The organism is Bacteroidota bacterium (assembly GCA_020402865.1).
Taxonomy (GTDB): domain Bacteria; phylum Bacteroidota; class Bacteroidia; order Palsa-965; family Palsa-965.
Genome location: JADBYT010000015.1, coordinates 1 through 230,686, shown reverse-complemented (window position 1 = coordinate 230,686; position 230,686 = coordinate 1). Strand labels below are relative to the sequence as shown.

The 230,686-nt window shown below is 48.1% G+C and carries 188 protein-coding genes, 3 tRNA genes and 1 pseudogene (1 of these 192 cut by a window edge); 88 read left to right on the top strand and 104 right to left on the bottom strand.

What is annotated here, in order from left to right; genetic code table 11:
- Positions 1 to 251 carry the final stretch of an FAD-dependent oxidoreductase gene (locus tag IM638_11975; GenBank protein ID MCA6363747.1) on the top strand. 1,129 nt of this gene lie to the left of the window's left edge, so 251 of the gene's 1,380 nt are visible here — the last part of the coding sequence; its start codon lies off the left edge, out of view; its stop codon occupies positions 249 to 251.
- Positions 251 to 973: a hypothetical protein gene (locus IM638_11970; GenBank protein MCA6363746.1), complete on the top strand. Its 723-nt coding sequence runs from the start codon at positions 251 to 253 to the stop codon at positions 971 to 973. Before IM638_11975 ends, IM638_11970 begins: the two co-directional genes overlap by 1 nt.
- 33 nt (positions 974 to 1,006) lie before the next feature.
- Here the strand turns inward: IM638_11970 and IM638_11965 are convergent, their stop codons facing one another.
- Positions 1,007 to 2,338 carry a saccharopine dehydrogenase NADP-binding domain-containing protein gene (locus IM638_11965; GenBank protein MCA6363745.1) on the bottom strand — a complete coding sequence of 444 codons (1,332 nt, stop codon included), beginning with the start codon at positions 2,336 to 2,338 and terminating at the stop codon, positions 1,007 to 1,009.
- Positions 2,339 to 2,693: 355 nt separating this feature from the next.
- Here IM638_11965 and IM638_11960 point away from each other — a divergent pair, with 355 nt between their 5' ends.
- The 6 genes from IM638_11960 to IM638_11935 all read left to right on the top strand — a co-directional run bounded on the left by IM638_11960 (position 2,694) and on the right by IM638_11935 (position 8,622).
- Positions 2,694 to 3,218, top strand: a complete 525-nt coding sequence (locus IM638_11960; protein ID MCA6363744.1) for a YceI family protein — start codon at positions 2,694 to 2,696, stop codon at positions 3,216 to 3,218.
- A gap of 93 nt (positions 3,219 to 3,311) precedes the next feature.
- Positions 3,312 to 3,722, top strand: coding sequence for a DUF423 domain-containing protein (locus tag IM638_11955; GenBank protein MCA6363743.1), 411 nt, complete (start codon positions 3,312 to 3,314; stop codon positions 3,720 to 3,722).
- Between the two features lie 15 nt (positions 3,723 to 3,737).
- Positions 3,738 to 5,231, top strand: a complete 1,494-nt coding sequence (locus IM638_11950) for a carboxypeptidase M32 (GenBank protein ID MCA6363742.1) — start codon at positions 3,738 to 3,740, stop codon at positions 5,229 to 5,231.
- Positions 5,232 to 5,236: 5 nt separating this feature from the next.
- Positions 5,237 to 5,845 (top strand): YdeI/OmpD-associated family protein, encoded by a 609-nt coding sequence (locus tag IM638_11945; protein MCA6363741.1) that lies wholly within the window; start codon positions 5,237 to 5,239, stop codon positions 5,843 to 5,845.
- Positions 5,846 to 6,078: 233 nt separating this feature from the next.
- Positions 6,079 to 6,897: a hypothetical protein gene (locus IM638_11940; protein ID MCA6363740.1), complete on the top strand. Its 819-nt coding sequence runs from the start codon at positions 6,079 to 6,081 to the stop codon at positions 6,895 to 6,897.
- A gap of 117 nt (positions 6,898 to 7,014) precedes the next feature.
- On the top strand, positions 7,015 to 8,622 hold the full coding sequence (locus tag IM638_11935; protein MCA6363739.1) for a T9SS type A sorting domain-containing protein: 1,608 nt from the start codon (positions 7,015 to 7,017) through the stop codon (positions 8,620 to 8,622).
- On the opposite strand, the gene IM638_11930 is transcribed toward IM638_11935, so the two are convergent.
- On the bottom strand, positions 8,623 to 9,906 hold the full coding sequence (locus tag IM638_11930) for an N-acetylmuramoyl-L-alanine amidase (GenBank protein MCA6363738.1): 1,284 nt from the start codon (positions 9,904 to 9,906) through the stop codon (positions 8,623 to 8,625).
- A gap of 125 nt (positions 9,907 to 10,031) precedes the next feature.
- Here IM638_11930 and IM638_11925 point away from each other — a divergent pair, with 125 nt between their 5' ends.
- The gene (locus IM638_11925) at positions 10,032 to 12,545 is read left to right on the top strand and encodes an LPS-assembly protein LptD (GenBank protein MCA6363737.1); all 2,514 of its coding nucleotides are present in this window, start codon (positions 10,032 to 10,034) and stop codon (positions 12,543 to 12,545) included.
- A 127-nt stretch (positions 12,546 to 12,672) separates the two neighbouring features.
- Positions 12,673 to 14,451 (top strand): T9SS type A sorting domain-containing protein, encoded by a 1,779-nt coding sequence (locus IM638_11920; protein ID MCA6363736.1) that lies wholly within the window; start codon positions 12,673 to 12,675, stop codon positions 14,449 to 14,451.
- Positions 14,452 to 14,510: 59 nt separating this feature from the next.
- On the opposite strand, the gene IM638_11915 is transcribed toward IM638_11920, so the two are convergent.
- On the bottom strand, positions 14,511 to 15,272 hold the full coding sequence (locus IM638_11915) for a response regulator transcription factor (protein ID MCA6363735.1): 762 nt from the start codon (positions 15,270 to 15,272) through the stop codon (positions 14,511 to 14,513).
- Between the two features lie 94 nt (positions 15,273 to 15,366).
- A complete protein-coding gene (aroQ, locus tag IM638_11910; GenBank protein MCA6363734.1) occupies positions 15,367 to 15,792 on the bottom strand; it encodes a type II 3-dehydroquinate dehydratase in 426 nt (141 codons plus the stop codon).
- Between the two features lie 160 nt (positions 15,793 to 15,952).
- Here aroQ and xerD point away from each other — a divergent pair, with 160 nt between their 5' ends.
- Positions 15,953 to 16,861: a site-specific tyrosine recombinase XerD gene (gene xerD / locus IM638_11905; GenBank protein ID MCA6363733.1), complete on the top strand. Its 909-nt coding sequence runs from the start codon at positions 15,953 to 15,955 to the stop codon at positions 16,859 to 16,861.
- On the opposite strand, the gene IM638_11900 is transcribed toward xerD, so the two are convergent.
- The 7 genes from IM638_11900 to bioB all read right to left on the bottom strand — a co-directional run bounded on the left by IM638_11900 (position 16,858) and on the right by bioB (position 24,849).
- Positions 16,858 to 18,444, bottom strand: a complete 1,587-nt coding sequence (locus IM638_11900; protein ID MCA6363732.1) for a hypothetical protein — start codon at positions 18,442 to 18,444, stop codon at positions 16,858 to 16,860. The two genes, xerD and IM638_11900, sit on opposite strands and share 4 nt — an antisense overlap.
- 762 nt (positions 18,445 to 19,206) lie before the next feature.
- Complete coding sequence (locus IM638_11895; protein MCA6363731.1) at positions 19,207 to 19,962, bottom strand: queuosine precursor transporter; 756 nt, start codon at positions 19,960 to 19,962, stop codon at positions 19,207 to 19,209.
- A 63-nt stretch (positions 19,963 to 20,025) separates the two neighbouring features.
- A complete protein-coding gene (gene bioA, locus IM638_11890) occupies positions 20,026 to 21,291 on the bottom strand; it encodes an adenosylmethionine--8-amino-7-oxononanoate transaminase (protein ID MCA6363730.1) in 1,266 nt (421 codons plus the stop codon).
- 66 nt (positions 21,292 to 21,357) lie between these two features.
- A complete protein-coding gene (gene bioD, locus IM638_11885) occupies positions 21,358 to 21,975 on the bottom strand; it encodes a dethiobiotin synthase (protein MCA6363729.1) in 618 nt (205 codons plus the stop codon).
- A 47-nt stretch (positions 21,976 to 22,022) separates the two neighbouring features.
- On the bottom strand, positions 22,023 to 23,144 hold the full coding sequence (locus IM638_11880) for an aminotransferase class I/II-fold pyridoxal phosphate-dependent enzyme (GenBank protein ID MCA6363728.1): 1,122 nt from the start codon (positions 23,142 to 23,144) through the stop codon (positions 22,023 to 22,025).
- Positions 23,141 to 23,839 (bottom strand): hypothetical protein, encoded by a 699-nt coding sequence (locus tag IM638_11875; GenBank protein MCA6363727.1) that lies wholly within the window; start codon positions 23,837 to 23,839, stop codon positions 23,141 to 23,143. Before IM638_11875 ends, IM638_11880 begins: the two co-directional genes overlap by 4 nt.
- On the bottom strand, positions 23,839 to 24,849 hold the full coding sequence (gene bioB, locus IM638_11870) for a biotin synthase BioB (GenBank protein ID MCA6363726.1): 1,011 nt from the start codon (positions 24,847 to 24,849) through the stop codon (positions 23,839 to 23,841). Before bioB ends, IM638_11875 begins: the two co-directional genes overlap by 1 nt.
- Positions 24,850 to 25,128: 279 nt before the next feature.
- Between bioB and IM638_11865 the strand changes: the two genes are divergently transcribed.
- The 5 genes from IM638_11865 to IM638_11845 all read left to right on the top strand — a co-directional run bounded on the left by IM638_11865 (position 25,129) and on the right by IM638_11845 (position 28,730).
- On the top strand, positions 25,129 to 25,632 hold the full coding sequence (locus IM638_11865; protein ID MCA6363725.1) for a SocA family protein: 504 nt from the start codon (positions 25,129 to 25,131) through the stop codon (positions 25,630 to 25,632).
- A complete protein-coding gene (locus IM638_11860) occupies positions 25,625 to 26,041 on the top strand; it encodes a hypothetical protein (protein ID MCA6363724.1) in 417 nt (138 codons plus the stop codon). The genes IM638_11865 and IM638_11860 overlap by 8 nt, the downstream gene beginning before the upstream one ends.
- A 5-nt stretch (positions 26,042 to 26,046) precedes the next feature.
- Positions 26,047 to 26,727, top strand: coding sequence for a tRNA (guanosine(37)-N1)-methyltransferase TrmD (trmD, locus tag IM638_11855; GenBank protein MCA6363723.1), 681 nt, complete (start codon positions 26,047 to 26,049; stop codon positions 26,725 to 26,727).
- 84 nt (positions 26,728 to 26,811) lie between these two features.
- On the top strand, positions 26,812 to 27,177 hold the full coding sequence (gene rplS, locus IM638_11850) for a 50S ribosomal protein L19 (GenBank protein MCA6363722.1): 366 nt from the start codon (positions 26,812 to 26,814) through the stop codon (positions 27,175 to 27,177).
- Positions 27,178 to 27,428: 251 nt separating this feature from the next.
- Positions 27,429 to 28,730 (top strand): hypothetical protein, encoded by a 1,302-nt coding sequence (locus IM638_11845; GenBank protein MCA6363721.1) that lies wholly within the window; start codon positions 27,429 to 27,431, stop codon positions 28,728 to 28,730.
- Here the strand turns inward: IM638_11845 and bshC are convergent.
- Positions 28,717 to 30,306 (bottom strand): bacillithiol biosynthesis cysteine-adding enzyme BshC, encoded by a 1,590-nt coding sequence (gene bshC / locus IM638_11840; protein ID MCA6363720.1) that lies wholly within the window; start codon positions 30,304 to 30,306, stop codon positions 28,717 to 28,719. The genes IM638_11845 and bshC overlap by 14 nt on opposite strands.
- Positions 30,307 to 30,635: 329 nt before the next feature.
- Between bshC and IM638_11835 the strand changes: the two genes are divergently transcribed.
- Positions 30,636 to 31,208, top strand: a complete 573-nt coding sequence (locus IM638_11835) for an NUDIX hydrolase (protein MCA6363719.1) — start codon at positions 30,636 to 30,638, stop codon at positions 31,206 to 31,208.
- Positions 31,209 to 31,227: 19 nt separating this feature from the next.
- Here the strand turns inward: IM638_11835 and IM638_11830 are convergent, their stop codons facing one another.
- The 5 genes from IM638_11830 to IM638_11810 all read right to left on the bottom strand — a co-directional run bounded on the left by IM638_11830 (position 31,228) and on the right by IM638_11810 (position 39,475).
- Positions 31,228 to 32,169 carry a T9SS type A sorting domain-containing protein gene (locus IM638_11830; GenBank protein ID MCA6363718.1) on the bottom strand — a complete coding sequence of 314 codons (942 nt, stop codon included), beginning with the start codon at positions 32,167 to 32,169 and terminating at the stop codon, positions 31,228 to 31,230.
- 375 nt (positions 32,170 to 32,544) lie between these two features.
- Complete coding sequence (locus IM638_11825; GenBank protein ID MCA6363717.1) at positions 32,545 to 33,492, bottom strand: T9SS type A sorting domain-containing protein; 948 nt, start codon at positions 33,490 to 33,492, stop codon at positions 32,545 to 32,547.
- Between the two features lie 161 nt (positions 33,493 to 33,653).
- On the bottom strand, positions 33,654 to 37,277 hold the full coding sequence (locus IM638_11820) for a S8 family serine peptidase (protein ID MCA6363716.1): 3,624 nt from the start codon (positions 37,275 to 37,277) through the stop codon (positions 33,654 to 33,656).
- Positions 37,278 to 37,429: 152 nt separating this feature from the next.
- The gene (locus tag IM638_11815) at positions 37,430 to 38,056 is read right to left on the bottom strand and encodes a hypothetical protein (GenBank protein MCA6363715.1); all 627 of its coding nucleotides are present in this window, start codon (positions 38,054 to 38,056) and stop codon (positions 37,430 to 37,432) included.
- Between the two features lie 225 nt (positions 38,057 to 38,281).
- Positions 38,282 to 39,475 carry a hypothetical protein gene (locus IM638_11810; protein ID MCA6363714.1) on the bottom strand — a complete coding sequence of 398 codons (1,194 nt, stop codon included), beginning with the start codon at positions 39,473 to 39,475 and terminating at the stop codon, positions 38,282 to 38,284.
- 341 nt (positions 39,476 to 39,816) lie between these two features.
- On the opposite strand from IM638_11810, the gene IM638_11805 reads away from it, so the two are divergent.
- Together IM638_11805 and IM638_11800 are read left to right on the top strand one after the other, a co-directional pair.
- The gene (locus IM638_11805) at positions 39,817 to 40,344 is read left to right on the top strand and encodes a hypothetical protein (protein ID MCA6363713.1); all 528 of its coding nucleotides are present in this window, start codon (positions 39,817 to 39,819) and stop codon (positions 40,342 to 40,344) included.
- Entirely contained in the window at positions 40,341 to 40,553 is a 213-nt protein-coding gene (locus IM638_11800; protein MCA6363712.1) for a hypothetical protein, read from the top strand. Before IM638_11805 ends, IM638_11800 begins: the two co-directional genes overlap by 4 nt.
- Here IM638_11800 and IM638_11795 read toward each other — a convergent pair.
- From IM638_11795 to IM638_11785, 3 genes are read right to left on the bottom strand one after another with little or no spacing between them, the layout of a single operon-like run.
- Positions 40,519 to 41,109, bottom strand: a complete 591-nt coding sequence (locus IM638_11795) for a sugar transferase (GenBank protein MCA6363711.1) — start codon at positions 41,107 to 41,109, stop codon at positions 40,519 to 40,521. The two genes, IM638_11800 and IM638_11795, sit on opposite strands and share 35 nt — an antisense overlap.
- Entirely contained in the window at positions 41,102 to 42,319 is a 1,218-nt protein-coding gene (locus IM638_11790; protein ID MCA6363710.1) for a DegT/DnrJ/EryC1/StrS family aminotransferase, read from the bottom strand. The genes IM638_11795 and IM638_11790 overlap by 8 nt, the downstream gene beginning before the upstream one ends.
- Positions 42,316 to 43,569, bottom strand: coding sequence for an O-antigen ligase family protein (locus IM638_11785; GenBank protein MCA6363709.1), 1,254 nt, complete (start codon positions 43,567 to 43,569; stop codon positions 42,316 to 42,318). Before IM638_11785 ends, IM638_11790 begins: the two co-directional genes overlap by 4 nt.
- Before the next feature lie 366 nt (positions 43,570 to 43,935).
- On the opposite strand from IM638_11785, the gene IM638_11780 reads away from it, so the two are divergent.
- A complete protein-coding gene (locus IM638_11780; GenBank protein MCA6363708.1) occupies positions 43,936 to 44,475 on the top strand; it encodes a hypothetical protein in 540 nt (179 codons plus the stop codon).
- 144 nt (positions 44,476 to 44,619) lie between these two features.
- On the opposite strand, the gene IM638_11775 is transcribed toward IM638_11780, so the two are convergent.
- Positions 44,620 to 45,855: a glycosyltransferase family 4 protein gene (locus IM638_11775; GenBank protein ID MCA6363707.1), complete on the bottom strand. Its 1,236-nt coding sequence runs from the start codon at positions 45,853 to 45,855 to the stop codon at positions 44,620 to 44,622.
- On the bottom strand, positions 45,852 to 46,967 hold the full coding sequence (locus IM638_11770; protein MCA6363706.1) for a glycosyltransferase: 1,116 nt from the start codon (positions 46,965 to 46,967) through the stop codon (positions 45,852 to 45,854). The genes IM638_11775 and IM638_11770 overlap by 4 nt, the downstream gene beginning before the upstream one ends.
- A gap of 286 nt (positions 46,968 to 47,253) precedes the next feature.
- Here IM638_11770 and IM638_11765 point away from each other — a divergent pair, with 286 nt between their 5' ends.
- Together IM638_11765 and IM638_11760 are read left to right on the top strand one after the other, a co-directional pair.
- Positions 47,254 to 48,063 carry a hypothetical protein gene (locus IM638_11765; protein MCA6363705.1) on the top strand — a complete coding sequence of 270 codons (810 nt, stop codon included), beginning with the start codon at positions 47,254 to 47,256 and terminating at the stop codon, positions 48,061 to 48,063.
- 86 nt (positions 48,064 to 48,149) lie between these two features.
- A complete protein-coding gene (locus IM638_11760) occupies positions 48,150 to 48,683 on the top strand; it encodes a hypothetical protein (protein MCA6363704.1) in 534 nt (177 codons plus the stop codon).
- 63 nt (positions 48,684 to 48,746) lie between these two features.
- Here the strand turns inward: IM638_11760 and IM638_11755 are convergent, their stop codons facing one another.
- Both IM638_11755 and bla read right to left on the bottom strand, forming a co-directional pair.
- Positions 48,747 to 49,106 carry a hypothetical protein gene (locus IM638_11755; GenBank protein MCA6363703.1) on the bottom strand — a complete coding sequence of 120 codons (360 nt, stop codon included), beginning with the start codon at positions 49,104 to 49,106 and terminating at the stop codon, positions 48,747 to 48,749.
- Between the two features lie 113 nt (positions 49,107 to 49,219).
- Positions 49,220 to 49,978 carry a subclass B1 metallo-beta-lactamase gene (gene bla / locus IM638_11750; protein MCA6363702.1) on the bottom strand — a complete coding sequence of 253 codons (759 nt, stop codon included), beginning with the start codon at positions 49,976 to 49,978 and terminating at the stop codon, positions 49,220 to 49,222.
- 223 nt (positions 49,979 to 50,201) lie between these two features.
- Between bla and IM638_11745 the strand changes: the two genes are divergently transcribed.
- The 6 genes from IM638_11745 to IM638_11720 all read left to right on the top strand — a co-directional run bounded on the left by IM638_11745 (position 50,202) and on the right by IM638_11720 (position 59,178).
- The gene (locus tag IM638_11745) at positions 50,202 to 50,432 is read left to right on the top strand and encodes a hypothetical protein (GenBank protein MCA6363701.1); all 231 of its coding nucleotides are present in this window, start codon (positions 50,202 to 50,204) and stop codon (positions 50,430 to 50,432) included.
- On the top strand, positions 50,425 to 50,733 hold the full coding sequence (locus tag IM638_11740) for a hypothetical protein (GenBank protein ID MCA6363700.1): 309 nt from the start codon (positions 50,425 to 50,427) through the stop codon (positions 50,731 to 50,733). The genes IM638_11745 and IM638_11740 overlap by 8 nt, the downstream gene beginning before the upstream one ends.
- A complete protein-coding gene (locus IM638_11735; protein MCA6363699.1) occupies positions 50,724 to 51,704 on the top strand; it encodes an ImmA/IrrE family metallo-endopeptidase in 981 nt (326 codons plus the stop codon). The genes IM638_11740 and IM638_11735 overlap by 10 nt, the downstream gene beginning before the upstream one ends.
- A 157-nt stretch (positions 51,705 to 51,861) precedes the next feature.
- Positions 51,862 to 57,462: a hypothetical protein gene (locus IM638_11730; protein MCA6363698.1), complete on the top strand. Its 5,601-nt coding sequence runs from the start codon at positions 51,862 to 51,864 to the stop codon at positions 57,460 to 57,462.
- A gap of 199 nt (positions 57,463 to 57,661) precedes the next feature.
- Positions 57,662 to 58,735: a PA0069 family radical SAM protein gene (locus IM638_11725; GenBank protein ID MCA6363697.1), complete on the top strand. Its 1,074-nt coding sequence runs from the start codon at positions 57,662 to 57,664 to the stop codon at positions 58,733 to 58,735.
- Between the two features lie 32 nt (positions 58,736 to 58,767).
- Positions 58,768 to 59,178 carry a hypothetical protein gene (locus tag IM638_11720; protein MCA6363696.1) on the top strand — a complete coding sequence of 137 codons (411 nt, stop codon included), beginning with the start codon at positions 58,768 to 58,770 and terminating at the stop codon, positions 59,176 to 59,178.
- Positions 59,179 to 59,439: 261 nt separating this feature from the next.
- Here IM638_11720 and IM638_11715 read toward each other — a convergent pair whose 3' ends face one another.
- From IM638_11715 to IM638_11695, 5 genes are all read right to left on the bottom strand, one after another.
- Positions 59,440 to 60,858, bottom strand: coding sequence for a choice-of-anchor B family protein (locus IM638_11715; protein MCA6363695.1), 1,419 nt, complete (start codon positions 60,856 to 60,858; stop codon positions 59,440 to 59,442).
- A gap of 101 nt (positions 60,859 to 60,959) precedes the next feature.
- Positions 60,960 to 61,775 carry a purine-nucleoside phosphorylase gene (locus IM638_11710; GenBank protein MCA6363694.1) on the bottom strand — a complete coding sequence of 272 codons (816 nt, stop codon included), beginning with the start codon at positions 61,773 to 61,775 and terminating at the stop codon, positions 60,960 to 60,962.
- A complete protein-coding gene (gene lpxK, locus IM638_11705; GenBank protein ID MCA6363693.1) occupies positions 61,738 to 62,835 on the bottom strand; it encodes a tetraacyldisaccharide 4'-kinase in 1,098 nt (365 codons plus the stop codon). The genes IM638_11710 and lpxK overlap by 38 nt, the downstream gene beginning before the upstream one ends.
- A gap of 232 nt (positions 62,836 to 63,067) precedes the next feature.
- Positions 63,068 to 63,478: a Crp/Fnr family transcriptional regulator gene (locus IM638_11700; GenBank protein ID MCA6363692.1), complete on the bottom strand. Its 411-nt coding sequence runs from the start codon at positions 63,476 to 63,478 to the stop codon at positions 63,068 to 63,070.
- 122 nt (positions 63,479 to 63,600) lie between these two features.
- A complete protein-coding gene (locus IM638_11695; GenBank protein ID MCA6363691.1) occupies positions 63,601 to 64,608 on the bottom strand; it encodes a DUF1016 family protein in 1,008 nt (335 codons plus the stop codon).
- A gap of 378 nt (positions 64,609 to 64,986) precedes the next feature.
- Between IM638_11695 and IM638_11690 the strand changes: the two genes are divergently transcribed.
- Complete coding sequence (locus IM638_11690) at positions 64,987 to 66,081, top strand: Nif3-like dinuclear metal center hexameric protein (GenBank protein ID MCA6363690.1); 1,095 nt, start codon at positions 64,987 to 64,989, stop codon at positions 66,079 to 66,081.
- The gene (locus IM638_11685; GenBank protein ID MCA6363689.1) at positions 66,078 to 66,887 is read left to right on the top strand and encodes a hypothetical protein; all 810 of its coding nucleotides are present in this window, start codon (positions 66,078 to 66,080) and stop codon (positions 66,885 to 66,887) included. The genes IM638_11690 and IM638_11685 overlap by 4 nt, the downstream gene beginning before the upstream one ends.
- A gap of 84 nt (positions 66,888 to 66,971) precedes the next feature.
- On the opposite strand, the gene IM638_11680 is transcribed toward IM638_11685, so the two are convergent.
- From IM638_11680 to IM638_11650, 7 genes are all read right to left on the bottom strand, one after another.
- On the bottom strand, positions 66,972 to 67,337 hold the full coding sequence (locus IM638_11680) for a hypothetical protein (GenBank protein MCA6363688.1): 366 nt from the start codon (positions 67,335 to 67,337) through the stop codon (positions 66,972 to 66,974).
- Position 67,338: 1 nt separating this feature from the next.
- Positions 67,339 to 67,857, bottom strand: a complete 519-nt coding sequence (locus IM638_11675) for a 3'-5' exoribonuclease (protein MCA6363687.1) — start codon at positions 67,855 to 67,857, stop codon at positions 67,339 to 67,341.
- A 21-nt stretch (positions 67,858 to 67,878) separates the two neighbouring features.
- A complete protein-coding gene (locus IM638_11670) occupies positions 67,879 to 69,324 on the bottom strand; it encodes an outer membrane protein transport protein (GenBank protein ID MCA6363686.1) in 1,446 nt (481 codons plus the stop codon).
- Positions 69,325 to 69,352: 28 nt separating this feature from the next.
- Complete coding sequence (locus IM638_11665; protein ID MCA6363685.1) at positions 69,353 to 70,726, bottom strand: hypothetical protein; 1,374 nt, start codon at positions 70,724 to 70,726, stop codon at positions 69,353 to 69,355.
- A gap of 158 nt (positions 70,727 to 70,884) precedes the next feature.
- Entirely contained in the window at positions 70,885 to 72,768 is a 1,884-nt protein-coding gene (locus IM638_11660) for an Nramp family divalent metal transporter (GenBank protein MCA6363684.1), read from the bottom strand.
- A gap of 83 nt (positions 72,769 to 72,851) precedes the next feature.
- Complete coding sequence (locus tag IM638_11655) at positions 72,852 to 73,259, bottom strand: hypothetical protein (GenBank protein ID MCA6363683.1); 408 nt, start codon at positions 73,257 to 73,259, stop codon at positions 72,852 to 72,854.
- Between the two features lie 61 nt (positions 73,260 to 73,320).
- Positions 73,321 to 75,357: a gliding motility-associated C-terminal domain-containing protein gene (locus IM638_11650; GenBank protein ID MCA6363682.1), complete on the bottom strand. Its 2,037-nt coding sequence runs from the start codon at positions 75,355 to 75,357 to the stop codon at positions 73,321 to 73,323.
- A gap of 180 nt (positions 75,358 to 75,537) precedes the next feature.
- Here IM638_11650 and IM638_11645 point away from each other — a divergent pair, with 180 nt between their 5' ends.
- Genes IM638_11645 through IM638_11635 form a run of 3 tightly spaced genes read left to right on the top strand, consistent with a single transcriptional unit; the run spans position 75,538 to position 78,115 of the window.
- On the top strand, positions 75,538 to 77,265 hold the full coding sequence (locus tag IM638_11645) for an agmatine deiminase family protein (protein MCA6363681.1): 1,728 nt from the start codon (positions 75,538 to 75,540) through the stop codon (positions 77,263 to 77,265).
- Positions 77,265 to 77,567, top strand: coding sequence for a DUF721 domain-containing protein (locus tag IM638_11640; GenBank protein ID MCA6363680.1), 303 nt, complete (start codon positions 77,265 to 77,267; stop codon positions 77,565 to 77,567). The genes IM638_11645 and IM638_11640 overlap by 1 nt, the downstream gene beginning before the upstream one ends.
- Entirely contained in the window at positions 77,567 to 78,115 is a 549-nt protein-coding gene (locus IM638_11635) for a bifunctional (p)ppGpp synthetase/guanosine-3',5'-bis(diphosphate) 3'-pyrophosphohydrolase (protein ID MCA6363679.1), read from the top strand. Before IM638_11640 ends, IM638_11635 begins: the two co-directional genes overlap by 1 nt.
- Before the next feature lie 8 nt (positions 78,116 to 78,123).
- On the opposite strand, the gene IM638_11630 is transcribed toward IM638_11635, so the two are convergent.
- From IM638_11630 to IM638_11620, 3 genes are read right to left on the bottom strand one after another with little or no spacing between them, the layout of a single operon-like run.
- A complete protein-coding gene (locus IM638_11630) occupies positions 78,124 to 79,242 on the bottom strand; it encodes a PD-(D/E)XK nuclease family protein (GenBank protein MCA6363678.1) in 1,119 nt (372 codons plus the stop codon).
- Positions 79,243 to 79,297: 55 nt separating this feature from the next.
- On the bottom strand, positions 79,298 to 80,008 hold the full coding sequence (locus IM638_11625; protein ID MCA6363677.1) for an SAM-dependent methyltransferase: 711 nt from the start codon (positions 80,006 to 80,008) through the stop codon (positions 79,298 to 79,300).
- Positions 80,008 to 80,487: a low molecular weight phosphotyrosine protein phosphatase gene (locus IM638_11620; GenBank protein MCA6363676.1), complete on the bottom strand. Its 480-nt coding sequence runs from the start codon at positions 80,485 to 80,487 to the stop codon at positions 80,008 to 80,010. Before IM638_11620 ends, IM638_11625 begins: the two co-directional genes overlap by 1 nt.
- 97 nt (positions 80,488 to 80,584) lie before the next feature.
- Here IM638_11620 and IM638_11615 point away from each other — a divergent pair, with 97 nt between their 5' ends.
- Positions 80,585 to 83,566, top strand: a complete 2,982-nt coding sequence (locus IM638_11615; GenBank protein MCA6363675.1) for a hypothetical protein — start codon at positions 80,585 to 80,587, stop codon at positions 83,564 to 83,566.
- A 14-nt stretch (positions 83,567 to 83,580) separates the two neighbouring features.
- Positions 83,581 to 84,699 (top strand): hypothetical protein, encoded by a 1,119-nt coding sequence (locus IM638_11610; protein ID MCA6363674.1) that lies wholly within the window; start codon positions 83,581 to 83,583, stop codon positions 84,697 to 84,699.
- 64 nt (positions 84,700 to 84,763) lie between these two features.
- On the opposite strand, the gene dnaA is transcribed toward IM638_11610, so the two are convergent.
- The 3 genes from dnaA to IM638_11595 form a co-directional block, all read right to left on the bottom strand.
- The gene (gene dnaA, locus IM638_11605) at positions 84,764 to 86,194 is read right to left on the bottom strand and encodes a chromosomal replication initiator protein DnaA (GenBank protein MCA6363673.1); all 1,431 of its coding nucleotides are present in this window, start codon (positions 86,192 to 86,194) and stop codon (positions 84,764 to 84,766) included.
- Positions 86,195 to 86,325: 131 nt separating this feature from the next.
- Entirely contained in the window at positions 86,326 to 87,255 is a 930-nt protein-coding gene (locus IM638_11600; GenBank protein MCA6363672.1) for a metallophosphatase, read from the bottom strand.
- The gene (locus IM638_11595; GenBank protein MCA6363671.1) at positions 87,248 to 88,030 is read right to left on the bottom strand and encodes a 5'-nucleotidase C-terminal domain-containing protein; all 783 of its coding nucleotides are present in this window, start codon (positions 88,028 to 88,030) and stop codon (positions 87,248 to 87,250) included. The genes IM638_11600 and IM638_11595 overlap by 8 nt, the downstream gene beginning before the upstream one ends.
- A 169-nt stretch (positions 88,031 to 88,199) precedes the next feature.
- On the opposite strand from IM638_11595, the gene IM638_11590 reads away from it, so the two are divergent.
- Complete coding sequence (locus IM638_11590; protein ID MCA6363670.1) at positions 88,200 to 88,610, top strand: acyl-CoA thioesterase; 411 nt, start codon at positions 88,200 to 88,202, stop codon at positions 88,608 to 88,610.
- On the opposite strand, the gene IM638_11585 is transcribed toward IM638_11590, so the two are convergent.
- The 3 genes from IM638_11585 to ribD are packed head-to-tail and all read right to left on the bottom strand — an operon-like array spanning position 88,607 to position 91,127.
- The gene (locus IM638_11585) at positions 88,607 to 89,215 is read right to left on the bottom strand and encodes a YigZ family protein (GenBank protein MCA6363669.1); all 609 of its coding nucleotides are present in this window, start codon (positions 89,213 to 89,215) and stop codon (positions 88,607 to 88,609) included. The genes IM638_11590 and IM638_11585 overlap by 4 nt on opposite strands.
- A 14-nt stretch (positions 89,216 to 89,229) precedes the next feature.
- A complete protein-coding gene (locus IM638_11580) occupies positions 89,230 to 90,096 on the bottom strand; it encodes an EamA family transporter (GenBank protein ID MCA6363668.1) in 867 nt (288 codons plus the stop codon).
- Complete coding sequence (gene ribD / locus IM638_11575; protein MCA6363667.1) at positions 90,093 to 91,127, bottom strand: bifunctional diaminohydroxyphosphoribosylaminopyrimidine deaminase/5-amino-6-(5-phosphoribosylamino)uracil reductase RibD; 1,035 nt, start codon at positions 91,125 to 91,127, stop codon at positions 90,093 to 90,095. The genes IM638_11580 and ribD overlap by 4 nt, the downstream gene beginning before the upstream one ends.
- Before the next feature lie 94 nt (positions 91,128 to 91,221).
- On the opposite strand from ribD, the gene IM638_11570 reads away from it, so the two are divergent.
- From IM638_11570 to IM638_11550, 5 genes are all read left to right on the top strand, one after another.
- Positions 91,222 to 91,902 carry a hypothetical protein gene (locus tag IM638_11570; GenBank protein ID MCA6363666.1) on the top strand — a complete coding sequence of 227 codons (681 nt, stop codon included), beginning with the start codon at positions 91,222 to 91,224 and terminating at the stop codon, positions 91,900 to 91,902.
- A 9-nt stretch (positions 91,903 to 91,911) separates the two neighbouring features.
- The gene (gene miaA / locus IM638_11565) at positions 91,912 to 92,820 is read left to right on the top strand and encodes a tRNA (adenosine(37)-N6)-dimethylallyltransferase MiaA (protein MCA6363665.1); all 909 of its coding nucleotides are present in this window, start codon (positions 91,912 to 91,914) and stop codon (positions 92,818 to 92,820) included.
- A gap of 317 nt (positions 92,821 to 93,137) precedes the next feature.
- Complete coding sequence (locus IM638_11560) at positions 93,138 to 94,658, top strand: GH3 auxin-responsive promoter family protein (GenBank protein ID MCA6363664.1); 1,521 nt, start codon at positions 93,138 to 93,140, stop codon at positions 94,656 to 94,658.
- Between the two features lie 28 nt (positions 94,659 to 94,686).
- Positions 94,687 to 95,472, top strand: a complete 786-nt coding sequence (locus IM638_11555; GenBank protein ID MCA6363663.1) for a hypothetical protein — start codon at positions 94,687 to 94,689, stop codon at positions 95,470 to 95,472.
- 87 nt (positions 95,473 to 95,559) lie between these two features.
- Entirely contained in the window at positions 95,560 to 95,967 is a 408-nt protein-coding gene (locus tag IM638_11550; protein ID MCA6363662.1) for a MaoC family dehydratase, read from the top strand.
- 34 nt (positions 95,968 to 96,001) lie between these two features.
- On the opposite strand, the gene IM638_11545 is transcribed toward IM638_11550, so the two are convergent.
- Together IM638_11545 and IM638_11540 are read right to left on the bottom strand one after the other, a co-directional pair.
- Entirely contained in the window at positions 96,002 to 96,160 is a 159-nt protein-coding gene (locus IM638_11545; GenBank protein ID MCA6363661.1) for a hypothetical protein, read from the bottom strand.
- A gap of 15 nt (positions 96,161 to 96,175) precedes the next feature.
- Positions 96,176 to 97,645, bottom strand: coding sequence for a GAF domain-containing protein (locus IM638_11540; protein ID MCA6363660.1), 1,470 nt, complete (start codon positions 97,643 to 97,645; stop codon positions 96,176 to 96,178).
- Between the two features lie 78 nt (positions 97,646 to 97,723).
- Here IM638_11540 and IM638_11535 point away from each other — a divergent pair, with 78 nt between their 5' ends.
- Positions 97,724 to 98,533 carry an alpha/beta fold hydrolase gene (locus IM638_11535; GenBank protein MCA6363659.1) on the top strand — a complete coding sequence of 270 codons (810 nt, stop codon included), beginning with the start codon at positions 97,724 to 97,726 and terminating at the stop codon, positions 98,531 to 98,533.
- A 167-nt stretch (positions 98,534 to 98,700) separates the two neighbouring features.
- Here IM638_11535 and IM638_11530 read toward each other — a convergent pair whose 3' ends face one another.
- On the bottom strand, positions 98,701 to 99,735 hold the full coding sequence (locus IM638_11530) for a patatin-like phospholipase family protein (GenBank protein ID MCA6363658.1): 1,035 nt from the start codon (positions 99,733 to 99,735) through the stop codon (positions 98,701 to 98,703).
- Between the two features lie 104 nt (positions 99,736 to 99,839).
- On the opposite strand from IM638_11530, the gene IM638_11525 reads away from it, so the two are divergent.
- The 4 genes from IM638_11525 to IM638_11510 all read left to right on the top strand — a co-directional run bounded on the left by IM638_11525 (position 99,840) and on the right by IM638_11510 (position 101,584).
- A complete protein-coding gene (locus IM638_11525; protein ID MCA6363657.1) occupies positions 99,840 to 100,316 on the top strand; it encodes a hypothetical protein in 477 nt (158 codons plus the stop codon).
- Between the two features lie 9 nt (positions 100,317 to 100,325).
- On the top strand, positions 100,326 to 100,634 hold the full coding sequence (locus IM638_11520; GenBank protein MCA6363656.1) for a hypothetical protein: 309 nt from the start codon (positions 100,326 to 100,328) through the stop codon (positions 100,632 to 100,634).
- A gap of 146 nt (positions 100,635 to 100,780) precedes the next feature.
- Positions 100,781 to 101,257 carry a hypothetical protein gene (locus tag IM638_11515; GenBank protein ID MCA6363655.1) on the top strand — a complete coding sequence of 159 codons (477 nt, stop codon included), beginning with the start codon at positions 100,781 to 100,783 and terminating at the stop codon, positions 101,255 to 101,257.
- Between the two features lie 9 nt (positions 101,258 to 101,266).
- Positions 101,267 to 101,584: a hypothetical protein gene (locus IM638_11510; protein MCA6363654.1), complete on the top strand. Its 318-nt coding sequence runs from the start codon at positions 101,267 to 101,269 to the stop codon at positions 101,582 to 101,584.
- A 40-nt stretch (positions 101,585 to 101,624) separates the two neighbouring features.
- Here the strand turns inward: IM638_11510 and IM638_11505 are convergent, their stop codons facing one another.
- From IM638_11505 to IM638_11490, 4 genes are all read right to left on the bottom strand, one after another.
- The gene (locus IM638_11505; protein MCA6363653.1) at positions 101,625 to 102,392 is read right to left on the bottom strand and encodes a 3-hydroxybutyrate dehydrogenase; all 768 of its coding nucleotides are present in this window, start codon (positions 102,390 to 102,392) and stop codon (positions 101,625 to 101,627) included.
- 89 nt (positions 102,393 to 102,481) lie between these two features.
- On the bottom strand, positions 102,482 to 103,348 hold the full coding sequence (locus IM638_11500; protein ID MCA6363652.1) for a leucine-rich repeat domain-containing protein: 867 nt from the start codon (positions 103,346 to 103,348) through the stop codon (positions 102,482 to 102,484).
- The gene (locus tag IM638_11495) at positions 103,348 to 106,329 is read right to left on the bottom strand and encodes a T9SS type A sorting domain-containing protein (protein ID MCA6363651.1); all 2,982 of its coding nucleotides are present in this window, start codon (positions 106,327 to 106,329) and stop codon (positions 103,348 to 103,350) included. Before IM638_11495 ends, IM638_11500 begins: the two co-directional genes overlap by 1 nt.
- A 251-nt stretch (positions 106,330 to 106,580) precedes the next feature.
- Positions 106,581 to 107,546, bottom strand: coding sequence for an aldo/keto reductase (locus tag IM638_11490; protein MCA6363650.1), 966 nt, complete (start codon positions 107,544 to 107,546; stop codon positions 106,581 to 106,583).
- A gap of 398 nt (positions 107,547 to 107,944) precedes the next feature.
- On the opposite strand from IM638_11490, the gene IM638_11485 reads away from it, so the two are divergent.
- The 6 genes and pseudogenes from IM638_11485 to IM638_11460 all read left to right on the top strand — a co-directional run bounded on the left by IM638_11485 (position 107,945) and on the right by IM638_11460 (position 113,092).
- Entirely contained in the window at positions 107,945 to 108,952 is a 1,008-nt protein-coding gene (locus tag IM638_11485; protein ID MCA6363649.1) for an oxidoreductase, read from the top strand.
- Positions 108,953 to 109,221: 269 nt separating this feature from the next.
- Complete coding sequence (locus IM638_11480) at positions 109,222 to 110,718, top strand: hypothetical protein (protein MCA6363648.1); 1,497 nt, start codon at positions 109,222 to 109,224, stop codon at positions 110,716 to 110,718.
- A 158-nt stretch (positions 110,719 to 110,876) separates the two neighbouring features.
- Complete coding sequence (locus IM638_11475) at positions 110,877 to 111,143, top strand: transposase (protein ID MCA6363647.1); 267 nt, start codon at positions 110,877 to 110,879, stop codon at positions 111,141 to 111,143.
- 20 nt (positions 111,144 to 111,163) lie between these two features.
- Positions 111,164 to 111,925 (top strand): annotated as a pseudogene (locus IM638_11470) (IS3 family transposase).
- Complete coding sequence (locus IM638_11465; protein ID MCA6363646.1) at positions 111,906 to 112,172, top strand: transposase; 267 nt, start codon at positions 111,906 to 111,908, stop codon at positions 112,170 to 112,172. The pseudogene IM638_11470 and the gene IM638_11465 overlap by 20 nt, the downstream one beginning before the upstream one ends.
- Positions 112,173 to 112,333: 161 nt before the next feature.
- Entirely contained in the window at positions 112,334 to 113,092 is a 759-nt protein-coding gene (locus IM638_11460; GenBank protein MCA6363645.1) for an IS3 family transposase, read from the top strand.
- A gap of 284 nt (positions 113,093 to 113,376) precedes the next feature.
- Here IM638_11460 and IM638_11455 read toward each other — a convergent pair whose 3' ends face one another.
- From IM638_11455 to IM638_11445, 3 genes are read right to left on the bottom strand one after another with little or no spacing between them, the layout of a single operon-like run.
- A complete protein-coding gene (locus IM638_11455) occupies positions 113,377 to 114,069 on the bottom strand; it encodes a hypothetical protein (protein MCA6363644.1) in 693 nt (230 codons plus the stop codon).
- The gene (locus IM638_11450; GenBank protein ID MCA6363643.1) at positions 114,029 to 115,846 is read right to left on the bottom strand and encodes a hypothetical protein; all 1,818 of its coding nucleotides are present in this window, start codon (positions 115,844 to 115,846) and stop codon (positions 114,029 to 114,031) included. The genes IM638_11455 and IM638_11450 overlap by 41 nt, the downstream gene beginning before the upstream one ends.
- Positions 115,839 to 116,474, bottom strand: a complete 636-nt coding sequence (locus IM638_11445) for a hypothetical protein (GenBank protein MCA6363642.1) — start codon at positions 116,472 to 116,474, stop codon at positions 115,839 to 115,841. Before IM638_11445 ends, IM638_11450 begins: the two co-directional genes overlap by 8 nt.
- Positions 116,475 to 116,632: 158 nt before the next feature.
- On the opposite strand from IM638_11445, the gene IM638_11440 reads away from it, so the two are divergent.
- Entirely contained in the window at positions 116,633 to 117,898 is a 1,266-nt protein-coding gene (locus IM638_11440) for a hypothetical protein (GenBank protein MCA6363641.1), read from the top strand.
- A gap of 162 nt (positions 117,899 to 118,060) precedes the next feature.
- Here the strand turns inward: IM638_11440 and IM638_11435 are convergent, their stop codons facing one another.
- From IM638_11435 to IM638_11395, 9 genes are all read right to left on the bottom strand, one after another.
- A complete protein-coding gene (locus IM638_11435; protein ID MCA6363640.1) occupies positions 118,061 to 118,357 on the bottom strand; it encodes a hypothetical protein in 297 nt (98 codons plus the stop codon).
- A 293-nt stretch (positions 118,358 to 118,650) separates the two neighbouring features.
- Positions 118,651 to 119,316 carry an IS1 family transposase gene (locus tag IM638_11430; GenBank protein ID MCA6363639.1) on the bottom strand — a complete coding sequence of 222 codons (666 nt, stop codon included), beginning with the start codon at positions 119,314 to 119,316 and terminating at the stop codon, positions 118,651 to 118,653.
- Between the two features lie 730 nt (positions 119,317 to 120,046).
- Entirely contained in the window at positions 120,047 to 127,381 is a 7,335-nt protein-coding gene (locus IM638_11425; protein MCA6363638.1) for a hypothetical protein, read from the bottom strand.
- Between the two features lie 11 nt (positions 127,382 to 127,392).
- Entirely contained in the window at positions 127,393 to 128,082 is a 690-nt protein-coding gene (locus IM638_11420) for a hypothetical protein (protein ID MCA6363637.1), read from the bottom strand.
- A gap of 1 nt (position 128,083) precedes the next feature.
- On the bottom strand, positions 128,084 to 134,518 hold the full coding sequence (locus IM638_11415) for a hypothetical protein (protein ID MCA6363636.1): 6,435 nt from the start codon (positions 134,516 to 134,518) through the stop codon (positions 128,084 to 128,086).
- A gap of 25 nt (positions 134,519 to 134,543) precedes the next feature.
- Positions 134,544 to 135,146 (bottom strand): hypothetical protein, encoded by a 603-nt coding sequence (locus IM638_11410; GenBank protein MCA6363635.1) that lies wholly within the window; start codon positions 135,144 to 135,146, stop codon positions 134,544 to 134,546.
- 1 nt (position 135,147) lies between these two features.
- Positions 135,148 to 135,678 carry an OmpH family outer membrane protein gene (locus tag IM638_11405; GenBank protein MCA6363634.1) on the bottom strand — a complete coding sequence of 177 codons (531 nt, stop codon included), beginning with the start codon at positions 135,676 to 135,678 and terminating at the stop codon, positions 135,148 to 135,150.
- Positions 135,679 to 135,684: 6 nt separating this feature from the next.
- Positions 135,685 to 138,267 (bottom strand): hypothetical protein, encoded by a 2,583-nt coding sequence (locus tag IM638_11400; protein MCA6363633.1) that lies wholly within the window; start codon positions 138,265 to 138,267, stop codon positions 135,685 to 135,687.
- 36 nt (positions 138,268 to 138,303) lie between these two features.
- Complete coding sequence (locus IM638_11395) at positions 138,304 to 139,026, bottom strand: hypothetical protein (protein MCA6363632.1); 723 nt, start codon at positions 139,024 to 139,026, stop codon at positions 138,304 to 138,306.
- A gap of 331 nt (positions 139,027 to 139,357) precedes the next feature.
- Between IM638_11395 and IM638_11390 the strand changes: the two genes are divergently transcribed.
- Genes IM638_11390 through IM638_11330 form a run of 13 tightly spaced genes read left to right on the top strand, consistent with a single transcriptional unit; the run spans position 139,358 to position 151,043 of the window.
- Entirely contained in the window at positions 139,358 to 139,759 is a 402-nt protein-coding gene (locus IM638_11390; GenBank protein MCA6363631.1) for a prepilin-type N-terminal cleavage/methylation domain-containing protein, read from the top strand.
- Positions 139,759 to 140,289 (top strand): hypothetical protein, encoded by a 531-nt coding sequence (locus IM638_11385; GenBank protein MCA6363630.1) that lies wholly within the window; start codon positions 139,759 to 139,761, stop codon positions 140,287 to 140,289. Before IM638_11390 ends, IM638_11385 begins: the two co-directional genes overlap by 1 nt.
- Entirely contained in the window at positions 140,286 to 141,728 is a 1,443-nt protein-coding gene (locus IM638_11380) for a type II/IV secretion system protein (protein ID MCA6363629.1), read from the top strand. Before IM638_11385 ends, IM638_11380 begins: the two co-directional genes overlap by 4 nt.
- A 12-nt stretch (positions 141,729 to 141,740) precedes the next feature.
- Positions 141,741 to 143,663, top strand: a complete 1,923-nt coding sequence (locus IM638_11375; protein MCA6363628.1) for a type II secretion system protein GspD — start codon at positions 141,741 to 141,743, stop codon at positions 143,661 to 143,663.
- Between the two features lie 6 nt (positions 143,664 to 143,669).
- Positions 143,670 to 144,884 (top strand): hypothetical protein, encoded by a 1,215-nt coding sequence (locus tag IM638_11370; GenBank protein ID MCA6363627.1) that lies wholly within the window; start codon positions 143,670 to 143,672, stop codon positions 144,882 to 144,884.
- Positions 144,881 to 145,411, top strand: a complete 531-nt coding sequence (locus IM638_11365; GenBank protein MCA6363626.1) for a hypothetical protein — start codon at positions 144,881 to 144,883, stop codon at positions 145,409 to 145,411. The genes IM638_11370 and IM638_11365 overlap by 4 nt, the downstream gene beginning before the upstream one ends.
- Positions 145,408 to 146,358, top strand: coding sequence for a hypothetical protein (locus IM638_11360; GenBank protein MCA6363625.1), 951 nt, complete (start codon positions 145,408 to 145,410; stop codon positions 146,356 to 146,358). Before IM638_11365 ends, IM638_11360 begins: the two co-directional genes overlap by 4 nt.
- Positions 146,358 to 146,849, top strand: a complete 492-nt coding sequence (locus IM638_11355) for a hypothetical protein (protein MCA6363624.1) — start codon at positions 146,358 to 146,360, stop codon at positions 146,847 to 146,849. The genes IM638_11360 and IM638_11355 overlap by 1 nt, the downstream gene beginning before the upstream one ends.
- 20 nt (positions 146,850 to 146,869) lie before the next feature.
- Positions 146,870 to 147,655: a toxin-antitoxin system YwqK family antitoxin gene (locus tag IM638_11350; GenBank protein ID MCA6363623.1), complete on the top strand. Its 786-nt coding sequence runs from the start codon at positions 146,870 to 146,872 to the stop codon at positions 147,653 to 147,655.
- Positions 147,656 to 147,660: 5 nt separating this feature from the next.
- Entirely contained in the window at positions 147,661 to 148,926 is a 1,266-nt protein-coding gene (locus tag IM638_11345; GenBank protein MCA6363622.1) for a hypothetical protein, read from the top strand.
- Entirely contained in the window at positions 148,914 to 149,264 is a 351-nt protein-coding gene (locus tag IM638_11340; GenBank protein MCA6363621.1) for a hypothetical protein, read from the top strand. Before IM638_11345 ends, IM638_11340 begins: the two co-directional genes overlap by 13 nt.
- Complete coding sequence (locus IM638_11335; protein MCA6363620.1) at positions 149,261 to 149,905, top strand: prepilin-type N-terminal cleavage/methylation domain-containing protein; 645 nt, start codon at positions 149,261 to 149,263, stop codon at positions 149,903 to 149,905. The genes IM638_11340 and IM638_11335 overlap by 4 nt, the downstream gene beginning before the upstream one ends.
- Entirely contained in the window at positions 149,895 to 151,043 is a 1,149-nt protein-coding gene (locus tag IM638_11330) for a type II secretion system F family protein (protein ID MCA6363619.1), read from the top strand. Before IM638_11335 ends, IM638_11330 begins: the two co-directional genes overlap by 11 nt.
- Positions 151,044 to 151,215: 172 nt before the next feature.
- On the opposite strand, the gene IM638_11325 is transcribed toward IM638_11330, so the two are convergent.
- Positions 151,216 to 151,830 (bottom strand): JAB domain-containing protein, encoded by a 615-nt coding sequence (locus IM638_11325; GenBank protein ID MCA6363618.1) that lies wholly within the window; start codon positions 151,828 to 151,830, stop codon positions 151,216 to 151,218.
- A 266-nt stretch (positions 151,831 to 152,096) separates the two neighbouring features.
- On the opposite strand from IM638_11325, the gene IM638_11320 reads away from it, so the two are divergent.
- Positions 152,097 to 153,455, top strand: coding sequence for a hypothetical protein (locus IM638_11320; GenBank protein ID MCA6363617.1), 1,359 nt, complete (start codon positions 152,097 to 152,099; stop codon positions 153,453 to 153,455).
- Between the two features lie 288 nt (positions 153,456 to 153,743).
- On the top strand, positions 153,744 to 154,229 hold the full coding sequence (locus IM638_11315) for a hypothetical protein (protein MCA6363616.1): 486 nt from the start codon (positions 153,744 to 153,746) through the stop codon (positions 154,227 to 154,229).
- Positions 154,230 to 154,375: 146 nt separating this feature from the next.
- Here the strand turns inward: IM638_11315 and IM638_11310 are convergent.
- The 4 genes from IM638_11310 to IM638_11295 form a co-directional block, all read right to left on the bottom strand.
- Positions 154,376 to 154,449, bottom strand: a tRNA-Arg gene (locus tag IM638_11310).
- Between the two features lie 35 nt (positions 154,450 to 154,484).
- Positions 154,485 to 154,557 (bottom strand) — tRNA-Pro (locus IM638_11305).
- The gene (locus IM638_11300) at positions 154,548 to 155,078 is read right to left on the bottom strand and encodes a 6,7-dimethyl-8-ribityllumazine synthase (GenBank protein ID MCA6363615.1); all 531 of its coding nucleotides are present in this window, start codon (positions 155,076 to 155,078) and stop codon (positions 154,548 to 154,550) included. The genes IM638_11305 and IM638_11300 overlap by 10 nt, the downstream gene beginning before the upstream one ends.
- A gap of 73 nt (positions 155,079 to 155,151) precedes the next feature.
- A complete protein-coding gene (locus IM638_11295; GenBank protein ID MCA6363614.1) occupies positions 155,152 to 155,832 on the bottom strand; it encodes a tetratricopeptide repeat protein in 681 nt (226 codons plus the stop codon).
- Positions 155,833 to 156,003: 171 nt separating this feature from the next.
- On the opposite strand from IM638_11295, the gene recF reads away from it, so the two are divergent.
- The 6 genes from recF to IM638_11265 all read left to right on the top strand — a co-directional run bounded on the left by recF (position 156,004) and on the right by IM638_11265 (position 165,702).
- Entirely contained in the window at positions 156,004 to 157,140 is a 1,137-nt protein-coding gene (gene recF / locus IM638_11290; protein MCA6363613.1) for a DNA replication and repair protein RecF, read from the top strand.
- Between the two features lie 413 nt (positions 157,141 to 157,553).
- The gene (locus tag IM638_11285) at positions 157,554 to 160,424 is read left to right on the top strand and encodes an SBBP repeat-containing protein (GenBank protein MCA6363612.1); all 2,871 of its coding nucleotides are present in this window, start codon (positions 157,554 to 157,556) and stop codon (positions 160,422 to 160,424) included.
- A 132-nt stretch (positions 160,425 to 160,556) separates the two neighbouring features.
- Entirely contained in the window at positions 160,557 to 161,654 is a 1,098-nt protein-coding gene (locus tag IM638_11280; GenBank protein MCA6363611.1) for a tetratricopeptide repeat protein, read from the top strand.
- Between the two features lie 173 nt (positions 161,655 to 161,827).
- Positions 161,828 to 163,249 carry a hypothetical protein gene (locus IM638_11275; GenBank protein MCA6363610.1) on the top strand — a complete coding sequence of 474 codons (1,422 nt, stop codon included), beginning with the start codon at positions 161,828 to 161,830 and terminating at the stop codon, positions 163,247 to 163,249.
- A 141-nt stretch (positions 163,250 to 163,390) separates the two neighbouring features.
- A complete protein-coding gene (locus IM638_11270; protein ID MCA6363609.1) occupies positions 163,391 to 164,767 on the top strand; it encodes an OmpA family protein in 1,377 nt (458 codons plus the stop codon).
- Positions 164,768 to 164,943: 176 nt separating this feature from the next.
- The gene (locus IM638_11265) at positions 164,944 to 165,702 is read left to right on the top strand and encodes a TIGR00730 family Rossman fold protein (protein ID MCA6363608.1); all 759 of its coding nucleotides are present in this window, start codon (positions 164,944 to 164,946) and stop codon (positions 165,700 to 165,702) included.
- A 3-nt stretch (positions 165,703 to 165,705) separates the two neighbouring features.
- Here IM638_11265 and IM638_11260 read toward each other — a convergent pair whose 3' ends face one another.
- Positions 165,706 to 166,620 (bottom strand): DsbA family protein, encoded by a 915-nt coding sequence (locus IM638_11260; protein ID MCA6363607.1) that lies wholly within the window; start codon positions 166,618 to 166,620, stop codon positions 165,706 to 165,708.
- Positions 166,621 to 166,853: 233 nt separating this feature from the next.
- On the opposite strand from IM638_11260, the gene IM638_11255 reads away from it, so the two are divergent.
- Positions 166,854 to 167,165 (top strand): helix-turn-helix transcriptional regulator, encoded by a 312-nt coding sequence (locus tag IM638_11255; GenBank protein MCA6363606.1) that lies wholly within the window; start codon positions 166,854 to 166,856, stop codon positions 167,163 to 167,165.
- 1 nt (position 167,166) lies between these two features.
- On the opposite strand, the gene IM638_11250 is transcribed toward IM638_11255, so the two are convergent.
- On the bottom strand, positions 167,167 to 168,165 hold the full coding sequence (locus tag IM638_11250) for a cation transporter (protein MCA6363605.1): 999 nt from the start codon (positions 168,163 to 168,165) through the stop codon (positions 167,167 to 167,169).
- 52 nt (positions 168,166 to 168,217) lie between these two features.
- Positions 168,218 to 170,407 carry a patatin-like phospholipase family protein gene (locus IM638_11245; GenBank protein ID MCA6363604.1) on the bottom strand — a complete coding sequence of 730 codons (2,190 nt, stop codon included), beginning with the start codon at positions 170,405 to 170,407 and terminating at the stop codon, positions 168,218 to 168,220.
- A 409-nt stretch (positions 170,408 to 170,816) separates the two neighbouring features.
- Here IM638_11245 and IM638_11240 point away from each other — a divergent pair, with 409 nt between their 5' ends.
- On the top strand, positions 170,817 to 171,374 hold the full coding sequence (locus IM638_11240) for a hypothetical protein (protein MCA6363603.1): 558 nt from the start codon (positions 170,817 to 170,819) through the stop codon (positions 171,372 to 171,374).
- Here the strand turns inward: IM638_11240 and IM638_11235 are convergent, their stop codons facing one another.
- The 10 genes from IM638_11235 to IM638_11190 form a co-directional block, all read right to left on the bottom strand.
- On the bottom strand, positions 171,375 to 171,950 hold the full coding sequence (locus tag IM638_11235; protein MCA6363602.1) for a carboxypeptidase regulatory-like domain-containing protein: 576 nt from the start codon (positions 171,948 to 171,950) through the stop codon (positions 171,375 to 171,377).
- A gap of 827 nt (positions 171,951 to 172,777) precedes the next feature.
- A tRNA-Asp gene (locus IM638_11230) sits at positions 172,778 to 172,851 on the bottom strand.
- A gap of 172 nt (positions 172,852 to 173,023) precedes the next feature.
- Positions 173,024 to 173,737 (bottom strand): endonuclease III, encoded by a 714-nt coding sequence (nth, locus tag IM638_11225; protein ID MCA6363601.1) that lies wholly within the window; start codon positions 173,735 to 173,737, stop codon positions 173,024 to 173,026.
- Positions 173,738 to 173,970: 233 nt separating this feature from the next.
- Positions 173,971 to 174,531, bottom strand: coding sequence for a hypothetical protein (locus IM638_11220; GenBank protein MCA6363600.1), 561 nt, complete (start codon positions 174,529 to 174,531; stop codon positions 173,971 to 173,973).
- Between the two features lie 37 nt (positions 174,532 to 174,568).
- Entirely contained in the window at positions 174,569 to 177,559 is a 2,991-nt protein-coding gene (locus tag IM638_11215; protein MCA6363599.1) for a PKD domain-containing protein, read from the bottom strand.
- Positions 177,560 to 177,676: 117 nt separating this feature from the next.
- The gene (hemF, locus tag IM638_11210; protein ID MCA6363598.1) at positions 177,677 to 178,573 is read right to left on the bottom strand and encodes an oxygen-dependent coproporphyrinogen oxidase; all 897 of its coding nucleotides are present in this window, start codon (positions 178,571 to 178,573) and stop codon (positions 177,677 to 177,679) included.
- Entirely contained in the window at positions 178,570 to 180,210 is a 1,641-nt protein-coding gene (locus IM638_11205) for a LysM peptidoglycan-binding domain-containing protein (protein MCA6363597.1), read from the bottom strand. The genes hemF and IM638_11205 overlap by 4 nt, the downstream gene beginning before the upstream one ends.
- A 4-nt stretch (positions 180,211 to 180,214) precedes the next feature.
- Positions 180,215 to 181,744: a glutamine-hydrolyzing GMP synthase gene (gene guaA, locus IM638_11200; protein ID MCA6363596.1), complete on the bottom strand. Its 1,530-nt coding sequence runs from the start codon at positions 181,742 to 181,744 to the stop codon at positions 180,215 to 180,217.
- A 66-nt stretch (positions 181,745 to 181,810) separates the two neighbouring features.
- Entirely contained in the window at positions 181,811 to 182,032 is a 222-nt protein-coding gene (locus IM638_11195) for a hypothetical protein (GenBank protein ID MCA6363595.1), read from the bottom strand.
- A gap of 90 nt (positions 182,033 to 182,122) precedes the next feature.
- Entirely contained in the window at positions 182,123 to 182,869 is a 747-nt protein-coding gene (locus tag IM638_11190; protein MCA6363594.1) for a helix-turn-helix domain-containing protein, read from the bottom strand.
- Between the two features lie 149 nt (positions 182,870 to 183,018).
- On the opposite strand from IM638_11190, the gene IM638_11185 reads away from it, so the two are divergent.
- Positions 183,019 to 183,270, top strand: coding sequence for a hypothetical protein (locus tag IM638_11185; protein ID MCA6363593.1), 252 nt, complete (start codon positions 183,019 to 183,021; stop codon positions 183,268 to 183,270).
- A 502-nt stretch (positions 183,271 to 183,772) separates the two neighbouring features.
- On the opposite strand, the gene IM638_11180 is transcribed toward IM638_11185, so the two are convergent.
- From IM638_11180 to IM638_11150, 7 genes are all read right to left on the bottom strand, one after another.
- Positions 183,773 to 185,659 carry a T9SS type A sorting domain-containing protein gene (locus tag IM638_11180; protein MCA6363592.1) on the bottom strand — a complete coding sequence of 629 codons (1,887 nt, stop codon included), beginning with the start codon at positions 185,657 to 185,659 and terminating at the stop codon, positions 183,773 to 183,775.
- A 163-nt stretch (positions 185,660 to 185,822) separates the two neighbouring features.
- Positions 185,823 to 187,862, bottom strand: a complete 2,040-nt coding sequence (locus IM638_11175) for an OmpA family protein (GenBank protein ID MCA6363591.1) — start codon at positions 187,860 to 187,862, stop codon at positions 185,823 to 185,825.
- 90 nt (positions 187,863 to 187,952) lie between these two features.
- The gene (locus IM638_11170) at positions 187,953 to 190,790 is read right to left on the bottom strand and encodes an AsmA family protein (GenBank protein MCA6363590.1); all 2,838 of its coding nucleotides are present in this window, start codon (positions 190,788 to 190,790) and stop codon (positions 187,953 to 187,955) included.
- Between the two features lie 60 nt (positions 190,791 to 190,850).
- Positions 190,851 to 191,933, bottom strand: coding sequence for a chorismate synthase (gene aroC, locus IM638_11165; protein MCA6363589.1), 1,083 nt, complete (start codon positions 191,931 to 191,933; stop codon positions 190,851 to 190,853).
- A gap of 46 nt (positions 191,934 to 191,979) precedes the next feature.
- Positions 191,980 to 192,789: a hypothetical protein gene (locus tag IM638_11160; protein ID MCA6363588.1), complete on the bottom strand. Its 810-nt coding sequence runs from the start codon at positions 192,787 to 192,789 to the stop codon at positions 191,980 to 191,982.
- Between the two features lie 199 nt (positions 192,790 to 192,988).
- Positions 192,989 to 193,849, bottom strand: coding sequence for a DUF4249 domain-containing protein (locus IM638_11155; protein MCA6363587.1), 861 nt, complete (start codon positions 193,847 to 193,849; stop codon positions 192,989 to 192,991).
- A 5-nt stretch (positions 193,850 to 193,854) separates the two neighbouring features.
- Positions 193,855 to 196,200 carry a TonB-dependent receptor gene (locus tag IM638_11150; GenBank protein ID MCA6363586.1) on the bottom strand — a complete coding sequence of 782 codons (2,346 nt, stop codon included), beginning with the start codon at positions 196,198 to 196,200 and terminating at the stop codon, positions 193,855 to 193,857.
- A 189-nt stretch (positions 196,201 to 196,389) separates the two neighbouring features.
- Here IM638_11150 and IM638_11145 point away from each other — a divergent pair, with 189 nt between their 5' ends.
- The 4 genes from IM638_11145 to IM638_11130 are packed head-to-tail and all read left to right on the top strand — an operon-like array spanning position 196,390 to position 200,277.
- Positions 196,390 to 197,646, top strand: a complete 1,257-nt coding sequence (locus tag IM638_11145) for an imidazolonepropionase (protein MCA6363585.1) — start codon at positions 196,390 to 196,392, stop codon at positions 197,644 to 197,646.
- A gap of 32 nt (positions 197,647 to 197,678) precedes the next feature.
- On the top strand, positions 197,679 to 198,662 hold the full coding sequence (locus IM638_11140) for an AAA family ATPase (protein MCA6363584.1): 984 nt from the start codon (positions 197,679 to 197,681) through the stop codon (positions 198,660 to 198,662).
- Complete coding sequence (locus tag IM638_11135; protein ID MCA6363583.1) at positions 198,662 to 199,225, top strand: hypothetical protein; 564 nt, start codon at positions 198,662 to 198,664, stop codon at positions 199,223 to 199,225. Before IM638_11140 ends, IM638_11135 begins: the two co-directional genes overlap by 1 nt.
- Positions 199,222 to 200,277 (top strand): formimidoylglutamase, encoded by a 1,056-nt coding sequence (locus IM638_11130; protein ID MCA6363582.1) that lies wholly within the window; start codon positions 199,222 to 199,224, stop codon positions 200,275 to 200,277. Before IM638_11135 ends, IM638_11130 begins: the two co-directional genes overlap by 4 nt.
- Here IM638_11130 and IM638_11125 read toward each other — a convergent pair.
- Positions 200,249 to 201,007, bottom strand: coding sequence for a DUF2490 domain-containing protein (locus IM638_11125; GenBank protein MCA6363581.1), 759 nt, complete (start codon positions 201,005 to 201,007; stop codon positions 200,249 to 200,251). The two genes, IM638_11130 and IM638_11125, sit on opposite strands and share 29 nt — an antisense overlap.
- Before the next feature lie 62 nt (positions 201,008 to 201,069).
- Between IM638_11125 and ftcD the strand changes: the two genes are divergently transcribed.
- On the top strand, positions 201,070 to 202,746 hold the full coding sequence (gene ftcD / locus IM638_11120) for a glutamate formimidoyltransferase (GenBank protein MCA6363580.1): 1,677 nt from the start codon (positions 201,070 to 201,072) through the stop codon (positions 202,744 to 202,746).
- Positions 202,747 to 202,836: 90 nt separating this feature from the next.
- On the top strand, positions 202,837 to 205,161 hold the full coding sequence (locus IM638_11115) for a hypothetical protein (protein MCA6363579.1): 2,325 nt from the start codon (positions 202,837 to 202,839) through the stop codon (positions 205,159 to 205,161).
- Positions 205,162 to 205,191: 30 nt separating this feature from the next.
- Here IM638_11115 and IM638_11110 read toward each other — a convergent pair whose 3' ends face one another.
- A complete protein-coding gene (locus tag IM638_11110; GenBank protein ID MCA6363578.1) occupies positions 205,192 to 205,887 on the bottom strand; it encodes a response regulator transcription factor in 696 nt (231 codons plus the stop codon).
- The gene (locus tag IM638_11105) at positions 205,880 to 207,271 is read right to left on the bottom strand and encodes a HAMP domain-containing histidine kinase (GenBank protein ID MCA6363577.1); all 1,392 of its coding nucleotides are present in this window, start codon (positions 207,269 to 207,271) and stop codon (positions 205,880 to 205,882) included. The genes IM638_11110 and IM638_11105 overlap by 8 nt, the downstream gene beginning before the upstream one ends.
- 143 nt (positions 207,272 to 207,414) lie before the next feature.
- On the opposite strand from IM638_11105, the gene IM638_11100 reads away from it, so the two are divergent.
- The gene (locus tag IM638_11100) at positions 207,415 to 208,194 is read left to right on the top strand and encodes a GLPGLI family protein (GenBank protein ID MCA6363576.1); all 780 of its coding nucleotides are present in this window, start codon (positions 207,415 to 207,417) and stop codon (positions 208,192 to 208,194) included.
- A 580-nt stretch (positions 208,195 to 208,774) separates the two neighbouring features.
- On the opposite strand, the gene IM638_11095 is transcribed toward IM638_11100, so the two are convergent.
- From IM638_11095 to IM638_11045, 11 genes are all read right to left on the bottom strand, one after another.
- Positions 208,775 to 211,579 (bottom strand): TonB-dependent receptor, encoded by a 2,805-nt coding sequence (locus tag IM638_11095; GenBank protein ID MCA6363575.1) that lies wholly within the window; start codon positions 211,577 to 211,579, stop codon positions 208,775 to 208,777.
- Between the two features lie 374 nt (positions 211,580 to 211,953).
- Entirely contained in the window at positions 211,954 to 214,824 is a 2,871-nt protein-coding gene (gene uvrA / locus IM638_11090) for an excinuclease ABC subunit UvrA (GenBank protein ID MCA6363574.1), read from the bottom strand.
- A gap of 73 nt (positions 214,825 to 214,897) precedes the next feature.
- Positions 214,898 to 216,103: a transglycosylase SLT domain-containing protein gene (locus IM638_11085; protein MCA6363573.1), complete on the bottom strand. Its 1,206-nt coding sequence runs from the start codon at positions 216,101 to 216,103 to the stop codon at positions 214,898 to 214,900.
- Entirely contained in the window at positions 216,100 to 217,191 is a 1,092-nt protein-coding gene (locus IM638_11080) for an undecaprenyl/decaprenyl-phosphate alpha-N-acetylglucosaminyl 1-phosphate transferase (protein ID MCA6363572.1), read from the bottom strand. The genes IM638_11085 and IM638_11080 overlap by 4 nt, the downstream gene beginning before the upstream one ends.
- A 634-nt stretch (positions 217,192 to 217,825) precedes the next feature.
- The gene (rfbC, locus tag IM638_11075; protein ID MCA6363571.1) at positions 217,826 to 218,368 is read right to left on the bottom strand and encodes a dTDP-4-dehydrorhamnose 3,5-epimerase; all 543 of its coding nucleotides are present in this window, start codon (positions 218,366 to 218,368) and stop codon (positions 217,826 to 217,828) included.
- 11 nt (positions 218,369 to 218,379) lie between these two features.
- Positions 218,380 to 220,833, bottom strand: a complete 2,454-nt coding sequence (locus IM638_11070) for a polysaccharide biosynthesis tyrosine autokinase (protein ID MCA6363570.1) — start codon at positions 220,831 to 220,833, stop codon at positions 218,380 to 218,382.
- An 11-nt stretch (positions 220,834 to 220,844) separates the two neighbouring features.
- Complete coding sequence (locus IM638_11065; GenBank protein ID MCA6363569.1) at positions 220,845 to 221,642, bottom strand: polysaccharide biosynthesis/export family protein; 798 nt, start codon at positions 221,640 to 221,642, stop codon at positions 220,845 to 220,847.
- 47 nt (positions 221,643 to 221,689) lie between these two features.
- Complete coding sequence (locus tag IM638_11060; protein ID MCA6363568.1) at positions 221,690 to 222,877, bottom strand: glycosyltransferase; 1,188 nt, start codon at positions 222,875 to 222,877, stop codon at positions 221,690 to 221,692.
- Positions 222,878 to 223,173: 296 nt separating this feature from the next.
- Positions 223,174 to 224,823: an ABC transporter substrate-binding protein gene (locus IM638_11055; protein ID MCA6363567.1), complete on the bottom strand. Its 1,650-nt coding sequence runs from the start codon at positions 224,821 to 224,823 to the stop codon at positions 223,174 to 223,176.
- 80 nt (positions 224,824 to 224,903) lie between these two features.
- A complete protein-coding gene (locus IM638_11050; protein ID MCA6363566.1) occupies positions 224,904 to 225,350 on the bottom strand; it encodes a hypothetical protein in 447 nt (148 codons plus the stop codon).
- Positions 225,350 to 225,835 (bottom strand): DUF4920 domain-containing protein, encoded by a 486-nt coding sequence (locus IM638_11045; protein MCA6363565.1) that lies wholly within the window; start codon positions 225,833 to 225,835, stop codon positions 225,350 to 225,352. The genes IM638_11050 and IM638_11045 overlap by 1 nt, the downstream gene beginning before the upstream one ends.
- 221 nt (positions 225,836 to 226,056) lie before the next feature.
- Here IM638_11045 and mtaB point away from each other — a divergent pair, with 221 nt between their 5' ends.
- From mtaB to IM638_11025, 4 genes are read left to right on the top strand one after another with little or no spacing between them, the layout of a single operon-like run.
- Entirely contained in the window at positions 226,057 to 227,406 is a 1,350-nt protein-coding gene (mtaB, locus tag IM638_11040; GenBank protein MCA6363564.1) for a tRNA (N(6)-L-threonylcarbamoyladenosine(37)-C(2))-methylthiotransferase MtaB, read from the top strand.
- A 28-nt stretch (positions 227,407 to 227,434) separates the two neighbouring features.
- Positions 227,435 to 228,682 (top strand): prolipoprotein diacylglyceryl transferase, encoded by a 1,248-nt coding sequence (locus IM638_11035; protein MCA6363563.1) that lies wholly within the window; start codon positions 227,435 to 227,437, stop codon positions 228,680 to 228,682.
- Positions 228,679 to 229,497, top strand: a complete 819-nt coding sequence (locus IM638_11030; protein MCA6363562.1) for an inositol monophosphatase — start codon at positions 228,679 to 228,681, stop codon at positions 229,495 to 229,497. Before IM638_11035 ends, IM638_11030 begins: the two co-directional genes overlap by 4 nt.
- A 59-nt stretch (positions 229,498 to 229,556) precedes the next feature.
- Positions 229,557 to 230,327, top strand: coding sequence for a 3'-5' exonuclease (locus IM638_11025; protein ID MCA6363561.1), 771 nt, complete (start codon positions 229,557 to 229,559; stop codon positions 230,325 to 230,327).
- A gap of 53 nt (positions 230,328 to 230,380) precedes the next feature.
- Here IM638_11025 and IM638_11020 read toward each other — a convergent pair.
- Positions 230,381 to 230,686: hypothetical protein (locus IM638_11020; protein MCA6363560.1), on the bottom strand; the 306-nt coding region annotated here is incomplete at its 5' end.

Below are 230,686 nucleotides of genomic sequence, written 5' to 3'. Positions count from 1 at the left end.
CCGGCGCGGCAACAGGCTCACTGCAAAATGCACAGGTGATGAACTGGACGGCCGAGCCTTACATCCGCGGAGCCTACTCCTATCCCATTCCCGGCGGCGATGGTGCCCGCGAATTGATTGCGGCACCGGTTGCCGGTAAAATTTTCTTTGCCGGCGAAGCCACGCACACGGCCGGACATTTTGCCACCTTACACGGCGCGCTGGAAACCGGCATGCGTGCGGCTGCAGAAATTTTAAAATCGGTGCAGTAATGAAACGGTTGCTTATTGTAATGGGTCTTTTTGCCGGTGCACCGCTTGCCGCACAAAGCGGCTTTTATGCCGGTGCGTCTGCCCGTTACATGATGGCTGATGCGTGGGACGAAATTGTGCGCACCTACAATTTTTCTCGCCCCTTTGCAGAGGAAAAAATGGGGCTGTTTAGTTACGGCTGGCAGGCCGAAGCGGGTTACTTACATAGATACCGCATCCATTGGGCATTTCCGTTCAGCGCAGGTTTTCACCAAACCACTTCGCAGGCTTATTCGTCGGCTGCTTTCACCGGCGGCAGCGAATACCAGCTGCGTGCCACCATTAACGCCGCCACACTCGATGCCGGTGTGCGTTATTATTTCTTTTCACCTGATCACAAAGAAAAAGTGGCCGGCATGCACAAACACATTTATGTTGAACTTTCGCCCGGTTTTGCATTGCTTATGCCGCGCGTGCGCCTCAACGGCGAACTGACAGAAGAAGCCGATGAGGATGTATATCGGCCATTTTTGCCTGCATTCAGACTCACCGCCGGTGTGGGCACCGAAAAGGCACTGAATACAAAATGGTGGCTTTGTCCGTTTTTCCGCACCGAGTTTTTCCCTGCCGCCAATCTCGACGGTTTTGCCGGCATGATCAACGGCTCATACCTGCCTGATCTGGACGATAAAAGCAGGGTGTTTGCGTTTCAATTAGGCATACAGTTAAAACGTGCAAAATAAAAAGGCGCTTTCACCGGCGCCTTTCTTATTGAGTTAAATCGTTTCTTCTTTTTCTTCAAAGTTGATTCCGTATGCTTGCAGTTCTTCAAGCACGGGCTCGTAGATATCGGGCGTAACGGGTACACATACACCAGTGCGTGTGAACTCACCGCGCAGTATGCGGCGCACAGCCATTGCAGCGGGCAGACCTACGGTTTTCGCCATTGCAGTTTGTACTTCATCATCGCCCTTGGCTACCAGCGATGATTTCAGCCGATGTGACTTGCCGTTTAGTGTGTATTCGAAAATATGCTGCATCACAATCATGTCTTTATCGCCGGGGCGAAGCAGCCATTTTTGTTCGAGCAGGTGCTGAAGAATTTGTGCCGGGCTTGCCTCGTCGAGCGGAATTTTTTCGTCGCTGAGCATGCCGGTCCACATTACCATTTTCATTTCCTCACTGTCTTCGGCAAGTCCCGTAAATGTGGCCAGTCGGCTTTGCAGACTACCGTTTCCGGCAGGCAGAAACGCTTCTACCAATTGTGCATAGGTAAGTTGCGAAGCGTGGTGAATTTTCCAGGTATCGTCGGTAAGACCGAGCTGTACAAATACATTCCAGGCCTTGCAGTAGCCGGGCATGCGTAACGTACCGCGCAGCAGGGTGGGAATATCATCAATGCCATACACACTGCGGTACGAAAGCGAATCGCGGTTTGCATAGGCATCAAAGCTGCCGTGGCCTTCTACTTCGATGCGGGTGGCGCTGCTGAAAAGGCGGCTGTAGGGCAAATATTTGTACTGCCCGTTTTCGATATACTGCGCTGTGCCCTGCCCGGCCAGAATTACATTGCGCGGGTTCCACGAAAACTTATAGCCCCAGGGATTGTCGTTCGACTCGGGTGCAACCAGTCCGCCGCAGTAGGAATAAAAGGCAGAAAGCACACCACCCTCATGGCGTATGCGGTCGATAATTTGCATGGCCGACATGTGGTCGATACCCGGGTCGAGGCCGGTTTCGTTGAGCAGTACAATTCCTTTTTCTTTCGCTTCGGCATGCAGCGCACGCATTTCATCAGAAACATATGAAGCGGTAACGAGGTGTTTTCCCAGCCGCACACAATCGCGCGCTACGGCACCGTGCATAAACGCCGGCAGCATTGAAACCACCAGATCAGCCGCCGCAATTTCAGTTTCGCGCTGTGCGGCATCGTTTATATCAAAACCAAAACCGGTGCCCCGGTCTGATCCGCTTACTTTTTGCACAGCGGCAGCACCGTTCATATCGCCCACGCGCACCTGCCAGTTTTCGGCAGCGGCATGCTGTAGCAAATAGGTAATTAACGACGACGACGAACGTCCGGCTCCGATAACAAGTAGATGTTTCATATTTCGAAATTGCCCGCAAAGGTACAATATCGCTTTGTTTTGCTTTCAACTCCTTTACTCCACACATACACAGGCATATTCAGCAGCCTCCTTTTGCCTTCAGCACACCAGATTTTCAGACAGAAAACACCTGACCGCTAGCTTTCATCCCGCAAAACCGGAAACCACTAAAGGTGAACCGTTTTTCAGATACGGCAATTCCATTTATATTCCGCTTCACCCATACCAAAAAATAAATTTAACCACTGTTAATCAATGAATTAACAAATAAAATACACCTACATACATGTATGTACATATATTTACTTACCTTTGACTGGTAAAATTCAAACATTCACCCAAAAAACATACACACATGGCAACAAAATGGTCACTCGATCCTTCGCACAGCGAACTTCAGTTTAAAGTAAAACACCTGATGATTACCAATGTAACTGGTCAGTTAAACATGATCAGCGGTGAGGTAGAAGCAGCTGACGCCACATTTAACGGGGCGCGTGTAAACTTTACAGCCGATCTGAATTCGATTAATACCGGCAGCGAGCAGCGCGACGGACACCTGAAAAGTCCTGATTTCTTTGATACAGAGAAGTATCCAGCAATCCGTTTTGAAAGCAGCAATTACAATGCTTCAGAAGGTAAAATTTCGGGCAACCTTACCATCCGCGATGTAACCAAACCGGTTACGCTTGACGTGGAGTTTTCGGGCACCAATAAAGATCCCTGGGGCAACCAGAAAGCGGGTTTTTCGGTATCGGGAAAAATTAACCGCACCGATTTTGGCTTGAACTGGAATGCTGCACTTGAAACAGGTGGCGTGCTGGTGAGCGAAGAAGTTAAACTTCAGGCTGAACTCCAGTTTGTGCATTCGGCCAACTAATCAGATTAAATAGTTTAGCTGCCCCGGAACCAATGTCTGGTTTCGGGGCAGTTTATTTTAGGGGAGATATTCAGATGCGGTTATCTTTGGCGCATGAAAGTGAACTGGATGCTGAAAGGGGCATTGCTGGCCGGATTGTCTGTTGCGCTGGGCGCATTTGCGGCACACGGGCTTGAAAAACACCTCGAATCAGGTTTAATGACGGAGCGGCAACTGCACAATTTTGAAACGGCGGCCCGCTATCAGATGTATCATGCACTTGCCATCGTGGTTTGTGCGCTGTTGCTGCGCCAGCCTGCCACGCGTATGCTTAAAGCGGCACCCTGGCTGTTTGCGGCGGGCATTTTGCTGTTCTCTGGTTCACTTTATCTGCTAAGCGTTCGCGATATCATCGGACTGGAAAACTGGCAATGGCTGGGACCGGTTACGCCATTGGGCGGATTGTGCTTTATGGCTGGCTGGGTGCTGCTGGCACTGGGTAGTTTCAATCGAAAATCATCATAAAATTCTGTGCGGAAAATGTCAAACACCTATACCGAATTTATTACTGAAGTACAGTCAATAGCCGATATTTCTTTTGCGGCAGGTGTATTAAACTGGGATCAGGAAACCTATATGCCTGCGGGCGGAGCGGCTCTGCGCGCGCGCCAGCTGGCCACACTGGCAGGTCTTGTGCACGAACGCGCCACCGGCGGCAAACTTGGCGGTTTGCTTGATGTGCTGGCAAACGACACCACACTAGATGCCGTGCAGCGCTGCAACGTAAAGTATGTAAACAAACAATACCAGCGGGCCCTGAAACTTCCGCGTGATTTTGTGGTGGAAATGAGCCGCACCGTGTCGGAAGCACTCAGCGTATGGCATCAGGCCAAACCTGCGGGCGATTTTGCCGCGTTTGCACCGCACCTCGAAAAAATTGTGGCGCTCAAACGCCGTGAATGTGAGTTGCTGGGCTATACCGCACACCCTTACGATGCCCTGCTTGATGAATTTGAACCCGGCCTCACCACTGCCGAGGTGGAACAGCTTTTTGCCGATGTACGCAAAGATCTGGTGCCGTTTGTGAAGGAAATTGCCGCCCGGCCGCCACTTACCAACGATCTGCTCAAAAAATATTATCCGAAAGACAAGCAGTTTGCCTTCAGCGAAACACTGCTCCGGCTCATCGGCTTTGATTTCGAAACCGGCAGGCAGGATATTTCGCTGCATCCGTTTACAATAAACTTCGGAGCGAACGATGTGCGCGTAACGACAAAAATTGATGAGCACAATCTTTCCGATATGTTCACCGGCACCATTCACGAGGGTGGCCATGCGCTTTACGAGCAGGGCTTGCCGGCCAGCGGCTACGGACTTCCTGCAGGTGAATATGTATCGCTGGGTATTCACGAGTCGCAATCGCGTTTGTGGGAAAATAATGTAGGACGTAGTCTGGAGTTTTGCCAAACGGTAATGCCCAAACTGCAGGAAGCGTTTCCCGAGCAACTTGCCGGCGAAAGTGCGCACGAACTTTTCAAATCGCTCAATGTGGTGCGTCCTTCGCTCATCCGCATCATGGCCGACGAGCTTACGTATCATTTCCATATCATGGTTCGGTTTGAAACGGAAAAAGCATTGATCGAAGGCAGCCTCGCCGTGAAGGATGTGCCTGAATTCTGGAACAGCCGCGTGCGCGAATATTTAGGCATTGACGTGCCCGACAACGGCGCCGGCTGCTTGCAGGATGTACATTGGTCGCACGGCAGCCTGGGCTATTTCCCCACCTACTCCATTGGCAGCTTTTACGCCGCACAGTTTTTCGCCGCAGCTTCAGCTCAAATTGATGGACTTAGCGATAAAATTGCACGAGGTGAGTTTACTGAACTCCTCCAATGGCTGCGCACACACATACACAGCCACGGCAAACAATACACTGCCCGCGAACTTTGCGAACGTATTACGGGAGAGCCGCTCTCGTTCAGCTATTTCATGGCGTATGCGCGAAAAAAATACAGCAGCCTCTACGCGCTCTGAGCATGATGAAAGATCCGGAAACTCACCTCGGCTATCCGGCTTTTCACTTCCGTTCGGCAGGTGAATTGCGGAAATGGCTGGAGAACAATCACGCCAAATCCAATGCCGTGTTTGTGGTGATGTACCGCAAAGAATCGGAAGTGAAAAGTGTGCATTGGGATGAACTGGTAAATGAGGTGATTTGCTTTGGGTGGATTGACGGAAAAAGAACCAGACGCAACCATGAAAGTTTCTATCAATACATCTCGCCGCGAAATCCGAAAAGCCATTGGAGCAAAATAAATAAGGCAAAAGTTGAACGCCTGTTAAGTGAAAATAAAATTGCGCCCGCCGGTTTGGCCATGATTGAGCTGGCAAAAAAAACAGGCACCTGGAACGCGCTTGATAAAGTTGACGCACTTGAATTGCCCGATGATTTGCTGAACGCACTCAAGAAAAACAAAAAGGCAAACGAATATTTTCATGCCTTTCCGCCTTCTGCCAAAAAATTAATCTTGTGGTGGATCATGAATGCCAAACGCCCCGAAACCCGGCAGAAACGGATTGATGAAACAGTGACACTCGCCGAAAAGAATGTGCGGGCCAACCAGTATCAGGCGAAAGGGAAAATATAAAATTGCGGGCAAATTTGTAATTTGATGAAATGAATAAACTAACCTCACAACTCGCAGCCGCAATACTATCGCTACTTTCGTCAACACTTTCTGCACAAATAAGTTCTGATACACTGTTTTCACATTCGGCATACAATTCTGGTTTTGCCACACTAACAAGTATATCACTATCAAATTATCCCGTCGGATATCTCACTGAACCAGCACCGGCTGACGAAGCAGACTCCATATTCGTGAAAGAAAATGCCGCGCTCAAAAATGCGTTCCCCACTTCGAAAAATTACGAAAAATACTATGCTGCTGCAATGGCATACACACGACTGAAAGATACAGCAGCCGAACGCATGCTGTTAACCATTTATCACAGCCCGCTCAAACAATACTGCCAAACCCGGTATCACGATTCAGATGTGAAAATGCAAAAAAAGAAACTCTCTTATGGTTACGGAAGCTATACCAATAACTATAAACACTATGCAGCAATTGAGCTGATGCGGATTGAACTAAAGAAAAAAAATCCGCAAAAAGCGCTTTCCTACCTGCAGGCCGCTGATACGCTTTATACTGTTAACTATTCCTGCGGAACCGGCTATCTCTGGCATAAATCAGGTATGAATTCCTATTACTCATTGTGTTATTATGAACTGGAACGATATGAAGATGTATTGAAAATCGCTTTTACCGATCCGTTCAATAATTGGTCGGCATTTGCTGATTCTGCATTGCTGAAACTTTATTCAGAAAAACAGCTTTTGAGTTTTATTAATGAGGCTGAACGTACTATTTCATTTATACCTGATCCGATTTCAATGCTTTGTATGACATCAACTACAGACAGTGCCGGAAACTGGTTTACAAAAGATTCAATCTGGTATAAATCAGGCAAGGCTTCCACTACGTTACTTGGGTATAAAATTGAATGGATACCCGGTATTTATGATATCCGGGAAGTTAATGGAGAACTGGCTACCGAAGCCAATAGAGAAACTGCTGTTTTTTGTTTCAGACGAAGCTATTTTTACCACGCGATGCATGCAAACGGGATGAATTGAAAGATGCATTCTGACCAATCTTACTGCACAAAGTAACTTATATCACATTCTATCTTGTATATCCCATTTAATTTGGCTGTATAATATGCAGCATATCCCTCTGCATATCGAAAATGAGTGATGTGGAAAAATTATTTACTGGTGGCCGGGTTGTTTTTGGCGCGGTTGCTTGATGCACAAAACGCACCGTTTGGTATTTATCTTGAACCAGTGCAGGTGCCCGGTCTAAGCGGCCTGCAATCGTATGCCTTTGGAACAGATAACGGTAAATGGCTCATCATCGGCGGTCGTCTCGACGGGTTACATCTTCGCCAGCCGTTTGCTGCATTCGATGTGACGGGAAACAATACTCAGCTGCTGGTTGTGGATCCCGCACTGCAGCAACAATGGGCGGCACCGCTAATCTCACTGCCGGTTTCGGTTCAGGAGCAACTGAGTTCCACCAATATGGAATTTCATCAGGACGGAAATTACCTTTACCTGATTGGCGGCTATGGGTACAATGCCGCCACTGCCAGCCGTAAAACATTCGATTATTTAACTGCGGTGGATGTGCCGGCTGTGATTAACGCGGTAATCAATTCAACCCCGTTTACTTCTTATTTCCGGCAAATTTCCGATCCGCTCTTTGCGGTAACCGGCGGGCATCTCGAAAAAATAAATTCAACCTATTATTTAGCCTGCGGAAACCGTTTCGACGGAAACTACAACCCGATGGGCAACCCAACCTACACACAGGTGTACACCGATGCCGTGAGGCGGTTTACACTTTCCGACAACGGCACCACCATTACCATTACGCATTTACCCGCTCTGAGCGATGCGGCAAATTTTCACCGCCGCGATTACAACGCCGTAGCGCAGATTTTGCCCGACGGCTCGGAAGGAATCACTGTTTTTTCAGGTGTGTTTCAGCCCACGGTCAATCTGCCATTTCTGCACAGCGTAACCATTGACAGTGCGGGCTATACCGCCAACGCCGCTTTTCAGCAGCATTACAACCATTATCACTGTGCTGCATTGCCCGTGTATTCAGCCTCGGCCAATGAAATGCATATGGTGTTTTTTGGTGGTATTGCGCAGTTTTACGACAGTGCTTCGGTGCTGGTGCAGGACAACAATGTGCCTTTTGTGAAAACAATTGCCCGCGTTACGCGCGATGCAAACGGCAACCTGAATGAGTACAAACTGCCGGTTGACATGCCCGCCTACCTGGGCGCCGGCTCTGAATTTATTCATGCCGAAAACCTGCCGGTATATCCCAATCATGTCATTCAGCTTGATAACCTACAAAACGACACTACCCTTGCGGGCTATATTTTTGGCGGCATCAGCAGCACGGCTCCTAATATTTTCTTCACCAACAACGGCTCGCAAAGCAGCGCAAGCAGCCAGATTTATAAAGTGTACATACTACGCAACGCGCCATCGGGCACTGATCAGCTGAATACACAAAGCTCAGGCAATTTGCTGATGGAGGTTTATCCCAATCCCGCAGCGGCAGGTTTCAGCGTAAAATTCAGTTTACACAAACCGCAGCAGGTTGGCTTCAAACTATTCAGTGCCGACGGACGCCTGATTGACGCCACACCCGCCACCGAATATCCGGCAGGAAATAACCAGGTAAATTTTGGTGAAGACAAACTGGTGCGCGGCGGTGTTTATATGCTGGAAATGCAAACTGAATCGGGGCGGGTGATGCGCAAAGTAATTGTGCGCCGTTAATCATTTGCTGCCGCGCTTCTTCGCTTCGTCAAACGTAATGCGGTTGCCGTGTTCGTCAAACACCACCACAAACGCCTGCTCAAATCCGTTTTTGCGCAATTCAGCCTGTCGCTTCACGGCCTCGGCCTGCGTGGAATAACTGCCTGCGGTGTATTTCCATACACCTTTATCTTTATAGCTCCAGATGTCTTTTACCCCTTTAAACTGCGCAGCGCCGGAGTTGAGCTGTTTGTCTGATGAAAGAATCTGCACCCGATACACCACGGCACCAGTAACGGCAGCGGCAGGTTTTCCGGCCGAATCTTTGGATTGTACCGGTGTATTTGTATTATTTACGGGAGGCGGCGGATTGTTCCGGTTAGCCACGTGATCAGCAGGTTTGCGCAGGCCGGCAGTGTCATCGGGCGAAATTTCGTAGGGTTTTTCGGTTTCAAGCGCGTCGGCATATTGCTTTTTGGTGCCTTCCACTTCATCTTTCCATACGCGGAAGGCGCGGAAAATGCTTGAGGCCATGTAGGTTTGACCTTTGGCTGAGGCAAGAAAACGTTCTTCGGCCGGATTGGTAAGGAAGCCTGTTTCGATGAGCACTGAGGGCATGCTGGTTTTCCAGAGCACCAGAAAGCCGGCCTGTTTTACGCCTTTGTTTACACGACCTGCGCGCTGGGCAAACTGTTCCTGACAAAGCTCGGCAAAACGGGTGCTTTGCTTCTGATACATGTTCTGATAGGTACTGAGAATAATAATAGCCTCATCAGAAGCAATGTTCATGTTGTATTTGTTCTGGTAATCGTCTTCAAACAAAGCCGCATCGTTTTCGCGCTTGGCTACTTCAAGGTTGCCGTTGTTTTTATGCAAACCCATTACGTAAGTTTCCGAGCCCTGGGCGGTTTCGTTGCATACATCCTTTTTGGTGCGTTTATCGCGTACGCAGGCCGAGTTGCAGTGGATGCAGATAAATAGATCAGCGTTGTTGCGGTTGGCAATTGCGGCGCGTTCGTTAAGTTCTACAAACACGTCGGTTTTGCGGGTGTACACCACTTTTACATCGGGAAAATGCTCATTGATGTATTTGCCAAGCTGCAGGGCCACGGCCAGGGCCACATCCTTCTCTTTAGCATGATCGCCGTGGCAGCCGGGATCTTTACCACCGTGGCCGGGATCGATACATACCACTTTTATTTTTTTCTGTTCGGGCTGTGACTGCAGCGCAAAGGCGCCGGCTACCAGCAACAGGGCTGCTGCAGTAAACAGGCGGAGCAACGGGCTTTTAACAATCCTTCGCATGGTTTTCATCTCCGTACAGGCCTTTTTCATTAGTTTTGGGCCGTATTTAGGGTTAATAACAAAAATACCGCCAAACATTGGCCCCTTTGCTTTACGCTGTCCGACTTTTCAACGCCCGGCTGTTCATGGGAACGCTGCTTATGCTGCTTTTCGTATGCCCGGCCATGGCCCAAAACGACGATGAGCCGGAGCCGGATACCGTAAAAGTAAACACCGAGGGCATCAGCGATAAGCTGAAAGCAATGGTTGAATACAGCGCCGCCGACTCCATGCGCTTCGATCTTGAAAACCAGATTATCTACCTCTGGGACAGCGCCAAAGTGGTATATCAAAGCACCACGGTAAAAGCGCATTATATCGAGATTGATTTCAAAAACAACATTATTCTGGCTATCGGGCAAAAAGACAGTGCGGGATACACCTTCGAAAAAGTAGAATTTGCCGAAGGCAGCCAAACCTACTACGCCGATAAAATCCGCTACAATTACCTCACCGGCAAAGGCAAAATTTCGGAAGCCGCCACCATCGACGGAGAAAGCCATATTATCGGCGAAGCGGTGAAAAAAGATTCTACGGTGTTCTTTATCTACAACGGCCAGTACACCACCTGCGATCTTGAGCATCCCCACTTCAGCATCCGTGCCCGGAAACTGAAAATTATTCAAAACGATAAAATAGTAACCGGCCCGGCCTATCTCGAAATTTCGGATATCCCCACCCCCCTTGCCGTACCTTTTGGCTTTTTCCCAAACAAAAAACAACGCACCTCAGGCATTCTCATCCCCACCTACGGCGAATCGCCCCAGCTTGGTTTCTTCCTGCGCGACGGAGGCTACTACTGGGGAGCAAGCGATAAATTTGACCTTGCCCTGCGCGGCGACATATACTCACGCGGAAGCTGGGGCGCAAAAATTATCTCAAACTATAATGTGCGCTACAAATACACCGGCAACATCAGCACCCGCTTTTCGCGCATCATTACCGGCGATACCGAACTGCCCACCAGTCAGACCCGAAACGACTTTTTTGTAACCTGGACACACAGGCAGGATCCCAAATCGAATCCAGGCGTTAACTTTTCAGCCTCCGTAAATGCCGGTACCAGCACCTACAACCAAAACAATGCAACCGTAGCCAACAACTACCTCGCCAACACATTTCAGTCGAACATTGCCTGGTCGAAAAGCTGGAAAAACCTCACCCTTGCCACCAACCTGCGTCATTCGCAAAACACGCAAACGGGCATTGTGGACATGACTTTGCCTCAGGTGGCACTTACCTCTTCGCGTATTTATCCGTTTCGCAGTAAAAACCGCGTTGGCTCGAAATGGTATGATAAAATCGGATTTGCCTACACGGCTGATATGCAAAACCTGCTCAGTGTACAGGACCGCGAACTGAGTTTGAACAATTTCAATAATCTTGGCCCGAAATTCAGAAACGGTATTCGCCAGACACTGCCTGTGAGCACCAATCTGAATGTATTAAAATATTTCACGCTTACGCCGCAGCTCAACCTCAATTCGGTCACACAATTCCGCACCATCGAAAAAACCTGGAATCCGGCCGACAGCTCAATTGTAACCGATACCATTAACGGCGTGCGGGCCAATCTCGACTGGAATGCGGCACTTACACTGGGAACGCGTTTCTTTGGCACGTATGTAAAGCGAAAAGGCAAATTCAGTGTAATCCGCCATACGGTTACACCCAACGTAACCCTGAGCTACATGCCCGATTATACGGATCCGAAATACGGTTTTTGGAAAGAAGTACAAAGCAATACGTTCGGAGCCGTGCAGAAGTATTCCATTTTTGAAGGCGGCGTGTATGGCAGTTCGCCGGCCGGAAGAATCGGTTCCATCGGTTTGAATCTGCAAAACAACCTCGAAGGAAAACTTCGCCCTCAAAACGATACCGCCTCCGCATCGGGCGCTGCCTCACGCCGAATGCTCATTGATGCGCTCAACTTTGCGATGAGCTACAACATGATCGCCGAAACGTTTAAATGGTCGCTGATGACCATTAACTTCCGCACCAAACTGTTCCGCATCATCGACGTAAACACCACCTTCTCAGCCGATCCTTACCGGGTAAGTGAAAACGGCGTACGCATCAATCGTTTCGAATGGCGCACCGGCAAACGCCTTGCCCGCCTCACCTCTTCCACCCTTATTCTCGGCACCAGCTTACGCCCCGGCGGTTTTACGTCACAAACAGGCAATACACCCCGCCAAAGCCCGCTGGCCACACAAAGTGAACTGGAATACATCAATGCCAATCCCAATCAGTTTGTGGATTTCAATATCCCCTGGTCGCTTAACGTAGGCTACAACCTTACCTGGAGCCGGCCGCTGCTCACGCAAACCGTTACACAGGCCATTAACTTCTCTGGCGATGTAAATGTAACACCCAAATGGAAGGTAGGCTTCAACTCAAACTACGACCTTGAACGCGGCGAGTTTGGTTATACGCAGTTTACGCTATACCGCGACCTCCACTGCTGGGAAATGCAGTTCAACTGGATTCCGTTTGGCTTCCGCCAGAGCTACAACATTACCATTCAGGTAAAAGCAGCAGCACTGAACGATCTGAAGCTTACCCGCAAACGCGACTGGTTTGATTTTGCCGGACAGTAAACCGATTGTGTAAGCCACACCACATTTTCGACAAAATAAATTTCATTCTCTACCAACTACGCACTCTCCCTTGTTTTCAATGATGTGTTGATACCAAATTTATTATGGTTTCAAAAAAACATCAATCATGAAAACATTTATCACACTTAATTTAGGAATGCTGCTAATGTCGGCAGGACTCAATGCACAATACTTTCAACATGCCTACGGCAGCGCATGTGAAGCTATGGGAGATGGTACTGTTGCGGTGAGCGGTCCAATGGGGCACATATTTACCGGGCATACCGACTTATATTCAGGGCAGGACATCCAATTGGTCAGAACAAATACTGCGGGGCAAATCTCCGGGATGCCTTTTTTCAATGAGGTATTTCGAATAAACGGTTCTTCCGGGACACTCTATGCTACGCCGGTAAAAGTACTGAATACCCCAACAAATGAAATACTGGTTGTGAGCAACACCAATAATTCATTCTCCACAAGTCCCGAATTTGCAGTAACAAAATTTACGGGCACAGGCGCCATAAGCTGGAGCTCGGGATTCAGCGACCCGGCGTGGAATAATGCAACAGCCACATCGGCCTGTTTGTCAAATTTATACCCGAACAATATTTATGTGTGCGGTTATGTAACTACCACAAGTGCTTCATTGGTGGTAATGCCTTTTATTCTTTGCATCGACTGGGTTAATAATACTGTGCTATGGTCACAAACTTACGACATCCGCCCACTTGCAGCCGATGATAACCGTCCGGCCGATATCATATCCCCTTTGTCTGGCAACAGACTGATTATGGTAGGCACTAGTGACAATGCAGGTGCCATTGACGGTTTTTTTATGGAGGTGGATTATAACAATGGTGTCCCAATTCAACGCAGTAATCCTTTGGGAATCGGTTATGAAGTGATGCTCTATGATAATGCAGGAGGTATTGATATTGTTACAGGCATTGCCACCCGCCTAACCAATACAGGTTCGCCTTTCCATATTATCTGCGGGAACAGTGATTTCGGCTCTGCAATACCCAATTTGCGTCCCTGGCTGTTTCAGATTAATGATATGGGTGTAGTACAATGGAGTAAGGAACTGACATATTCTGTTTCAAGTTCTTTTGCTACCGTAAACGACATTATTGCACGCGTAAATACAATGGGGCAACATGAATATTACTTAACCGGAATGGTAGATGTTGGCTATACCTATTTTAACGGAGATCCTGTAGTATTCAAATGCGACAACAATGGAAATCCTGTAGATGAGTTTAACTTTCCGATGCCCGGATCCGCTACACAAAATCAATGGGGAGTGAGTCTGGGAATCGAAACTTCCTCAGGTATTGAAGGACTGGCAATATATTGTAATGACGGCGCGGGATTTCTTACCGGTGCTGCTGGCGATATGTATGTAGTCAAATCCTATTTCAATGGTGTAAATGGTTGCAATGAAGTACTGACCACATTCACTTCAAGCAATGCCCCCACCAACAATTTTGATTACAACGTGTCCACCATTAATTCACTGACCACTACAAATATTTCCGTTGTGCCTTTAGGATCATCTGGCGACACACCTAACTGCAATGCGTCTTCATTAGCTAATGGAAGTAATGTAAGACTCGTAAATAATGGAGATCAGGAAAACGGTGCTGAATTACTACTCACACCCAATCCGGCACTTTCTGCTACTCAAATGCTTTACCTAAACACGAATTATACCGGTGAAAAGCAGACACTTATTTGCATTATCAATGCGGAGGGTCGTGAAGTGCAACGTCAGGTTCTGACAATTGCTGGAGGCGAACAACGCAACTGCATAAAAATAAATGAGCAATTAGCCGCGGGCATCTATCTGATCCGGATACAGCATGGCAATAGTGCTGAAACGCTAAAATTGATTATCGAATAATTGTTTAGTTCTTTTTGACAAGCCGACTTACTCAATTTTTCGGGTGAGGCGGCTTTTGTTTACTCCTCACCCAGCAATACCCGCAGCACTTCTTTTTTTCGGCTCCTTGAAACTTCCACATGTGATTTATCTGACATAATCAGATACCCGCCATCGCCGCGCTGGTAGTGTTGAATATGCTTCACATTCACAAGGTGCGAATTATGCACGCGGATAAAGCCCGACTGTAAAAGCTGTTCTTCAAAATTCCTGAGTAACCGGGCAACTGTATATTTTTTTTTCAGTGTATGAACATGTGTATAGTTTGATTCGGCTTCAAGTCTGATGATATCATCATACGAAATCATATTGTAGCCGTCGGTGCTTTGCACGGCAAGCCTTTGTACACCGGGGTTCAGCATAGCCAGCTCCAGGCGTTCAACACGTTTTTTCAGATTGTTTTCCGATTCGTCCTTTGAAGATTCATTTACTTTATGAAATGCCCGGTTTATTGCATCATTAAGTTCACACATTTCAATTGGTTTCAGCAAATAATCAAATGCGGCACTACGCAATGCCCTTATTGCATACTGAGAATGAGCTGTGGTGAAAATAACAACCTTGTAATACCCCTTTATTGCCTCTTGTACTTCAAATCCATTCATCCCGGCCATTTCCACATCAAGAAAAATTAAATCGGGCTGCATTTTCCGAACTACTTCCACAGCTTCTTTCGGATCGTGAATTAGTATGAGCGAATCAATTTGCGGACAGTGTTGTTCAACGAGCAGTCTTAGCACCTCTGCACTGTTTACTTCATCATCAATAATTATTGCTTTCATCTTAAGTTAAAATACAACATACCCTATAAAACTAATACAAGAATCCCTGAATAAACAGCAACAGCCTAGCATTTCAGTGAAAGTTATTCACAGATCAATCCAACAGATTCACAAAGCTCTGCACAGCCAGTTCATAGCTTTGCAAGCCAAAACCACCAATACTTCCTCGGCAATAGGGGGCAATAAATGAAACATGCCTGAAATCTTCGCGTGCAAAAATGTTGGAGATATGCACTTCTACAACCGGTGCCTGAATAGCCGAAACTGCATCGCCCAGTGCTACGGATGTATGCGTATAAGCCCCTGCATTAAGAACAATACCGTCAAAAACAAAACCGCATTCATGCAACTTATTGATAAGCTCACCTTCCACATTACTCTGATAATATTCAAAAGTAACCTGCGGATATTTACTTCTCAGCACATGCAAAAACTCGTCGAATGACGTGTAACCGTATATGTCGGGCTGGCGCAAACCCAGAAGATTAAGATTGGGGCCATTGATAATCAGCAGTCGCATAGAATGATACTTATTCTGCGAATATGCAAAAATATCAACGAACCCGGCTACACAAAATGGTAACCAGCGCCTTGTTTTTACTTATCAACAGATCTTCAATCTTAATACCGATTCGTTTTTGTTACCGGGATAATTGCGTAATTAGTGGGAGAAATTGATTATGAGCTGGAAAGCAGATATACAGGGATTCAAAAACTACCTGCAACTTGAACAGTCTTTATCGCCCAATTCGGTAGAGGCTTACATGCACGATATTATCCGTTTGAATGAATTTCTACAACTCCGTCAGTATCATGTTTCCGCTACTGAAATCACCACGTTTCATTTGCGCGAGTTTATAAAATACCTCAACGAACTGGGTATGAGCGCCACCACACAGGCCAGAATGCTCTCCGGGCTGCGTGCATTTTTCCGGTATCTCCTGCTCGAAAACCTCATTCACACCGACCCTACCGAATTACTTGAATCGCCACGTACCAGCAGGCACCTGCCCGATACGCTGAGTGTGGATGAAATAGACCTGCTGCTCACGCATATAGACCGCAGCACACCCGAAGGCGAGCGCAACCTGGCCATGCTTGAAACGCTTTACAGTTGCGGCCTGCGTGTATCGGAACTGGTAAACCTGCGCATTTCTGATTTGCATATTGACGAAGGCTATATCAGCGTAATTGGCAAAGGCAACAAGGAAAGACTGGTACCCATCGGCAGCCGCGCCGCGCAGCTCATCGAACTCTACCGCTATCAAATACGCTCAAAAATAGCCGTGCAGCGCAATGAAGAAGATATTTTATTCCTCAACCGGCGCGGACGCAGGCTTACACGGGTAATGATTTTCACCATCATTAAACAACTTGCCGTGAAAGCCGGCATCCGAAAAGTGATCAGTCCGCACACCTTCCGCCATTCTTTTGCCACACACCTGGTAGAAGGCGGTGCCGACTTGCGTGCAGTACAGGAAATGCTGGGGCACGCCTCTATTACTACCACTGAAATTTACACCCATCTCGACCGGAATTATCTGACTGAGCAGGTGCAGAGTTTTCATCCGCGCCGCAAAGCCGATTAATCGGTTTGTATATCAGTTTCTTCGGCTCCGTCAGGTTCGCTGTTTAGATCGTGATCAGGTTCAATGTACCGGGGAACTTTCTGTGTGTATTCGTTTTTGATTACATGCGCAAAAAACCATTCGTGAAAGATGATCATTTCGGGGGTTTTCACTTCCCAGCGATAGCCTCTTTTATTTGATTTGAGCAGGGCAAATTCTTCAGGCATTTGCTGGTAGGTAATTTTAAAATCGTAGCTGTTAGCATCAAGCTGGCGCAATATTTCGTAAATAATCCGGTCGCGCGGATGTAATTTATCCTGCTGTTCGAGTTTACGCAGGTGTTTGCGGGTACTTTCTATGCGTTTACCAGCCAGTTCATGGAGCGAGCGTTCAATGTCGGTCATAATCAGCAGCACGCGCAGGCCTACATTCCAGCCTTCGCTGTCGGTTTCAATGGCATTGAGTTCGAGCAGCAGGTCGTTTGTTTCGCGGTACATACCTTGCAGGAAAAGGATATTGGCAAGCAGGTATTGTCTTTTTCCGTGCCGGAAAGTAATGCGTCGTCCGGTTTCGGCGGCCAGCAATTGCTGTAAAATCATGCGCGCCTGTCCGAACCGCTGGCTGTAAAAATGGCCGTAAAATTCGCATTCCATGCATTGGTTGGCGTTGAAACTTTCGAGGTGTTGCAGTGCCATGGCCCGCTGGCAGTAATCTACTGCGCGATCAAAACGGTGCAGGTAAATTTCGTTATCGGCAAGATTCAGCAGCACAGTGCCCATACGGCTGTCGTTGAACAATGCGCGTGAATTTTCGACCAGTGTAAGCTGTTTTTCGAGGCAGCGGCGTGCAATCCGGTAGTTGCGGTTAAACTGGTTTCGGGCCGCATCGAGGTAGAGCCAGTAGAAGTTTACATGATCGGAACTTACTTTCAGTGCATGTTCGCGCAGGCGTTCCACATCGGCCAGCAGATCGGGGTCGTGCGCATTGATGTAGGCTTTTCGTTCAATCCGGTTAATCCATTTATTGTATGTGCAGTAGGCATCAAAAGCAGCACGGTGCGCGCGTTCGGTTTTTTCGTAGCGATGGAGCAGGCGCATAAAAACCGAGTTATCCTGCTGTACAAGTGCCGCGAGTTGCATTTTAAGGCGCAGCGCAAGCAGCCATTCTTCGTAAAGTTCAAAGCGTTCGCCGGTTTCACACACACTGTCGCAAAGAAAATTGGCCAGATCTTCCATACCCCGCCCGGCCACAATTTGCGCATAACTCAATTTTTTGCGCGCCTCAAACAGATAACGGTAATAATCACCGTAATTCCCTTCACGCCGCACATTTACATCAAGCAGTAATGATTCAAGCAGCTTATCCCTGAAACGGATAAGCAGCCGGCTGTAAGCCATCGTAGAACGTTTTCCGTAAAGAAAAAACTCCACATCACGGTCAGCAGGCAGATCAGGCCGTTCGGCCAACAGATCAAGCAGTTTTACACTTTTACTGCTAAACTTCTCACCGCGACTATCAAAAGAAGTCAGGTAATTCCTGAACGTGGTGCGTTCTTCAGGTTGCATGGCGTGAAGCAACTTTCGGATTGTTTTTAATCCGCTCATACCTGTTGAAATGAAAGGTTAAACAATAGTTTGTACCTGCCGCATTGTGCAGCAATGTTAAAAAGCAATGCTTGTTACTGAATTTCCAGATTGCCGAGTGTCGAAAAACACAGAAGCAATACAGCGCAGATCAAACCCTAAGAAAGACAGGAGGCATGCCCCTGTGCAAACTATTCTCTTCCCCTCTCCTCTCCCTTTCCACACCACAAACATACAATCACTCTCACCCGTTTTCAAATCATTATTTAACTTTTTTATCAAATTAATTAACATCTTACGCATAAATTGAATTTTGAATGTCGAATGTGGTATTCTTTTTCCATTGCAGAATGGAGCGTGAAGATCACCTTTGGAGATCACCAAATCTTAAACCTATGGAGATCATCACGACCATCCTGCAACTTTCGGGTATCATTGGTACCCTTACCATCGGAGCCAGTCGCAGTTAAGCAACTTCTCTTCTGGAACAGACAGCCGGCCCCTGCGCCGGCTGTCTGCGTTTGCGAAGGTCTGTCAAGAAACAGTGAAAATCAATTCGCGTTTTGTGAATTGAAGAAGGCCCAAAAACGACATTCAGAAAAACACAACATGCTAATTAACAATTAACTACACAAACCACACCTTTCTAACGAAGTTTATACTTCAGAAAAAAGTCTTCAATTAATGCGTACGCAAAATTGAAAATGCGGGCTGAAAATGTTTTCAGCACCGCATTTACGACAATCAGCAAATTGAATTTGATAACGGAAGCTGTAACCGTGTTTAATCAGCCGTTTCATGATGCAGCGATTCTTCGGCTGTATGTCGGATTTGTTGTTCGGCGTCTTCCTTACCGAGGTATTTTTTTACGAGATAATGAAAGAGATAGATCAACGGAGTTAATCCAAGCGCAATGACCAGCTTGAGTACATAATTGAGCCAGCCGCTTTCCCACCACTGTGCATGGGTAAATTTACCAGGCACTACAAAACCAATGTAAAGCACCACAAAACTGTCGATGAGCTGGGAAATTACGGTGGAACCGGTACTGCGCAGCCAGATAAAACGGCCGCCGGTGCGTTCGCGGATGATCCAGAACATAAACGAATCGATAAGCTGTGAGATAAAGAATGCAGTGATGCTGCCGATGATAATCCAAAGCGACTGGCCAAAGACCAGATTAAACGTGGCGTCGTCGGCCACACCCGGAATGGGGGCTTCGGGTGAGCCGGTGAAAGCTTTGGGCTGCATACCCAGATAGACTATTACGAACGAATAGGCGATCATGGCACTGGTGAGTACCGACAGCCAGCGCACTACCTTGCGGCCGTAAAACTCATTCACAATATCGGTGGTCAGAAACACTACCGGCCAGGGCAGAATACCGATAATGGCTACATAGGTTCCCAGATTGATGAAACCCAGATCAAGCGGCACCTGAATGAGTTTGGCGCTGATGAGTTCGGCCGTAATGGCACTGGTGATAAAAATAGCAGATAGAATGAGCAGCAGCCGTGTGCGTTTGTGTTGAAGTTGCATAACAGAAATGTAGAAAATAAAACCGGGCTGTTGACTTTTTGTTCAGTGCAACACCAATTCAGATTAGCAGGTTTCGAGAAATTCTTCAAGCGCGTGATACACCTGTTGGAGTTGTCCGGCGGTTATGCAGTATGGCGGCAGCACATAAATAATGTTGCCCAACGGGCGAAGGATTACCCCACGTTCGAAGAAAAACGGGTGAACACGCTCGCTGAGCGGATTGAGGTAAGCTGTTTCGTTTGTACTGCGCAGTTCGAACGCCGCTATTGTACCCTTGCAGCGTGCATGCCACACAGCCGGATGCGATTTCAGTTTTTCGACCTGAGCCTGTTGGGCTGCTTCAAGCGCGCTGATCTGAAGCCACGTCTGCTCCTGCTCCATTAAATCGAAACTGGCCAATGCGGCAGTACATGCGGTAGCATTGGCGGTGTAGGAGTGGCCGTGAAAAAATGTGCGCGTACGGTCGCTCGTTAAAAATGCAGCGTGAATGGTTTCTGTGCAGAGTGTGACGCCGAGCGGAAGAAAGCCGCCCGTAAGGCCTTTCGACAAACAAATCATATCCGGTTTCACGCGTTGCTGGTCTGAGGCAAACCACGTGCCGGTGCGGCCGAAACCGGTCATTACCTCATCGGCAATTACGGGCACGCCCTGCGCTTTGCAAAGTGCGTAAAGCGCATCCAGCGCCTCGGCTTCATACATAATCATACCGCCGGCTCCCTGCACCAAAGGCTCGGCAATGAATGCGGCGGCATTGTCATTCAGTGCTTCGCGCAAGGCTTCCAGGCTGTCGCTTTCACGCCCCGGCAGCGGCAACGGAATATGCACCACATCAAACAGCAACGGCCCGAATGCACGGCTGAATACATTACGCGCCCCGGCCGACATGGCGCCGAATGTATCGCCATGGTAAGCATTTTCGAATGCGATGATGCGTGTGCGCGGTGTGCCTTGGTTGTGCCAGTATTGCAAAGCCATTTTCAGCGCCACTTCCACAGCCGTGGAGCCATCGTCGGAATAAAACACCTTGCTCATGTAAGGCAACCGCGCAAGCAACCGCTCGGCCAGTTCCACCGCAGGCGCATGCGTAAAGCCCGAAAAAATGGCGTGCTCAAGCGTATGTAGCTGCACGGCAATTTTTGATGCCATGTAAGGATGCGCATGCCCGTGCAGGTTTACCCACCACGAGGCAATGGCATCCACATAGCCGCGCCCGCTTTCGTCAAACAGCAACGCACCTTCACCGCGCACCAGCGCCACGGCATCCTGCGCGGGCAGTTGCGGCGTAAACGGATGCCACACCGCCGCACGGTCGCGCGCAGCCAACGACATTTTTTCCATGCCGTAAAGATAAGGCCGCAGACGTAGCAGAAAGAATACTGAAAATGAAAAAGCCGGTCAGACGGGCTGCAAATTAAACTGCGCCGCGTAGCGACTGATTACCTGCTGGTTAATCACCCCCTCTTTCATAATCCGGCCGATACAGGGCACGCCCGAATGACGCAGAATAATTTCTTCCGAAAGCTGGTGCGGCGGTCCGTTAAACACCACACCCATTACCGGAATATTACGGAAACGAAGTACATCCAGCGTAAGCAGGGTATGATTAATGCTGCCGAGATAATTCTGAATCACCACTACCACTTCGGCATCTAACTTCACAATTAGATCAATAATGAATTTATCCTCATTGAGCGGTACCATAAGCCCGCCCGCACCTTCAATCACAATTCTGTTAGCCGTTTGAGGCAACGCTATTTTATCGAGATCAATGCGCACATCTTCAAGCTCGGCGGCAGCGTGCGGCGACATGTACTGGCGAAGCACATAGGTTTCGGGGTGAATTTGCGACCGGGTATTGGTGATGTATTTACGGATCTTGTCTGAATCGGTAGAAAAGTAACTGCCGGTTTGCACGGGTTTCCAGTAGTCGGCCTGCAAGGCCTCTACAAGAATGCCGGAAACCACAGTTTTACCAACATCCGTTCCAATACCAGTTACAAAAATATTCTTCATTCAGAGGGGGTAATCTTTTTCAAATGTCGCAAATAAACCCGGAACAATCAAAACCACAAAGAAGCGCATTTTAAGAAATCATTGATTTCTTGTTCAGTGTTATGCGTATGAATGCATACACGTATGCGCTCGGTGCCTTCCGGCACAGTGGGCGCCAGCACGGGCCTCACATCAAAGCCGTGCTGCTGCAGGTGTTCGGCGGCCTGCCGTGCCTTTAAGTTGCCGGGCACAAGCAGTGCCTGTATGGCTGAATGGGAAGGTAAAAGCTGCAGCGAAGGGAATAACTCCGCCTGCCTGCGAAAATAGGCAATACGATTGCGCAGTAATTGTTTGAGTTGTGGCTGTTGCTGCTTCATTTCGCGGCTGGCATAGCGCATGGCAGCCACACTGTGCGGCGAAGGAGCGGTGGTGTAAATAAACGGGCGCGAAAAATTTATCAGGTAATTTCTGAGCAATGCCGATCCGGTCCACACGGCACCATGTACGCCACCGGCCTTGCCAAAGGTATGCAGCCGGGCAAATACCTGCGCATGAAGTCCGCGCTCGGCAGTGAGGCCGGGGAAATATACACCCGTGCTGTGCGCCTCATCCACCACCAGACTGGCTCCGGCAAGACGGCAGCATGCTGCAATTTCGGCAAGCGGCGCTTCATCACCATCCATCGAATACACAGCTTCCACTGCCACAAAGACCAATCCGCTGCAACGTGCCAGTTTTTGGCGGAGATCGTTCACATCATTGTGCGCAAAATGATGCGCCCTGGCCATCGAAAGCCGTATGCCGTCGCGCACGGAAGCATGTATGTATTCATCGTAAAGCACGGTAGCCTGCCGCGTGCCCAGTGCCTGAAAAAAACCTAAGTTGGCCGCATAACCCGAAGAATAAATAAGTGCCGTTTCGGCCTCAAAAATACCGGCAATTTCTCGTTCAGCTTCTTCGGTAAATAACGAGTTGCCCGCCAGCAGCCGCGAACCACCCGAACCCGAAGCAAGCGCACCCGCTGCCGAATTTATCCGTTCAGAAAATTCAACCGAACGGGCAAAACCGTAATAATCATTGGAACAGAAATCAACCGTTTCTCCCGGTATGCGAAGCGCACGCAATGCTCCTTCACTTTCGCGTTGCTGCAAGGCCTGCAGCATAAACTCGTTGACCGGAATAGTACTCATCGCTCCTGCGAGGGATCGAAACGCAAACCTACGTTAAGGGCATAGGAAATAATGGTATGCTTAACCGTGCCGCCCGGATCAACCGCCGGACTGCTGAAAAATTTCACGCCCGCCTGAGGTTGTACGAATAAATAGAAATTCCCCCACAACGCATAATCAGCCTCAGGAGCCAGCGATATAAACCAGTTACTGGAAGCCTCATCGTTGCCGAATAAATTTATTCGCTGCACACCGGTGAAATTGAAATAACCGCCACGCAAATTCACCGCTGCCGAAACTGCGGAACGCGCTTCGGGAAACAACGGGACTTCAAACTGCGCATAAAGTACGTCAAAACGGAAACTCTCATCGAACGTTAATGGAGCCGACGAGTTGTCGATCTTAATGCTGGAGAGAATGTACTTCTCGAAACTCAGTCCCAAACCAGCCCGCACTTTCCCGAACGGAAAAAGAATACCGCCATCCCAGGCAGAAAATGGGCTTGTAGCTTTAAAACCGAAGGTTCCGCTTTCAATGGCCACACCCAGCCTGTCGTATAGTGAAGTCTGACTGATTTGGGAAAACCAGCGTGCCGAACCCCAGCTATGACCAAAATATACAAGCTGCTTATCCATATTCTTTTTTGCGCCCATGGACTGAGCCGAGGCCGCAAAACCGAGTAATGTAAAAAAGAAAAGCAGGTGTATTTTTTTCATCAGGGCTGAGCAATCTCCTGCGGGGCAGGTTGTGAGTGTTTGGGGCGGCCTTTGGCAAAGGGTGTTTGCGGTTCAAGGCCAAGCAGGCGGAAAAGTTCCATATCCGCCTCAAAAGCCGGATTGGGCGTGGTAAGCAATTTTTCGCCGGCAAAAATTGAGTTGGCGCCTGCCATAAAACAAAGCGCCTGACCTTCTGCGCTCATACCCGTGCGGCCGGCCGACAGCCGGACCACAGTTTTGGGCAACACAATGCGGGCAGTGGCAATCATGCGCACCATATCCCACACAGGCACCGGCGGCTGATCTTCGAGCGGTGTACCTTCTACCGCCACCAGCGCATTAATGGGCACTGATTCAGGATGCGGACTAAGGTTGGCAAGCGTTTTAAGCATACCGAGGCGGTCGGTTACTGATTCGCCCATACCAATAATGCCGCCCGAACAGATGGTCATGCCAGCCTTGCGCACGTTATTAAGCGTATTGAGACGATCGTCGTAACTGCGGGTAGAAATAATTTCACCGTAGAACTCCTCCGATGAGTCGAGATTATGGTTGTAAGCATAAACACCAGCCTGCGCCAGTTTCCAGGCCTGCTCTTCGGTAAGCATGCCCAGCGTGCAGCACACCTCCATATCAAGGTTGTTAATGGCTTTCACCATATCCAGCACCTGATCAAAATCACGGTTATTGCGCACTTCGCGCCACGCAGCACCCAAACACATGCGCGAGGCACCGGCAGCTTTGGCTTTTTCGGCAGTGGAAACTACTTCCTGCACAGGCAGCAGTTTATGCACTTTTACCTCGGTATGGTAACGGGCTGCCTGTGGGCAGTAGCTGCAATCTTCCGGGCAGCCGCCTGTTTTAATAGAAAGCAGCGAACTCACCTGCACCGCTCGGCTGTTGTGGTTTTCGCGGTGCACAGTGGCAGCCTGATGAATTAAGTCGAGCAGCGGACGGTTGTAAATTTCTTCTAATTCCTGAATCGTCCAGTTGTGGCGAATGTTTGTCATACCTGATTAACAAATATAAAAGAATGCCGGAAAGCAGCAAACTGCCGCAAAAATACCGGAGTTTTTGAGCGCAGCACACATTAATTTTGTGCGCACTGATTATCAGCGGCTTTTATTCCGGCACTTACATTTACGCGGGCTTTGGAGGGCTGTTAATAAAAAGTGGGGAGGGGTACTTGACGGAGGCAGTGGCGGAGACATACTTTTGTGGGGAAAATTGTATTGATTATTTGTGTGTAAGCCTTAGAATAAAATTATTTATTAACTCATTTATTTATCATGAAATTACAAGAAACCAATCATTACAAAGGCTTCACACATTCGCATACATTACCACTGGCTTCTGCCAATGCGGTATCTGATGCTTTTCTTAAACTCAGCCAGCCCGAAACCGGTGATGTACTTACCCATTTAAAGCTCCAGAAGCTGCTTTATTATACACAGGGCTTTCATCTGGCACTTTATGGCTGTCCGCTTTTTGAAGAAGCCATCTATGCGTGGGAACACGGTCCGGTTATTCAGCAGGTTTATCACCGTTTTAAACACCTCGGTTCGTCGTCTCTGCCTCCTCCTGAAAACTATCACAGCACTGATATTCTCGACCCAAAACAACTCGAACTTATTATTGATGTGAACACCGTTTACGGCCAGTTCTCGGCATGGAAGCTTCGTGATATGACACACAATGAGCAACCCTGGCTTGCTACCCCGCGCAACACAGAAATCAGCCACCTGCTGATGCAGGATTATTTCAAAAATCAATTGCTCGAATCCGATGAGTAAAGCAAAGCTACGGCAACCGCAGCTTTCGTCAGGCAAACTCATCCCGTCCGCTCCTTCCGCACAACTCGCCACACCAGTAAACTATCCGGTATTCAGTTTTAAATACCTGCATCCGCAATATAATGTGGCACAATGCGAGTCTGACGATCAGCAGGCGCTTATACAACGCATAGCCATGATTGGCCGGATCAACTGGAACGAACTCCAGCTTGCGCCCCGGCATGGCATTGGTTGCGAAAAAATCAGCAAAAACAGCATCCGCCCCGGCATTCCGCAAGGCGTTCCGGAGCATATCGACTTTTTTCTTGCATTTCGGTACAACGGAAAGAAGGCAATTATCGGCTGGCGTGATACCTTTGTGTTCCATTTACTTTATGTGGACCGTAACTTTTCGGTTTACCCACACTGAACGTCATGCGTATCGACATTATTTCCGTAGTACCCGAACTGCTCGAAAGCCCTTTTTCGCATTCCATCATGAAACGTGCACAGCAAAAGGGGCTGGCAGAGGTAAACCTTATCAGCCTGCGTGATTATGCTACCGACAAGCACCGCACGGTTGATGACTACGCCTTTGGCGGCGGTGCCGGCATGGTTATGAAAATAGAGCCCATAGTTGCCTGCATTGAACACCTTAAAAGTGAGCGGCATTACGACGAAATCATTTACATGTCGCCCGACGGGGAACAGTTCAGCCAGTCAATCGCCAACCAGCTTTCATCGCTCGGTAACCTGCTTATTCTTTGCGGGCATTACAAAGGCGTGGATGAGCGTGTACGCGAACACTTCATTACCCGCGAAATTTCGGTGGGTGATTACGTGCTATCGGGCGGTGAACTGGCCGCAGCCGTTGTAAGCGATGCCGTGATACGACTTATTCCCGGTGTACTGAACGACGAAACCTCAGCCCTGAGCGATTCCTTTCAGGATAATCTGCTGGCTCCGCCCGTTTATACCCGCCCGGCCGAATTTCGCGGCTGGAAAGTGCCTGAAGTCCTGCTCTCGGGCCACGAAGCCAATATTCACAACTGGCGCCACGAACAGGCCGTAAACCGAACACGCCAACGCCGGCCGGGGCTGGCAGAAGATCTGTAGTAAAAAATATGCACAGGACTTGCTAATTAGGTGAAAGTCCGTATATTTGCACTCCAATTTCGAACAACAATTACAACTATACGCATCATGAATCTCCTCCAATACGCTGAATCACAGCTTTCTCCGAAGGTAAATCACCCCTCTTTCAAGGCGGGCGACACAGTAACGGTTCACTACCAGATTAAGGAAGGCGACAAGATGCGCATCCAGCAGTTCACCGGCGTTGTAATCCAGCGTCGCGGACATGATTCGGTAGAAACTTTCACCGTTCGTAAGATGTCTAACGGCATTGGCGTGGAACGTATTTTCCCCACCAACACCCCCTTCATCGAAAAAATTGAAGTGAAAAAACACGGTGTGGTTCGCCGCGCACGTATTTACTACCTCCGCAAACTCACCGGCAAAAAAGCCCGTATTCAGGAGCGTATTCAGACTTCAGATTCAGAATAATCATCTGTTTCCAGATAGATCCCGAACCTTACCGGTTCGGGATTTTTTTTTGCCCGAACGAATTGGTCTGCGTGCAAAACGTAATTATCGACTAAAAAAGACAATCGGCAATTGTTTACAAAACGTTGACAGAAAGGGCATAATCAGCTCAACTCACTTCTTTAAATTTGAATTGCAAAACGCTGAAATCCTTGATGTCACCTGCGACTGAAACCAGCCTTTTGCAATGAAATTGCCGAAACGTAGGTCACATGCTTCGCAATTTATTTTTTGCCGGCTGCATGTTGGGCGTGCAGTCACTAGTTGGTCAGGATGCATTCACAACTGTAGGCACTCCTTACACACAGAATTTCAATACACTTCCCAACACCACCGACGGCGCAGCAATAGCTGGCTGGGCCAACAACACCTATTTAACCGGCTGGTACGTAAGTACTGCGGCTCCCGTAATAGAAGCCAGCTGCGGGCCTACTGCGGGAAGTGTAAACAATACGGGCGCAGTGTATGTAATTGCATCCGGCACAGACCGCAACCTGGGTTCCCGTGCATCAGGCGGATCAGGCACTTTACGTTATGGGGTTCGTTTGGTTAACGCTACCGGCTCTGCCCTCACATCAATCTATGTGCGCTATTACGGTGAACAATGGTCCATTGCCGAAAACGGCACAAACGTAAATACCATTGCATTCAGTTATCAAACCGGCACCACGGTTACCTCGCTCACCACCGGTACGTGGACATCCGTATCTGCACTAAACTTTACGCAGATTTACACAAGTTCGCAAAGTGCCGGATTGGGCGGAAGTGCCTGCGCAGGTACGGGGTCGCAGTGCCTTGCATTAAATGGAAATTCATCGGCAAACCGGGTGTTGATAGAAGCCTGCATTACGGTGAGCGTTGCAGCCGGTAACGAAATTTTTCTGCGCTGGGAAGACATTGACAATGCTGCGAACGATCATCATTTACAAATTGACGATCTGGAAGTATGGCCCTTGGCGGATCCCTGCGCTACCGTGCTGCCGGTAGAATTTACTTCGTTCACGGCAACTCTTTCGCACAACCGCCCCATGCTGCGCTGGGAAACAGCCACCGAAACCAACAATGCCCGCTTCGAAATTCAACGCTCGGCAGATGGTGAAGTTTTTGAAACAACCGGCTCGGTAGCCGGAGCCGGAACCACCACACAGCCACAGCATTATTCGTATTACGATATTTCGGCGCCGGTAGGAATTCTTTACTATCGTCTCAAACAAATTGATTACAACGGCGAATACGCGTACAGCGAAATCAGCGTTGTAGAAGTATTGCCTGCCGATAAGCCTGTGCTGTATGTTTCAACCACATCCGTTGGCATTCATTATGAGCTTCAGCGCTGTAACGCGGCAGATGAGCTGGAAGTGTGGAATGCTTCGGGCCAACTGCTTTACCGCATGGCACAGCCACCGGCAAGCGGCACAATTCCCTTGTATTCAAACGGCTTGTTTGTGGTTCGTGTGCGCAGCGGGCAGTGTGCGTATGAGGTGGCTGAACGCATTTTGTTTACTGCGCAGTAAGCACCGTAAACGTATGCACACCAGGAGTAATTTGCGCTTCAAGTGTGTGAATGAATTGGTGGCCATAGCGCAGCAGCAGCGGCAGTATGTTATCGCTGCGTTCCTGCAGCACATTGCCGGGCAGAATTTTATCGCGCAGCTTACGCAGCTGATCAATTGACGTTTCTTCTTTTTGTTTGGCGGCGCGCACTACTTTGCTTTCAAGCGCGGCCAAACTGTTTTTCACTTGCTGCAAGGTACTTTCGGCTGCGCCGCGCAGGGTGGCATCAGTTGCTGCCGCTTTGGAAATAATGCCCGCAAACAGTTGCTGCAGGGCTTCCTGCTCGGCTTCAAAACTGATCTGGCCGCCGGCAGCGCGTTTGATGTAGTTTTTCACCAGTTCATCGGCTGGCAAAAAAAGTTCGGTCACATCCACATTCAGCTTCTCAAGCTTTGAAGCCGTGCCGTTGTCGATCACGAGCATAAACGCGCGCGGCATAAGCACGGGGAAATGTATGTGCTGCGCTTCAAACATGGCGCGGTATTCCAGCCAGTAAGCCAGCTCGCCGGGGCCGCCAATGTAGGCGATGTTGGGCAGAATGTGTTGCTGATACAGCGGACGCAGCACTACGTTGGGACTGAAGTTTTGCGGCTGCTGTTCGAGTTCGGCAAGCAGTGCGGCGCGCTCAATTTCGCGGTTGCTGCCGGTGAGTATGAAATCGTTTCCGCTGCGGTCAATGCGTTCGCGGGTGGTATCGGTAATGTAGAAGATATTAACCGGGCGCGGATTTACCTGTGCTTCGTAGCCGGCGGCTTCGATTGCGGCAATGCTCTGGCTCACCGGCTGCAGGGCAATGCCGTTTTCGAGTTCGGCACGTAGCTGCGGCAGAAACAACTGTTTGAGCGCGGCATCATCAGGATTGAGACAAAGTACTTTATCGCCAAACAGATAATGTACAAAGCGCCGCGTGGCATCGGTAAGCGAACTGCCCGGTGCATAAATCTGCTGCATGGCTTGGGCCATTTCGGCTGCGCCGGGCGCCGTGCCAAGTACCTGCGCAAGTTCGGCCAGAAAAGGTTGCAGCGAATCGGTACGCAAACGCCCCACCGGGCCGCCGCCGGTTTCATTCCAGCTCAGCGTTTTGCCGTAAAGCTGCACACTGCGTATTTCGTCAATATCATGGTCCTCGCCAGCCATCCAGAACACAGGCACTACGGCATGCTGCGTTTGCTTTTCAAGCAAGGCGGCCGTTTTAATGGCGGTCAGAATTTTGTACACAAAAAACAACGGCCCGCCCAGCAACACAAGCTGGTGACCGGTACACACCGTGAGCGTACCCTCTGCAGCCAGCCTCGCATGTAAATCAGCAGGAAGTGCAGTACCCGAAGTTTCGTACTGCCGCTTTATCGCATTTGCCAGTACACTCCGGTGCGCTTCGTTGTACTTGTTTGCCGAAGCCGCTTTTACAAGACCATCTTCGGTAGGCGAATAAGCGTAAAACGGAGCGAGCACAGAAACCTCATTCACATAATCAAGAAATAAATTCGAAAACTGGCGGGTTTCTGAAAGCGCAAGTGTGCGGGTGGCAAAATTCATGGCACAAAGGTAAAGTGTTTTCAACGGATGCGTGCAGGTGTGCAATTGCTCTTTTTAGAGCCTGTAATTCAAAAAATAAAGAGGAGCGAAACAGCGGGTGCATTAAAATACCGCTTGGCTCCAGCCCTCAGCCCGGCTTACACGTAAAAGTGCATAGTCGCAGGTGCGGGCTTTACGTTCGGTCTGGGCTATATATTCAAACCACCTGCTTTCCAAAAATAACCGAACGATAATCGTATCAGGCGACAGTCGAGATACAAACCGTCAGGCATTCTAAAATTCCTCCCCAAAAATCAATAGATACAATAAGAGCCTCTTATCTTTATTGCATGACACTACTGCCCGACTACCACGGAGGCAATCCGTGGACAACGCTGAACAGCGCCGATGTATATGAATCACCGTGGATTAAGGTGCGCAAGCACGATGTGCTCAATCCGTCGGGCAATCCGGGTACATACTCCGTGGTGCATTTCAAAAACCTGGCCATCGGTGTAGTGGTGCTCGACGAACAGCGCAACACCTGGCTGGTAGGCCAATATCGCTACCCGCTCAATGCCTACACCTGGGAAATACCCGAAGGCGGCGGCAATCCCGAAGTCGATCCGCTGCATTCCGCACAACGCGAACTGCTCGAAGAAACCGGTATTACCGCCGCCCGCTGGACGAAAATTCAGGAAATGCACCTCAGCAATTCGGCCACCGATGAGTTTTGCATACTCTTTCTGGCGCAGGAGTTAACCTTTGGCCAGGCCGAACCGGAAGACACCGAAGACTTGCGCGTACTCAAAATTCCGTTTGAAGAGGCTTACAAATTAGTATGCAACGGCACACTCACTGATAGCTTAACCGTAGCCGGCATTCTGAAAGTGAAACTGATGATGGTGGAAGGAAAAGTATAACCTTCCCTTCCGCCATTTTCTACTGCACTACAAATTTGAGTACCGCCGAAGTCTGATCTTTTACAATCAGGCGGCAAATGTAAATACCTGCTTCCATCTCAAAAGTTGAAAGTTCTGTTTGAGTAGCCGTTACAGGAACTGACTTAATAAGCTGCCCATGAACCGATACAATTTCGATAACCGCATCATTCACCAGATCGCCGTTTAAGGTAATTGTGGCTCGGCCATTTACCGGATTAGGTGATAATGTGATAAGCGAATTGTCAATACTATTTTCCTGAATGGAATTAGGTTGTGTGCAGGCCGCACAAGGTGTGGTCTGACAATTTGTAATCGTACCGGCTATGGTACCCAAATTCATATCGCCCAATCCGCTGGGTGAAGCATCGCAAATATCACCATTACCGGTAATACTTGCCGAATTAATAAAAATTCCGGTAATACAATATTTCCCTGAACCCGAAGCTGTGCCCGAATTCAGCCAGCTATCACAGGCAATACTGCCGTTGTTGATCATTTGATCACTTGTAAAAATTCCGGTAGTCACACAAAGTACACCCGAAGTATTGTTTATGAATGTACCGGCCTGCTGCAACTCAATGGCTACAATTGTACCATAGTTTGCTACACTGTCTGAAGCTGAAAAGAATGCCACAGCAGTCTGCACATAACCATCAATACGAACAAACTGACAACCCAGCGTAATTGTATCCTGACCGGAACTGATAAGTGAGGCCCCCTGATTCACACGAAATTCCTGATTCGCATGCGCAATATTCTGATTAAAACTCACCTGCGAATTAATTATAATAATATCATCAGTAGGCAACGGAACACCCGTAGGACTCCATATAGATGGGTTATTCCAATTACCATTGGCAATTGATGTGCGTGTGAGTGCAAAACCGGATGTACTAAAACCGAGTAAAGCTGTGATGCTGAAGAGTAGTAACTTTTTCATGTTGTTTTATTTTGGAGACAAAATTATTTGCGGCTACCACTATTTACTTGCTAAAAAAATAAATTAATCTTTAGCGATATAAAACAACAACTCACACACCGCATCTCTAATACTGCTAACTCAATGATTCATTTGAAGATAAAATGAACAAATATTCTAAGTCCGATTTACCCTAAATTGTATTAGGCGTATTAAAGAATTAATCAGCATACAATTTATTTCAGGTGTTAAACATATACTTATCACGCTATTTGCCTGATTATTATTATCTGATTTCACACGAATCACACATCAAGCCCTAATCAATCGCCCAAAAAACAGCACTCACCCCAATCAATTTTGAGATGAGTGCTGAACAGTTACGCTCACCTTTACTTATTGTACAACAAGTTTCTTCGTGGTAACCATTCCTTGTCCGTTTTGAATCCGGCATAAATACACGCCAGCCTGTAAAGCTTCGCGATATATTGTTGTAATTGATGAGCTAACTGCAATACTTCTCACTAATTCACCCTGCACGTTGTAAATTTCAATCAATCCGTCTTGATGAAAATCAGGAATGGAAATGAGCGAAAAATCGATCATCGGATTTGGAAAAATTTCTGCATCCAATAAATTATTTTCAGTGAATCCTGTTGTGGATGCAGAGCAGCTTGCACACGGGCCATTCTGGCAAAATGTAACCGTAGCGGCTATTACCCCCGAAGAATCATAAGCTGCGCTGGGTGTTGCATCACATATATCTACTGTTCCACCAATGTATCCATAGTTTTGAAATGAAAAATTAATACAAAATTTCCCGCTGCCGCTTACCTGAGAAGTGTTGAAAAACGCCATTGCACTTATACTTCCGTCATTTGTCAGAAAATCCTGTGAATGAGAAAATACATTCGCACAAATTTTACCGGTACCTGTGTTCACAATTGTGGACTGGCTGATGATCACGTCGTCAACCTGTAAAATGCCTGTATTTAGCAGCGTATCTGTTGGAATATTCCGCATTCCGAAAAACAAAACGCCTACATGCAGTGTGCCGTGTACCTGAACCTTTTCAACACCAAGTATAAGCGTGTCATTTTGCTGTTTCGTGAGTGAACCGGAAGCATTGATTATTAAAAATGATGTATTATTAAGCACAACAGTCTCATCAAGTATTACCTGATGGTCAATGATTATATCATCTGTCATATCAGGCACCCCGACAGGACTCCAGATTGAGGGGTTAGTCCACAAACCATTTGACGTGGTTGTTTTGGTGACCGCTTTTAGCTGACCGAAAACAACTAAAAAGAATAAACTAAAGAAAGTGAGTTTTGTTTTCATACAATTTACCATTTGTTTTATTGCATGACACTACACTTTTCTCTCTCCCCTATCCTGCTAATTTAGCTGACAAAAATTATTTCCTGCTATGTGGTATCATTCCAAAAACAAAAAGGCTACCCCATAAGAAATGAGGTAGCCTTTCTGACAACGAATAGTAATTAATCTATCTTTTCCAGCTTCACAAACTCCGAAGCAGTTCCGGTTGAAATACGCAGCATATACGTACCCGCAGCATACATGCTCAGGTCAATTGATGCAGTAAGCTGGCCGGCAGCAGCAGGTGTGGTTTGCTGCAGCAGCATGCGTCCGCTAAGGTCGAATACTTCAAGTGTGTATTCGCTGGCGGCGCCGCTTATTTGTACCTGATACAATCCGTTGCCGGGGTTGGGAAACACCTGCACATTTTGTGCACTGAGCGGATCGGTTACATTTACCGAGTTGGTTACTTCAATGCCGTCGAGTGCAAGATCGCTGGCAAAATCGTTGCCGGTGATGCCGCGGAAACGGAAGAGCACCGTTTGCCCCACATAGCTGGTAAGCGGTACTAAAGCGGTTTGCCAGGTAGAAGCCTGATTGCCGGTGCGCACAAAAATATCGTTGGTCCAGGTGCCGTTGGCGTAAATATCCACGTGCAGTTCGCCCATGTTTGTGCCCTGCATGTGGTAGCCAAAGGTGAGCGAAGGATTCACTGCATTGGTAAGGTTAAAACAGGGCGTAAGCATTTCGGCCGTTTTAAATGTGCAGCCGCCCGAAGGTTCGAGGTAAATGTAATTGCCTGTAGCGGTGCCGGGCACAAAATCGAATGAAGGACCTGTTGACGTGGAAGGCGTGGCACCTTCAAACACGCGCCAGTCAATATCATCGCCATTGCCGTTGGTGGTGTTTACCAAACCATTGCCAAGCGGACAGTTGGTTTGTTCGCAATCACTGGCTGAGCTGCAAAGCGCAAAGCTTTCGAAGTTTTCAGACCAGGGCGGGGTAATTGCAGCGGTAGTGCCGTAGTTGATGGCCAGCACCTGCGTATCATTTACCACGTTGATATCGTTGGGATAGGCTGCCCACACTTCAAGCGTGTTTACACCGGGCGTGGTGATTGAAACCGTGGCTGTAAACGTGTACGTAGCCGTGGCCGAAGGCGCAAGTGTACCCGAGTAGGTTTCGTTCACTGCCGGACCATTGTTGAGGCGGAAACCCACCGGCACATTGGTAAGCGTGGTTACACCCGGATTGGTAAGTGTAATGGACACGGGCAGGTTGGTTACGTTCATACATGAAGCAAAGCTGGTGCCGGGCGAACTTACCGTGGTTAGCTCCGCATCAAACGTACCCGGACAGGCAATGCCTGCCAGCTTCTGGATGGCAATGGCACGGCGGCCCACTGCGTTTTGCGCACCACGTGCACGCACGCTGAACCAGTAACCATTGTTTACGTTATCGAGGTTGCGTACCACAGCGCTGTCGGCAGTGGTGCTGGTTACCGAATCCATATACATGGTGCCAAGCTGCATTACATCGTAGCCCGTGGCGCCCGCCACACCATTCCAGCGCAGCAGCAGCGAGTCGGGGCACGACCATACTACGGTAATGTTTGAAGGCACGCCGTGAAAGCTGAAGTTCGCATCGCTGGCATCGCTGGCACTGTTGCGGGTAATACGCAGTTTGCACTGGCCGCTCACCGGAATGCTGTTCGGAATGAGCCAGTCGTAGTAACGGCGTGTAGCGTTAATGCCGGTGGTTACCGACTGCCAGGTATTTCCATTGTCGGTGGTATAATCAATATCGAATGTGCTGGTGTTGCCAAGCGCATCCCAGCGAATGGTTTCGGTTTCGCCGGGCACAAAGCCTTCGCCGCCGTTGGGATAGGTAAGCATCAGTTCATCGGCCGGCTCGAAATACCACACCAGGTAATAGGTTTGCGGGCCTGAAGGCACAGCTGTTCCGGCAATGGTTACGGTGTAGTTGCCAGAGGCCGGATTGTCGATTGTAATTTGCTCGTGGTTGTTGCGTATATCGGTGCCGCGTGTGGCTACCGCGCTCAGGTTTGATGCGGGCGGCGTGAAATTGAGCACCCAGGGCTGCCATGAGGTATTTGAAGGATCGCTCATGGTCATGTCGAGATTATTCACCAGCGCCACCGATGCATTTGCCGCAGCCGGAATATCGTGCCAGTACACCAGCACTTTTAAGCGGCCGGTTGATGAAGGTACGTTAATGGTGTGTGTGTTTGAGCCACCGTTGCCCACGCTGCCGCTTACATACTGCTGCTGCTGAATTGACTTTACAGCCTTGCGCGCATTGATGCGGCCGTAGCCATACACAAAATCAGGACCGGCATTGCCCAGATCATCGGCCGTATTCATGAGAATACCTTTCATCAATGCCGAAGGCGGATTCACATTCCCATTCAAATCCTTGTAGGCATGGTAAAGCTGTGCAAACGTACCCGATACGCCGGGGCACGACATGGAAGTACCTGTTTTGAAACCGTAGTCGTCGGTATCAATTGTAGAATATACGTTTGTGCCCACGGCACACACTTCGGGTTTCATACGTCCGTCGTGTACAGGGCCGCGGCTCGATGAACTGGCAATTACATCCATGTAAGTGAGGTTGCCCACTGCAATCGAGTTTTTAGAATGCTTGTGGCCGCCGGTAATGTTGCCCCAGCCCGCACCTGCGCCATAGCCGCAATCGCCGCTGCCGTTGTTACCGCCGGAAAATACGTGAATGAGCGAAGGCATATCCACAATCTGCTGGTCGAGGGTTTGCGCCAGTGTGGTGTAGCCGGCATTGCAACCATCGCTGTAGCTGGTGGAAGTAATTACAATGTTGTTTGAATTGTAATGGTTGTAGATACTGTCGAAACCCTGATACGGAGCGGCTTCATACACAAACAGGTTTGCGCCCCAGCCCATGCCGCGGGTAAGCGGATCCTTGTTGCCGCCGCCCATGATAATGCCTGCGCAGTGGTCGCCGTGATCGCCGCCGTTGAAGGTGATGTATTGCTGCACAAGGCGGCCGGTGTAGTCCACGTGCGGACCAATGATGCCGTCGTCCTGCAGCATTACGTTTACACCGGCACCGGTATAGCCTAATCCGCCGGCAAAATCCTGCGCCACCATGTTGTTGCGGTGGTTGGTGCGGCCCACGTTGTTATCGGGTTGCGGCACATCGTCTTTCAGTTCGGCGGCGGCCACAAACGGCAGGTTGCAGAATGCTTCAATGGCCGATGCCGGCATCCATGCAATCACACGGCGGCTGCTGGCATTGGCGTAAGTTACTTTGTATCCGGCAGCGGCAAGCCGTGCAAGCACTTCCTGCTGCGGCATATCGCGGTAATGTGTAAAGGTGATGCCGATATGGCCGTTTTCGTTGCGCGCAAAGGCCGGGAAATCCTGTCCGGCAATGGCTACGCGCAGTTCAAAGAGTTGCTTGGCGCGGCCGGTAATCGGGTACACGCCTTCAATGCCAAAACCGCTGAGCGAGGTCACCGATGCATCAATGGATACCACATAGGTATGCGCCGCTACGTATTCGAGCACGCGCAGGCCGGCTGCTTCAAGCTGTTGCCGCTCGGCCGGGCCGGGAAACACCGCAAAGCGTACATGGCGGTAATAGCGGCCGTTTACAATTTCATTGCTTTCGGGTGCTGCGCCTTCCCAGGCATTGGCTTTGTACTGATACACCACCGTGCCCGAAACGAGAGGCAGTTCAAACGACGATTGCGCCACCAGCGGCGAGGCAACCAGCAGTAAGCCTGCTGCAAGTAATTTTCTGTTCATTGGTCAGGTATTGAAACGAGTTTCAAGATACGTGTTTCAACGGGTTAAATGCCGTATGCCCATTAAAATGCTTGTAAATACAGGAATTTCACCCGTTTGTGCGAAAAAACAGGTGTACACGTATCAAAACCTTCCACAAAAACAGGCACAAATTACCTGCCTGCCGGTTTGGGCCAGGGTTTCATGGGTGCTTCCTTCAGCAGCTCGGCCAGCGGCTTAATGCCGTACTTTGCGCGCTCGGCATCGGTAGTGGTGCTGTCAATCGGCGACCAAAGCATGGCGTCGGTTTTCTCGTCGTAAAACTGCTGCGTGCCGTATTTCTGGTAACCTTCGGTAAGCGAAAGATACCGGTCGAGCGCCAGTGCCGAAAAATACAGCGCAGCGGTATCGCCTGCATCGCCCGCACTTTTGCTGAGCTGGTAGGCAAGCAAATAATTTTCGGCACTCAGGCTTTTCAAGGTGTTGTTGCAGTATTCAAGCCCTGTATGCTGCAAAATGAGCGCCGCCCTGAATTTATCTTTCGGCGTAATCACCTGCCCGTTTGCCAAAAGTTCAAAAATGCGTTTGCGGTGTTTGCTGTCCTGCTCTTCAAGGCCGGGTTTATCTTCAATCCGCATCTGCTGATCGAGTTCGGCCATGCGTTTTATTTCCGGGTTGTCGGCAGGTTGCCGGAGGGTGTCGGTTTGGGCCGCAGGCGGAGTTTGGGTGTTGGAGCAGGATGAAACAAGGATGCTGAAAAGAATGATTGCGCTAAGCAGGATGCGGGATTGTGGTTGCATGGTTGGTTGTAAGTTTGGGTGCAAACTTACGGGAGGGAATTTTTAATTTCCTTAACCGAAGTTAATTAATGGTTTGGGGGGAATTGATTTTTGGTGAAACTGAAGTGGTGTTCAATTAACTATTAATAAATGCCTTATAACCTCACATCAAAAAAAAATAATCACAAGTGTGAATTCTGAATTTTAATATTTCATGGGCTGAATATTTATTTTAAGTAGAATCAGCTATTTCTGAGATTCAAACATATCAGTAAGAGCCTTTTTAAATAAAGGATCACTAACAGAACTAATTATAAGTACATGAGATTCATATTTATTCCCAGTATAATCTCTAATAATAAAACAAATAGTATGATCCATATTTAATGACCTTCGAATATCATTTAACCTTTCTTCATCCCATTTTCTTTGACTTGAAAATAATGAAAGATCAATACCAACAACGCTTTCAAAATCTAAAAATATTATATTATTAGAATAATTACTGTTTTTCATCTGCTTTTTCTTTTCTTTCAAAACCTCCTTTACTTTTTTATAAATGTCATTTTGTGAAATTTGAAAATTTGAGCTTAATTCATGTGAGTAGTTACCTAACACATTTTCAATTTGTTTTTCAGGAGGTCTAACAACTAGGCGTACTTGTATCGAATTATCTGAGTGTATATTTATGGCATCAGTCTCGTTATAATCAATAACTTTCAATACTCCTTCATTAGATTCATCATGGTAATCAATCCTACTAACTGACTCTAAATTATTTAATTTACTATAGAATTGACTGATTTTTTTTTCGAATACTAAAAATTCTTTGTGATTAATAAGCTGATTTTTAAAACTTACTGTTAATAAATAGCCTATACCTTTTTTGCATTTCACAGAATTCAGATATATCTGATCAAGAAGTCTTTTCCTAAAGTCTATTTGACTTTTATTTATTACATACACTTTACGACATTCGAATAAATAATCAATACCATTAATTCTTAAAACACCTTCTCGTTGACGATTATTTATATAATTATTTTTAATATTGTAAATACCACTCTTATCTAATAATTTATATATAAATATTTCAAAAAGAAAATCTCTCATTTGACTTTGATTTTTCTTAAAACTATTTACCCTTTTCAGGAAGTCTCCACCAAGTCTTATAGCATAGTCGATATTTTCAGCGATATCTTTTAATGCCTGAAAACTTGAATTTTTTTGATTATTAATTAACAAAAAATATATCCAATAAGAATTATTTTCAGAAGTGAAATTATTTGATTTAATATCAAAATAATTGTCTCCATAGAAACTAAGAAAAATATGATAAATAAAATCAAGTTGTTGCCTATCCAAAGATCGATAAGGATTTAAATTGGAGGAATCCCACTTTAAAGAATTATACCAATTTTCTAAAATATTTTCTTTCATATTATAAATATACAACCTCCCCCCACAATCTTCCGCACCGTCATCCAAATAATCCGCAAATCCGTCATCCCCCCCTGCTCGGCAATGTACTTTTCATTGAGCGCCAGCTTGGCGGGCATTACCTCCTCAATATACGTGCGCTCCGGATCGGCTGATTGTGCGAGTAATTCGTTTTCGTTGGAATATTCGATAGACGCATTGACGGTAATGCCCGAGTCTGATTATTTAAACTTCTGCGAGCTTCGTCTTTAGTCAAAATTTAAGTGTCACTGTATTGGTGAAAATAGTTGAGACTGGCTGATTTGCTTGTCCGTAAAGTATTTATTGCGTATATTAGCTATGTGAAAAAACATACTTTCAAGGGATTAGATTTTGAGGTTGACAAATTGACAAACTCCATTGAAAATGTGGTAACAGGTGATAGTTTTGCCACTGATATTTCAGTAGTTTCACTTCACGACCTAAAGAATATCACGAAAAAGAACAACTGGCAGTTTGATTGGAAATATGAATACAAACAACCTGAACGAGAAGTTTACAAACTAACAATTGTAAATAATGAACTAATCATTCAAGGCTTAATAAGTTTGGAAGTCAAAACCGATCATGTTTATATACACCTTATTGAAAGTGCTCCGTTTAACAAAGGGAAAAATAAAATGTACGCAGGTGTTCCAGGAAACTTAGTGGCCTTTGCTTGCAAACTTTCTTTCCAAAGAGGTCACGAAGGGAATGTATCTTTTTTCTCAAAGACACAATTAATCCAACACTATACTGATAGTTTAGGAGCTATACACGTTGGTGGCCGAATAATGATTATAGATACTATTTCTGCTTTAAAATTGACTAACAAATATTTCCAAAAATGAAACACCGAACAAAAGAATTAGACGTGGATTTCATCGGCGGACAAAACAATCCGCTGACAAGCGATGAACAACTTGCTATCAGCAAATTCATTCAGGAATTAAAGGCTAAGCGAGGCAAGAGGGTTAAAATGGGGAAAAAATTATCTACACGTAAAACCGCAGGTGTTTCAGTAATCAAGAAACAATCTTCCGCACCGTCATCCAAATAATCCGCAAATCCGTCATCAACCCCTGCTCGGCAATGTACTTTTCATTGAGCGCCAGCTTGGCGGGCATTACCTCCTCAATATACGTGCGCTCCGGATCGGCTGCTTGTGCGAGTAATTCGTTTTCGTTGGAATATTCGATAGACGCATAGTCGGTAATGCCGGGGCGTACATCCAGCACACGCATTTGTTGCGGTGTGTACATGCTCACGTATTTGCGTACTTCGGGGCGCGGGCCTACGAGGCTCATATCGCCGGTGAGGACGTTGAGCAGTTGCGGCAGTTCATCGAGTTTGTATTTGCGCAGGTAGTAGCCGGCGCGGGTAATGCGCGGGTCGCGGCCGCCTACGGTGAGCAGGCCGCGCTTGTCGGCATCGGGGTGCATGGTGCGGAATTTCCAGAGTTTGAAATCCACTCCGCCCTTGCCTACACGCACCTGCCGGTAAAAAATGCCGCCACGGCTGTCGAGCATCACCCAGAGCGCAAGACCCAGCAACACCGGCAGCAAAATGAGCAAACCAATGAATGAAGCCACAAGATCAAACACGCGCTTAGCCATGTATTCCGGTTTCGGCGGCTACGGCATTGGCCACGGCACGCACCACAGTGTCCACCTGTTCGTTGGTTAAATCGTAATACACGGGCAGCGAAATTTCGCGGGCATAGTTGTCATACGTCACCGGATAATCGTGTACGTTGTAGCCTTTGTTTTTGTAGAACGTCATCATGGGCACGGGCACATAATGCACATTCACCGACACATCCGCATCGAAAATGCGCTGGATGATGGCATCGCGCTGCGCCTCGGTAATGCCTTTGATACGCAGCAAAAACAAGTGATACGAGGATACGGTGCTGCCGCGTTCAAACACCGGCAGCTGGGCCCAGCTGTACTGGCTGAAGGCATTTATATAACGGTCAAAAATTTCGCGGCGGCGCACCAATGTATCGGTGGTGTAGCGTTCAAGCTCCACAAGGCCGATGGCGGCCTGCAGGTCGGTCATGTTGCATTTGTAGCCGGCCTCCACAATATCGTAGCGCCAGTTGCCTTTCTGCATTTTGGCCAGCGCATCTTTGGTCTGGCCGTGCAGTGTGTACATGCAGAGCCATTTGTAAAGCGCCTCGTTATCAAACGGCGCAGGCAGATTGAGGTTTACGCTGCCGCCCTCGGCCGTGGTGAGGTTTTTCACAGCGTGAAAGGAAAAGCAGCTGATGTCGCAATGCCGCCCGGCCGGAATGCCGTTCAGGAATGCACCAATGGAATGCGCCGCATCGCCGAGAATGAGTATGCGGCCCAGCTGTTGCTGCGCATCGGTGGCGGCTGCAAACTGGCTGCGGCGGCTTTCGGCCAGTGCAGTAAGCGCGGTATAATCGGCCGGAAAGCCGCCAATATCCACCGGCATAATTACTTTGGTGCGCGGCGTAATGGCGTTGGCTGCCGCCTCCACGTCGATGCAGAAATCGTCGGCACGCACATCTACAAACACCGGCGTGGCGCCGCAGTGAATAACCACATTGGCAGTAGCGGCGTAGGTGTAGGCAGGCAGAATGACTTCATCGCCGGGCCCCACGCCATACCAGCGCAGAATCACCTCAAGCCCGGCCGTGGCCGAGTTGAGGCAAAGTGTGGCGGGCGCACCGGTGTATTCCGAAAGCTTTTTTTCAAACAGCTTGGTACGTGGTCCGGTGGTAATCCAGCCCGATTGCAGGGCGGCGGTTACTTCGTCGATAATGCGCTGATCGATGCGCGGAGGAGAAAAAGGAATCATAGCGGCCAGGCCAGCGGCGGTGCTTTCAACGGTGTAAGACAGTTGCGGCTGGCTGAGAGCAAAAATAGCGAATAAAAAAAGCCGAAGAATAAAGTTCCTGCCTGTACTTCAAGCATCGACTCGGGCAGGCAGTTTACAAAAAACAGCAAGCCGAAGATAACCGCAAAGCCGTAGCGCACCCGGATGCCCCAGAGCACCGGCCCCAGCACAATAATGAGCAGCGCCAGCAGTCCGGCCCAGCCGGCGGCAATGGTGGTTTGAAAAAACTGGCTGTGTGCGTTGAGGTGTTTCTCGCCCGCGCCGGTCATGCCGCGTATGGCGTATTCCTGTTCCAGCGCATACTGCACATCGCCGGCGCCCACGCCAAGCGGATTGCTGGAAATAATAGTCACATCGGCATTCCAGATGAGCAGGCGCACACGGTTGCTTTCCACTTCAGCCGGGTCAATGGGTTCTTTGGTATTGAGTGCGGCGGTAAGGTTGGTAATCCGTTCGCGCAGGCCGGGCATGAACTTATAAGCCGCCACAAAGCCGCCCAGCAGCAGCAGCAGCGCCGCCACACCCACCATCCAGCGGCGGAAACGGATAATGGCATACACCACATAGCCCGCCACCAGCAAGGCCAGTGCAAGCAACCCGAGCTTTGAAGCCAGCAGCAGCAAAATGAGCACGTAAAAACCGCAAAGCAGGGCTGCACCAATTTTCCAGCCACGTCCGGCATCCTGCAGCAAAACCGCATGAAACAGCAGGGCAATGCCGAGGCAGTAATACATGGCTAAGTAGCCCGGATGCACCATACGCTCGGTAAATGCCTGATAAAAAAAAGCGTTGCGGTGTTCGTTCATCCAGATGAGCGTGGCGCGCCCCAGCATAAAAAGCCCTGCCGCCAGCAGACCCAGCAGAAATGCAGCAATGATGCGGCGCGTTTGCTTTTCGTTGAGACGGATGCCGGCCAGCACCAGCGGATAAATAAACATGCCGAGTTTTACCTGAAGGCTCATGCTGCCCATGTCGGTGTGGTCTGTCCACAAAAGCGAAAGCGCATAAAGGCCGTAGAAGAAAAACATGGCCCAGAACCAGCCCGAATTGCGCAGGTCGTTCCACTTCTGTTTCCAGCGCAGATCGGCCAGCCAGCTCAGCGCCAGAAAACCGGCCAGCGGCCCCTGAAAAAAGCCGAAAGGCATGCACACCGCAGCGAGCAGAAGCAGCCCGAGTTGAAATTGGCGAAGTGCGTGGTGCCAGGTGTGCATAGTGTGACACAGCGAAAGTACGTAATTGCTGCGCAATTAGCTGACGTTAGAAAATTGATTTCGTTGCCCGTGGCTGCAAAAACAAAAAACAAATTAACTACCCAACTCTCCGAGGTCTTAAAGACCTCGGAGAGTTAAACCCGATTTTGTTTTTTGTTTTTGCAGGTACTACAGCTGTGCACCATGCTGCGCCAGCAACTGGTAAAACCATTTATTCAGTTTGTTCCACCAGATGATGATTAACAGTTGGTTCTGGGTTACCCGTATAATACCTTTATTTAAAATAACCCTTTTAAACGATTGCTTATGTACAAATTTCCGCTGTTTATCACATTGATAATCTCCCTGTTGTTTACCAACTCCTGTATGCGCAAGGCCGAAGACGACCCTGCTGTTTCACTTCGCACACGAAAAGCCCGAATGGTGGGAAAATGGCGATTATATACTGCAAAAGGAACTTACAGCGAACTAAGAGGAATATTTCAAAATGAATGGAACTATCAGAACAACGTGGAAGTTTGCATTTCAGCAAACCCAAATTTGCCTGATAATACACTTTATTACAGCTGTGAATTAGATTTTAGAAAGGATGAAACATTTGAGCTGAAAATGACCACGCTATCCAATAGTCAGGGGATAATGAAAGGTAAGTGGAATTTCATTTTTGATAAGGATAGAAAAGAAAATAAAACACAAGTTATTCTTTTTCCAGAAAGTACTTCCGGTGTATGGCCGTACAACGGTGTTATCCATTTTCCCGAAAGGCAGCAAATTCCACTATTTAGTATTGATGAGCTAAGACATGATACAATTACACTCTCGAGAAGTTATGAAATTGCAAATGTTGGTACTTCATCCGGCTTACCGCCCAAAGGCACTGAAACCTTTACATTTATTCCCCGATAAATATTACAAGTCAAGTCTTTGTCAGAAATTGATTTCGTTGCCCATGGCTGCAAAAACAAAAAACAAATTAACTACCCAACTCTCCGAGGTCTTAAAGACCTCGGAGAGTTAAACCCCGATTTTGTTTTTTGTTTTTGCGGGGTACTACAGCTGTGCGCCATGCTGCTCCAGCAACTGGTAAAATCCTTCGGCAATAGTATCGCGGTTGAATTTTTGGCGCACGTAGTTATGGGCATTTTCTGCCAGTTCGTTACGCAGTGCGGGATTCTGGTGAAGCTGCAATACGGCGGCGGCAAGTTCTTCGTCGTTCTCGGGCGTAAAGAATACACCGGCTTTGCCTTCGTCGATAAAAAGTTCTTTGGCTTCGCCTTCCACGCCAAGCACGATGGGCTTTTTCATGGCGAGGTTTTCGAAAATTTTCGACGGGATTGCGCCTTTGAATAAATCGAGGCGGCGAAGCGGAATTACGGCTGCGTCGGAAGCCGCTACGATGGCCGGCATTTCAGACTTAGGCACGGTGTTGATGAACGTGACATTACTGAGTTGCAGGCTGGCTTTCATGGCCAGCAGTTCGTCTTTTACCGGGCCGCTGCCGAGCAGCAGAAAGTGAATGCCTTTGTGCTGGCGCAGGCGGTTGGCTGCTTTTAAAATTACTTCGAGCCCCTGCGCGTGGCCGATGATGCCGGCGTAAAGCAGCAAAAAATCAGTGGCCGCAAAACCGTTTTTTTCGCGCCAGCCCTGCGGCTGTGCATCGTGGCGGTAGTAGTTGAGGTCAACGCCGTTGGGCAGCCAGTACACGGTTTTGTGCGGAAAGCGGCGTTTGATGTCGGACACAATGCCCTGGGTTTGTCCGGTAATAAGCGCCGAACGTTTATACAACCCTTCTTCGAGCATACGCGCTGCGCCGAGGAAAAGTTTGTTGGTGACAAGCCCGAGTTTCTCGGCGCTCTCCGGCCAGAGATCCGACACGTTGAAAATGAGTTTTGCCTTTTTACTGCGGCACAGCAGCCAGGCCGAAATGCCGAGAAACAGCGGCGGACTTTCGCAGAGAATATAATCGTAACGCTTTTCGAGTTTGCTGCGGCCAACGCGCCAGCTGCTCCACACAAACGAAAAATAATTGCGCAGGCGTTTGGCGATGCCTTTTTCCTTGGCCACGTAAATGGCCGAGCGATGCACGCGGAGCCCGTCCATTTCTTCGTAGTGATACGCCTTGCCTTTGTACGCCGCATGAATTTCCATTTGCGGGTAATTGGGCATGGCGGTAAGCACGGTTACTTCAATGCCGCGCTGCTGCAAACGCACGGCAAGTTCGAAAAGGCGGTTTTGCGGCGCGCCTACTTCGGGCGGGAAGTATTGAGTGAGCAGCAAAAGTTTCATAAGCCGGAATTGGGGACAAGACGTTTGTAGATAGCCAGCATTTGCTGCAGGTTGTTTTTCCACGTGTAGCTGCGCAGCACGGTTTCGCGGCCGTTTTGTCCGAGCTGTGTGCGAAGCGCTGCGCTGGAAGCAAGTTCGTACAAACGCTGCACAAGCTCGTGCGGATTGTGCAGCGATACGCGGTAGCCTTCGCGCCCCTGCTCCACCAGTTCGGCCAGTCCGCCGGTATCGGTAACAATTACGGGCACCTGGCAGGCCATGGCTTCGAGCACCGATACGCCGAAGCTTTCGTACTCAGAAATGTTTACGAAAATATCGAGCTGGTTGTGCCACTGCGGCACATCGGCAAACTGCACGCGGCCTGCAAATTTTGTAAGCGCGGCAATGCCCAGCGATTGTGCCTGCTGCTCAAGCGCGGCGCGCTGCGTACCATCGCCCACAAGCAGAAGCCGAAGCGGAAGTTCGGGATGTTGTGTGTGCAATGCGGCAAATGCGTCAAGCAGCGCATGGTGACGATATACTTTTTCGAGTGCTTTTACGGCACCGATTACAATACAATTGTTGCCAAAGATGCGTGGCACGGGCTGGCGGCAAAACACATCGGTATCAATGCCAAAGGGTGTGATTTCAACCTGGCGCGGCACTACTTCTTTGATGTAGCGGCTGATTGTGGGGCTTGTGGCAAGCACGGCATCGGCCGCGCGGAGGTTGCCGCGCAGGAGGATGCGGTTGGGCAGGCTGCGTTGCGGAAAGTTCATTACATCGCTGCCCCAGGCCGAAAGCACAAACGGATGAAAGCCGCAGAAACGGCCCAGCAGTCCGTAGCTGGTGGCGTAATGCGCATGCACCAGCTGCGGGCGGAATTGTGTAATGAGGCGGCGCAGCGGCAAAATGGCCTTGAGGTACACCAGCTTGCCGGCCGTGGAGCCGTTGAAGGTAGCCTCATCAAGCCCGTGTGCATCGAAAATGGTGATGCGGTTGTGCTGTGCCGCCCAGCCTGCGGTGCTTTTGCGCAGTGAGAAAATGCCTACTTCGAGTCCGGCAGCCGCCAGCGCCACGGCCCATTTGCGGGTGTGGGCAGAGTCGGCATCGGCAAGGAGGAGCAGGCGCATTGTGTGCGCAAAAGTAGGGAGTTTTGGTCACACGCTGCGCAAGAGATGGAGGCGGCAGCTTTCCTTCGGCTTCGCTCAGGATAAGCTGCGGCAGCAAATCTATAGCTGTGAGCACGGTGTGTGGCGGTTTAGGTACTTTGCTTTTTGTGCAGGAGGCCGCCACACATGCATCCTGAAAATTGTAAACTGGATGAGATTAATTTTAGCGGTTAAATTACGTTTCAACACATGAAAAACAGGCAGGCAGGTGACATTGAATTTGAAATTTGCCTTTATATTTAATACTGTGAAAACCCTAAAACAACCCTTACTCCTGCTGCTTGCTTTTTGTCTTGCACAATCGCTCATTGCCAATCAGACCGAAGCGATAAAATCCATTCTGAGATCCCATAATGTAACCAAACTACAGTCGAGCCTGGATAGCCTCCAAAAAACAGGAAATGTATCAGATGTATGGTGGGTGTTTGAAAGAGAAATAGTGCCGCAATATGAAGAAAGCATTTGCACGTTTTATTGCTATCAAAACCAGTCAAACGATCAAAAGGCCGAAAGAATTTTTGAATATAAGATCAATTTAATAAAATGCGGAGACAATATAATCCGACACCTTTATATTGCGAAAGTAAACGTTAGAGATACAGTGGATTATCACCTTCGTTTCGATACCCTTGACAGCTACAAAGACACGACAGGGTTTCACAAACTTGACCAATCGTTCAAAACAATATTCAAAACTACAATCAATGAAAAAGATCTGTTCGATAATGAATTAATTTATGGATATAGATGTGGATTGGCAGGTAGTGCCCCCTATGGATATATGAAAATGAGCAGTTATGTAGAAGCAAATGATAAAGCAGCACTTGTCAAATGGCTGCAATCGGCAAGTTCGCAGAAACAAGTATATGCAGTGCAGGGAATATATTTATTATGTAAAAAAGGAGAAAAAATTACACCTGATGAATGGAAGATGATCGGGTATGTGAAAAGTAAAAAAGGAACTATCAGAACCTGTTCAGGATGTTTGCATTCGTGGGATGAAATTTCTGAAGTAACTAAGGAATTTAAATTCAAAGAAAAGTACATTTTAAATTAGTCTAACCCGTAATAACACTGTTTTGTAATGAATAAACCCAGATCAACTGATTTTATCAAAGCATATCCGGTTTTGCTGATTTTTTTGTGGTGTTTCTGTTTTCCTTATTTATAATTTCATGTAATGATAAACCTAAAAGCTACTACCTAAGCGATATATATTTAGATACAGATTTACAACAATCTGAAATAACAGACACGCCTGATGTAAAAGTATATATAATGATACCTGATTCTGATTTCAAAGCAGGCGATGATATTCCAATTACAGTGAGTCTTACAAGTACTTCGGATTCAGTTCAAAAAATTCTTTTTGAAAAACCTGGTTTTGACGCTTACGGACTTTGGCGCACATCGCTGAATATTGAAGAGGTGAAAACCGGAAATTCGGTAATAAAATACAACAGCAAGGGTATTTTAAACTCAAAGTGTTATATGCCCGATGAACTTAAAAAGTTTTATCAGGAACTTTTGCCCGGCAAATCTGTTTCACGCACTTGCAAAATATCTGATCTGACAATAGTAAACAACAGCGATAACAGGCTGATGCCGGGAACATATAAAATATCTGTGAGTTATTACAACAAAACATCGAATGAGATTGTTATTGAAGTAATGTAGAAATCGACAGCCTGAGCAGATTATTTATCTGCTTCGCTGTAATCTCTCAAGCTGGCTTAAGCCCTATTTACACGTATAACTCTCCACCTGCAAAATACTTCGTTGTCCGTCGGGACAGGGACTAGTGGGGTTGGTTGCTGCTGTTTTTGTTACATACATGCCTTTTACTTCAATTGTTGAGCAGGTTACTTCTTCTTCGGTTTTAAACATTACAGCTACACGTTCGCCATTGTTTTGTGTAACATAACCGCCGTTTGAAGCATAACAACTGAGCGGATCCATCACTCCCTGAATACTTTTAAAAGTACCGGTGATGGTGATTGTTTGAGATTCTGCTGCCGGAGGTGTGGCTGATCTGTTGGACGAGCAGCACTGTAATGTGGCTGTAAAGAATGTGAGGACAAGAATAAGCGAAAAACGCATGTGGGAGTGTGTTAAGGTTAATATGTAAATATAGGTCAAACCTAAACGTGAATTTCGATGAAATAATGTAGCAATGAACCAGTAAAAGTGATTATTTGATAAGTTATGTTCCCCTACTTCACCTCAAACAACTTAATGGTATAATCAAGCAACCGCCTATCGCCATACGCGCCATGCCCGGGCACCACCACCTTTACATCGGGATAAGCCGCCTTCACCTTCTGCACCGTTCCCGACCAGGTATCGAGATTGGCATCGCCGGTAAAGCCGCGGCTGGATTTTAACGCTTTAATTAAACACCCGCCAAACATTACATTTTCGGCGGCAAAGTAGCCCACCACATTGTCTTTTGTATGTCCTTCGCCAAAGAAGCGGGCGGTAACGGTTTCTGTACCCACACTGAGCCGGAGCGAGTCGGTGAAACTGTGTTGGGGAACGGGCAAATTGTTTGCCGTGGCCAGTGCAATGGTGCCCGCGTTGGCGTAGGAAGGAATGCCCGCGGCGTGAAATGCATTTAACCCGCCCAGGCAATCGTCGTGAAAGTGTGTGGGAATAACAGCATTCACTTTACACTTCAGCGTTTCTTTGATCCATTTAATGAGTTCGCCGGCACTTTTGTCGTTGGTGGGTGTATCAAACACCATAGTTTCGCTGCCGTTGCGAACCACGAGCCCGTTGCAGGGTACATTGCCGAAATCGTTGGTTTGCTTGTAAGAAACGTGCAGAAAGGTATTTGCCGTGATTTGGGTAATGACTAAATTGGTGGATTTGTAAAGCTCTTTAGACTTGAATTTACGTTGTTTGGAAGGAGAAAAGCTGAAGCCAGTGAGCAAGATTGCGATGAAGGTTAGATAAATACAGGTACGTATCATTTGAGTAAATCGATTGCAAGTGGACGCCTACAGACCTTTTACAAAGATGATAATTTACATTTACAAAAGGCCAATCAATAATTCACTCATGCACAAAACCATATATTTGATTACCTGTATTAAACTCTACGAATAATATTACCAATAAACTTAAATAATTTTGTATGAAAGAATTAGTTTATTACATTTGCATAAAAGCTATCAAAAATGAAATACAAACATAATGACAAGAATACCGATACCTAAGCCCTGTTTTTTAGATAAATGCGAGTTTATTGGTGTATTTGATGGAAAAAAAAGATGGAGATCAAAAGATTTTAGCAAACTTTATACTTGGGATGCTTTACATGGGGAGATAGAAGTGTTCAATAAAAGAGGCAAACACATTGCTGTTCTGAATTCAATGGGGGATCTAATTAAACCAGCTGTAAAAGGGAGGACAATCAATGTCTAACTTTATCCAAGATTGTATAAATGGGGATGCTTTAATGTCTGAAATTGATGATTATATCGATAGATGGCATGAAAGTGCGGAGGATATTTCTTTACATGACTATCTCGGTATGACATTTCATGAATACGCTCTCTTCATTGAAGATAGTTCATATATAGGTCTTATCATAACTGCACATAAAAACAATATAGATATTGACACAATCGTAACCAATCAAATACCATTGGCTGCAAGGTCTAAAGATCCATCAAAAGCAGAGCGTTTACAAAGATGGCTTGACAACGAAGGATTATGGAAATAGAATTGCCCCCCGAAACTAAAATTGCAATTAGATTTTATAACAATAACAATCTAAAGATACCTTTTAATATTTTAGACTTAGTTAAAAAACATGCTACTGTTTATATCGAAGAAATCCCAATTGATGGAATTGATGGTGTCGCTATTAATCTAAAGCAACCTCTAAAAAAACCTAAAATCATAATAAACAAAAGTATTAGTTCTAAAAGATTAAACTTTACCCTTGCGCATGAATTGGGGCATGTAATTATTCCTTGGCATATTGGAACAATAATTGAAGATTCAAATTTAGATTATTCAATAGACTCTAGTTATTCTAAAATCGAACAAGAAGCCAATAGATTTGCAGCGGAATTACTAATGCCAAGAAATTGGATTTCAGAAACTTATGATAAATGCAAAAATAATCTTGCTTATCTTCAAGAAAAAATTATCGATCAATGTGATGTGTCTTGTCAGGCAGCAGCACTTAGAATGATTGAACTACTACCAAGAAACATATTTTTTATTGCTGAATCTGATGATCAAGTTTATTCAACAGGAAAGACTAAGCAAACAAATATTAGTTTGCCTAAAAAAGGCGATTGGTTTGAAATAAATAAAGTACTGTACAATAATCTATACTACAAACATATATCGTATAATAATATTATATATCACTGGTTCAAAATAAATCCAGTTAGCATTTCTAACTTTGATATTACAGATAATAGAACTTCTAAAGATATTTTAGAAAGAATAGAATTTGATATTGCTCCTAATCAAACCAATTTTAAACAAAGTATAAACGGTGTTATTGGGCATTTAAATGGTAAATTAATGCTGGAGCCTGATTATTCTTGTGAACTTCTTATTTCAGAGCTTATCCATCGTTTTAGGGTACCCGATCATGAATCCTTTTCAAATCATCGTGATTTTGAGGTGTACATACACAAACGAGCTCAAGAGATTTTCAAAAAAAGGCTGCGTTAGTTCCAGTAAGTTAAGCTGTTTCATTGAACACACCCACACTAAAACTCGCTACACTTATCCCCCCTGCCACTACGCCTGAAAAAATTGTTAAAAACCCGTTGCCCCGCCCACGCCTTTTCCTCTACCTTAGCTTCCAGATCAAGCTACTCCTCTGACTATGTCAAAACGTTTGCTGCTTACCCTTGCCGCTGTGGTTACACTGGCCATGCTGGCTATTCCCTTCCTCTCGCAGAAAAGTAATTCAGCCATTACCTTCTCGCGGCTCGACCCGGCTTATGCGGCCTATATTTCGGCCTATACGTCGGGCGTTATTTCCAACGAATCGTACATACGCGTTACGCTGGCCGAAGAATACAAAGGCGCAATTAGCCTCGACAAAGCCGAAACGGAAAAGTACTTCAGCTTCTCGCCCGAAATTGAAGGCCAGCTCTTCTGGATCGACAACCGCACGCTGGAATTCCGCCCGGCCACACGCCTGCCGTCTGACAAAAGCTACGAAGCCGAATTCTACCTCAGCAAACTGGTGCCCGACGTGCCTTCAAACCTGAAGGTAATGTCGTTCGGATTCCGCACCATGCGGCAGGGTGTTGATGTGGTGGTTGACGGCATGCGCACCACCGACCGCCAGAGCCTGCGCCTGCAGCAAATGCGCGGCACACTGAACACCACCGACGGTGCCGACCACAAAGCCGTGGAACAGACACTTACCGTTTCGCAAAACGGACAACCGCTTAAAATTACCTGGACACACGAAGGCAACAACGTAGTACACGGCTTTACGGTGGATAACATTAAACGCGGCGAAAAGGAAAGTAAGGTAGTACTTGAATGGAACGGTAATGCCATTGGCGCCGATACCAAAGACCGCAAGGAAATTACCATTCCCGCCCTTGGCGATTTTAAAGTGATGAATGCCCGCGCCGAGCAGGGCCAGGAACAATGCGTGGTGATTCAGTTCTCCGACCCCATTGCCGAACGCCAGAACCTTGACGGACTCATTACCATTGCCGATGCAACCGGCCTGCGTTTTTCTATTGAGGATAACGATGTAAAAGTATATCCGCTTGAACGCCTGAGCGGATCACATGCCGTAACGGTGCAAACGGGTGTGAAAAACGTAATTGGTAAAGCACTCCCGCACTCGTTTACGCAAACCATTGAGTTTGAAATGATGAAGCCCGAAGTGCGGCTGAGCGGCAAAGGCGTGATTCTGCCCAACAGTCCGCGCGGTCTTACACTGCCATTTCAGGCTGTAGGTTTGAAAGCAGTGGATGTGAAAGTGATTCGCATTTACGAAAAAAACATTCCGCAGTTTTTGCAGGTAAACAGCCTTGAAGGCAGCGACGAGCTTTACCGCGTGGGCAAGGTGGTGACCAAGAAAAAAATAGACCTGAACATCCGCAACAAAAACGACTATAACAACTGGACCAACTACGCCATTGATCTGGGCGAAATGATTAAAGCCGAACCCGGCGCCATTTACCGCGTTAGCATTGGCTTTAAACGATCGTATGCTGTGGTAGCCTGCGATTCGGTTTCGAATGCGGCCATTGCCGAGCAGGAAGCCGAACAGGAACGCAGCCGACAGGAAAACAGCGAAAACGAAGGTGAATACAGCTACTACGGCGGCGACTACTACGACAGCTACTATTACTACGATGATTACGGCGACCGCGACGATCCCTGCTCAGGCAGTTACTACTACGGCCGCACGGTAAGCCGCAACGTGCTTGCTTCTGACCTTGGCCTGCTTGCCAAACGCGGCAACGACGGCAGTATGGTGGTGGCCGTAAACAACCTGCGCAGCACTGACCCCGTGGGCGGCGCCGAACTTGAGCTTTACGATTTCCAGCACCAGCTTGTAACCCGCACCACCACCGATAACCTGGGCATGGCCGTAATGCAGCTCAAAAAGAAACCGTTTTTGCTGGTGGCCCGCAGCGGCAATCAGCGCGGTTACCTGAAAATAGACGACGGCTCTTCGCTTTCGCTGGGTGCGTTTGATGTATCAGGCGCAACGGTGCAGAAAGGCCTGAAAGGCATGGTTTACGGTGAACGCGGCGTGTGGCGCCCGGGCGATACGCTTTTCCTCGGCTTCATTCTCGAAGACAAGGAAAACAAACTTCCCGCCGGCCACCCGGTTACATTTGAACTCAACAACCCGCGCGGACAGCTTGTTAACCGCGTGGTGCGCGCCACATCGGTAAACGGCTTCTACAATTTCACCACACCCACCGATGCCGATGCACCCACCGGAAACTGGACTGCGCGTGTAAAAGTGGGCGGCGCCACATTTACCAAAACGGTAAAGGTGGAAACCATTATGCCCAACCGCCTGAAAATAAACATGGGCTTTGCAAACAATGTAACGCTGCTTCACGAAAACAAAGAGCCGGTGAAAATGGATGTGAAGTGGCTGCACGGCGCCATTGCCAAAAACCTGCGTGCCAATGTGGAAGTGAGTTTCTACGAAACCACCACGGCATTTAAAGGTTTTGATAACTACGTGTTTGATGATCCGGCTACCAATTTCTTTTCCGAAAACAAAACGGTGTATGATGGCCGGCTGGATGATAACGGACACGCCGAATTTTCGCCCGATCTGGCGGCGGCCAATGCGCCGGGTATGCTGCGCGCAAGCTTTAACACACGCGTGTTTGAACAGGGCGGCGCGTTCAGCGTAGATCGTTTCTCGATCAACTACTCGCCGTTTTCGCACTACGTGGGCGTGCTCATGCCCAAAGGCAGCGGCTGGGGCGGCATGCTCGAAACCAACCGCGATTATTCGGTGCCGCTGGTAACTGTAAACGAAAACGGCAAACCCGAAGCCCGCACACGCCTTACGGTGAAAGTGTATAAAATGGACTGGCGCTGGTGGTGGAGTTCGAGCGATGACTACATTGCCAACTACGTAAACAGCAGCTACTACAGCCCTTACTACGAAACCACCACCAGCACCGATGCCAAAGGCCGCGGCGCATTTAATGTAAAAATAGGTAAGGAAGACTGGGGCCGCTACCTCATACGCATTACCGACGAGGAAAGCGGACACTCTACCGGACAGGTGGCCTGGTTTGACTGGCCCTACGGCGATGGCGGCGCGATGCAGAACTCGGAAGCGGCAACCATGCTCCAGTTCTCGTCTGACAAAACCAAATACAAAGTAGGCGACAAAATAAAAGTGACCATCCCCTCACCCGGTCAGGGCCGCGCCCTTATCAGTGTCGAAAACGGTTCGCGCATACTCAGCACCCAGTGGGCCGAAACAAAAGCCAAAGGCAACATTACCACAGAAATTACGGTAACGCCGCAAATGGCACCCAACGTGTTTGTGCATGTGACCCTGCTGCAACCGCACGCACAGGTGAAAAACGATGCACCCATACGTTTGTATGGTGTTATTCCCATAGAAATTGACAATGCCGAAACCCATATTACACCGGTAATTGCCACCAAAGCAGTGTGGGCGCCCGAAGAAACCGTGAACGTGGCCGTGAGCGAAAAAAGCGGCAAAGCCATGACCTACACGCTGGCTGTGGTGGACGAAGGTTTGCTTGACATTACCCGATTCAAAACACCCGATCCGTGGAATAACTTTTACGCCCGCGAAGCGCTGGGTGTGAAAACCTGGGATATGTATGATCTGGTAATGGGTGCTTACGGCGCCGAACTGGAGCGTGTGCTGGGTATTGGCGGCGACGGCGATAATGGCCCCAACGGCGGACAAAAAGCCAACCGTTTTAAACCGATGGTGCGTTACCTCGGACCGTATGAACTGAAAAAAGGCGCACGCAACGACCATAAGATTACCATTCCGCAATATGTAGGATCGGTGCGGGTGATGGTGGTGGCCGGGCAGGATGCGGCTTACGGCAATGCCGAAGTAACCGTTCCGGTGCGCAAACCGCTGATGATTCTGGGCACCCTGCCGCGTGTACTGGGCCCGGGCGAAACGGTGGATTTGCCGGTGAATGTGTTTGCGATGGAAAAGTTTGTGAAGAATGTAAATGTAACGGTGACCACCGATAAGATGATGAGCATTGAAGGCGGCGCTGCACAATCGCTTACGTTTAGCGAGGTGGGCGAAAAAGTAGCCACTTTCCGCCTCAATGTAGCCAAAGCCGTAGGCGTGGGTAAAGTGCGCATTGTGGCCACCAGCGGCAAGGAACGCGCGGTGACAGAAATTGAAATTGATGTGCGCAACCCGAACACCATGCAAACCAATGTGCTTGAAGCGGTAATTGATCCGGGCCAGAGCTGGAACACGGCCTACACACCGGTGGGCATTGCGGGCACCAACAAAGGCACGCTTGAAATAAGCACCATTCCGCCGCTCAACCTCGGCCGCCGGTTAGATTATCTGATGCAGTACCCGCACGGTTGTGTGGAACAAACTACCTCGGCCGCGTTCCCGCAGCTTTACCTTGCTGATTTAATTAAGCTGAGCGACGAACGCCGCAAGCGCACCGAAGAAAACGTGAAAGCAGCCATCAACCGCCTGCGTTCGTTCCAGACACCTTCGGGCGCACTTGGCTACTGGCCCGGCGACCAGAGCCCGAGCGAATGGGGCACCAACTATGCCGGCCACTTCCTGCTCGAAGCCGAAGAACACGGCTACACACTGCCCGCAGGACTCATCGACAACTGGAAAAAATTCCAGCGCCAGCAAGCCACGGCATGGTCGCCCCGCGCCGATCAGCGCTACTACTACAACGACGATCTGGTGCAGGCCTACCGCCTATACACACTGGCAAAAGCCAAAACACCCGAACTGGGCGCCATGAACCGCCTGCGTGAACACAAATCGCTCAACGCTACTGCTAAATGGCGTTTGGCAGCGGCTTACCAGCTGGCCGGACAGCCCGAAATTGCCAAACAGCTTATCACCGGACTGTCCACGGAAGTATCGCCCTACTCGGAATTCTCCTACACTTACGGCTCTTCCGACCGCGACATGGCCATGATTGTAGAAACACTTACACTCATGGGCCAGCGCACCAAAGCCGCGCCGGTGGCCAAACAGATTTCCGAAGCACTTAACCGCAACACGTACTGGATGAGCACACAGGCCACCGCCTACTGCCTGCTTGCACTGAGCGAGTTTTCGACCGCCGACAAAACAGTGAAAGGTGTAAACAGCAGTTTCACCATAAACGGTAAAGCCGGAAGTGTAAACGATGGCAAACCCATTTCACAAACCGATATTCCGATTTCGGGCACCGAAGCCGGAAAAGTGAATGTGAAAAACAACGGTGCCGGTGTGCTGTTTGTGCGCGTAATTCTGAGCGGCGTGCCGGATATTGGCATGGAAACTCCTTCGGCCGAGGGCATGACTATTGATGTAAAATATACCGACAACAGCGGCGCTCCGGTAGATGTAACACGTCTTGAACAAGGCACCGATTTTATGGCCATTGTAACCATTGCCAACACCGGACTGCGCGGCGAGTACCGTGAAGTGGCGCTGAGTCAGGTATTCCCCTCGGGCTGGGAAATACGCAACGAACGCATGGAAGAAGGCAATTCACCCATACGCAGTGATGCATTCGATTATCAGGATGTGCGCGATGACCGGGTGTTCACCTACTTCTACATTGCCCCTCAGCGCACACGCACCTACCGTGTACGCCTCAACGCAGCCTACACCGGACATTTCTACCTGCCCGCCACCAACGTGGAAGCAATGTACGATGCCTCGGTAAATGCACGCAACACCGGCCGCTGGGTTGATGTAACGGAACAGGGAATAAGTAAATAATTTTGAGCGACTGATTTTCCCGGAAAATTACCGGAATCGTTTTTGATTACTCTTTTTACAACGGCGATGAAATGAAAATTTCATCGCCGTTGTTATGATGTACACAAAGGACTGCGGGGGTGACTTGACAAACGCTTTTTCACATATTACCTTAGCGCCACGCGCACCGCTTTTTAAGTATTCATTCATCCATTCACACATGGAAGAGCAACCACACGTGCCCGAACGTTTTCGTGGCCGCGGAGCGCAGCTGAATCCGCACAACCGTTTTCTGAAAAACCGCATTGTGCAGGAGCACATGGAAGTGATTGACGAGCCCGCTTTACTCGACGAGAAAACGGAAGTCATCATTACCCATCCCAAAACAATTGTGAATAAAGTGGACAGTCCCGACCTGCGCGGGTTGTCGATGAATCCGTATCAGGGCTGCGAACACGGCTGTGTGTATTGCTACGCGCGCAATGCGCATGAATACTGGGGCTACAGCGCGGGGCTTGATTTTGAGCGGAAAATAATTGTAAAGCCCGATGCGCCGGCTTTACTCGAAAAGCAGCTCAGCAACCCGCGCTGGCAGCCCGAAGCCATTATGCTTTCGGGCAATACCGATTGCTACCAGCCGCTTGAGCGTAAGTATGAACTTACACGCGGCATGCTGCAGGTGCTGCTCAAATTCAGGCATCCGGTGGCCATCATTACAAAAAATGCACTCATTAAACGCGATATCGACATACTTCGCGAAATGGCTGAACACCGGCTTGTGCAGGTAATGATAAGCATCACCGGCCTCGACGAAAAACTGCGCCTGCAGCTGGAGCCACGCACCGCCACCTACAAACAACGACTCGAAACCATTACTGCCCTGCGCGAAGCAGGCATACCCGTGGGCGTAATGAGTGCACCAATTATTCCCGGCCTCAACAGCCACGAAATTCCGGCTATTCTGCACGCCGCCGCCAATGCAGGCGCGCTGTTTGCAGGCTACACCATGGTGCGCCTCAACGGACAGGTAGGCGAAATTTTCCGCGACTGGCTGCACAAAACCTATCCCGGACGGGCAGAAAAAGTGTGGCATCAGATACAGGCCTGCCACGGCGGACAGGTAAACGACAGCCGCTTTGGTGTGCGCATGCGCGGCGAAGGGCCGGTGGCCGACAGCATCAAACAAATGTTTGCACTTGCCGTAAAACGCAACAACCTCAATCAGACAAAATTCGAATTCAACCTCAGCGATTTCAACCCCGAAGCGGCAAGCGCGCAGATGCGCCTTTTCTGATTTTGTAACTTGGTACACCAAACTATTCAGCCATGCATACCACCAATTACTTCAATACATTTATACAAATTGCAGAAGATTGTCCGCTTGCAGAAGCCGATGTACCGCCGCAAGGCAAAAAGGAACCCTCCGTGGCCGAACTGCAGTTCAAAATGATTTACGATAATCCCTATAAATACACATCTGACGATGTGCTGTTTGAAGTGTATGCGCAGCGCAACGCCATTAAACCAGCAGATAAAAAAGCAGCCCGCGAAACCTTTTTCTCAAAAGGTCAGGCCTGCCTGCGCGCATCGCCCCTCACCAAACGCTACGCCTGGGGCGTGCATCACAACGAAGAAGGAAAAATTGCCCTTTATCCCGCCGGCTCTGCCGAATATAAAAAGTTTGCTACAGACAAGTCGTTGAAGCAGACGAAGGGGATGCGGTCGTCGAGAGCGTAGTGTGTTTGTCAGTTTTCGGCTCCGCTCAAACTGACAAACTGCAAACGCCGCTCGAACTGACAGGCTACATGCTCCGCTTGAGCATTAGGTTATTTATTTACTCAACCCGACAAGAAGGCTCCGCGCAAACTTACACGCAAACTACTAGCTTAACCAGTAAGGTACGTTCCATGTTCAGCCTGAGAAAAAGCTGGACATAACGTTCAATAAAAAAGCACCGGCAAAACTACCGGTGCTTTTCATTTAAATATTCGCGTTTTGTTACGGCTTCATTACCAATGAACGGCCTGTAAATGTTTCGCCTTTCAAGCGTAGGGTGTATGCGCCTGCGGCTACACCGTTGGCATCGAATTCAAACAAGGCAGACCCGCCGGGCATATTTTGTTTGCCCTGCTCCACCACACGGCCGGCCTGATCGATCAATTCCCATTCCACTTCCTGCGCACGATCAAGTTGCAGCGAAACCATGAAACCGGTTACAAACGGATTGGGATAGGCATTCAGCGTTTGCACCGGAATAGCCGGTTCGGGTGTACCGGTTACAACGGCCTGCGAAATATCAAGTATGTAAAGGCCGTTCTGCATGTCGGATGCAAGCAGCAGGCCACTGGGCAAATCAGTGTATGCGCCCCAGCAGCCGTGATACGGATCAGGGTAGCCGTTTGACTGGTTGTTGAGCGTATCCGTATCAAAATAACCGGTGCGCACCGCGTTAGACGGATTGCTGATGTCGAAAATCTGCACGCCATCCTGATAATAAGCGCACACTAATGTATTGTTGCCGATTATGTAGGGATTATGCGGTGTGCAGCCTTGTGTGGAGCGAAACACCTGATTAATGGTCAGGTTCCCGAAATTGGATACATCGAGCGATTTAACACCCATACCGGCAGGTACTTCATCCATAAACACCAGCGTACGACCGTCGGAAGTTAAAAAACTGCTGTGGTTGTAACCCGATTCGGGATAACTGCCAAAGGAAGCCAGTTCGGTAAATGTGTTGTTTGAATTGAATTTGTAAATGTATAATTTCTGATACCCGGCCGAAGCATACACCGTGTCGTTGCGCACAAACATATCGTGCACATTGCTTACAGATGGATAGTCCTGATTGAGTGTGCGCAAAAGCTGCGGCTGTTCGGGGTTCGCCAGACTGTACACAGCCATTGAATAAAAGCCCTGGTTGTTGTCGAGCGTTACACTGCCACACCAGAGTTTGTTCCCGTCCACATATATGGTGTGCGACTGTTCGAAATAAGTAGTGCCGTCGTGTACTACATGAATGGAATCAGGCAAATACTGAAGATCAACAATCTGAAATGTGTTGCCGCCGGCATCATCGCCTACAATGTAAGCGTAGTGGCTGTATGTTTTTATCTCGTGCCAGATACAATCGCTCTGCACACTGGGCAGGAAGCCTACTTCAACCGGTGTAGCCGGATTGGTTACATCAATAAAAAAAGTCCCGTGTGCTGCGCCGATAATGCCGTATTCACGGTTATCGGCCGGATTGTGCCATCCCCATACCCCTTGATAATGAATGCCAAAGGCCGAAGCCACCGGTACATTGGGATCATCGAAATGCCCCACAAGCGAAATGTTCTGTGCATTGTAATTTTGAGCAGCAAGCGGCAGCACCGTTGCGGCAAGGGCAAAAAATGTAGTAAGCTGTTTTATCATTGCGTTGAGTCTGAGTAGAGTAAATGTACTATTAAAAATTCAGGCGGAAGCTCCCGTTTGCAAACCGGAAACTACCGCCTGTAGATTGAAATTGCGAAAAACTACAGCCTTCCGATTAACTCGGTCATTAAGCGGGTCATTTGCTTTTCGGCTACTTTCGCCACTTTCTGCACTTCTTCGTGTGAAACTTCCACAATTTTGCCCGGCACGCCTAAATCAGTAATCACTGAAATTCCGAAACAAGGCAAATTCATGTGGCGTGCAGTAATTACTTCGGGCACGGTACTCATGCCCACGGTATCGCCGCCAATTATGCGCACGTATTTGTATTCGGCCGGTGTTTCAAATGTGGGGCCGCTGAGGCCTACATACACACCCTGCTGTACGTTGATACCGAGATCGGCAGCCACTTCTTTGGCCTTTGCCAGCAAAGCATGGTCGTAAGCCTCACTCATATCCGGGAAACGCGGACCAAAACGCTCGTCGTTTTTGCCAATGAGCGGGTGTGCGGGAAAAAGGTTAATGTGATCGGTAATGAGCATAAGATCGCCCACTTCAAAATCAGGGTTCACGCCGCCGCTGGCGTTTGAGAGGAACAAATTTGTAATGCCCAGAAATTTCAACACACGCACCGGAAACACCACCTGTTGCATGGTGTAGCCTTCGTAGTAATGAAAGCGTCCCTGCATGGCTACAATGCGTTTGCCGCCCAGCATGCCGAAAATAAGTTTGCCCGAATGCCCCTCTACGGTTGAAACCGGAAAGTCGGGAATCTGCTCGTAAGGCAGCGAATACTTGATGTCTATTTCCTGCACCAGCCCGCCAAGACCGGTTCCGAGGATTATGCCAATTTCAGGAGCGAATCCGGCTGTGGCTTCGTTAATGTGCTTTACGCTGTTGATAATACGATCGTACATAATCGTTAATTTGCTTGTTGAAATTCTCCGCATCCCTGTCGTGAAATACCACTTCAATAGGAATGTAAAAGACGGGCAAACCTTCTGCGGCAGCAAGCAGCTCGGGGCGCAGAAGGCGCATGGCGTCTTTTTCGGTGGTGAGAATGAGTTTATTTTCTGTCTGAAGATTATTGTACAAGGTACGCAGTTGCTCTAAATCAGCAAGTGTGTAGGCATGATGATCGGCAAAACGCAGGGTTACAAGTTCTTTTACTTTGCCGCGCAATTCGTATTCAAGCACACTCGAATTGGCAATGCCCGTAAGCAGCACGATGCTGTAGCCGCGTTCGAAATAGTATTCTTTACTCAGTAATGCTTTGCCGGGTTTGGCACCAAACGGAACCAGCTCACCATAACGAATGGTGGAGAAATAGACCTGCTGCCACGAAGCCGGATTTATTTCGCGGATAATGCGCTTGCGTTCGAGCGGAGAAAAAAGTGCCGGAGTTTTGGTGACAATAATAATATCAGCGCGTTTTACGCCCGCTTTTGACTCACGCAGCAAGCCCGTGGGCAGTAAATGGTCTTCGTAATAGGGCCGGTTGTAATCGGTAAGCAAAATTTGAAGGCCGGGCTTTATACGCCGGTGCTGATACACATCATCAAGAATAATGCTTTGCAAATCAGGAAATGCCGCCCTAAGCTGTTTTACACCCCGCACCCGGCTTCCGTCAACCGCTACCGGCACCGTGTCCGGAAAACGCCGCCTGAACTGCATCGGCTCATCGCCTATCTGCGACGCATCAGACTGTGCATCCGATAAAATAAAGCCGCGTGTGTTTCTACCATAGCCCCGGCTAAGCGTTGCCACTTTCCAGTTATTCATCAGCAACCGCACCAGATACTCCACATGCGGCGTTTTGCCCGTGCCGCCTGCAGTAAGGTTGCCCACACCAATAAGCGCAATGTCGGGAAAAACCACCGACTTCATCAAACCGGCATCAAACAACCGGTTGCGCAGCCACACGGCAAAACCGTACAGCAGCGAAACAGGCCAGGCCAGTATGCGAAGAATTTTCACGGACGCGAAAATACGGTTTTTCAACGCCCATCGGCTGACTGCCGCGGTACAATCTTTTACCACAGATGGATGCCACAAATGAATTGCCGGCACAAAAGTAAACCCGCAACACACCCATGCTCCTGCACCAACGTGAAATCAAAGCAGCTACCATGCAAAACCTTTCAAAACAGCCGGAGCCAATTGAAATAAGGAATACTCCAATGCACATCCTAACACTTATTACGCAGCATCACCATCCCCCCAACCGCCCCAATTGCATAAACTGCTGCGACACAGAAATAAGGTAATGCACATCTTCAATACGCAGCGCAATCAGTTTGCTCGGAGCATACGTTTTTATTGTAAACTCCGACGCCCGCTGCCCCACAAAGCTCTGATGGTTGAGCACCCACTCGCCGCTCATGTGCAGGTCCATCACCACTTCCCCGCCCGCATCATTCAGCGCATACTGCACAGCGGCACCTTCTATCAGGTAATAAGCTGTTTGACAAATTTTTCCTGGCTCCAGCAAGGTGTGCCCTTTGGCTACATTCAGTTGTTGCGTATGCTGTGCAAACCGGTGCACAAGTTCATCGCTTGCAATGCCGTAGGCTGCAAGCAGTGCATCTGTTGAGAAAGCAGGATTATCCGTATTTGTCATATCGTTATCTCCGCACAAGATAAATACTCCGGCAGATAGTTTGCCCTGCTACTCTTGGTTAATTCATGTAATGCCTAAAGCCCGCCTCCGTCCTATCTTCTTTATTCAGCCTTCACGCTTTTTCATTCCTCCATCAATCCTTGTAGCAAAGCCTCCAGACGCTCTTTAGGCGGCAAATAAAGCTGGTACTTTGCCAGTAGTATCTGGTTAGTTATTCCTTCCATGGCATACGCTACAAGCACATTGTTTTTTGATGCACCAAGAATTATTCCAATTGGTGTATTATCATCATCAGCGGCTTCTTCACGTTTAAAATAGTTCAGGTATAAATTCATTTGTCCTATATCTTGGTGGTCTATTTCTCCCCGCTTCAAGTCAATAAGTACAAAGCATTTCAGAATGCGGTGATAAAACAACAAATCCACGTAAAAATGCCGGTTAGCTATGTTCATCCGGTATTGCCGGGCAATAAATGCAAAGCCTTTACCCATTTCCATAATAAACTGCTGGAGGTGCGCTATTATTTTGTCTTCCAGTTCATGCTCTGCATATTTCTCCGGCCCCGGAATTTGCAGGAATTCCAGCACAAAAGGATCTTTAATCAAATCAGCCGGATGTTCAATTTTATGTCCCTCGTTCGAAATCCTGAACACTTCTTCCTTTTCCTTTTGCAATGCAATACGGTGAAAAAGCATGCTCCTCATCTGCCGTTTCAGTTCCCGTACACTCCAACGCTCCTTTTCGCATTGTTTCAGGTAAAAATTTAACTCCAGATCACCTTCAGCTTTGAGTAGTTCTAAATAATGACTCCATGTTAACCCAAATTGTCCAGACACTGTCTGGATTTTTTCGAATCGGACATAAAATTGCCTGATTTGAAATAAGTTAGATCGGCTAAATCCTTTGCCGTGCACCATAGTAAGATCTTTTGCCAGACGGTCAAGCAACTGTGCGCCATACTCAGCCTTTACCTTTCCTTTCTGCTCAAACTCTACTATATAGCGGCCTATTTCCCAATAGGTGCGCACCAATGTCTGGTTTACCTGATAGATCGCCGTTTCGCGGCCTGTAGTAAGCGTTTCTCCAATGCGCTTTATCAATATTTTGTACTCCACTGCTTCCAACTTCATCGTGTGTGATATGAGAAAAATTCAAAATTAGTGGGGCAGCACAGGGAAAGTAAAGAAAAAAATATCAACAGGCACTCAAGAAACTGGAAAAGAGCAAGTTGAATTCAGCTGACAATAATTACCCTTTTTATTAATCATTAAAATATTAATATAGAATCAAAAAAAATAAGGAGCGAACCTGAAGGTGCAATAAATAACCGTTCGGCTCCGGCTTTCACTGCAAGTCCTCGCAGCCTTTGTCTGTAAAGAGCAAAAAGCAGCTGCGGGCTTTCCGTTCAATCCGGGCTAATTATCCATACCGTCCGGTGCCGCTCATTCACTACCCTTCCCCCCCCAAAAAATTGCCAAACCCCGCATCCTCTCCCTATCTTTACACACATGAAACTTGCACACCTGCTTGATTACCTCGAAAGCATTGCTCCCCCCGCTTTTCAGGAAAGCTACGACAACAGCCGCCTGCTTACCGGCCACCGCAGCATGGAGGTTACCGCCGCACTTTGTACGCTCGACTGTACCGAGGCCGTGGTTGACGAAGCCATTTCCACCGGCTGCAACCTTATTGTGGCACATCACCCCATCATTTTCGGCGGTTTAAAACAACTTACCGGCCGCAATTACGTGGAGCGCACCATTATCAAGGCCATCAAACACGATATTGCCATATACGCCATACACACCAATCTCGATAATGTGCACAACGGCGTAAATGCGCGCATCGCACAGCAGCTGGGTTTGCAAAACACCCGCGTGCTGCAGCCCAAAACGGGTATGCTGGCCAAATTAGTTACGTTTTGCCCCACGGCGCAGGCCGCTCAGGTGCGCGAGGCACTTTTTGCAGCCGGAGCCGGCCACATTGGCAATTACGACAGTTGCAGCTTTTCCACTTCCGGGCAGGGTACGTTTCGCGGCAACGAGGCTTCCACACCCTTTGCCGGACAGCCGGGCCAGCTGCATACCGAGGCCGAAGAACGTATCGAAGTGGTGTACCCGCGCCACGCCGCTGGCCGCATTGTAAAAGCCCTGCTGGCTGCGCATCCTTACGAGGAAGTAGCCTACGACCAGCTTCCGCTCGACAATGCCTGGGCCCAAACCGGCAGCGGCATGGTGGGCGAACTGCCCGATGCTATGGCTCCTGAGGCCTTCCTCGCCCACCTCAAAACCGCCATGCAGGCCACTGTTATCCGCTTCACACCCATTCAAAAACCCGTAAAGCGCGTAGCGGTGTGCGGCGGGGCAGGCGGCTTTTTACTGGGTGCGGCCAAAGCCGCCGGTGCTGATGCTTTTGTAACAGCCGATTACAAATACCACGAGTTTTTCGACGCCGAAAATCAGCTTATGATTGCCGATATCGGGCATTATGAAAGCGAACAGTTCACAAAACAACTTTTGGCCGGCTGCATTACCGAAAAATTTCCTACTTTTGCAGTCCGCCTTTCGGGCGTTAATACCAATCCGATAAGCTACTATTCATGAGCATCAAAGCTAAAAAAGGTGACGAACGCGCTGATATTCCGGTAGAGGAAAAGCTCCGCGCCCTTTACGAACTGCAACAGATCGACTCTCAGATCGACCGAATCCGCACCGTACGCGGCGAACTTCCGCTCGAAGTGCGCGACCTCGAAGACGAAGTTGCAGGCCTCGAAACCCGCCTGAACAACCTTAACGAAGAGCTCAAAGCCCTTCAGGATGGTATCGTTGAAAAGAAAAACGCCATCAAAGACGCACAGGCTGCCGTTAAAAAATACGAAGCCCAGCAAGGCAAAGTGCGCAACAACCGCGAGTTCGACGCACTCACCAAGGAAATCGAGTTCCAGAACCTCGAAGAACAGTTAGCCAACAAACGCATCAAGGAATTTGAAGCGCAGATTGTGGCTAAAAAAGACCTCCTCGCCTCTTCCCAAACCACACTCGAAGAACGTGCCGCCGATCTCAAACTCAAAAAAGAAGAGCTCGAAGACATCGTTTCTGAAACCCGAAAGGAAGAAGAAGAACTCATGTCGCGCTCTGCTGCAGCCGAAGTGAAAATCGAAGACCGTCTGCTTAACGCCTACAAGCGTGTGCGTATGAACGTGCGCAACGGCCTCGCCGTGGTGCCCGTGCAGCGCGACGCCTGCGGTGGTTGCTTCAACAAAATTCCGCCCCAGCGCCAGCTCGATATTCGTTTGCACAAGAAAATCATCGTGTGTGAGCACTGCGGCCGCATCCTCGTTGACGCCGACTTCCTCCTCGGCCACAGCAGCATCGAAGAACTCATTAAAAACGCGGCTGCAAACAAGTAAGCCACGCTTTATATTCATACAAAAAGCCGGTACGCATTACGCTACCGGCTTTTTTGTAGCACTTAATTTGAAGGTTTACACATATTACTTCACATGAATGGGATCAATTATCCACTCAAACAAACCCTTTGGATAAAGTAACCAAGATATCCCGTCTTCAGTTTGCTTTACATGCCATACAACCATTCCATGTGTATCAAAATTTGTTTTCTCTCCATTTAATACAAAGGGAGGTATCCAAATAAGGTTAATATCACCATCTCCATCCCAACCTGCATCAAGAAATTTTGTCTTGACAATCTCAATGTATTCATCCGGACTTTCGAGGCAATCCGAAGGCGCGAGTGTAAAGTGCAGATTGTCGATGTATTCAAATAGTTTTACCTCAAAACCGTGAAGTGCATGAGGTAAGTAGTTGATTATTTCATTCTTCTTTATCGAAAAAGCCATTTCACAATTTCAGCTTCAGCCCCATCGTATTCTTCATCGTCAGCAACGCCTCCGCATTGCCGCGGGCATCATCAACCGGATGGTGCGTGTGTTTGGTTTTGCGCAGGTGCTTGAAATTCTTAAACATATCCTTCTCCATCCCCTTATACAAACTCCCCAGATTCTGCGAACTGAAACCAAACGGATTTTCGCCCGTGAAATGGTGGAAATACCAGCACACAAACATCCAGTCGAAACCATTGTTGTCGCTTATAAATATCGGTCTGTCGCTGCACACCGTTTTTATCCACGCCGCAAATGCGCGCATTACATCAGCCGGCTCATCAAAAGTCAGCGTTTCTTCGCGGGTGTGGCCGGATACGGCAAGTGCATCAGGAATGAATGTATCTGAAATGGGTTTCAGCTTGCCATAAAAAGTGTGGTCAAGCGTTTCATCCACCAGCACTGCACCAAGTGAAATCATGGAGTAATCGCCGGGTATCGGGCCATCACTTTCAATATCAACCATAATGTAGGCCATGTGCGAAACGGAAGCTGTATATCAGAACCGGAAACCAAACGTAAGCACGCCGTTAACCGACGACCATTTGTTTGCTACCGCATTTGCCAGGTCAGGCGCGTATAAATAATAATCCTCTTTCTGGCGGATATTTACAAGCGCAAAATCCACATAGAATGAATCGTCGGTACTGCGGTAACCGGCTCCGGCAGTAAGTATGGTGCGCGAAGTTTTGTTGTTTACCCGATCGGAATACGGATTGCCGTAGTAGGCAAAACCGGCGCGTACAAGAAACGGCGGAAAGCGCAGTTCGCTCCCTAAACGGATATTGGATGTGGCTTTGTACTTCTGGCTTACCGCTTTGTTTTCCTGCGTAAAGTTGTAGTCTTCCGAACGCAGGCGGCCTTCAGAATAATCAATGTATTCGTAATCCATACTTACTATGCCGCGCTTGCCCAGAAATACAGCCACGCTGGCCTGCGCACGAAAAGGTGTGCGTATGGTATAATCAAACTCTCCTGCGGGCGAACTTGCAGAACGCTGCACATTGCCAATTTTGGAGCGGATAAGTGAACTGTATTCATCCGTAAGGCGCAAAACACTTGGGGTATGAATGCTGAATCCGAAACGGAACAAATCAACCGGCCGGTAAATGAAACCTACACGAAGGTTAAAACCACTGCCACGTGTGGAAAGCGACTGTTCAAATTCAAACGATTGAAATGCAGTGTTTGTACTGTCTTCTGTTTCTGAATAGAAACTTTCTTCCTGATAACGCACACGAGGCAAACTCAATGAGGCGCCAATAAACAGTTTCTCGCTGTAATTGCCTGCCAGGGCAAACGAAATATCACTCATGCCGCCACGGCTTTCCACACTCTTTTCCTGCATCACAATATTGCCGTCGGGTATGGTATCGTAGTAACGCATCGTATCCTGCGGATAATACTCGAGCAGAAACGCGTTCCAGGCCAGTCCGCTTCCAAACGGATTCAGTGTGGAAACGCCATTGCCCTGTGCTTCATTTCGCCATGCATCAAGCTGCGAGGTACTGCTGTTGCCACTGATAAGCAGGTTTGACTGAAACGACTGATAACGGTTGTAGGTGATGCCAAAAGCAAGTGTTTGCCAGCCTTTTTCGTTGGTGTTCTCGGTGCGGCCGGCAAACACAATACCGGCATTTTCAATCCGTAAATTGGAGCGCACATCATCGGTAACACTTCCGTTGTAGGTAGAGGTTACACGCTGCGAAAAAAGAGACGGTGAAAATGTAAAATCGTTCCGGCGGTATATGCCCAAACCGGCCGGGTTGCTGGTAAGCACAGACATATCGCCGCCTACTGCGCCAAAGGCTCCGCCCATGCCCATGTAACGTGCGGTGCCGCCAAAACCGGTAAAGGAATAGCGCAGCACATCTATTTCGTTCTGGGCATTAAGCACACTGCTGCCCGTAAGGAGCAGCAGTGTAACTACCAATAGTTTTCTCATAAAATGTGTGTCGGTCGGAAAACAGCGTTTATCGCGGACGGCTGGTGGATCCGGAAGAACCTGAGCTGCGGGGCGAAGAGGAAGAACCCGAAGAGGAGCTGCCTGAAGAGCGCGGCGAACTTTCGAACGACGGACTGGGGCTCGGACTCGGACTGCTGCTTTCTGCACGCGGGCGGCTGGTGTTGCTGCGCGGCGTGCTGCCCGATGACGATGAAGGCGTAGCATTGGGGCTCACGGAAGGCTGAGCATCGCTCACACGCGGGCGCGGAGGCAGCGGAGGTGTGCTGTTGCCGGAGGGGGAAGGTGTGTTGCGGTCGGTTACAGCCGGCGTACCACGATCAACAGTTGGTGCCGGAGGTGTGGTTACACTGCCTGCGGCAGGAGCCGGTGTATTACGCCCTTCTGTGGCTTGCGGCGCAGCAGGTGCGGATGAGTTGGTATTCACACCGTAAACAGGCTGAGTAGCCGGACGTGCATGCAACGTGTTGTTCACTTCTTCACGTGTCATCTGCTCCTGTCCGTTTTCGGCAGCAATTTCATTCATGAAACGCTCACCAAGTGTACCATTCTGCACCGCCTCGCCACGGCCGCCTACACCGCTGGTTGTACGGCGCGGTCCATAATAACCGCTGTTTTCGTCGAAACTGTTGAAATACAAATTATCGTAAAACTGACCATTCATGCCGGTCATGTAATTGGGGCAAAAGCCATTCCAGTTCGGATTGTAATAGCCCCAGGTTTGCCACGGATCATACCATGATCCCCATCCGGCACCCCAGCCTACGCCGTAGGTAGGGCCCCAGGGATTATTCCAGTAAGGATTTCCCCAGCCGGGCGTGTAACCCATGCCGGGATACATATACACCGGCGACACATAGTTGAGTCCGCTGCCAATGCCCCAGCCCCAGCCCTGATTCCAGTACCAGAATGAACTTGGGTTATAGTTATACATTTGATATTGCGGACCCCAGAAGCTGTATCCGTTGTAAATGCTTGTGCCGTAGTTGTAAGGATTTCCGGTATAGAAATAGGAGTTGGTGTAAAACGGATCATAATAACCGTATCCGCCTACTGCACCGGGGCCAAAACGACGCAAACGGGCCGCGTATTCGTAATCGTAATAATCGTCATATTCAAATGGCTGATCGTAATAATCTGAACCGGGTTTTGAGCGGGCCACACGCTGGGCTTCGGCCAGTTCACGGGCTTCGGCTTCTTCGCGCAAACGCTGCTCTTCTTCTTCTTTGGCTTTTGCAGCAGCCTTACGGTCAGCCTTAGCATCTTTCAAAGAATAATATACATCATCCCGCTCAGGGGCTGATTTAGACATTTTCATACTGCCACATGAGCCTAAGGCAAAGAGGGCAATTCCGGAAAGTGAAAGTATAGTCAGCTTTTTCATGGTTGCAGACTTAAATGGTAGATAACTACTTCAATTCTCAGCTAAAGATACAGCATAAATCGTGCTAATTTTTGCATTTAACCTGATTTTTATCAGATGGCTAAACTGAGCCGATTTAGGTACAACTACACCGATCTAAATGCTTTAGCACAATTAGATTACTGGGTTTTCACCACAAGTACAGGCACTTCCACTTTATGCCTTACGGTTTCAACAGTTGTGCCAAAGAGCATGTCTTTGAGCCAATTATGTCCGTGAGCTCCCATAACCAGCAACTGGCAGCCGGAGTTATTTACAATTTCAGGAATGCGTTCTTTGGGGTTGCCAAATCCGAGCGCAGTTTCAATGATGAGTCCCTGTGCAGTGAGCCGCTCCTCGTATTCGCGCAGGGCATTTTCATCAAACGTGGTTTCAAAATCGGCGGTTTCCTGTTGCATTACGCGGGCGCCTGCTGTTTCAGTAATGTGTATGAGCAGATAGGAGGCTTCGCGCCCGCCCTGCTGGAGTGCGTGACTAAGCGCAATGGCATCGGTGTCGGAAAAATCCACACACACGGCAATGCGCATGTAATTATGGCGCTCGGAAAGATCGAGATTTTCGGGAAGCAGGTGCGGCAGCGTGGTTCGTCTTTCGCGCTGGCGGCCGGCAAGGGGCCTGAAAGTAACCCAGAGCAGCAACACACCGGCCGCCAGCGCCAGCGGAACAGCAGTACACGCCACAAGCACCGGATAATTGCTGCTGTGCAGCCATTCAGAAATTGTATCAACCACCAGTTTGCCGTTCAGCCCCACAATAATAGCGGCACAGCACCAGGCTGGAATAACAAGCCAGAGACCGGCTTTAAACTCGCCCATTATCTTTTTGCTGCTCACAAAATGGATGAGCGGAATAACGGCAAAGCCCAGTTGCAGACTCAGTATCACCTGACTAAGCACCAGCAGGTTTTCGGTCTGGCTCTCGCCGCCGATGAGCAATGTAATTACCGCTGGCACGATGGCAATAAGGCGGGTAATGAGCCGTCGCAGCCAGGGTTGCAAACGCAGATTGAGATAGCCTTCCATCACAATCTGCCCCGAAAGTGTGCCTGTAAGGGTAGAGCTTTGTCCGGCTGCAATAAGTGCAATGGCAAAAAGCGCAGGTGCCAGTGCCGTGCCGAATACATTGCCCAGCATGGTGTGTGCATCTTCAATGCTGGTAATGTCTTTCAGATCGTTTGAGTAAAATGCGGCGGCGGCAAGAATAAGAATGGCCGCATTTACAAACAACGCAAGGTTAAGCGCCACAGCCGAATCAATTACATTAAACCTGATTGCTGCGCGTATGCCTTTGGGGGTACGCTCAATGCGGCGCGTTTGCACCAGCGATGAATGCAGATAAAGGTTGTGCGGCATTACCGTGGCTCCGATAATTCCTATGGCAATGTACAAAGCCCCGTCGCCCGGAAGCGAAGGCACAAGACCAGAAGCAATTTGCGATAAATCAGGCTTGGCAAAAAACAATTCGGCCAGAAACGACATGCCGATAAGGCCGATGAGCGCAATAATAAAAGCCTCCATTTTACGAATGCCGAAACGCTGAAGCGCAAGCAGCAAAAAGGTATCAAGCACGGTGATGATCACACCCGCCAGCAGCGGTAAACCAAAAAGCAGTTTCAGCCCGATGGCCATGCCAATTACTTCGGCCAGATCGGTAGCTGCTATAGCCACCTCCGCCAGAAACCAAAGCGCGCGGTTTACCATTTTCGGATAGGCAGCCCGCGATGCCTGCGCAAGATCAAGCCCCGCCACAAGTCCTAAACGCGCACTCAGACTCTGCAACAGCAGAGCCATCAGATTAGAAAGCAGCAACACCCAGATAAGCCCGTAGCCAAACCGGCTGCCACCCGCAATATCCGTGGCCCAGTTGCCCGGATCCATATAGCCTACACTAACCAGATAGGCCGGACCGATAAAAGCCATCAACCTTTTCCAGAATCCTCCTGTTTGATGCGTAGGTACACTGCTGTTTACTTCCTGAAGTGAAGGTGCGGGCTGCTTGCTCAATGTGAATTTATTTTGAATTCCCTACAAAGTTATACAAATCTCTCACATTAGTTAGACAAATCTAACTTTAAGCTCAAAAAAATTCAGGGCTTCACAAATTTATAGCTGCGAATAGTCTTTGCCTTCGTAGCCGGATTGAAGATCTGAAAGCTTATCAACGAGTCATTTTCAATCTGCCCATTGTATATCTGCTCACCGGTTTCGCCCTTTACCTTAAAACTAAGTTTGCACTCGTTCCCCAATTTATATTTCCCCGTAAGCACACGCGAAAAATTTTCCGGTTCACGATTAAACCAGGTCATCACATCAGCATAGTTGTTTACCGATGTCGATACAAGCACCACCCTGTCGGGATAAAAACGAATAATGGCCGAGCTTTCTGCATCTACCTTAAATGTATAAATGCCATCATAAAGTAATGACGGGCATTTATCGGCTTTAAGTGCTGTGAGCAGAATAAAGAGGAATGCAGCAGTGAAAAAACGGCTCATGCGCAAAAATAAAAACAAAAAATCCCGGCACATCGCCGGGATTTTTTGAAAAATTGGCTAATTAGTTTTTGAGCAGATGTACATAACCGCTGTTTGTAATTGATTCCATTTCGGGGAAACAACGCGATTTGTATTTGGTCACAAAATAGTACACCCCTTCATTGGCATCAGACGAATTAACCTGTCCGTTCCAGCCCACGGTATAGTCGTTGGTATAAAATACTTCCTGTCCCCAGCGGTTGTAAACCCACATTTCGAATGAGCCAACGTAAAGACTGGCAAAGTCGTAGGCGGGCATGTTGGGTGCCTGAGTCTGGTTTGCAATAGAGGCATCAAAATAGGGATAGAAGAAATCATTTCTGCCGTCGCCGTTGGGTGTAAATACGTTCACCATCGAATCGGGTGAGAAGATATTTACAGGAGGCACATAGGTAAGAATGATGGAGTCTTTAATGGGACAGGGCACGGTAGAATAGATTACCGAATACTGCTGGCCGAGTTGCGGGTTCGGAATCACGAGCGTTTGGGTGGTAGCTCCGGGAATAGCTGCTCCGTTGGGATCATACCACTGATAGCCGGGTTGGCCGGGAAGGGCAATAAGCGTAATCTGATCATCGCCGAAACAGAACTGCGTGGTAATGGCAGCCGTATCCACTGGTGGCGGATTAATAAGTGTTACCGTATCATTCTTGGTACACCCCAGCGAATCGATAATGTTTACAATATACACGCCGGCGGGCAGGCCATTCACAATCTGTCCGGTTTGCACGGGTGTTGTATTCCAGGTATAGGTTACCGGGTTGATACAGGTTAAACAGTTTGCCGCTACCGAACCGTTGGTATAGTTATAACAGTCGGGATCATTTCCGGTAGAAAGGGTTTGAAGTTCGGTGAGTTCAATTACCACTTTGAGGCGGGTGATGCAGTTTGTATCGTTCACTGCCTGCATTACCACTTCAAATGTATCGCCGGCGGTAACGTTGGGCACAAACAAGGTATCGTTGGTGGCACCGGGAATATTGTTTCCGTTGGGATCAATCCACTGGTAAGAGTTGAAGCCGGGGCTAGCCACAAGGAAAGCACCGGTGTTGCCAGGGCAGAAACGGGCCGAAATGGCATCGTCAATATTGCCGCAGGAAGTTTCCACGTAGGCATAACCAAAGTGACCGCCATAAATACAGCCAGCCACGGTAAAACGCACGGTTACGTTCTGTCCCACAAATGTGGTAAGATCATAGGTAATGGTTGTCCACGGCTTGAATGAAGTGAACGGATCGGTGGGACACTGCTGATAACCGGGGATTGAACCACCGGCATTTTCGTAATACTGGAGGCAGGCACCAATCGGAGCACCGGTTGAATCAAGCACTTCGATTTTAAAATAGGGCTGCTCGGAAGCAAGGTGACCACCGTCGTTCAGTACTACGGCATAGCGGTAGGTAAAACTGGTGGTGAGCGGGTCAACGGTAAAGGTTTGCTCCATGGTTTCACCCATGTAGCTGGCGCAGTTGTTGCCCATACGCACAGCATACTGGCCTCCGGTGGGCGGAACGGTTGGGAAACCGCCGCAGGGATCAAGCTGCGCGGCAGCTGATGTCATAATGGTATGGCGGGCCGCACAATCAGAAATCGCAGCATCGTTGGTGGTAGAGAAAAAACCAACCTGAATGTTGCTCAACGGGCCTCCCGAAATTACGTCGTTATCGCCGATGGTTCCGCTCCAGCCTGTAAAATCGCCGGTTTCAAAGCCGGGATTGGTGCAGGGCGCAACCGCAGTAGTAGTAACCGGAAAACTGGTTACACGCATGCCATTGGTACCGGGCAGACCGTACTTCTTGGCAATGTAGCGGCGTTTTGAAATTGCGAGATATGTTTGTGTTTCGGCAGGCGAAAGATTTACCTGGTGTGCCCGGAACAGTACACTGTCGGCATTAAATCCAGCAAGTGAGTCAGTGGTTGAGGAGGGAGAAACGGAAACGGTGTGAGAATGACCGTGTCCGGCATGATCGCCATGATTGTGCTGGTGAACGGGCTGCTGAGCGTTAGCCGTAAGGCACCAGATCGTGGCGGGGACCAGTAAAGTAAGGAGTCGTTTCATTAGGTTGCGTTTAGTCTGCCGGGAATAAAATTACTAATTTTTATCACCTGAACAACTGTTTGAGCGATCAAACAGCGTACTTGTGTTTGCCTTGAACATAACGCGAACGGGTTAAAAAGATACAGAGGTCACAATTAAGCCATAAATTTCTGCTAACTTTAAGGCTTAATGCTTTATCTGATGCGTAAAAATTACCCGGTTCTGGCCATTCTGGCCTCTTTTTTATTCCAGCTTGCTCAGGCTCAGGCTCCCCTGCCCGCTTCATTTGCCCCCGGCGAACAACAGGCCATGCCCGCCTATCTGCAACAGGTTCGTGCTGCCGGTATTACAACGCCTCCAAACGGCTCCGAAGTCCGAACAATGGCTGAATGGGAAGAAATTCAGGCACTTACCATTACCTGGACCAGCTACCAGTCAACCCTGCGTGAAATTGTAAGGGCTGCACGGCTCGAAACGCAGGTGTATATTGTTTGCAGTGATTCGGTGGTGGTAAAAAATTACCTTACCAGCAACAGTATCCCCCTTTCCAACATCCATTACATTATTGCCCCTTACAATTCGGTGTGGTTCCGCGATTACGGGCAAAATACAATTTATACCGCTGGCGACGACTCGCTGGCGCTGGTTGACTGGATTTACAACCGCCCCCGCCCCAAAGACGATACCATCCCTTCGGTGTTGGCCCGCACACTCGGCATTCCCATTTACGAAACCACCACTGCTCCGTGGAATCTCATCCACACCGGCGGCAATTTTATGTCTGACGGATTTGGCACCGCATTTTCATCAAACCTAGTAATTGACGAAAATCCGCTGCTCACTCCGGCGCAGATTGATACAATTATGAAGCATTTCATGGGTATTGATACATATATCAAAATGCAGGTGCTTCCCTACGACGGGATTCACCATATTGATATGCACATGAAACTGCTTGATGAGGAAACGCTGCTCATCGGTCAATATCCGGTAGGTGTGGCCGACGGGCCGCAAATTGAAGCCAATCTGCAGTATGTCCTTTCCAATTTCACCTCGGTTTATGGTACACCCTATAAAGTAGTACGCATTCCGATGCCGCCCGACCAGTGGGGCGATTACCCCGATCAGAATGGCGATTATACCACTTACACCAATGCCGTATTCGTAAACAAAACTGTTATTCTGCCTACTTACTACCAGCAATATGATACAACGGCCATCCGCATCTGGCAGGAAGCGTTGCCGGGCTACAACATTGTGCCGGTAAACTGCAATTCGATTATTCAGGCCAGCGGAGCCATTCATTGCATCACACACAGTGTTGGGGTAAACGATCCGCTTGTTATTCGTCATCAGGCATTGCCCAACACCACCAACACCACCACACCGTATCAGGTAGATGCGCTTATCCGCCACCGGAGCGGCATACAAACCGCCACACTTTATTGGACAACCGACACCGCCCAGGCCTGGCAAACAGCAACGCTGAATACGAATGCGCAGCCCAATGGTTTTACCGGATTTATTCCGGCACAGCCGGCCGGCACTACAATCTATTATTACATCGAAGCCACGGCAGTATCCGGCAAAACGCAGGTGCGCCCCATGCCCGCCCCTGCAGGCTGGTGGAAGTTTAAAGTAACCGGGCCTTTATCAGCCGCACAAACTCCGGCTATGGCCTTCGGAGCTGCTTACCCCAATCCCTCGCACGGCCTCACCTGCATTCCGCTGACCATGCCTGAAGCTGCACAGGGCGAGTTGTTGCTTACCGACATGACCGGCCGTACAGTACAGGTTATTCACAGTGGCAGCTTTGTGCAGGGTGAACGAAATTATTTCACCGATACTGCGGCACTGGCTCCGGGCGCATACCAGCTTGTACTGCTTACCGACAAAGGCCGTTCGGCTCAATCATTAATGGTACGCTGATGAACGGACCGGTAAAGAAAAGTAACGAATACACGCTGCGCGAAGCCATCAATGAGCTTCTCGAAACCTACCGGCTTAACACCAAACTCGATGAGTTTAAAGCGATACAGGCCTGGGAAAAGCTCATGGGGCCGGCTATTGCACGCTATACACGGCATATCTCCATAAACAACCGTACGCTTTACGTGGAAATTACCTCGGCGGCACTGCGGCAGGAACTCAGTTACGGCAAAAGCAAAATAATTCAGATGATGAATGAGGCTGCCGGCTCGGAAGTAATTGATGAAGTAATTCTGCGCTGATGAAATTAATATCTGATGCTATTTTGTTTGCCGCGGTATGCCACAACGGCCAGTACCGTAAAGACGGGAAAACCCCGTACATCAATCACCCGCTTGAAGTGATGCATCATCTTGCACACATAGCCGATGTGAAAGATACTGAGCTGCTTTGTGCTGCCGTTCTGCATGATGTAATTGAAGACACACACGCCACTGCAGCCGAAATTGAAAAACGCTACAGCAAACGCATCAGCCAGATTGTAGAAGAACTCACCGATGATAAGCACATGGGCAAAACCGAGCGTAAACTCATGCAGGTTGAAAATGCCCATCTCCTCTCGCCCGAAGCAAGGCTTATCCGCATCAGCGATAAAATATGCAACGTGCACGACATGCACTTTGCCCCGCCCCAAAACTGGCACACCACCGAACGGCTTAACTACATCACCTGGGCACTATCGGTGGTTGATCAGATTCGCGGCACGGATGCACGGCTTGAAAAAGCGTTTGACAATGAAGTGCGGGCGGCCTGGCAGGTGCTGAGTCACAAGCCGGCGCAGTTTATGTGAGTATGTAGCTACTTTTCTTCTACAATATTCAATATCAACTCCCAAATATCTTTAAAATCTGTCTCTATGATATCGTAGATAAATTGATTCAGACTAATCCAATTATCTCTATTTATTGAATAAGTTTTTCCTGCTATGCATTTATTATATTTCCTTGAATCATCAATCTTGTCCAATTTAAAATAATCATGATTTTTCATCATTGCTTCTATTTCATCAATCTTATTTAATGCATTTTCATACACTTCAATTTTTATCCGAACAGTTGGAGATGACGTCAGAATTTTATCAAGTTCAATAACATAATAAACAGGCCTTCCTATTTTGCTGCTCCAAAAATGTCTCTCGTTGTAGGAATTCCCCCATAATACCAGAGATAAACTCTTTGCAGTTTGTTGCAAATGTTGAATTACATAATCCCAGGCCCGGTCACGCACCTCTACTGCCCGGAGTATTTTTTCAGAATGATCAAAAAAGAAACGGGCTTCTTCCGATTGTTGCGAATTAGCAATGTCTGTCATGTGTGAAAGAAAATCGGTGAGGTAAATAAATTCCTTGGGTGTAAGCGAATGCGGAATGCCTTTTTGCTGAATAGCACTACACCACTCGGCATGTGTGATATTTACAAAATGTTCTTTTACATGCTCAGGAATGGCTTCTTTTCGAAGTGTAAGCAATACGCCAGCTTTGTATTTTGCAGAAACTGCGTTTAAGTAATCCTGAAGATCATTTGAAAGAAAGTGAAAGATTTTATTTTCAATTACAATGGCTGCTGAATCTGCTGAAGAAATATTTGTTTGGCTGTTTGCTCCGGTAGTTTGCATTACAATATCTATACGGTTTCCTTTTGTCGTATAATATTCGCGTTCGGCCCAAAAATCGCCTTCAAACTCAAAGTCAGTAATTCCTTTCTGCCCGATCAGTTCAAGCAGTGTATCACGAAATACCTGTGAAACAGCTTTGTTGGAATGATTCAGAAACCAAACATAGATATGAGAAATAGTGTTTTCGTGATACGCCACATCGGCCACATCAAGAAAGCTTGCTTCTTTTTTGGGAAAAGCAGGGATATCAAACCACGCCAGCTGACTGAGCGCAGGTGAATAAACTTGCGGGCCATCATTCATCAGCCGAAAGCTATTCGAATCCGGCCTCAAAACAATTCCTCAGATCTATGGATTTTTACTTACCGATTACAAATACGGCCGGTCGTTTCTGCAAATCAGCTGGGGGCAGTTTTTTCCATTCGGCAATGGAGCAGCTTCTGATCCACTCTGTGGAAAGTGTAATATCACAGGCCACACAAAGGCGCGTGCTTCCGCTTAGTGTTTGCAGCAGTTCCTGAAGCAGTTTCTGGTTTCGGAAGGGTGTTTCGATAAAGAGGTGCGTGGTGCCCCGGCGTTGTGTATCGGCTTCGAGGCGGCGGAGTTCGTTGCGTCGCTCGCCGTTGTCGATGGGCAGGTAGCCGTGAAACATAAACTGTTGTCCGTTCATGCCCGAAGCCATAAGTGCGAGCAGCAGCGATGAGGGCCCGGTGAGCGGTACTACTTTTATACCGGCCTCATGTGCCATACGCACGATTACCGCGCCGGGGTCGGCCACGCCGGGGCAACCGGCATCAGACAGCAGGCCCATTTCGCCGCCCTGCTTTGCGGTGAGCAGGTAATTACGCATATCCGTTTCGGCCACGTGTTTGCCCATCGGATGCAGGATCAGTTCGGCCTGCGGGGTTTCGATGGCGGCGCGCTTGAGTACCTGCCGCGCGGCTTTCTCGTTTTCAACCACAAACTCTTTCAGCCGGCGCATTACGGCAATGGCCTGCGGCGAAAGCACGGTTTCCGGCAAAATATCGTCGCCAAGCGGCACAGGCAAAAGGTAAAGCGTTCCGGCCATCAGGCAAGTTGTTGCTGCAAACGATTCACGATGGCTTCGCAGGCATCGTTTACAAGTTGAAACACATTTTCAAATCCTTCTTCGCCGCCGAAATACGGATCCGGCACAGCCCTGTTGCTGCCGGGAGAAAGTTCGTTGAGCAGTAAACCTGTTTTGCGGCGATGTGTTTCATCGTGTGCAAGTTTTAATACGTTGCGCAGGTTCTCCGCATCCATCACAAAAATTTCGTCAAACTGCTCAAAATCGGATGCTGTAAACTGCCTTGCCCTGAGCGAGGAAATATCCACATCGTGCCGCCGCGCATTGGCAACTGAACGTTTATCGGGCGTTTCGCCAATGTGGTAATTGGATGTACCCGCCGAATCCACTTCCACCCGGTCAGCCAGTCCGCCCTGTTCCAGCTTTTTACGCAGCACACCTTCTGCCAGCGGCGAACGGCAGATGTTGCCTAAACAAACCATCAGAATTCTGTATTTCATACACATTGTTGCTGAGCTCAAAAATACAATGCTTTTTCGTGCCGTTATTCGTACATTTAGAAACTCTTAACCATCTTACTTCGTGCTTTATTTACGTATGCGCTTGTTTCTGGCAGCAATACTCGTGCTTGGTTGTTTCAAAACCAGGGCACAGAGCTATGATTTTGTAAACTACAATGTGGAAGACGGACTCGCGCAAAGCATTGTTAATGATATATTTCAGGATTCTCGCGGGTATCTCTGGATAGCTACTAACGGTGGCGGATTAAACCGATTCGACGGAGTTACATTTAAAGAATACTCGCTCAAGGAAAACCTGCCCGGACAAATCATCTGCAGTATAACCGAATCCGCTAACGGCGATATCTGGGTTGGCTCTACCTGGGGCGGCGCCGGACGCTACGACGGAAAATCGTTTGAGCTTTTTAATAAAAACTCAGGCCTTACCTCAAACTGTGTGCTTTCGCTGCTCAGTGTGAATGATAAAATGTACCTCGGTACTTCTGACGGGGGGATATACGAATACAACTACACCACCAAAATACAAAAGCGGGTCAGCACATTGCCGCAAATCAACAACCTCTGCAGCGATAACCGCAATACGATCTGGATTGCTTCAGGAAATTCACTTGCTTTTTTTGCAAACGGAAAGCTAAATAACGTGCCTCTTCCGGTTTCTCGTTCGTATGGCGCGCTTAACCGGATTCGCTTTAATAAAGCAGGACTGCTTTACATTGGCGCGGAAAAGGGATTGCTGATTTACAATATTTCTGCTGCAAAGTTTATTGAAAATCACGAAACCGAACTGTTCAGCGGAAAAAATGTAACCGATATCCTGTTCAGCTCCGAGAAAAAAACATTGATCACCACGCGCGATGGAAATTTGTTTGTACTCAATCAGAATGACGACAACTATAGACTGTATAATGAAACCAACGGACTGGTTACAGGCGGAATTCATTGCGTGTATCAGGATCATACAGGGCATATCTGGATTGGCAGTAATGGTTTCGGACTTATTCGCTGGCGCAGTGAAACTTTTACATACTACCCTGATAAGCCCGGTTTAAGTGCTTCTGATATATTCAGGATATTTGAAGACAGCAGGCAGCGCATACTTACCTGTTCCTATTCGCAAGGGTTGTTTTGTATGGAAAACGGAAAAACCAAAGCCATACTTCAGAACAATTCCAAATTTGTTCAGCCGGTAGCCATTGTGGAAGACAAAAACAATCACCTCTGGGTGGGACACCGGACAGGCGCAAGCCGGCTTGTAAACGACAGGGTTGTTGAAACAATTTTACCCGGAAAACATGTGCGTGCGTTGTATTACGACAGCAAGGGCAATTTATGGGTGGGCACCTGGGGCGATGGACTGTTTTGCTACGACGGGAAAAATATGCTACAGTTTACCGAAGGGAAAAATCAATTACCGCAAAATTATATCCACGCAATACTCGAAGACCGTAAAGGAAAAATGTGGTTCGGTACCGGTGCCGGATTGTGCGGTTATGACGGAAAATCGTTTCAAACATTCAGCGAAAACTTCGGGCTTTGCAATAGTTATGTAGGCTCGCTGCGCGAAGATCAGCAAGGAAATATCTGGATGCACACGGACCGTTGCGTATCATGGTTCGATGGCAAACGCTTTCATAACATTTCTGAGGATGACGGACTGATTTCTAATACCACTTATTTTATTGAGTTCGATAATCAGGGACGACTCTGGGTGGGCACTAATAAAGGCGTGGACAGGGTGCAGCTCGACCCACAAAATAAGGTGAAGTCGGTGTATCATTACACCCTTAAAAACGGATTTCGCGGCATTGAGTGTAACTCGCGTGCCGTTTTGAAAGACCATAACGGGTCGTTGTGGTTTGGTACAATTAAAGGGGTCATTAATTATTCGCCGGCCTCGGAAAAGCTGGTGAAACTGACATCGAGTGTGTTTATCACCGATATCCGGCTGTTTCTTGAAAAAACCGACTGGATCTTGTATGGTAAAGGCGTATTCGACTGGTTTAACCTGCCGGAGAAGATTACACTGCCATCAGACAAAAACCACCTTACGTTTTATTTTACTTCGCTGCAGCTTCACAATCCGCAAAACATACGTTATGCGTTTATGCTTTCGGGCTTCGATTCTGCGTGGCAGCCGGTTACTGAAATAAGTCAGATCACCTACAGCAACCTGCCTCCGGGCGAATACCGTTTTTTTGTAAAAGCGGGCAATGCCGATAATATCTGGAATCCTGCTCCGGCCGGCTCGGCCCTGATTACTATTTTACCGCCTCCACCGCCATTCTGGCGAAGCTGGTGGTTCTTTTCGCTGCTTTTTTGCATACTGGTTGCCGTGCTTTATTATTTGTTTGTAGTAAGGGCGAGACTCATTCGCCGGCAGCGCGAAATTCTGGAACTTCAGATTAAGGAACGTACGCAGGAAATAAGCCGGCAAAACGAAGAAAAATCGGTGATGCTCAAAGAGATTCATCACCGCGTAAAAAACAACCTGCAGGTAATTTCCAGCCTGCTCAACCTCCAGGCCGATGGAATTACCGATGAGCGTGTGCTTACGTTGTTTGAAGACTGTCGCCACCGTGTGAATTCAATGGCGCTCATTCACGAAAAAATGTACCAGAGTCATAATCTGGTCAACATTGATATCAACAGCTATATCGATGAACTCATGCACTCGCTGGTGGATGCGTATGATACCGACAAAACGATTCACCTGAAAACCGATGTCGAAAATCTGCCGTTCCGTATTGATACCATCGTTCCGCTCGGGCTTATTCTGAACGAGATTATTTCCAATGCCATGAAATATGCCTTCCGCGGACTGGCCGAAGGCACAATAATGGTGAAGCTTCAGAAAACGGGCGAAAACGAATATTTACTCGAAGCCGGAGATAACGGCATTGGCTTACCGGCCAGTTTTGATCTTGCCAAAGCCTCTACGCTGGGCCTGCAACTTATCGTAATGCTCAGCGAACAACTTAGCGGCTCGGTGGAAATGCTCAATACACAAGGCACCTTATATCGTATTCAGTTTCGCGAAGAAGTAAAAGACCGTTTCTGATTGCGGGAATTGCCATGCAGCAACTCTTTACATTCTGGATGAAACGTTTGGCGGTAAAGCGCACTGCTACCGACCAGCAGCTCTTTTTGCTATCGGAAGAAGAACAGGAATCGCTGCACAAACTCGAACGCATTACCTTGTGGATTTCCGCACTTACCGGCGCCGTGATGGTGCTGGTGCTGTATATTCCGCAATATGCGCTGCCTGCGTGGTTTGCCGAGAAAACCTATACACTTCCGTTTGCAGATTTTTCGTTTGCACTTTCTATTCCCTCGTTGGTGTATGGCATTGTGCTGGTGTATGTGGAAATTCTGATACTTACGGCGTTGCATCTGTACTGCGCACACGAAATTGCCGTGCGCACCGGTTTGTTTACTGATGCGCAAAGTAAACAGGCACATTCACTGAATGAACTTGTGCGTATTGGCATGGAGAAGAAAGACAAAAGCCTGAGTTTATACGGGCTCGACCCGTTTCAGGGGCTTTCGCGCGGGGCCGTATTTTTGCGCAATGTGGTGTTTACGCTCAAGGCCACACTAAGCAACCTGCTAATTAAACTACTGGTGCGGCGTTTGTTTGGCCGCTATGTAATGCGTGCCGTGCTTGATTTGCTGGGCATTCCCATTTTTGCTTTCTGGAATGCCTGGGCCAGCCGCCGTGTGCTGCGTGAAGCCCGGGTGGTAATTATGGGCGAACACCTGCTCAACACACTTGCTGCAAAATTGCAAGGGCAGGTTGATCCGTTATATCACTCGCTCGTGTACGATGCCTTGCAGTTTGTGGCCATCAGCAAACGCGATTACCACAGCAACCATTCGCGTCTTGCAGCACTTATTCTCAACCGCTACGGCATTGAACGCCGCAGCAAACATGTGCTTGATAAAGAATACGTTTCGCGTTTCAAACAGGCACCCGAAAGTGTGCAGGAGCTTTGTCTGCTTGTAATCGTGCTCGGCATGATTATCGACGGGCATCTTTCTGTGCGTGAAAAGCTCAGGCTCGACCGGCTTGAGCAGGCCGGCTTCATCAATTTCTCTTCCGATCAGGCCCGGCAATGGTGCGACGATTTTGTGAAGGGGCGCGGTTTGCAAAAACTGCTTGAGCGATTTCCGCACATTCTCAACGCCGCATAAAAAAGTTTGGCCAACAAAAAAGCGAAACCCCTTTGAGTTTCGCTTTTCTGCTTATGCTTATTGCTTACTGAATACTGAGCTTCTTTTCAAGCTCTTCAATGTAAGCACGGAAACGTTTGTCGGTATCCATCAGGTTGTTTACCGTGCGGCAGGCGTGCAATACGGTGGCGTGGTCTTTCCCGCCACAGTGCATACCAATGGTAGCCAGCGATGATTTAGTCATGTTCTTGGCAAAGAACATGGCTATTTGACGGGCCTGCACAACCTCGCGTTTGCGGGTTTTCGACTTGAGCAGTTCAATCGGCAGGTCGAAGTAATCACACACTACTTTCTGGATGTAGTCGATGGAAACTTCGCGAGCCGTGTTCTTCACGAACTTGTCGATCATGTTCTTTGCCAGTTCGAGGGTGATCGCTTTTTTATTGAGCGATGCCTGGGCAAGCAGAGAAATATATGCGCCTTCGAGTTCGCGGATGTTGGTGGTAATGCTGTAGGCGAGGTATTCAATTACTTCGCGCGGAAGTTCGATACCGTCGATATACAATTTCTTTTCGAGAATAGCGATGCGTGTTTCGAGACCAGGCACCTGAAGATCAGCCGAAAGGCCCCACTTGAAGCGTGAAAGCAGACGCTGCTCCATGCCCTGCATTTCTACAGGAGGCTTATCGGCCGTGAGCACAAGCTGCTTACCTGTTTGATGCAGGTGGTTGAAGATGTGGAAAAACACATCCTGCGTTTTGTCTTTACCCGCAAAGAACTGCACATCGTCGATAATGAGCACATCAATCATTTGATAGAAATGCACAAAATCGTTCTGATTGTTATTTTTTACCGCATCAATAAACTGATGGGTGAATTTCTCGGAAGAAACATAAAGTACGGTTTTGCCGGGATGCAGATTTTTAATCTGCAAACCAATGGCATGTGCAAGGTGTGTTTTACCCAAACCCACACCGCCATAAATAAGGAGCGGGTTGAAAGCAGTACCACCGGGTTTCTGCGAAACGGCAAAACCGGCAGAGCGTGCCAAACGGTTACAATCACCTTCCACAAAATTCTCGAACGAGTAATTCGGGTTTAGCTGCGATTCTACGTTTACCTTTTTCAGGCCGGGAATTATGAAGGGATTGCGTATCGTGCTTTTGTTAAGATCGATAGGCATGGCAACCGAAGGGTTTTTCACGTCCTTACGATTGGAGGTCGGAATTTTTACAGTATAAGGTTTCGTACTGTTGAAACTGTTCTCCATAATAATGGAGTATTCCAGTTTTCCTTCGGGGCCGAGTTCCTTCTTGATGGTTTTTTTGAGCAGGGTGATGTAATGCTCTTCAAGCCATTCGTAAAAAAACTGACTGGGTACCTGTATCGTTAAGATGCTGTCCTGAAGTTTCAGCGGCTTGATGGGTTCAAACCAGGTTTTGAAACTTTGGGAGCTAACATTATCCCTGATGATGTGAAGGCAATTTTCCCAGACGTTGTCGTGCGTTTTCTCCATTCTAAAGTACTCCTGCAATTCTATATGGTGTGTGTGTGATTAATCGGTGATCGTTTTACGATGTCACGAAATTATCATTTCGCTGACGTGTGCAACAATTTTTTGAACAATTTATTTTCAGAAAATTTTCGTCAAACACTTGACATTTTCCCAACTTCAACAGATATGCCATTCAGAGCCATTTTTTTTGACTTTTTATCCGTAATGATTGTTATCTTACCCAAACGAATGCCAGCCCATCCAACTTGTGTCACATAAACATTTTTATTCTCGCGGTTTTTTAGTATAACCGGTTTTTCGAGGAAGGTATGTGTATGTCCGCCAATGATGATGTCAATACCGCGTGATTCTTTGGCAAGTACCACATCACTTACCTTATCGTTTTCGTATTTATAGCCGAGATGTGACAAACAAACAACGATATCGCATTTTTTTTCATCGCGCAGTGTATGCACCATTTCAGCTGCTTTTACTATTGGGTTCTGATAAACGGTTTTTCCATAAAGCCGCTTGTCAACCAAACCATCAAGTTCAATTCCTAATCCAAATACACCGATTTTCACGCCGCTTTTATCGAAAATTTTCCACGGCATTGTTTTTCCTTCCATGGGCGTACCTGAAAAATCATAATTCGCACAAAGCAGCGGGAATGTGGCGTGTTTGAGTTGATCGGAAAGATTATCAAGTCCGGCATCAAAATCGTGGTTGCCGATGGCTGCGGCATCATAGCCCATGCTGCTCATGAGCTTGATTTCGGGTTCACCGTTGTACAAATTAAAATACGGTGTGCCCTGAAACATATCGCCGGCATCAAGCAGCAATACATTTTCTTCCTGCGCACGTATTTTTCGTATCAATGCGGCGCGGCGCTCCACACCACCGAGTCCGGCATATTTCGGATCATTGGCGGGAAACGGATCGAGGTGGCTGTGTACATCATTCGTGTGCAGGATCACAATACGCACGTTGTCGTTTCCTGCTTTTCCGAAACTGCTCAGTGTGGTGCCTGCCGCCAGCGAGGCCATCAGGCGAAGAAAATCGCGGCGTGAGGTGTTATTCATAATAAAGCCTCCCATCAAGCGGCGAACCGATTGGCTGATTCTTTAAGGTGGTTTCGCGGCAATGTTCAAGCAGCGCATCCCGGATTTTAAGGGCCGTGCTTTCAATTTTTACCGGCGAAGCGAAAAACGACATTTTATCGCCGCCAGCCGAAAGGTAATCGGATGTGGCAATACGATAGTTGCGGCTGAGTTCGAGCGGCTTTCCGTTTATGAGCACTTTGCCCGGCGTACGGTCGGCCCGGATGCCCATTTTTATTCCCGCAGCAGGCAGTCCGCCCGATGCCGCCAGAAATTTCAGCAGCTCTTCCATCTTTGCGCCGGTAATGGTAACAATTACAATTTCATTATCGAACGGCATCAGACTGAAAATATCGCCGCGTGTTACATTACCCATAGGCAGCGAACTGCGCAAGCCTCCGTTGTTGAGTAAACACATATCCACTTGTGCTGCGGCACGCTGAGGATCGTTGGCACGTGCTTTCTCAAGCACCACATCAGCCACAAAATTGCCAAGCAATGTTTCAGGTTTATCTTTTTCCTTAGGCATGGCTTGTGCTGTATGCGCCACTACGGCATTCATCTCGGCATCCAGCTTCATTTTGTACGGCGCAATAATTACATGCGTGGCCGAATCATGTTGTGTGGATTTCGGATTGAGTTCTACCGCGCTCACTGTTACTTCGGTAACATGTGCATGACGTTTACAGGCAGCCAGACACAAAATGGCCGACAGAAATAAATACTGTGCTTTACGGAATGATAAAAAGGGATACATAGGTTGCGGGGGACGTATCAGTACAAGTTTACCAATTCTATTTCAGCAAAAGAAGCGTTCAGACTATATTTTGATGCATATTTCGCATTACGTTGCAGATCAGACATTCAATCTTTTTTCGTAGTCGTTTTCACGCAACTCTTTACATTCGCATTACAAACCGAACGCTATGTTTATTGCCGAAACAACTATTCGTGTGCGCTACGGCGAAACCGACCGCATGGGATACGTATATTATGGTAACTATGCCGAATATTACGAAGTGGGCCGCGTAGAAGCCCTGCGCGCACTGGGCTGGAACTATAAAGAAATGGAAGACAGCGGAATACTACTGCCTGTGTACAGTTTCGGCATCCGTTATTTCAAGCCTGCATTTTACGACGATCTGCTCACCATTAAAACCATGATTCGTGAACGTCCGGGTACACGGCTTTCGTTTCATTACGAAGTGCACAATGAAAAAGGCGAAAAACTGAACGAAGGCGAAACCACGCTGGTATTCATTAATGCCGAAACCAAACGCCCGTGTATGGCTCCCGAAGGATTTGTTCACGCACTTGAGCCTTATCTGGCTGGTTAACCTTTCCAGGTCAGTTTTACTGTTTCCACTTTTTTCAATGCTTCGCAAAGTGCATCCGCATCGCGGCGGCGCACTTCGAACAGCAGGCTGCAGTCCATTTCAAATTGCTGTTCGCGCTGCACGGCATCAAAATCCCTGAGCAGTTTCATCACTGCATTCATGGCCGGATAGGCAAACGTAAGCGCATACACCTCGCTTACAAAACGCTCTTCAACCGTTGCAACCGCCAAAGCTTCATGTGCTGCGGTTTTGTAGGCCTGCACCAATCCGCCTGCGCCCAGCAGTGTGCCGCCAAAGTAACGTACTACAACCACCAGCACATCAGTAAGATCAAACGACTGAAGCTGGCCAAGAATGGGCCTTCCGGCTGTGCCCGATGGTTCCCCATCGTCGTTGGCACGGTACCGTTGCTTATCGGCACCAAGCCGCCAGGCATAGCAATGGTGGTTGGCGCCATGGTGTGCTTTGCGTAAAGCGTCGAGATGCTGACGTATTTCGTCTTCACTGCGCACCGGAAATGCAAAAGCCAGAAAACGGCTGCCGCGGTCTTTGAAACTGCCTTCGGCCTGTGCCGCTATGGTTTTGTAAGTGTCGTCGAAAAGCATATGCGCTGTGGCCTTTACAGAAATGTCATTACCGCTATGGCCACCAGCGCCAGTGCCAGACCCAGTAAATTCAGTTTGCTCAGTTTTTCCTGAAAGAGCAAACCCGCGCCAATGGCCGAAAGCGCCACTACGCCCATATTATTAACCGGATACATGGTTGAACTGTCCATTACACCTGTATCCAGCGCACGCATGATGCACCAGATTGAAAACAGGTTGGGCACACCCAGCACCACACCACCAAGTACATTGCGAAAGCTGAACTTTTCCTTACCGCGTACCAGTTGTGCAATAAGCACAATGCCACCCAGCAAAAATGCCACGTAAAAACAACTCGACGAAAACAGCAGGGCGTGCGCAGGCGGCACCAATTGCTGCTGCGCATAATTAATGATGGCATCAAGCACACCACTGCCCACAAAAATTACCGCCGGCAATACCCACAAACGCCAGCCCGAAGCTGCGGCACTTCCCTCCTGCCGTGAGGTCAGCACTACCGCCAGCAAAGCCAGCGCAATACCGGTAAGTTTGGGCCAGGTAAGCGGATCTTTGTAAAGCAACACGGCCGCAATAACAGGTATCACCACCGACATTTTGTTTGCCACCGTGGCTACCGATACACCAATTTTCTGCGCCGTGTAGGCTACCAGTAAAAACACCGAAATAAAAATACTCCCCAGCACAGGCGGCACCCAGGCCCAGGGCTGCTCTGCAATTTCGGCTGGCGAAAGATGTACATCGGAAAGCAGTAAACCCAATGTGCCTGCTGTGAGGTAATTGATCACCACGCCCTGAAGGGTGGATACTTTAACACGCTCAAATCCTTTGAGGATAAGCAGCAGCAGCGTATTGGTAAAAATGCTGATGAGCAGCCAGATCATGCGTTGCGGTATATGGTAAGTGTATCGGGGCCCGACAGGGTTTGGCTGCGGGGAATGAGGCTAAGCCGTGGCGCTTCCACACCGGTTCCGAATTCCTGCGCCGATGTGAAAATGCGGATTTCGTCCCAAAGCCCGGCTTTCAGAAACGCGTGCAGCAGGGCCGCGCCGCCTTCAACCAGTACCGATTGCAGGCTGCGTTCGTAAAGTACCTGAAGCAGCTGCCCAAGCTCGTTGTTGCCGGGCTCAAGCAAAACGGTATCGGCATAGGGCCGTTCGTTTTCAGCATAACTGAACACGATTGTGGGTGCAGAGCCGTCGAATACGCGCAGGGCATTGGGCAGGCGGTTGTGGCGGTCGATCACAAGCCGCACCGGATGATGCCCGGTGGCTAAACGCACGGTTAAATGCGGATCGTCGAAAAGCGCCGTGTGTGTGCCTACAAGTATGGCGGCTTCTTCGGCACGCCACGTATGCAGCAGGCGGTGCGAATCGGGCGAGGAAATAATGGCACGTGGCTCATCGGGCGTGCGGCGCCGGTCGATAAATCCATCGGCCGTTTGTGCCCATTTTAATATAATGTAGGGACGGCGTTTCTCGTGCCAGGTGTAAAAACGGCGGTTCAGTTCGCGCGCTTCTGCTCCGAGCACACCCGAAATCACTTCCACTCCTGCATCACGCAGATACTGAATACCACGGCCACTCACCAGCGGATTGCTGTCGAGACTGCCCACCACTACACGCGGAATTTGCTTTTGCACAATAAGATGTGCGCAGGGTGGCGTTTTGCCATGATGTGAACAGGGCTCCAGGTTCACATAAAGCGTACACTGGCTGAGAAATTCGGGGTGGGCACAATTCTTAATGGCGTGCACTTCGGCATGCGGACCGCCATACATAAGATGAGCACCCTCGCCGATAATTTGCCCCTGATGCACCAGAACCGAGCCTACAAGCGGGTTTGGCGCCACAAAACCGGCACCGCTGTGGGCCAGTTCGAAACAACGCTGCATGTAGTGTTCATGGATGTGCATGGGGTGCAAAGTTAAATTTACCTGCGATTTATTATTACCGGGTTTTCCAATTACTGGCTAAATCGGTATTTTTGGCCACATCTTTTATCGGGCTATGGCTGTTTACCGTTTTCGCGTCTGGTTTGAAGACCAGGAAGACATTTATCGTGAAATTGATGTGCAAACCAAACAATCGTTTGCCGATTTGCACCGCTGCATACAGGAAGCAGTAGGATTTGATAATTCCAAAGACGCTTCTTTTTTTATCAGCGATGATTACTGGCGCAAAGGCCGCGAAATTGCGCTAAATCCCAAACAGCAGGACGACGACGATGACGATGACTGGCGCCGCCCGAAAAAGCCGGCAACCATCAACATGCGCGATGCGCGTATCGCTGATTTCATCGACGATCCACACCAAAAAATTCTTTATCTCTTTGATCCACAGGCATTGTGGACATTCTGCATCGAGCTTGTGCGCATTCTGGAAGATGAAGCCAGAACGACGTATCCGAAAGTGAGCAAATCGGTTGGTGCTGCACCCAAGCAGTACAAAGTGACCACTCCTCCGCCTGATGCCGAGGACGATGAAGATATGCTGGATGAGGAGGATGAACCGCAAAAGGAACGTGCCTTTGTGGCCGACGAAAAATTCGGCGACGATCACGACAGTGATGCGTTTGGTGAAGAAGGAGAAGAAGGCGGCGAGGAAGAATCGGAAGAAGGTGAAGAGGGTGGCGAAGAAGGAGGCGGTGATTTCGGTTTCGACGGTGGCGATTCAAACGACGATTATTAAGCCGGCTGCATGCACAACAACCTGCTTGTGGTTATTGCCGGCCCCACTGCATCGGGCAAAACGGCAGCAGCCATTGAGCTTGCCCTGCATTACGGCACCGAAATAATTTCGGCCGATTCGCGGCAGTTCTACCGCGAAATTCCCATTGGCACCGCAACGCCAAACGAAACCGAAAGGCGGGGCGTAGTACATCACTGGCTGGGCAACCGCAGCATCACTGAACCGGTGGATGCCGGCACCTACAGCCGTGAAGTACGTGCGCTGCTTGCCCAACTTTTTGCCAGACAACGTGTAGTTATTCTCACCGGCGGCTCAGGCCTGTACATTGATGCCGTGCTAAACGGCTTTGATGAACTGCCCGAAGCCGACGAAACCGTGCGAAACCAGCTCCGGCAGGAGTTTGAAAACCATGGAATAACTGCTCTTCAGCAAAAACTCAACGCACTTGATCCTGTGTATTTTGCGCAGGTGGACGTAAACAATCCGGCAAGACTCATCCGCGCTATTGAAGTTTGCCTCACCACCGGTAAGCCCTACTCCGCCCTGCGCCGCAACAATGCCGATCAGCTGCCCTGGCCTTACCTGAAATTTGGCATGGATTTACCGCGCGAAACGCTTTACGAACGCGTAAACCAGCGCACGCTGAAAATGCTTGAAGAAGGCTTTGAGGCCGAAGCCGGAAGTATGTTGCCTTACCGACACGAGCAGGCACTTCAAACTGTTGGATACAAAGAATGGTTTGAATATTTTGATGGAAAGATAAGTCGTGAAGAAGCTGTTCTGCTGATCCAACAGCACACACGAAATTATGCAAAACGTCAGCTCACCTGGAACCGCCGTGATACGGAAATGATTTCTATTTCGCCAAATGATGTAACGGGAATGATTGCCATTATTGACCAAAAGCTGAATTCCTGAAATTTTGATTTGCCGCGAAGATGCGGAAAGTCTGCATCGGCTTTGCCGATACAAACTTTCCGTAACACTTAAAAAGTCTGCGACTTTTTTCTTGAAACACGCCATCCATACTTGAATAAGTTATAAACTTATTCAAGTAAAGCCATCTGTTTATCCTGTCTCCCGACAGGGTAAACAAATGGCAGCTTTTCAGCTTTTCCGGCATTTATTTCATTAATAAGTCATTTAATCACCGTTTACTGCCTTGTACTCATTTTTTATTCCCGGCAAACTCATTAAGTTTACCCAATCACCATTACACAGAAACCGGTTTACCTATGGCACTTTTCAATTCCATTGCTTCCTGGCTTATGGTAAAGCGGATGCATCAGATTGATCTGTTCCGCAAATATCCGCACGATGTGCAGGGCGAGTGGTTTCGCAAGCTGATGCTTTCGGGGCGTGAAACCGAATTTGGCCGGCAATACGGTATGGCTGAAATCCGAAACATGGATCAGTTCCGCGAACGTGTGCCGCTGCACGGCTACGACGATCTGAAGCCGTGGATTGAACGCCTGCGGCGCGGTGAGCAGCATCTGCTCTGGCCTACCGATGTAAAGTGGTTTGCAAAATCGTCGGGCACTACCGGCGATAAAAGCAAGTTTATTCCGGTTACCGAAGAATCGCTGCACGACTGCCACTACAAGGGAGGCAAAGACATGGTGTCTATTTATTGCAGCACCTATCCCGAGCATCAGCTTTTTACGGGAAAAAACCTTGCGCTGGGCGGCAGTCACAAAACCGACTTTTACGAGGATTATGAATCGTATCATGGCGATGTGTCGGCCATTATTATTCAGAACCTGCCGCTTTGGGCCGAATTGCTTCGTGCGCCACAGATACAGATTGCACTCATGAGCGAGTGGGAAGAAAAGCTGGAACTCATGGCCCGCTCTACCATGAAGGAAAACGTAACCAGCCTGGCGGGTGTGCCTTCATGGATGCTTGTGTTGCTGCGGCGTATTCTGGAAATAAACGGCAAAAAAACAATTGCCGAAATCTGGCCTAACCTCGAAGTGTATTTTCATGGCGGCGTAAGCCTTGCCCCCTATCGGCCGCAGTTTGCCGAACTGCTTGGCCGCGATATAAACCTGCTTGAATTGTACAATGCATCCGAAGGCTTCTTCGGCATACAGGATGAGCAAAACGGCGATCTGCTGCTCATGCTCGATTACGGAATTGTGTATGAATTTTTGCCGCCAGGCGAGTGGGAAAAACCCGACGGAAAAACCGTGCTGCTTGCCGAAGTGCAAACCGGTATTCCCTATGCCTTAATCATAAGCACAACAGGCGGCCTCTGGCGTTACCGCGTGGGCGATACCATTGAGTTTACCAGTTTGCTGCCTTACCGGTTTAAAATTACCGGCCGCACCAAACATTTTATCAATGTGTTTGGCGAGGAGGTAATGATAGGTAATGCCGAAAAAGCACTGCAAACAGCCTGCGAAAAAACAGGCGCTGTGGTGGGCGAATATACTGTGGCGCCTTTATTTATGGATAAAGACGGCAAACAAGCTGCGCACGAATGGCTTATAGAGTTTACGCAGCCTCCTGCCGAACAGGGTTATTTTGCCGAAGTACTCGACAATGCACTGAAAGCAGCCAACTCTGATTATGAAGCCAAACGCTACCGTAATTTTATTTTGCAGCCGCCTGTAATACAATCTTTACCCTGCGGCACGTTTTACAACTGGCTGCGCGATAACAACAAGCTGGGCGGCCAGTATAAAGTACCACGCCTTTCCAACGACCGCAAGGTGGCCGATGCCATTCTTACCCATTGCCGGAACGCGCGGTAAGCGGCATCGTTTTTGCACATTCATGCACATGAAAAAAATCGCTTTACTGCTGCTGTTGCTTCTGCCCCTGCTTGCTGCCGGGCCGCAACAGCTGGCTGTGATCCGCGAAAAATCAGACCAGTTGCTTACCGATAATCTCGGTAATGTGTATCTCGTTAGCGCCGACCGTATCCGCAAGTTCGATCAGCGCGGCGCATTTCAGAAAGAATTCAGCAACAAAAACTTCGGCGCCATTACTGCAGCCGATGCCACCAATCCGCTGCGCATTCTGCTGTTTTACCGCGACTTTTCGCGCATTATTTTTCTCGATAATACGCTCAGTCAGAATGGCGAACCCGTGCAGCTCGAAGCACTTGGCTATCCGCTTACCACACTGGCCGCCACCTCTTACGATAACGGACTGTGGATTTACGATCAGCAGAATTTCGAACTGCTGCGCCTGAACCGTCAGCTTCAGGTAGAACAGCGCACCGGAAATCTCTCACAACAACTTGGCATCGAACTCCGTCCAAATTTCATTATTGAAAAAGACAACCGGCTGTTTATGAATAACCCGGAAACAGGCGTGCTGGTGTTTGATGTATTTGGCACCTATTCTAAGCAACTGCCGCTGCCGGGATTAAAACAGTTTCAGATTGATGATGATGCGCTGATCTGGTTTGACGGGAAACAGCTGCATAGTTATGCGCTGGCTACGTATGAAAATACAGTGTTTGAAAAACCGGTCGATTCGCTTGCACGTAACATGCGCATAGAAAAGCCGCTTGTAGTAGTGCAGCACGCCGATTCGGTGTTAATTTATCCGCGCCGCTAACACCCGGCAGATGAAATTTAACGCACGTATTAGCAGGGCTGGGCGGAATGATTTATTTTCGCTGAAAATTAAAACACCTGCACAGTTATGATCATCGACAACGGCACCGTTTACACACACGACTTTCGTTTTACCCAAAAAGATGTTGAACAGTTTGCAGCCGTAACCGGCGACAGCAATCCGGTGCATCTCGACGAGGCTTATGCAGCCACCACCATGTTTAAGCGCCCCATTATGCATGGTTTTCTGGGAGGCAGTGTATTTTCGAAGGTGTTTGGCACCTTGTTTCCCGGCGAAGGCACCATTTATCTGAAACAGAGCATGGCTTTTATGCGCCCCATGTTTGTGGATACTGACTATGAAGTGCGCATGACGGTGAAAGAAGTAAACCGCGAGAAACACCGCGCCACAGTAGAAACCATAATTGCCGACAAAAACACGGGCGATGTGGTAATAAGCGGCGAGGCAACGGTGATGAATGTAAATCGTATTTAACGTTCGGAATGATCAGGTTCCGGCGCCGGATAAATCAGCAGCCGAAAAGTTGTGCGCCGTAATAAAGGCCGGCAAGCCACAACAATCCCTTGATGAGGAAAAACAGAAATGCGCCAATGGCTGCATACTTTTTCCACTTCCCGCGTGGTTTGGTTTGTGCATCAGAATTAGCGGGGAGATTGTCTTCCTCCATATAATCTTTACCAAATTATATATCAAAGGTAAGGGTGAACTCGGTTCCTTCGTTCGTTTTCATTTCAAGTTTCGCCGAAAGCCGCTCACTGAGTTCATTTACAAGTTTCAGCCCGGTACCTTCGGCAAAGGCGGCCGGTTGCCAGATTCCGTTGTCTTTCACGGTTACCGTAATCGAGTTTCCGCGTTTATCAAGTTTGAGTACCGTAAATGGTTTCTGATCGGCAGAAAAGGCATGCTGTGCGCTGTTCAGCATCAGTTCATTGATAATTACGGCACAAAGCATCGCCTTATTTAACGGCAACTGACAGTGATCTATTTGTGTAGTAAGTACGGCATCTTCGCGAAAAGCGAGGTGTTTCATACTTCCGGCCATATCAATAAGGAAATTGCGGAAGTTGATTTGCGAAATCGTATCGCTTTGATAAAGCTGCCGGTGCAATTGATTAAGGCTGGCAATGCGCGCCTGCAGATCGTCGAAAAGACGGGTGTGATATTCATCACGGGCATCCGCTTTTTTCAGCCGGATCATATCACTGATCAGGTTAAAACTATTCCGCACACGATGATTTACCTCGCGAAGCAGCAATTGCTTTTCGGCCAGTGCTTCTTCCAGTTTTAGCTGAGCCTCGCGGCGGCGGTGCGTTTCGAGGGCCTGCGCCAGAAGCTGGGCAATGGTTAATGCAAATTTTTGCTCCGAAACATCCCAGAAACGCATGCGGTTTAACTCTTCAAAACAAATCAGGCCCACCATTTGGCCAGCCACACGCACAGGTACATCAAGCATTGATTTGATACCAAATTTTCTGATGTAACCTTCCGCCAGTTCGCTTGTCTGCTCGTCGTTTGCCGAATCAATTGTTACAATAATATCTTCCGACTGAAGCAGCTGAAAATACTGAGGAAGATCTTCACGGCTGAGAATTACATTTTCGAGTGCCTGATTCGTTTCCCGGTCGTAATTCATTATACTGCGAATGGCTGAAAACCCATCTTCGATAAGCCAGATGTTTACGCGTTCCACACTCAACGTTTCCGCCGACCGGGCTGCAATTTCGTGCAAAGCCGATTGAAAATCGCCATTCTGAAGCAGTGTGGAACGGGTGAGCGCATCTTCCGTGTCTTTTTGCCGGTGAAGCTTTCCCCAATAATCAACGGGTTCTGAAATGTTACGCACATACATCACCATCTCATTCTCCGAAATCATCTCCTGAATGACCGATGCCGTAAATGTATTACCCGCTGCATTGATAAACTGCCTGATGTCGGCCCCGCGTTCCACGTTGAGGTTAACTCCTGTTGACTCGAAAAGAATACGGGGAAGCGGTGCAGGTGATGTAAACTTTGTAATTGAAAGGCCTGCAACTGTATCACCAAATAACTCTTTTGCCGCATGGTTTGCATAGTGTATCACCAGATGCTTATCCAGCAGCATGGTGGGCAGGGGAGAAATATCAAGCAAATGCCGTGCGTGTGCTTCGTTCATGGCAACAGGTTTGAATAGTTAAATTTGCAGCTGCGAAACAGCACAAATTTTCCGTATCAAGCTAAATGTAAGAAAAGTATGGAATATAAACTTGAGAATGATATCACACTTTATTATGAATTTTCTTATGTGCCCGAATCAGCCTGTGTACTGGTTTTTCTGAACGGACTTTCACAAAGCACGGTGGCGTGGACGGCGGTGGCACCGGCATTTGCGGGGCAGTATTCTGTACTTCTCATTGATCTGGTTGATCAGGGCCGTTCGGGCAGCAGTGCCGGATTCAGGAGTTTCGATGCGCATGCGGCCGATGTGGCTGCGCTGCTTACACACCTCAATGCCGGCAAAGCGGTGATTACAGGTATTTCATACGGCAGCGCGGTGGCACAGCACTTACTGGTAAACCATAGTTCACGCTGTGCAGGAGCATTGCTTCTGTCCACATTTGCGCACAGTACGCCGCATTTCGAAGCCATTGGCGAAAGCTGGAAAGCGGCATTGCTGGCAGGCGGATATCCGCTTATGCTGGATGTAATGCTGCCCACGGTACTTGGCAAAAGCTACTTTGCCAATCCGTTCATTCCCATTGCCACGCTCAAAGAAAGCCGCGTGGCCTCAAACCTTGAGCCTGAGCGGCTGCTGCGCCTCATGCAGGCCACCGAAACGCGTGGCGATTACCGCCCCATGCTTGCACGCATTGCTGCACCGGTAAGCGTGGTGCAGGGCGAAGAAGACATACTCATTCCGCCTGATGTGGCCAGGCATGTGGCCGATGCAATTGCCGGTGCAAAATTTACCGTACTGCCAAAGGTGGGGCACACGCTCAATCTTGAAGCCATTCCGCATACCATTGCCGCCTTGCGCGAATTGCTGAAGGAACTGGTAATTTGAAACACCGGTGGTTTGAATAACCAGCCTGGATTGCTCCGGCAGAAATTGCGGGAGGAAAGCCCGGAAGGTGTACACTGCCTGTCAGGTATAACCCTGCTGAGATTTGCAGCGGAAAGCCAGTACAGCAGGTTATTTATTGCTTCTCCGGTTCGCTCCTGATCCCTTTATTAATAACGGTTCAGGAAATGTTCGTGAATATCGAACGTGGAGCGTAGCCCTACCTGATCATATTCAGTTTCGAGCCATTCATCGGCAATGCGGCGGCCTTCTGCTTTGAGGTGTTGCAGAAATTCCCACGAGGTATTGAGTTTGCTTGAATAGCTGAGGTGATCGAGTGCGGAGTAGCCGGAAATGCAATGCACAAAAATTTCGCGGTCCTGTTCGGGCAAGGTCATGCCACGGCGCAGGAGTTCGTTGCGATAATGCACCATGTGCATTTCGTTAATCAGGCTGCTGTTGAAACTGATTTCGTTTGCACGTTCGGTAATATCGCGCGCGGTAACGGGAAGTTTGTGAATGTTGATGGAGTTGATTTTCACCAGCAGCACATCGTGCGTTTCGGTTTCGGAAATGAGCGGTGTGAGGGGAGGATTGCCCATGTAGCCGCCATCCCAGTAATGCTCGCCCTCTATTTCCACGGCCTGAAAAAGCATGGGTAAACAGGTGGACGCCAGCACGGCATCAACCGTAATTTCGTGGTTGTGAAACACGCGTGCGCGGTTTGTTTTTACGTTGGTGGCGCACACAAAAAGTTTCTTGGTATTGTAATGCTGCAGCTCGCGGAAATCGATAAGTTCGTTCAGAATATCCTTGAGCGGGTTGTAGTTGAACGGATTGAGCTGGTAGGGCGAAAGCGATTGCGAAATGGCGTTGTAAAAAAGATAGCCGGGCGAGTTGTAAAGATCACCAAAGTTCATGCCTCTGTCCCACGGCGATGGCTTGAAAAGGAAGCTGCCGTACTGCGCCACTTTGCGCCAAAGCTGTTCGAGCAGTTCTTTGGCTTTATCGGGACCGCCGGTGTGCAGGCCGTAAGCCAGTGTAACCGCGTTAACCGCGCCTGCGCTGGTGCCGCAAATACCTTCGGCCACCAGCTCAGGCACTTCAAGCAACCGGTCGAGCACGCCCCAGGTAAACGCGCCGTGCGCACCGCCACCCTGAAGGGCAATGGCTACCTGTTTTACGGCTTTGCGTTTGTTGGGCATGAGGTGGATTGAAATGTGAGGTGGCAAAAATACGGTTTATTGGCGGGTGTGAGTGGTTTGTTTGATTTCTGCATTTATATTTAACATGGAGCTGCAAAGCGCATATGATACAAAAGTTCAGATTTGATTTCAGAGGATTGATTCAGCCACCCAAATTATTTACACTCACGCAGGAAGAGTTTGTACACTACTTTGTACAAACCGGCACACGACAGTTTATTTACAGCGGGTTTGAGAATTACATTATTGGACTGAAAAAAATCTGCAACCAGCCATTTACACTCTGGATTGACGGGAGTTTTACCTCTCAGGAAAGATATCCCAACGACATTGATATTTGCGTATTTCTTGATTACAAGCTGCTGGAAAAGCACGAAATGAGACTTGAACGCTTCAAATCACCCGTGTCGGTAGAAGAATATGGTGTAGATGCGTTCTTTATTCGTACCTATCCCCAACCACATCCTTCGGCTAAAATCACCGAGCTGGATAAGAAATATTGGTACGATTGGTGGACGCACACCCGACCGGGAAGGAAAAATTTAAAGTTAAAGAAAGAATTTATAGAAATTATTGAATAAATTTGCAGTATGGATAAGAAAGATAAATTCTGGCGGTTAAAAAATCTCATCCATAATCTGAGAGAGATTGATTTGGTTATTGCTGAACATCGCCGTTTGGACAGTGATAATATTATGATAAATCAATACGAAACCCATAAAGTAAAACTGCTTGGACAGTTTTTTGAAGAAGCTAAGTTAGTGCGCTCAAAAAACGGTGTTGCGGATGCGTATTTCCTCGGGCTTCTGGCAAAGAAATATTTTCAGAATACGCCCGATCAACCTACGGCTGATTGGATTACAGACCCGGAGTATCAGAAATTGCTGAGTGCAATCTAATCCATCCCCATATCATTTGTAAAACTCTTCCACGGCTCGATTTCATGCAAAGGTAAACCCGCTTTATCGCTAATCAGCTCAAGGCATCGCAACTCCATCTGTTGCAGCGTTAGTTGTTCGAGGGTTTTTAAATAACTAAATAAAGTATGAATAGACTGATCAAATTTAATTCAAGAGGATTTCTGGAACCTCCTGAACCAATATTTATGACTATTACAGATATCGAGAGCCATTTTGTTACAAATACTTATAGAAAATCGCTGTTTGCAAATTTACTGACATATATTTCAGAACTAAATAAAATTTGCCGGAAACCACTCAGGTATTGGATAAATGGAAGTTTCGCTACAAAAAAAGCAAATCCATCAGACATCGACTTATGTGTATTTATTGAACATCAACTTTTTGAGGAGAACAAGGATGTGTTAAGTCATTTTGGATGTCAGAAAAACAGCACTTTCCCAACGATTGATGCTTACATTGTTTTAGTATATCCCGAAAATCATCCGACCTTCAAAAGCACATACCTCGATACAATATTTTGGTTAAATCAATGGTCGAAAACAGCACCAAACAGAGCACGAAAACAGCTTAACAAGGGGTTTATTGAAATAATTGCTTAACTTTAATACATGGACTCGCAAGATAAGCTAAACAGACTACTCAATCTTATTGAAGAGTTAAAAAAAATTGATGCTCAAATTCTTGAGCATAAAAAATTAGGCTCGCATCAATTTACTATTGAGCAATATGAAAATCTTAAAATAAAAGTGTGGGGAAAATGTATGCAGGATATACTTTCCTACTCCTCTCATCGTAACAATTTGGGCAAACCAGACATTTATTTTTTGGGACAAATTGCTATTAAATATTTCCAGAAAGCCCCCTATATTGCAGATATAACAGAATCTTCTTACCCGGAATACGCACAGCTATTAAAAGCTATTTAATCGTAATTATTATTTAGAAGTATTATACAAACTGGCTTTTTTACTGTGCATTCCACCCGCCATCAACCGGCAGTGCAGTACCCGTCATTAAATCGGCCGCAGGTGTGCAGAGGAACACGCAAAGCGCACCCAGTGCATCGGTAGTCACAAATTTTTTCACTGCATGTTTTTGCAGCATCACTTTGCTGATTACTTCTTCCTCACTCATGCCGTGTGTTTTGGCCTGATCGGCAATTTGTCCGCGCACAAGCGGCGTATCTACATAGCCGGGACAAACCGCATTGGCGGTAATGCCGTGCGGCGCACCTTCAAGCGCGGTTACTTTGGTAAAGCCCACAAGTCCGTGCTTTGCCGCCACATAAGCCGATTTGAATTCGGAAGCTACAAGTCCGTGCGCAGAAGCAATGTTAATGATGCGTCCCCATTTGCGCGCTTTCATGCCGGGCATTACCAGCCGTGTGGTGTGAAATGCAGCCGTAAGATTGAGTGCAAGAATCATATCCCACTTCTGCACCGGAAATTCGTCGATGGGTGCCACAAACTGCATTCCGGCATTGTTCACCAGCACGTCCACCGGGCCGAGTTCAGTTTCGGTACGATTTACAAAAGCTTCAATGGCTTCGGGCTGCAGCAGGTTGGCATCAGAAAAAATTACACGCACGCCAAATTCGGTTGCAAGCGCACCGGCAATTTCAGGGCCGTTTTTTTCAAGTCCGTTCAATGCAACCTGGTAACCGGCCTGTGCAAATGCGCGTGCAATGCCTAAGCCAATGCCGCTGGAAGAACCGGTGATGAGTGCTGTTTTCATGTGATGTAATCAGTTTTGGCGCTCAAAGATAGTGGTGAAGTGCGTGAAATTGCAGTTAAATAAATTCAATTGCAACGCAAACCTCTCTCCTACTCCTTCCCGTCAAACAACACATCGCAACGCGGCAGCAGGGCTTTTATACATTCCACTTCGTAAAGTGTCATCGGATTGCCGCGCAAATCAAGCACCTCGAGCCGGGTGAGGTAGCAAATGCGGCTGCTGAGCCGGGTAAGCTGATTGCCTCGCAGCACAAGGCGTTTGAGCTGTGTGAGCTGATAAATTTCTTTAGGTAATGTGGTGAGTTTGTTGCCCGTGAGATTGAGTTCGCGTAGTGTTTGAAGCGAACCAATTTCAGGACTAACCGTACTGAGACTGCAATTGTAAAGCGAGAGTTTTTCAAGCCGCTTCAACGTGGTGATGTGCCAGAGCGTACTGTCGGTGGCCATACTCATTACATGCAGTTCATTGAGATACGGCCATTTGTGTTGCAGCGAAGGGAAATGCAGCGTGTCGCTGTTTCGGGAAAGTGTAAGTGTAAACAGTGCAGCCTGATTGACCAATGCTGCCGGCAGCGTGTCAAATGCTGTGCCTGCCAGCTCCACATAACGCAGCGACGCCGGCAGCGGTGTACTGTCGCTGAGTGTGCGCAGTGCATTGCCTTCGCTGCGCAGGTAAAGCAGTGAGGCAAGCGAATAAAACTGCACAGGCAGCACGCTCCAGTTGTTTTGCGAAAGTTGCAGACCCTGCAATTGCTGGAATTTTGCAAGCGGACGAATCTGCTTTTCGGTAAGCGGGCCGGTGAGCTGCATTTTATACACCAGTGCCGGTTCGCGGGCGGCCATTTTCAAATCGGTGTACACCGGCGAACCGGGCGGCCCCATACGATCCATTAGTGGCGACTGTGCAGCAGCCAGTAAGGAAAGCAAGGCAGAAAAAAGCAGCAGCAAAAATTTCATCAGTGGCGAATTAACGGAATTTGCAGCAATTTACCGCCACAGTTTATCTCAGCGGTGTAAATGCCTGCGGCCAGCGGCGATGTATTCAACGGCATCACTACCCGCCCGCCGGCCAGCATTTGCGGCGGTTGCTGCATGACTACACGGCCGGCTGCATCGCGCACACGCACCTCAACCACTGCCGCAGCGGGTAAACTGAGTTGCAGGTATAGCACCTCAGTAAACGGATTGGGATAAGCCTGCACCTTTATTTCGTGCGGAAGCCACACTGCGGTGCTGAGTTCGGCCAGTTGTCCGTTGCTGCTGCCGGGCATGCTTACCAGGCCTGCGCCGTTTGTACTTCGCACGCTTGCGTAGTACCATTGCCCCGGCGTAAGTACAAGCGGTGCATGCTGCACGGCGGTGGAATTATGCACCGTCCAGCTCACCACATCGGTGCCGCCGGGCGTGGTGCCAAACGCATACTCGTAAACCTGCAAGCCCGAATGCGGATCGGCTGCGGCTGTCCAGTTGGCTTCCAGCTGCGTGAGTATAAACGTGGTATCAATATCCGTCGCTGCACCATCGTTTACGCTCACCGGCTGCGGTGGTGTCCAGTCCACGCGCACGGTATCTTCACGCACGGCCGATAAATTCAGCGCCACATCGTTGCTCAGCGAACGGATACGGCCTGCGGCGGCCAGCGGATTTATACTCTGGTAACGCAAATCGCACGCCGCACAATTCCCCACATTCACCACCGTTCCCGCATTCGCCACACGCGAACGGTACACGCGGAAGTTGTCTATCGACCAATTACTATTGCCACTGCGGAACGAAATGTATGTGCCATTCTGGTAGGGTTGCGTATCGGTCCAGCTTCCCGCAAATCCGTCATTCACATACACCACAATTTTGCCGAGCATACGATCATAACTCACTTTAAAATCGTACCACACATTATTGCTGAGCGGAAAACTTACCGTGTGCTGCAACGAAAACACATCATTCACCACTTTGTAAAATTCAATTGTACCCTGATCAAGTCTGAACCACACGAAATACGAATTGCCACGATTGGCAAGCGCACCGCTGTCGGAAGCAAAGTGAAAACCGGCGCGGCGGTTGTTGCCTGTACCGGTAATTTTCCCCTGCCAGTGATAGCAGTAGCGGTTTGATAAATTTTGGGTGAGTGAGGCGTAGATATTTGTGTTCGTCAAACCTTCATCGCTTTGTACAAGTTGTCCCTGCGCATTTACGTTCCATGTGCCGGTGGCAATGGTCCAGTCGGGATGCAGGGTCACAAAATCATCGTTAAAGAAACCGCGCTGCGCATTGGCGCGCCACGCGCTGCCGTTGTAATCGCTTACCTGATAAAATGCTTTTTCAATTCCGCTTTGCGTATCGGTATCCGTAAAAGTGGCCGTAAAGTTTTGTGTTATCCAGCCTGGCGGCAACGCAATGGAAGTTTGCGGCACAATGGTATCGGCAAGGCAGCTCCACACCGCCATGTAGCCCGGCCGCGTGGTGGCATTGTCTGACTTGAAACGCAACGTAAGCGTGCTTCCGGTTGACTGCACCGTGCCCGGCGAGTTTGTGCCCGTATAGCTGCCAATGAGCGGCGATGCGGTGGTTGGCCCGTCATACAGAAAAAGTGTATCGTAGTTTGCTTCCACATCAAAACTGCCAAAGGCAAGCTGCACGCGGTAAGCACCGGCCGGAGCAATGGTATATGTATAACTTTCACCGTCGTAATAATTTCGTGCCGGGCCGCCCATGTCCCAGAGTGTATCGCTGCACGCCACAACCGCACAGGTACTCAGCCGGTCTTCAATGGCGTTCCAGTAATCCATGTAGCCATTGTCGTAGCCAAGCGCCCAGATGCCAATGCCGCCCAGGTTGCGCTGGTTTACAATGTCAAAACGGCTGCGCATGCTGTTGCCGTCGTTTATAAAACACTGGCGCCAGTTTCCGGCAAGCTGATAGGTGAAATATGGCGTAAAGCTATTGGGTTCCCAGAGTTGGGTGGAGTAATAACCGTTTGTGTTGGTGCGCACCACTTCATACGTGCGCGATGCCGTGAAATTGCCTGTGGTAGCCGCCGGCACAGCCGATGATACAGTTTCCCATTCACGTCCGTAATAAGGCAACCCAAGCAGCAACTTCCCCGATGGCATGCCTTGCCGCAAATAAAACGTAATGGAACGCGAAAGGGTGTAGTTGTAGCTGGTTTGAAAATTATACAGCGGATCGTTGGGCCCGGCCGTGGTGCTTCCCGACCAGTAATAATCATAACCCATAATAATAAACGCATCCACATTGGGTGTAAGTGCAGCAATGTCAAACACATTCCCCCAGTCAACCGCATACAACGCCATACTCACTTCCGAACCGGGAATGGCCGCAGTGAGTTGCGTTTTGAGCTGGGCGATAAAAGCAGTAAACGCATTCCTGTCTGACGAAGCCATGCCTTCAAAGTCGATGTTTACGCCTTTTCCGCCACGGGCCTGCAGCAAATTAATGATGTTGGTAATGAATGTTTGTTTGGCCGTAGTGCTGTTTAAAAATGTGCTGTGACTGCCAAAAAGTGTAGCGCATATGTGTACATCCACATTATTGTTCAGGGCAGCCGTAACAGCAGCACTCGTGCTCCACTGAAAAGAAGCGTTTGTATTGTTGCCCGTGGTGGGGCTCACGGCATAATCAAAGTAGCACAAATCACTCAGCAGGTTCCACTGATAATTGGTGTACACACTGCCCACCCAATACGGATGCCAGCCAAACACGCGGCGGGTAAGTGTGCAGCTTTGCGAAGCCTGAGGTGCAACCAATGCAGCCGGCGCAGCCATGCCGCCCTCCGCTACACGAAGACTATCCCAGAAAAAATCATCATGCACACCCAGCGTCGCATAATGCTGTGCCTGTTGCTGCATATCAGACACATACTGTGCCTGTGTGCGCAAGCACACCAAAAAACATACACCCAGAAAAAGAAAACGCATGCAAAAAGGTAAGACTTTTTCCGCACCACCTCACACATCCCGCAAAGCATCCCCCCCACAGAGCAGATACGAAGCGCCCAGCAGGGCACCAGCCCCACGATCCCCGTAAGGGCGCGACGCTCGCGCCCCACGACCAAAGCCCCAAGATCCCTAGACATCCCAAATCACACTCAAAACATCCCCCTACACAATCCCCCCAAAAAAATACACCCCACACGCACACACTCCCCCATACTCACCTACACGCCCCCTCACGCTCCCAAAATCCCCTCAATCCTCCCCATCACCTCATCAGTAAGCAGCGGCAGTGCCTCCAACGCTTTTAAATTCTCCTCCAGCTGCCCCACTTTCGAGGCCCCAAGAATGGCTGTGCTTACATTCGGGTTTTTCAAACACCACGCAATACTCATGCAGGCCTGCGAAACGCCAAGCTCTGCAGCCAGCACGGCCAGCTTACGCGATTTTTCAATCTTATCGCCGCTTTCGCTGCCAATGGTTTTTTCCTTCAGCCAGCCTAAATCGTGGCGGTGTATGCGTGTATCATCGGGCACAGCATCGTTGTATTTACCCGTAAGCAGACCCGACGCAAGCGGCGACCAGATGGTAGTGCCCAGACCGTGCTGCGCAAACACCGGCGCATACTCTTTCTCAAAGCGTTCGCGCCAGAACAGGTTGTACTGCGGCTGCTCCATGGTGGGCGCAATCAGGTTTTGTGTGCGCGCCACTTCAAACGCTTCCATCAGTTGTGCCGCGCTCCATTCTGATGTGCCCCAGTACAGCACTTTGCCCTGTGTAATCAGGTCGTGCATGGCGCGCACGGTTTCGGCAACGGGCGTGTTCGGATCGGGGCGGTGGCAGAAATATAAATCGAGATAATCCACCTGCAGGCGTTTCAGCGCCGCGTGGCAGGCTTCCACCACATGCTTGCGGCTAAGACCAATCTGGTTGGGCAGTTTGCCACCCCAGAATACTTTGCTCGATAACACATAGCTGCTGCGGTCCCACTGCATCTTTTGCAAAATGCGCCCCATCACCAGTTCCGATTTGCCGGCGGCATACACCTCGGCATTGTCGAAAAAATTAATGCCGCTGTCGTAGGCCAGTTTCATGCAGCTTTCGGCCACATCGTCGCCTATTTGTGCGCCAAAAGTTACCCACGAGCCAAAAGAAAGTGCACTCACCTGAAGGCCGCTGCGGCCGAGACGTCTGTATTCCATTTTTTTTAATGTAAGGTGTATAATGAAAAGTGAATAATAAAATCCACCTCAAAATTAAAGTTAATATATCAGTAATGAGTTTTCCGAATTCTCATTTCCCAGATTCCCGATTCCCGTAGCAGCGCGATGCATCGCGCTGCTACGAGGATTCAACACGGGAATTCAACACGGGAATTCAACACCGAAATTCACAACCCAAATTCACAACCCAAATTCACCACCGAAACTCACGACCCAAATTCACCACCCAAATTCACCACCCAAATTCACCACCAAAATTCACCACCAGAATTCACCACCGAAATCCCCCCATTCCACATTAAAATTCCCCTTCACATGATTTCCTCTCACACACGACACCCCTATTCCCCATTCCCCCGATCTCATTACATTCGCGTATGAAAATTTTCGGCCTTGCTTTTTTGCTTTTTCTTTCGTCGCCATTGGCAGCGCAGCAGCTCACCACGTTTACCACCGGCACCGATGCCAGTTTACGCGGCATTTGTCCCGTTAGCGACCGCATCATCTGGGCATCCGGAAGTAAAGGCACGGTGGGCCGCAGCAGCGATGGCGGGGCGCATTGGGAGTTTAAGCAGATTCCGGGCTACACCGCGCTCGATTTTCGAAGCATTGTAGCGTTCGATCTGGCTAATGCGCTGGTGGTGAGTGCAGGCACGCCGGCTGTGATTCTCAGAACAATGGATGGTGGCCGCACCTGGAGCGAGCGATACAGCAATACCGACTCCGCTTACTTCTTAGATGCAGCCGCATTCTGGAATAAAAACCGCGGTGTAGTGCTGGGCGATCCTGTAAACGGCCATTTTGTGCTGCTGCATACGTTCGACGGTGGTTTTACCTGGCAGCAGGCGCCACAGGCACAATGCCCCGCTGCGGCTGAAGGCGAGGCTGCCTTTGCCGCCAGCAACAGCAGTTTGCAGGCCCTGCCGGGCGGCGTACTCTGGCTGGCCACCGGCGGCACACAAGCCCGCCTCTGGCTCTCTACCGATTACGGCCAAACCTGGACCGAACGCCCTTGCCCCATGCTGCACGGCCAGCCCGGAACCGGCACCTTTGCCATGACCTGGCGAAATGCCAGCCAGGGCATCATCACAGGCGGCGATTACACCAACGACAGCCTCCGCACCGACCATGTTTTTTACACTGTTGACGGCGGCCGTCACTGGATTGCCCCCAAAACCCCCACCGGCGGCTACCGCTCAGGCGTATGCTGGCTAAACGGAAAAACCGCAATAGCCACCGGCCCCAAAGGCACCGACATCACCACAAACGGCGGTAAAACCTGGCGAAAGCTGAGTGAAAACGGCTATCATGCCGCCAAAGCTGCACGTCGGGGCAAACGGGTTTTCCTGAGCGGAAGCAAAGGCCGCATTGCTGCGGTGAAGTAAGGCTCCCGTTTGGGCACAAAAAAAGCCTGTTTTAGCAGGCTCGTTTCCGGTTTGAGGTTGGTCAGGGCTTCGATTTGCTGTCGCCGTTTGTATTTACTACAATGTTCAGAAGTGTCAATATGAGTTCCATAGCGTTTTTGTATTTGGTTCGATACAAAAAACCATGATATTTTTTAGAAGAACTATTACATTTGAGGTACAAAAAACCAGAAATCATTTACGTGAGGAAATTTAGGTCATTTATTGAGACTGATATTTCAGCGTTCCATATGCTTTTACTCCTGCTTCGAAGTCAACAGCAAGGAGATATAATTGTTATAAGACGTTACCTGAATATGATGAGGGATGGAGAAACTGTATTATCACAGCTTCTTGACTTTATGATTGAAAGACCTACAATTCCCCCTACTGAATTAGAAAGAATTACTGCAGATGAATTTGGCAATGACTATAATAAGCGGGTTTATGAGTTACGGGAGAAGGTAATTCATGCTATGAATACCGATTGGTACACACAACGCGCCGGAAGATTTAGCGAACGAACGCAAGTAAGAGCAACTTTAAAGCAAAAATTAGACGCCGCTGATATTATCTGGCAAATGTCTGATAGCATGGCTACGTGGTTGCTTCAAAGAGTTATTGCTCAAGCCGAAAAATATGAACTATATGGCGAATTAAGTCGTGCTTTAATGATAGCCCGGCAAAATCTGAGTTTGAGGTTAACATCAGAGGAATATTCAAGTGTAAGTAGTCAAATAGAAAATACAAGAAAAGCAGAAGATGGCGTATTGCTGGCTAGCCGATTAAGAGAAGAAGCTGGTCATAGACAAAGAAAAACAAATGAAAAAGAATTCGAGTGGCACGACCTAGCTATATCTAAAATTTTTGAACTCGAAAAAGAATCAAAGTCCAAAACAATCCGCTTCTATCGTTTTCTTCTTCAAGCTGATTTGCATAGTCAACAAAAGCATTGGGATAAATCATCAGAACTATTATCTGAAGCTTGGCAACTAGTTGAAAAAGAAAAAGCACTCAATCTTCCTCACCTAAAAATAAGTGTACGCCTATTACAAGCCGACAATTTGCTTTTTGCAGGACATTTTGATGCCGCACTTAAAGCGGCTCAGAGTGCATCGCAACAAATAAAAGCTGAAAACTTCAATTGGCTGGTCGCTAAAAAACTAGAAGCTGATGCACTTTTTTACAGCGGAAAGTATAAAGAGGCTTCATTAATTTATAAAATGGTTATCAAACATCCTAATGGTAACTACGATGAAAATTATAAGGATATTCTCCGTTATTCCATCGCATCTTCTAGTGTAGCTGAAGGAAACTATCAGGGCGCAATTTCAGTTTTAAATGATATAACCATACTCCCGCGGCAAAATAAAACTGGCTTCAATCTGGCAGTTCGCGGCTTACATGCACTTTGTCTTATAGCACTTGATGATCACGCTCAGTTGTTTGATGAAATGCAAAAACAGCGAGTGTATTATAGCCGTCTCAGCGTCAATTCACAAGTGAGCCCACGAAATGTAGCACTCTTCCGTATTCTTCTTGGATATGCATCTAATCGTGGTATTGATCACAGTCGTGTATTTACTGACCGAGCAGAACATATTGAGAATTTACGGACCGGAGCCAATGGCTGTGAGTGGCAGCCCAATGGTTTTGAGATGATTGTTTACGATCAGTTTTTGGATGCGCTTGCTGCCGGGGAGCAGTACGATTTCATGCTTCCGGATTATTTGTACCGGGTGGGTTAAGATTAAAGGTAAAGATCGTCCAGGTTAACTTGGGGTTAGAGTCCAGCGAATAAACTGTCCAATTTTATTAACCCGAAACGATCTTTATTGTATTTGTAACCTCCCCCAAACTTCGGACAGGCAAAAGTTGAAATACTTAACTTTAAACCTGTTCAATCATGAAAAAATCACGTTTCAGCCAGTCGCAGATCCTTTCTGCGCTCAAAGAGTACCAAGCCGGAAAAAGTTCCGCCGACCTATGCCGCGAGCTGGGTATTAGTGTGCAAACGCTTCACAACTGGAATAAAAAGTATGGCGGCATGGAGTCGGAAGACCTCCATCGTTTACGCGAACTTGAGCAGAAATACAGCCAGTTGCAGAAGATGTATGCCGATCTGGCGATGGACAATAAAGTCCTCAAAGACGTATTGTCAAAAAAGTTCTAAAGCCCTGTGAGCGCAAAAACATGGTGGTGTATATCTATGAACATCACCGTTATAGCCTTATCAGGGCTTGCAAATTAGTGAACCTTTCCCGCTCGATGTACTATTACGTGCATCGCAAAGATGACAGCGAAGTAATAGAAAAACTGGCTTCATTAGCGAGCGCAAAGCCCATGGAAGGCCAAGATAAACTCTATGCCCGCATACGCAATGAAGGCATCTGCTGGAATCGTAAGCGCATAGCTCGGGTGTACAAACTCATGAACCTGCACAAGCGCAAACGCACACGCAAGCGTTTGCCTGCACGCATCAAAATGCCCTTACTCATTCCAAATCTTCCTAATCAAACCTGGTCAATGGATTTTATGCACGACAGCCTGATCAATGGCCGTCGATTCAGAGTGGTAAATATTATCGATGATTACAATCGAGAACTGATGAAGACAGCGCCTTACTTCAGTATCAGCGCAGACAGGTTAGTGCAGATTGTGGATCGCACTATTCTGGAACGTGGTAAACCCAAAACCATCCGTGTAGATAATGGCCCGGAATTTATCTCGCTGCGCCTGCATGAATGGAGCCTGGAAAAGGGGATTCAGCTACAGTTTATTCAACCCGGAAGACCGATGCAGAATGGGCTGATTGAACGATTTAACAAGTCATTCAGGCAGGATGTATTGGATGCTAATCTGTTCGAGAATATTATGCAGGTGAAGCCTTCCCTTAAAACCGCTACGCTCAAAACTACTAACTTTCGCAGAGCGTATGAAAAAATCAAAATTCACCGAGAGCCAGATCGTATCGATACTGGAAGAGCACAAAAAAGGTGTAAAAGTTGTGGATTTATGTCGTCAGCACGGCATCAGCCAGCCCACGTTTTACCAATGGCAGCGTAAATATTCTGGTCTGAGTGTGAACGAACTTAAGCGTATCAAAGAACTTGAAGCCGAACTAGCACAGTACAAACGCATTGTTGCCGAGCAGACCTTACACATCACCGTGCTGAAAGATGTAATCGAAAAAAAGTTGTAGGGCCTGATCAGAAGCGGGAGTTTATAGCACACTCACTGATCAAGCATCCCGCACTGAGTCTTCGTCAGGCCTGCATTTTGTTCAATCTGAGCACTTCGGTTTACTACTATGAATAAGTAGAAAAAGAAAATGACACAACGCTTTACAGCCGATTAACTGAACTGGCAGAGCGTTATCCCACCTGGGGCTTCTGGAAATTGTTTCATAAGCTTCGTTCAATGGGTATTATTGTCAATCATAAACGCCTGTACCGCATTTACAAACAGCTAAGATTAAATCTTCGTCGTCGCACCCGCAAACGTATTCCACAACGTGTGCGCGAGCCGCTGGTGCAGCCATTAATACCCAACCTTCACTGGAGCATGGATTTTATGCATGATGGATTGTTTACCGGAAAATCGTTCCGCACGTTCAACGTAATCGACGATTTTAACCGCGAAGCACTCAATATCACTGTGGCATACAGCATCACCAGTGAACGCGTTATTCGTGAACTGGAGCAACTGATCGATTGGCGGGGAAAACCCGAGCGCATACGTGTGGATAATGGGCCGGAGTTCATTGCTTCAGCACTGGCTGAATGGTGCAGTCATCCAACGCGTCGCATTGAGCTGGTGTTTATCCGCAAAGGAAAACCTTCTGAAAATGGTTATGTAGAACGATTTAACCGAACCTTCCGCGAGGATATTCTTGACCGCCATCTGTTCGATAATGTGGAACAAGCGCAGGAATTTGCCCATCAATGGATGTGGATGTACAATAACGAACGCCCACATGAATCGCTGAACAATCTTACACCACGCGAGTTCTTACGCAGATATGGAAAGATCCATTATGCACTATTCTCCGAAGATTTGTTCCCTACTTTTTTACCTGACATGAAACAATCAAATCAATCTTCTCTATATTTATCGGCGTAGCTGATTTGGGGAAGGCTTCATAAGAACTTTTTTGAACTTCAAAGCCGATCTATTTTGATCGGCTTTGTTTTTTTTATTGAATGCGCTGCAAATCAGCAACTACGAATATTCGTAGGGTTTTACCCCAGGTCTCGTGGAGAGCGCGCCCCGTTTCGTGTGAATATTACATTCGTACTATATTCTGTTTTTCAAGAGATTAAGTCTTGTTTTTGACTTTTGTTTAAGCGCAGGTGACAGATTGAACATGACCCCATTTTGAACATGACCAGCGCGCTCACGATTCCTTATTTCCAGAAATTTGGCGCCGAAAATAAATAATTTATTTTTATGCTTTTTTTAACACAAAAAATAGACCCCGAATAGTTAGGATAAATTGTAGAACGTTTAGGGTTAAGAAAGTCCTTTCCCGAAAGAAATAACCCATCGATACTTACACGATATAAAATTGAAAAACTAGTTTGATTTGTTTTTTTTACTGTAGTGTCAATTTCATTAGAAAAAAGAGTTGTTAGATCCTCTTCTGAAGAAACCAGATATTGATTATTAGGATATCCTCGTTTCTTTAACCATTCTTTAGTCTGATTAGAATAATCAGAATTACTTCGAAGATGATACATAGAATAAACTTCATTATAAAAAACACTATCAGGAGATGGATAACCACTTACGTGCTCAACATAAATTTGATTTTTTATCAATGATAGATAATTCATAATAGAAAGAGATTTTTCTAAGTTTTTTTGAAAATAAATTTTAGTAGTGTAGTTTGGCAATTTATAATCCACTTGATTTTCAGTGTTATTTAACTGAACATATACAACAATATAACCCGTTGTTTTAATTGACTTTAGTTTATTGTCATGACTATCTGATTTAAAGGCACAACAAATTATGATAATAAAAATCGCACTAAATATTGACCGGTTAAATAGCATATTATTTAGGTTTTGTTGTAGTCTTTGGTTTTTGTGCTTCATTATTCGAAGATTTTTTTTCTACTGTACCGGGACTACTATTCAATATATTATATACTTGTGTGTATTTTGGTAGGTCTAGCGTATTATTTGAATACTTCATCATTCCTTTAGAATCATATATTTCTCCGTTTTGGGTAGTAATTGTTTTTCCATAGATTGGATCCAAATATCCTCCGGCTAATCCATTTGATATCTGTTGAAATGATGGTTCAATGCCAAAATGCCCCAACCCTAACACGTGACCAGACTCATGTACTTCATTTTCAGCAGTAAAAGCCCCTGCATTTTTGAAAAAAACTGCTTCTTTATTATTCCCAATTGATTGAGTGTTGGCCTGCTCTTCTGTTGACTGTGAAAAATCATGAGAGGCTTGATTAAAAGTTGCTTCACCAAATAAATAAACGCCGGAAAATGCATCATCTTGTTGATATTTTTTATATTCTTCACTATTTTCATCTGTAAATACTTCAACTTGAACATCAAACTGTATTTTATAAGGAGTTCCTGCTCCCGCTCCTCCTGATACTGCAGTAACATTACCTTCAGGATCTGTAGTAATAAGTAAATTCCAGTCAACTGAATTAAGAAGCTGATTATATTGTTCCCAATGTTCTTGTGAAAGTTTTTTGACATCTAAATTAGTTGGTACATTCCCTCCTCCTGATCGGTTTGAAAAAGCAGCATATTTCATGTGTATTATAATTGTGTTCCCGGTTACGGTAAACTTTTCTAACCCATCAAGATCAATCGCTCTTATTGGGGTATTACTCGCAAATTGATACGGAGTCAACATAGGATATTGTTTAGTCAACGGATCAACACTCAAAAACTTCCCTAACCGCGCATTATAAATCCGCATTCCATAGTCCTGCAGATCGCTTTCAGTATCGGTTTCTTTGCCATTAAAATCATACCGATACTTCCCGGAAGCAGAAGTAAATGTTCGTCCCGCCAACGGCGCGCCAAAGGCACTATAATCAGAAGTCGACCGCACATCCGCCATGTAGTATTCCACATTAGCAGTAGAACCAAGTTGCTTGGTGAGTTTCCTATCAGACACGGTCACCAACACATTACCAAGATGGTTGGATAACTCATACATTTTCAGTCCCAGCTTGCGTTTGGGTGTCTGTGTATTCACCGCCGCCATCTTGGCTTGCGTAGGCACAGTGTTGGGGATTAATTCTCCTTCAGCCGTGTAGTTCCCACTCCACGCAAAGGTATTCGTAGCGTTAATGTTTTCCGTTTCCCGGTCATCGATGCCGAGGCGCGAACTGCCATAAAGATGCGACTCTTCCAACACCAGCTTATCGGTAGCCAGCTGGGTATTGATATCCGCCGTGAGGCTACGCTTGTAGGTAGCCATCACATTACCCTGCGCATCGCGCACATAATACGTGTATGTCCAGTGTTCCTGTGTCATCACCCCGGGTACATCGCGGTCTTTGGCCAGCTTCATTACCCGCTGGCCGAGCGCATCATACTTAAAGGTAAGTTCTTTTTTCGTACTGCCGGCAGTTCTGGTAATATTCGCAATCTTTCCGTACACCGTCCACGAGATATTCGCGATCTGCTCCGCCGCATCGCTGGTGAGCTGCCCGGTGGCATCGTAGGTGTAATTGCCGGCGCTGTGGTCTTCCAGATCATCCGTGTAGTTGCCCGGGGTGCCGGAGTCGTCCACGTAGGCTAATTTGTTGGTCGCATTGGTCGGTGTAGCGGTGGCCGGGTTGTAGGTGCTGCCGGTGTTGGTGTAGTACCAGTACTGCAGGTTATCCATGCTCAGGCCTGAGGCATTGGTGCCGTTTCTGAGTTGGGTAATGATATTTCCGTTGGCATCGTAACTGAACACGTTGCGGTACTCGTTCGTGTTGCTCAACGAAGCATACGCGGTTGTGCTCGTGCCCGTGTAGGCCTGATGCAGGGTAATACGGTTGAGCTGATTCCCTCCATTCGTCGGGATAAACTTCCTTGTACTGATTATATACCAGCCCCAGGTTTTGCGGCAAGGCAGCACCATTGGGCTTTTGCAAGGCCACCGCCATGCCCTTGATGTTGCCGTTATACAGGTCGTTCACCCCGCTGGTCGCGTTCGGCGCATCGTTGTATAGACTCTGTACATTCGTGTTGATCGGTTTATAATCGCGCTTACCGGTGGCGTTGTTCCAGAAGTAATCCAGCGTAAATCCGAACGCATCGGTTCCAAAGTTGCTGTGGATGCCCTGCTGACTGGCTATGTAGTTGGTCGCATTCGTGTTGTGTCCGTCTTTGCCGATGTCCTTGTCTCTGTCCAGCACATTGCTGTTCACACCCTTGATCCAGCCCTGGATCGTAAACACATAATCCGTGCCCTGCACCTGCTTCTCGCCAAGCTCGGTTCTGTTGATTGGAGCGGAAGTAATGTGCAATTAATTACTATTCACTCCGGCTTTCCGCTGCAACTCCTCGGGAGTTTGTTAGTAACGAATACAAACTACACCTGCGGGGTTTCCGCTGCAATCCGGGCTAATTTATCAAACCGTTTGGTGTTTCAAAATACCTTTATTCGTCACAACTCATAACCCCAATGCAAAAGCGAAGTTATCACCCCATGCTCATTGTGCTGTTTCACTTGCAGCTAATCGACGCACACGTACTGAAACAAATCCCATATTCCACACGCACCTATTGGAAACATCTCGAACAAGAAAAACAGTTCGGTTTTGAAGTCGTTGAGGATTATCTTTTGCGCAATGCCGACATCAAAGCCGTTTATACAAGCAAATTAGTTTTCAAAGTATGCCGCTTTGTGTGCCGCATTCATTCTGTGTTTACGCAAGTTCAAAAATTATTCCGCGAACGGCCGGCTCAATTCAAAAAACAGATTGCAGAACTACTTGTACAATCAGTTGATTCGATCTGTAATTATGTGTCTGTTGAAGTCGCCGCACGTATTATGAATATCAGCAGCGATACGTACTATCGGCTGCGAAATGAATTGGTGTGTATGCGCTCACGTACACGAAGATGTTTTTGGCAATACCCACAACAGCTTTCGTTGCGCGAAGTGCAGGTAATTGATAATGCCGTAAACGATCCGGCTAATTTCAGATTGCCACTTTCTACGGTGTTTTTCCAATTACTTCGTGCCGGGAAATTATTTTGTTCGCTCAGTACGTTTTACAAGTATATTCCGAAAATTACCCGGGAACAAAAGGCCAAACATATTCGACAGATTTTGAGAGCAGCTTTTCCGTTTGAAATGCTGCACGTTGATATTACCGAGATCATCACCGAAACAGGCAAACAAAAAGTCGCTTTTATCAAGGATAATTATTCGAGGGCTATTCTAAACTTCGCTGTTCTCCCGTCTGCTGCCTCGGTATTTATCAGAGATCTGTTTGCACAAACGTTTTCTGCTTATCAAATTGGCGACTACGTGAAGCACGTTTCTATTGTTTCCGACGGTGGTTCTGAAAACAAAGGCGAACTATTGGTGTGGATTGCCCAGCAAGTAGTACCCGAAGTTCGTAAACTGACTTCGGGAATTGATGTACGTTCAAACTCAATGTCAGAAAGCATTCATCATACGCTCAAGAATGAATATCGTTTGCGATTTGGTGTTCCTCGTGATTTGGTCGATTTGGTGAAGCGGTTGCAGGACTTTGTGCATTATATGAACCATGAGAAGTTTCCGATTGACCATTACGGCTACTCATGTTGGGAAGTATTGCACGGTGCTAAACCTGATCGTAAGCGATTTACAACGCAAATGGCTGAAGCCAGAGCAATCAGACTGGAAGAAAACCGTTCAGTAAGTTGCCTCAAAGGTATTGGATGTGCGAAAATGTAAGTTCAACGAGCGAACAACCAGTTTTTCCGAGAGACGTTTTTTTAAAGTAGATTTTCCAGTAAGTCAAAGAACTTTTTGAATTGTAAAGCCGATCTATTTTGATCGGCTTTGAAGTTTTATTAAATGTGCTGAAAATCAGCAACTACGAATATTCGTAGGGTTTTACCGCAGGTCTCGTGGAGAGCGCGTCGCGTTCGGCGCATCGTTATAAAGGCTCTGTGCATTCGTATTGATCGGTTTGTAATCCTTCTTGTTCGTGCTGTTGTTCCAGAAATAATCCAACGTAAACCCGAACGCATCAATTGCGGTGTTGCTGTGGATACCTTGCTGGCTGGCAATGTAGTTGGTGGCATTGGTGTTATGGCCGTCTTTGCCGATGTCCTTGTCTCTGTCCAGCACATTGCTGTTCACACCCTTGATCCAGCCCTGGATCGTAAACACATAATCGGTGCCTTGCACCTGCTTCTCACCAAGCTCGGTGCGGCCCAGCGGGCCGTGCAGGTAGTACTGGTATTTTCAAAAAGCAATAGAAGCGATCTTATTGTCACACTAAAATACCGTCCGCTCCCGTCTTCCGTTACAACTCCTCGGGAGGATGTACATCGCTAAAGCATTTTTCTCCCTGCGGGGTTTCCACTACAGCCGGGGCTAGTTATTCATACCGTTTGGCTCAATAAATATCCAGCATGTTAAAGAGCATAATTATACAGTATAATATAATACTTTTATCCGAATAACCTACACAAAAACACTCAACTCCAACAATATATTTTCACTCTCGCCAGCAAATGATTCAGGCTTTTCGCACTACAAACTTCATCGCGTCGCAAACTGGCAATGTGTATGCGTAAATTCAAATGATGCCGTTCAATGCGAGAAAGCAATTTCTTTGCTATATTATGAATGGTTTTCGGAATCAGACTTTCATAAGTAGGTAACCCGTCGGTGTAAATTCTCTTTGGCGACACTTTTAAAATGTAATTGATTAACCCTCGAAAATCCTCTTTGCACCTGCTTCCCAGACTTACTGCCGAAATTTGTTTGGTTCTTCGGTTAAACGCCGAAAGCAACCAGCACTCTTTTTTAGGTACTCCCGCATGAGTTTTTAGTTCGTCTATTTCATAAGTGTCCCCTGTTTTATCAGGGATTGGGTTTTTCAATGTCCTTGCAATAGTCAATGTTCGTTTTTGAAATGTGTTGAACGCAATTCCCAGAGCTTTTGCTGTTTGACGAAGTGTGCCACCAACTTTTAGCCATTTGCTGATCTGACTGTTTGTATTTGGCTCGCAGGCTTTGTATTTATATGTGGCCTGACAATATAGCTTGCAGGATTTACAGAAATACCGCTGAGTACCATTGGCTTGGAAGCCACGACGAATAAGGGATTGCGAGCATTTTAGACAGTTCATTTTCATCATGCGCTAATTTGATGCACTGCTTTGAGAAGCACCCTCTCAAAATCGCTTTAGAAAAGCGTTTGAGAAAAGTGCCATATTGTGAGCCACCTTAAATTGGGTGTTATTACTCGCCTCTAAGATGTCAATGAACTGGAATTCAGTTTATTATTGTTCCGTGCGCTAATTTGACGCACGACTCGACTCGCCCTAATTTGATGCTCGTGTTCTTACTGTATTATTTCTTAAATAAAGGATTCTTAAGTAAACTAATGAAATTTCATTCTTGTAATCAAATCGTTCCAAAGTATATTCATCAAATAATGAGTTACAATAACTCCCATTAAATCTTAGACATGAAGTATCAGTTTCACATGAAGAATAAAAGCCCATTTCAGTTAATCGAAATTTTTTTCCTAATAAAGAGATTGAATCAGATAAATATATCTCATTACTAAGACACTTAGAACAACCTCTAAAATAAATTTCAGCCTCCTTATTATTCTCACAATACATATAATATTTTTCAATCTGAGTAGTATCATTAGGATAAAATGATAATGTAACTGAGACTATATCATCTCGATTTTGAAAAAGACAAGGTAAATGGTCTCTTTCTTTTTCTGATTTAATAGACTGTATGTAATTTTCAATAACTTTCAAGTCATTAATAAAGACATCATTATCACTTACGATAGATGAGCAATTAAGAAATATAATTGCACAAAAGACACCTGCGAACAAAATCTTCATATTATTCAATTTTTTTTCCTGTTGAATTTTGGAGTTTAATTCCGAATACCCAATCTTGGGGCTTAACTAATAAATCACCGAATAAACCTTTTTCATGTCCCGATCGACTGAATGGTGTCGCTTCTTCTACTTCAACATTAAGAGTAGACGACTTAGTAACAGTTGAAAGCAAAGTCATTTTTAAATGTGGTTCATTATTTGCATCTGTAGTTATTCGCAGTTCAACTGTATGACTTATCCAACCTGCTTTTGGTCCAACACCTCCAGAAGTTGAAAATTCAAGTCCAAAAATTCCACCAGCAGAAACAGCCATTTGAAGTTGTACAGGATCACCTGCAAAATAACTTGTTACAACTAAATTTGCAACAGTTGGATCAGTTGGAGAAATTGTCAGAAGGTGAATAGTTGAAATAGCTGCTACATGATTCATAAGGCTAGGATATGGATATTCAACAAATGATGTGGTTGAAATCCAACTTTTATCAGAACGGGTACCAAAAACCCATGCTCCATCAGCATTTTTAGTAATTCTCACTCCTAAGTCCATTCGAGCTACATCAAATGTCAATGGCGTCATAGTTTGAGAAATAAGTTTTTCATCACGTGACAACCTTGGACTTTCATTCCAAGAGGCGAGAGTATGTCTCTCATAGTTGCTATTTCCCCATACAGTACTTGAATATAATTGCTGTGTAAAGAAATAATCTTTTTCACTAATAGTATGAGAAATAATAAACTCCCTTTGGTCTGGGCCTTGTCCATCACCGGGTGTTTCTCCTGGCATTGGTGTACCTGATTCAGTTGCTAATTTCCACTCCATTCTGGCCTGAATTGAATTTCCAGAACCAGACTGTCTCAAATCACTAGAAAAACCCAAGGGATCGCCAGCTCCATTCACATCCACCCTTGCTATTGGAGAGTTTGTACAATACGCATAAGGGCTTTGTGAGGTATATACTTTTTCCAATGGATCAGTAGAAAAGAATCGTCCTAATGACGGACTAAAGATTCGTTCACCCAAATCATAGGTAGAACCAAAAGATCCATTGATTTCCACATCACTTTCTTTACCATTAAATCCAAACTTATACCCCGGTGCATTATGAGCACGCCCACTCAACGGCGCACCAAAGGCTGAGTAATCTGTAGCCGACTTCACATCCGCACTATAATACAACGTTTGTGCAATCGCACTCGGATTTTGAACAGGCAACAAACGATCAGTCACCGTCACCAGCACATTACTAAGATGGTTCGTCAACTCATACACCTTCTCCCCAGCCTTGCGCAGCAAGCTGGTAGTAGCAATAGCCGTAGCCGTGCGCGATATTACATTGATTGTATTGTTCTGCTCCGGCTCAAACTTCAACTCCGCCGCAGTTACCCCTTCACCCGAAGGATCAACAATGCCAATACGTGATGAACCATACATCGTCCACTCCTCCACCTTGTACTTATCAATCCGGTACGCCGCATTGTTCGGATCCACCGTTATCGTGCGGTTATACGTCGTCAACACATTCCCCGCCGCATCACGCACATAATACGTGTATTTCCAATCCGCCTGTGGCTTCAACCCATTCGCATCCCGCGTCTTCACAATCTTCAGCACACGCTGACCCATGGCATCGTACCCAAACTCCAGATCGGGAGGATACGTCACCACACTGTTCACCGTTTTGCTAAAACCGTTCACGCGCGTTATCGATTTAATTTTACCATACACATTCCATTCAATGCTCGCAATTCCCTCGCTCGCATCGCTCACTAAGTTACCAATTTGATCGTAACTATAGTTATTCGCGGCCTGATTTTCCAAATCATCCTCATAACTCGCCGACTGCGCACCACCCACCGCATCGTTCACCGAAGTCAGCTTATTGGTCCCGCTCTGGTAGTTATACGTCAGGTTATCCATCTGCCAGAGTGCGGCCGTACCATTACGCTGCTGAGTCAAAATATTCCCATCCGCATCGTACGTAAACTTGTTGTAATACGCCGACTTACCCACATTCGCATCCTGCGTAAGCACCGCATAAGACTGCGTAGTACCCGTAGGTCCGGGGCTAACCGTAGTCTCCGTCCATGCCTTATGTTCCAGCAAACGGTTCAACTGATCGTACTTGTAAACATTCTTCATCAGCGGCATGGCCGAGGGTAACGCATTGGTATTGGGCTGCATCAACGCCACACCCATTGCTTTAATGTTACCATTGTACAGGTCGCGCGCAGGGTCATCAAAACTCGCCGTAAAATCGGCCAATGCCGCCGCTCCGTCGCTGTGTACAGCCTCGTAGTCATTATGCACCACGCTGTTCGCATCCGTATAGCTGCTAAAGTAGTGCAGCATAAATCCGTACGCATCGGCACCCGTCATTTGGTGCTGGTTGGGCATGTTGGCATTCCAGGCCAGCGTGCTTGCATCATTACCCACATCGCTGGTGCGGTTCAGGTGCGCGGCATTCACGCCCTTCACCCAGCCCTGTATCGTGTACAGGTAATCCATGCCCTGCACCTTGCGGTCGCCAATTTCGGTACGCGCCAAGGGGCCGTGCAGGTAAAAATCATACTTCGCATCCTGATCCCAGGTGTGGCCGTTGCGGCTCGTATAGACGTTGGTTACCCGGTTGTCTGCGTCGTAATAATATCTATGCCGGAACTCATCGTTCTGGCCTTTCTGGTAGGCTACTTCGTTTACATTGCCGCTCACCAGATCGTAACTGTATTCTACTTTTTTGTAGCGTTGGTAGTGGTTGGTAGCTGTGTTGTCCAAACGGGCAAGATCGGTGTATTCCTGTATGAGTACGTTTACATTGCCGTGTACATCGTAGCTGTAGTGTGTGGCATAATCGTAGGTAAGATCATTGCCGTCGTAAGTCTGTTCTACGGTTACGGAAGCTACGCGCTTGCGCAAAAACTGCTGTCCGCCCGCAAACTGCCCCGCTACGGGGTTGCCGGCCATGGCTGCATCGTAATAGGTTTTGGTTACCTGCTCGCGCACAGGCGCGGCGGCTACCCAGGCAAGGTAGCTGGCTTCATTGTCTAATACAGGCTGTGTAATAGCGGTGTTGCTCTTTAACTGGCCTACTTCCACCATGCGGCCCAGCGCATCGTAGGTGGTGTAGCTGTACCAGTTGCCGCCTTGTGTAATACCCATAGCGGCCTGCTTGGCATTCTGCGATACACGGATGCGGCCCAACTGGTCGTACCAGAAATTACTCTGTCCGCCGTCGGGTGTGCTTTGCCATACAAGCTGGTTGTAGCTGTCGTATTTGTACTTGGTCACAAAGGTGTGCGCAGGCACTAAACTGTTGGTGCCGTTTTGGCGACCTTGTGCTATAAGCTGTCGTTTGGTTTGCGGACCCACGGTGGCGTTCAAATCAAGCACATCCACGCCTTTGGGTGGCACGGTGCGGGTAAGTGCACCCGACTGGTCGTAGTAGTAGAGTGTAAAATGATGTTCGCGGTCGAGGTGTTCCACCCAGAAGGTTTCGGCAAACACGCCCTCAAAACAGGCCGCGCGGTAACCGGCGGTAAACTCGGCCAGCAGTTGCTGGTTTTGTTGGTTGTAGGCCTGCTGGGCGCTCCAGTTGGCAATCAGGCTGGCATCGTCGGTGCAGGGCTGGCTGTTCTGGTTGCAGTCAATAAGTGCGGGTACGGGTTCTACGGTGCCGGCTTGTCCGGCTGCACCTTCGGGGTAACCGAGGTTGGTGCAGTTGGCGCGCCAGTTGGCTACCTGTGCGGCCGTAATGGCCGGCGTAATGGTTTGGTTAGTTACCGGATCGAGTGTTTGTGACGTAAGTACGGCTGCAATGTAAGCGTTCTGGCTGGCGTAGTTAGCCTGTTCGGCGGGTGTGAGCAGGCTCCACTGGCTCACCAACGCGGTGAGCTTGTCGCAGAAACAGTTGTTGTAGGTGGGGCAGGGTCCATCGTTGCTGCCGCCGCAAAGCTGGTAATTGCTGGTAGTAGCGCAGCCGGTAATAAGGTGGTTAATGGTAGCCGTGCCGTTAGAAGAAGTAAATACTACGGTACGTCCGTTGGCCGCAGTGCCTTCTGAAGCACCGGCAAAAATCGAAAACTTACCCCCGCCATTGTCCACGGCAATATAGTCGGGTGTGCTTACGTAGCTGTTTATAGCGGCTACCAACGCGGTTTTCAAATCGGCCGGTGTGGCAAAGTTGCCGCTTATGCTGCCGGTTATGTTTACGCTGTTTATGGTAATGCCCAGCTGGTAATTGGCCGAAGCCGATACGGTGGTAATTTCAAACGAGGCAGAAGCAGCCGTTTTGCACACATCAAGAGCGGCCACCAGGCTGTTACCATAGTTGGTGGCGGCTGTAACGGGGTCGGGATCGTTGGCAATGTTTTGTAAAGGCGTAATCAGGTCGGGAGCCAGAAGCTCAAAGCCGATTACGTAAGCCGGATTGCTGTTGCAGTTGTCGGCCACTGCATCGGGCGGGGTGGTATTGTCGCAATAGCGGGTACAGCCATACGCGGTTGCATTGCGCTGATCCATCAGCTCATATTTCTTCTGCAGGTACATGCGGCGGAAGGTCTGCCACAGCAAATCGTTGCAGGCGGTGGTGTAAGTGAGTGTACAACCGGTGCTGTTAATGTAGTTAATGGCTGCGCTGTAAATTGTACTCAGTTGCCCGTTCATGGTGCTGTATTGCGATGCACCTTCGCCGCCGGCTGCAAAATAGGGATCGCCGTCAAGAATGTTACTGCCTCCGGTATTGAAGTTGAGCGGTGCCGCAGTAGCCTGTGCAAACGTGGTAGCCATGAGCAGTTGGGCATCATACGCTTTGCTGGTTTGGGTTTTAATGCACCATTCGTAGTGACAGAACTCGGGATGGAACTCATACAAATGTCCGCCGCTTCCCTGTGTAAGTGTGGTAATGCCCGAACTGAACGATTGCATGGCAAAGCCCGGCTGTGCGCTGCTGCGCAAGGCGGCCCAGCTTTGAATCAGGTTACCATTGGCATCGCGGAAGTTGGCAGCCGTCCATGCTGTTGTGTTGTTATCGGCCCAGAGGTTGTTGATGAGCCAGTTGTTATTGATGGTAGAATTGGTGGCATTGATATTATCAAAATACTGCCCGCCGGGCGAAAGATCGGCCGCCATCCGATTCAGCAATACATCGCAGTTCGACGTATTGGGCAAAGTTTCCACACAACCGCTCTGGCAGTTGTAAATAAAATCAATACGCGGCTGGCCGGTTAAGTTCAGGCGGTCGGCCTCCGTTTCACACCAGGTAGAGCAGGCTGCAATACCCTGACACTCGCTTAGATCAATGGTAGCCGCATACTGCGCCTGAAACCACGCCAGATCATGCCCGCAGGTGCCCGGCAAAGCCTGCATTACACCAGCCTGATAGGTTTGCAAATCACTTTCATCGAGCACTAATTTTTTCTCAATCCGGTAAATACCGATGTGCGGGAAAGTAACCGTAAAATCATGCACCAGATTGCTCGGGTTAATGTGTGCAAAGGTCTGATGCACCACATGCGGATTCTGGTTGTCCTGAATCGCCGTATTACAATCATCAAAAATGGTGATCTGTAGTTTGTATTTACACGCAAATTCACCAAGCCCGCAAAGCGCGGCATATTGCGCAGGAGTAAGTTCATAATGGAAGTTGTGTGTTTCATTGGCCAGTTCCACCATGTAGTTACTTTGCATCACCATGCCGCCCGTATTTACATCGTAGCTGTTAAGGGCATCAAAGTGTTCGCGCAGCAGGGTACCGGCTCCGTTGTAACTGGCAATGGCATCCAATGCGGCGGGCTTTTCGCCGGTAAGGGCGGTAGCAATTACACGGCCCGCTAGATCCTTATATACTACGCTGAGTTGTCCGTTGGCATCGCGCACGTATTCTACGCTGTAATGCTCGGCATAACCGGCTTCGGTGCCAAAGAGGCGGTCGATGCGGTCTTGCATCGGGCGGGCGTAATAGAGTTGTGTTTCGTGTCCGCTTCCCATAGCGTGCGCCACACCCGGGCCCGACTGCATTTTAGCCCGGCCATCTTTGTCGAATACCATCATTACGTATGGATATTCTTTGGCATCAGGCAGCGCCACGTTAAAGGCATCGCCCGCCGCAGCGCGGTTGTTGTTTGGCGAATAATAACGCGAAGCACCTGCCTGCGCCGAAAGCTGAGGCCCCGACGAAGGCAAACAGGCTGCGCTGTTGTAGGCCGCATCCTTGTCAAAATCCTGCTTTGTAAACGGCTGTCCGGCCGCATTGAGCGTATAGCTCTCGTAAAACTTCAAACTATTGCTGAAGTTTACCGAGGGCGCGGGAAGTGTGCTTAATGCCGCACGGCCTTCGTAGTCGTAAAACTGCTCGCCGATAAGGCTCACATTTTCCGAGTTGAGTAAGGTAATGCTCTGCCGGTTACGGCCACTTCCATCAAAATAGCTTACCACTTCTTTGTGCTTGCCGTCTTCGGCGTAGGCGATACTGTAAGTCCAGTTGCGATACGGATCAAGGTTATCCACATCGCGGCTATCCTGATTACTCCACACACTCTCGCGGCGCTCATCATTGTTGGTCCCCCCACGGAATACGGCACGCACACGCAAAAACACGGTGCCTTTGTCGTAAATGGTGTTGATTACATAATGCTGCTCACTTACCGTAACACGGGTTGACTGATCCATGTCGGGCGTAACGGCGGCTGTGGGGTTTTCGTAATTCACAAAGTACCATTCCAGGTCGTATTCTACAGCGCCCGGCACATAGTTCCAGTGTACGTCTAAGGTGCGGTTGGTAGAGGAATACACATAACCCAGCACAGGCGCAGTGCCCTGATCGAAATTGTAATAGCGTGTGGTCTTAATCGAACTTTCGATAATAATGTCTTGCGGAAGCGTGGCATTCACACCATTTATCTGCACCGAGGTAACGGTAAAAATGGTGCGGTAACCCGGTGCCGGCGAACGATAAGTGGCCAGATCGGTATGTACCGCCCCGCCCTGTGGGTCGAGTACAAGCTGAAGGGCTACAGCCTCCGGTGTACCAATTACTGCACCTGCGGCAGTGTAGCGCACTAAGGTACCGGTCACATCAAGCGTTTGCACAGCGCCAAAATAACTCCGCGCTCCGCCCGTCCAGCGCATCTGTATGTAGTTTTCTGTGCTCAGGTTCACAAAATCCGGCGTACAGGTGCTGGGATTACTCGTACATACGTACTTATCATCCTGCACATTCAGTACGGCGTTGTTTATGATCTGGTCACCAAACAGCCGGGCCGAGCGGGTTTCTACCGCGGCGTGTACACTGCTAAGGGTGGCCATTACAAGAATCAGCAAAAGGGCAATGCGCTTCATCATGGGGTGGGGTATTATTCGATAATGAGATGATAGGATTGATAAGCCGGTGAAGCAGTCCATGAACCACTTTTCTTAACCACAAACTTTTTTTCGTCAAATACATTCGACGCCGGTTTGGTGGTAGAGATTCCCGAATACACGATTACCGCTTTATATACGCCGTAATCATTTTCATCGTCCGAAGGCGGATAATAATATTCCAGTTTACGGATGAAATAATCGTTGGTATCGGCATACACTTCAATGCGTTTAATGTCGGCCGATTGGGTATAAATAGTATAATGAATCAGCGAACCTGAAAATCCACGACGCACCACCGAATCATTGGCCGCCAGCAGCGAATCCACATTAAACAATTGCTGTTTGGGCTTGCGGACTGCTTTATCGGCGGCAGGCAGACAAATGATTTCCTTGCGCTGATGGTCGGCAATTATCGAACAATCGCCATTGATGAGCGTTTCAGTAGCATTGAACTTGCTGTAATAATTGCCGCCCGAACGGTGCATGGTGCCTTTACCGAACACCGTGCCTTCCTTGTCCTGTGCCGTTTCGTAAATGCGCACATTTACAGACATGGATAAATACTCCGCTTTCTGATAAGCCTGCGAAATTCGTGAAAGCTCACCATTGGCAGCACGTACACCCGAACACAGCAATAACACTGCGGCCAGCAAAACGGTCTTAATCGTGTGCGTTTGCATATTAGTAGTTTGTGCGGGTGTTAATACGACCTTCTTTCAATGTCTTGATACCTTCGCGGGTTTCCTTACGCACTTTCACCAGATGACCTTCGTCGTCGTAGTTGTAGAACGTAGCATAGTTGTTCTCGTCGAGTTCGGCCATCAGTTTGAGTGTGGTCTGGTCATATACAAACGTTTTGGCCTGCCCGTCGAACGGATGTACACGCAAATCGTCGAAATACACCGGAGTGTTTAGCATTGTAGCCGTATTGCGCAGTACAACCTTCACTGCAGTTACCCCGCTGGCGGGTACAGTAAATGTCCCTTGCAAACGCTGCCAGCCGTCGATAATGGTATTGTCGTTGGCCGAAATAGTTTGGGTAGAAACCAACGAAGCGCCGTTGTAGAATTGTACCTGAATTTGTCCGGAGGTATAATTCGAAGCGGTGTTCACCGGCAGCGGACTACCGGTTTGTTTTACCCAGCCGCTTACTACGTATGTTTTTCCGGGAGTGTAAGCCACTTTACCCGTACAGTAGGGGTTATTAAGCGGCATGGTGGTAGAAACAAGGTCATTCCAGGTAAGCTGATACATACGCAGCGGATCCATAATGGCATCGTACTCTGTACCGGAGAACACGTTATAGTTGTTTTCCGCACTTTCACCATTCAGAAGTTCAAGGCTGTAACGGCCCGTATGATGCTCATTGGTTTTGAGTTTACTAATAAACCCGCCAAAACCCCAATGGTCATAATTCACTAAAGAACTTCCTGAGTTAGCAGTCAGGCATGAATTAAGCATCTGGTAATCTTCAAACCCGTCAGAACCAATTTCGCGGTATCGGGCGTTGCTACCTACCATCGTGGCAAGGCTTGAATTGTATTCGTAGGTGGCCGATGAGTAATTACCAAGCGGATCGCGGTTTTCCAGCTCAAAACCGAATGGCGAATACATTGTTACCGTGCTGGCCAGAATCCAGTTCGGATGACTTGCAGCGGGGTTGCGCCAGTCGAACGTATTGAAATCGGCATAAGTACCGTCTTCACGAATATTGTCGTTCTGATTACGCTGCGTGCGGTAAGCATACGACTTATACGCACGCCAGTTGCCCAGAATACCGTTGCGGTAGGGATTCACGACATCAGAGGTGAAACCAAACTCAGCACTGCAATTCTTGCAATCCGAAGCCCAGAAATCGCTATACTGTACTGCCGAGGCATTAATTACTTTGTCGAAACTAAACGTACCACTTGCAGGAGCGCTGGCAGACCAGGGTGTAAATCCGTTTATGGTTTTAAACGATACTCCCCCCGCCGAAGCCGTAACCATATTGCGGTGACCTGAGCGAAGTATGGTAAGGCTCTTTATGGTAGAAGCATTGGGCACCAGCGTACCATTGGCGGCCATAAGATCTATATAATTGTTCCCGCTTACATTCGGCCCCACTTTATATACCCAATACAATCCATCAGCAGAGCCTGTGGCAAAGTCGATATACACTTCATCGCCCGGCTCAAAATAATCGTGCGCCGTTTTGCCCGAGGGCACAAGTCCGGTTAAATCTACACGACCACTGCTGCCTACACTAAGCGTAGTATTGGCAGGCATATCCAGCTTAACACGGTAATTGCGGTATGCGCCCTGCATACCTGAATAATACCAGTGCGCAGGATAAGCCATGTTATATACGTCGTCTTTGTAATCGTTGGTTACCTGTGTAAGAATGGGCTGTGCTGTTTCTAAGTCGTAAGCCAGATTCTTTGTCGAGATTACAGACTCGTCAGTGGTTACTACCGTTTCTTTGAGTAAGCCTGAGCGGTGTACTATTTTGTGGGTAACAATGGTGCGCATGCTGGCCTCAAAGTGGGAGGTGGTGGGAATGGGCATGAGGAAGAATGCAAAAGGTGTATTCTGTAAATCAAGATTTACATCTAGCCCGATTGTACGACTGCGTTGATAGTCTTCATTCATATCTACAAACACCTCTTCACTTTGCCCAACAACTGCATATTTATAGAGCATTTGATTAGATGCTGTAGCATCAGGATTAATAATAGCTACTTTATTATTTAAACGATTAGAACGACTTTCATCGTAAGGGTCTTTGGTGTCGTAGAAAAATTCAACTTTTGAGATAAGTTTGCCTTTTTCTTCAAACTGATTTGTATTACGAGTATATGTGGCAATGGACTTAGGTTTACCTGCCATATCGTTCAATTCAATGAGATAGCCTTGTGTGCGCGCCTTACGTGTAATTAATCCCGCATAGAAACCAGGAACAAGCATCGGTCTGTATATTGCCCCATCATTATTCATGTCAGTTTCATCCGCATATACTGGAAATTCTTTAGGAGAATAGAATGTGTATTCAGAGATAGGGGCTGATGAAAATAACAGAGAGTTTGAAGGTAAATTATTTTGAGATGCTTCGGCAGAAGCTAATGAAGGTGCTATACTCTTAACAATTATACGTCGGTATCCCACACTTGGAGCAGGGTAGTAATTATCGAGCACAGGATTTTCGATGTAAAGTTGTTGAGGATTTTTAATTTTAGTAGATAAGGGATACTCTTTAGGGGTATATAATGCACTTTCATCTTTTCCTAACATTGGTTCATATGCTACTCCGCTAGTTGCACCATTTTCCATTTGGTATAAATATGTCTGGCCATATTTGTTGGCATCCTCATTAGGTGTATTCCCAGAAACAGACTTAACCCAGTGATCATTTAAAGTAAGCTCTTTAACTCGAACTCCCCCACCAAATTTTTTCCCATCCCCATCAGAAAGTCGGATTACAGAAAAACCATTGAGTCTCATCTCTGAGGAGAATCCTTTGGTAAATGCGATATTATTAAATCCTTGGGCAAGTATGGAAGCTAATTCATTAATTACAGGAACTACAGTGCCTACAGTATTTACAACTTTTTCTTTCCAATTATTAGCGTATGGAACTGCATTATATAACAACTCCTGTCGACTTGATTTTAAATGCCGAAATGCTGCCTTACGAAACGGATGTACAAAAGGAGGCACATTGGTACCTATTGTATTATTGATAATATTAATTTCATTTAATCCTTCTTTTTTAAGAGTAATATACCCGACTGTTGGGGACTCAACCCCCACATAATTCAACAAATTATTATTATCAATGATTACATCAGCCCAACCTGAAACATAATCCCAGCTATTAGCCTGATTAAGCGAAAAGTTTCCAAGTAACTTTGTATATGTTCGGAAATAAATCTGACTACTGCCTTTGAGGTATTGATCTTTAATATAATTAGACCCACTAACGTCATTCACATAGGAACTTGGAAGTGTTTCATGAAGTTTGAAATATATGCGATAATTATTATCAGCGGTGGGATCTGCAGAAGAATTATCTATAAAATCTATAGAAGGTGAGGAATACCCAGAACGTGCATCAGTGGCATTTTCGGTAGTAATATCAAAAAACTCAACACAAGGTTTGTCTTCATTGTACGAATAGTCATCAAGTTCATACTTAATATCCATAGTCCCCCCAGATGGCATACGTATAGATGTAAGTGCCCATGCACTTGCTAATTCTTCTGATCTGTTAGCAAAAGGTCCATTTAAGTATGGGGATTCAAGCGACTGAGGTGATGACGAATTTCGATAATCCATCTGATCGGTTACCGCATAATTCAAATATGGATAACCGTTGGAAGAATAAGTAGATGAGTTGGGTTTATAGTTTCCCCAACGATCCATATCACCTTCATTGTATGAAGGATTAAAAGTAGAATAAGTAAACTGATATGGGCTTATCTGTCCTCTATTGGAGTTAAGGTATGAAAACCATACTTTTTTTAATGTTAACTTCCCTTTGGCTGCGTTTAAGTCTATACTATTTACTATTTCAGGAGTACCATCATTATTATTCACATTAGGGCATAAACTGTAATCATAGGCAAAGTGAACAGTTTTAATTGGTACAGCTGCAACAGGATTTAAATTATATTCTGCTTTAGAATATAATTTAATAGACTCAATTCGCTTCATAGCATCCGTACCTGTACCAGAATTAGCATTGACATCGCCAGACGCTTCTTTTGAATCTTTTCTATCACCTAAATTGAAAACAGCTAAGTGGGTTTTTGTTTCAATTCGGTCAAGTAAAAAGATTTGTTTCTCACCATAAGTGTAATATCCCATATCGTCAGTGGGATCATTTTGATTACCCTGAATATATTTCGCTCCATGATAAGGTACTCGCCATGAGTATAACGAAGAGGCTTTTACGTAGTTAAATTTCACCCAGTAACCATAATCATCTTCTGTTGGGCCATTCCCTGTAATATCCACATAATCAGAAGAAACTACTGATGTCAGCAGCCAACTATGCACATAGGAGGGCAAAGTTGATTCTGAATAGTATTCATTGAATATGTTATTAGTAATAATAGAATTATTATTCACATTCATCTGGCTTGAAGGAATAGGCGTATTTGAAGTATTGTAAGTTAATCCAGACGTTTGATCCAAAATAAATGTGACTTCTTTCTGGCTCTCATTATATGCGGGTAAAGCATAATTGTATCTCATACCATCGGCCTGAAGCATACTTATTTCGGCAATGTGATTAGAGGGGCGATTGGTTAAAAGTTGGCCTCGAGAGATTTGAGACGATGAAGAGTAACCGTTTCTTACATTTACTTTAGAGGCAATATTAGGTATTTGCAGGTTTAAAATATCCCCCACATAGTTCACCTCGATATTAGTAGATCGGGCTGCACGTATTGGTTTAACTCTGGATCCTGCACCGATAGTTAAGGATGCAGGATTATATTCTTCCGTTCCAAGTTTATCTGTAGCTACAAATTGTCTTTCAGACCAGTCTGGATCATTACTTTTGGTTAGTGCTATTTTATAGGCGGCATCTCCGCCACCCCATTTATCCAAAAAATCATCTCCAACTAACACTCCATTTTTTTCACCGATAAGTTGAAAAAACCAGGGTTCATAGTTTGTAAGTGTGGCCGCAGCTTCATCATCAAAACCAGATAGCGCAGTCTGATTATCAGGCAGTAAGCCATGATTAATCCACATACCGGAAGAGTTTAGACCTGTACCAATCGCAATACCAAGACCTAAATGCGAGGTTGTTGGGTAGGCACCCAGTTCAACATCAGCAGAATATGATTTTGTATTAGTCTCCTTTCTTGGAGATGAAATAATTGCCGCCTGATTTCGGATGGGTCTGAACATACCTCCAGTACCCTGCCCCGATACACTAAATAAGTCGTAAGTTAACGATGAGGGTGCTAGGTTGGGAACCTTTTTCGAGTAAGGAATATTTTCTCTCGCTACATCATTAAGTGAATTTTCATAGTCATCACCAACTCCAATATTCAGGAAACCGTAGGCTGCTCTGTTTTCATTACCATTGTTAGCTACTTCTGTTTCGTTATAAACACCAGACCATGAAGAGTAGGTTTGAGCATAATATTTTCCAAATGGCTCCGGAGCGGGAGGGTTGGGCGGATTAGGTACCGATGTACCAAAATGAATACCAAAATTTACTGTAGTATTATTCATAGGTAATCCAACAGAAGGAACGCTCGATAATCTTCCGAAAGAAATAAAACTATTTGTGGAAACACTACTTGTACCGGACATTTTTTGTTTAACATAATGAACTTTCCCGCTCAGTGTTGTAGAACCTGCAAATGATGAACCTTGAAAACCCTCTCTGGAACTAAAGCTCATCGAGTAAGTTCCATCTATATTAGTTTTTAATAATTTTGATTGATTCTCAACACTTAATGAAGGTGAAATGCCTATACCATTTTGAGAATCAAAAACTAAGTTTAACCCTGCATTCAATTGAAATCTGCCTAATTTAAGAGACTTATTACTTCTATCAGCTAAAGTCGCTCTAACTCCTAATCCCCTATAGCTATTGTAATAAATCTGACTATAAAATCTTGGCGCATTATTAATGTTGGTAGGCTGCCCAAACATTTCCTCTTTAGCATACTTCTCAAGAGGCAAAGACGGCAAATTCAACCCTACTGTCCAATCCTTCTTCAAATGATTTTTAGTAGTCACCACTTCCCCCGCAAAATCATCCGGCAACCCTCGCAAATTCCTATTAATCGCTCCCACGTTAATATTCCAGCCAAGCCCCACCCAGCTTGCTTCCTGTTCCATACCAATACCAGAGTGGTAGGCCAGGTTAATGGGATATCCGCCATTGGGACCGGGCACCGAAAGCAAAGGCAGGTTGTAGGTAAAATCGCCCGTATAGAGATCGACCATGTCAGAGGTACTGGCCGGTTCAAACGAGGCAAATTCTTCCTGGGCAGGGCCTGAGGTTAAGGCAAAGGCAGCCACAGGCATGGTGAACTCGGCAAGCAGGTTCAGTGCAATGTAGGCGGCCACAATGCGGGCCCATTTTTTCTTGTGGATATTGGTGAACATCATAGTAAGTATGTATTCGGGGCTGCTGCTACAGGCGCAGAAGCGGGGTTGACTGTATGGCGCTTGAGTTAATTTTCAGGTAAAGCGGACCAGTACCAAACAACTGCTCATCAATAAACAGTTCGCGGGGCTGGCCTTGTGTTTTGGCATCGGTAGCAAAACCGAGGTTGATTACGATATCGGGCGAAAGACCGTAGGAGTTTTCAAACTGATATACTGTACAGGGAAGCGTATCAGTACCGGCGCAAAGAAAGATCGACTGCTGAAACGCAAAGTTCAGTGCATCACTGCGGCGGATTAAATCTTCCGGGCTGGCATTGCCATATTGCATCACATCCGATTTGTTTTTTGTGCCAATGCGCAGATGATAGTATTCCGCACCCTGCAAGTCTTTGCGGCGGGTGTTCATCTGTTCGGTTGTAGGTGTTTGATCCTGCTCGCGCAAAATCAAATAATCAATTGGGCAATGCTGAAGTGTGAATACCAGATCGCCCACATTTTTCACCACTTTCAATCCATTGTCCTCATCTTCCACCCATGCCCGGTATTGCACAGGCTCAAGAGCCTGCTTTGCGCAACCGGCAAGCAGAAGTAGAAATGGCAACACTAAAAACGATGAAAAACGTTTCATTTTATTTGGTGGTCTTGTAACGGCTGTTGATGTAGGCTGTAACTTGTTGCGTTAAATCGTCGTTTTCCTGCGCATACATCATGGTACCACTGCCTTCAGCACCGAAAATGTAGCGATAGCCATTTTCCTTACCGTAGTCTTTGATGTATTGATTGAGTTGATTAAACAACTGCGTATTCAACTGTTGTTCCAAGGCCAAATTGTCTTCATCGAATCGCTTTTTAAGATCAAGATATTGATCGCGGTCTCGGGTAAAGGCTTGTACTTCCGGGTTGGTTTCTTTGGCATCGGCTGGCAAAGTAGCCGCAATGCCACGCAAGCGTATTTCCATGCTGTCGAGAATGGTTTTGCGCTGTTGCTGTGTGGTAGTCATTCTGGCTTCCAGCTCCTTTTTCATGGTAAAGTTCTCTACTACTTTACCTACTTCAATATACCCGAACTTTTGTCCGCCCGGCTTAATAACCAAGACAACAAGAGCTACTGCAAGCAGCAATACTGCTGAACCGTAAATAAGATGATGTTTTCTTTCCATTGTGTATTAACTGATGCGAATGCGTAAAAACCATTTCTGTCCTTTTTCATCAGTCACTTCCAGCACATAATAGCCTGCCGCAAGCGCACCTGATGAGGTAGCAAGGTTAATCATGAACCGGTTGTCGCCAAATTCAGACTTCAGATTATTGCTTGCCATGTATGACCGGATTGCGGGAGCCATATCCTGATTTTGTGCATTAAGCAACTTGTAACTCAGCACATGCTTATTGGTTGAACCATTATTGAAATCATACTCATCTTCAAATTTGAAGTAAAATACGCCCCGCGAGTTGTAGTACGAATCACTAAGTTTGCGCTCCAGCGAGGCAAAACCAGCAGAATTTTTAACAGCAATGGCAAACTGAACAGGAGTTGTACTTACAGCCTGTAGGGACGATGCGGTAACCGAACCCACCGGCCAGGTAGCGGTGTAAGATTGTTGACCTAATGAACTCCACGAAGAACCATTTCGATAGGCCACCTGCGCATTTTCCCAGTCGATAGACGATACATTTGCATTCCAGTAAAGCGTTACACGCAATGACGAAGTTCCCGCACCAATGCGTGTAAGAGTCCAGTTTCCGGTAGCCGATAAACTTCCGAGATCGTCGGCCATAGTACCGGCAGGGGGAGCGGCAGCCGAATAAATAGCCTCAAACACATCACCTGTAGCCGCAGGCGCTGAAATTCCCAATGGATGCCACGCCACCGAATCCACCAGTGTAGAGTCGCCAAGAGGAAAAACGAAAGCGGTATTTCCAGTTTTACGAACAGGCCCGGCCACATAAGCTCCATTGCCGCCTCCGGTATAGGACGAACCTGCCACAAAACTTAAATGAGTATTTGTTTGGGCAATAACACGTCCCTTAGTCAATGTCATCACACCTGTAATTGCTACGGGTGATTTTAACCTGATCTTACCTGAAGTTCTGTTGAAGCTAAGATTACTAAACGTTTCGGTAAGCAAAGTCCCTCCGTTTGTCTTTCTGATCGCCCTGTCGTCTGCCCCTTCAACGGTAACAGTTCCTGTACTTGGAGTGAACGTTCCATTGTTATTTGTCCAGTTACCACCGAAATTGATATTGCGTGTATTCGCATTCAACGTAGTACCTGAACTAATAGAAATATTGTTAATAATACGCATGTTTCCTCCAAGCGTTACTGTACCTGAAGAAACGCTAAAATTGTGAATACTGATAACCTGACCTGTTGAGCTTTCCGCATCATAATTCATATTAGCATAACAAGCAAACGAACCCGGATTTGCGGGATTACTCACCACGCGTCCTTTCGAATAATTAAAATTCCCCCCTAGAGAAATTACGCTCGTTAGTTTAAGCGTATCACCCGCAAGAGAATCGGCATCAATTGTGATTGCAGGGAATCTTCCCCCTCCTGCAGTTCCGCTTCCTTTTAACTCTCTTACCCCGCCACCTTTAACTACAATGGATGTAGCGTTAGCTGCAACCGAGTTTACAAAGGTCGAAACCATGTCAATACTTCCAAAACATTCTAAAGTCCCCTGATTCAAATTCCAAGCAGTACTTGCAATAAAGGAAAGTTTTCCCATAATCCGCAGCGTACTTCCGGTTGCTAAAGTATAAGTTGAGCCACCATTAAATTTCACATGATTTAAGGGTTGATTGTTCCAGCTAATTGTTTGCGTATTTACGAAACAAATCATACTCAAAGGACGATAGGCTATCTGCCCGGAAATATGGGTAAGCCCTCCTGCAATAGTAAGAATGCTATCTAAAACAAGTGAATCCGTAGTTGTTTTTGCAACCTGAATGAGTGGCAAACGGCAGGCATATTCGGTGTTATTCCCTGTAAAATATTGTTTTACTCCAGAGGAAGCATTGAAAATTAGTGTGGCTGTGCCTGCGGTAGAAGTTTGTGTGTTTGGCACAGACATATTCCCTTTAAGATTCAAAATACCATTACCCACAGCTTGTTTATTAATCTGAACAGAACGAGAACCACTAATACGAAATAAATTATTCACGTTAAAGGTCCCATTACTGGCAATAGTCACTACAGTAGCTAAGGCTGTTGGCGAAATTATCAACTGATGGAAGTTGACCGTTCTGGATGTTGCTACAGTTAACGTGGATGTACCCGTAATCCGTACAATTCCGTTATTATTATTAAAAGACCCTGAGCTCCCGAAATTCATACTCAAAGCAGCCAATACTCCGGTTGGTGCTGTGAACGTCCCTCCCGTTTGTACAAAGGGACCCGAAATTGTTAGTGTAGCACCACTACCAGTAAATGTTCCGCTGCTTTGGGTAAAAGTACGAGTTGCATTGGTTAAGTTTAATGCACCTGTGCCCATTGTAATTGTACCTGTGTATGTTCCTTGAAGGTACATGCGTTGAATAGAAACCGTTGTCGCAGGTAAACTACAGTTTATACTTCCAGAGTTAAAGAAAACCGTATCAGATGATGTGGGAACACCAGAAGGATTCCAGCTTGAAGCTGTAGTCCAAGAAGTTCCTCCTGTACCTGTCCAGGTTTTACTCGCAGCATTTCCAATAAATGGAATGATTAAAAGCAATATGACAAGTTGAATGCGTTTATGACTCATAACGCTGGGATATACGGGGTTTAACAATAAGCTGAACTATTGATTGGAGACGGGTAAAAAAACCAACCGGGTTCCTGCAGCAGGAACTGAATTAAAGTAAATCGGAGCCTCTTGGGATGAGTTAAGTGGCTCACCTCCAGGACCAGTTGAAGTTATGCCAGCAAAAAATCCATTCACAGTACTTTGCATGTACATATCCAATAATCCAATTCTTACGTATTGGTTGGTATCTACAGGAGATGATTGATAACTATTGTTTCCTGTGACTACATCAATCCGTCCAGATTCATAAAGCCATACCTGATAACTTAATCCTTCATCAAAAGACTGATTCTGACCAACGTTCTTAAATTGAATTTTTAAGATATGACTTCCCGATGTACCTGTTAAGTCATAACTCAAAACAGAATGATTTCCTAATGAGTCAATTTTTGATCTGAATACACTGTATGAAGTAAAAGCATTGCTCCGATTACCACCAAAAAGTATGTATCCATTTGTTTCAATATCAATGTACTCAACAGTATCACCATTAACCGGAAAGCGGAATCCAAGATTAACGATATAACTATCCTGCCACGGCTGGTTAACCGAATTGCAAAGCGTCTGACTGCTCAGTTCGCTCCAGGTAGTAGTGTTTACCTGCAACGTATAGTTAAACTGCTGCCCCCGCAACGCAGTGCCGCCAAGCAACACAGACGATAGCCACATACAGCCAACAATAAAATTCCTGAGATTTTTACCAGAGGTTAGGGTCATAAAAACGGGTTATTGGGTTATTGGGTCTTGAGCGCAATATTACATCTATACAAAATCAAAAGTCAAGTCTTCATCCAAAAAAACCATTAGAAAAAATGTAGTACGCTGATTTTTAGTAAACTATTTTTTTGACAAGATTTTCTCAACCTGATAAGCTCTCTCTTCATCTTTTCTTTCGGAGGTAAATATAAAAGACTGTATATCTGCAAATTACCTGTACACCAACACACCTGTTTGCTCAAATAATAAAATCGTCAAACAGAATTTATTTCCTCCCTCCTCCAGAAAACCATTACCACGTCCTATATTTGCTCAATCACGACCCACCCCAATGACAAAAAAGATTACCGGGCATACCCTCCGTGCTTTTACACTTACCGAACTGCTGGTGGTACTCGCCATTATTGGCATTCTTGTGCTTCTGGCATTGCCCAACCTGATGCCGCTCATCAGCAAAGCGCGCAGTTCGGAAGCCAAGCAGAATCTGGCATATCTGCATAGTTTGCAGAAAGCATTTTATCTCGAAAACTCCAAGTACAGCGCCGATCTCAAGGTGATTGGCTTTGAACTTGAAGATGCCGAAAGCGCACAATATACCTACGACATTGTCTCTGCAAGTAACACCGGCTACAAAGCCCGCGCTACGGCCAAAACGGATTTTGATAACGATGGCAACATCAATGTCTGGGAAATAGACCAGCAGAAAAATTTAAAAGAAGTAACCCCCGACTAATGCTACACCTCGCAGCAATAGGCAGTGTGGCGGTGCTTGCGGGCATTGCCATACAGGATATTCGCCACCGCGCTTTTGTGTGGTGGCTTTTGCCGCTTTTGATGGCCGGGCTGGTGCTGCTGAGCTTGCGGCAGAATACGATCGAAACTGTTGCGCTGAATTTCGTTTTCAATCTTGGTTTTCTCGCGCTGCAATTTGTGTTGTTGTGGTGCTGGTTTTCGTTGCGCGAACGACGATTGATTAAACTCATCGACACACACATTGGGCTGGGCGATGTGCTGCTGCTTGTTTGCCTGAGTGTGGCTTTTTCGCCGGTAAATTTTATTGTGTTTGTGGTGGGCGGACTTTTATTCTCGCTGCTGGTGGTGCTGATTTACCGTGCGCTGCGGCGTGAAGCATTTGCGCTTATTCCGCTGGCTGCACTGCTTGCGCTGCCTATGACAATTTGCTGCGCAGCGGCTTTGTTACTGAATACAAACCTGCACAGCGACGAATGGTTGCTGCCTGCTTTTGAAATCTACGGCACATGAGCAGCGAGCAATTTACCCCCGAGCTTCTGCAACTGCTCACCACCGAGCAGGCCTGGCATTATGCCGTAGTGCCCAAGGCTGCGCACAACGGTACTATCGAACTGCTCGTGGATGAAGCGCGCAACTTATCCGGCCTTGCCGAAGAGCTTGAAATGCTTCTGGGCAAACGCATTGTGCTGCACAAAACAGAAACGGCCGAAGTACGCGAAATCCTCAGTCGTTACTACCTGCGCAATACTTCACAGCCCGGTGCAGCACGCCCCGCAGCTACACAGCTTACCGCGCAGCGCAGCGACGATTTCCTGCCCGCACTCATTGCCGAAGCCCGGCAGCTCGGCAGCAGCGATATTCACATTGAAGTGTATGAAGAACGCTGCCGCGTGCGCATCCGTATCGACGGCTTGCTGGTGGAACGCTACACCATTGGCCGCAACGATTACCCGCCGCTGATCAACAAAATAAAAATCCGCGCCAACTTAGACATTGCCGAAAAACGTTTGCCACAGGATGGCCGCATTTTCTTTCAGCAGGAAAGCATGCGCTTCGACATCCGCGTATCGGTGCTGCCTACACTGCATGGCGAAAAAGTAGTGCTTCGATTGCTCAGCAACGATGCCACCAGCATCGACATCAGCACTCTTGGTTTTACCGAACAACAGCTGCGCGATTATCTCGAAGGCGTGAAACAGCCGCACGGCATGCTGCTCATCAGCGGCCCTACTGGTTCGGGCAAAACCACCACGCTTTACGCCACACTCAAGCAACTCAACAAAACCACCACCAACATTCTCACCGTCGAGGATCCGATTGAATACACGCTCGAAGGCATCAACCAGGTGCAACTGAAAGAAAGCATCGGACTCACCTTCGCCAGCGCATTGCGCACCTTTCTGCGTCAGGATCCCGACATCATCATGCTCGGCGAGATACGCGATGGCGAAACCGCACAAATGGCCGTGCGCGCTGCACTCACCGGGCATCTTGTGCTTTCCACCATTCACACCAACTCGGCATGGGGCACGGTGTCGCGCCTTGCCGATATGGGGCTTGCGCCGTTTCTTATTGCGGGTACACTCAACACCAGTGTGGCACAGCGTCTGGTGCGTTTGCTTTGTCCGCATTGCAGCACCGAAGAAAAATTTGATGCCGCGCTTTATCCGCGCAACTACAAAGCACAGCGAACCGTGCTTACGCACAAGCGTCCTGCCGGTTGCGCATCGTGCCACTACACGGGCTATCGTGGCCGAAAAGCCATTTACGAAGTGATTCCGATTGACCATGAACTTGCCGACCGTATCCGCAAAAACTCACCCGAGGTAAACGACCTGCTTCGAGAACGAAATATCACCACACTTGCCGATAATGCATTCCGTTTATTCGAAAACGGCGATACATCCATCGAAGAAATTTATTCCATACTGTTCAACAGCTATGCCTAACCCTGTACACGAATGCTGACTCACACCGAAGAAACTTTCCGTTTTCTCTGGCGCCGTTTTTTCCTCTGGCTGCCATTGATGCTGCTCATTCCGCTCTTTGCAGGTTTCGCGCCCGATCCGCCCGAAGACCGTTTCAAAGTGCTTGAAGATAAACTCAAGGCATTATCGGCACAGGTGCCGGGGCTGAACAACTCCGTGGATCTGGCGGTAAACGGTGTGACCATTCAGGAGTTTGTGCGCGGACTGGCTGTGGCCAACAACCTCAATGTAAGTGTGGAGCCAACGCTTGATACCAAACTTTACGATAATTTTTCGGGCGTGAAGGTGATTGATGTGTTCATCTTCCTCTGCAGCCGTTATGAGCTCGATCTGAAATTCATTGGCAACATTATCGTATTTGTAAAATACACGCCGCCGCCCGTGGTGCAAACGGTTACGCGCCGCATGCCAATAATCATTCAGAATGCGGTTAACAAAAACCTCACGCTCGATTTAAAGAACGACAGCCTTTCGCTGGTGGCCCGCGAACTCACGCGCATTACGGGAAGCAACGTGGTATTTGCACCTGATCTTACCGGAAAAATGCTCAACGGTTACATTACCGAACAACCGCTGGCGCAGGCGCTCGAAAAAATTGCATTTGCCAACGAACTGAAAATTACAGCCGCTGCCGATAATTATTTCATGATTGAACGCGGCAATACAACTGCTGCACAACAACAAAACGGGCGCAACAAAACCAATACACTTCCGGCCAATACATTACTCAATACCGACAATGGACTCATTTCGGTGGAAGCCAATGCCGCTCCGATCGGCGAGCTTGTTCACGCCGTTTCAGCTGCACTTAAACTGCAATATTTCCTTTTCAGCGACCTGAAAGGAAACACCACCGTGAGTTTGCGCGATGCCACGTTTGATCAGTTTCTTTCAAACGTACTCAACGCCACCGATTACACATACCGTAAAAAAGACGGCGTCTATTTCATCGGCGACCGTAATATTGAAGGACTGCGCATTACCAAATTAGTGCAGATGAAATACCGCACGGTGGACAAAGTAGTGGATTATATTCCTGCCGATTTGAAAAAAGGTGTGGATGCAAAAGCATTTCCTGATTTGAATGGAATCATTCTCTCCGGTTCTGAGCCGCGAATTCAGGAAATAGAATCTTTCCTGCGCGAAATTGACCGGGTGGTGCCCATGGTGTTGGTTGAAGTAATTATTATGGATGTAAGCAACACCAGCTCGGTGGCCGCGGGTATTCAAACCGGAATCGGCCGTCCGCCGGCCAATCAGGGAACCATTACGCCGGGTGTGGATGTGACGCTGAATTCGGATGCCATCAACGCACTCATCAGTGGCATAAATGGTTTTGGTATTCTCAACCTCGGCTTTGTAGCGCCCAGTTTTTACGCCCGTCTCACGGCGCTTGAAACGCAGGGAATGCTCAAAATCCGCTCTACGCCAAAACTCGCCACACTCAACGGCTCCGAAGCCAAAATGAGCATTGGCCGCACCGAATATTACCTCGAACAAACCAACAACCTGGTTACCGGACAAACTCCGCAATTCATTTCCACCAACGTATTCAAACCCATCACCGCCGATTTTTCGTTGTCCATCACGCCAATGGTTTCCGGCGATGAGCAGGTTACACTTTCCATATCCGTAAAACAATCATCCTTCACACAGCGTGTATCCGAAACCGGCCCTCCGGGCACCACACAGCGCAGTTTCGAGTCGGTGGTGCGTGTGAAGAATGAGGAAATGGTACTGCTGGGCGGGTTGGAAGAAAGCAATATTAATGAGGCCGGATCGGGTACGCCGTTTTTATCGCGTATTCCCGGTTTGAAATGGCTTTTTGGTTCGCGCAGCCGCTCAAAATCGCGCACCAAACTTTCGGTGCTCGTTCGTCCAACCGTAATTTATTAAACACCCATGCACCCGCTGCTGCACAAATTCACTGCTTCGCCGCGCGCCGCCGCCATTGAACTGGTAGCAGGCGGCGAAACGCTTTGTGCGCATGTGGTTGTGGTGAAACGCAAGCGGCAGAAGCTCGAACTCGAAGCGCACGAAATAAACATCAGCAGCGAAGAACAACTCAAAAAAGCCGTGCCGCAGGGTGTGCCGGTTATTGCGGTGCTTAGCGGCAAAGGTGTGCTGCACCGCACGGTACAATCGGGTGTGCAGGAAACGGCTATGCTGCTGCACAAAGTATTGCCCAATGCAACTGTAAACGATTTTTTGGTGCAGGCTGTGCCCGCCACAAACGGTCAGCAGCTTGTATCGGTCATGCGCAGAAGCGCAGCCGAAGAACAGCTTCAGCTACTTCGCGCGCTTGATTTGCCGGTGGTCGCTTGCAGTCTGGGCGCTGCGGCGGCGGCCGAATTGCTTCCCTTACTGCATCCTTCTCATCCGGCCGAGTGGCAGTTGGGCAGCCACCGCATTACGTGGAGCGAAAGACAAGTGGCCGCACTAGAAAGCGTAGAAGCAAAGGCGAACAACCAAACTGCTGATTTGAGCGGAACGGTACTGCCACTCGAAGCCATTCCGGCTTTTGCGGCTGCCGTACACTACCTCAGCGGCACCGGCCATGCCCGCGTAAGCAGCGATGAACTGCAAACCGCGGCACACGATTTTCAGCAACGTCGTTTGTTTCGTACAGGCGGGCTCACCCTGCTGGCTGTTACGCTGTGCATTCTCGTGGGCAACTACTTTGCCTTCTCGCATTACTGGGAAAAGAAGGCTACGCTCGAAGAAGAGCTGCAACTCAATGGCAACCTGCTCGAGCAAGTGCGCGCCTTACAAAAGCAAACCGAAATGCGCCGCTACTTCCTCGATAAAAACGGCATCCGTCAGGCGGGCAAGCATTCGTTTTTTGCCGACCGGCTGGCCGCCAACCTTCCCGAAGCGCTCACGCTCACCCGCCTTGCCATTGCGCCCCGCGAAAGGCTGCAACGCGAAGACACCATTGCCTTTCAACCCGGCATCATCCTCGTGGAAGGCGAGTGCGCACAGAGCGTAATACTCAACGACTGGATAAACCGCCTCACTACCGAAACCTGGATTGCCAAAGCCTCGCTGCGTAATTATGCACAGCCGGGCAACCGCAAAACCGGGCAGTTTGAAGTAGAAATTCAACTTGGTGAATGATGAAGAAGCTGAGCTGGAAACGAAAAAATCAATTGCTCCTCGCCGGTGCCGTGGCGCTGCTTTGGATCGTTTACAGCTATGCAGTAACCAATACGCTCAATGCCCGTAGCGAGTGTAAAATATTGCAGCAACGCATCGACAGCGCCGCGTCGGCTCCTGCGCAGCTTGCCACATTGCGCGCGCAAATGGAACAACTTAAAAACACAACCAGTGTAAGCGATTCATCGGCTGCGGCACACGAAAAGCTGCTGGGCATTATCACCAATTACTGCCAGCAAAACAACCTTGTGCTGCGCGATTTTTCGCCCGCCGTAAATTTTGTGCAGCAGGATTGGTCGGTTGACAATCATCCGGTAACGGTGGAAGGAAACTTTGCCGGATTGCTGCGTCTTGTCCATCACCTCGAACGGCAGGATGCGGGCAATGTAATCAGCACCGAATTCCGTTCGCGCAGAGACAATAAAACACAGGTGCTTTCACTCTCGCTTGTGATTTACATACAAACCATCAGCAATACGAAATCATGAAAAAACTGATTGGCTTTTTATTCATCGCCTTGCTTGCCGGCTGCACGAATGATTACATCGTGGGCGATTTAAGCGGCAAGCGCGTGACCATTCTCGCACCGGCCGACAGTACTTCGGCCAACACCACTTCGCCGCTTTTCTGGTGGGAAGAAATTAACGATGCCACCGGCTACCGCATACAAATTGTGTTTCCCAACTTTGCCGCACCGCAGCAGTTGGTGTATGATACACTCGTAAGCGGCGACCGCTTCAATCCTGTCTTGCAGGCCGGGCGCAGCTACACCTGGCGCATTCGTCCCGAAAACGGCGCCACCACCGGCGACTGGGTAACACGTCAACTCCGCATCGACAGCACCATCAGCCTCTCGCAGCAAACTGTGGTTGTTACAAACCCCATCGCCAATGCCTCACTGCAAAGCGGCACGGTCACATTTACATGGAACCCGCTTACGCAGGCCGATTTGTATCGCATTGAATTGCGCAATGCATCCACACAAGCCATTCTCGATAACCTTACGGTAAGTACTTCCGCATGGACCAAAACCGGCCTTACCGATGGCAGCTACCAGTTCCGCATCCGCGCCGAAAATTCAACCACCAGCGAAGTCACACCTTACAGCACACGCAGTTTCACCATCGACCAAACCGGCCCCGCAGCGCCCACACTTACTGCGCCTTCAAACAGCACCACCATTTTCCTGCCTACACAGGTTTCGTTTAACTGGACCAGCGCCGCCGACAGCGAAACCGACAGCCTTTTCATTTCTACCGATTCCACATTCGCCACGCAAACCACATTTGGTTTTTCCACTCCCGCACCCTTGCCCTTTACATGGAGCGGCGCACAAAACACCGGCAGCGGTTATTACTACTGGCGTGTGCGGAGTTATGATGCCGCCGGAAACGCAGGAACTTACAGCACACGATTCAGATTCAGAGTCAACTGATGAAAAACAAACGCACCACATACCTGCTCATGGCCGTGGTGGCCGCAATCTGGGGACTCATCGGATGGAAAATCTGGAAGGGACTTCAGGGCGACGACGATTTTAACGTGGAGCCGGAGACGGTGTTAAACGCTAAAAACAAAAATACGCTGAGCGATAGTTTCGAACTAATTCTAAACTACCGCGATCCGTTTCTCGACAAACCTGTGGCCGCAGTTACATCGGCTTCCGTATCCACACAATCAGTACCCAAACAAACCGTAGTTGCTGCCCCTAAACCTGAACCTGTTACTTCCAGCTGGCCTGAAATTCGTTACGGGGGCCTTGTAAAACGGACAGGACAGGAAAAATCGGCTGCGTTTGTTTCGGTAAACGGTAACAGTGAAATTGTAGTGCCCGGCCAAAAAATAGGCGACATTACAATTACCCGTATCTGGCGCGATTCTGTGGAAGTGATGCGTGGGAAAGAAAAACGAATGATTAAGAAATAATACCATCAAAAAATAAACTCATGCACCTGCGCATTATTTTTTGTTTCCTGTTTTTGTGTTCGTCGGCTGTGGCTTTCGGGCGCGACAAAGAATTTCAGGATAAAACATACACTGTTTATCTCAATTACCCCACCTATTCGGTGCGGGCATCTGTTTTGCATCACAACGGAAAAATAAAACCGCGTGAAGGTTATACCTATTTCTGGTTTGGCAGCAACGCCATTCACGAAACGCAGGGCGGGTTTGATGGTAAACTGCTGCACGGCGAATACAAAGCGTTTTACCTCGACAATCAGCTCAAGGAATGGGGCATGTTCTCAAACGGCCGTAAAACCGGCGAATGGAAATACTGGCATACAAACGGAAAACTGGCTGAGGTAAGTGAATTTGTAAATGGGAAAAAACACGGACAGGCGAATTACTACAACACCGAAGGAAAAATTTTACGCACCGAACATTACAAGCACGGCAAGCTGCATGGAAATGTAACTGCATTTGAAAACGACACAAAGAAAATTACCCGTTACAAAAAAGGAAATGAAGTAATTCCCAAACCAGAAAAGGTAAAAGCTGATTCTGCACACACAAAAACAAAAACATCAAAAACCGATTCGCTGAAGGTCAAGCCCGCAAAGGCCGACACGACCTCAGGCAAAAAGAAAATGTTTGGGCTGAAAAAGAAAACCACCAATGCACAACCCGCCGCGCAGCCCGAAAAAACAAACGAGAAAAAGCCGCGCAAGCCGCTCTTCCGCAAATCACCGCCAGCCGGGGCACCCCAGCCTTCGTCGGGCTTCCGATCTTAACACACATGCTACGCGGCGGCACACTCTTTTACGCATTAGGCATTGCCGTAGTGCTGGCGCTCATGAGTGGCGGGCTGCTGCTCACTGCGCATTTCGAACGCCTCAGTCTGCTGCACGACCAACGTTCCGATGCCGTAATCCGCAACACCGCTTCCGGACTCGAACTGCTCCTGGGCACACAGCAACTCGTGCCTTACGATACGCCTACCGAAATTGAGCTCTACGGCGACGGGCACGATTCCGTGCAACTTACCCTTCGCCGGTGGGGCCTGTTTGGCGTGGCACTTTCGCAGGCGCACAATGGCACGCTCACGCACCGCACAGCCGCACTCACCGGCTTCCTCACCCCCGCAACAGACAATACTGCCCTGCGTGTAGCTGATCTGGAACGCCCGCTCGGCATTTGCGGCAACACCACACTCCGCGGCGATTGTTACCTGCCCACCGGCGGCATACGTCGCACCTATGTAGAAGGGCAAAACTACACCGGCCAGCGCGATGTGTATGGTCTCGAGAAAAAAGCCGCACGCATGCTGCCCGAACCCGACAAAGCGCTCGTACGCAGAATCGACTCGCTGCTTGCCGGCAAATTTCTGGCTACCGACAGTCTTGTGCCTTTTGCAGAATTCGCCCATACCGACAGCCTCACGCATTCCTTCTTCGCTTCGCCGGCCATTGTAAAAAGCAGCGGCGCATTGGTGCTCAGCAAGCTATCCGTAAGCGGCAATGTGTGTTTTTACTCTCCGGTGCGCATCAAAGTCGAAGCTTCCGCACAACTCACCAACGTGCTGCTGGTGGCGCCTTACATCGAAATTGATAACGAGGTAACCGGCTGCTTCCAGGCCTTTGCGCGCGATAGTTTGCGCACCGGAAAAAAAGTAACGCTCACGTATCCGTCCGTACTCGGCATCATCACTACTAAGCAAAGTCCCGAACAAACGCGCCTGCACATCGGCGAAGAAAACACCATTGCCGGCCTTGTCTTTGGCATACAAACCGTGCCCGATTTCCGGCGCACACTGCTCATCAGCATCGACAAAAAAACCGGACTCACCGGCCAGCTTTGGTGCAACGATCTTGTCGATCTAAAAGGCGAAGTGTATGGCGATGTAACCTGCAAAATGTTCCGCCTGCAAACACCTTCGGCCGTGTACGAAAATCAATTGCTCAATGCCGTCATCGACCGCAGCAAACGTCCGGCCGCCTTTGTGCAGCCTGCACTCGTAAACGAATCGTCCATGCAACTACACGTAGCACAATGGCTGTATTGAATCGCCGCCTCAACGGCTACATCCTGCTCGAATCCATTCTGGCCATGGTCATCGTCATGGCTTGCTTCGGCGTGGCCGCCATGATTTACAACAATGTAATTGGCGGCATGCGCGGACGTTTGCACTTGCAGGCACGTGTTACTCTTGAGCAGGAAGCAGTAAAAGCAAAGTTGAAGAATCGTTTACTCAGCGAACAAATTCCACACGAAATCCTGCTCATCAGCAAAACAGTAGAACAATACAAAGGCACCGAAAATGTGTATCTGCTCAAACTTTCGGCTACCGATAAAGACGGAAAATTACTGGCTGTTCATCGCGAATTAGTACGGAAACCATGAAGTACTTTGTATGTATATATAACTATTTGTTTGATAAAGGAGCGAAACAACAGCGTTCCAAAAAATCACCTGTCCCCGCCCTTCTATTACAAGGTAAAGCGTGCGGTCGGGGCTATACACAAATACCGTCCGGTTCATCAAAAAACCAAAATTACCTGCACACCAAACTTGCCGCCTTCACGCTGCTCGAATTGCTTGTGGGCATGGTCATCAGCAGCATTGTGATTGCTGCCGCATTTTCGGCGTGGAGCATCATCAGCCGGCAGCATGCGCAGTACCGCACACGCCACGAGGCAAGCACCGAAGCCTCTTTCTTCAGCAGCCGCCTCCGCCGCGATTTTGCGCAGGCTGCCGCCTACAGCGGTCAGCCAAACACACTCACACTCCAACTGCGCAACCAAACCGTGCAGTACAAAAATGTGCCGCCGGTAGTGGTGCGCAGCATTGGCTTGCATACCGATACCTTTCGCGTGGAGGTTGCCAACTGGACATTCACGGCAGACAGCACAGGCATTGCGCGCTTGCAGCTGGAAATGAATGTAAATCATACACCGCTGCCGCTGCTGCTTACCCGCCAGCGCTCGGCGGCCGAACAGCTTTCTCTTTTGTCGAACCCGCCACCACACGAGAATGGCTATTGATCTCCGACAGCTCAACCACACGCCCGCCGGCAGTGAAAAGCCTTCGCCCAAAAGCGGAAGCAGCCTGCAGGAATTGCTCAGCCGCGATATTTCGCTTTCCGGCAACCGTTTCGGCGACCGGCAGAAAGAGCGTTTTTACAACGAGCTGCACACACTGCTCACTTCCGGCATCGACATCCGCACCGCACTCGAACTGCTCGAAAACGAAGCCGAGAAGAAAGACGAACAAAAGCTCTTTGCGCAAATCCGTCAGGCGGTCATCAGCGGCAGCACCCTGCCCGATGCCGTGTGCGCCACCGGCCGTTTCAGCGATTACGAATTTTTCAGCCTCCGCATCGGCGAAGAAAGCGGCCGCATGAGCACCGTCCTCCACGACCTTGCGGATTACTACACCAAAAAAATCCGCCAAAGCCGCCGTGTGCGCAGCGCACTCACTTATCCTTCCGTGGTGGTCAGCGTGGCCATCGGTGCCGTGTGGTTCATGCTGCATTTCGTAGTGCCCATGTTTGCCGACATGCTGCGCCGTTTCAACACCGAGTTACCCGCGCTCACTAAAGGCATCATTGCACTGTCCAATTCCATCGGGCATTACGGCCCCTGGATTTTACTTGCGCTGCTTGGTGCAGGCATTTTCATTTACACACAACGCAAACAACTCTGGTACCGTCGCATCAGCGCATCGGTATTGCTGCGTTTACCTTACATCGGCAGCATCGCCCGCAAAGTGTATCTCGAACGTTTTGCACACGCCATGCACCTGCTGCTCACCGCCAAAACACCATTAGTAAACGCCCTCGAGCTTGTGCAGAAAATGACCGGCTTCTATCCGCTCGAACACGCCCTCGAGCAGGTGCGGCACGATGTAATGCGCGGCATGCCCCTGCACGAAAGCCTCGGCAAATTTCCCGTCTTCACCAAACGCTTCATCTCGCTGCTCCGCGTGGCCGAAGAAGTAAATCAATTGGAACAAATGTTCGCGCGCCTCTCCAAACAATACACCGAAGAAATTGAACACGACACCGGCGTACTCGGCAGTGTAATCGAACCGGTAATGATTATTTTCCTCGGCCTCGCCGTAGCCCTCATTCTGGTGGCCATGTACATGCCCATGTTCCAGTTGAGTTCGTCGTTTCAGTAAACTTGACATTTTGGCAGAACAAACGGACGGCATAGTTGTTGTTCATGCATAATTGACTACACCCGTAGTCCTCTTCCGGGTCGAATTTAAGGGGTTAGGTTCGCCCGGTAGTTTTAAACGGTAAGATGTTAAGGGGTTAGCATCTTGCCGTTTTTTTTACTTCTCGATACGATTAAATACGTTCAATCTCATTTAAAGACAAACCTGTTAATTGCGAAATCAACTCCACATCCAGCTTTTTCTTCTTCATGTCTTTAGCAATCTGACGGGCTTTCTGTTTTTGGCCTTCTTCATTCGCCATCTTCTTAATCTTCTTCACCATCTCAAACTTCGGCACCCAAGTCGTACTCTTACTCAACTCATCCATCAGCCCCACATCCCGGTAACTCAGGTAATCTTCCGTTTTCGAGTTAATGATGATATGATCGAAGACCGTAATCCCCACAATATTTCCCACCTGAATCATTCGGTCAGTCAAAGCCTTGTCGTCTGGTTTCGCGCTCATATCCGCAGTCTTGCGATTATGACAGATGTAGAGGTACTTCGCATCTTTTTGCAGCGGAAGCCTGTAAATTTCCATTGGCTGCACCTTGTCTTTGGCCGGTATGCCGAAAGCGATGAGTTCGACGTAAAGCATTTTAAACTCTTCGTTCAGTCCGATTGTCCACACATGTTCGCGCTGACGGCTCAGCCGGTTTTCGCGCAGCAAAATCTGCCGCATAATCCGGGCAATGTCTTCGGAGCTTTCAATCAGTATCTTCTGCGTTTTGGTGAGCGAGATATTCATACGCTCAAATATAAGTAAACTGTAACAGGTAATTGAGCCTTATCAAACCCAAATATTCACACCATCATGCGAGGAATAAACGGGGGAGGTAACTGTACAATTCATTTCAATAATTAATACTTTGCGCGGGCATTTTTGATTGTGCTGTAAATTTCAGATAAACAGTTATTTAGGTGCATTTTCTGCGGCCAGATTTGACTGTATTTCTCCAAACTCAGACATTTACAACAGGGGCATTCAGAATTCACGTAAACCTGAAAAAGCCCATGAGCGCACGCTACGCTCTCCGCACATTAGTGGATGCCCTGAACGATGCCGAACGCCAATTGTGCCGCAATTACCTCACCGCATTCGACCTGCGCGGCGAAAAGTTCGACAGTAAAAGCCTGAAACTCTTTGAACTGCTTTGTGCTGGCGACAGGCGCACGGAGCAGGAACTGGAATTTTTGCTTTACGGTAAAAAGAACAAAGTCGCATTCAGCAGACTTCTTTTGCGTTTGCGCGATAAAATTCTCGAAGCGGTTACCCTGCCAAAGAACAGCACCTGGCGCGAACAGCAAACGCCTTACGAAACGGCGCTTGCCGGTTGCCGCAGCAAACTCCTGCAAGTGGAATTTCTGATCAAACGCGGCTTAACTGATCTCGCCTTCTGGCACCTGAACACCATTTGCGACACCGCCGCACACTACGAGTTTTTTGCCGAGTGGGCACAGGCGCTTGAACTTTTGCCACGCACAAAGCAAAAACTACCGGCCAATTATTCGCGCCAGCTTTTGAGAGTGCAGCAGCAGTTTCAGTATTGTCTGGTATGCACTAAACTGGTGCGTTTTGCGCGGATTTCACACACGGGGGCTTCGAAAGATGAGATTGAAGCACTTCGCACGCATCACCCGAACATCAGTTCTGCTCGCGCCAGCTTTTTACTGCTGGAAGCAGAAGCCATTACAGCGCAAAAGCAAAAGAATCACAAGGCCGAGATACTTTACCGCCGCAAGCAAATACGCCTGATAAGAAATGCACCAGCTCTTCAAAACGGCGAAATGTTGTGCAATACTTCAATTCAGCTTATACATGCTTACCTGCGTTGTGGCTGGGTTTCGCCTGCATTGCATTTAATCCAAAGCAGTGCTCCGCAGCAAGGCTGGGAAATCGCCCATCAAATCGAACTCCTGCATATCGAAACACGGATTTGTTTGATGATGGGCAACGTACAGGCTACAGGGAAGTTGTTGCGTAAGTCTCATTCACTTCATGCGGGAGAAAAGGTCGTTTATCATCAGGCTGTATTGCATTATTACCAAAAGCAATACGAACAGGCCATGGCGTGTATTCATCAGCTAAATTGGAAGCAGCTTGGTGGTGAGGATTACGGTTTAACTGTATTACTGTTTGCCGCGATGGTTGCGATTGAACACCATTCAGGGAAAACGTTGTTCAAAGAGCTTCGTTATTTGCTGCAAAAAGCTCCGCTATTTATTACGGCTAATTTGCGGGAAAAGCATAGCCTTGATTTGCTTCAAACACTCATAAAGGCTGAACTGAATTTTCAGGAGGTGTATAAATCGCATCTTCCGTTATTGGATCAGTTACGGATGAAAGAAGGAGAAACGGCCTGGAATGCGTGAGCGAAGAAATTGTCCCCTTTCACGAATGGTTGATTTGCAAAGCCTTACGTGTGCCTTTGAAGCCTGTATTGGGAAATGTGAAACGTGCTTTTACGACCTAATTCCACACCGCTGAAAGCAACATTTGAAGCGTCGCACTCGTTACTATACCATGTAGTAATTGATGTGTGTATGGCTTCCCCTTATAGAATTAACAGTGTGTGGGTCAACGGACTCCGATCTGGTCAACGAGCGGCTTATGTGTATTTTTTTAACCGCTATTATTACGGCCTGAAAATTTATACGGAAATGAATGAAGACCTTGCTATGGAGTCGTTTGAAACGGCCCTGCTTCATATTGATCTGTATGATGAAAGGAAGTCGAGTTTCATTACGTGGATTTATGCCATTGCCCGGAATAAACTGAACAGACAGTACAGGCAAAACCGGCATTTTCAGGTAGTGTTTGCGGAGGATTTACTGGAATGTTACAATGAGGAAGATACAGGTGGCGATGAGCGCGAGGAATGGATAAAACCCACTACTGATTCAACGGACTTGTATTCGAATTTTCTGGAGCAAACTACGCTTCATGCCGAAGAATTTTCGGAAATCGGGCAGGCGGTAAAGATGCTTTCAAGGGAGCAGAAAGTGATACTCAATAACTATTTGAAGCGAACTCAAATCAAGTTAAGTACTTCAGTGCTAAGAGCGGTTTTCAAACAGCTGCGATTAAATTTATTTCAGATTCGGGAGCGGGAAGAGCAGTTAATTCGGAATCGGCTTTCAGCCTGATTGGCGGTTTTATTGTCAAATAATGTACAACTGAACACATATAAAGTGTATGTAAATCTGTATGTAAAATAATTTAATCGACTATACAGACCCACATAAACTACTGATTACAAACAAAATAGCTCCGGCTTTACCGAAGCTAATCGTGATCCCAAAGGGACTCGAACCCCTAACCGGTTGCTTAGAAGGCAACTGCTCTATCCAGTTGAGCTATGGGACCCAACCTGCATCGCAAGATGCATATTCAAAATTCCGTCGGGATGACTGGACTCGAACCAGCGATCCCCTGCTCCCAAAGCAGGTGCGATACCAACTTCGCTACATCCCGTATCCAAGCTGTTTGCCAGCCCGGTTGGTACTTTCTATTTCTTTGCGCAGGCCAAGCATTTTCAGCGCGGTTACTGCGGCTTCGTCGCCTTTGTTGCCGTGTTTTCCGCCGGCGCGGTCTTGTGCCTGCTCCAGATTGTTTGTGGTGAGTACACCAAACACAAATGGTTTGCTGTGGCGGATATTCAGCTGGGTGAGCCCCTGAGTGACACTGTCGCAGATAAAATCGAAGTGGCGGGTGTCGCCCTGAATAACACAGCCAATGCAAATAACGGCATCAATATCATTTCTCGCGCCCAGCCATTGTGCGCCCAGTGTGAGTTCGAAGGTGCCGGGTACGTGGTGGAGTTCCACATCGTTTTCGGCTACTTCGTGTTTGAGCAGGGTGGTAATGGCACCTTGCGCAAGGGCATGGGTAATTTCGGCATTCCACTCGGCCACCAGCACGGCTACGCGCTTTCCGGCTCCGGAGGGAACCGTTGAAGCATCATAGTCCGACAAATTTTTGAGCGCTGTGGCCATTATTGAACTTTATGAAGAACGCCCCAACTTCCGGGAAGCGGGGCGTTCTGAGCGTTTAACCAAAACAAACCGCTTATTCTACAGTGCCGCCGGTTCTGTAGATGTACTTATCTACAGACTGGGCTTCTGGCGAATCGGGGTATTCTGCTTTAATTTGCTGATAGAGCTTGAGGGCTTCAGCTTTATTGCCTTTGTCTTCGTAAGCCATAGCTGCTTTCTTGAGGAAAACAGGGCTGGTGAATTTGTTCGACTCGCGGCCGGCTGCTTTCAGGTAGTAGCTGATGGCTTCGTCGATTTGCTTGTTTTCCATGTGGGCATCACCAAGCAGACCGATAGCAAGCGTACCTACAAATTTATCATCGGCATCAAACTCGTTGAGTGCTTCAATGGCCTGAGCGGGTTTTCCGGTATTGAGGTAGCAAATACCGAGGTAGTAGTTAGCCAGATTGCCGGCAGGCGTATTGCCATATTCTTCGGCAATGGCAATAAGGCCCATTTGCTCACCTTTACCATTCATGGCAAGGTTGAAAGAATCTTTTGCAAAAGCCGTTTCGGCCGGAAAAAGTGCTGTGGCGGCTTCTTCGTTGCGGGGCTTCTGATAAAGATATTTCCAGCCGAGGAAACCACCGGCAAGGATAACCACCGCGCCTACAATCAGCAGCAGGCTTTTCTTGTTCTCTTCAATATAACGTTCCGTACGGTCGAAGGTGCCTTCGATGTCGATTACGGGACTGTCTTTAGTTTCGTTAGCCATGATTCTTAATCAGGGAGTTATTTCTGACAGGCGGCAAAAATAAGGTTTTTTTCTGCCTGTGGCTACTTTATAGCGAGAATTGTCGAAAAATATTCGGTTTAAATCGGGGTTCAACGGTGCATTTTCTTCCGAAAACCAATGCTTTTCAGCATTTTTGCAGTCTGAATTGCTATGCACCTGAGCCGCCTTTCCCTGCTTTCTTTCCGTAATTATGCCGAGGCCGGGTTACACCTTTGTCACGGAATTAACTGTTTTGCAGGCTTAAACGGCTCGGGGAAGACCAATTTGCTGGATGCCATTCATTATTTAACGCTTTGCAAAAGCTTCCTTACCCCTGCCGACAGCCAGAATATCCGTCACAGCGACCCGTTTTTTGTGGTGCAGGGCGAGTTTGTGATGGACGATGGCGCTGCCGAAAATGTGTATTGTGCGGTAAAACGGGCGCAGAAAAAGGTGTTTAAGCGAAATCAGAAAGAATACGAACGCCTTTCGGATCATATCGGGCTGCTGCCGCTGGTTGTGGTGGCTCCGGCCGATACGGTACTGGTGACGGGCCACAGCGAAGAACGCCGGCGGTTTATGGACAGTGTAATTGCCCAGTACGACCGCCGCTACCTTGATGCGCTGATTGCCTACAACCGCATCCTCGCCCAGCGCAACGCCCTGCTTAAACAGGCTGGCGGCAATCCGCCCGACTCCGGCACACTCGAAATTCTCAACTTCCAGCTCGAACAATACGGCACACCCATACACGAAGCCCGGAAAGCATTTACGGAAAACCTGCTCCCGCTTTTTCACGATTACTACGCCCAGCTGAGCGGCGGTGCGGAAGAAGTACAGCTCACGTACGAATCGAAACTTAACCACACTCCTTTTTCAATGCTGCTCGAAATGGCGTTGCAAAAAGACTGTGCTCTTGAACATACCTCCACTGGCATTCACAAAGACGATCTCGACTTTTCGGTAGCCGGATTTCCGCTCAAACGCAGCGGTTCACAGGGGCAACAGAAAACATTTCTTATTGCGCTTAAACTTGCGCAGTATGTGTTCCTGAAAAATGCGTCGGGCAAAAAGCCCCTGCTCCTGCTCGACGATATTCACGACAAGCTGGATGATGAACGCTTGGAAAGACTGGCCGGCATTGTGAGCAGCGATGTATTCGGACAGGTGTTTGTTACCGATACAAGCAGAGAACGCATGATACAGCTTTTTGCTTCGCGCGGACTTCCTTTTCAGCTCTTCGGCGTAGAAAAAGGTCAAGTGGAAGCACTTGAAATCGTGCAACAGTTACCCGCCTCGGCCGTGTAACCGTTTTTTAATTACGGTTTCTTACTGTTGAATTTCTGATCATTATCCCGGCTACAAAAATTCTAAACAGCATTTAGACGGTTGCCTTTTCTCATAAGTAGTTGAGGCAGGTTAATGTTTAAATGTTTTAGATCATTGTACGGTGTACAATTATTATTCAGGCAGAAAAGCGGTCTGTTTAATTTGAAAATATATCTCAGCTTCCTTTTTTTCTTTGTCTGCACTTTTTAATATCAGCCTCCATCTTAATAAAACTATATTTAGGGTGAGCAAACATATTTTCAAAACCCATGATCCGATCAATTACTTACTTATTATTATTTCTGCTTGTTTCCCACACGCGGTTGCAGGCTCAGGAATCTTTACGGCCTTCGGGTGCTGCCCTTACAGGTTTTGAAGAAAACCGGGGGCAAATGTTAAGCGATAAAAATGAACCTGTGCCCGATGTATTTTTCAAATCGCATGTACCGGGCATGGATGTGTATCTCACCACCAAAGGCATTACTTACGTTCTTGTACATAATGAGCACGACCACGGGCAAGGTGAAGAAGATGCCATTGAATTTGCCCGCATTGATATGAATCTTGCAGGAGCCACTATTTCGCGGAGCCAGATACGTTTTGAGCAACCACTGCCCGGATTTTACAATTACTACCTGCATCACTGTCCCAAGGGAATTACCAATGTGCAACGCTATCAGCAGGTAATTGTAAAGGATATTTATCCGGGCATCGACTGGGTTTGGCGGGCTTCTGATGCACAGGGGCTGAAATATGATTTTGTGGTGCATCCCGGCGCATCGCCCGAAGTAATCCGTATGGTATATCAGTGGGCTGATGTAAGCCTCAATGCCACGGGCCATACACTTACCCTTAAAACACCACTTGGCGAGATCAGCGAAGGCGCGGTGGAAAGTTTTTGTGACAATGCCCCGGTAAGCAGCCGCTTTGTGCTTAATGGAAAAGAAGCACGTTTTGAAACCGGCGCCTGGGACCGCAGCAAAGATCTGATTATTGATCCTCCGCTGGCATTGCTTTGGGGCACCTACATTGGCGGCGACTCATGGGAAAAAAACACAGACATTGACCATGTGATTGATGCGGCCGGTAACAACTTTATTGCCTGTAATACACTTTCATCTACTTTTCCCACGGTAAATCCCGGCGGCGGCGCCTATTTTCAGGGCATCACAGCCGGCCCAAATGTTAACATCCAGGGCAAAGGCGGCGATGTGGGCATTATGAAATTCGATAATAATGGCGTGATGATCTGGTCCACCTATTACGGCGGGTCGGCTGATGATAATGGCAATGGCATACGCTGCGATGCAAGCGGGAATATTTATGTAACGGGAAATACAGAATCGAGTAATTTCCCGCTGCAGGTATTGCCTGGCGCTTTCAACCAGACTGCGCAGGGTGCATCAGACGCATTTCTGCTCAAGTTCGACAACAATGGCGTGCGCCTCTGGGCCACTCACGTTGGCGGCGGCTGGGACGATGTAGCTTATGGCATTGAAGTGGATAACAACAACAATGTGCTGCTTACCGGCCAGACCGGCTCGTCTAACTTTCCGCTCGTTAACGCCGGCGGCGGATCATTTTATCAGTCGGTACTGGGTGGCACCAACGATTTGTTTGTGCTGCGTTTTGATGCAGCCGGTGTGCAAACCTGGGGCACTTTTGCCGGAAGCAGTTCCGACGACTGGGGTAATTTTATTATCACCGACGGCAGTGGTAAAATTTATGTAACCGGTACAGCCGCCGGTCCGGGCTTTCCTACATTTGATCCGGGCGGCGGTGCGTATTACGAGCCCAATTTTCAGGGTGGAAATTTTACCCAGTTCTGGTTTCGCGGTGATCTAGGTGATGCAGTAATCATGCGCTTTTCCAACACCGGTGTGCTGGAATGGTCAACCTACTATGGCGGCACAGCCAACGACGCCGGACGCGGCATGGTGGTTGACCGCAGCGGAAACATTTATGTAACCGGTGATACCCGTTCGGGCGCTTCATTCTCACTGCAAAACGGCGGCGCGGGTTCGTATAATCAGGGCCCGGGCGGATTGGGTGATGCATTCTATTTGAAATTCAATGCCCAATGTCAGCGCGAATGGGCCACCTTGTTTGGCGGTTCACAGGAAGAGGCAAGCGGCGCAATAATTATCGACTCGTGCGGAAATATTTATAGCACGGGGCACACTTTTTCTACCGATATGCCCACGGTAAACCCGGGCAACGGAGCCTTTTTTGCGGGTGGTAATCTTTCAAATGATGATGTGTATTTTGTGGGATTCAACACACAGCTGGCACTTACCTGGGCTACCTACAACGGCACAACAGGTTTTGATGAAAAAGGTACTTCAATTGAAGTAGATCCGAACGGCCGCATTTTTGCCGTAGGCTACTGGTGTTTTTACAGCAACAGCAACGGTGTGCAGAATCCCGGCGGCGGGGCGTATGTGAAAAATAACATTGATGCCGACGACTTTTTCATTATGAAATTAGATGCTGCGGCATCGGGTGTTACCACCGCAGGTGTAAGCGGCACCAATAACCAGTGTTTTAACGATTGCATCGGGACAGCTACGGCCACCGCATCAGGTTCATGTCAGCCACCGTTTACCTACCTCTGGATTCCAACCGGTGATACCTCCGCTACAGTTAACGGACTTTGTGCGGGCACGTATTCGGTAATTGTGACCGATGCAGCCGGAGTAAGTGATACCGCAGTAATCACCATTACCCAGCCCCCACCGTTTAACGGCTCCATCAGCAACAACATTACCATTGAACCCGGCGATAGCACCGCACTGAGTGCAACCGGTGGCGGCACCTATCTCTGGAGCACCGGCGACAGTACTTCGTCGATAATCGTTTCACCACTACAAACTACTAACTACTGGGTAGTGGTGTATGATGCCAACGGATGTCCGGATACGCTTACCGTTACAGTAAGCGTGGAAGAGAATTGCCTGAATTCCGTGGAGAATATTGTAATCCCCAATGTATTTACCCCCAATGCCGATGGGATAAACGATTTGTTTGAAGTGGCGTATGATAATGACTGTATAGTAGGCCTGCGTATTGAGGTGTGGGATCGCTGGGGCTGGAAGGTACACGAGGGCGCACAAACCATAAACTGGTGGGACGGACGCTACCGTAACGATAATAATAAATATGTAACCGAAGGAGTGTATTATTATATCGTGAGTGGCACTTCACTCACAGGCGAACCGTTTAAGAAAGCCGGTTTTGTGCATGTAGCCAATCCGCCACGCTAAGCCGCATTCAATTTGGCATGATTCTTTCTTTATCTGACCCGGTCCACAAGACCGGGTTAGGTGCTTTTACCGAAACTCATTACATTTGACAATAGTTCAATAAGCAGAACTCCAACTTTAACGCATATATACATGAACATTCGTTACGTATTTGCAGTGCTTTTGTGTGCAACCCTCTTCACACAACTCATTGCACAACCGGCTAAACCCAAACCCGGCGCCGCCACTACCGCAAAAAATACTTATACCGGACTTTCAGCTGCAGGCGATGAAAAACGCGACAAAGGCGATTTTTCCGGTGCGCTTGTGGCTTACGGTACCGAAATTGCACGGATTGATGCCGAGGTAAAAACACTGGTGAAACTTCGCATGGATTATGTGAAGATGAGTGAATACGAAAAAGCACTGCAGGATCAGTCGCAGATTTCGGCACCCAAAACCGACTGGGCCAAGTTGTATTATGGCCGCGCCATGTCTAATCTGGGCCTGGGCAACAAAGCCGAAGTAAAAGGCGATCTTGATGTAGCCATTGCGCTTGATCCGGGTATGGCTGATGCATACTACCAGCGCGGCATACTTAACACCTCGGCCGACAACCGCGACAATGCCTGCATGGACATCAGCCGCGCGGCTTCAATGGGGCACGCGAAAGCCAAGTCGGCATTCGACGATAATTTCTGCTGGAATCAGGCCAACATACACATGAAAAACGGCGAATCGAGCCTGCGCATGCGTAAGTATGAAGAGGCGCTGAAAGAGTTTGACATTGCCGTGGCGCTTTGCCCTGATTCGGGCCGCTTTCTTACCCGACGCGGACAGGCGCACATGGGATTAGGTCACAAAACGCAGGCGCTGGAAGACTTCAACAAAGCCGCACTCATTTCGCCTAAATCGCCTGATGCATTTATGCAGCTTGGTATGTACTATTTCGGACTCGATAACCACGACAAGGCATTCGACTATTTCACAAGCGCCATTACCAACGATCCGCGTAACTACGATGCCTATATGTACCGTGCACAATGCTGCGAGCGTCGCAATCAGCTTACCTCGGCCATATACGACTACGGTATGGCTATATCAATCCGCCCCGATGATCCCGAAGGTTACTACCGTCGCGGTTTGATTGAGCGCGAGATGAAAGACATGATAAACGCCTGCAAAGACTTCAGCCGTGCCGCCGGTTTAGGCCATGCCGATGCCGCCGAGTACATCAAGGAATGCCGGTAACAAGTACTACTGATATTAGAAAAGCCACCTGCGCATTATTGCCGGGTGGCTTTTTTGTTGCGTTTCTTTCAGCATTCCGTTAAACCTTACCCAAATAATTAAACCGCACAAACACCGGTTTTTGAAATAGCTCGCTGCAAAGTCCGATATTTGCATTCACTACACTGCCATGTATGAAAGCACTGCAACTGATCAGGTTGCTTAGTCCGAAAGAACGTGAAGAATTCAGCCACCACTTGCGGTTTCTGAAAAATGAACGTTTGGGCCTTGCATTTACCTTTCTGTCTAAAAGCCGGGAAGAGCCGGGTGCCGACCTGCATGAAAAGCTTTTCAAACAATTGTTTGGCAAGGGTTGGAGCAAGAAAGACGATTACCTGCTGCGCAATGAATTACGTTTACTGAGTCGTCAGCTCGAATCGTTTATGGCCCGCAAACTTTTTGATCTTTCCGATCAGAAGTATCAAAATGAAGCCAACTACCTGTATTTAACCTCACTCCTCGAACGTGAAGCCTGGGAGCTGTTTCAACGCGAAGCCCAGCAGTCGATACGTGAAGCTGAAAACACCAACAACTTCCGCGCACTCATCCGGCTTCGCGAACTTTATTTGCATTACCTCACCGTGTGCCCCGAACATTCGGAAGAACGCACACGCCATCATAAAGAATCAGTAGAAGCGTTTGACCTTATTCGCTATCGTGTAAACGAATACCTGAAAGGCGAAATTGGTATTTACCGGGCCCAGCTTGCCCGCACCGAACATGAAGTCAATCCGGCCACACCGCTGGTGCTTCCGTCTCCGCCCGATTATCCCGATATGTCGGATGATCCCTTTGTACGTTACTACCACGCTGCTGCGCAGGCCTACCTCAATCGCGGCGAAAAAACGATTAACTCGCTCAAAGAAGTCCTCAGCCTGATTGACGTGGTATCTTCCGGCCTTATCGAAATGCCGCACCGCAAGCAGATCATCAATGCCAATATTGCACTTGAATTGTTCCTGCTGGGCCGTCACGAGGAAGCCGATGAGTTTTACAAAAAGGTCATGAGCAGCCCCCGGCATCCGAGTACACACCGGCAGGCCGCAGTGGCATTCAACTACATTTCCAACCTCATCCGCCTGAGCCGCTATGCAGAGGCACTGGAAGAAATAAACAAGTTTGAAAAAACACTGCGACGCATAGGCGGATTATGGGAACGCGCGCTTTGCCAGATGGTGATGTGCCTCATTTACACCAACCGCGATAACGAAGCCAAACAGCTTATTCTCGAAAACAACACCGCAGTAGATTATGATGTACTGCTGTATATGCGTTTGGCACTGGCCATTGCCTTTTATAAAGAAGGTAAAACCGATCTCTGCCTGCGCGAACTCGAAAACATTGAACAAAGCCTGCGCAGGGCCTCCGAACAGTTCCAGCCGTTTATTCACGTGGTGCGCATATTTAATAAAGCCGTGCAGCGCCCCGATAATGTGCGTTCGCGCAAAGCCATTCAACACAGTATTGATGAATACCGGAAAGTTTGGAGCAGCCGGTTCGATATGCTGCCGGTGAGGTGGATTCTGGAATTTGCTCAAAATGAGATTGCAGCGTAATCTTATCACGTAAATAAACACAAAATACTATCTTTCAATAACTTAAACCCGAAAAGCAACTCACAATTGCTTTTTTTTCTGTTGCTCAGCACGTTGTGCGGGTATTACATTTGCCCCGTGCAATGCACTAACTAAACTGCCATGAAAACCATTTACTGTACCCTCACTGCTGCCCTGCTCATTGGCCTGGCAGCCCGGCTCGATGCCCAGACCCTCGGCGATCGGGTAATGCAAAACACCAAACGCACACTCGAAAACCGGGTGGAGCAAAAGGTGGACAAGACCGTTAACAAAGGCGTTGACAAAGTAGAAGACAAGGTTGACGGGGCTGCCAAAGGCGGCAACAAAAAAGAAAAAAAAGAAAAAGACACCACCGGCGGCAACAATTCCGGCACACCGGAAACCAATGGTAACAACGGAAACAGTGGTAACAACGGAGGTTCATCCGCTTCCGGCAAATCAACCACACCTTCACTCAAAACCTATGGTAAATACGATTTCGTGCCGGGTGAAAAAGTAGTGGTTCAGGAAGATTTTATGCAGGATGCCGTGGGCGATTTCCCGGCCAAGTGGAACACCAACGGAAGTGGTGAACTTGTGACCATTGAAGGCAGCACGGGGCACTGGCTCAAAGTGAATAAAAATGGCAATTACCTGCCCGAGTTTATTACCGAACTACCCGAAAATTTTACGTTCGAGTTTGACCTGGTGTGCAACGAAAATTTCAATTTCTACTCTTCCGGCTTCAACATCAATTTTGTGAAGATGGCCAAACCCGGTTCTGACTTTACAAAATGGGGACGTTTCGGCGATGGTGAAGAAGGCGTTCGCTTGTATATGCATCCCACGGGTGCAGGAAACCGCGAAGGCACCACCAATGTGCGTGTAATTCACGAAGGAAAAGAACTGATTAAAAATGAACTCGGTACTGCCCAGTTTGCTGCGCATTTGGGAAATAACCGCGTTCATGTATCTGTGTGGCGTCAGAAAAACCGGCTTCGTGTATATTTCAACGAAGAAAAAGTATGGGATTTGCCCCGCGCATTTCAGGAAGGTGTGAAATACAATGGCATTGTATTTCATAATAGTGACATGAACAATTCAGAAGATTACTTTCTTTTCTCAAATCTCCGCCTTGCCGTGGGCGCCCCCGACACACGCAGCAAACTTATCACCGAGGGTAAATTAGTGACGCGCGGCATTCAGTTTGAGTCAGGTTCCGATAAAGTGAAAGCCGAATCATATGGCACACTCAAGGAAATTGCCACCGTACTCAAGGAAAACCCTACTGTGCGCGTAAAAATTATAGGCCACACCGACAGTGATGGCGATGATGCCACAAACCTTGATCTTTCTAAACGCCGGGCGGAAGCCGTGAAAAAAGCCTTAACAACTGAGTTCGGAATTGATGCCGGCAGGCTGGAAACGGATGGTAAAGGAGAATCGCAGCCGGCCGATGTAAACACCACACCTGCGGGTAAAGCCAACAACAGACGGGTGGAATTCATTAAACTTTAACACAATCACAAGGCTGCCTGTACCCTCGAAAACCCTATTAAATAACAGTACCGGCCATACATGGCAGCTTGTCCGGTGCTTTGCATGCGATCCAGACTTCATGTCTGGATCGTTTTTTTATCCGGCATTGCAACCGGGGTGTATATGCAATTTATGCGATGCTTACCTTTATGCATATGCAAACAGAAACCCGCGAACCGGCTGCACACACACCGGCAACTTCGAATAGCAATTCCGAACGGATATTTTTAGAAGGACCACAGTCGCGCTGGCGCGAATTTATTTTTGTACTCAAAGTCGTGCGCGAATTTGTACGCGGCTTTCGTAAACTGCATTTCGTAGGGCCATGTGTTACGGTTTTTGGCTCGGCACGCTTTAAAGAAGGGCATCCGTACTACGAACTGGGTCGAAAAGCAGGAGCCGGACTTGCCAAAATTGGTTTTACGGTAATGACCGGCGGCGGCCCCGGAATAATGGAAGCTGCCAACCGGGGTGCGCGTGAAGCAGGAGGCCGTTCAGTAGGCTGCAATATTGTATTGCCGCACGAACAAAACCCAAATCCGTATCTGGATGTATGGGTAAATATCCGCTACTTTTTTGTGCGAAAAGTACTTTTATCGAAATATTCGTACGGTTTTGTAGTGCTTCCCGGAGGGTTCGGTACACTCGACGAATTGTTTGAGGCTGTAACACTCATGCAAACCGGTAAGGTGAAAAAATTTCCCGTAGTACTGATCGGTAATGAGTATCATCAGCACATCAGAAAACATATCGAACTGATGGTAAACGAAGGCACAATTTCCGCGATCGATCCGGAGCTGCTGCTTTTCACCGACTCGGTAGAAGAAGCCGTAAAATGGGTGGAAGACAATACGCGCGGACGATATGGTCTTCGCAAAGTGATTAAGCCTGTACGGATTCTGGGCGAAGATTGATGGCTACTTCTTCTTCCAGATACTGCCGTTTTTGCAGGTATGCTTACTGAGCACACCTTTTTGGGTGAGTTCGTTCAATTGTTTTTCGGCCTCATCAGGTGTAAGTGAAGCGAGCACCGCATATTCCTTCGCGGTTAGCGTACCATAACTATCAAATAAATGTGCAGCGGTTTGTGTATAGGTTTTCTTTACGGCCTGCGGATGAAGTTTACGGATCGTTTCTTCGAATTGTGCGTAAGGCCGGTAGCCGTAAATTACTTCCTGCGCCCCTGCTGCATTCACGGCAAATAAAGTGGGAAAGCCACGCACACCCAGCTTACGCGCATAAGCAAGATCCTGCTGAAAAGCTGTTTCGGCACCGGAGGAAAAATCAGTTTTAAGCTGCGCAGTATCGAGTCCGCACGAGAACGCTGCCGCCTGAAGATGCTCCCAGCGGGTAATGTTTTTCTTTTCGGTAAACACCATTTCGCGAATCCGGCGCAGGAACAGCTCCGCTTTCACACTATCCTGCATTTGTGCCGCACAAAAAGCAACCGACGGCGGATAAGACGAATTCAGCGGATCTTCGAGCCATACATCTCCATCAATGGGCATCTGATAATATGCGCTTACTTCGTCCCAATGCACTGCCACATCAGCCGGTTTGGTAATTCCGCCGCCGTTAAACCCGTTCCACGAGGGCAACAAACCACCCATGTGGTATTCAATTTCGATCAAATCGCCGTACTCAAGTTTGAGTTTGCGCAGCTGCGGTTCAATTCCCCAGCACGATGAACAAATTGGATCGGTGAAGTAAATGAGTTTCACCGCTTTTTCTTTTGCCGCACTTGCATTTTCTGAGGATGAGGCGGCAGACGGAATTTCGCACACGCCGCTGTCGGGATTGCAGAGCAGCGGATTGGATTGATTGTGATTCATATCGGCAGTAGTTGAAGACGATTTACACGAGAACTGAACAGCAGCAAGCAGCAGCCACACGAAACAAAATTTTATAAAACAGTAAGCAGGCATTTCAGTTGCCGTTTTTCGGGATGAATGAATAGATATGTAACTTTGAACTGTTGGTTAAGCTGTTTGTTTCATTCGCATCAAAAACAAACACGCAGCAAATTTCACATGAATATTTTTCCCCTACAATAAGTCAGAAAAACATGACTACCCCGCAAACAGAATCGGGATGCCCGGCCGAAGCCATGCTCAAACTCATTTCGGGTAAATGGAAACCGCAAATGCTGCGTATGGCGATGGATGGCCCGCTACGTTTCAGTGCGCTGCTCAGGGAATTATCCGGCTCAAACAGGCAGAGTCTTTCGGTGGCGCTCAATGATCTGGAGCATGCCGGACTGCTGCACCGGCATGTATTGCAGGAGAAACCGCTGCATGTGGAATACACCTTAACCGAACGCGGCCGCGCTACCCTGCCCCTGCTTCAGCAACTGGCTGATCTGGCCGGCAACGACTGATTTACTGTTGTGTGCTAAGGCTGTGCTTGCTGTCGGGCAATACGGCAGTGAGCGACCATTCCACTTCACGCTGAAATGCCTCTTTTCGCTGCTCACAATTCTGCACATTACAAATGGCGCACGAGCTGGGAATACACGGATCGGCATGAATAAAAAATTCCACATCCTCACCCATACTCCTGTTTACGAGACGCCCCACTGCATCCACTTCGTCATGCGCAGTTTCCAGCGATAAATACCACGGCAGTGTGAGGTGTACATCTACATGCAGCTGCGTACCGTATTTCAGTACGCGCAGATTATGTACATCAATCCATTGCGGCTTGCGGTTATCCTGCAAAATTTTCACCACCTGCTTCAGCTTATCGGTATCAGCCTTATCAAGCAGGCCGCGCAATGCATCACGAACCAGCTCAAAGCCCGACCAGATAATATAGCCGCCAAAAAGCAGTGCCATCAAATTATCAATCCACACCTTGCCGGTGAAGTTTATGGCAATAAGTCCAAGCACAAGTCCAACAGACGAAACGGTATCTGTAATCAGGTGTTTTCCGCTGGCCTGCATCAACGCTGAATTTTCGCGTTTTCCACGCCTCACGAGATAGGCGCCCAAGAAGTAATTGCAAACACCTGCAGCCGCAGCCATCCAGGCACCGATATCGGCGTCATGCAATTCCAGCGGGTGAATGAAACCCTGCACTGCACGCACCATAATGGAGCCGCCCGCAAGTAAAATAAGTGCGCCTTCGAAACCCGCTGCAAGAAATTCAATTTTACCATGCCCGTAAGGATGATCTTCATCGCGCGGCTGCACTGCGTACCAGATACTGAACAGCGCAAATGCCCCGGCCGCCACGTTTACAATACTTTCGAGTGCGTCGGTAAGCAAGGCATTGGAATGAGTTAACTTCCATGCGGCAAACTTGATGCAAAGTAATGCGGTACTTACAATTAATGTAAACCGCATAATGCGGATGCGCGATTTTCCGGTTTCAGGCATGGAGCAAAGGTACGTGCTGGCGATCTATTGCGTGAATGAACTTTATCAGCATTTATTTTTTCCTGCCCTTAAAGAGTTCGAGCAGGGATTGGAATCCGTTTTTATTTGCCGGAAGTTTGCTGTTTTCAAGCCACAGAGCCTGTTCTTTTATTTGTTGATCGGCTACTTCTGAAATATACCAGCTCAGGGGGATTTCTGCTATGTTCCGGTCGAGTTCAAACTTGAGGTACGTTACTTTTGGCGTAAGTTTTTGAGGAAGCAGTTGCATCTGCTTATCGAGCGCCACGCCCGCCCTGTCCCATGCAGAAATAAAGCCCGAAGGCGGCACCGTTAATTCGTGCATGGTAGTAAGCGGTTCGGGTTGTTTGTTGGCAAAATCGGCATTCTGAATAAACAGCAGCACCGGTTTGAAACGTTTTTTTGCCTGTGGGGAAAGCGGATCGTTGGCAATGGAGGTCATACCGTTTATGTAATCATTTATGGCCGAAATGATGGAAAGCGCAGTAACCAGCCCCGTGTTTTCGAGGTAGCCGCCATCAATAAGATGCCCGCCGCTATTGTCCGAAAATTTCACAAGTCCGCCGGGCGTTACAAACGGAAAACGCGCACTGCAAAGCGCAGCCGATTTCAGCGGAAAGTCTTTCTGCATCGCGCCAATTACATCAATCGCATCGGGAAAATACACTGAGTCAAGAACAATGCTGGAGATGATTGCTTTCTGCCCGTTTTCGGCCAGTACGCTGTTAAGGAAAATGGCGGGCAGATTGCTGGTGTTTCCTTCCCAAAGTGAAAGGAAGTCTTCATTAAGTGTATTTTCCTTTGCGTGCATTACAGCCGCGTACTCTTCGGCCCAGGCATCTTCAAGACGACGTGCGCGGTCGAACGTTTTCTGTTCCCAGAACAGAAATTTCTGAAGCATATCCGGATAAAGCAACCCTGCTGTTACCGGCGAGAGATAGTCGGCTGATACAACGGTTCCAAGCGTAGTATCCGTACAACCGCCATCATGCATAAATGCAGTATGTACAGCCAATCCAACAGAGCCGCCGGATACGCCGCTCATGGCAAATACCTGTCTGTAAAAACCCGGAAGCTGCGGATGGTTGCTTAAACGGTGCATCACTCTTGCCGTCCAGTTCATGGCGCGTATGCCTCCGCCCTGCGCGGCAACAATTATTATCGGAATTTCGGCACTATCGCCCCGTGCATTGTATTCCTGCACACGCGTGTTCATCCAGTTTGCAATGTGTGCAGTGAGCTGAGGTCTGGCATTTACCCTTTTACGGGTTACCACAGTACGTACTTCGTGATTGTTGTTGCAGTGGCTTATACCAACCATGTAAATCAGCAACAGCAAAAAACCCGGAATACGCCATTGGTTCGAAAACACAACCAGCATACTCCCGAACACCGTCCACACACCCAGTGCTGAAAGAATTAACCCATGCGGACCGATTCCCTGTGCAAGGGCTGCTGTTTTATCCACACTGAGCCACACAAATAAAAATAACGCAAGCAGCAAGGCAATAACTGCAATGCCCCGTCCTCCGCTTTTAAGCGACCTGTGCTGGGTATCAAACCGGTGTGGATCGGTCTTTAATTTTTCGGCAGCCTGTTTACCAATCAAGCGGATAACCAGTCTGCGTGTAGCAAACCAATCCTGAATTTTTGTACGCAACGAGAAACCGATAATGGCAAGCAGTGTAAGGCAGCCAAATAACACCACCGTAAACCCCGGATCACGATTAAGCTGCCACACTCCCATCATTACAAACAAAAAGGGCAATGAACCTGCCACACGCGGAAACATGCGGATAAAAAACCGGATATAAGGCGATGCTTTTCGCACAGGTTTCCCGTTCACCACATACACATTGTATCTCAGCAATCTGATATTACCTGACTTAAGCACCATGCGCGTGGTAAACCACATCACAAACGACCACCACAGAATGCCCAAAAAGAATGACGCAGCCAGAAAAAGGTTTTCGCCCAGAAGAATTTTGCGAACTCCGCTTTCCAATGCCTCAGCAAGTACGTAAAGCATATCACGCGCCTGATCAGTAAAGGTGAGTGTAAAATACCCTACACCTAACATGAGCATATGAAACCATACAAACCGCAATACCGCAAACACATCATGAATGTGCGGATATACTTTCCGGAGCAGATAACCGGTTACTTTATTAAATAGTGTTTTTAGTAAATCTGTCCGATTTTCAAGAAACGATTGCTGAGTCATGTGGGGTTATTTTGATTGTACTTGATAAATTATATGCATATTCATCTTAATTCACTCAGTAACATTATTCAAAAAAAAACCGTTTTCCTGAATTTCAAAATCAGAATTTAAGGGTTTGAGCACCTAAATATACTTCTTAATAATGCCTTCGCAAACGCAAAATCATAGAAATCAATGATGGGTTGTATTTTTCTGAAATCCGCCTTCAGTCAAAAAGAAAAACGGCTAAATACAGTCAATTGGCGGCAAAAACTGACCAATTATCGTGTTTACCGCACTTTTTAACAGTAATCTTCGTTAAAGAGTTGATAAATAAGCCGTTTTAATTCTGTGTATCGAACATAAACAATATTTACATTTGGCCAGACTAATACAAAAGGCCCGCACTAAGGCAGCAGATGACCCAATTATGCTGACATTAACAAACTTGTCGCTTCAGTCGTATTTTCACAATTCACCTTCGCCCCAGGAGCATGAGTTGTATTTTGTACAACATTATCAGGGGCCGGTAAATCAGGGCGTAGTAGAATCACTGTTGCAACTCATAGAAGAATCGGCCGAAGTGCAGTTATTACCTCTTGGATTACGTAAGCGATTGTTTCTTGTGGTGATTGAAGGGCTGCAGAATGCAGTGAAATATGGCCTGCGCAACAACAAGCATCCTTTAGCTGCCTATAAACTGGAGTTACATAAAAACGGCGAAGCCCGTGTTTGCTTCGCCAACTACGTGAATACGGCAAACGCCGGCGCACTCTGCGAACATGTAAAGCAACTCAAAGCTAAATCGCCCGAAGGGCTGAAGCAACTTTACATACTGCGTTCAAGGGAAAAAGTAACCTCACGCGATTCAAAACCCTCTGCCGGTCTGGGACTTATTGAAATTGTACGGTGCGCTGCGGCAATTCGTTGCCATTTTCTGCCTGCCCAGTATGCACAATGGTTTGAGATGGAAGTGGTGTTGCGTTGATTAATGCTTCGTGCATTTATGTTTGAACGGATGCAAGATGCGGTGAAAAAAATGGCGCATTCGTATGTGTTTTGCTCCCACAACATTATTTGATACTACAACCTCATCAAACTGTGCCGGAATGCCCATGTAATGCCTTTCCATTCCATCCGCTGTTTCACGCCTGCTTTCTGTTATCAGTACTTCATGCATTCGCACATTCATTACGTAATTTAACTGCCCTTCAGCCACCTGTATGATTGATTGTTGCGGGTTGTAACCGGATAAACGAACACTTGCAAGCAATGTATCATTTGCCGCCGCATTCAATGTGAGTGCAAAGTATCCGTTTGCGTCGCTTATTGTATGTACGGTATCTATACCATTACTAATCTGAATGCTTGCTCCTGCTCCTCTTAGCGAATCGGAGCGTAATACAAAGCCGCTTATCCGAATCTGAAATTTTGGTTGTTGTACAATTTGTAGTGAGGATGCTGTTTGTGTTGCGACTTGTTGTGCTGAAAGGGAGGCCGCAAAGAGGAATGCCGGTACAAACAGTTTCGGCCACAACCGTGTTTTGTATGCCTGCGGAACCATGTTTCTGTTTAACTGTGATGCGCTGAACCGACCGCAAAATTTTTCTTTATGGTGTGTGAAGAAATCAATCAACTGCTCATCACTCCACTTCGAGAAATCGGTGAGCGTGCGGTTGCATGCACCGCAATGTCTTTTTCCGGCTGCTACTTCAGGCATTTCAAGCCACGATTCGGAGCAAGGTTCGGGAATCTGGATGCGGAGTTGGGAAGCCATACCTGTTTGTCAAAATTGTGAGTATTACAGAACTACCATGTAAATACAGTATCAGATCTTGGTTGCAGAAGTTGGACGCAATTGATTTGCGAAATCCATAAATGAGTTTGTTTGCGAGGATTTTGGGGGATGTAGGGAAACGGGAATTGCAGGCTGACCAGGTTTTTTAGGGGATAATTGAAGGTATTTCGAGCAAGATGGCAGTAGTGTAATGCATTTGCTCCGGCGGTTGCAAACCGCCTTAAGTTTGGCAAACAGTTTATATCGCCTTTGGCGATTTAAACTGTTCGCAGCATTTAAGCATGCAGCTTCGCGGCATGGGGATAATTGAAGGTATTTCGAGCAAGATGGCAGTAGTGTAATGCATTTGCCCCGGCGGTTGCAAACCGCCTTAAGTTTGGCAAACAGTTTATATCGCCTTTGGCGATTTAAACTGTTTGCAGCATTTAAGCATGCAGCTTCGCGGCATGGCTGAAATGCAAAAGTCCTCGTCGAAATGACGAGGACTTTACGGACCGGACGGGACTTCCCGATACTTCGCTGCGCTGCGATCGGGATAAACTTCTCGTCCCTGCTGAAATGGAAAAGTCCTCGTCTTTTCGACGAGGACTTTGCGGACCGGACGGGACTCGAACCCGCGACCTCCGCCGTGACAGGGCGGCATTCTAACCAGCTGAACTACCGATCCGTAGTTGTTGGGACTGCAAAAATAGACGTTTTTTCAATTCTGCAAACAGATCATCAAAAAAAATCTGTTTTTGACCTTGACCAGCGTTAATTCTGCCTAATTATCAATCACTTATTTTTATGAGGCCCCGTGTTTTTGAATTCTGTGGCTGTTTGATTTTGTTTGTTTGGCCTTACTTTTTTGGTCTGGGGGCTGCTTTTTTTGCCGGTTTTGCAGCTTTACTTGTTGCTTTGGGACGTGCGGGAGCTTTGCTCAGTTTCTGAAAGTAGGCACAATAGGCTGTCAACTGACAAATTTCGCATTGCGGGTTTCGGGCCACACATACGTAGCGGCCATGCAGTATGAGCCAGTGGTGCGCTACTGCAAGGCGGTTTTCGGGTATGTATTTTACCAGCTGAAGCTCGGTTTGCAGGGGTGTTTTAGCTCCTTTGGTTAAACCAAGCCGTGCCGAAACGCGAAACACATGCGTATCAACCGCCATTGCCGGTTTTTCATACACCACCGAGGCAATTACGTTGGCTGTTTTTCGGCCTACGCCGGGCAGTTTTACCAATTGTTCAACCGTATCAGGCACCACGCCGCCAAAATCGTGCAGCAGCATATTGGCCATGCCTACCAAATGCTTGGCTTTGTTGTTGGGATAACTTACGCTGCGGATATATGTAAATACTTCCTCCGGCGAAGCAGCAGCCAACGATTCGGCATCCGGAAAGCGGGCAAACAGCGGCGGTGTCACCAGATTAACCCGCTTATCTGTACACTGTGCTGAAAGTATTACGGCCACAAGCAGTTCAAACGGATTGCCATAATGCAGTTCTGTTTCGGCTACAGGCATGTGCTGCTCAAACCAATGAATTACTTTCTCAAAACGTTCTTTCTTTTGCATACAAATTCAAAGGAAAACAAAAAGGAGCAACTTCGTTAAGTTGCTCCTTCATTAAGAGCCTGTTTAAAATTCATCCTTTGGCTTTGTTTCGGCGCATTTTTCCTCATCCTGCGTTCTGTTTTTTGTCGATCCTCTCCAAGGATCGCCTGCAAAACACGCCTTGTCTGAGGAAAAATCCACTCAAAACAAAGCTCAAAAACAAATATTAAACAGGCTCTAAATATTTATCCGGCTTACTTGCCTGAGCTTACCAGTTTTCCTTTGCTATAAGTTTCTTTCGCCATCAGGGTTCCGGAAGCATCGTAAATCATCCATACACCGTCTTTGTTGCCCATTGCATCATAGCTGCCGGTGAAGTTTATTTTTCCGTTCTGGTGATAGCCTTCCCATTTTCCCACACGAATAAAACCTTTCATCATGCCGGTTTCGGCAACCACGCCGTTTACATGGTAAAATACAGCTTTGCCGGTGGTGTAGTTTATTTCCTGACTGAGTTTACCGTCGGGGTGCCACTGTTTCCAGGTGCCCTCGGGAATTCCGGCTGTGGTGTAATGTTCTTCCACTGCCAGTTTACCGGTATCGAAATAATGTTTCCATGTACCCACTTTGTGTACAGCTGACATTTTTTGGGCAATCACATCCTTACTGTCGCCGGGCAGCAGTTTAGGATCTGCGCTGTACCAGCCATCCACAAGCAATATTCCGGCTGCACTTGTTTCAGTATAATGATACTGTGCTTTTAAAAAGCCAGAAACAGCTGTCAGCAGAAACAGGGTAAAAAGTGCTCTTTTCATTGTTCGTTCTTTTTGTTTTGTCGGGTTAACTGCCGGTTTAGCGTACTACGGATACATGGCCCACAAGGCGATGCTTTTGGCCATATACATCCACAATGTTTACACGCCACACATACACATCCTGCATGCAAAGCTCACCGCTTCCGCCCTGCACTTTTCCATCCCATCCGTCGTTGATGTCGGTAGCGGTAAAGATCAGGTTGCCCCAGCGGTCGAAAATCCACATTTCGTATTTAGCAATGCCAATACCCTGTCCGAAGAAGGTTTCGTTTTTACCGTCGCCGTTGGGTGTAAACGCATTTGGAATGAAGAAGGTAAACTCTGGTGCAATTTCCACACGCAGGGTGGTGTCATCGGTACAGCCGTACTGGTTGGTAACCGTAAGTGTAATGGTGTAGTTTGAGCCGGCATCCTGCGGGTAAGTCCATTCGGCAGTGGATGTGGTGGCGGTATCGAGCAAAGTGGTGGGGTCGCCGAAATTCCAGCTCCAGCTTACCGGATTGCCCAACGATAAATCGGTAAAATCCACATCGGTATTCACCACAGTAGTTACCGGCGGCGTAGCTGATCCAATAGCTGTGGGTGAAGGGAAGGCCGTAATGTAACCGGGCAGCACGAGTGTAGAGAAGCATCCCGGCCCGGAAGAGGCGGTAAGCGTAACATCGTAAGTGCCGGGCACGGTGTAGCAATGAGAAGGATTCTGACTGGTTGAGGTGGCCGAGCCATCGCCAAAATCCCACAACCAGGCATTTACACTACCCACCCCTACCGTGGACTGATCTGTGAAGTTTACACAAAGCGGCGAGCAGCCCGAAAGTGTGTCGGCCACAAACAGAGGAACAGGCGGAGCCGTGGTGGTTACGGGAACTTGAACGGTATCTATGCAGCCCGTGTTGGTGGTGACTACAAGCGTTACAGTAAATGTACCTGTGGTGGTGTAGGTATGTGTAGGATTGGCCTGACCGTTCACTAAGGGTGAGCCGTCGCCAAAATCCCATGTCCATGTAGCGATATTGCCGGAAAGTGTGGACGACATATCGGTGAAACTCATGGGTGTATTGGCGCACACGTTAGGTGCGTTAAAGGCAGCGGTAAGCAGCGGTCCAACAACAATCTGCTGGCTTGATGTGCTTTGGCAGTTGTTGGTGGAGGTTACGGTGAGAATTACGGTGTATGTTCCCGCAGCGCTGAACGTATGCTGAGGTGATTGAGCGGTTGAGATATTGGATGGCCCCGATGCGGGATCGCCAAAGTTCCATGATATGCTTGAGATGGTATCAGTAGCAGGAATTGTAGAGGTGTTGGTAAACTGCACCACATCACTTCCGCATAGCTGGTTGTAAGTAAACTGAGCCGTGGGCAACGGATGTACAGTTACAGTCTGGATGTGGATAGACGGACACGGTGATGTGCCTGCAATAAGTGTAACCGTGTAAGTGCCGGGTGTACTGTACGTGTGTGAGGGATTCTGCAAATTTGAACTATCGGCAGGGCCTGAAGAGGGTTCACCAAAGTACCAGCTCCAGAAGGTGGATGGCTGCGAGAGATCAGTGAAGTTTGTCGGGTTATTCAAGCATACGTCGGATGACGCGAAGTTGGCTAAACCGGCATTACCGGGATAAACAACCTGAGTAATGGTATCCACACACCCATTATTACTGCTCACTATGAGCGTTACGGTGTAGGTTCCTGGCGTGGTATAGGTGAATGTCGGACTTGCCTGATTGGATGTATCATTGGTGAGCGTAGGGACTCCAAAGTCCCAGTGATACGTCATTGAACCGGAAGCAATAGTAGATGTATTGTTGAATGTGTAGGTGGTGCTGCAGGGCGGGAATGTGGGATTGAATGAGGCCACGGGCTGCGGATACTGAGTAACTACGGCAGTAAGCTGGGTGGTACAGTTTGTTACCGAAGTCATGGTAACGGTGTAAGTACCGGGTGTGTTTACACTGATAACCTGTGTGGTTTGCCCGCCGGGCTGCCAGAGATAGCTTTGTGCGCCCACAGGAGCTGAGAGCTGAATGGTGCTTCCGGGGCAAAGCGAGTCGGTTTGTGTAATTACGTAGTTGAGGCAAGAAGCATCTACATACGCATAGCCGTAGTGCCCGCCGTAAATACAACCCGCGCAGGTAAAACGGATGGTTACGTTCTGACCTACATACGATTGCAGGTCGATGTTTACAGTGGTCCAGGGCTTATAAAAAATGGTAGGCTGACACTGCTGGAAACCGGGAATTACACCACTGGCTTCCACGTAATAATCAGAGCAGGGAATCGGGTTGCCGCTCTGGTCAAACATTTCGATACGGAAGTAAGGCTGTTCGCCGGCAAGGTGGCCGCCATCATTCAATACAACCGCATACTGATAGGTAAAGCTGGTATTGCCCGGCGATACGGTAAATGTTTGTTCCAGCACTTCACCCTGATAGCCCGCGCAGTTGTTGCCCAAACGTACTGAGAAGTTTCCTCCGGGCGCCACTGTAGGCATGGGTGCACAGGGATCGTTGCCGGAAGCGGCGCTCATAATGGTATGACGGGCATTGCAGTCGGAAATAAGTGCATCCATCACTGTACTGAAAATGCCTGCCTGCACGTTCTGGAGCGGACCATTCGAATTCAGGTTATTATCGCCGATGGAGCCTGTCCAGCCAAAGAAACCACCCATTTCAAAATCCATGTTTGTACATGGTGTTTGCACGGTGTTCGACGAAGGCGCCAGACGCTGATACAAGGTGGCTGTTTCGGACTTAGGCGTAAGATTATATTTCAGGTTGATGTACTCGCGCTGCGCGCGGCCAAGAAACAACGCGGCTTCATAGGGTGTAAGGTTCTTGCTGTCTGCAATATCCATTATTGCATCCGGATTGAAGCCGTCAAGTGAATCACCATACACGCTGTGGTGCTGATGATCATGGTCATGGTCATGATCGGGTGGCGTGGCCGGGGTTAACACCTGTGCATTGATTTGCAGTACTGCAAAACAACACATCACCAACATCCATGACAGGATAAAACGTTGCTTCATGTGTAATTCGGATAAGTCGTAATTCATGTTTGCCACCGGCAATTTACGGCATTAAACAGGTACAAGTCAACAAAAAACATCGAAATGTTGAATATTTTTTATGGAATTGCCGGGGATTCAGACCCAATCCACCCCTTTTCGCAAATAGCTGACAGTCAGCTCCTCTCGCGAGCCTTGTTTAGATTTATGGTCATAATACCATCCGGCCTGCTCCGGCAAGCTCATTAAAATCGACTCAATACGTCCGCCGGTGTCAAGACCGAAACGGGTTCCTTTATCATAAACGAGGTTAAATTCAACATACCTTCCCCGGCGGAGCAGCTGCCATTTTTTTTCGGCTTCGCCGTAAGTTTCCTCAGCGTGTTTTTTCATGAAATGGGTATAAACCGGTGCAAAAGTTTCCCCCACATCAATCAGAAAATTGAAAAGCTGCTCCTTTTCTTCCTCCGTTCCGGTAAGCCTGTCGAAGAAAATACCTCCCACCCCACGTGTTTCATTGCGGTGCGTGATGAAAAAATAATCATCGGCCCATTTTTTGAATCGCGGATACCAGGATGAGTCGTATTTATCGCACACTTCTTTCAACCGCCCGTGAAACCATTTCGCATCATCAGCCTCTACGTAATGCGGTGTAAGATCTATTCCACCGCCAAACCACCACTGTCCGTTACCCAATTCAAAGTAACGTACATTCATGTGAATAATTGGTACGTTGGGATTAAGCGGATGCTGTACAATGGAGACGCCTGTTGCAAAAAAACGGTTATCCTCAACCTTCAGTGCGCGCTGAATATTTTCGGGCAGTTGCCCATGTACGGCAGAAAAATTTACTCCGCCTTTTTCTATAATTTTTCCGTGCTGAAGTATGCGGGTAATACCTCCCCCGCCCCCATCGCGTTCCCAGCTTTCGATTGAAAATTTTGCCCCTCCGTCTGTTGTTTCAAGTGCATGGCAAATATCGGCCTGCAGTTTTTGGAGGCGTACTGCAATACTTTCGCGGTTAATCAATGTCATAGCTTACGAACCAGCTTGTAATCTTCCATTTTCACAATGCGAATGCCTTTGTTGTCGAAACCGCTTTCCTCTTCGGAGCGATAGAACTCAAAACGCTGTTGCAGGCCGTCGCTTGTGCGTGTGGCGAGTTTCATATAAAAGTATGTACCGTCTTCAAACAACGCATTCAGGAAGAACAAGGTTACATCATATCCGGCAAGTGCATATTGCCCTGCATCGCCTTTAAATACAGCACGGTACTGAAGCAGCATACGTTTTGTGGCCGGATCATCGTAATCAATAAAATAGTGCGAAACATAATGCAGGTTTATGATCTGCATGTACTCACGGTCAAGATTATCATACTCCATCCACTTGGGCATTCCGTACACTTCCATCGGGTATTTATCAGCCAGCCCTTTGAGTGTGAGCAGCAAGCCTGTAATAAAGGCCTGATTTTGCGCTGAGGGCACTACGATGATATTTTTACGGTCTTTACGCAGTTTTGCTTCAAGGCCGCTTGTGCCGTTGATGTAAGGCAAACTGTCTTTACCATTGGCAAGCCGCAGTTTGTTGCTGGCATCACGGAAGGCCTTCACCATTTGCTGGTCTTTAGGGCTTCCGCTGTTGATGAGTATGACCTGATCGTTGGGAGAATTGAGGTAAAGATATTGGGCCAGCTGTTCCATTTGTGTGGCAAACGAGGGCACTGTTTTTCCGGCTGTAGGCTGTTTAAACAGCAAACGGTTGGTGTTCGTAAGCGGCGAAATCACGGCAATATTTTTCTTCTGTCCGAAATCAGCCACTTTTCTAAACGGTTCGTTATCAAGCGGACCGAGAATGAGATCGGCTTGCTGCAGTTCAGGTTTTGCGAGTACTTTCTCCACATTCAGTGAGTCGGCAGCACCTACGTCAAACACATGCAGTTTTACTTTCATGCCGCGTCGTTTCATGGAATCAACAGCCAGCAGGGCGCCTTCGTAAAATTCCATTGCTGCTTCAGCCTTTGCCGAAAAGCCGGGGCCTTTATCGTTCTCGGTCTGAATATTGTCAACCTGCGCCAGTTGTAACGGCAGCATAAGCACCACGTTGTAAACTGCTTTTTTGTTTACACGGTATGTCGTATCAGCAAGCGACACGTTGGCGGGCAACGAAGTTTGTAGCGGTGCTTTACCCGGCACACGAATTTGCTGCCCCGCTTTCAACCCGGCTGATTTAAGTTCAGGATTGAGTTCGGTGAGCCGTTCAACCGTGGTTTTGTGCTGTTGGGCAATACTGTAAAGTGTTTGCCCGGCCCCGGCAGTGTATAAAAACGTGGAGGTGTCTTTAACGGCAGTTTGCGGTGCAGGCGGGTTGGGTTTAGCCGGTGGCAGCGGCTTTTCAGCCGGAATGCGGAGTACCATGCCCGGTTTGATGCTGCCGTTTATCAGCTCGGGATTTTCCACCAGAATATCGTTTGTGGTTAAGCCGTAGGCACGTGAGATGCCAAACAGTGTTTGCCCTTTTTCAACGGTATGCAGGTAGTATTTCTTCCCGTCTATTACTTCCGTTTTTTTCGACTTTTTGATGCCATCTGTTTGTGCGGCAAGTTTTACAGCCGGGATTCCCAGCAGCGTAACAAGCAGCACAAAAATGTGTATGAAACGGAAGTTTTTCATTGCTTTATTCCCATTCAATTGTAGCGGGTGGTTTCGAACTGATATCGTACACCACACGGTTAATGCCTTTTACTTTATTGATGATTTCATTGGAAATGCTTCCCAAAAACTCGTATGGCAGGTGGCACCAGTCGGCGGTCATTCCGTCTGTGGAAGTAACGGCACGCAGCGCCACTGCATTTTCGTAAGTGCGCTCATCGCCCATTACACCTACACTTTGCACGGGCAGCAGAATTACCCCTGCCTGCCATACCTGATTGTATAATCCGTGTTTTTTCAAACCTCCAATAAAGATATCATCCACCTCTTGCAATATCCGTACCTTTTCTTCGGTAATGTCGCCCAGAATACGAATAGCGAGCCCCGGACCGGGGAAGGGATGGCGGTGAAGGATATTGTGTTCCAGCCCAAGTGCATCGCCCACCCGTCTTACTTCATCTTTAAAAAGCAGGCGCAGCGGTTCCACCACTTTCATTTTCATGGTTTCGGGCAGGCCGCCTACATTGTGATGCGATTTGATTGTAGCTGAGGGGCCTTTTACCGATACCGATTCAATTACATCGGGGTAAATGGTGCCTTGTCCGAGCCATTTTACATCTTCAATCAGTTGCGCCTCGCGGTCGAACACTTCAATAAACACGCGGCCAATGATTTTACGCTTGGTTTCGGGATCGGTAACACCGGTAAGCGGGCCATAAAATTCGGCCTTGGCATCAACCCCTTTTACATTCAGTCCCATGTGCTTATATGATTCAAGCACCGATTCAAATTCATTTTTACGCAGCAGGCCGTTGTCCACAAAAATGCAATACAGATTTTTGCCAATGGCCTTATGCAGCAGCAGTGCCGCCACACTTGAATCAACACCACCTGAAAGACCGAGCACCACTTTGTCGTTGCCGAGTTTATTCTGGAGATCAGCCACGGTATCGTGAATAAACGAACCGGGTGTCCAGTCCTGCGAGCAGCCGCAGATGTTTACCACAAAATTGCGCAGTAGTTTTGTTCCTTCGGTGGAGTGATATACTTCGGGGTGAAACTGAATACCCCAGGTATTTTCACCCTGAATGTGGTAACCGGCCACGCGCACATCATGCGTGCCAGCTACAATTTTATAAGTATCGGGCACATTTGCAATGGTATCGCCATGCGACATCCACACCTGCGAGTGCTGCGAAATATCGGTAAATAGTTTATCGGTATTATCAACCGTCTGGAGGTTTGCACGGCCGTATTCTCTTATTTTCGAGGGCATCACCTCACCTCCGCCCTGCTGTGCCATAAGCTGGGCGCCGTAGCACACACCAAGCAGGGGCAGTTTGCCCCGGAACAGGGAAAGATCAGGGTTAGGAGAAGCGCTGTCGCGAACGGAATACGGGCTTCCGGAGAGAATTACGCCTTTAATATTTGGCGTAATTTCGGGGAAGTGATTCCAGGGATGGATTTCGCAGTAGATATTTAACTCGCGTACACGGCGTGCGATGAGTTGTGTGTATTGGGAACCGAAATCGAGAATGAGAATGGTTTCGTGCATGGCCGCAAAGATAGGTAAAGCATGCGGCGAAGAAAAAAACAGATTGCTGCTGTTCTCAACTTCTTTTCAACGAAAGGCTGCGCAGGTATAATATCCCGTGAAGGGCTTTTTGCGGCGTGAGAAAAGTCGGGCCAGCCTGTTTCGCAGGGCTGTAAAGGTGTGCGTGTTTGTTTCGGGCACCGTTTCCCAGGCAATTACGGCATCAAGCGCAGCCAGATACTCAGCATCTTCAATACTGTTTATTTTCTGGTGTAAACGTTGTTTAAGCTGTTCGGTTTGCGGGTTCATGCGGATAAGGATAGAATGGATAAAAAGGGCAATAGCTTTTAAGGCCGCCGGATAGCGGAAAGTCAGGTTACTGGAATTCGTGGCAGTTAATTAACGTGTAATCTGCTTTTCGAGGCGGGCGAGGCGCTGTTCGAGATTTTCGAAGCGGTTATCGCCGGGAGCGTCGAACTGTTTGGTTATTCGTCCTTCGGCGTGCCAGATCTGGGCAATATCAGCGGCGCTTACTTTGTAGGGAGCAAACTCGGCATTGTCTGAGCGGAACTCATATTCATTGTCCTGCAAGGGAACAATTCGCTTAGCCACTATGCTTCCGTCTTTGAGCACGGCCACATAAATATGGTTGCTGCGAATATGCGTCAGCGATTCTTCGTATCCGCCCACGATATAATCACCGGGACGAATGCCGGGCTGCATACTGTCGCCCATAATTTCAAATGCGCGGAAAGTGCGGCCATAATAGCCGGGCAGCCTGAATGCGGGCAGTTTTTCGAAATAGGTAGGATCTTCGGCGCCGCGCAGGTAACCGGCAGCTGCTTTACGATCAACCATTACAATGTTTTCTTCGCCATCATCGGCCACAGTAACCACCAGTGGCAATACGGAACCCGAACGCTGTGTATCCGGCTTACGGAACATTTCGCCGTTGCCTTCCATGAGCCAGAAAGGATCTACCTTAAATCGGGTAATGATGGCTTTGTACACATCATAAGAAATACCGTTTTTCCCGCTCTCTATCTGCGATAGCGAGGTTTGCGTAATGCCAATTTCCGCAGCAAAAATGGTCTGGCTCAAGTCGAGCGTTTTGCGGATTAATTTAATGCGTTGAGAAAGCGTCATTTGGAATAATTTATTGGCAAAGTTAATAAAAATATTTGACTTTTATTTTTGTAAGCTATATTTTTGTGGTGTGATTGATTATTGAAAGCGAAAATCAATAGTCAAATATAATAAAAAAGAGTTTCATCCAATACAAATCGCAGAAAAAGATGAATACACGTACAGGACAAACTTTATCGCTTCGGGAGTTACTTCCGCAGGCACTTGGCAGCATAACCATTGTAACGTCTGATTCTGCATCCGATATTACTCAACAAGACGAAGCGGGTGGCCCCGTAAGGCCAGCGGTGCGCGTACCGTTATCCGCTTCGCACTACCAGCCGCTCTATCGTTTGCTTTCCCCAGCCGGTTCCTCCTCCGGCGCTGATAGCGATGGGCAGGCCTGGGCCGCTGCGGGTTGATTTCTTTGCCATCACCCATACCTTGTTCCTGAATTGCTTTTCTTCGGGCAATTCTCTGCTTTTGCAGCCCCTACCGGACACAGGTACCAACTCTCTTCGGCCTTTACGCCTCTTTCTGCTTTATGAGCGGAGGGAGGCGTTTGTCATTTCTCGACGCCGCTCGAAATAAGAAAGGCTTTGGGTTGCAAGGATTTTGTTATGATAATGACCAGTATTTATGATCTGCTGAAATAATAAATGCATTGGAATGTATTGTGGAATAACAACGGCGACTGGTTATATGGTTCTTGTATTGACAATGACTCGTGGTGTTATGGTATGTTGAAATGAAAGCTGCGGGGGCTGTTTTTTGAGCGTATTGATTGGGGAATTTGTTTGAGGTGCGAATATGCGGGGGCTTATGCGTATAAGAGGACACAGTAAGGAAAAGGGATGTCTGACCGATTAGAAAATGGAAACGGCCGCCGGTAAGTTTACCGGCGGCCGTTTCAGTAGCAATAAATTACTGGATAATGAGATGACGTGTGCTGCTTGTTTGGCCGTTAATTACGCGAATGAGGTAAGCGCCGGGAGCCAGTGTGGAGGTGCCCAGCGCAAGCTGCGTGCCTGCTGCAAGCTGATTAAGCGGGCTTGTGCTTACCAGCTGACCGGCAGCTGAATAAATTTCGAGGGTGCCGGTAGTAATGTGCACGTTGGTAGAAATCCACGTTTCAGCATCAGAAGGATTGGGGAAGGCCACAAACGAAGCAGGCGCTGACAATTGTTCGGTTATGCCTACAAATACATCTGTTGCGGGTAGTTTAGCATGAATGATTTCGTGAATCGTATTTGCATTTTCAGGATCGGGCGGATTGTTTGTGCCTACTCCGTGTCCGGCTACATCATCACGTTCATATACCAGGTTGATCTGGCCATTCACTACCGAACGTGCAAGATTGGGATACACTTTTTCAAGTGTGAGATCGGGTGAAATGTTGTAGGGGGCTGTCCATGTAGCACCGCCGTCGGTAGAAGCCATCATGTAGATATTGCGGATACAGAAGGCGGTAACAAGGTCGGCCGAATTCTCAACCAGTGCAGAGTAGGCCAGATAAATTGTTCCATTGTTGTCGATACACGATGAAGGGAACGAGGAGAGCGACTTTTGATAAGTGCCAAAGTCAACCGGAATATCAAGTGTACCATTGTTGTCGAGGTCGAGCGCGCCGGTAAGGGTTACCGCATTTCCGCTGCCCATATTTTCATTCCAGTAGATAAGTCCGTTTGTGCCGGGGAAATAGCTGTAACTGCCATCGGTAGAATCGTCGTTCAACATGCGCATATTTCCAAACCACACATGCACCATATTGTTATTATCAATGAGTACGGAGAGGCTGCCGTCATTTGTGGTGAGCGTATCAATGATTCCGTCGTTGTTAGGATCGGTAAGCTGATCGTTGAAAAGCGGGATGGGAAAATCCTCGATTACCGTTTTGGCCCATGTAACCCCGCCATCGGCCGATTTGGCCAGCACCACGTCTCGGCCAATACCACCAGCCACCACGGCCACATAATCGCCACGTGAGTCGATGGTGTATGCATCGGCGCTGTAGCCTACTTCCTGTGTAGAGTCGAACGCCGCAATCAGCGAATTTTGCACGGCAAATGTTTGTCCGCCGTCGTTTGAGCGTGAATATTGCAAGGCGCCGTCTTGCCCGCGCCAGGGTCCACCTCCGGCTACAGAGGAGGGAGTAGCAAGTGCAAGGTGATGAATTACATCATTGTTTGCTCCGCCCACAGCAGTAACCGGCCAGAGTGAGCCGGGATGTCCGGCAGGAAAGGTAAGTAGTGAGGTATTATTTGTCCAGGTACCGGTTCCTTTAGCCGGTCGGGTCATAAAATGCTGCGAATTGTTGGCTGTGTTGTGTGCCACCGTTAACTCAGCACCGGCACCGGTTACGATGATATCGCCAAAACCGGTACGTACATTTTCAAGCCGTGTGGTGGGCTGTGCTCCCCAAGAAGTGCCGTTGAAGTAATTGTATCCCGAACCGCGATCGGGCCATGAAAAAAACGAGCCGGAAGAAAATGTCCACATAGCAGAAATGGTCCCATCGCTGTGCGCCATAATCTGACGATGCACCGAGTTATTGGTTTGCAACGAATAAGTAGTGTTGCCGATAATTGTTTCGGTGGTACTCAGTGGCACGGCGGGCTGTACATTCTGAGCCGGCTGCTGACTGTTATTTCCTGCAAATACATCAAGAGGCGATGCGAACAACTGAGCCGCCTGGTGAGCAGGCGATACCGCTGCCGGTGTGAAGCTTCCGGCCGGGTAGGCTGCAAACTGAGCGAAAGCCACAGCAGAAGCGAATACGCCCGTTGCGAATAGTGTAGTTTTTTTCTTCATAAACATGTGTTTGATGGATAACTGATGTTACATGTGCAACCGCATAAACAGTACACAAACACATGAAATTAAACCGGTACTGATAAGGAGTCAATTACTTCCACATAAGTGGAGAACGTAAAAAAACAAGTGGACTTACTGTTTATTCAGATGGGCAACCCGGTTATTTACTCACGATCACAAATTCGGTACGGCGGTTTTTAGCACGGCCGGCTTCGGTTACGTTATCGGCAACGGGTTGTGTTTCGCCAAAACCTTTAGCCCCGGCAATCTGGCTGCGGGGCACACCAAATTTTTGTGTAAGTACTTCAAACACAGCAAAGGCACGTTCACTTGAAAGACTAAGGTTTTGCCCGTCATCACCTACATTATCGGTATGGCCCTGAATCTGAATGCGGATGTTGGGATTTTCTTTCAGGTATTCGGCAAAAGCCTCAAGCACGGCCATTGACTCGGGCAGAATAACCGCTGAGTTAGAGGCAAAATTGATATCATTAATGGTATAAGCTTTGCCCGTTTCCAGCGGTTTCACTTCAATTGGTTTCACGGCTGCGGTTATGGCCGGAAACTCCTGTTTGCCTGAAACCAGCTGCGAGGAAAAGGCCGCATCCTCTTTCTTTACGGTAATCACATAATCCTGCTGCTTCTCTACTTTAATTGCAGCCATGTAATTACCCGAGAGGGTATCCACCACCGCCTGCGTTACTTTTTTCGTTTCCACATTTTTCACTTCCACCACCACATTTCCGGTAAGGGGTTCACCTTTATCCGTTTTCAGTTCACCTTTGAGCAGGACCACTTTGTCGGGGCGGGCTTCCTTGTAAAGCGGAAACTGATAGACATCGTAACCACCGGCTGATCCGGGCAGCATGTTGTTGGTATTGAAGAATGCGGTTTGCCCGTCGGTACTTACAAAAAAACCGAGCTCGTCGTTTTCGGTATTAATGGGAATGCCAATATTAACGGGCGTTTTCCAGTTACCTTTTTCGTCCTGACGGGCAAAGAATACATCATATCCCCCCATGCCGGGATGCCCTTGTGAACTGAAGTACAGTGTCTGGCTGTCGGAGTGGATAAAAGGCGATTTTTCATCACGCTCAGTGTTAATAGTGGGTCCGAGATTAACCGGCACGCCCCATTGCCCCGAAGCATCTTTTTGTGTCATCCAGATATCGATACCACCTTGCCCTCCGGGTCTGTTGCTGGCAAAATAAATGATGTTGCCATCGGCCGAAACGGTAGGTTGAGAATCCCACCACACCGGATCATTAACGCGTTCGCCAAGCGGACGAATTTCCGACCATTCGCCATTTGCGTAATCGCAGGTATAAAGATCGGTGTTGGGACCTTCGGTTCCGTTTTTAGTGATTGTATAGTACAGGTGTTTGTTATCGATAGTGAGTGTAGGGCCGCCTTCGTTGGGTTGCTGGTTGAAGGGAGGCGGAAGCATTGTACCGCCATCAAACTGACCGTTGCTCTGTCGTGTGCTCATGGTAAATACTTCACGTGTTTCCTGCGAAGCCCACACGCGGTCCATTTGGTTTACGGGTGTGGAGCGAATGTAGAAGGCGAGTGAATTATCGGGGGTGATGATGGCGAGATATTCACTGCGCTGGGTGGAAATGCCGGTAACCAGTTTGGGGTCAAACGGACGGGGATTGCCTTTGATATCGACATAAAACCGGGCCCATTTGATCATGTCTTCGGCTTCGAGAACTTTTTGTTCGTAGTCTTTGCCGAGTTTTTTTGGGTCATCGGTTTCAAACTTTATGAATTTTTCCAGCCAGGGAATTGCCTCGGCATATTGTTCGTCGTAAAAATACTGGCTGCCGATAAGCATATAAGGCTCGGCACCAATTTGCGGACAGGCAGTAACGGCCGCGATGAGGTATTTCAGTGCAGCCTTGTATTCGGTAGGATGTCCATCGACCTTGGCTTTTTTGATAATCATGGTAGCCATAAGCATATTGGCGTCGGCCCATTCGGGTTCGAGTTCAATGGCTTTAGCTACAAAGCCGAGGCGTTCGTTGAATTCGTATTTGCTCAGTTCGCGGGCTTTGTCGTATTGTTTTTGGGCATCTTTATTATCAGGTTGCGGGCAGCCAGAATCTTCTTTGTTTTTCTGAGCTGTTGCCTCAACTGGCGAAAACAACAAAGCGCACAATACGGCGGCAGAGAAAAATACGGCGGAGGTTTTCATCATACAAAAGAAGTAGTTCGGCAAGTAGTAACGAAAATGGTGCCGGAAATTGTACAGCCCCCGCAGATTTTCTACAGGGGCTGTTCGGATTAATTATTTACCCAGTTTGGCATCGGCCTGTTTTCGGGCCTCGTCCATAATGGCTTTTGCCTTGTCGTCGGCCTCTTTTTTGGCTTTCTGGTTGGCAATATCAGCCTGTTCGCGCATTTTGTCGGCGGCAAGTTTCTTGGCTGCTTTTTCAAGGGGATTTTTATAGCTCTTTTCTACTTTATCGGCCTCGGCATAAGCCTGTTTTTTGGCATTGTCGGCGGCGGTATAAAGCTGTGATTTGAGGGCATCTGCTTTTACCTGTGCATCGGCAATAATTTTATCGGCTTCGGCGCGGGCTTTGTCCATGCCCACATTTTTCAGGCTATCGGCCTTTTGTTTGGCGAGATCAATAGCCGCATCCTTGATGTTTTCCATCATGTCGCCGGCGGCTTCCTTGAGACTGGTTTTCACGGTAGGCTGTGCTACCGTGCCTCCGAACAAGGCTTTCACATTGACCATATCGCCCAGTTTTACCGGAATGCCTTTTGAGGTAGCTTGCGATACCAGACCGTTGAGCGCCGAATTGGCCGGACCAAACTCCGCACGCGGTATGGAAATATCCATCACATAATTAATTGTCTGATCGAGACCTGTTGAACCACCCACTTTACCGTTGGCTTTGCCTGCTTTAAAATCAAACGGTTCTACCGAAACGCGGCCGTTTTCAATTTTATAATTTACCAGATTGAGGTCGTTCAGCGTTACCTTTTTGAATTTATTCATTTTGAGCGCCTCATCGAGTTTCTTTAGTGGCTCAAACGACTCAATCTCTACCTGTTTAGTACGGAGTGTGCCCGAACCGTTAATAGTTTTATCAATGGGCATCATCTTCGAATCGAGGTCGCTGGTGAAACTGAGCTGGGTTGAAACGCGGCCTTTGGTTTGTTTGGCAATGGGCGTTAGTTTCTCAACCGTGTTAAATGTTTTAACGGTTTGCTGAATATCAAAATCCGTTACATCAAGCTTGAAATTTACTTTGGGCACCGTTGGGTTTACTGTACTGTAACTGCCGCCCATCACCATGCTTCCGCCCATGAGCTGCATTTTAAGATTCTGCAAATCAACCATACTCTGATGGATACGTACCATACCGGCTACATTATCCATCTGAATATCATCGTACTTCAGTTTGGTGATGGTTGAATTGAGCGTAAAATCGAGATTTGAAGGCACTTCTATGATGCTCATGTCCGACGATTCTTCGGTGGCTGCTGGCTGTGCGGCGGTTTCTTCTTCACCGGCAAACTCGTTAAGATCCATGTTGGCCGAACGGAAATTAAGCACTCCGTGCAGCATCGAATCCTTGAAGAGGTATTTCATGAAATTGTCGATGCGTCCGTCGGCGTGCATATCGCTCTTGCCTATTTTGCCATCAAAACGGGTAAGCTCCACAAACTGCGGCGAAAACTTCATGTTCATTGCATCAATGTTCATGTCGTAGGCCAGCGATCCGGTTTTGTAGCGCATACCGGTTACATCAACCGTGCCGGTAGCATTAAACTGCTCATACTTTTCCTGCTCAATGGCCGACATGCGTCCGCTCATTTTCACATCGGCGGCAATATTGCCGTTCAGTTCGTCGCCTTTTTCGAGCGGAATTACATCACGCACCGAAGCGAGGTTGAGTTTTCCTTTCACCCAGCCATTCAGATTTGCATCAGATACAGGCGTGGTTACATGCAGCATGGCATCAATCGGATTGCCGCCAAAATCCACATGAAATTTATTTACATCAATTTTAGTCTGGTCCGGAATACCACTGGCATCATCCACATTCACATCCACCTGAATATTGTTCACTGATTTGGGCACTCCGGGATACTGGAACATGGCATCGGCAATATTCAAACGCACACCGTAACCCGGCATTTTGTTCTGCTTCTCGCTGTAAAGTCCTTTCAGGAAACCGTCGAACATAAGTTTACCAGCCGTTTTTACCTGCGCAAAATCTTTCGTGTAAGCACCGGGAATAAGCGAGAGGAAACTCTTGAACTCCGACTGTTTGGCCTTAAACTTCAGGTCCATGTTGTAATCCTCGCCGGGCATGGCAAAAAAACCGTCGATACCGAAACCAAGTTCGTTGAGGTTTATTTCGTTTTCCTTGAAGGTAAATTTCATGTTCGGCATATCCATGTCGAGATCAGCCTTGAGTCTGGTGTTTACTTTACTCAGGTACGATACGCCTTCGTAAGCAACGGTAAAGCGTTCCATCTCGGTCATGGTCTTCATCAGAAACACATCCTGGGTAAAATCGCCGGAAAGCGTGTGCGTCATGTTATCCATCACAGTAAGCACACCAAGCGATGCATCGTCGTACACAATATAGGCGTTGTTAATTTCCAGCTCTTTCAGTGCGAGGCTGAATTTGGTGGGTTCAGACGGCGCAGCAGCGGTAGCGGTATCTGTTGAGGGTTTGGCAATGTCGTAATTCGCTTTGCCGTCTTTCAGCACTTTTACCTGAATGCGCGGTTTATCGAGCGAGATGGAATTGATTTTGTATTTATCGCCGCTGATTACGCTCATCAGATCAAGGTCAAACTTGAGCGCAGGAATATTGGCAAGCGTATCTTTCTCAAATTCTTTGATGCCCACCACCTTTACATCGTTTATCGAAAAACGAAAATCAGGGAAGCTGCTCAGCAATGAAAGATCGAATTCGCCAAACGATACTTTTGCATTGACATTCTTATTGATTTCGCTTTTGGCGATTTCAATGATTTTGTCTTTAAACAAAAAAGGCAGGGCAATTGCCACAATAAGTAAAAGCACGAGCGTAATTCCCGACCATTTAAGAATGCGGCCGAAAAGGCTCTTTTTAGATTTGGCAGATGATGAAGACATTGCTTGATAGTTGTGGAACAAAGATAACTCTATTGACGGATTAAATTCAATACGCCGTGCTTAGTGCGACGCGCGCTGCCGGAGTAAATGATCGGCCACAACCAGGGCAGCCATTGCTTCCACAATGGGAACGGCGCGGGGCACCACACAAGGATCGTGGCGGCCACGTCCCATTACTTCTACCGCTTTGCCGGCGGTGTTTACGGTGCGTTGTTTTTGCATGATGGTGGCCACGGGTTTAAAGGCGGTGCGGAAATAAATGGCCTCGCCGTTGCTGATGCCGCCCTGAATGCCGCCTGACCGGTTTGTGGCCGTAACAACTTTGCGGTTATTGCTTCCGGGCAGAAAAGCATCGTTGTGCTGCGAGCCTGTGAGCGCCACTGATGCAAAGCCGGAGCCGAATTCAACACCTTTTACGGCGTTTATGCTGAGCATGGCTTTGCCTAGGTCGGCATGAAGTTTATCGAAAACCGGTTCGCCGATGCCGGGAGGAACGCCTGTGATTACGCAGGTGATGATGCCGCCGATGGTATCACCCTGTTTGCGGATGCTTTCGATGAGGCGGATCATTTGTTCGGCAGTATCGGCATCGGGGCAGCGCACGATGTTTGATTCGGTCTGGCTGAGGTCGAGCTCGTGCCAGGGTTGCTGCAGGGCAATGGCGCCTACCTGCGATACGTATGCCTGCACGTGAATCTGCTGTCGGCGCAGGAAGAGTTTTGTTAATGCACCGGCCGCCACGCGGGCCACCGTTTCGCGTGCCGATGAGCGTCCTCCGCCGCGGTGATCACGCAGGCCGTATTTGGCTTCCCAGGTATAATCGGCATGAGAAGGGCGATATACTTCTTTCAACGCATCATAATCGCGTGAGCGGCTGTCTTCGCTGCGCACCATAAAGCCAATCGGGGCGCCGGTACTTTTGCCTTCAAACACACCCGAAAGGATTTCGAGCTGATCGGCCTCGCGGCGCTGCGTAACAATGCGCGACTGCCCCGGACGGCGGCGGTCCATTTCCTGCTGAAGAAATTCTGTATCAATATCCACCCCTGCCGGCAAACCATCGAGAATGCCCCCCACAGCCGGGCCGTGCGATTCGCCGTAAGTGGTAAGCCGGAGCAGCGTGCCAAAGGTATTTCCTGCCATAGCCGCAAAAATACATGTTTAGGGCCGTCAAAAACAGCTTAACCTCTTAAAACCTGAACACCACCGAAACTTCGTTCAAAATACCGGGTGTGTGAAAGCCAAATGCTGTTTTGGATACCGCCTTCAGTGCAGTGCGCGATTCCTGTGTGTAGGCTGTTCCAAAATAGGCATACGCATCGGCACCGGTTTGAAAATTAATCACAAACCAGCGGTTAAGTGCATAACGCAAACCCGCATTCACCGAAACACCTGTTTGAAAAAAGAACGAACGCTTTGCTTCATACATTTCAAAATCCCGGAAACCACTTACAAAATCCTGCCTCCAGTTACCCAAACTATCTTTCACCTGATAATAATCAGAAAGTATATACCGCTCAAAAAATCCGCCGGCAATCAAATCGGCACCAATCCAAGTCTGCAATCTGCGGCGTCCTTTGCCCCGCCACTCATACCCGATATTTCCGCGTACAGACGGGCTGTTGTTAATTGAGAACCGGTTTACAGTGCGCGTAGAATCACTTGTCAGATAATAATGATCATAATCATCGCTCCAAAAACCAAGTTCTGTACTGTAAGCACCCACTCCAAAACGCCACGCACCGCGGTAATCAGAATCTACGCGCTTGTACATGGTGCTTAAGCGATATCCGTAACCATAACCGCCCATAATTATATGAGCAAGCGGGATGATGTTGAGGGAAATTTCATTCCGCCCCGGATTATTGAGCGAATCGGGCGATACGGTACTTATCCATAGCAAGCGCCCTGCTTTGCCGCCGGCAATTTTAGTGGTATCCTGTGCATGTAAAAATAAAACAGCGGGTAAAAGAGCAAGAAGACAAATGAGCTTTTTCATACGGTCGGATTAAGGGTTTTGTATGTAATTTAATTCGCTCCGGTTATACCGGAACTTTCATTCAGTTAACTTACAGACATGCAAACCTAAAATTAGTTGCCCGCATAAAATTTTATTAATGCCGTTTTTAATCAAAATAAAACAAGGCTGTCTCAAAATGCAGAGACAGCCTTGTTTAGATATATTTTAAAAATTAAAACTACAGCGGAATCACCACATTGGTTGAATTACATCCGGCAAAAATACCGAAGCCATTGGTTACATTGGAATAAACCAATGTTGGCTCTGAAAACGGATCTCCGCCGTTGTTTCCATTGAGAATGGTGCGATGAAATTCGTAGTAATCATACGTTCCGCTGGTGAGCCAGATTGTAAGGCTATTCAGACTTCCCTGTGCGTTGATTCCGGTGCGTAAACTTCCTCTTATTACTTCCCCGTCGGCATTGTGATCAGACACAATTGACCGGGCCAGTTCATAATTGCGCACAATGCCGTTAAGCGTATCGTTCAAATTCAGCACAGCGTTAATGAGGTAATAATTATTATCGCCGGCAGGATCGGTAAACTGATGATCGATATCGGCTTCGATGAGTGGAAATCCCGGAAATGAGGTTGAGTCGATAATTAAATCAGCCGTAGCTGAAAAATCGGCCGGAACCGAAAGGGGCACACGTGTGGATGCTTCAAGTGTGGGATAGCCGGACAGCGCCACGGTAATGCGGTAGGTTTGCCCGGCCACAATGGGAAACGAAGCGGCCGGAATTTCATACTGTTCCAGCAAGGGATTAAATGTAAGCTGCACACTTCCGCTGGCATCATAAAGCATAACAGTGGCATTGTTTACCGCCTGATGTTGTGTATTTGCAGAACCGAGTTCGAAAACGGGTATGCTGCGTGTTACATAGGCACGAATAACGGTATCCTGTGGCGAAATAAAACAGGAGAGTGCAAGTTTCGAATCCACATCCGGAAGATCTACATCAGCATTACGTTCACAGGATGTAAGGGTGAGGCTGAACACAGCGGCAATGCTCAGAATGATTGAAAAAAACTGTTTCATACGAGTTAGAATTTCCAGGTCCAGGATACAGAAGGAATAATCGGGAAGAGTGATACCTGACGCAAGCGACGGTTGCCCTGGCTATCATTTCCTACGTAATAAAAGAAGGGATTCTGACGGCTGTACACATTATATGCACTCAGTTCAAAGGTGCGTTCGCTGCGTTTGAGTTTTTTGTGAAACTGCACACCAATATCGAGACGATGATAGGCAGCCATGCGGAATGAGTTCTTTTCGCCGAAGTCGGTTACAAACCAGTTTCCGCCCCCGGGCGCGCCGGGCGAATGAGCGGGTAATGTATATTCAGCCTGCGGCAGCGTAATGGCGTTGCCTGTGCCATACACCCAGGTGGCCGATAAGGTAATGTTATCATTCAGTTTATAAATGCCCACCAGCGAAATATCATGGCGGCGATCATAACGGGCATAGAACTTTTTGCCAAAGTTGAGCGAATCAAACTGCAGCTGTGTCCACGAAAGTGTATAACCAATCCAGCCCGTAAACTTGCCGAACTTGCGTTGTACAAGAAACTCCAGGCCGTAGCTCCAAGCCTGCCCGGCGGTTACATTATCTTCCCAGCTCACAGGCTCACCGTTTCCGCCGAGATCGCCCACCGCAAGGAAGCTGGCACCTTCTTTATAACCGATAATATCAAACGAACGTTTGTAATAACCTTCGAGCGATACCATGAGTTTATGTTTGGGAATATCATGCGCAATACCTGCTGCGGCCTGCCACGAACGCTGCGGGCTCACACGTTTGGTAGCCGGTACCCATAAATCGGTAGGCAGGCCAACGCCTGTGTTTGAAAGCAGATGGAGATACTGGTTCATTATGGCCCAGCTTGCTTTCAGCGAGAGATTTTCGCGCAGAATGTACCGGGCGGCAATACGGGGTTCGGGGCGCCAGTAATTTTTCTTCTGTGTGGTGAAATAAGACAAACGCACACCCATATTTACTTTAAGCCGCGAAGTAAGTGTCCAGTCGTCCTCCGCATAGATACCCGATTCCCACGCTTCAATAAGCTGCGCCTTCTGTTCTGATCCGCCTGAGAAACTATCATCCACAACATACGCACTGGGCCTGAACTGATGATAGGTAGTCATTAAACCAAAACGGATGTAGTGACGCGGACTGGGCACAAATTCAAAGTCGTGCTTAAAACTGTAGTCGCGGATACCGGAATTGTAATTCAGTTCAAAGAAATCGCCGCCACTGAAGTTTTCACGAAGGCCGATTCCTAACTGATAGTTTGTAAAAATGAGCGAGGAGTTTGAAAACAGGCGTGAGTTCCAGATATGGTTCCAGCGTAGTGTGCCGGTAGCGTTACCCCATGAAAGTGAAGCCCTTGAACTACGGTCTGAGCCACTGTTGTTGAATCGTGCATAAAACTTATCACGTCCGAAATAGCCACTTAGATAGAGCGTATTTTTTGCATTGATTTCATAATTAGCCTTCGCATTTAAATCATAGAAAAAATAGCCGGCAAGACCGCCTTCCGGGTTGGCAGCCTTCTGAAACGGAATAGAAAGCACATCAATATACGTGCGCCGGCCCGACACGATAAACGAGGATTTTCCTTTAAGAATAGGCCCTTCAAGCATGAGGCGCGATGAAATAAGTCCGATACCGGCCTCGCCGTGAAAATGCTGGCGGTCGCCGTCTTTCATTTGCATCTCAAGCACACTGGAAAGGCGGCCTCCGTAGCGTGCAGGAAAACCACCTTTGGTAAGTTCCACACTTTTCAGTGCGTCGCCGTTAAACAGCGAGAAAAAGCCAAAGAGGTGAAATGCATTATATACTGTAGCATCGTCAAGAATGATCAGGTTCTGATCGGGGCCGCCGCCGCGCACATAAAAGCCGCTACTTCCCTCCTGCCCTTTTTGTACGCCCGGCATAAGCTGAATGACCTTGAGCACATCTTTCTCGCCAAGTAGCGCCGGAATCTGCTTGATTTGTTCTACCGGAATCGACACCTGGCTCATTTGCGTATTGTCGCTGATGCTTTCCTGCTGCTCGGCCGAAATTTCGACAGTTTTCAATTCAACCACACCAAGGTCAATATTAACCACGGTATCGGCTTTCAGTACAAATTTCTTTTTTACAGGGGTATAACCCACATAACTGAAAATCAGTTCCACCGTATCAGGCTGCAGGGTAATTGAGTAAAAGCCGAAGTTGTTGGTAGCTGTCCCCTCACGGGTTTTGAGGTTGGCAACAGTAACGCCCGGAAGTTTTTCTTGACTTCCGGCTTCGCGCACGGTGCCGCTGATTGTGAATTTAGCTTGCTGGGCTAATGCGGGAAGTACAAAAAGCCACAGGAATAGAGGTAAAACAATTTTCTTTTTCATAGCCGGAGGCAAATGTGTTGTGTTTTGCAGCACAAATCAAGAAGAAAGTTGATTCTTTGATAAACGGGCAATTTCAACACGTAAGTGGTTAACCGGCATAGTGCCGGACATACTATTTCATTTGGGAGACAGTAAACTGACGCATTACCCCTATTTAGGTTGCCTGATTTTTTTTGACAACTTTGCAGCATGCAAAAACTGCTGATAAAAAACATTGGCGGCCTGGTGAATGTCCGCGAAACTGCTCCCGAACGTGTAAAGGGCAAGGAGATGGATGAGCTTACCGTGCTGCATGATGCGTGGCTGGCGGTGGAAGACGGGGTAATTGCCGATTTCGGAACGATGGAGAACTGGCCGGGGATAAGCGACTGGAGCGGGCTTGAGGTGCTGGATGCAGAAGAAGGTTACCTGTTCCCGGCGTGGTGCGATTCGCATACGCATATTGTTTATGCAGGCAGCCGCGAGGGTGAGTTTGTGGATCGTATCCGCGGACTGAGCTATGAAGATATTGCTGCACGCGGCGGCGGAATTCTGAACTCGGCAGCTAAACTGGCACACGCTTCAGAAGATGAGCTTTTTGAGGCAGCCATGCAGCGGCTTACCGAGGTGATGAAACTGGGTACGGGCGCCATTGAAATAAAAAGTGGCTACGGACTAAGCCTCGAAAGCGAGCTGAAAATGCTGCGTGTGATCAATCGCCTGCGCAGTGCAGTGGACATAAGTGTTAAGGCTACATTGCTGGGCGCACATGCTGTGCCGGCTGCCTACAAAAATGATAAGCAGGGTTACATCCGCCTTATTACCGACGAACTCATTCCTGCCGTGGCTGCCGAAAAGCTGGCCGATTACTGTGATGTATTCTGCGAACGCAACTATTTTACGCCCGAAGAAACAATTCACATTCTTGAAACCGGCCTGAAGTATGGTCTCAAGCCCAAAGTGCATGCCAACCAGCTCAGCGCATCGGGCGGTGTGCAGGCGGGTGTAAAAGTAGGCGCAGTAAGTGTGGACCATCTTGAATATGTGGGCGAAGAAGAAATTGCGGCACTGCTGCAAAGCAACACCATGCCCACGCTGCTGCCCGGCGCAGCATTTTTTCTGGGCCTGCCCTGGCCGCCTGCCCGGCAAATGATTGATGCCGGCCTGCCCGTGGCCGTAGCTACTGATTATAATCCCGGCAGTTCGCCCACCGGAAACATGAGTCAGATGGTAAGCATGCTCTGCATCACACACCGCATGACGCCCAATGAGGCCATCAATGCCGCCACACTCAATGCTGCCGCGGCTATGGATCTCAGCGCCACACACGGCAGCATTACGCCCGGTAAGGCCGCCAGTTTCTTCATCACCTCACCCATGCCATCGGTTAATTATCTGCCCTATGCATTTGGCAGTAATCTGGTGAAGGAGGTGTGGAATTTTGGGAAAAAGTTGGGGGGGAGGTAAAAAAGGGGGGGAGGGGGTTGTATATTTGTGGGGTGGAAGTAAGAGGATTATATATTGATAATTTTAAATCAATTCGGCAACTATCTATTACAGATCCGAATGATTTCAGCGTATTTATTGGTGCAAACGCATCAGGTAAGTCCTCTATTTTCGAAGCTGTAGAGTTTCTTATTCTTCATGAAAGGAATAGTGGCAGTGATATTATCAGAACCTTTGGCAATATTGATGATATTTTTCCCCGAAATCTAGAACGAGGATATTTTTCGAGCACAGATGTAATGCTTGATCTTGGCTATGGCTATATGCCCAAAATGACAATTAAAAATAATCAATGGAAGCGAAATAATTTTTCTGGTGTTAAAGAAGGAAATGAGGACCGGACTTATTTCCTCCAGGAAAAATACATTGATAACGGCAGCCGGATTTTCATTGGTGGTAAAGATCGCTTTAACATTCATGACGGGCTTCGTTTAAATACATCCTGCAATAATCTTGAGCAAGTATTAAAACGCCTTTTGCGGGATACAAATAAAAAGCAAGAAATTCTTGAGTGGCTTTCCTTGTTCATCCCTGGTTTTGAGAATATTGAAATCCACTCTTCAGAATTAAGTGGCAAGGATTCTTTATTAGTTTACGAAACTGGTACAAGTAAACCATTTACCCGCAATCTGATTTCTGATGGCACTTATAATATAATTACATTATTAACGGCTGTTTATCAAAGTTACTCGCCGCAGTTTTTATGTATTGAAGAACCTGAAAATGGACTAAATCCGAAAGTTGTAAATAAACTTGTGGATTTCTTCAGGTTTGCCTGTACAGAATACGGTCATACGATCTGGCTTAATACACATTCTCAGTCATTAATCAGAAGTCTTACCACAGAAGAAGTTATTCTCGTAGATAAGAAAAACGGGGTTACTTCTGTGCGCCAAATTAAAGGCTTGAATTTGCATGGCATGCACATGGATGAGGCATTACTTACCAATACACTCGGAGGAGGTATTCCGTGGTAGTGGTCGGATTTATTGCCGAAGGAGCCAGTGAGCGGTTGATTTTAGAATCCGAATCATTCCGAGATTTTCTCAAAAAAAACCAGCTTCACTTTGTTACATCAGTTATTGATGCAACTGGTAACTGTAATCAATTGCCGCATCGTCGGGCAGAAGCAGTTAATATTCTAAAGGATAAGGGTGCTTCTATCATTATTATACTTACCGATAAAGATCATGAACCTTGCATCACCACGGTTAAGAATCGGATATTACCCGGAAAAGATGAATTGGTAATTGTATCTGTTTCACAACTTGAAGCATGGTTTCTGGCAGATACAGTTGCGATGCGAAAGTTTTTGAATAGTACGACATTCGAATGCGAATATCCTGAAGCATTTATCAGGCCGATTGATGAAATTAAGAAGCTCAGGCTTTCTCAAAGCGGGCGAGGTGTTAGTGACAAGATTATACTAACACGCTTAATGCTTCAATCGGGCTTTTCTGTTGAACGAGCGGCTTCACATACAAACTGCAAAAGCGCAGGCTACTTCATTGAAAAGCTGAAATCACTCACTACACAATGAACCACCTCAACCTCCTCACCGCCGCCGATATTGCCACGCGCACGCGCCGCCGCAGCGGTGAAGTAAAACTTGGCGAACGCGTGCAGACTTTCCCGCCCGGTATGCAGCCTGTGGCTTATCTGCAAAACAGCAATGCCCGCTTTGTGCTGGTGGGCATTCCTGAAGACATTGGCATACGCGCAAATTATGGCCGCGGCGGCGCGTGGAGTGCCTGGGAGCCTGCACTTGCTGCATTGCTCAACGTGCAAAGCACCGACTTGCTTACCGGCGCCGAAATGCTGGTAGCCGGTAATGTAGTGGTTGATGACCTGATGAGACAGGCCGATCAGCTTGACTTCAGCAGCAACGACGGAGTGAGCATTGCGCGTGAACTTACTTCGCAGCTTGATGCGCGTGTTACTGAAGTGATACGCACCGTTGTTTCGGCCGGCAAAATTCCCATTGTAATTGGCGGCGGCCACAACAATGCCTATGGCAATATACGCGGCACGGTGGAAGCCTTGCGTGCGCATCAGCCGGCATTCCAGCTGAGCATACTTAACTGCGATGCGCACAGCGATTTTCGCGCACCTGAAGGACGGCACAGCGGCAACGGCTTCCGCTATGCGTGGCAGGAAGGCTATCTGAGCCGGTACAGCATTACCGGCCTGCACGAAAACTACAACGCACAGGCCATACGGCATGAAATGCATCATTACCCGCAGCATTTCCACTACACACTTTTCGAGAATATCTTTATTCGCCAGAAAATAAGTTTTTCCGAAGCCGTAAATCAGGCCTGCACATTTACCGGAAAAACATACACCGGCATTGAAGTGGATTTAGACAGTGTGGAAAACATGCCCAGCAGTGCACGTACCCCGAGCGGTATCAGCGCAAACGACGCACGTTTGTTTGTGTACCGCTGTGCAAAAAACACCATGCCGCTTTACCTTCATCTGGCCGAAGCTGCTCCGGTGCTGGCACATCGTAAAATGGACAATAAAACCGGTAAGCTGATTACTTATTTAATTACCGATTTTATCAAGGCTGTGCTTCATCCTTCTTTCTGAAATCGAGATTACAGAAAAATGCCACTTGCAGGGTGTGATTATTTTCCACCCTCACACCGTCGCTTTTAAAAATTAACTGGTTGAGATAACCCAGCTGTACATTGCATGATGGATTGAGCTGATAGCCGAAACCTGCATAAGCCCGGTTCTGATCGAATACATTGTAACGAATCTGTTTACCGAAATTCACCCACAACTCATCGTTTACCGTTGCAAAAAACGCACCGGGCACCATATCGGGTTTATTTATGGGTAACGTGAGCTGCAAGCGGTAACGGAAACGATTTACATATACCACTTCATTCCGCTGAGACGTTGAATTATAACGCTCGAGCCAGCGGTTTTCTAACCGGTAGCGGTGCTGAACACGTGCACGGCCTATGGCGTGTGTAAGCAACACCTGCTGCCAGCCACGATGTTCGTTGAACGGAAGCGGAGCGGGTTGTTTACCATAACTATCCGTGTACACATAGCAGTAACCGGCAGTGAGTATGAGATTATTGTGCAAACGATAATCGACACCCGCACGGAAAAGATGCTGCTGTGCAGGAGTGATGATACCTGCACGCCGAAGTTGCACCTCGGTATGCAAGCCCCATTTTGAAGTGAGGCGGTGATTGCCCATGATGACATACCAGGCGTGAAACTGCTCATCGTATTGACGGGGCGACTGTGCGAAAATAATTCCGGGTAAAAGCGAAAGTAACCAAAACCAAATTTGCCGTTTCATGCGTGCAAAAGTAAGCCGGATAAGCGTAAGTAGCTCTGTATTTTTTTGGTAGTTTCGCAACTATGAAACAGCTCATCGAATGTGTGCCCAATTTCAGCGAAGGCCGCGATCTGAATATCATCAAACAAATTACCGACTGTATTGAGGCCGTAGAAGGCGTTAAACTTCTCAATGTAGATCCGGGCAAAGCCACCAACCGCACGGTAGTAACGTTTGTGGGTGAACCGGCAGCCGTTACCGAGGCCGCATTTCAGGCCATACGCAAAGCGGGCGAACTGATTGACATGAGCAAACACAAAGGCGAACACCCGCGCATGGGTGCTACCGATGTATGTCCGCTGATTCCGGTTTCAGGTATTTCGATGGAAGAAACCGCACGCTGGGCACAAACGCTTGGCGAACGTGTGGGCAATGAACTCGGCATTCCGGTGTATCTCTACGAAGCTGCGCAGGCCAATAAAAACCGCAGTAATCTCTCGGTAATCCGTGCCGGCGAATACGAAGGCTTTTTCAAAAAGATAAAACTGCCCGAATGGAAACCCGATTTCGGTCCGGGAGAATTTGATGCCAGACGCGGCGCAACCGTAATCGGCGCGCGCGATTTTCTGGTGGCTTACAACATCAACCTCAATACTACTTCTACGCGCCGCGCCAATGCCATTGCGTTTGACGTGCGCGAGGCAGGACGTACGCAGAAAGACGCAAAAGGCAATGTGGTGAAAGATACCGATGGTAATCCGATAGTGATTCCCGGCTCACTGAAATCGGTAAAAGCTATTGGCTGGTATATTGAGGAATACGGCGTAGCGCAGATTTCGATGAACCTGACCAATATTTCGGTTACGCCGGTGCACATTGCATTTGACGAAGTATGCCGCCGTGCGGAGGCGCGCGGGCTGCGTGTAACGGGTTCAGAACTGGTGGGACTAATTCCGCTTCAGGCGCTGCTTGATGCGGGGCGTTATTTCCTGCGCAAGCAGCAACGTTCAACCGGTGTGTCGGAAGCGGAGCTGATAAAAATTGCGGTGAAATCGCTGGGGCTTGATGAGCTCGGGCCGTTTAAGCCGGAGGAGCGCATTATTGAATATTTGCTGCGCGATGCGGCCGACAGCAAATTAGTGAGCATGCGCCTCGATGCATTTGCCGATGAAACAGCCAGTGAAAGTCCTGCGCCGGGCGGTGGTTCCATTTCGGCCTACATGGGCGCGCTGGGCGTGGCACTGGGCACAATGGTGGCCAACCTCTCGTCGCACAAACGCGGCTGGGACGACCGCTGGGAAGAGTTTTCCAATGTGGCTGAGAAAGGACAGGAGCTGCAGAAGGAGCTTATTAAACTGGTAGATGAAGATACGCGCGCATTCAATCGGATTATGGATGCATTTGGTTTACCCAAAGGCACCGACGAGGAGAAAGCAGCGCGCACAGCCGCCATTCAGGCCGCCACACTGTATGCTACTCAGGTTCCGCTGCGTGTAATGGAGGTGGCGGCAGCCGGATTTGAACTGGTGCATCACATGGCTGCAAACGGCAACCCGAATTCGGTTTCCGATGCAGGCGTGGGCGCACTCGCCTTACGCTCGGCAGTGATGGGCGCTTACCTGAATGTGAAAATTAATGCCGCCGGACTCAGCGACAAAACAGCAGCCGCCGAACTCATTGCCCGCGGCAAAGCCATACAGGATAAAGCCCTTGCCGATGAAGCCGATGTGCTGGCCGTGGTGAATGAAAAAATCGGCTAAGTAATTCGCAGCCATGCTTACAACAAAGCACGGCTGTTTTGCGTATATAGAATAAATGCCGGAATCGCAGCCCCGGCTTATACCTATGTTATGGGCCGATTCAGGAAACTGCTGAACCGGGCGCCCTGGCTGGCCCGGTTTTATTACTTCTTCCCCATTCAGCTGCTGCTTGTTCAGCTAAAGAAGAACCCTGTGCCGGTACTCTTCTGGCTTATCATGTTTGGCTTTGTAACCGGAAAATTTGCGGCTAATTTCGGTATCCCCCTGCTCTTTCTCGATCCGGAATATCGTGGTGAAGTAAACTTTGTATCGTATGCCATTATCGGGTTTGCCTGCGGTGGTTTTATCATGGCCTATCAGATTTCGTGTTACATACATAATTCTTACCGCTTTCCGTTTCTTGCTACTACTGCTCATCCGTTCCTGAAATTCTGCATCAATAATTTTATGATTCCGCTGCTGTTTCAGGTAGTGTACATTACGCGAATCATTAATTTCCTGACCGATGAACCGATCTCCAGCTTTCAGTTGTGGATGAATGTGTGCGGATATTTGTGTGGAAATTTGCTGTTTATTGCTGGTGCAGCATACTACTTTTTTCTCACCAACCGTCACCTCGAACAACTTTACGACAAATCCACACTCGGCAAACCATCGCCCCGTATCAATCGCGTAATTCTGAGTCGTGATCCGATAAGCAAAGCCCTGAAGTGGAAAAAAATTACACCCGGCCGCGAACGTCGCGACTGGCATGTGGAAACTTACATGGCCTTGCCCTGGCGAATTCGCAGAGCCCGGCCTTACGAGCATTACGACAAGGAATTGCTCAACCGCGTATTCAGGCACAACCACAGCCGTGCTGTGCTTTTTGAAATGGTGGTGTTGCTTACACTGCTCGTAATGGGTTTGTTTCGCGATGTGCAGTGGATGATGATTCCATCGGGGGCATGTATTTTTTTGCTGTTTACACTTTACCTTATGTTCACCGGCGTACTTTACACGTGGTTCAGGGGCTGGTCGAATACGGTAATGGTGGCTTTGCTGTTGTTGTTTAACTGGCTGCATCAGTTTGAAGTGTTCGACAACCGCACACGGGCGTTTGGGATGAATTACACCGTGGAGGCTGCACCGTATTCAATGGAAAGATTGATGGCGATGGACGAACATGCAGCAAACCGGCACAGTGATTCGCTGGCCATGATTCAAGTGCTGGAAAACTGGAAGGCACGGCAACCAGGCGATTCGCTGCATAAACCCAAGCTGGTGTTGTTTAACTGCAGCGGCGGCGGATTACGATCGGCCTTATGGACATTGCGTACCATGCAGCATTTAGACAGTGTGTGCAACGGACAACTGATGCAACGCACGGCGCTCATCTGTGGTTCATCGGGCGGTATGCTGGGGGCTGCCTACATGCGCGAAATCTGGCTCAGACAGCAGCTCGATGAGGATGTACAGTGCAGTAATCCGCAATACCTCAAAACAATGGGCGCTGATCTGCTCAATCCGATGTCGGTGAGCATTGCGGTAAACGACTGGTTTTTGCCGTTGCGGCGTGTTACGGTGAACGGACAAACATACAGCCGCAACCGCTCGTTTGAATTTGAGCAACAACTGCTACGCAACACCGATTCGCTCTTCGACAAAAGCCTGGCCGAATACCGTGAGCCGGAGCAAAAAGCATTGATTCCGACCATGATTTTTGCGCCCACCATTGCTGCCGACGGACGCAAGCTGGTGATCAGTTCGCAGCATGTATCATGGCTTACGCAGGAACAGCCGGGCAGCCACGTAAGCTATCAACGCCTGCCTGATGGCGTGGAGTTTTTGCGCATGTTTGAAAAGCAAGGTGCAAACGAGGTGCGCTTTACCAGTGTGCTGCGCATGAATGCTACATTTCCCTACATCACACCACTTACCGAACTGCCGAGCAATCCGGTTATTGAAGTATTTGATGCGGGCATGCGTGATAATTTCGGGCTGGACAATACTATTCTGTTTCTGCATACATTCAACGCGTGGATTGAAGCCAACACTTCGGGTGTAATTATCCTTCAAACCCGCGACCGCAGCAAACGCAAGGAGGTAGAAGCCCAAAGCAGCAACACCATTTCGGCCAGCCTTGCGCGGCCGCTCAGCAGTTTTTACGGCAATCTTTTCAGTGTGCAGAATTACAATCAGGACCGCGCGCTCGACTATGCCTCCTCGTGGCTAAGCTGCCCGCTTGATGTAATTGACTTTGAGCTTGAGCACAGCAGCCGCGAGCCTGTGGCGCTGAGCTGGCACCTTACACAACGAGAAAAACTTCAGGTTATTTCATCCACCGCACTGCCGCAAAACAGTTTGGCCACACAACGCTTTGCCGCGCTAATAGCCGGCAGTACCAGCGAAGTGAATGGTGCGCCCAGGAATTGAGTAAAAGAATTGAGCGCTCCAAAAACTTTTTTAATTCTCCGGTAACACAAACCGGTAGCCCTGCCCTTTTACGGTAATAATTTCCACGCGCGCATCGCTGCGCAGGTAGTTGCGCAGGCGGGTAATATACACATCCAGATTACGTGAGTTGAAATAGCTGTCGTCGTTCCAAAGTGCTCGCAGGATGAGCCGACGATCTGCAATGCCGTTACGGTTTTGCCAGAGCAGGCGCAGGAGTTCACACTCGCGGTGTGATAATTTGAGCGGCTGATCCGTTTTATAAGTCAGCAACTGATGGTGTGTGTTGAGCAGGTAGTCGCCCAGCATCACTTCTGTTGTTTGTTGTGGCAATGCGCGTGTAATGCGCAGCACATTTTCAATACGCACAATTAATTCTTCCATACTAAATGGCTTGCGTATGTAATCGAACGCGCCTGTTCGAAGGCCTTCAATGGCATCACCCGCTTCGGTTTTGGCGGTCACAAACAACACCGGCAGCTGCGGATAGCGCGTTTTTATTTCGCGCGAAATTTCGAAGCCGTCCACATTAGGCAGCATCACATCAAGCACACACACATCAGGCAGCGATTGTTCGAGCAGTGTCAAGACCTTTGCCCCGTCGGGCGTATGCACAACTTCGTAACCACGTCCTTCGAGGCTTTCCTTCACAATGCGCGCCAGAAAAGGCTCGTCTTCCACATACAAAAGTTTAACCGCTTCAGCCATTATTCAAAGGTAATTTTACACTAAATACAGCACCTTTTCCATGATTTTTTACCTCCACGGAGCCATGATGAAGCCTGACTATTTCGGCCACATAACTTAATCCCAGACCATGTCCTTTTACGTTATGGCTGCTTCCCCTGCCGGGTATTCGGAAGAAGGGTTCAAATATTTTCTGCCGGTACGATTCATCGATTCCGCTTCCGTTATCGCTCACTTCCATCACGGCAAAATCAGTTTCGGAATAAATCCGCAGCACGGTTTCCGGTGGCGTACCTCCGTATTTCAGCGCATTGTCGAGCAGGTTAAAGAGTAAACTGGTGATATGTTGCTTATCGGCATAAATAGTCAGCGGCTCGTTTTCCGGTTCCCATAAAAGCACGCCTCCGGCCGACTCAAACTGCAATTTCAATGGCTGCACCACTTCTTCAGCAAGCTCGTTCAGCGATACGGTTGAGAAACTAAGTTCAATTTTACCGCCTTCAAACATAGACAGGCGAAGCACTTTATCAATAAGCAGGTTAAGGCGCTGCAACTGCTGCCGGGCAATAGCAAGATATTCACGGGTACGCTCCGGACTGGCCGCCGAGTCGAAACGCTGAATGGCTTCGAGCGCCACACTTACCGTGGCTACCGGTGTTTTCAGTTCATGTGTAATATTGCTCACCAGCTGATCTTTCTGGCGAAGCAACTGTTGCTGTGTATTCATATTGCGCCACAGCACATAAAATGCAAGCACCGTTACAAAAATGAGCAGAAACGAAAGCGCAAACTGTGGCCAGATACGTTTCAGCAAATGCGTTTTGAAGCCGGTGATGGCTGCATTATAAAATCCATCGGGAATCGGATTTTTCAGATTTTCGGAAAGACAAACCGGCACAGTGTGCGTATAAATTGTATCCGCAACCGACTTGAGTTTTTTATCGAAAGGCATTGCAGGTAAAATTTTCACCTGAAACGAATACCCTTCTTCTTCCAGTTGTTTGGTGAAATCGGCCAGTAATTTATCGGGCGATACAAAGTTATTCATCAGCTGTTCTCTGCCGGACACAATGTGAATCCGGCGCTCGATTCCGGGAGGAATTGAGCGCACAGGAGAGTCGGAAAGAAGTTGAGAATCCTTATTCAGGAAAACCATCATTTGCGCATTATCGCCCAGGTTGGTATATAACCGGTTTCCGGCTAACGAATCAGCCTTCAGCATATCAGGAAATAAATCACCAAGCGCCGTTTCACGAAACATGGCCGAAAGTTCATTACGCAGCAAACGGTTTTCACGCTGATAACTTTCAAACAACCAAACCACCTGAAACCCGGCAATCATCAAAATAGCCAGCAGCATAAGCAGCCGCATTTTGCTTTTTGACTTTAACAATACAAACATCATGGCACTAAGATAAAAAGAGCTTTCACTGTGTGAATTCAACCTTAACCTTAATTAACCACAGATCATAGTCTGTTAACCCCGCCCGGTAGCCGTACAATCTATTTTTGGAGCATTAAAAAAAAACGACTATGAACATCCATGTTATGAAAATCCTGCCCCTGTTTATGCTCGCAGGAAGTGCGTTGTGTGCACAAATTACCGAAGGAACCATTTCATATACCCGTACGGTAAAGGTAAAATTTCAGGCTCCGCCGCAATTCCAGCCTCCCGGCGGCGGCGGCGAACATGTAATTACCCAAAAACTCGAACTGCTCTTTTCGGGCAAACAAACACTGCTGCGCAACGTACAGGAAAGTACCAACACCAACGACAGCGGTGAAGATGGTTTGGTGGTTCATGTAATTGGCGCTTCCGACAATACTGAAGTATTTACAGATTACGAAAAACGTAAAAAAAGCAGCCTGCGCGAACTGGGAAAAAATGTATATATCGTGAATGATACACTCACGCCCGAAAGCTGGACACTAAGCCCCGAAACCAAAACCATTCTCGGTTATACCTGCCGCAAAGCTACCACACAACACGTGCGCTGGACAAAACAAATGCAGTTCATTAATGAAGAGATGAAACTTGATTCGGTGCTTGACACAATTCCCATTGTAGCGTGGTACGCCGAAGGATTTGCCCTGAGCGCCGGCCCTGAAGCTTCCGGCGAACTAAAAGGAATGATTCTGGAATATGATGTGGACAACGGACGCATACATACGGTGGCTACCGGATTTTCAAAAACAGTAAAAACAAAAGAAATAAAAACACCGAAAGGCAAACAGGTTACTGCCGCCGAATTCAAACTGCTGGAAGTCGATTTCCGCCGCAAAATGATGCAAAACCGCGATATCATGATGCCGCCTCCCCGAAATTAAGCATTGTTTACATCCCCGGTCTGGCCCGTTGTTTTGAAGCAAACAACGGGCTTTTTTGTATATTTATAATTCAACACTTATCCATATACAATGAGCTGGATTGAAGACTTTCAAAAACTACCTTTGAATATCAGAAGTATTGCGCTTTCGCTTGCTGGCAATATTCCGTTCTGGTTTGTGGCTATTTATTTACTGAAACCTGCGTTTATTCTCAAAAGGATTATATCGCTATCTTTTCATTCGTTGCCTGCTTCTCCATTACCTGGTATGCGATAAATCTGTCACTTTCATTCTTAAGCATTCACACATTAGAGAATTTTATTATTGATAGTAATACAGAAGATGATGACAACGATTTTGAATCAACGGTATTTTTCGTAAGCGGAATCATTTCCATTTTTTATCTCTGCATTGCAATACTAATTTGCTACCTGTGGCAACATAAATTCACTACGTTCCTGATTATTGCCTACGCATACGTTTTGGTTGGAATATTGTTAAATGGAATCGCTTACCTGATTTCACAAACAAAAAAAGGCGACTCCGAGTCGCCTTCAACTAATTAGAATTCATCTTCCACTTACCTGTGCATCATCATCATCCGTCGTCCGCCACGCGGGCCATCCATTGTTTCCGGCGCCTTACCAATTTTGTAAGTGAAACTCAGCATCACGTAGCGGCGCAGCGTAGTGTAACGTTGTATTTCCACAAAGGTATCCTCCACATTCTGCTCAATGCCGGTATTGGTATTCAGCATATCAAATACATTGAGCTTCATCTGTCCTTTTTTGCCTTTCAGGAACATGTAAGATACCGATGAATTCCAGAGCGGAAAACGGGTTTGAATGCCGGTATTCTGATTGGTGGCGATGGTATAGTCGAATGCCGATTCAAGTACAAATCCCCATTTGGTTTGCCACAACAGTGAGGCGGTGTAGGTTTGCGTAATAAAACGGTTGTTGTTTTGCGGTGTCAGTGTATATCTTCCGTCGGATACGATCAGCGAAGCTCTTGCTCCCAATTCAAAACTATCAGAAGGTAAAAAGCGCCAGCCCAGAATGGCTTCGTTACTGAGACTTGTGTTCCGGTTGTTGGCAGCGTTAATAACCGACCAGGTTTGACCGTAAGTAGGCGTTAGTGTAAAGTTGACCGAACTCTTCAATTTCTCCACCTTTCCTTCTATGAACATCATCACATAGCCATTGTCTCTCGGCTTACCGTTTACCGGCATTGAAAAACGGCGGCCAAGCGTATCAAGCGATACACTGTTAACAATGGCGTGCAACGAGCGCGAGAAATTGGAACTCACCACAAACGTAAAATTGCCGGTAGGATCAGGAGCCATGTATTGAATAAATAAATTGTGCAGCTCTTCTGGTCGCAGCAGCGCATTGCCCGACGAGATATTGAGCGGGTCTGATACATCTACCACCGGATTCAGGCTCGAAATATCAGGCGGCGTAAGATCGCTCGAATACACAATCCAGAGTTTTCTCACCTTGCTGAAATCGTAGTTATAACGGAAAAAGGGCAGCACATTGGTAAACACACCGCTGCTGTTGCCGGGCTGATCGAGCGAACGGCCTATCAGTTGCGACTGGCGGACAGCAGCACCCACGGTAATGCTTTTCTTTTTCTTTTCGAAGTTGTAGCGGAGTCCGGCCGAAGCATAACGGAACGTATATTCAAAATCATTACTCAGCGTGGGCTGAAACTCAAGCACAGTACTGTTGAGCGAATCGACCTTATATACGTTACGGTCGTTTTTCAGCGTGCGGGTATTGGCATCAGCACTAATTACCAGTTTCGAAAATTTCCCTACCGGCTCTGTCCACGACACATTCAACGTTTGTTCGCTGCGTACATCGTCCTGCAGGTTTCGCTGGCGTTGCGTGCGCGTTAGTGTGCCTGATTCAGTAAAAAACGCCGTGCTGTTTTCAGGTTCGCTGAAAATATCGGAATAGCGTTGATTCACTTTCCAGTTTATACTGAAGTTACGGCCAGCACGCAGCATGCGGCGTGTAAAAAACAGTTCGTTATTGAACGCAAAAGCATCGCGGCCGGAAAAATTATTGTTGCCGCCGTAATTAATTAAAGCGCCTGCCGCACTGGTTGTGTTAAAGCCGCTGAAATTATTGCTGCGCGAATTGGTATAAACCAAACCCGTGCGCATACGCAGCTTGGTAAGCGAGTCGATGCGAAATTCGGTATTGATGTTGAAGCGGTGATTATCCGTATAATTATTCAGCTGCGAGTTGCTGAAACGGTTAAATACAGAATCAGGAAGGGCATAATTCTGTTCGGATGTGGAGATCAGTTCGCGCTGGCGTTTGGTGAAAAAATAATTAGTTGACACCGTGATGTTTTTTCCCCAATCATCCGTATAGTTTACCCCCCCGGCCCAAGCCGTGTTAATTCCGTTGCCTGTTCCATTTCCGCCATCCTCGCCCAGCATCCTGAACATACCACCACCTTGCGCAAAACCGCCCGACATATTCATCACATCCTGAAACGAAAACGCCCGCTCGTTAATGTTGTTCGCATTAGCCAGCAGCGAGAGGCGCCGGCTTCCGTTAAAACGGTTGTAGCTTACAGCTGTGCGGTAACGCTCATCGGTTCCCGCGCCCAAAGTTGCCGTGCCAAAACTTCCGTTTTTCTTATCGTCTTTCAGTGTCAGATTAATTGTTGTTTCCGACGATCCGTCTTTCACACCGGTTGCCGCTTCCGTATCGGATGCACGCTGAAACACCTGTACTTTCTTCACCGCATCGGCCTGTATGTTTCTTCCGGCCAGCGCAGGATCGTCAGAGAAAAACTCCTTCCCGTCAACCAGTATCTTGGTCACTTTCTGTCCGTTTACCGTGTACGTACCATCAGAATTCACTTTCACACCGGGCATTTTCTTCATCAGATCTTCGGCCGTGGCATTGGGAGCCGTGCGGTACGACGATGCGTTGAACTCCAGTGTATCACCTTTAAGCGTAACCGGCGGTGCTTCTTCTTCCACCACCACTTCCGACAACAGCACCGAGCGGTGATTCACATAAATCGGTTTCAGCACCACGTTGGGCGTATCGGCCGTTACGGTAAATTTTCGGCTGTAGCTGCGGTAGGCCGTGTGCGTAACCAGTACGCGGTAATTGCCCGGACCTACGCCTTTCAGCAAAAATGAGCCTGCCGTGTCAGTCATGGTAAAGGTTACCAGCGATGAATCGCGCTGGCGCATGAGTGTAACCACGGCACCATCCACCACACCTTTCCCGTTTGGCGGCGCATTAAATATACTGTCGCGTACCACACCTCGCACAGTGCCGGTGCCACGCTGCGCATGCACACTGCTGCCCAGCAGCAAAGCAAACGAAAAAAGAAAAAGTAACCTGTACATAATTCATTGTATTGTATCGCTGCAAACATACTCCGCCAGTAGCTTGCCACGGGTTAATGGCGGTGTGAATGACGTTAACAGAGGTTAAAGCTACACCAATACCTCCAATTAAGGCATGTGAAAATGACAAAGGGTTATTGGCAAGGAAAAATGGAGGAGCGAACCGGAGAAGCAGCAAATTAGGGCATGGTTCGCGCTTTCCGCTACAAAAAACAAACAAAAAACGCAGTCGCATCAGATACTCCGGTTTCTTAACGAAATCGGAGTATCTGGCACTGTTAACTTGTTTTTTGTTTGTTTTATTCCGCTGCAATCGCGGCTATAGATTCAAACCGTAAGGCGCAATAAAATTCCTTCAGTTCCCCCGCCCCCGGCTACACAACCTTTGCTGTGGCCTCCAGTTCCTCTTTCAAAAACTTCGCCGTAAAGCCGGGCAATTGTTTCACCATCTGTTCCGGTGTGCCGGTAAACAATATTTGCCCGCCGCCGCTGCCGCCTTCAGGGCCGAGATCAATTATATGATCGGCCACTTTAACAATGTCCATGTTATGCTCAATTACCAGCACGGTATTGCCTTGCTCCACCAGCAAATTAAGCACATCAAGCAAAATGCGGATGTCTTCAAAATGCAGGCCCGTGGTAGGCTCATCAAGAATGTACAGCGTGTTGCCGGTTTGCTTGCGGGCAAGTTCGGTGGCTAATTTTACACGCTGTGCCTCGCCGCCAGAAAGTGTGGTACTTTGCTGCCCCAGAGTAATGTAGCCCAAACCCACATCCTGCAACGCTTTCACACGTTGCAGAATGGAAGGCTGCGCTTCAAAAAACTCCACGGCCTGATCAATGGTCATGTCAAGCACATCGCTTATCGACTTGCCCTTGTAGCGTACTTCCAGCGTTTCGCGGTTGTAGCGGCGGCCGTTGCAGGTTTCGCAAAGCACATACACATCGGGCAGAAAATTCATTTCAATGGTGCGCAAGCCCGCGCCCTGGCAGGTTTCGCAACGCCCGCCTTTTACGTTGAACGAAAAACGACCCGGTTTGTACCCGCGTATTTTCGCCTCCGGCAATTCCGAAAACAACGTGCGTATATCCGAAAACACGTTGGTGTACGTAGCCGGATTCGAGCGCGGTGTGCGGCCAATGGGGCTTTGGTCAATATCAATTACCTTGTCGATATGCTCAAGGCCGTGTACTTTTTTGTACGGCAACGGCTTGCGGTCGCTGCGGTAAAACTGCCGGCTGAGTATCGGGTAAAGCGTTTCGTTAATGAGCGATGATTTTCCGCTTCCGCTCACACCGGTTACACACACAAACTTGCCCAGCGGCAAATCAAGCGTTACGTTTTGCAGGTTGTGTCCGGTGCAGCCGCTCAGTACAATTGATTTTCCGTTGCCCTTGCGGCGTTGGGCGGGCACAGCTATTTGCCGGCGGCCGGTAATGTAATCGGCGGTGAGTGTATCAAACTTCAGCAGTTCAGCCGGAGTACCCTGCGCCACAATTTGTCCGCCATGCACACCTGCACGCGGGCCCACATCAAGCACGTGGTCGGCAGCAAGAATCATTTCCTTGTCGTGCTCCACCACCAGCACCGAGTTACCAATATCGCGCAGGTTTTTCAGCGCATCAATCAATCGTACATTATCACGCTGGTGCAAACCAATGCTGGGCTCATCCAGAATGTAAAGCACGCCCACTAACTGCGAACCAATTTGCGTAGCCAGCCTGATGCGCTGCGCCTCCCCACCCGAAAGCGATTTCGAGCTGCGGTCAATGGTGAGGTAGGTCAAACCCACATCGAGCAGAAACTGCAAACGTGCACGTATCTCTTTCAATACTTCCGTACCAATGCTCCGCTGCCTTTCGCTGATGCGGCTTTCGAGGTTCTGCATCCATGCACTTAATTCCTGCAGGCCCATTGCCGAGAGTTCGGCAATGTTTTTTTCATCCACACGGAAATACAAAGCTTCTTTCTTAAGCCTTGTGCCGTGGCATTGCGGGCATTGCGCCTCGTTCATAAACTCCTGCGCCCATTTCTGTGTGCCGGTGCTTCCCTCCTGCTCCTGCCGCGCCAGAAAATTTACCACACCTTCAAACGAAAGCGAATAGCTGCTGCCGCTTCCGGTGCTGTCGCTTTTCACCTTCAGCATTTCATCAGTACCAAAAAGAATGGCATTCAGCGCATCTTCCGGTATCTCGCGTATCGGGTCGGAGAGTTTGAATTTGTATTTATCGGCAATGGCATCGAGCTGGCGGAAAATCCAGCTTGCACGGTATTCGCCAATCGGCACAATGCCGCCAACTTTAATGCTTTTGCCTTTGTTGGGAATAATTTTATTGACGTCGATTTCGAGGATCTGCCCGAGGCCATTGCATTTGTGGCAGGCACCGTAGGGCGAGTTGAACGAAAACAGATTCGGAGCCGGATCATCGTAGGCAATGCCCGATGTAGGGCACATCAGATGACGGCTGAAATGGCGCACGTTTTCCTTGCCCGGCTCAGCTACCATAATGGTGCCTTTTCCGTGTCGCAAAGCCAGTTTCAGACTTTCGGCGAGACGTTGTTTATCGGCAGCGGCTACTTCCAGGCGGTCAATTACAATTTCAATATCGTGCACTTTGTAGCGGTCAAGTTGCAGGCGTGTGGTGAGTTCAACCACTTCACCATCCACCCGCGCGCGCAGAAAGCCTTGTTTGCGGATTTGCTCAAACAGTTCGCGGTAGTGTCCTTTTCGGCCTTTTACAACCGGGGCAAGCAGCAGTACTTTTTTGCCTTCGTAACTTTCCAGCAGCAGTTCAAGAATCTGCTCATCGGAGTAGCGCACCATTTTTTCGCCGGTTACATACGAATAGGCATCCGAGGCACGGGCGTAAAGCAGGCGAAGAAAATCGTAAATCTCGGTAATGGTGCCCACGGTAGAACGCGGGTTCTTGTTTACCGTTTTCTGCTCAATGGAAATAACCGGACTCAGGCCGGTGATTTTATCTACATCAGGGCGCTCGAGATCGCCCAGAAACTGGCGGGCATAAGCCGAAAAGGTTTCGATGTAGCGGCGCTGGCCTTCGGCATATATTGTATCAAATGCCAGCGATGATTTACCTGAGCCTGAGAGACCGGTAACCACCACGAGCTGATTGCGCGGAATGGAAACACTAACGTCTTTCAGGTTATGTACGCGTGCACCAATTACTTCGAGTGTTTCGTTTTCACTTTCGGCAATGGGCGGTAGTTCTGTTTTTTTAGCCATATTCTGCGCCTTCATTCACACTGGTTCTTCATAACTGCCGTGCGGCGTATAACGGGCAGCCTGAATTAATGAATCAGCGTTTGGGTATTACTAATTGAGTTCCTCTTACAGGCTGTTGTTTCGCATCCGCTTTATTTGCCTGTATCAACTCATCTGCCCTCATCCCAAAGCGTTGCGCCAGTTTGTCCCACGTATCCCCTTCCTGCACGGTGTAAAGCGGCGTGCGGGAAAGGCTGTCGGCCAGCACATCGTTGGGTGTAACATATTTCGATGAGTCGATCGTTGAGCCTGTTTCGGCTTGTTCATCCAGACCATAAAGTTTCACACCGTTTCGGGGAAATAACAACGTATATTTCTTTTTGTTCGGGTTATTCAGGCTGCTTTTGAGCAGCCAGGGGTTCATGAGTTTTAAAATTTTATAGGTCGATTTTTGTTTAATTGCAAATGCCGCCAGATCAGTAATGGACGAATCAACCGTAATTGCGTAGGTGGGAATTGGCGGGTACAAATCGCCCGCGCGAAGCTGATAACCGTAAGCCTTGGGGCGGGAAAGGATTTCTTTTACGGCAAGGATGCGGTAAATGTAGCGGGCGGTTTCTTCGTTGAGGTAAAGATCGTAGTAGCTGCCTGACTTTTGTTTTTCAAGCTGTTTATCCACACCACCCATGCCTAGGTTGTAGGATGCCGCTGCAAGTGTCCAGTTATTATAACGTTTGTAGGCATCTTTAAACAGTTCGCAGGCCGCCTGTGTGGCTTTTTCCACATTGTAGCGTTCGTCCACTTCCTCGCTTATTTCAAGGCCATAGTGCTCGGCAGTGCCGGGCACAAACTGCCAGAAACCGGCAGCCTGCTGGGGCGAAACCACATTACTGAAACCGCTTTCCACCACCACCACATACTTCAGATCGTCGGGCAAACCATTGCGTTTAAGAATGGGTTCAATAACCGGAAACCAGCGGTTGGCTTTTTTATGAAACAGCACCGTTTGCGATTGCCAGTAGGTATTCACCAGCAACTCACGTTCCAATGCCTCACGCACCGTGAAATCGTTTACCGGAACCTGCTCACCACAAAAGTTAAGGTCTTTGGGAATGGTAATACCAAACACCTTGTAATTGGCCACAAAATAACTTCTGTAATCTTCGTCTGAAACCTGTCCGCCGCTCGAAAAATTAAACAGCTTGATAAAAATCATGAGCAGGAACAAAGCCGGCAGGGCCAGCAAATGCCGGTGCCAGCGACGCAGAAAGGCAAATACCTGGTTCCATACGTTTTTCATGACTTTGGGTCTTCGGCCGGAGCGGGTGGTTTTGAATAGCGCGTAATGGCATACAGCGTACCGATTACAAGCAGGGCAAAACCACCAAACAGCAGGATGTGCCACAAGCCCCAATTTACAATCGTTCCCTGCACCACAAAAATCAGCATCATATTTACCATCGAAATACCACAAAAGGCAAGCGCCACCTGCGAGTCGGATAACCCAAGATACGAAAGATGGTGCGTGGTATGATCTTTTCCGCCCACAAACGGCGACTGCCCCCGGCGGATGCGGTTAATAACCACAGAAAGCGTGTCGGCCAGCGGAATCACAAAGGCAAGCGCGGTAATTACAATTCGTTTCGACACAAAGTTGGCGCCACCAAAATCGGGCTGGTTCCAGAAAAAACGGATCCCTACAATGGCCAGCAGAATACCCAGAAACTGACTGCCCGTATCGCCCATATAAAGGCGTGATGGATGCCAGTTGAAAAACAGGAACCCCGCAAGCGCACCAATTACACCAATCAGCAGCATCACCAGCGGACTGGATGCATCATGTGTAACATACAGTGTAATGAGTGCTTCGAGCAAAATAAACAACGTAACACTGGCCGTAATGGCATCCATGTTATCCAGCATGTTTATCGAGTTCATGATCCCTACCACCCAGAACAGGGTCAGGATAATATTAAGCGGTTCCCACTCAAACAGACGAATACTCTGACCGGTGGCAATCAGTATCCAGCCGCAGGCAAACTGAACGGTAAATTTAAGCAGCGGACGTGTGTTGTAGGCATCATCTGCAAGCCCCATCAGAAACGCAAGAGTAATGGCGCCAAGTATGCCCAGCAACTCACTGTCGAGCAAAATAATACCACGTCCGGGAAAAAAGATACCGTAACAGGCCAGCGAAAAGAGAAACAACACATAAAACGTAATACCTCCCAGCGAGGGTTTCTGACGGCTGTTCCAGCGCACCTGATCGGTATTTTCACGTATGCCCAGCGTTTGGGCAAAACGAAGCATAAGCCCGTTCAGCAACACCGATATAAGCATCGTAGCAACAAAAAAACCGGCATAAATCAGTACCAGATAATTATTCATAGCAGGTTTTAAAATCAGGGTACAAAGGTAAGGATTATGAGGCGATAAACCGCCCGTCAATACAATGTGCCGCCCTGCAATAACTCACTGATAAACTGCACTTTAAATATTCACAAGATACCCTTACCCTTTTTTTGATCTTCACCCCGCGTTTTCTGTATTCATTACAGACTGTAAGTTGTTTTTGCATGAAATACACCATCAGCACCCTCATTCAAAAACCGATAAACGAGGTTATCGCTCTTTTCTACAATCCCGACAACCTCCGCCCCCCTTTCCTACATTGCAAAGTACCGAATTACTAAGCGGAAAAGCCGGTGAGCCCCAAGCCAAAACACGCATGCACTTCAAAAACGGAAACGTACCGTTACTCTAACCGAAACCGTTCTCGTACGCAATTAACCGCACGAATTTACCTGTGCATACAAAGCTCACCACATCTGCAATACGGTAAAAACAGTTTCAGTGAAGCCGGCAACAATGCCACACTCTACACAGCGAACAGGAATTTAAGCTGAAAGGTTTTGTAAAAATTATTGGCTGGATTTTGCCCGGTGCTTTTAAAAAGGAAGGCATCAAACACATGATGCGCTTTAAGAGCCTGTTAGGGAATTTGCCGAAAAAACAGTAGTCGTTAAAACGGGCTCTCTAGCGTAGCCAGTGTTTTACCCAGTAAATCTTTTTCAGAAAGTTGCGGATTAACCGCCTGCCAGTCTATGCCAAGTGCGGGATCATTCCACAGCAAACAATCTTCTGATGCTTTGTGATAAATTCCGGCACATTTGTATGCAAAAATGGTATTATCAGCAAGCGTGTAAAAGCCATGCGCAAAACCTTCGGGAATAAAAAACTGGGTTTTGTTTTCGGCGGTGAGTTCAATGGCGAAATGTTGCCCGTATGTGGGTGAATTTTTGCGGATATCAACTGCCACATCCAGCACCGCGCCCTGAATTACACGCACCAGTTTAGCCTGCGCATAAGGTGGTTTCTGAAAATGTAAACCGCGCAATACACCTTTTTGCGATAGCGACTGATTATCCTGCACAAAATCGGCTGTAATACCGGCTTCTGCATAGGTATTGCGGTTCCACGATTCGTAAAAATAACCCCGGCCGTCGTTGAAAACACGGGGCTGAATAATCAGAAGCCCTTCAATGGGCGTGCGTGTTACTTCCATTGCAGAAAAGTTCAGGAGCGGGCAAAAATTCGTTTAATAAGGCTTGATTTTTTTCGCTTCGTATTTTCATCGTAATACCCGTAGCCATAGCCATAGCCGTAACCATAGCCATAGCCGTAGTTATACCCGTAGCTGCGGCGATCCACATCAACACCGTTGAGCACAATCGAAAGTTTGTTAATCTTATTCTCGTTATACAGCCTGTCCACAATCTGAATAAAATTGCGGCGCGAATAATCGGCTCTGAAAATATAAATCGGATAATCGGCACGCTGCAGTGAGGCTATTCCATCAGTTACCAGCCCCACAGGCGGGTTATCAATAATCACCAGATCATACATTGTTTTGAGCTGATCAATCAGCTCGTTCATTTGCGGCGAAATGATAAGCTCCGAAGGATTGGGCGGAATGGGACCTGCAGTAATAAAGTGCAGTGAGTCGATTGAGCTTTTCTGAATGCAGCTTTCCAGCAGGTCTTTACCAATAAGCAGCGTGCTCATGCCTTTTTCGTTGGGCGCATTGAAACCCAAGTGAATTTTCGGTTTGCGCATGTCGAGGTCAACAACAATAACACGCTTTCCCGAATAGGCAATTATGCCGGCAAGATTAATGGCTATGAACGTTTTTCCTTCACCCGAAATGGTTGAGGTAATCGCCATTACTTTCGGACCGGGTTCGTTAGAAATAAACTGTAGGTTGGTGCGCAGTGAGCGGAACGCCTCGGCAATAAGTGATTTGGGGAAACGATCAACCAGCAGCTGCGATACGGGAATATCTTCCTTGTATTTGGGCACAATACCCAATGCGCTTATGCTGGCTTGTGTATGCTTCATTACTTCGTTCAGCGAGCCTATTTTATCGTGAAAAATATAACGCACCACTATAAGCACAAGGCTGAAAACCAGCGCAAGCAACAACCCGGTAATAATGGCCGAACGACGGCTTGGCTCAATGGGCGAACCCGGAATGCGCGCCTTGTCGAGAATGATATGCTGTGCGGTAAAACCGGCTTCGGATATCGAATATTCGGTTTTTTTGTCGAGCAGCATGGTAAAGAACTTCTCGTTAATGTTGTATTGCCGCTGCATGCTGTTGTAATCAACCATATCCTGCCCCGGCGAGGGAAGCTGCGCGCCAATTTCCGTCATTTTCATCTGCACGGCATTGCGGCGTATGCTTGACTGCTGAAGCAGCGTGTTTACACTTTGCACCACAATGTTTTTCTGAATGGCAATCTGATAATCCATTGCCTTCACCGCCTCGCTCGATTCGGTCATGGTGTAAAGCATTTCCTGCCTTTCCACACTAAGGCGGTACAAATTGCCCAGCGGTTGAGAAAGTGTTGATGCGCTTTCGGTTCCGGCAAGCAGGGCCAGCATTGAACGCACATCAATTTGCGGCGAGTTAAGTTTCCCGGCAATCTCTCGCAAAATGGTTTCCTCCAGCTGCAGGGTAATCAACTGGTCTTCGAGATTGCCAAAGCGGTTGAGGTTAAAGGAATTCGATGTTTCGTTGTCACGTATTTTCTTTTTTGCGCGTATTTCGCGCAGCGAGTCTTCCGAGCTTTTCAGCTGAACCTGCACACTGCTCAGCTGGTCGTCAATAAACGCAAGTGCTTTTTTGGCGCTTTCGCTGCGGCGCTCCACATCATAATCAATAAACTCCTGCGCAATGGTAGCCGCCATATCGGCCGTTTTCTGCGCATTACCGTCTCTGAATGAAATGCGGAGTGTTTTTGCTCCTTCGTTCAGTATCATCACCGATACATTGGGCGCATACATATCGGCAAGCGTTTCAGGATCGCGGAGAATGAAGTAGTAATTGTTTTTGTCGCCGCCTTCATTGGCCAGCATCTCGTTGAGTTTATCGCGGTCAATGCTTACCAGCAAAGATCCCTGCGGAAAATCAACCCACACATTATTCACGAACGGACGAGTGATGTTGTTACCGCCCAACGAAAAATTCAACTCACCGGCACTGGTTCCCTTAAATTTTATGTTTATCGGAATACCGTACAATTCGGGCGTTTTCAGGTTGTAATTTACGGTGTAGGCCGAATTGCGGTAATGCTCGTTGGTTTTAAAGGTACCCTGTGCAAAATAACCAACCTGCAGCGGAAGTTTGCTTACCACACGGCGCAGAAACACGCGTGAGCGGATTACTTCAATGGCACTGGCAAGGTCGTTCTGTTCATCAAACTCATAAATACTCTGCACATTAAGCACACGGGCATTGTTGCTGGTATTAATCTGCACCACGGCCGACGATTCGTACACCTGATTGGCATAGCGGAGATACACCCATAAACCCGCCAGCGCAATTGCAAAAAACAACGCTATCCAGAACAACGAACGCCGGGCAATAAATAAAAACAAACCCAGTTCAAACTCACCGCTGAAATTGGTTATTCTTTCGCGGTAGCGGTCTAAACTCTCGTTCTTATCATTGAGTTGCGCCTGCAGCATAGTGTGTCAGATCAAAGGCGGCCAATAAGTACATACAGGGTAAACAGGCTCGATGCGAGTGAAATAATCGGTGTTATTTCGCGCAGCGTGCGGCTGGCCAGCTGTCGGCGCGGTTCCACATAAATAATATCATTCGATTGTACTACAATATTGGCCTGTGCAATATTGTTCATTGTGGAAAGATCTATTTTATAAATCTTGGGCTTGCCCGGATTGCTCGTTTGCCTGATGAGGCGGATTTTGTGGGCTTTACCGTTATCACTGATGCCGCCTGCCTGCGCCAGTGCTTCTACCAGCGTGGTATTGTTGTTGGTGAGCTGTATTACACGTGCCGCACCGGGTTCGCCGGGAAACACAATTACGCGGCGGTTTACCACACGCAAAATGGCAAAGGGCTTTACATAGTATTCTGCGTAACGCTGTTCCAGGTGCAGCTCGGCTTCGCGTATGGTCATGCCTTTCAAACTCACCGCACCAATAATTGGCAGGCGCGTTACACCGTCATAATCAAGCTGGTATTCAAACCCCTGTCGTACTATGGCTGCACCGGCAGGACTTGCACTGCTCAGCGAAGCAATGTCGATGAGCTTGAAACCGTCGTTGGCAAAAAGCCGAAAGTCGATAATATCGTTTCCGTTCAGCTTGTACTCCCGCGTGTAGGTCGAGGCCGAATCAGTACTCAGCGTATCGAAAGGAAACTCCTCATCGGTAGCAAGCATGATGTTGGAGTTAATGGTACGGCACGAGGAAAGAAAGCCAAGTGCAACCAAACAAAGCAAAGCAATAAACGAAAAAGGCGACCGGATCATAAGTGCGAGTACGGGTGTCGGAATACAAAGCTAATAAAAAAGCCGTATTACGTGTTGTTCAGCAGGCGGCGGTAAAGGGCGGCCATGTCGTTTACAAGGCGTGTGTAGTGGTAGCGTTCCATCACGTGCGGCTTTCCGCGCAGTCCCATTTCGCGGCGCAAACCGGTATCGTTTACAAGCCGCAGCAGGTGCGCGGCAAACGTGTCGCTATCGCCGGTAGGCGCAAGAAAACCAGTGTGGTTTTCGTCCACCACATTTTCCACGCCACCCACACGGGTACTCACCACGGGTTTCCCTGCTGCCTGTGCTTCTATCAAACTCACGGGTGTGCCTTCGTTCCACGAACTCAGGCAAACAATATCAGCGCCTGCCAGCACCCGTTCCGCATCCCTGATCCACGAGGTAAAGGTTACATCAGCGGGTGCATCATCGGGTGAAGTGGCAGTCGAAAAGCCCATTTCGCGGGTTTGCTGTTCAAGCGGGTGGCGCATTTCGCCATCGCCCACCACAAAAGCCCGCACAGGCTGGCGGCGCACAGCCATTACCTGTTGCAGTGCGTTAAGAAAAAGTGCGTGGTTTTTTACAGGCACCAGGCGGCCCAGAATTACCACAGCCACTTCATCATCACGCAGCTTCCACTCCTGCCTGAATGCAGCTCGCATCAACCCGCCGGCATCTTCAAAGCGGCTCAGGTCGAAACCAAGCGGCACCACGGTAATTTTTTCAGGCTTGCAAATACGGTGTTCTAAGGCCAGTTCTTCCTTCTGCTTATCACTTATGGCCACAATGGCCGTACTGCGCCGTGCAAGATAACGTTCAATTCGTTTGTACACCTCCGTTTGTGTACGGCCAAAGTACGAGTGAAACACATGCCCGTGAAACGTATGCACCACCACGGGCACCTTACATGCCGATGCGGCCAAACGCCCCAGTGTACCCGCCTTTGAAGCATGCGTATGTACAATGTCGGGCTTGAATTCTTTAATCAGTTTTTTGATGTGCTGGTAGGCCGCACGGTCGTCGGCAATATGTATTGCCCGGCGCATACGCGGAATAATTACCGGTTCCAGTCCAAGCTGCCGCACCATATACTCCGAACTTCCTTCGCTCTCGTCCTTCTCCCCGCCGGCAAGCAGCGTTTCAAACTCCGGCGCAAGATAACGGCTCAGGTAAGCCACATTGTAAGTGGGGCCGCCCAAATTAAAACGGTTTATAAGTCGGAAAATGCGAGGCACAGGTTTCGGTTCAGTGTGCGAAAGGTCGGTACTAGAAAATTATTCTGCAACCGGCACACGATTATTTTTCAAGGGTAGCGAACCTTTCCCGTTTCAAAAAAACACCTGTCCGTGCTTTACGCTCCAAGCCGGTAAAACAAAACGCGCGTTGCACTAAAAACCTGTTTCAGTTTTACCGGCTTTCCTCCCGCAATTACTGCGGGAGCAATCACGCCTGCTCCCACATCTATTGTGGGAGGCTATATATTCATTCCTCCGGTTCAGTAAATAACCACCTGCTCCCCGCCCCCCGCATCCTACTTCATACGCACCCGTTCAAGACTGAGCAGGTTTGTCGGATTCACCGTCAGCCCATCTACATTCTTTTGCACCAAACGCACCACTTCATCATAAAACAACGGCACCACCGGCGATTCTTCCACCAGCAGCTGATCCATTCGTAAAAACAAATCGCGCCGCACACTGTCGTTTTGCTCGGTCAGGCATTGCTCATACAGCTTGTCAAAACCGGCATTTTTAAAGTGCATATAATTTACCCCGTTCGGACTGAAATTTTTACTGTAAAACAACGCCATAAAATTTTCCGGATCGGGATAATCGCCAATCCATGATTTGCGGAAGAAATTCACTTTGCCTTCGGCCACCGCTGTTTTAAACATGGCGGGCTGAAGTATTTCAATTTCGCAGGCAATACTTACTTGTGCAAGCTGGTTGTGAATATCATCGGCAATATCAAGATAGGATGAGGTGGTAGTGAGCTTAATCTTCGGCAAACCTTTACCACGCGGAAAACCGGCTTCGGCAAGCAACGCACGGGCTTTATCGGGGTTGTACGTAAAGCCGCTCAGTTTTGCATTATCGTAGGCATTCATTCCGTCGGGCAGGAAACCGTGTACGGCCGGAGCACCCACATTAAACCGCAAAAAACGTACAATCCGGTCGCGGTTTATGGCGGCATTTATTGCCTGCCTCACCTGCTTTTTCTGCAACGGATTCAGTTGTCCGCCACCGCCATTTCCGTCTATCAGTATGCCCAGATAATCGGTTTTCAGAAACGGGCCGGTTTGCAGCACATAGCGGTTTTTCATTTCCGGCTTCAGCCCCGAACCGTCACGCGCAAGCACAATCTCCTTGTTTATGGCATCAATACCCGAAAGCATATCTTGCTCGCCGCTTAGAAACTGCATAAATGCCGCTTCGGGACTTTTGATAAACGACACATTTACCGATTCGAGATAAGGCAGGCGGCTGCCGTTTTCATCGGTTTTGAAATACCCGTCATGCCTGTCAAGTACAAGCCGCTCTTTTTCTTTCCACACACGCAGTTTAAACGGACCGGTTCCGGCCGGGTGTCGGCCAAACTCATTTTTCCAGTGTTCCGCCACTTCGCGGGGCACTACTGAAAAGTATTTCATGGAAAGCACACCCGTAAACGGCGCAAACGGCTGCCGGAGATAAATTTCGAGAACGGAGTCGTTTACAGCTTTGAAGCCGGTTTCGTTTTTCTCCGGATTGTGCGCAATCATGCTCACCAGCGTGGAGGCATTGGAAATCCGCTTATCAAACAGGCGTGAAAAGCTGTACACAAAATCGCCTGCAGTTACCGTGCGGCCTTTGCCGCCCGCAAACTGCGGTGCATCATGAAACTTCACATCATTGCGCAGTGTAAACCGGTACACAATTCCGTCGTCGCTCACCGTCCATGCGCGGGCAATACAAGGCTTCACACGCAGTGAATCATCCATTTCCACCAGTCCGTTATAAAGCTGGTGAATGGCCCAGTTGTTTTCAAACGAGCCGGAAAGCGCCGGATCAAGCGAGGTGACATCGCCCAGCTCGTTAAACCGGAATACCTGTTTTGTTTCTTTGGTGTGGCTGTTGCCGCAACCTGCCCAAAGGCCGGCCGAAAGCAAAAGTAAAGCAGTGTTTGCGCGCAAAAATTGCATATACAAGTTTACGCCAGTTGCCACGGCAGGTTGCAACCCGCTATGCCCGTAATGCTAACAGGGTTTTCAACAGGTCGGCCTCAGCGCACCTGCATTTTCGCAATCCGCTCAAGCGGGCCGTGACAATAAGCCTGATGGCAGGACGAACAGTTCGTCACCAGCGCATTAAACATTTCTTTCCGGCTGGCTTCGGGCGCGGTGTAAAGGCGGTCGAGCGCACCCAGCCAGCCTCTGGCGTAGGCTTCATAAGGCCCTTGTGCAATGGTGGTGTCGGTGCGCACGGCATTGATGATTTTTTCAAAACCCGCCGGCTTATCGGGAAAAGCCGTGCCGTTTTTCAGCGCCGCACTCATGGCCTCGGCACTTTTTGTCATTTCGCGCATCAGCAGAGCCAGCTCCGAATCGCCGTTCGGATTCAGCGGTTTCACTTCACACGCCTGCTTTTCAGCCGACTTATCCTTGCAGGCAGAAAAAGTCCCGGCAATAACACCAGTTACTGCCAGGACAATCAGAATTACTTTTTTCATTACTTGCGAATGATAACGCCGCTGGCCATGAATGTATATTCATTTTTCGGCTCGGTAATTTTTTCTATTTCCTCTTTGCTGTCGCCCGCATCTTCAGCAAGGTGCCGAAGTTCGTCAACCGGTACAATTTTCTTTTTTACCCAGCCATCTACAACTGCTTTTTTGCCTGATGCATCTTTAGGTACAAAAAACGCATAGTCTTTAAACTTCACACGCATATCGGTTGTGCTGTCTAAAGGCATAATCATCCAGCAGCCCTTTTTCTGACATACATCTACAATTGTACCTTCAAGTTTTACCTGCATGGAATCTTTACCGGCAAGCTGCGCCAGCAATTGATTTGTCTGAATGGCACCATCGGCTGTGATGGTATCACCAAAGTAAGAAACGGTCGTATCGCCTGCGGGCTTTTTATCTTCGGCAGCCGGGTTGTTGCAGGCTGCAAACGCGCCACACAGAAGCGCTGCCAGAATAATGTTTTTCATGGTTTTGGATTATCGTTTTTTATGGTGCTGCAAAGGTATTTAAAGTTTTACCTCCCGCAATGCGGTTTTCCTGCAGTCTGATTTTTCACGTTTACCGGAAATAATACGTTTAAGAGCCTCAAAAACTGTTCAATTGCGGCAACCGGCTCTTTCCTGCACCTGTTCCGGCTATTACTTCCGTTCACGCCCGCCAAACTCCATTTTTCCCTACCTTTGCCCCCATGAATCAGCAGCGAACCGTTGCCTTTCACACGCTGGGGTGCAAGCTCAATTTTTCGGAAACATCGGCCATCGGGCGGCAGCTTCAGGAAGCCGGCTACCGGAAGGTGGAATTTTCTGAAGGGGCCGATGTATATGTAATCAATACCTGTTCGGTAACCGAAAGTGCCGACAAGGAATGCCGCAAAATTGTGCGCGATGCGCTGAGTGTATCGCCTGATGCCGTGGTGGCCGTAATTGGCTGCTACGCACAACTCAAGCCGCAGGAAATTGCCGCCATTGAAGGTGTTGACCTTGTGCTGGGCGCCACCGAGAAATTTCGCCTGGCTGCCTACCTCGACGATTTACAGAAACGCGAGCACGCCGATGTACATGCCTGCGAAATTGAAGACGCTAATTTCTTTGTCGATGCCTGGTCGTTTGGCGACCGTACCCGTGCGTTTCTGAAAGTGCAGGACGGCTGCGATTATACCTGCGCATTTTGCACCATTCCGCTGGCCCGTGGCCGCAGCCGCAGCGATACCATTGAAAACGTGTTGCGCAATGCACGCCACATCGCCACACTTGGCGTTAAAGAAGTAGTGCTTACCGGCGTTAACCTCGGCGATTTCGGCAAAGGAAACGGCGGTGGCAAAAAACGCGACGAAAATTTCTTCGAACTCGCACAGGCGCTTGATGAAGTGGAAGGCATTGAACGCTTCCGCATCTCCTCTATCGAACCCAATTTGCTGAGCGAAGAAATCATACGCTTTGTGGCACAGTCCAAACGCTTTGTGCCGCATTTCCACATTCCCCTGCAGTCGGGTTCGGATAAAATTCTCAAACTCATGCGCCGCCGCTACCTGCGTGCGCTTTATGCCGAGCGTGTGGCCATTATCCGCCAAACCATGCCGCACGCCTGCATTGGTGTAGATGTAATTACCGGTTTTCCGGGTGAAACAGAAGAGGAATTTCTGGAAACCTATCAGTTCCTCAATGAACTGGATATTTCCTACCTCCACGTATTCACCTATTCCGAACGCGCCAACACCGATGCGCTTGAAATGCCCGGCACCGTGCCGGTAAACGAACGCCGCCGCCGCACCAAAATGCTGCGCATACTCTCGGCCAAAAAACTCCGCGCATTTTACACACAACACGAAGGACAAACACGCCCCGTGCTTTTCGAACACGAAAACCGCGACGGCTTCATGTTTGGCTACACCGATAACTACGTGAAAGTGAAAATGCCCTGGAGCGAAACATTAGCCAATACGCTGCATAACGTAGTGCTTGGCAAAGCCGGCGACGATGCTTTTGTAAACGCCACATTGGCACAAACCCAACCTGTATCTGAGGCCCTGACGCATTAACAGCGTTGCAGCCACCATTATTCGTTTTATGTACGCAACCATTTACCACGCCGTTTACGACATTTTCGGAGTTCAGCTTCCGGGATTAATGCTGGTGCAGAGTTTTGGCTTTTTTGTAGCCATCGCCTTTCTGGCCTGCGCCTACGTGTTTGCCCGAGAACTCAACCGCCGTGAAGCCAAAGTGCTTACCGTGCGCAAACACCGCAAGGTTGAACTGGGAAAAAAGCCCGGCTTTGGCGATGTGTTCGGCACAGCCCTCTTTGGCTTTCTGATCGGCTTCAAATTCATGGGCATGAGCGGCGAAGTGCCCGAAGATTTCAGTCCGCAAAACTTCATGTTTTCGCTCGAAGGAAGCTGGATCACCGGCTTTGTAATGGCGGCACTGTTTGGCGGCATTCACTGGTGGATACTTAACCGCAAAGCACTGCCCGAACCCAAAACCGTGGTTGAAGCCGTGAAACCATCAGAACATGTGGCAAACATGACACTCATTGCAGGCCTCTTCGGGTTTCTGGGTGCCAAAATTTTTCACGTACTCGAAAACATCCCCTCCTTTACCGGCGAAAACGGCAGCGAACGTCTTTCCGATACGCTCTTCTCATTTTCGGGCCTTACCATGTATGGCGGTTTAATTTTGGGCAGCATTGCGGTGCTTGTGTATGCGCGCCGCCACAAAATGCGCCTGCTGCATGTAATGGATGCCTGCGCGCCCGGACTCATGCTTGCTTATGGGGTTGGCCGCATTGGCTGCCACGTATCGGGCGATGGCGACTGGGGCATTGTAAACACCGATCCCATGCCCGGATGGCTCAGCTTTTTGCCCGACTGGATGTGGGCTTACGACTATCCAAACAACGTAAATCAGGTGTGCAACCCCTGGCCCGGCTACGATCCGCACTACGCCGAAACACTATGCAATTTCAGCGAAACACCGCACCTCGTGCTGCCGGTGTTTCCCACCCCGCTTTACGAAGCCATCATGTGTATCAGCATTTTCATTCTGCTTTGGCGCATACGTAAAAAGTTTGCCGTGCCCGGTTTGTTGTTCAGCATTTACCTTGTGTTTAATGGCACCGAACGTTTCTTCATCGAACTCATCCGCCAGAACGAAATCCTTTTCCATATCGGAAGCTGGGGCGTTACACAGGCCGAAATGATTGCCTTCGGACTGGTGCTTACCGGTGTGCTGGGTATTTGGTGGACACGCAAACGGTTTGCCGCACAGCCCGAAGAAGCAGCGCCGGTTGACGAAGCCCCCGAAACTGCAAACACATGAGCACGCTTACCCGCGAAGCACTGGCCGAACTGTGTGCCTCTGTACAGATAATCAGCATCCGCGTGGGTGCCTTTATTAAACAGCAGCGCGAGGTGTTCAAACGTTCGGACGTGGAGGAAAAAAGCCACAACAACCTTGTGAGCTATGTGGATAAAACCGCAGAACAACTGTTTGTGGATGCACTTGCACCGCTGCTGCCCGAAGCCGGTTTTATTACCGAGGAAGACGATAAACGCGCCACGGGAAAAGTATATAACTGGATTATTGATCCGCTCGACGGGACGACCAACTTTGTGCACGGCGTGCCCTGCTACGCCACCAGTGTTGCACTTGCCGAAAACGGCGTGCCCGTGCTGGGCGTGATTTACGAAATTGGGCAGGATGAATGCTTTTACGGCTGGCGTGGCGGCGGAAGCTGGTGCGGTGGAAAACGAATTTCCGTTTCACCAACCGCTGAACTGCGCAGTGCCCTGCTTGGCACCGGCTTTCCGTATTACGATCATGGCCTGCTCAAACCCTATCTCGCCCTGTTCGAAGACCTGCTGCAATGCACCACCGGCCTGCGCCGGCCCGGCTCGGCAGCTACTGATATGGCCTATGTGGCCTGCGGACGCTTCGATGCGTTTTACGAATACGGCCTGCACAGCTGGGATGTGGCCGCAGGAATTGTGCTTATCGAAGAAGCCGGAGGCGTGGTAAGTGATTTCGAAGGTAATCCAAACCCGATTTCCGGAAGCCGCATTGTGTGCGGTACGCCCGGTGTACATGCCGCACTGATTCAAAAAATAAATCACTATTTTCCCGCTGTACACTGAGATTTGTCAGTCATCACAAACTAATTTCCCAATCATTTTCGCCAAATTTGTAATCACGTATGACGCTTCTCCGCCTCCACCGCCCGCTGGCATTTATCGACCTCGAAACTACCGGACTGAACGTAGCTGCCGACAGGATTGTGGAAATTGCCATTTTGCGGGTAATGCCCAACGGCGACCGCGATATGAAAAGCATGCGCATCAACCCGGGCATTCCCATTCCGAACGACAGCACGGCCATTCACGGCATTACGGATGAAGACGTAGCCAATTCGCCTTCGTTTCGTGAGGTGGCCAAACAGCTGGCCGCATTTCTCGATGGCTGCGACCTGGCCGGATACAACTCAAACAAGTTCGACATTCCGCTGCTGGCCGAAGAATTTTTGCGTGCCGAAGTAGAATTTGAAGTGGCAAACCGCAAGCTGGTTGATGTACAAAATATCTTCCACCGCATGGAGCAGCGCACACTTGCCGCTGCCTATCAGTTTTACTGCGGCAAACCGCTCGAAAACGCACACGCCGCTTCGGCCGATATTACTGCCACCTGGGAAATTCTCGAAGCCCAGCTCGAACGCTATCCTGACCTGAAACGCGACACCGAATTCCTTGCCGACTTTTCCTCTCGTACCCACAATGTGGACCTTGCCGGACGTATTGTACGCAACGCAAAAGGACAGGAAGTTTTCAACTTCGGAAAACACAACGGCAAACCGGTTACCGAAGTGTTTGAAAAAGAACCATCGTACTACAACTGGATGATGGACGGCGACTTTCCGCTTTACACCAAAAAAGTCATCACGCAAATCAGGCTGAGGATGAAAACAAAATAAAAAGTATGTATTCATTTACAGAAATACCAATCCCAAAATTTCATCGTATCCCGCTACCCGATTACGATGTGTGCAGGAAGCGGCATTTCTTTATTTGCCCAATTATTAAAAAGCCATTGATGTTGAAAAACATGAATGGCTTTTTTGTTGCTCTTTCCCCGGTGGCTGAGCCTGTCGCGGTGGCTGAGCTTGTCGCGGTGGCTGAGCTTGTCGAAGCCACCGTTCCCTCTGTTTCCCAGGTGGCTGTGCCTGTCGCGGTGGCTGAGCTTGTCGCGGTGGCTGTGCCTGTCGCGGTGGCTGAGCCTGTCGCGGTGGCTGAGCTTGTCGAAGCCACCGTTCCCTCTGTTTCCCCGGTGGCT

Coding starts and splice junctions, on each gene's coding strand:
- IM638_11970 (MCA6363746.1), top strand. CDS start 251: ATGAAACGGTTGCTTATTGTAATGGGTCTTTTTGCCGGTGCACCGCTT.
- IM638_11965 (MCA6363745.1), bottom strand. CDS start 2,338: ATGAAACATCTACTTGTTATCGGAGCCGGACGTTCGTCGTCGTCGTTA.
- IM638_11960 (MCA6363744.1), top strand. CDS start 2,694: ATGGCAACAAAATGGTCACTCGATCCTTCGCACAGCGAACTTCAGTTT.
- IM638_11955 (MCA6363743.1), top strand. CDS start 3,312: ATGAAAGTGAACTGGATGCTGAAAGGGGCATTGCTGGCCGGATTGTCT.
- IM638_11950 (MCA6363742.1), top strand. CDS start 3,738: ATGTCAAACACCTATACCGAATTTATTACTGAAGTACAGTCAATAGCC.
- IM638_11945 (MCA6363741.1), top strand. CDS start 5,237: ATGAAAGATCCGGAAACTCACCTCGGCTATCCGGCTTTTCACTTCCGT.
- IM638_11930 (MCA6363738.1), bottom strand. CDS start 9,906: ATGCGAAGGATTGTTAAAAGCCCGTTGCTCCGCCTGTTTACTGCAGCA.
- IM638_11925 (MCA6363737.1), top strand. CDS start 10,032: ATGGGAACGCTGCTTATGCTGCTTTTCGTATGCCCGGCCATGGCCCAA.
- IM638_11920 (MCA6363736.1), top strand. CDS start 12,673: ATGAAAACATTTATCACACTTAATTTAGGAATGCTGCTAATGTCGGCA.
- IM638_11915 (MCA6363735.1), bottom strand. CDS start 15,272: ATGAAAGCAATAATTATTGATGATGAAGTAAACAGTGCAGAGGTGCTA.
- aroQ (MCA6363734.1), bottom strand. CDS start 15,792: ATGCGACTGCTGATTATCAATGGCCCCAATCTTAATCTTCTGGGTTTG.
- xerD (MCA6363733.1), top strand. CDS start 15,953: ATGAGCTGGAAAGCAGATATACAGGGATTCAAAAACTACCTGCAACTT.
- IM638_11900 (MCA6363732.1), bottom strand. CDS start 18,444: ATGAGCGGATTAAAAACAATCCGAAAGTTGCTTCACGCCATGCAACCT.
- IM638_11895 (MCA6363731.1), bottom strand. CDS start 19,962: ATGCAACTTCAACACAAACGCACACGGCTGCTGCTCATTCTATCTGCT.
- bioA (MCA6363730.1), bottom strand. CDS start 21,291: ATGTCGTTGGCTGCGCGCGACCGTGCGGCGGTGTGGCATCCGTTTACG.
- bioD (MCA6363729.1), bottom strand. CDS start 21,975: ATGAAGAATATTTTTGTAACTGGTATTGGAACGGATGTTGGTAAAACT.
- IM638_11880 (MCA6363728.1), bottom strand. CDS start 23,144: ATGAGTACTATTCCGGTCAACGAGTTTATGCTGCAGGCCTTGCAGCAA.
- IM638_11875 (MCA6363727.1), bottom strand. CDS start 23,839: ATGAAAAAAATACACCTGCTTTTCTTTTTTACATTACTCGGTTTTGCG.
- bioB (MCA6363726.1), bottom strand. CDS start 24,849: ATGACAAACATTCGCCACAACTGGACGATTCAGGAATTAGAAGAAATT.
- IM638_11865 (MCA6363725.1), top strand. CDS start 25,129: ATGAAATTACAAGAAACCAATCATTACAAAGGCTTCACACATTCGCAT.
- IM638_11860 (MCA6363724.1), top strand. CDS start 25,625: ATGAGTAAAGCAAAGCTACGGCAACCGCAGCTTTCGTCAGGCAAACTC.
- trmD (MCA6363723.1), top strand. CDS start 26,047: ATGCGTATCGACATTATTTCCGTAGTACCCGAACTGCTCGAAAGCCCT.
- IM638_11845 (MCA6363721.1), top strand. CDS start 27,429: ATGCTTCGCAATTTATTTTTTGCCGGCTGCATGTTGGGCGTGCAGTCA.
- bshC (MCA6363720.1), bottom strand. CDS start 30,306: ATGAATTTTGCCACCCGCACACTTGCGCTTTCAGAAACCCGCCAGTTT.
- IM638_11835 (MCA6363719.1), top strand. CDS start 30,636: ATGACACTACTGCCCGACTACCACGGAGGCAATCCGTGGACAACGCTG.
- IM638_11830 (MCA6363718.1), bottom strand. CDS start 32,169: ATGAAAAAGTTACTACTCTTCAGCATCACAGCTTTACTCGGTTTTAGT.
- IM638_11825 (MCA6363717.1), bottom strand. CDS start 33,492: ATGAAAACAAAACTCACTTTCTTTAGTTTATTCTTTTTAGTTGTTTTC.
- IM638_11820 (MCA6363716.1), bottom strand. CDS start 37,277: ATGAACAGAAAATTACTTGCAGCAGGCTTACTGCTGGTTGCCTCGCCG.
- IM638_11815 (MCA6363715.1), bottom strand. CDS start 38,056: ATGCAACCACAATCCCGCATCCTGCTTAGCGCAATCATTCTTTTCAGC.
- IM638_11810 (MCA6363714.1), bottom strand. CDS start 39,475: ATGAAAGAAAATATTTTAGAAAATTGGTATAATTCTTTAAAGTGGGAT.
- IM638_11800 (MCA6363712.1), top strand. CDS start 40,341: ATGAAACACCGAACAAAAGAATTAGACGTGGATTTCATCGGCGGACAA.
- IM638_11795 (MCA6363711.1), bottom strand. CDS start 41,109: ATGGCTAAGCGCGTGTTTGATCTTGTGGCTTCATTCATTGGTTTGCTC.
- IM638_11790 (MCA6363710.1), bottom strand. CDS start 42,319: ATGATTCCTTTTTCTCCTCCGCGCATCGATCAGCGCATTATCGACGAA.
- IM638_11785 (MCA6363709.1), bottom strand. CDS start 43,569: ATGCACACCTGGCACCACGCACTTCGCCAATTTCAACTCGGGCTGCTT.
- IM638_11780 (MCA6363708.1), top strand. CDS start 43,936: ATGCGCAAGGCCGAAGACGACCCTGCTGTTTCACTTCGCACACGAAAA.
- IM638_11775 (MCA6363707.1), bottom strand. CDS start 45,855: ATGAAACTTTTGCTGCTCACTCAATACTTCCCGCCCGAAGTAGGCGCG.
- IM638_11770 (MCA6363706.1), bottom strand. CDS start 46,967: ATGCGCCTGCTCCTCCTTGCCGATGCCGACTCTGCCCACACCCGCAAA.
- IM638_11755 (MCA6363703.1), bottom strand. CDS start 49,106: ATGCGTTTTTCGCTTATTCTTGTCCTCACATTCTTTACAGCCACATTA.
- bla (MCA6363702.1), bottom strand. CDS start 49,978: ATGATACGTACCTGTATTTATCTAACCTTCATCGCAATCTTGCTCACT.
- IM638_11745 (MCA6363701.1), top strand. CDS start 50,202: ATGACAAGAATACCGATACCTAAGCCCTGTTTTTTAGATAAATGCGAG.
- IM638_11740 (MCA6363700.1), top strand. CDS start 50,425: ATGTCTAACTTTATCCAAGATTGTATAAATGGGGATGCTTTAATGTCT.
- IM638_11735 (MCA6363699.1), top strand. CDS start 50,724: ATGGAAATAGAATTGCCCCCCGAAACTAAAATTGCAATTAGATTTTAT.
- IM638_11730 (MCA6363698.1), top strand. CDS start 51,862: ATGTCAAAACGTTTGCTGCTTACCCTTGCCGCTGTGGTTACACTGGCC.
- IM638_11725 (MCA6363697.1), top strand. CDS start 57,662: ATGGAAGAGCAACCACACGTGCCCGAACGTTTTCGTGGCCGCGGAGCG.
- IM638_11720 (MCA6363696.1), top strand. CDS start 58,768: ATGCATACCACCAATTACTTCAATACATTTATACAAATTGCAGAAGAT.
- IM638_11715 (MCA6363695.1), bottom strand. CDS start 60,858: ATGATAAAACAGCTTACTACATTTTTTGCCCTTGCCGCAACGGTGCTG.
- IM638_11710 (MCA6363694.1), bottom strand. CDS start 61,775: ATGTACGATCGTATTATCAACAGCGTAAAGCACATTAACGAAGCCACA.
- IM638_11700 (MCA6363692.1), bottom strand. CDS start 63,478: ATGACAAATACGGATAATCCTGCTTTCTCAACAGATGCACTGCTTGCA.
- IM638_11695 (MCA6363691.1), bottom strand. CDS start 64,608: ATGAAGTTGGAAGCAGTGGAGTACAAAATATTGATAAAGCGCATTGGA.
- IM638_11690 (MCA6363690.1), top strand. CDS start 64,987: ATGAAACTTGCACACCTGCTTGATTACCTCGAAAGCATTGCTCCCCCC.
- IM638_11685 (MCA6363689.1), top strand. CDS start 66,078: ATGAGCATCAAAGCTAAAAAAGGTGACGAACGCGCTGATATTCCGGTA.
- IM638_11680 (MCA6363688.1), bottom strand. CDS start 67,337: ATGGCTTTTTCGATAAAGAAGAATGAAATAATCAACTACTTACCTCAT.
- IM638_11675 (MCA6363687.1), bottom strand. CDS start 67,857: ATGGCCTACATTATGGTTGATATTGAAAGTGATGGCCCGATACCCGGC.
- IM638_11670 (MCA6363686.1), bottom strand. CDS start 69,324: ATGAGAAAACTATTGGTAGTTACACTGCTGCTCCTTACGGGCAGCAGT.
- IM638_11665 (MCA6363685.1), bottom strand. CDS start 70,726: ATGAAAAAGCTGACTATACTTTCACTTTCCGGAATTGCCCTCTTTGCC.
- IM638_11655 (MCA6363683.1), bottom strand. CDS start 73,259: ATGAGCCGTTTTTTCACTGCTGCATTCCTCTTTATTCTGCTCACAGCA.
- IM638_11650 (MCA6363682.1), bottom strand. CDS start 75,357: ATGAAACGACTCCTTACTTTACTGGTCCCCGCCACGATCTGGTGCCTT.
- IM638_11645 (MCA6363681.1), top strand. CDS start 75,538: ATGCGTAAAAATTACCCGGTTCTGGCCATTCTGGCCTCTTTTTTATTC.
- IM638_11640 (MCA6363680.1), top strand. CDS start 77,265: ATGAACGGACCGGTAAAGAAAAGTAACGAATACACGCTGCGCGAAGCC.
- IM638_11635 (MCA6363679.1), top strand. CDS start 77,567: ATGAAATTAATATCTGATGCTATTTTGTTTGCCGCGGTATGCCACAAC.
- IM638_11630 (MCA6363678.1), bottom strand. CDS start 79,242: ATGAATGATGGCCCGCAAGTTTATTCACCTGCGCTCAGTCAGCTGGCG.
- IM638_11625 (MCA6363677.1), bottom strand. CDS start 80,008: ATGGCCGGAACGCTTTACCTTTTGCCTGTGCCGCTTGGCGACGATATT.
- IM638_11620 (MCA6363676.1), bottom strand. CDS start 80,487: ATGAAATACAGAATTCTGATGGTTTGTTTAGGCAACATCTGCCGTTCG.
- IM638_11615 (MCA6363675.1), top strand. CDS start 80,585: ATGCGCTTGTTTCTGGCAGCAATACTCGTGCTTGGTTGTTTCAAAACC.
- IM638_11610 (MCA6363674.1), top strand. CDS start 83,581: ATGCAGCAACTCTTTACATTCTGGATGAAACGTTTGGCGGTAAAGCGC.
- dnaA (MCA6363673.1), bottom strand. CDS start 86,194: ATGGAGAAAACGCACGACAACGTCTGGGAAAATTGCCTTCACATCATC.
- IM638_11600 (MCA6363672.1), bottom strand. CDS start 87,255: ATGAATAACACCTCACGCCGCGATTTTCTTCGCCTGATGGCCTCGCTG.
- IM638_11595 (MCA6363671.1), bottom strand. CDS start 88,030: ATGTATCCCTTTTTATCATTCCGTAAAGCACAGTATTTATTTCTGTCG.
- IM638_11590 (MCA6363670.1), top strand. CDS start 88,200: ATGTTTATTGCCGAAACAACTATTCGTGTGCGCTACGGCGAAACCGAC.
- IM638_11585 (MCA6363669.1), bottom strand. CDS start 89,215: ATGCTTTTCGACGACACTTACAAAACCATAGCGGCACAGGCCGAAGGC.
- IM638_11580 (MCA6363668.1), bottom strand. CDS start 90,096: ATGATCTGGCTGCTCATCAGCATTTTTACCAATACGCTGCTGCTGCTT.
- ribD (MCA6363667.1), bottom strand. CDS start 91,127: ATGCACATCCATGAACACTACATGCAGCGTTGTTTCGAACTGGCCCAC.
- IM638_11570 (MCA6363666.1), top strand. CDS start 91,222: ATGGCTGTTTACCGTTTTCGCGTCTGGTTTGAAGACCAGGAAGACATT.
- miaA (MCA6363665.1), top strand. CDS start 91,912: ATGCACAACAACCTGCTTGTGGTTATTGCCGGCCCCACTGCATCGGGC.
- IM638_11560 (MCA6363664.1), top strand. CDS start 93,138: ATGGCACTTTTCAATTCCATTGCTTCCTGGCTTATGGTAAAGCGGATG.
- IM638_11555 (MCA6363663.1), top strand. CDS start 94,687: ATGAAAAAAATCGCTTTACTGCTGCTGTTGCTTCTGCCCCTGCTTGCT.
- IM638_11550 (MCA6363662.1), top strand. CDS start 95,560: ATGATCATCGACAACGGCACCGTTTACACACACGACTTTCGTTTTACC.
- IM638_11545 (MCA6363661.1), bottom strand. CDS start 96,160: ATGGAGGAAGACAATCTCCCCGCTAATTCTGATGCACAAACCAAACCA.
- IM638_11540 (MCA6363660.1), bottom strand. CDS start 97,645: ATGAACGAAGCACACGCACGGCATTTGCTTGATATTTCTCCCCTGCCC.
- IM638_11535 (MCA6363659.1), top strand. CDS start 97,724: ATGGAATATAAACTTGAGAATGATATCACACTTTATTATGAATTTTCT.
- IM638_11530 (MCA6363658.1), bottom strand. CDS start 99,735: ATGCCCAACAAACGCAAAGCCGTAAAACAGGTAGCCATTGCCCTTCAG.
- IM638_11525 (MCA6363657.1), top strand. CDS start 99,840: ATGATACAAAAGTTCAGATTTGATTTCAGAGGATTGATTCAGCCACCC.
- IM638_11520 (MCA6363656.1), top strand. CDS start 100,326: ATGGATAAGAAAGATAAATTCTGGCGGTTAAAAAATCTCATCCATAAT.
- IM638_11515 (MCA6363655.1), top strand. CDS start 100,781: ATGAATAGACTGATCAAATTTAATTCAAGAGGATTTCTGGAACCTCCT.
- IM638_11510 (MCA6363654.1), top strand. CDS start 101,267: ATGGACTCGCAAGATAAGCTAAACAGACTACTCAATCTTATTGAAGAG.
- IM638_11505 (MCA6363653.1), bottom strand. CDS start 102,392: ATGAAAACAGCACTCATCACCGGTTCTTCCAGCGGCATTGGCTTAGGC.
- IM638_11500 (MCA6363652.1), bottom strand. CDS start 103,348: ATGAAATTTTTGCTGCTGCTTTTTTCTGCCTTGCTTTCCTTACTGGCT.
- IM638_11495 (MCA6363651.1), bottom strand. CDS start 106,329: ATGCGTTTTCTTTTTCTGGGTGTATGTTTTTTGGTGTGCTTGCGCACA.
- IM638_11490 (MCA6363650.1), bottom strand. CDS start 107,546: ATGGAATACAGACGTCTCGGCCGCAGCGGCCTTCAGGTGAGTGCACTT.
- IM638_11485 (MCA6363649.1), top strand. CDS start 107,945: ATGAAAATTTTCGGCCTTGCTTTTTTGCTTTTTCTTTCGTCGCCATTG.
- IM638_11480 (MCA6363648.1), top strand. CDS start 109,222: ATGCTTTTACTCCTGCTTCGAAGTCAACAGCAAGGAGATATAATTGTT.
- IM638_11475 (MCA6363647.1), top strand. CDS start 110,877: ATGAAAAAATCACGTTTCAGCCAGTCGCAGATCCTTTCTGCGCTCAAA.
- IM638_11465 (MCA6363646.1), top strand. CDS start 111,906: ATGAAAAAATCAAAATTCACCGAGAGCCAGATCGTATCGATACTGGAA.
- IM638_11455 (MCA6363644.1), bottom strand. CDS start 114,069: ATGAAGCACAAAAACCAAAGACTACAACAAAACCTAAATAATATGCTA.
- IM638_11450 (MCA6363643.1), bottom strand. CDS start 115,846: ATGGATAACCTGCAGTACTGGTACTACACCAACACCGGCAGCACCTAC.
- IM638_11440 (MCA6363641.1), top strand. CDS start 116,633: ATGCAAAAGCGAAGTTATCACCCCATGCTCATTGTGCTGTTTCACTTG.
- IM638_11430 (MCA6363639.1), bottom strand. CDS start 119,316: ATGATGAAAATGAACTGTCTAAAATGCTCGCAATCCCTTATTCGTCGT.
- IM638_11425 (MCA6363638.1), bottom strand. CDS start 127,381: ATGATGAAGCGCATTGCCCTTTTGCTGATTCTTGTAATGGCCACCCTT.
- IM638_11420 (MCA6363637.1), bottom strand. CDS start 128,082: ATGCAAACGCACACGATTAAGACCGTTTTGCTGGCCGCAGTGTTATTG.
- IM638_11415 (MCA6363636.1), bottom strand. CDS start 134,518: ATGATGTTCACCAATATCCACAAGAAAAAATGGGCCCGCATTGTGGCC.
- IM638_11410 (MCA6363635.1), bottom strand. CDS start 135,146: ATGAAACGTTTTTCATCGTTTTTAGTGTTGCCATTTCTACTTCTGCTT.
- IM638_11405 (MCA6363634.1), bottom strand. CDS start 135,678: ATGGAAAGAAAACATCATCTTATTTACGGTTCAGCAGTATTGCTGCTT.
- IM638_11400 (MCA6363633.1), bottom strand. CDS start 138,267: ATGAGTCATAAACGCATTCAACTTGTCATATTGCTTTTAATCATTCCA.
- IM638_11395 (MCA6363632.1), bottom strand. CDS start 139,026: ATGACCCTAACCTCTGGTAAAAATCTCAGGAATTTTATTGTTGGCTGT.
- IM638_11390 (MCA6363631.1), top strand. CDS start 139,358: ATGACAAAAAAGATTACCGGGCATACCCTCCGTGCTTTTACACTTACC.
- IM638_11385 (MCA6363630.1), top strand. CDS start 139,759: ATGCTACACCTCGCAGCAATAGGCAGTGTGGCGGTGCTTGCGGGCATT.
- IM638_11380 (MCA6363629.1), top strand. CDS start 140,286: ATGAGCAGCGAGCAATTTACCCCCGAGCTTCTGCAACTGCTCACCACC.
- IM638_11375 (MCA6363628.1), top strand. CDS start 141,741: ATGCTGACTCACACCGAAGAAACTTTCCGTTTTCTCTGGCGCCGTTTT.
- IM638_11370 (MCA6363627.1), top strand. CDS start 143,670: ATGCACCCGCTGCTGCACAAATTCACTGCTTCGCCGCGCGCCGCCGCC.
- IM638_11365 (MCA6363626.1), top strand. CDS start 144,881: ATGATGAAGAAGCTGAGCTGGAAACGAAAAAATCAATTGCTCCTCGCC.
- IM638_11360 (MCA6363625.1), top strand. CDS start 145,408: ATGAAAAAACTGATTGGCTTTTTATTCATCGCCTTGCTTGCCGGCTGC.
- IM638_11355 (MCA6363624.1), top strand. CDS start 146,358: ATGAAAAACAAACGCACCACATACCTGCTCATGGCCGTGGTGGCCGCA.
- IM638_11350 (MCA6363623.1), top strand. CDS start 146,870: ATGCACCTGCGCATTATTTTTTGTTTCCTGTTTTTGTGTTCGTCGGCT.
- IM638_11345 (MCA6363622.1), top strand. CDS start 147,661: ATGCTACGCGGCGGCACACTCTTTTACGCATTAGGCATTGCCGTAGTG.
- IM638_11340 (MCA6363621.1), top strand. CDS start 148,914: ATGGCTGTATTGAATCGCCGCCTCAACGGCTACATCCTGCTCGAATCC.
- IM638_11335 (MCA6363620.1), top strand. CDS start 149,261: ATGAAGTACTTTGTATGTATATATAACTATTTGTTTGATAAAGGAGCG.
- IM638_11330 (MCA6363619.1), top strand. CDS start 149,895: ATGGCTATTGATCTCCGACAGCTCAACCACACGCCCGCCGGCAGTGAA.
- IM638_11325 (MCA6363618.1), bottom strand. CDS start 151,830: ATGAATATCTCGCTCACCAAAACGCAGAAGATACTGATTGAAAGCTCC.
- IM638_11320 (MCA6363617.1), top strand. CDS start 152,097: ATGAGCGCACGCTACGCTCTCCGCACATTAGTGGATGCCCTGAACGAT.
- IM638_11315 (MCA6363616.1), top strand. CDS start 153,744: ATGAATGAAGACCTTGCTATGGAGTCGTTTGAAACGGCCCTGCTTCAT.
- IM638_11300 (MCA6363615.1), bottom strand. CDS start 155,078: ATGGCCACAGCGCTCAAAAATTTGTCGGACTATGATGCTTCAACGGTT.
- IM638_11295 (MCA6363614.1), bottom strand. CDS start 155,832: ATGGCTAACGAAACTAAAGACAGTCCCGTAATCGACATCGAAGGCACC.
- recF (MCA6363613.1), top strand. CDS start 156,004: ATGCACCTGAGCCGCCTTTCCCTGCTTTCTTTCCGTAATTATGCCGAG.
- IM638_11285 (MCA6363612.1), top strand. CDS start 157,554: ATGTTAAGCGATAAAAATGAACCTGTGCCCGATGTATTTTTCAAATCG.
- IM638_11280 (MCA6363611.1), top strand. CDS start 160,557: ATGAACATTCGTTACGTATTTGCAGTGCTTTTGTGTGCAACCCTCTTC.
- IM638_11275 (MCA6363610.1), top strand. CDS start 161,828: ATGAAAGCACTGCAACTGATCAGGTTGCTTAGTCCGAAAGAACGTGAA.
- IM638_11270 (MCA6363609.1), top strand. CDS start 163,391: ATGAAAACCATTTACTGTACCCTCACTGCTGCCCTGCTCATTGGCCTG.
- IM638_11265 (MCA6363608.1), top strand. CDS start 164,944: ATGCAAACAGAAACCCGCGAACCGGCTGCACACACACCGGCAACTTCG.
- IM638_11260 (MCA6363607.1), bottom strand. CDS start 166,620: ATGAATCACAATCAATCCAATCCGCTGCTCTGCAATCCCGACAGCGGC.
- IM638_11255 (MCA6363606.1), top strand. CDS start 166,854: ATGACTACCCCGCAAACAGAATCGGGATGCCCGGCCGAAGCCATGCTC.
- IM638_11250 (MCA6363605.1), bottom strand. CDS start 168,165: ATGCCTGAAACCGGAAAATCGCGCATCCGCATTATGCGGTTTACATTA.
- IM638_11245 (MCA6363604.1), bottom strand. CDS start 170,407: ATGACTCAGCAATCGTTTCTTGAAAATCGGACAGATTTACTAAAAACA.
- IM638_11240 (MCA6363603.1), top strand. CDS start 170,817: ATGCTGACATTAACAAACTTGTCGCTTCAGTCGTATTTTCACAATTCA.
- IM638_11235 (MCA6363602.1), bottom strand. CDS start 171,950: ATGGTTCCGCAGGCATACAAAACACGGTTGTGGCCGAAACTGTTTGTA.
- nth (MCA6363601.1), bottom strand. CDS start 173,737: ATGCAAAAGAAAGAACGTTTTGAGAAAGTAATTCATTGGTTTGAGCAG.
- IM638_11220 (MCA6363600.1), bottom strand. CDS start 174,531: ATGAAAAGAGCACTTTTTACCCTGTTTCTGCTGACAGCTGTTTCTGGC.
- IM638_11215 (MCA6363599.1), bottom strand. CDS start 177,559: ATGAAGCAACGTTTTATCCTGTCATGGATGTTGGTGATGTGTTGTTTT.
- hemF (MCA6363598.1), bottom strand. CDS start 178,573: ATGACATTGATTAACCGCGAAAGTATTGCAGTACGCCTCCAAAAACTG.
- IM638_11205 (MCA6363597.1), bottom strand. CDS start 180,210: ATGAAAAACTTCCGTTTCATACACATTTTTGTGCTGCTTGTTACGCTG.
- guaA (MCA6363596.1), bottom strand. CDS start 181,744: ATGCACGAAACCATTCTCATTCTCGATTTCGGTTCCCAATACACACAA.
- IM638_11195 (MCA6363595.1), bottom strand. CDS start 182,032: ATGAACCCGCAAACCGAACAGCTTAAACAACGTTTACACCAGAAAATA.
- IM638_11190 (MCA6363594.1), bottom strand. CDS start 182,869: ATGACGCTTTCTCAACGCATTAAATTAATCCGCAAAACGCTCGACTTG.
- IM638_11185 (MCA6363593.1), top strand. CDS start 183,019: ATGAATACACGTACAGGACAAACTTTATCGCTTCGGGAGTTACTTCCG.
- IM638_11180 (MCA6363592.1), bottom strand. CDS start 185,659: ATGAAGAAAAAAACTACACTATTCGCAACGGGCGTATTCGCTTCTGCT.
- IM638_11175 (MCA6363591.1), bottom strand. CDS start 187,862: ATGATGAAAACCTCCGCCGTATTTTTCTCTGCCGCCGTATTGTGCGCT.
- IM638_11170 (MCA6363590.1), bottom strand. CDS start 190,790: ATGTCTTCATCATCTGCCAAATCTAAAAAGAGCCTTTTCGGCCGCATT.
- aroC (MCA6363589.1), bottom strand. CDS start 191,933: ATGGCAGGAAATACCTTTGGCACGCTGCTCCGGCTTACCACTTACGGC.
- IM638_11160 (MCA6363588.1), bottom strand. CDS start 192,789: ATGAAAAAGCTCATTTGTCTTCTTGCTCTTTTACCCGCTGTTTTATTT.
- IM638_11155 (MCA6363587.1), bottom strand. CDS start 193,849: ATGAAACAGTTTTTTTCAATCATTCTGAGCATTGCCGCTGTGTTCAGC.
- IM638_11150 (MCA6363586.1), bottom strand. CDS start 196,200: ATGAAAAAGAAAATTGTTTTACCTCTATTCCTGTGGCTTTTTGTACTT.
- IM638_11145 (MCA6363585.1), top strand. CDS start 196,390: ATGCAAAAACTGCTGATAAAAAACATTGGCGGCCTGGTGAATGTCCGC.
- IM638_11130 (MCA6363582.1), top strand. CDS start 199,222: ATGAACCACCTCAACCTCCTCACCGCCGCCGATATTGCCACGCGCACG.
- IM638_11125 (MCA6363581.1), bottom strand. CDS start 201,007: ATGAAACGGCAAATTTGGTTTTGGTTACTTTCGCTTTTACCCGGAATT.
- ftcD (MCA6363580.1), top strand. CDS start 201,070: ATGAAACAGCTCATCGAATGTGTGCCCAATTTCAGCGAAGGCCGCGAT.
- IM638_11115 (MCA6363579.1), top strand. CDS start 202,837: ATGGGCCGATTCAGGAAACTGCTGAACCGGGCGCCCTGGCTGGCCCGG.
- IM638_11110 (MCA6363578.1), bottom strand. CDS start 205,887: ATGGCTGAAGCGGTTAAACTTTTGTATGTGGAAGACGAGCCTTTTCTG.
- IM638_11105 (MCA6363577.1), bottom strand. CDS start 207,271: ATGATGTTTGTATTGTTAAAGTCAAAAAGCAAAATGCGGCTGCTTATG.
- IM638_11100 (MCA6363576.1), top strand. CDS start 207,415: ATGAAAATCCTGCCCCTGTTTATGCTCGCAGGAAGTGCGTTGTGTGCA.
- IM638_11095 (MCA6363575.1), bottom strand. CDS start 211,579: ATGTACAGGTTACTTTTTCTTTTTTCGTTTGCTTTGCTGCTGGGCAGC.
- uvrA (MCA6363574.1), bottom strand. CDS start 214,824: ATGGCTAAAAAAACAGAACTACCGCCCATTGCCGAAAGTGAAAACGAA.
- IM638_11085 (MCA6363573.1), bottom strand. CDS start 216,103: ATGAAAAACGTATGGAACCAGGTATTTGCCTTTCTGCGTCGCTGGCAC.
- IM638_11080 (MCA6363572.1), bottom strand. CDS start 217,191: ATGAATAATTATCTGGTACTGATTTATGCCGGTTTTTTTGTTGCTACG.
- rfbC (MCA6363571.1), bottom strand. CDS start 218,368: ATGGAAGTAACACGCACGCCCATTGAAGGGCTTCTGATTATTCAGCCC.
- IM638_11070 (MCA6363570.1), bottom strand. CDS start 220,833: ATGCTGCAGGCGCAACTCAATGATAAGAACGAGAGTTTAGACCGCTAC.
- IM638_11065 (MCA6363569.1), bottom strand. CDS start 221,642: ATGATCCGGTCGCCTTTTTCGTTTATTGCTTTGCTTTGTTTGGTTGCA.
- IM638_11055 (MCA6363567.1), bottom strand. CDS start 224,823: ATGCAATTTTTGCGCGCAAACACTGCTTTACTTTTGCTTTCGGCCGGC.
- IM638_11050 (MCA6363566.1), bottom strand. CDS start 225,350: ATGAAAAAAGTAATTCTGATTGTCCTGGCAGTAACTGGTGTTATTGCC.
- IM638_11045 (MCA6363565.1), bottom strand. CDS start 225,835: ATGAAAAACATTATTCTGGCAGCGCTTCTGTGTGGCGCGTTTGCAGCC.
- mtaB (MCA6363564.1), top strand. CDS start 226,057: ATGAATCAGCAGCGAACCGTTGCCTTTCACACGCTGGGGTGCAAGCTC.
- IM638_11035 (MCA6363563.1), top strand. CDS start 227,435: ATGTACGCAACCATTTACCACGCCGTTTACGACATTTTCGGAGTTCAG.
- IM638_11030 (MCA6363562.1), top strand. CDS start 228,679: ATGAGCACGCTTACCCGCGAAGCACTGGCCGAACTGTGTGCCTCTGTA.
- IM638_11025 (MCA6363561.1), top strand. CDS start 229,557: ATGACGCTTCTCCGCCTCCACCGCCCGCTGGCATTTATCGACCTCGAA.